This window comes from Streptomyces sp. NBC_01723, from assembly GCF_036246005.1.
Classification (GTDB): domain Bacteria; phylum Actinomycetota; class Actinomycetes; order Streptomycetales; family Streptomycetaceae; genus Streptomyces.
The window spans coordinates 1517051-1747736 of the sequence record NZ_CP109171.1 but is presented as its reverse complement, the minus strand read 5'-3'; the positions used below and the strand labels follow the sequence as shown (position 1 = coordinate 1747736).

General features: G+C 72.0%; 210 protein-coding genes, 1 tRNA gene, 3 rRNA genes and 1 pseudogene (1 of these 215 only partly in view). 138 read left to right on the top strand and 77 right to left on the bottom strand.

The features are described from left to right. From OIE75_RS08320 to chpE, 3 genes are all read left to right on the top strand, one after another. On the top strand, window positions 1–389 hold the end of the coding sequence (locus tag OIE75_RS08320; RefSeq protein ID WP_329470175.1) for a GAF domain-containing sensor histidine kinase. The gene continues 790 nt to the left of window position 1, outside the view; the window shows 389 of its 1179 coding nt (coding positions 791–1179); its start codon lies beyond the left edge, outside the window; it ends in the stop codon at window positions 387–389. Next, a complete protein-coding gene (locus OIE75_RS08315; protein WP_307010981.1) occupies window positions 382–1023 on the top strand; it encodes a response regulator in 642 nt (213 codons plus the stop codon). The genes OIE75_RS08320 and OIE75_RS08315 overlap by 8 nt, the downstream gene beginning before the upstream one ends. Window positions 1024–1158: 135 nt before the next feature. Continuing rightward, window positions 1159–1404 (top strand): chaplin ChpE, encoded by a 246-nt coding sequence (gene chpE, locus OIE75_RS08310; RefSeq protein WP_307010980.1) that lies wholly within the window; start codon window positions 1159–1161, stop codon window positions 1402–1404. 163 nt (window positions 1405–1567) lie between these two features. Here chpE and OIE75_RS08305 read toward each other — a convergent pair whose 3' ends face one another. Further along, complete coding sequence (locus OIE75_RS08305; protein WP_329470173.1) at window positions 1568–2356, bottom strand: hypothetical protein; 789 nt, start codon at window positions 2354–2356, stop codon at window positions 1568–1570. A 151-nt stretch (window positions 2357–2507) separates the two neighbouring features. Between OIE75_RS08305 and OIE75_RS08300 the strand changes: the two genes are divergently transcribed. The 3 genes from OIE75_RS08300 (at window position 2508) to OIE75_RS08290 (ending at window position 4868) form a co-directional block, all read left to right on the top strand. Continuing rightward, entirely contained in the window at window positions 2508–3305 is a 798-nt protein-coding gene (locus tag OIE75_RS08300; RefSeq protein ID WP_307010976.1) for an ABC transporter ATP-binding protein, read from the top strand. Window positions 3306–3359: 54 nt separating this feature from the next. Continuing rightward, on the top strand, window positions 3360–3791 hold the full coding sequence (locus tag OIE75_RS08295; protein ID WP_125494449.1) for an NfeD family protein: 432 nt from the start codon (window positions 3360–3362) through the stop codon (window positions 3789–3791). A gap of 129 nt (window positions 3792–3920) precedes the next feature. Further along, entirely contained in the window at window positions 3921–4868 is a 948-nt protein-coding gene (locus OIE75_RS08290) for an SPFH domain-containing protein (protein ID WP_307010972.1), read from the top strand. A gap of 124 nt (window positions 4869–4992) precedes the next feature. Here the strand turns inward: OIE75_RS08290 and OIE75_RS08285 are convergent, their stop codons facing one another. From OIE75_RS08285 to OIE75_RS08275, 3 genes are all read right to left on the bottom strand, one after another. Then, entirely contained in the window at window positions 4993–5499 is a 507-nt protein-coding gene (locus OIE75_RS08285) for an HNH endonuclease (protein ID WP_307010971.1), read from the bottom strand. A 201-nt stretch (window positions 5500–5700) separates the two neighbouring features. Further along, window positions 5701–6240 carry a YbhB/YbcL family Raf kinase inhibitor-like protein gene (locus OIE75_RS08280; RefSeq protein WP_329470170.1) on the bottom strand — a complete coding sequence of 180 codons (540 nt, stop codon included), beginning with the start codon at window positions 6238–6240 and terminating at the stop codon, window positions 5701–5703. A 49-nt stretch (window positions 6241–6289) separates the two neighbouring features. Continuing rightward, the gene (locus OIE75_RS08275; protein WP_329470169.1) at window positions 6290–7072 is read right to left on the bottom strand and encodes a sporulation protein; all 783 of its coding nucleotides are present in this window, start codon (window positions 7070–7072) and stop codon (window positions 6290–6292) included. Between the two features lie 143 nt (window positions 7073–7215). Between OIE75_RS08275 and OIE75_RS08270 the strand changes: the two genes are divergently transcribed. The 4 genes from OIE75_RS08270 to rrf all read left to right on the top strand — a co-directional run bounded on the left by OIE75_RS08270 (window position 7216) and on the right by rrf (window position 13570). Continuing rightward, window positions 7216–7857, top strand: a complete 642-nt coding sequence (locus OIE75_RS08270; protein ID WP_307010966.1) for a DNA-3-methyladenine glycosylase — start codon at window positions 7216–7218, stop codon at window positions 7855–7857. 528 nt (window positions 7858–8385) lie between these two features. After that, window positions 8386–9911 (top strand): 16S ribosomal RNA (locus tag OIE75_RS08265). Between the two features lie 311 nt (window positions 9912–10222). Then, window positions 10223–13346: ribosomal RNA gene (locus OIE75_RS08260) — 23S ribosomal RNA — on the top strand. A gap of 107 nt (window positions 13347–13453) precedes the next feature. Beyond that, window positions 13454–13570: ribosomal RNA gene (gene rrf / locus OIE75_RS08255) — 5S ribosomal RNA — on the top strand. The 16S, 23S and 5S rRNA genes sit together here, the layout of an rRNA operon. 32 nt (window positions 13571–13602) lie before the next feature. On the opposite strand, the gene OIE75_RS08250 is transcribed toward rrf, so the two are convergent. Next, complete coding sequence (locus OIE75_RS08250) at window positions 13603–14766, bottom strand: hypothetical protein (RefSeq protein ID WP_329474169.1); 1164 nt, start codon at window positions 14764–14766, stop codon at window positions 13603–13605. 57 nt (window positions 14767–14823) lie between these two features. Here OIE75_RS08250 and OIE75_RS08245 point away from each other — a divergent pair, with 57 nt between their 5' ends. After that, on the top strand, window positions 14824–15570 hold the full coding sequence (locus tag OIE75_RS08245) for a tetratricopeptide repeat protein (protein WP_307017815.1): 747 nt from the start codon (window positions 14824–14826) through the stop codon (window positions 15568–15570). 49 nt (window positions 15571–15619) lie between these two features. Here OIE75_RS08245 and OIE75_RS08240 read toward each other — a convergent pair whose 3' ends face one another. Then, entirely contained in the window at window positions 15620–16912 is a 1293-nt protein-coding gene (locus tag OIE75_RS08240; protein ID WP_329470167.1) for a DUF1015 domain-containing protein, read from the bottom strand. A gap of 72 nt (window positions 16913–16984) precedes the next feature. On the opposite strand from OIE75_RS08240, the gene OIE75_RS08235 reads away from it, so the two are divergent. From OIE75_RS08235 to OIE75_RS08220, 4 genes are all read left to right on the top strand, one after another. Then, complete coding sequence (locus OIE75_RS08235; protein WP_329470166.1) at window positions 16985–18016, top strand: HAD hydrolase-like protein; 1032 nt, start codon at window positions 16985–16987, stop codon at window positions 18014–18016. 73 nt (window positions 18017–18089) lie between these two features. Further along, a complete protein-coding gene (locus tag OIE75_RS08230; RefSeq protein WP_307010962.1) occupies window positions 18090–19136 on the top strand; it encodes a FecCD family ABC transporter permease in 1047 nt (348 codons plus the stop codon). 23 nt (window positions 19137–19159) lie between these two features. Then, window positions 19160–20215 carry a FecCD family ABC transporter permease gene (locus OIE75_RS08225; RefSeq protein WP_443078444.1) on the top strand — a complete coding sequence of 352 codons (1056 nt, stop codon included), beginning with the start codon at window positions 19160–19162 and terminating at the stop codon, window positions 20213–20215. Beyond that, window positions 20212–21111: an ABC transporter ATP-binding protein gene (locus tag OIE75_RS08220; protein WP_329470164.1), complete on the top strand. Its 900-nt coding sequence runs from the start codon at window positions 20212–20214 to the stop codon at window positions 21109–21111. The genes OIE75_RS08225 and OIE75_RS08220 overlap by 4 nt, the downstream gene beginning before the upstream one ends. On the opposite strand, the gene OIE75_RS08215 is transcribed toward OIE75_RS08220, so the two are convergent. Next, entirely contained in the window at window positions 21095–21442 is a 348-nt protein-coding gene (locus tag OIE75_RS08215; protein WP_329470163.1) for a sterol-binding protein, read from the bottom strand. The genes OIE75_RS08220 and OIE75_RS08215 overlap by 17 nt on opposite strands. Window positions 21443–21484: 42 nt before the next feature. Between OIE75_RS08215 and OIE75_RS08210 the strand changes: the two genes are divergently transcribed. The 6 genes from OIE75_RS08210 to OIE75_RS08185 all read left to right on the top strand — a co-directional run bounded on the left by OIE75_RS08210 (window position 21485) and on the right by OIE75_RS08185 (window position 27536). Continuing rightward, a complete protein-coding gene (locus OIE75_RS08210) occupies window positions 21485–21802 on the top strand; it encodes a hypothetical protein (protein ID WP_307010958.1) in 318 nt (105 codons plus the stop codon). A 7-nt stretch (window positions 21803–21809) separates the two neighbouring features. Then, entirely contained in the window at window positions 21810–22625 is an 816-nt protein-coding gene (locus OIE75_RS08205; RefSeq protein ID WP_329470162.1) for a hemolysin, read from the top strand. Further along, window positions 22622–23527 (top strand): NAD kinase, encoded by a 906-nt coding sequence (locus OIE75_RS08200; protein WP_307010954.1) that lies wholly within the window; start codon window positions 22622–22624, stop codon window positions 23525–23527. Before OIE75_RS08205 ends, OIE75_RS08200 begins: the two co-directional genes overlap by 4 nt. A 163-nt stretch (window positions 23528–23690) precedes the next feature. Beyond that, a complete protein-coding gene (gene recN, locus OIE75_RS08195) occupies window positions 23691–25409 on the top strand; it encodes a DNA repair protein RecN (RefSeq protein ID WP_307017811.1) in 1719 nt (572 codons plus the stop codon). A 33-nt stretch (window positions 25410–25442) separates the two neighbouring features. Beyond that, the gene (locus OIE75_RS08190) at window positions 25443–26201 is read left to right on the top strand and encodes a hypothetical protein (RefSeq protein ID WP_329470161.1); all 759 of its coding nucleotides are present in this window, start codon (window positions 25443–25445) and stop codon (window positions 26199–26201) included. A gap of 195 nt (window positions 26202–26396) precedes the next feature. Continuing rightward, the gene (locus tag OIE75_RS08185; RefSeq protein ID WP_329470160.1) at window positions 26397–27536 is read left to right on the top strand and encodes a glycosyltransferase family 4 protein; all 1140 of its coding nucleotides are present in this window, start codon (window positions 26397–26399) and stop codon (window positions 27534–27536) included. Here the strand turns inward: OIE75_RS08185 and OIE75_RS08180 are convergent. Together OIE75_RS08180 and OIE75_RS08175 are read right to left on the bottom strand one after the other, a co-directional pair. Then, window positions 27533–29179, bottom strand: coding sequence for a PucR family transcriptional regulator (locus tag OIE75_RS08180; RefSeq protein WP_329470158.1), 1647 nt, complete (start codon window positions 29177–29179; stop codon window positions 27533–27535). The genes OIE75_RS08185 and OIE75_RS08180 overlap by 4 nt on opposite strands. A gap of 241 nt (window positions 29180–29420) precedes the next feature. Then, window positions 29421–31223 (bottom strand): glycoside hydrolase family 15 protein, encoded by a 1803-nt coding sequence (locus OIE75_RS08175; protein ID WP_307017810.1) that lies wholly within the window; start codon window positions 31221–31223, stop codon window positions 29421–29423. Between the two features lie 544 nt (window positions 31224–31767). On the opposite strand from OIE75_RS08175, the gene OIE75_RS08170 reads away from it, so the two are divergent. From OIE75_RS08170 to OIE75_RS08120, 11 genes are all read left to right on the top strand, one after another. Further along, window positions 31768–33435, top strand: coding sequence for a CTP synthase (locus OIE75_RS08170; protein ID WP_307010949.1), 1668 nt, complete (start codon window positions 31768–31770; stop codon window positions 33433–33435). 85 nt (window positions 33436–33520) lie between these two features. Next, entirely contained in the window at window positions 33521–34156 is a 636-nt protein-coding gene (locus OIE75_RS08165; RefSeq protein WP_307010948.1) for an NUDIX domain-containing protein, read from the top strand. Between the two features lie 175 nt (window positions 34157–34331). Beyond that, window positions 34332–36359: a tetratricopeptide repeat protein gene (locus tag OIE75_RS08160; RefSeq protein ID WP_329470156.1), complete on the top strand. Its 2028-nt coding sequence runs from the start codon at window positions 34332–34334 to the stop codon at window positions 36357–36359. Window positions 36360–36501: 142 nt separating this feature from the next. Further along, window positions 36502–37617 (top strand): alanine dehydrogenase, encoded by a 1116-nt coding sequence (gene ald, locus OIE75_RS08155; RefSeq protein WP_329470155.1) that lies wholly within the window; start codon window positions 36502–36504, stop codon window positions 37615–37617. A 387-nt stretch (window positions 37618–38004) separates the two neighbouring features. Beyond that, window positions 38005–39135 (top strand): ParA family protein, encoded by a 1131-nt coding sequence (locus tag OIE75_RS08150; RefSeq protein ID WP_161328082.1) that lies wholly within the window; start codon window positions 38005–38007, stop codon window positions 39133–39135. A 41-nt stretch (window positions 39136–39176) separates the two neighbouring features. After that, a complete protein-coding gene (locus OIE75_RS08145) occupies window positions 39177–39692 on the top strand; it encodes a hypothetical protein (protein ID WP_329470152.1) in 516 nt (171 codons plus the stop codon). Window positions 39693–39710: 18 nt separating this feature from the next. Continuing rightward, window positions 39711–40823 (top strand): segregation and condensation protein A, encoded by a 1113-nt coding sequence (locus tag OIE75_RS08140; protein WP_329470151.1) that lies wholly within the window; start codon window positions 39711–39713, stop codon window positions 40821–40823. Beyond that, complete coding sequence (gene scpB, locus OIE75_RS08135) at window positions 40820–41473, top strand: SMC-Scp complex subunit ScpB (protein WP_307010940.1); 654 nt, start codon at window positions 40820–40822, stop codon at window positions 41471–41473. Before OIE75_RS08140 ends, scpB begins: the two co-directional genes overlap by 4 nt. After that, window positions 41473–42588: a pseudouridine synthase gene (locus OIE75_RS08130; RefSeq protein WP_122617429.1), complete on the top strand. Its 1116-nt coding sequence runs from the start codon at window positions 41473–41475 to the stop codon at window positions 42586–42588. The genes scpB and OIE75_RS08130 overlap by 1 nt, the downstream gene beginning before the upstream one ends. Window positions 42589–42662: 74 nt before the next feature. Then, window positions 42663–43382, top strand: coding sequence for an NUDIX hydrolase (locus OIE75_RS08125; protein ID WP_307017806.1), 720 nt, complete (start codon window positions 42663–42665; stop codon window positions 43380–43382). Further along, a complete protein-coding gene (locus tag OIE75_RS08120) occupies window positions 43379–44401 on the top strand; it encodes an ADP-ribosylglycohydrolase family protein (RefSeq protein ID WP_329470149.1) in 1023 nt (340 codons plus the stop codon). The genes OIE75_RS08125 and OIE75_RS08120 overlap by 4 nt, the downstream gene beginning before the upstream one ends. 61 nt (window positions 44402–44462) lie before the next feature. Here the strand turns inward: OIE75_RS08120 and OIE75_RS08115 are convergent, their stop codons facing one another. Beyond that, window positions 44463–45206 (bottom strand): nucleotidyltransferase domain-containing protein, encoded by a 744-nt coding sequence (locus tag OIE75_RS08115; RefSeq protein ID WP_329470148.1) that lies wholly within the window; start codon window positions 45204–45206, stop codon window positions 44463–44465. A gap of 23 nt (window positions 45207–45229) precedes the next feature. Further along, window positions 45230–45625 (bottom strand): Rieske (2Fe-2S) protein, encoded by a 396-nt coding sequence (locus OIE75_RS08110; RefSeq protein ID WP_307010933.1) that lies wholly within the window; start codon window positions 45623–45625, stop codon window positions 45230–45232. Between the two features lie 150 nt (window positions 45626–45775). On the opposite strand from OIE75_RS08110, the gene aroH reads away from it, so the two are divergent. From aroH to der, 5 genes are all read left to right on the top strand, one after another. Beyond that, window positions 45776–46138: a chorismate mutase gene (gene aroH, locus OIE75_RS08105; protein WP_161327350.1), complete on the top strand. Its 363-nt coding sequence runs from the start codon at window positions 45776–45778 to the stop codon at window positions 46136–46138. After that, window positions 46135–47220: a prephenate dehydrogenase gene (locus tag OIE75_RS08100; RefSeq protein WP_307010932.1), complete on the top strand. Its 1086-nt coding sequence runs from the start codon at window positions 46135–46137 to the stop codon at window positions 47218–47220. The genes aroH and OIE75_RS08100 overlap by 4 nt, the downstream gene beginning before the upstream one ends. Window positions 47221–47332: 112 nt before the next feature. Next, window positions 47333–48028: a (d)CMP kinase gene (cmk, locus tag OIE75_RS08095; protein ID WP_125490800.1), complete on the top strand. Its 696-nt coding sequence runs from the start codon at window positions 47333–47335 to the stop codon at window positions 48026–48028. Next, window positions 48025–48672 carry a lysophospholipid acyltransferase family protein gene (locus tag OIE75_RS08090; RefSeq protein WP_122617420.1) on the top strand — a complete coding sequence of 216 codons (648 nt, stop codon included), beginning with the start codon at window positions 48025–48027 and terminating at the stop codon, window positions 48670–48672. The genes cmk and OIE75_RS08090 overlap by 4 nt, the downstream gene beginning before the upstream one ends. A 74-nt stretch (window positions 48673–48746) precedes the next feature. Then, window positions 48747–50225, top strand: coding sequence for a ribosome biogenesis GTPase Der (gene der, locus OIE75_RS08085; RefSeq protein WP_329470146.1), 1479 nt, complete (start codon window positions 48747–48749; stop codon window positions 50223–50225). A gap of 67 nt (window positions 50226–50292) precedes the next feature. Here der and OIE75_RS08080 read toward each other — a convergent pair whose 3' ends face one another. Together OIE75_RS08080 and OIE75_RS08075 are read right to left on the bottom strand one after the other, a co-directional pair. Then, a complete protein-coding gene (locus tag OIE75_RS08080; RefSeq protein WP_307010928.1) occupies window positions 50293–50583 on the bottom strand; it encodes a hypothetical protein in 291 nt (96 codons plus the stop codon). Window positions 50584–50658: 75 nt separating this feature from the next. Next, window positions 50659–51459, bottom strand: a complete 801-nt coding sequence (locus OIE75_RS08075) for a hypothetical protein (RefSeq protein ID WP_307010927.1) — start codon at window positions 51457–51459, stop codon at window positions 50659–50661. 409 nt (window positions 51460–51868) lie between these two features. Between OIE75_RS08075 and OIE75_RS08070 the strand changes: the two genes are divergently transcribed. Together OIE75_RS08070 and OIE75_RS08065 are read left to right on the top strand one after the other, a co-directional pair. Further along, a complete protein-coding gene (locus tag OIE75_RS08070; protein ID WP_307010925.1) occupies window positions 51869–52687 on the top strand; it encodes a hypothetical protein in 819 nt (272 codons plus the stop codon). A 366-nt stretch (window positions 52688–53053) separates the two neighbouring features. Beyond that, on the top strand, window positions 53054–53269 hold the full coding sequence (locus OIE75_RS08065) for an I78 family peptidase inhibitor (RefSeq protein ID WP_161327356.1): 216 nt from the start codon (window positions 53054–53056) through the stop codon (window positions 53267–53269). A gap of 6 nt (window positions 53270–53275) precedes the next feature. Here the strand turns inward: OIE75_RS08065 and OIE75_RS08060 are convergent, their stop codons facing one another. Together OIE75_RS08060 and OIE75_RS08055 are read right to left on the bottom strand one after the other, a co-directional pair. Beyond that, window positions 53276–54295 (bottom strand): phosphatase PAP2 family protein, encoded by a 1020-nt coding sequence (locus OIE75_RS08060; RefSeq protein ID WP_307010923.1) that lies wholly within the window; start codon window positions 54293–54295, stop codon window positions 53276–53278. A gap of 238 nt (window positions 54296–54533) precedes the next feature. After that, window positions 54534–55721 (bottom strand): glycosyltransferase family 39 protein, encoded by a 1188-nt coding sequence (locus tag OIE75_RS08055; RefSeq protein ID WP_329470144.1) that lies wholly within the window; start codon window positions 55719–55721, stop codon window positions 54534–54536. Between the two features lie 257 nt (window positions 55722–55978). On the opposite strand from OIE75_RS08055, the gene OIE75_RS08050 reads away from it, so the two are divergent. Next, complete coding sequence (locus OIE75_RS08050; RefSeq protein ID WP_329470143.1) at window positions 55979–57580, top strand: MFS transporter; 1602 nt, start codon at window positions 55979–55981, stop codon at window positions 57578–57580. A 369-nt stretch (window positions 57581–57949) separates the two neighbouring features. Beyond that, window positions 57950–59143, top strand: coding sequence for an acyl-CoA dehydrogenase family protein (locus OIE75_RS08045; RefSeq protein WP_307010917.1), 1194 nt, complete (start codon window positions 57950–57952; stop codon window positions 59141–59143). 63 nt (window positions 59144–59206) lie between these two features. Here OIE75_RS08045 and OIE75_RS08040 read toward each other — a convergent pair whose 3' ends face one another. After that, window positions 59207–59644, bottom strand: coding sequence for a cell division protein SepF (locus OIE75_RS08040; protein WP_122617409.1), 438 nt, complete (start codon window positions 59642–59644; stop codon window positions 59207–59209). Between the two features lie 288 nt (window positions 59645–59932). On the opposite strand from OIE75_RS08040, the gene OIE75_RS08035 reads away from it, so the two are divergent. From OIE75_RS08035 to OIE75_RS08010, 6 genes are all read left to right on the top strand, one after another. After that, window positions 59933–61123: a DUF5685 family protein gene (locus OIE75_RS08035; protein ID WP_329470141.1), complete on the top strand. Its 1191-nt coding sequence runs from the start codon at window positions 59933–59935 to the stop codon at window positions 61121–61123. A gap of 363 nt (window positions 61124–61486) precedes the next feature. After that, window positions 61487–62566 carry an LLM class flavin-dependent oxidoreductase gene (locus OIE75_RS08030; RefSeq protein WP_329470139.1) on the top strand — a complete coding sequence of 360 codons (1080 nt, stop codon included), beginning with the start codon at window positions 61487–61489 and terminating at the stop codon, window positions 62564–62566. Next, window positions 62563–63588, top strand: a complete 1026-nt coding sequence (locus OIE75_RS08025) for an LLM class flavin-dependent oxidoreductase (RefSeq protein ID WP_329470138.1) — start codon at window positions 62563–62565, stop codon at window positions 63586–63588. The genes OIE75_RS08030 and OIE75_RS08025 overlap by 4 nt, the downstream gene beginning before the upstream one ends. A 4-nt stretch (window positions 63589–63592) precedes the next feature. Next, window positions 63593–64378, top strand: a complete 786-nt coding sequence (locus OIE75_RS08020) for a DUF1684 domain-containing protein (protein WP_307010910.1) — start codon at window positions 63593–63595, stop codon at window positions 64376–64378. Between the two features lie 204 nt (window positions 64379–64582). After that, window positions 64583–65485: a S1 family peptidase gene (locus tag OIE75_RS08015; protein ID WP_307010908.1), complete on the top strand. Its 903-nt coding sequence runs from the start codon at window positions 64583–64585 to the stop codon at window positions 65483–65485. A gap of 400 nt (window positions 65486–65885) precedes the next feature. After that, on the top strand, window positions 65886–66968 hold the full coding sequence (locus tag OIE75_RS08010; protein WP_329470136.1) for a S1 family peptidase: 1083 nt from the start codon (window positions 65886–65888) through the stop codon (window positions 66966–66968). Window positions 66969–67070: 102 nt separating this feature from the next. On the opposite strand, the gene OIE75_RS08005 is transcribed toward OIE75_RS08010, so the two are convergent. Beyond that, entirely contained in the window at window positions 67071–68132 is a 1062-nt protein-coding gene (locus OIE75_RS08005) for a DUF3533 domain-containing protein (protein ID WP_307010906.1), read from the bottom strand. A gap of 166 nt (window positions 68133–68298) precedes the next feature. On the opposite strand from OIE75_RS08005, the gene OIE75_RS08000 reads away from it, so the two are divergent. Both OIE75_RS08000 and OIE75_RS07995 read left to right on the top strand, forming a co-directional pair. Next, window positions 68299–71778 carry a DNA polymerase III subunit alpha gene (locus OIE75_RS08000; protein ID WP_329470134.1) on the top strand — a complete coding sequence of 1160 codons (3480 nt, stop codon included), beginning with the start codon at window positions 68299–68301 and terminating at the stop codon, window positions 71776–71778. Next, window positions 71775–72746: a DNA polymerase Y family protein gene (locus tag OIE75_RS07995; protein ID WP_329470133.1), complete on the top strand. Its 972-nt coding sequence runs from the start codon at window positions 71775–71777 to the stop codon at window positions 72744–72746. Before OIE75_RS08000 ends, OIE75_RS07995 begins: the two co-directional genes overlap by 4 nt. A gap of 12 nt (window positions 72747–72758) precedes the next feature. Here the strand turns inward: OIE75_RS07995 and OIE75_RS07990 are convergent, their stop codons facing one another. Further along, complete coding sequence (locus tag OIE75_RS07990) at window positions 72759–73133, bottom strand: cupin domain-containing protein (protein WP_307010900.1); 375 nt, start codon at window positions 73131–73133, stop codon at window positions 72759–72761. A 154-nt stretch (window positions 73134–73287) separates the two neighbouring features. Here OIE75_RS07990 and OIE75_RS07985 point away from each other — a divergent pair, with 154 nt between their 5' ends. Both OIE75_RS07985 and OIE75_RS07980 read left to right on the top strand, forming a co-directional pair. Beyond that, on the top strand, window positions 73288–73734 hold the full coding sequence (locus OIE75_RS07985; RefSeq protein ID WP_307010898.1) for a MarR family winged helix-turn-helix transcriptional regulator: 447 nt from the start codon (window positions 73288–73290) through the stop codon (window positions 73732–73734). A gap of 200 nt (window positions 73735–73934) precedes the next feature. Further along, window positions 73935–74801, top strand: a complete 867-nt coding sequence (locus tag OIE75_RS07980; protein ID WP_329470131.1) for an esterase/lipase family protein — start codon at window positions 73935–73937, stop codon at window positions 74799–74801. 68 nt (window positions 74802–74869) lie between these two features. Here OIE75_RS07980 and OIE75_RS07975 read toward each other — a convergent pair whose 3' ends face one another. Next, on the bottom strand, window positions 74870–75934 hold the full coding sequence (locus tag OIE75_RS07975; protein WP_329470129.1) for a lytic polysaccharide monooxygenase auxiliary activity family 9 protein: 1065 nt from the start codon (window positions 75932–75934) through the stop codon (window positions 74870–74872). A 177-nt stretch (window positions 75935–76111) separates the two neighbouring features. Between OIE75_RS07975 and OIE75_RS07970 the strand changes: the two genes are divergently transcribed. Next, window positions 76112–76570, top strand: a complete 459-nt coding sequence (locus tag OIE75_RS07970) for a GNAT family N-acetyltransferase (protein ID WP_329470128.1) — start codon at window positions 76112–76114, stop codon at window positions 76568–76570. Window positions 76571–76601: 31 nt separating this feature from the next. Here the strand turns inward: OIE75_RS07970 and OIE75_RS07965 are convergent, their stop codons facing one another. Then, window positions 76602–76736: a hypothetical protein gene (locus OIE75_RS07965; RefSeq protein ID WP_122617396.1), complete on the bottom strand. Its 135-nt coding sequence runs from the start codon at window positions 76734–76736 to the stop codon at window positions 76602–76604. Between the two features lie 152 nt (window positions 76737–76888). On the opposite strand from OIE75_RS07965, the gene OIE75_RS07960 reads away from it, so the two are divergent. Beyond that, a complete protein-coding gene (locus tag OIE75_RS07960) occupies window positions 76889–77506 on the top strand; it encodes a class I SAM-dependent methyltransferase (RefSeq protein WP_329470127.1) in 618 nt (205 codons plus the stop codon). Between the two features lie 8 nt (window positions 77507–77514). Here the strand turns inward: OIE75_RS07960 and OIE75_RS07955 are convergent, their stop codons facing one another. Continuing rightward, window positions 77515–78015 carry a DUF402 domain-containing protein gene (locus OIE75_RS07955; protein ID WP_329470125.1) on the bottom strand — a complete coding sequence of 167 codons (501 nt, stop codon included), beginning with the start codon at window positions 78013–78015 and terminating at the stop codon, window positions 77515–77517. Then, window positions 77996–78922, bottom strand: a complete 927-nt coding sequence (locus OIE75_RS07950) for a GNAT family N-acetyltransferase (RefSeq protein WP_329470123.1) — start codon at window positions 78920–78922, stop codon at window positions 77996–77998. The genes OIE75_RS07955 and OIE75_RS07950 overlap by 20 nt, the downstream gene beginning before the upstream one ends. Before the next feature lie 72 nt (window positions 78923–78994). Here OIE75_RS07950 and OIE75_RS07945 point away from each other — a divergent pair, with 72 nt between their 5' ends. Beyond that, complete coding sequence (locus OIE75_RS07945; protein ID WP_307010882.1) at window positions 78995–79363, top strand: GntR family transcriptional regulator; 369 nt, start codon at window positions 78995–78997, stop codon at window positions 79361–79363. Between the two features lie 71 nt (window positions 79364–79434). Here the strand turns inward: OIE75_RS07945 and OIE75_RS07940 are convergent, their stop codons facing one another. The 5 genes from OIE75_RS07940 to OIE75_RS07920 form a co-directional block, all read right to left on the bottom strand. Next, window positions 79435–80166: a DUF72 domain-containing protein gene (locus OIE75_RS07940; RefSeq protein WP_329470120.1), complete on the bottom strand. Its 732-nt coding sequence runs from the start codon at window positions 80164–80166 to the stop codon at window positions 79435–79437. 16 nt (window positions 80167–80182) lie between these two features. Beyond that, window positions 80183–81277: a DUF5925 domain-containing protein gene (locus tag OIE75_RS07935; protein ID WP_307010876.1), complete on the bottom strand. Its 1095-nt coding sequence runs from the start codon at window positions 81275–81277 to the stop codon at window positions 80183–80185. Between the two features lie 93 nt (window positions 81278–81370). Next, window positions 81371–82180 carry a polysaccharide deacetylase family protein gene (locus tag OIE75_RS07930; RefSeq protein ID WP_307010874.1) on the bottom strand — a complete coding sequence of 270 codons (810 nt, stop codon included), beginning with the start codon at window positions 82178–82180 and terminating at the stop codon, window positions 81371–81373. Then, window positions 82173–83192, bottom strand: coding sequence for a glycosyltransferase family 2 protein (locus OIE75_RS07925; RefSeq protein WP_329470118.1), 1020 nt, complete (start codon window positions 83190–83192; stop codon window positions 82173–82175). The genes OIE75_RS07930 and OIE75_RS07925 overlap by 8 nt, the downstream gene beginning before the upstream one ends. Further along, entirely contained in the window at window positions 83189–84073 is an 885-nt protein-coding gene (locus tag OIE75_RS07920; RefSeq protein ID WP_329470117.1) for a glycosyltransferase family 2 protein, read from the bottom strand. Before OIE75_RS07920 ends, OIE75_RS07925 begins: the two co-directional genes overlap by 4 nt. 552 nt (window positions 84074–84625) lie before the next feature. Here OIE75_RS07920 and OIE75_RS07915 point away from each other — a divergent pair. Beyond that, window positions 84626–85432 carry an SGNH/GDSL hydrolase family protein gene (locus OIE75_RS07915; protein ID WP_307010864.1) on the top strand — a complete coding sequence of 269 codons (807 nt, stop codon included), beginning with the start codon at window positions 84626–84628 and terminating at the stop codon, window positions 85430–85432. Here OIE75_RS07915 and OIE75_RS07910 read toward each other — a convergent pair. The 4 genes from OIE75_RS07910 to OIE75_RS07895 all read right to left on the bottom strand — a co-directional run bounded on the left by OIE75_RS07910 (window position 85402) and on the right by OIE75_RS07895 (window position 91690). Beyond that, window positions 85402–87060, bottom strand: coding sequence for a serine/threonine-protein kinase (locus OIE75_RS07910; protein ID WP_329470115.1), 1659 nt, complete (start codon window positions 87058–87060; stop codon window positions 85402–85404). The genes OIE75_RS07915 and OIE75_RS07910 overlap by 31 nt on opposite strands. Before the next feature lie 79 nt (window positions 87061–87139). Further along, window positions 87140–88612, bottom strand: coding sequence for a nickel transporter (locus OIE75_RS07905; RefSeq protein ID WP_329470113.1), 1473 nt, complete (start codon window positions 88610–88612; stop codon window positions 87140–87142). Beyond that, window positions 88609–90102, bottom strand: a complete 1494-nt coding sequence (locus tag OIE75_RS07900; RefSeq protein ID WP_329470111.1) for a tetratricopeptide repeat protein — start codon at window positions 90100–90102, stop codon at window positions 88609–88611. The genes OIE75_RS07905 and OIE75_RS07900 overlap by 4 nt, the downstream gene beginning before the upstream one ends. A 55-nt stretch (window positions 90103–90157) precedes the next feature. Continuing rightward, complete coding sequence (locus tag OIE75_RS07895) at window positions 90158–91690, bottom strand: DUF4331 domain-containing protein (protein WP_329470109.1); 1533 nt, start codon at window positions 91688–91690, stop codon at window positions 90158–90160. Between the two features lie 215 nt (window positions 91691–91905). Between OIE75_RS07895 and OIE75_RS07890 the strand changes: the two genes are divergently transcribed. The 3 genes from OIE75_RS07890 (at window position 91906) to OIE75_RS07880 (ending at window position 93642) form a co-directional block, all read left to right on the top strand. Continuing rightward, the gene (locus OIE75_RS07890; RefSeq protein ID WP_122617384.1) at window positions 91906–92448 is read left to right on the top strand and encodes a sigma-70 family RNA polymerase sigma factor; all 543 of its coding nucleotides are present in this window, start codon (window positions 91906–91908) and stop codon (window positions 92446–92448) included. Beyond that, window positions 92445–93257, top strand: a complete 813-nt coding sequence (locus OIE75_RS07885; protein ID WP_329470106.1) for an anti-sigma factor — start codon at window positions 92445–92447, stop codon at window positions 93255–93257. The genes OIE75_RS07890 and OIE75_RS07885 overlap by 4 nt, the downstream gene beginning before the upstream one ends. 115 nt (window positions 93258–93372) lie before the next feature. Continuing rightward, a complete protein-coding gene (locus tag OIE75_RS07880; protein WP_064727101.1) occupies window positions 93373–93642 on the top strand; it encodes a hypothetical protein in 270 nt (89 codons plus the stop codon). Between the two features lie 262 nt (window positions 93643–93904). Here the strand turns inward: OIE75_RS07880 and OIE75_RS07875 are convergent, their stop codons facing one another. Both OIE75_RS07875 and OIE75_RS07870 read right to left on the bottom strand, forming a co-directional pair. Then, a complete protein-coding gene (locus OIE75_RS07875; protein WP_329470104.1) occupies window positions 93905–94723 on the bottom strand; it encodes an ABC transporter permease in 819 nt (272 codons plus the stop codon). Then, complete coding sequence (locus OIE75_RS07870; protein WP_329470102.1) at window positions 94720–95664, bottom strand: ATP-binding cassette domain-containing protein; 945 nt, start codon at window positions 95662–95664, stop codon at window positions 94720–94722. Before OIE75_RS07870 ends, OIE75_RS07875 begins: the two co-directional genes overlap by 4 nt. A gap of 63 nt (window positions 95665–95727) precedes the next feature. Here OIE75_RS07870 and OIE75_RS07865 point away from each other — a divergent pair, with 63 nt between their 5' ends. Continuing rightward, on the top strand, window positions 95728–96432 hold the full coding sequence (locus tag OIE75_RS07865) for a TetR/AcrR family transcriptional regulator (protein WP_307010846.1): 705 nt from the start codon (window positions 95728–95730) through the stop codon (window positions 96430–96432). An 18-nt stretch (window positions 96433–96450) separates the two neighbouring features. Here the strand turns inward: OIE75_RS07865 and OIE75_RS07860 are convergent, their stop codons facing one another. Genes OIE75_RS07860 through hmgA form a run of 3 tightly spaced genes read right to left on the bottom strand, consistent with a single transcriptional unit; the run spans window position 96451 to window position 99735 of the window. Beyond that, entirely contained in the window at window positions 96451–97611 is a 1161-nt protein-coding gene (locus OIE75_RS07860) for a type ISP restriction/modification enzyme (protein ID WP_329470101.1), read from the bottom strand. A gap of 22 nt (window positions 97612–97633) precedes the next feature. Next, window positions 97634–98383 (bottom strand): GntR family transcriptional regulator, encoded by a 750-nt coding sequence (locus OIE75_RS07855; protein WP_307010841.1) that lies wholly within the window; start codon window positions 98381–98383, stop codon window positions 97634–97636. A gap of 26 nt (window positions 98384–98409) precedes the next feature. Continuing rightward, window positions 98410–99735 (bottom strand): homogentisate 1,2-dioxygenase, encoded by a 1326-nt coding sequence (hmgA, locus tag OIE75_RS07850; RefSeq protein ID WP_307010837.1) that lies wholly within the window; start codon window positions 99733–99735, stop codon window positions 98410–98412. Between the two features lie 191 nt (window positions 99736–99926). Between hmgA and OIE75_RS07845 the strand changes: the two genes are divergently transcribed. From OIE75_RS07845 to OIE75_RS07805, 9 genes are all read left to right on the top strand, one after another. Next, the gene (locus tag OIE75_RS07845; protein ID WP_307010835.1) at window positions 99927–100496 is read left to right on the top strand and encodes a hypothetical protein; all 570 of its coding nucleotides are present in this window, start codon (window positions 99927–99929) and stop codon (window positions 100494–100496) included. Between the two features lie 7 nt (window positions 100497–100503). Beyond that, window positions 100504–101121 (top strand): TetR/AcrR family transcriptional regulator, encoded by a 618-nt coding sequence (locus OIE75_RS07840; protein WP_125494354.1) that lies wholly within the window; start codon window positions 100504–100506, stop codon window positions 101119–101121. A 106-nt stretch (window positions 101122–101227) separates the two neighbouring features. Then, window positions 101228–103495, top strand: a complete 2268-nt coding sequence (locus tag OIE75_RS07835; RefSeq protein ID WP_329470099.1) for a molybdopterin-dependent oxidoreductase — start codon at window positions 101228–101230, stop codon at window positions 103493–103495. Between the two features lie 140 nt (window positions 103496–103635). Further along, entirely contained in the window at window positions 103636–105072 is a 1437-nt protein-coding gene (locus OIE75_RS07830) for a CitMHS family transporter (protein ID WP_329470097.1), read from the top strand. A gap of 57 nt (window positions 105073–105129) precedes the next feature. Further along, on the top strand, window positions 105130–106383 hold the full coding sequence (locus OIE75_RS07825; RefSeq protein WP_329470095.1) for an MFS transporter: 1254 nt from the start codon (window positions 105130–105132) through the stop codon (window positions 106381–106383). Between the two features lie 375 nt (window positions 106384–106758). Then, on the top strand, window positions 106759–108105 hold the full coding sequence (locus OIE75_RS07820; RefSeq protein WP_329470094.1) for an ABC transporter ATP-binding protein: 1347 nt from the start codon (window positions 106759–106761) through the stop codon (window positions 108103–108105). 121 nt (window positions 108106–108226) lie between these two features. Next, on the top strand, window positions 108227–109615 hold the full coding sequence (locus OIE75_RS07815) for an aldehyde dehydrogenase family protein (RefSeq protein ID WP_329470093.1): 1389 nt from the start codon (window positions 108227–108229) through the stop codon (window positions 109613–109615). Between the two features lie 21 nt (window positions 109616–109636). Next, window positions 109637–110734: a Zn-dependent alcohol dehydrogenase gene (locus OIE75_RS07810; RefSeq protein WP_329470092.1), complete on the top strand. Its 1098-nt coding sequence runs from the start codon at window positions 109637–109639 to the stop codon at window positions 110732–110734. A gap of 273 nt (window positions 110735–111007) precedes the next feature. Then, window positions 111008–112333, top strand: a complete 1326-nt coding sequence (locus tag OIE75_RS07805) for an MFS transporter (RefSeq protein WP_329470091.1) — start codon at window positions 111008–111010, stop codon at window positions 112331–112333. Here OIE75_RS07805 and OIE75_RS07800 read toward each other — a convergent pair. The 3 genes from OIE75_RS07800 to OIE75_RS07790 all read right to left on the bottom strand — a co-directional run bounded on the left by OIE75_RS07800 (window position 112325) and on the right by OIE75_RS07790 (window position 114765). Then, complete coding sequence (locus OIE75_RS07800; RefSeq protein ID WP_329470089.1) at window positions 112325–113293, bottom strand: DMT family transporter; 969 nt, start codon at window positions 113291–113293, stop codon at window positions 112325–112327. The two genes, OIE75_RS07805 and OIE75_RS07800, sit on opposite strands and share 9 nt — an antisense overlap. 70 nt (window positions 113294–113363) lie before the next feature. After that, window positions 113364–114077, bottom strand: a complete 714-nt coding sequence (locus OIE75_RS07795) for an ArsR/SmtB family transcription factor (RefSeq protein WP_307010818.1) — start codon at window positions 114075–114077, stop codon at window positions 113364–113366. A 46-nt stretch (window positions 114078–114123) separates the two neighbouring features. Beyond that, complete coding sequence (locus tag OIE75_RS07790; RefSeq protein WP_307010816.1) at window positions 114124–114765, bottom strand: TetR/AcrR family transcriptional regulator; 642 nt, start codon at window positions 114763–114765, stop codon at window positions 114124–114126. A gap of 89 nt (window positions 114766–114854) precedes the next feature. On the opposite strand from OIE75_RS07790, the gene OIE75_RS07785 reads away from it, so the two are divergent. The 3 genes from OIE75_RS07785 (at window position 114855) to OIE75_RS07775 (ending at window position 117115) form a co-directional block, all read left to right on the top strand. Further along, window positions 114855–116006: an acyl-CoA dehydrogenase family protein gene (locus OIE75_RS07785; RefSeq protein ID WP_329470088.1), complete on the top strand. Its 1152-nt coding sequence runs from the start codon at window positions 114855–114857 to the stop codon at window positions 116004–116006. A gap of 77 nt (window positions 116007–116083) precedes the next feature. Next, a complete protein-coding gene (locus OIE75_RS07780; protein WP_125495536.1) occupies window positions 116084–116398 on the top strand; it encodes a YiaA/YiaB family inner membrane protein in 315 nt (104 codons plus the stop codon). Between the two features lie 60 nt (window positions 116399–116458). Beyond that, window positions 116459–117115, top strand: a complete 657-nt coding sequence (locus OIE75_RS07775; RefSeq protein ID WP_329470084.1) for a TetR/AcrR family transcriptional regulator — start codon at window positions 116459–116461, stop codon at window positions 117113–117115. Here OIE75_RS07775 and OIE75_RS07770 read toward each other — a convergent pair. Beyond that, window positions 117103–117564 (bottom strand): MaoC family dehydratase, encoded by a 462-nt coding sequence (locus OIE75_RS07770; protein WP_329470083.1) that lies wholly within the window; start codon window positions 117562–117564, stop codon window positions 117103–117105. The two genes, OIE75_RS07775 and OIE75_RS07770, sit on opposite strands and share 13 nt — an antisense overlap. Window positions 117565–117676: 112 nt before the next feature. On the opposite strand from OIE75_RS07770, the gene soxR reads away from it, so the two are divergent. Then, window positions 117677–118186, top strand: a complete 510-nt coding sequence (soxR, locus tag OIE75_RS07765) for a redox-sensitive transcriptional activator SoxR (RefSeq protein ID WP_307010808.1) — start codon at window positions 117677–117679, stop codon at window positions 118184–118186. A gap of 378 nt (window positions 118187–118564) precedes the next feature. Here the strand turns inward: soxR and OIE75_RS07760 are convergent, their stop codons facing one another. Together OIE75_RS07760 and OIE75_RS07755 are read right to left on the bottom strand one after the other, a co-directional pair. Next, the gene (locus OIE75_RS07760) at window positions 118565–119302 is read right to left on the bottom strand and encodes a 3-keto-5-aminohexanoate cleavage protein (RefSeq protein ID WP_329470081.1); all 738 of its coding nucleotides are present in this window, start codon (window positions 119300–119302) and stop codon (window positions 118565–118567) included. Between the two features lie 90 nt (window positions 119303–119392). After that, the gene (locus OIE75_RS07755; RefSeq protein WP_234960815.1) at window positions 119393–119998 is read right to left on the bottom strand and encodes a hypothetical protein; all 606 of its coding nucleotides are present in this window, start codon (window positions 119996–119998) and stop codon (window positions 119393–119395) included. Window positions 119999–120220: 222 nt separating this feature from the next. On the opposite strand from OIE75_RS07755, the gene OIE75_RS07750 reads away from it, so the two are divergent. Further along, a complete protein-coding gene (locus OIE75_RS07750) occupies window positions 120221–123028 on the top strand; it encodes a penicillin acylase family protein (RefSeq protein ID WP_329470080.1) in 2808 nt (935 codons plus the stop codon). 16 nt (window positions 123029–123044) lie between these two features. Here OIE75_RS07750 and OIE75_RS07745 read toward each other — a convergent pair whose 3' ends face one another. Next, complete coding sequence (locus OIE75_RS07745) at window positions 123045–124301, bottom strand: exo-beta-N-acetylmuramidase NamZ family protein (protein WP_329470079.1); 1257 nt, start codon at window positions 124299–124301, stop codon at window positions 123045–123047. 172 nt (window positions 124302–124473) lie between these two features. Here OIE75_RS07745 and OIE75_RS07740 point away from each other — a divergent pair, with 172 nt between their 5' ends. Genes OIE75_RS07740 through OIE75_RS07730 form a run of 3 tightly spaced genes read left to right on the top strand, consistent with a single transcriptional unit; the run spans window position 124474 to window position 127540 of the window. Then, entirely contained in the window at window positions 124474–125244 is a 771-nt protein-coding gene (locus OIE75_RS07740) for an SDR family oxidoreductase (RefSeq protein ID WP_329473949.1), read from the top strand. Continuing rightward, complete coding sequence (locus tag OIE75_RS07735; RefSeq protein ID WP_329470078.1) at window positions 125241–126911, top strand: class I adenylate-forming enzyme family protein; 1671 nt, start codon at window positions 125241–125243, stop codon at window positions 126909–126911. Before OIE75_RS07740 ends, OIE75_RS07735 begins: the two co-directional genes overlap by 4 nt. Window positions 126912–126946: 35 nt before the next feature. Continuing rightward, window positions 126947–127540 (top strand): TetR/AcrR family transcriptional regulator, encoded by a 594-nt coding sequence (locus tag OIE75_RS07730; protein ID WP_122617354.1) that lies wholly within the window; start codon window positions 126947–126949, stop codon window positions 127538–127540. Between the two features lie 50 nt (window positions 127541–127590). Here the strand turns inward: OIE75_RS07730 and OIE75_RS07725 are convergent, their stop codons facing one another. From OIE75_RS07725 to OIE75_RS07700, 6 genes are all read right to left on the bottom strand, one after another. Continuing rightward, window positions 127591–128805 carry an acyl-CoA dehydrogenase gene (locus OIE75_RS07725; protein ID WP_329470076.1) on the bottom strand — a complete coding sequence of 405 codons (1215 nt, stop codon included), beginning with the start codon at window positions 128803–128805 and terminating at the stop codon, window positions 127591–127593. Window positions 128806–128811: 6 nt separating this feature from the next. Continuing rightward, entirely contained in the window at window positions 128812–129837 is a 1026-nt protein-coding gene (locus OIE75_RS07720; protein ID WP_307010797.1) for a phosphotransferase family protein, read from the bottom strand. A gap of 92 nt (window positions 129838–129929) precedes the next feature. Beyond that, on the bottom strand, window positions 129930–130241 hold the full coding sequence (locus tag OIE75_RS07715) for a DUF202 domain-containing protein (protein WP_122617351.1): 312 nt from the start codon (window positions 130239–130241) through the stop codon (window positions 129930–129932). Between the two features lie 3 nt (window positions 130242–130244). Next, window positions 130245–130637 (bottom strand): YidH family protein, encoded by a 393-nt coding sequence (locus tag OIE75_RS07710; protein ID WP_307010795.1) that lies wholly within the window; start codon window positions 130635–130637, stop codon window positions 130245–130247. A 92-nt stretch (window positions 130638–130729) separates the two neighbouring features. After that, complete coding sequence (locus tag OIE75_RS07705) at window positions 130730–131239, bottom strand: NUDIX hydrolase (RefSeq protein ID WP_329470074.1); 510 nt, start codon at window positions 131237–131239, stop codon at window positions 130730–130732. A gap of 24 nt (window positions 131240–131263) precedes the next feature. Then, window positions 131264–132157, bottom strand: coding sequence for a DMT family transporter (locus tag OIE75_RS07700; RefSeq protein WP_307010791.1), 894 nt, complete (start codon window positions 132155–132157; stop codon window positions 131264–131266). Between the two features lie 254 nt (window positions 132158–132411). On the opposite strand from OIE75_RS07700, the gene OIE75_RS07695 reads away from it, so the two are divergent. Next, window positions 132412–133362, top strand: a complete 951-nt coding sequence (locus OIE75_RS07695) for a hypothetical protein (RefSeq protein ID WP_329470073.1) — start codon at window positions 132412–132414, stop codon at window positions 133360–133362. A 34-nt stretch (window positions 133363–133396) separates the two neighbouring features. Beyond that, window positions 133397–134935 carry an APC family permease gene (locus OIE75_RS07690; RefSeq protein ID WP_329470071.1) on the top strand — a complete coding sequence of 513 codons (1539 nt, stop codon included), beginning with the start codon at window positions 133397–133399 and terminating at the stop codon, window positions 134933–134935. A 39-nt stretch (window positions 134936–134974) separates the two neighbouring features. Here OIE75_RS07690 and OIE75_RS07685 read toward each other — a convergent pair whose 3' ends face one another. Genes OIE75_RS07685 through OIE75_RS07670 form a run of 4 tightly spaced genes read right to left on the bottom strand, consistent with a single transcriptional unit; the run spans window position 134975 to window position 138806 of the window. Beyond that, window positions 134975–136015, bottom strand: coding sequence for an L-idonate 5-dehydrogenase (locus OIE75_RS07685; RefSeq protein ID WP_329470070.1), 1041 nt, complete (start codon window positions 136013–136015; stop codon window positions 134975–134977). 17 nt (window positions 136016–136032) lie between these two features. Then, a complete protein-coding gene (locus OIE75_RS07680) occupies window positions 136033–136794 on the bottom strand; it encodes an SDR family oxidoreductase (protein ID WP_307010784.1) in 762 nt (253 codons plus the stop codon). A 40-nt stretch (window positions 136795–136834) separates the two neighbouring features. Next, on the bottom strand, window positions 136835–138232 hold the full coding sequence (locus OIE75_RS07675; protein ID WP_329470068.1) for a GntP family permease: 1398 nt from the start codon (window positions 138230–138232) through the stop codon (window positions 136835–136837). Between the two features lie 46 nt (window positions 138233–138278). After that, a complete protein-coding gene (locus OIE75_RS07670; RefSeq protein WP_307010783.1) occupies window positions 138279–138806 on the bottom strand; it encodes a gluconokinase in 528 nt (175 codons plus the stop codon). Window positions 138807–138943: 137 nt separating this feature from the next. Between OIE75_RS07670 and OIE75_RS07665 the strand changes: the two genes are divergently transcribed. Next, entirely contained in the window at window positions 138944–139645 is a 702-nt protein-coding gene (locus tag OIE75_RS07665; protein WP_122617343.1) for a FadR/GntR family transcriptional regulator, read from the top strand. 14 nt (window positions 139646–139659) lie between these two features. Here the strand turns inward: OIE75_RS07665 and OIE75_RS07660 are convergent, their stop codons facing one another. Next, window positions 139660–140031 (bottom strand): YchJ family protein, encoded by a 372-nt coding sequence (locus tag OIE75_RS07660; RefSeq protein WP_307010781.1) that lies wholly within the window; start codon window positions 140029–140031, stop codon window positions 139660–139662. Window positions 140032–140084: 53 nt separating this feature from the next. Next, a tRNA-Leu gene (locus OIE75_RS07655) sits at window positions 140085–140172 on the bottom strand. A 163-nt stretch (window positions 140173–140335) separates the two neighbouring features. On the opposite strand from OIE75_RS07655, the gene OIE75_RS07650 reads away from it, so the two are divergent. From OIE75_RS07650 to OIE75_RS07640, 3 genes are all read left to right on the top strand, one after another. Further along, the gene (locus OIE75_RS07650; protein WP_329470067.1) at window positions 140336–141661 is read left to right on the top strand and encodes a M20/M25/M40 family metallo-hydrolase; all 1326 of its coding nucleotides are present in this window, start codon (window positions 140336–140338) and stop codon (window positions 141659–141661) included. 170 nt (window positions 141662–141831) lie between these two features. Next, the gene (gene chpH, locus OIE75_RS07645) at window positions 141832–142065 is read left to right on the top strand and encodes a chaplin ChpH (protein WP_064727063.1); all 234 of its coding nucleotides are present in this window, start codon (window positions 141832–141834) and stop codon (window positions 142063–142065) included. A gap of 169 nt (window positions 142066–142234) precedes the next feature. Beyond that, entirely contained in the window at window positions 142235–143035 is an 801-nt protein-coding gene (locus tag OIE75_RS07640) for a chaplin family protein (protein ID WP_329470065.1), read from the top strand. A gap of 57 nt (window positions 143036–143092) precedes the next feature. Here the strand turns inward: OIE75_RS07640 and OIE75_RS07635 are convergent, their stop codons facing one another. Next, a complete protein-coding gene (locus OIE75_RS07635) occupies window positions 143093–143281 on the bottom strand; it encodes a DUF5703 family protein (RefSeq protein ID WP_307010775.1) in 189 nt (62 codons plus the stop codon). Window positions 143282–143328: 47 nt separating this feature from the next. On the opposite strand from OIE75_RS07635, the gene OIE75_RS07630 reads away from it, so the two are divergent. After that, window positions 143329–144105: a hypothetical protein gene (locus OIE75_RS07630; RefSeq protein WP_329470063.1), complete on the top strand. Its 777-nt coding sequence runs from the start codon at window positions 143329–143331 to the stop codon at window positions 144103–144105. Window positions 144106–144147: 42 nt separating this feature from the next. Here OIE75_RS07630 and OIE75_RS07625 read toward each other — a convergent pair whose 3' ends face one another. Continuing rightward, window positions 144148–146310: a helix-hairpin-helix domain-containing protein gene (locus OIE75_RS07625; protein WP_329470062.1), complete on the bottom strand. Its 2163-nt coding sequence runs from the start codon at window positions 146308–146310 to the stop codon at window positions 144148–144150. After that, complete coding sequence (locus OIE75_RS07620; protein ID WP_122617337.1) at window positions 146307–147293, bottom strand: aldo/keto reductase; 987 nt, start codon at window positions 147291–147293, stop codon at window positions 146307–146309. The genes OIE75_RS07625 and OIE75_RS07620 overlap by 4 nt, the downstream gene beginning before the upstream one ends. A 113-nt stretch (window positions 147294–147406) precedes the next feature. Here OIE75_RS07620 and OIE75_RS07615 point away from each other — a divergent pair, with 113 nt between their 5' ends. Both OIE75_RS07615 and OIE75_RS07610 read left to right on the top strand, forming a co-directional pair. Continuing rightward, window positions 147407–148462: an LLM class F420-dependent oxidoreductase gene (locus OIE75_RS07615; protein ID WP_234960835.1), complete on the top strand. Its 1056-nt coding sequence runs from the start codon at window positions 147407–147409 to the stop codon at window positions 148460–148462. A gap of 232 nt (window positions 148463–148694) precedes the next feature. Further along, entirely contained in the window at window positions 148695–149483 is a 789-nt protein-coding gene (locus OIE75_RS07610; RefSeq protein ID WP_307010767.1) for a ferritin-like domain-containing protein, read from the top strand. Window positions 149484–149502: 19 nt separating this feature from the next. Here the strand turns inward: OIE75_RS07610 and corA are convergent, their stop codons facing one another. Then, on the bottom strand, window positions 149503–150498 hold the full coding sequence (corA, locus tag OIE75_RS07605; RefSeq protein ID WP_307010765.1) for a magnesium/cobalt transporter CorA: 996 nt from the start codon (window positions 150496–150498) through the stop codon (window positions 149503–149505). Between the two features lie 61 nt (window positions 150499–150559). Between corA and OIE75_RS07600 the strand changes: the two genes are divergently transcribed. From OIE75_RS07600 to mshC, 4 genes are all read left to right on the top strand, one after another. Next, window positions 150560–151246 (top strand): histidine phosphatase family protein, encoded by a 687-nt coding sequence (locus tag OIE75_RS07600; protein WP_307010764.1) that lies wholly within the window; start codon window positions 150560–150562, stop codon window positions 151244–151246. A gap of 79 nt (window positions 151247–151325) precedes the next feature. Then, on the top strand, window positions 151326–151916 hold the full coding sequence (locus OIE75_RS07595) for a DUF3090 domain-containing protein (protein WP_122617332.1): 591 nt from the start codon (window positions 151326–151328) through the stop codon (window positions 151914–151916). Next, the gene (locus OIE75_RS07590) at window positions 151880–152710 is read left to right on the top strand and encodes an SCO1664 family protein (protein ID WP_307010762.1); all 831 of its coding nucleotides are present in this window, start codon (window positions 151880–151882) and stop codon (window positions 152708–152710) included. The genes OIE75_RS07595 and OIE75_RS07590 overlap by 37 nt, the downstream gene beginning before the upstream one ends. A 110-nt stretch (window positions 152711–152820) precedes the next feature. Then, the gene (gene mshC, locus OIE75_RS07585) at window positions 152821–154050 is read left to right on the top strand and encodes a cysteine--1-D-myo-inosityl 2-amino-2-deoxy-alpha-D-glucopyranoside ligase (protein WP_329470058.1); all 1230 of its coding nucleotides are present in this window, start codon (window positions 152821–152823) and stop codon (window positions 154048–154050) included. Window positions 154051–154142: 92 nt separating this feature from the next. Here the strand turns inward: mshC and parJ are convergent, their stop codons facing one another. The 5 genes from parJ to OIE75_RS07560 all read right to left on the bottom strand — a co-directional run bounded on the left by parJ (window position 154143) and on the right by OIE75_RS07560 (window position 160394). Beyond that, window positions 154143–155135 carry a filament polymerization regulator ParJ gene (parJ, locus tag OIE75_RS07580; protein WP_307010759.1) on the bottom strand — a complete coding sequence of 331 codons (993 nt, stop codon included), beginning with the start codon at window positions 155133–155135 and terminating at the stop codon, window positions 154143–154145. A 152-nt stretch (window positions 155136–155287) separates the two neighbouring features. Continuing rightward, entirely contained in the window at window positions 155288–156904 is a 1617-nt protein-coding gene (locus tag OIE75_RS07575) for a glycerol-3-phosphate dehydrogenase/oxidase (RefSeq protein WP_329470057.1), read from the bottom strand. A gap of 8 nt (window positions 156905–156912) precedes the next feature. Next, on the bottom strand, window positions 156913–158451 hold the full coding sequence (gene glpK, locus OIE75_RS07570; protein ID WP_307010757.1) for a glycerol kinase GlpK: 1539 nt from the start codon (window positions 158449–158451) through the stop codon (window positions 156913–156915). Window positions 158452–158530: 79 nt separating this feature from the next. Continuing rightward, window positions 158531–159325 carry an MIP/aquaporin family protein gene (locus tag OIE75_RS07565; RefSeq protein WP_307010756.1) on the bottom strand — a complete coding sequence of 265 codons (795 nt, stop codon included), beginning with the start codon at window positions 159323–159325 and terminating at the stop codon, window positions 158531–158533. A gap of 304 nt (window positions 159326–159629) precedes the next feature. Further along, entirely contained in the window at window positions 159630–160394 is a 765-nt protein-coding gene (locus OIE75_RS07560; protein WP_122617325.1) for an IclR family transcriptional regulator, read from the bottom strand. A gap of 352 nt (window positions 160395–160746) precedes the next feature. On the opposite strand from OIE75_RS07560, the gene metH reads away from it, so the two are divergent. The 3 genes from metH to OIE75_RS07545 all read left to right on the top strand — a co-directional run bounded on the left by metH (window position 160747) and on the right by OIE75_RS07545 (window position 167070). Next, entirely contained in the window at window positions 160747–164259 is a 3513-nt protein-coding gene (metH, locus tag OIE75_RS07555) for a methionine synthase (RefSeq protein WP_307010755.1), read from the top strand. Between the two features lie 129 nt (window positions 164260–164388). Beyond that, entirely contained in the window at window positions 164389–165090 is a 702-nt protein-coding gene (locus tag OIE75_RS07550; RefSeq protein ID WP_307010754.1) for an HAD family hydrolase, read from the top strand. Between the two features lie 375 nt (window positions 165091–165465). Then, the gene (locus OIE75_RS07545; protein WP_307010753.1) at window positions 165466–167070 is read left to right on the top strand and encodes an ABC transporter substrate-binding protein; all 1605 of its coding nucleotides are present in this window, start codon (window positions 165466–165468) and stop codon (window positions 167068–167070) included. Window positions 167071–167155: 85 nt separating this feature from the next. On the opposite strand, the gene OIE75_RS07540 is transcribed toward OIE75_RS07545, so the two are convergent. Together OIE75_RS07540 and OIE75_RS07535 are read right to left on the bottom strand one after the other, a co-directional pair. After that, the gene (locus OIE75_RS07540) at window positions 167156–167827 is read right to left on the bottom strand and encodes a response regulator (RefSeq protein WP_064727043.1); all 672 of its coding nucleotides are present in this window, start codon (window positions 167825–167827) and stop codon (window positions 167156–167158) included. A 15-nt stretch (window positions 167828–167842) separates the two neighbouring features. After that, on the bottom strand, window positions 167843–168814 hold the full coding sequence (locus tag OIE75_RS07535) for a RecB family exonuclease (protein WP_307010751.1): 972 nt from the start codon (window positions 168812–168814) through the stop codon (window positions 167843–167845). Between the two features lie 173 nt (window positions 168815–168987). Here OIE75_RS07535 and OIE75_RS07530 point away from each other — a divergent pair, with 173 nt between their 5' ends. The 3 genes from OIE75_RS07530 (at window position 168988) to OIE75_RS07520 (ending at window position 172279) form a co-directional block, all read left to right on the top strand. Next, entirely contained in the window at window positions 168988–170451 is a 1464-nt protein-coding gene (locus OIE75_RS07530) for a site-2 protease family protein (protein ID WP_329470054.1), read from the top strand. A gap of 125 nt (window positions 170452–170576) precedes the next feature. Next, on the top strand, window positions 170577–171479 hold the full coding sequence (locus tag OIE75_RS07525) for a tRNA (adenine-N1)-methyltransferase (protein WP_122617319.1): 903 nt from the start codon (window positions 170577–170579) through the stop codon (window positions 171477–171479). A 221-nt stretch (window positions 171480–171700) separates the two neighbouring features. After that, entirely contained in the window at window positions 171701–172279 is a 579-nt protein-coding gene (locus tag OIE75_RS07520) for a hypothetical protein (protein ID WP_307010749.1), read from the top strand. A gap of 47 nt (window positions 172280–172326) precedes the next feature. On the opposite strand, the gene OIE75_RS07515 is transcribed toward OIE75_RS07520, so the two are convergent. Further along, entirely contained in the window at window positions 172327–172632 is a 306-nt protein-coding gene (locus OIE75_RS07515; protein ID WP_122617317.1) for a ferredoxin, read from the bottom strand. 245 nt (window positions 172633–172877) lie between these two features. Here OIE75_RS07515 and arc point away from each other — a divergent pair, with 245 nt between their 5' ends. From arc to prcA, 6 genes and pseudogenes are all read left to right on the top strand, one after another. Beyond that, on the top strand, window positions 172878–174644 hold the full coding sequence (gene arc / locus OIE75_RS07510; protein ID WP_122617315.1) for a proteasome ATPase: 1767 nt from the start codon (window positions 172878–172880) through the stop codon (window positions 174642–174644). 235 nt (window positions 174645–174879) lie between these two features. Then, entirely contained in the window at window positions 174880–176391 is a 1512-nt protein-coding gene (gene dop, locus OIE75_RS07505; protein ID WP_353608967.1) for a depupylase/deamidase Dop, read from the top strand. A gap of 181 nt (window positions 176392–176572) precedes the next feature. After that, window positions 176573–176791, top strand: a complete 219-nt coding sequence (locus OIE75_RS07500) for a ubiquitin-like protein Pup (RefSeq protein ID WP_307010745.1) — start codon at window positions 176573–176575, stop codon at window positions 176789–176791. A 52-nt stretch (window positions 176792–176843) separates the two neighbouring features. Continuing rightward, window positions 176844–177448 (top strand): annotated as a pseudogene (locus OIE75_RS07495) (endonuclease VII domain-containing protein). Next, a complete protein-coding gene (prcB, locus tag OIE75_RS07490; protein WP_307010740.1) occupies window positions 177400–178245 on the top strand; it encodes a proteasome subunit beta in 846 nt (281 codons plus the stop codon). Before OIE75_RS07495 ends, prcB begins: the two are co-directional and overlap by 49 nt. A gap of 59 nt (window positions 178246–178304) precedes the next feature. Continuing rightward, entirely contained in the window at window positions 178305–179072 is a 768-nt protein-coding gene (prcA, locus tag OIE75_RS07485) for a proteasome subunit alpha (protein WP_307010739.1), read from the top strand. Window positions 179073–179108: 36 nt separating this feature from the next. On the opposite strand, the gene OIE75_RS07480 is transcribed toward prcA, so the two are convergent. Next, window positions 179109–180119, bottom strand: a complete 1011-nt coding sequence (locus tag OIE75_RS07480) for a LacI family DNA-binding transcriptional regulator (protein WP_329470052.1) — start codon at window positions 180117–180119, stop codon at window positions 179109–179111. Window positions 180120–180243: 124 nt separating this feature from the next. Between OIE75_RS07480 and OIE75_RS07475 the strand changes: the two genes are divergently transcribed. The 16 genes from OIE75_RS07475 (at window position 180244) to OIE75_RS07400 (ending at window position 196576) form a co-directional block, all read left to right on the top strand. Continuing rightward, complete coding sequence (locus OIE75_RS07475) at window positions 180244–181503, top strand: MFS transporter (RefSeq protein WP_329470050.1); 1260 nt, start codon at window positions 180244–180246, stop codon at window positions 181501–181503. Window positions 181504–181512: 9 nt separating this feature from the next. Continuing rightward, window positions 181513–182874 (top strand): Pup--protein ligase, encoded by a 1362-nt coding sequence (pafA, locus tag OIE75_RS07470; protein WP_064727032.1) that lies wholly within the window; start codon window positions 181513–181515, stop codon window positions 182872–182874. Window positions 182875–183018: 144 nt separating this feature from the next. Then, window positions 183019–184026 (top strand): FKBP-type peptidyl-prolyl cis-trans isomerase, encoded by a 1008-nt coding sequence (locus OIE75_RS07465; protein ID WP_329470047.1) that lies wholly within the window; start codon window positions 183019–183021, stop codon window positions 184024–184026. A 60-nt stretch (window positions 184027–184086) separates the two neighbouring features. Next, window positions 184087–184458 carry an FKBP-type peptidyl-prolyl cis-trans isomerase gene (locus tag OIE75_RS07460; protein ID WP_307010728.1) on the top strand — a complete coding sequence of 124 codons (372 nt, stop codon included), beginning with the start codon at window positions 184087–184089 and terminating at the stop codon, window positions 184456–184458. Between the two features lie 137 nt (window positions 184459–184595). Further along, on the top strand, window positions 184596–185549 hold the full coding sequence (locus OIE75_RS07455; RefSeq protein WP_114528839.1) for a helix-turn-helix transcriptional regulator: 954 nt from the start codon (window positions 184596–184598) through the stop codon (window positions 185547–185549). 18 nt (window positions 185550–185567) lie between these two features. Further along, window positions 185568–186620, top strand: a complete 1053-nt coding sequence (locus OIE75_RS07450) for a helix-turn-helix transcriptional regulator (protein ID WP_307010726.1) — start codon at window positions 185568–185570, stop codon at window positions 186618–186620. A 29-nt stretch (window positions 186621–186649) separates the two neighbouring features. Further along, entirely contained in the window at window positions 186650–186910 is a 261-nt protein-coding gene (locus tag OIE75_RS07445) for a hypothetical protein (protein ID WP_161328323.1), read from the top strand. Window positions 186911–186920: 10 nt separating this feature from the next. Then, window positions 186921–187115 carry a hypothetical protein gene (locus OIE75_RS07440; protein WP_307010724.1) on the top strand — a complete coding sequence of 65 codons (195 nt, stop codon included), beginning with the start codon at window positions 186921–186923 and terminating at the stop codon, window positions 187113–187115. Between the two features lie 276 nt (window positions 187116–187391). After that, complete coding sequence (gene tatA / locus OIE75_RS07435; protein ID WP_122617306.1) at window positions 187392–187679, top strand: Sec-independent protein translocase subunit TatA; 288 nt, start codon at window positions 187392–187394, stop codon at window positions 187677–187679. A gap of 47 nt (window positions 187680–187726) precedes the next feature. Further along, window positions 187727–188677: a twin-arginine translocase subunit TatC gene (gene tatC / locus OIE75_RS07430; RefSeq protein WP_307010721.1), complete on the top strand. Its 951-nt coding sequence runs from the start codon at window positions 187727–187729 to the stop codon at window positions 188675–188677. 66 nt (window positions 188678–188743) lie between these two features. Next, on the top strand, window positions 188744–191596 hold the full coding sequence (locus OIE75_RS07425) for a DEAD/DEAH box helicase (RefSeq protein WP_307010720.1): 2853 nt from the start codon (window positions 188744–188746) through the stop codon (window positions 191594–191596). Between the two features lie 388 nt (window positions 191597–191984). After that, window positions 191985–193607: a sensor histidine kinase gene (locus OIE75_RS07420; protein WP_307010719.1), complete on the top strand. Its 1623-nt coding sequence runs from the start codon at window positions 191985–191987 to the stop codon at window positions 193605–193607. A gap of 26 nt (window positions 193608–193633) precedes the next feature. Beyond that, window positions 193634–194011 (top strand): roadblock/LC7 domain-containing protein, encoded by a 378-nt coding sequence (locus tag OIE75_RS07415; RefSeq protein ID WP_167308645.1) that lies wholly within the window; start codon window positions 193634–193636, stop codon window positions 194009–194011. Continuing rightward, entirely contained in the window at window positions 194008–194424 is a 417-nt protein-coding gene (locus OIE75_RS07410; RefSeq protein ID WP_122617302.1) for a DUF742 domain-containing protein, read from the top strand. Before OIE75_RS07415 ends, OIE75_RS07410 begins: the two co-directional genes overlap by 4 nt. Beyond that, on the top strand, window positions 194405–195025 hold the full coding sequence (locus OIE75_RS07405; RefSeq protein WP_122617301.1) for a GTP-binding protein: 621 nt from the start codon (window positions 194405–194407) through the stop codon (window positions 195023–195025). Before OIE75_RS07410 ends, OIE75_RS07405 begins: the two co-directional genes overlap by 20 nt. A gap of 54 nt (window positions 195026–195079) precedes the next feature. Then, a complete protein-coding gene (locus OIE75_RS07400) occupies window positions 195080–196576 on the top strand; it encodes a cytochrome P450 (protein ID WP_307010710.1) in 1497 nt (498 codons plus the stop codon). Here OIE75_RS07400 and OIE75_RS07395 read toward each other — a convergent pair. Further along, window positions 196570–197538, bottom strand: coding sequence for an RluA family pseudouridine synthase (locus OIE75_RS07395; RefSeq protein ID WP_329470045.1), 969 nt, complete (start codon window positions 197536–197538; stop codon window positions 196570–196572). The genes OIE75_RS07400 and OIE75_RS07395 overlap by 7 nt on opposite strands. Window positions 197539–197617: 79 nt before the next feature. Here OIE75_RS07395 and OIE75_RS07390 point away from each other — a divergent pair, with 79 nt between their 5' ends. Both OIE75_RS07390 and OIE75_RS07375 read left to right on the top strand, forming a co-directional pair. Then, complete coding sequence (locus OIE75_RS07390) at window positions 197618–198199, top strand: GNAT family N-acetyltransferase (RefSeq protein WP_329470043.1); 582 nt, start codon at window positions 197618–197620, stop codon at window positions 198197–198199. Between the two features lie 472 nt (window positions 198200–198671). Next, a complete protein-coding gene (locus tag OIE75_RS07375) occupies window positions 198672–199655 on the top strand; it encodes an IS481 family transposase (protein ID WP_329473948.1) in 984 nt (327 codons plus the stop codon). On the opposite strand, the gene OIE75_RS07370 is transcribed toward OIE75_RS07375, so the two are convergent. Together OIE75_RS07370 and OIE75_RS07365 are read right to left on the bottom strand one after the other, a co-directional pair. Continuing rightward, complete coding sequence (locus tag OIE75_RS07370) at window positions 199652–200494, bottom strand: siderophore-interacting protein (protein ID WP_329470042.1); 843 nt, start codon at window positions 200492–200494, stop codon at window positions 199652–199654. The two genes, OIE75_RS07375 and OIE75_RS07370, sit on opposite strands and share 4 nt — an antisense overlap. A 177-nt stretch (window positions 200495–200671) precedes the next feature. Then, complete coding sequence (locus tag OIE75_RS07365; protein WP_329473947.1) at window positions 200672–201577, bottom strand: 5'-3' exonuclease; 906 nt, start codon at window positions 201575–201577, stop codon at window positions 200672–200674. Window positions 201578–201770: 193 nt separating this feature from the next. Between OIE75_RS07365 and OIE75_RS07360 the strand changes: the two genes are divergently transcribed. From OIE75_RS07360 to OIE75_RS07345, 4 genes are all read left to right on the top strand, one after another. Then, a complete protein-coding gene (locus tag OIE75_RS07360; protein ID WP_307010702.1) occupies window positions 201771–202859 on the top strand; it encodes a quaternary amine ABC transporter ATP-binding protein in 1089 nt (362 codons plus the stop codon). Next, complete coding sequence (locus OIE75_RS07355) at window positions 202852–205464, top strand: ABC transporter permease/substrate binding protein (RefSeq protein WP_307010700.1); 2613 nt, start codon at window positions 202852–202854, stop codon at window positions 205462–205464. Before OIE75_RS07360 ends, OIE75_RS07355 begins: the two co-directional genes overlap by 8 nt. A gap of 409 nt (window positions 205465–205873) precedes the next feature. After that, window positions 205874–206443: a helix-turn-helix domain-containing protein gene (locus OIE75_RS07350; protein ID WP_307010699.1), complete on the top strand. Its 570-nt coding sequence runs from the start codon at window positions 205874–205876 to the stop codon at window positions 206441–206443. Continuing rightward, entirely contained in the window at window positions 206440–207165 is a 726-nt protein-coding gene (locus OIE75_RS07345) for a helical backbone metal receptor (protein ID WP_329470040.1), read from the top strand. The genes OIE75_RS07350 and OIE75_RS07345 overlap by 4 nt, the downstream gene beginning before the upstream one ends. Here OIE75_RS07345 and OIE75_RS07340 read toward each other — a convergent pair. Continuing rightward, on the bottom strand, window positions 207092–208249 hold the full coding sequence (locus OIE75_RS07340; protein WP_329470039.1) for a TDT family transporter: 1158 nt from the start codon (window positions 208247–208249) through the stop codon (window positions 207092–207094). The genes OIE75_RS07345 and OIE75_RS07340 overlap by 74 nt on opposite strands. Window positions 208250–208319: 70 nt before the next feature. Between OIE75_RS07340 and OIE75_RS07335 the strand changes: the two genes are divergently transcribed. Beyond that, entirely contained in the window at window positions 208320–209267 is a 948-nt protein-coding gene (locus OIE75_RS07335) for a LysR family transcriptional regulator (protein WP_307010693.1), read from the top strand. A 27-nt stretch (window positions 209268–209294) separates the two neighbouring features. On the opposite strand, the gene OIE75_RS07330 is transcribed toward OIE75_RS07335, so the two are convergent. Further along, window positions 209295–209990, bottom strand: coding sequence for a gamma-glutamyl-gamma-aminobutyrate hydrolase family protein (locus tag OIE75_RS07330; RefSeq protein ID WP_329473946.1), 696 nt, complete (start codon window positions 209988–209990; stop codon window positions 209295–209297). Window positions 209991–210065: 75 nt separating this feature from the next. Then, a complete protein-coding gene (locus tag OIE75_RS07325; RefSeq protein ID WP_329470038.1) occupies window positions 210066–210800 on the bottom strand; it encodes a FadR/GntR family transcriptional regulator in 735 nt (244 codons plus the stop codon). A gap of 73 nt (window positions 210801–210873) precedes the next feature. Here OIE75_RS07325 and OIE75_RS07320 point away from each other — a divergent pair, with 73 nt between their 5' ends. From OIE75_RS07320 to OIE75_RS07305, 4 genes are read left to right on the top strand one after another with little or no spacing between them, the layout of a single operon-like run. Continuing rightward, window positions 210874–212238: a glutamine synthetase family protein gene (locus OIE75_RS07320; RefSeq protein WP_329470037.1), complete on the top strand. Its 1365-nt coding sequence runs from the start codon at window positions 210874–210876 to the stop codon at window positions 212236–212238. Between the two features lie 8 nt (window positions 212239–212246). Beyond that, window positions 212247–213686 (top strand): aldehyde dehydrogenase family protein, encoded by a 1440-nt coding sequence (locus OIE75_RS07315; protein ID WP_329470036.1) that lies wholly within the window; start codon window positions 212247–212249, stop codon window positions 213684–213686. Beyond that, on the top strand, window positions 213683–214465 hold the full coding sequence (locus OIE75_RS07310) for a 3-oxoacyl-ACP reductase (protein ID WP_329470035.1): 783 nt from the start codon (window positions 213683–213685) through the stop codon (window positions 214463–214465). Before OIE75_RS07315 ends, OIE75_RS07310 begins: the two co-directional genes overlap by 4 nt. 37 nt (window positions 214466–214502) lie before the next feature. Then, complete coding sequence (locus OIE75_RS07305) at window positions 214503–215525, top strand: DUF2510 domain-containing protein (RefSeq protein WP_329473945.1); 1023 nt, start codon at window positions 214503–214505, stop codon at window positions 215523–215525. Between the two features lie 14 nt (window positions 215526–215539). Here OIE75_RS07305 and OIE75_RS07300 read toward each other — a convergent pair whose 3' ends face one another. Beyond that, a complete protein-coding gene (locus OIE75_RS07300) occupies window positions 215540–216742 on the bottom strand; it encodes an amino acid deaminase/aldolase (RefSeq protein ID WP_329470034.1) in 1203 nt (400 codons plus the stop codon). 1236 nt (window positions 216743–217978) lie between these two features. On the opposite strand from OIE75_RS07300, the gene OIE75_RS07295 reads away from it, so the two are divergent. Both OIE75_RS07295 and mycP read left to right on the top strand, forming a co-directional pair. Next, window positions 217979–219013 carry a hypothetical protein gene (locus OIE75_RS07295; protein WP_329470032.1) on the top strand — a complete coding sequence of 345 codons (1035 nt, stop codon included), beginning with the start codon at window positions 217979–217981 and terminating at the stop codon, window positions 219011–219013. Beyond that, window positions 219010–220206, top strand: coding sequence for a type VII secretion-associated serine protease mycosin (gene mycP, locus OIE75_RS07290; protein WP_307010681.1), 1197 nt, complete (start codon window positions 219010–219012; stop codon window positions 220204–220206). The genes OIE75_RS07295 and mycP overlap by 4 nt, the downstream gene beginning before the upstream one ends. Here mycP and OIE75_RS07285 read toward each other — a convergent pair. Beyond that, complete coding sequence (locus OIE75_RS07285; protein WP_307017792.1) at window positions 220191–220925, bottom strand: serine hydrolase; 735 nt, start codon at window positions 220923–220925, stop codon at window positions 220191–220193. The two genes, mycP and OIE75_RS07285, sit on opposite strands and share 16 nt — an antisense overlap. Window positions 220926–221381: 456 nt before the next feature. Here OIE75_RS07285 and OIE75_RS07280 point away from each other — a divergent pair, with 456 nt between their 5' ends. Next, a complete protein-coding gene (locus OIE75_RS07280; protein WP_329473944.1) occupies window positions 221382–222179 on the top strand; it encodes an SseB family protein in 798 nt (265 codons plus the stop codon). Here OIE75_RS07280 and OIE75_RS07275 read toward each other — a convergent pair. Beyond that, window positions 222170–222526, bottom strand: a complete 357-nt coding sequence (locus OIE75_RS07275; RefSeq protein ID WP_055416031.1) for a DUF1844 domain-containing protein — start codon at window positions 222524–222526, stop codon at window positions 222170–222172. The genes OIE75_RS07280 and OIE75_RS07275 overlap by 10 nt on opposite strands. A gap of 385 nt (window positions 222527–222911) precedes the next feature. On the opposite strand from OIE75_RS07275, the gene infC reads away from it, so the two are divergent. The 7 genes from infC (at window position 222912) to pheT (ending at window position 230391) form a co-directional block, all read left to right on the top strand. Continuing rightward, the gene (gene infC, locus OIE75_RS07270; protein WP_307017790.1) at window positions 222912–223574 is read left to right on the top strand and encodes a translation initiation factor IF-3; all 663 of its coding nucleotides are present in this window, start codon (window positions 222912–222914) and stop codon (window positions 223572–223574) included. A 108-nt stretch (window positions 223575–223682) separates the two neighbouring features. Next, window positions 223683–223877 carry a 50S ribosomal protein L35 gene (rpmI, locus tag OIE75_RS07265; RefSeq protein ID WP_003977225.1) on the top strand — a complete coding sequence of 65 codons (195 nt, stop codon included), beginning with the start codon at window positions 223683–223685 and terminating at the stop codon, window positions 223875–223877. A gap of 97 nt (window positions 223878–223974) precedes the next feature. Further along, the gene (gene rplT / locus OIE75_RS07260; RefSeq protein ID WP_004002577.1) at window positions 223975–224358 is read left to right on the top strand and encodes a 50S ribosomal protein L20; all 384 of its coding nucleotides are present in this window, start codon (window positions 223975–223977) and stop codon (window positions 224356–224358) included. 181 nt (window positions 224359–224539) lie between these two features. Continuing rightward, a complete protein-coding gene (locus tag OIE75_RS07255) occupies window positions 224540–225388 on the top strand; it encodes a TrmH family RNA methyltransferase (RefSeq protein WP_329470030.1) in 849 nt (282 codons plus the stop codon). A gap of 50 nt (window positions 225389–225438) precedes the next feature. Beyond that, the gene (locus OIE75_RS07250; protein WP_329470029.1) at window positions 225439–226578 is read left to right on the top strand and encodes a sensor histidine kinase; all 1140 of its coding nucleotides are present in this window, start codon (window positions 225439–225441) and stop codon (window positions 226576–226578) included. A gap of 169 nt (window positions 226579–226747) precedes the next feature. After that, window positions 226748–227869, top strand: a complete 1122-nt coding sequence (gene pheS, locus OIE75_RS07245; RefSeq protein WP_307010669.1) for a phenylalanine--tRNA ligase subunit alpha — start codon at window positions 226748–226750, stop codon at window positions 227867–227869. Further along, complete coding sequence (pheT, locus tag OIE75_RS07240) at window positions 227869–230391, top strand: phenylalanine--tRNA ligase subunit beta (protein ID WP_329470027.1); 2523 nt, start codon at window positions 227869–227871, stop codon at window positions 230389–230391. The genes pheS and pheT overlap by 1 nt, the downstream gene beginning before the upstream one ends. The last annotated feature ends 295 nt before the right edge of the window (window positions 230392–230686 follow it).

Genomic DNA, 230686 nt, shown 5'->3' with positions numbered 1-230686 from the left:
ACGGCCTCGTCGCCACCCTGCGCACCCACATCCAGGTCCTCGACCGCGCCCACACCGCGCGCGTGACCTTCGCCGGACACGGGGTCAGGGCCCTGCCCGCCGCCCAGGAGGAGGCGATGCTGCGCGTCGCCCAGGAGGCGCTGCACAACGCCCTGCGCCACTCCGAGGCGGCGCGCGTCGACGTGACCCTGCACCGGAGGGGCACCGGGGCCGTACTCCGGGTCACCGACGACGGCACCGGCTTCGACCCGCGCACCGTGCGTCGCGCGGGACGCCACCTCGGCCTGGTCTCGATGCGCGACCGGGCCAACGGCACCGGGGGAAGACTCACCGTGCAGTCCGCGCCCGGCAAGGGCACCACGATCGAGATGGAGGTCCCCGGTGGCTGACGCAATCAAGGTGCTGCTCGTCGACGATCACCAGGTGGTCCGCCGGGGCCTGCGCACCTTCCTGGAGGTGCAGGACGACATCGTGGTGGTCGGGGAGGCCGCCGACGGCGCCGAGGGAGTCGACCGCGCCCAGGAACTGAAACCCGACGTGATCCTCATGGACGTCAAGATGCCGGGCATGGACGGCGTCGACGCACTGCGCAGGCTCCGCGAGCTGGACAACCACGCGCGCGTACTGGTCGTCACCAGCTTCACCGAGCAGCGCACCGTCGTCCCGGCCCTGCGCGCGGGCGCGGCGGGTTACGTCTACAAGGACGTCGACCCCGAGGCCCTGGCCGGTGCCATCCGCTCCGTCCACGCCGGCCACATCCTGCTCCAGCCCGAGGTCGCCGGCGCCCTGCTCAGCCAGGACGAGGGCAACTCCGGCCAGGGAAGGGCCGGTTCACTCACGGAGCGCGAGCGGGAGGTGCTGGGTCTGATCGCGGACGGCCGCTCCAACCGGGAGATCGCGCGGGCGCTGGTGCTCTCCGAGAAGACCGTCAAGACCCACGTCTCGAACATCCTGATGAAGCTCGACCTGGCGGACCGCACCCAGGCCGCGCTGTGGGCCGTACGCCACGGCGTGACCGGCTGACGGAAGGTTCCCTTCCGGTCGGAGATTCATACCGTCGTGGGAATGTCCCCCGAATGGCGCATCCTTTGCGGGGGCCGGCCGTTCTCCAGTGCGTGCCGCGGCGACTGCCGCGGCGATCGCAAGGAGGGCTTGTAAGTGAAGAACCTGAAGAAGGCAGCGGCCGTGACGATGGTGGCCGGCGGGCTGATCGCCGCCGGCGCGGGGATGGCCTCCGCCACCGACGGGTCCCAGGCCCACGGCGAGGCCATCGGCTCCCCGGGCGTCGCCTCCGGCAACCTGGTCCAGGCGCCGATCCACATCCCGGTCAACGCCGTCGGCAACAGCGTCAACGTCATCGGCGTCCTGAACCCGGCCTTCGGCAACCTGGGCCTCAACCACTGACCCAGGCAGCACGATGCTCGCGGCCTCCCGGACAGCTGGGAGGCCGATCGGCACCGACCAGCCCGTCCGGCGATTGAGGACGAGGCCGTTCAGGCCGAAAGGGGGGTCTGGGGGCGCAGCCCCCAGGTCGCCCACACCAGCGCCGGGTACAGGGTGAGGACGGTCACCGCATCCCCTGCCCCCGCTCCTCCACAACGGAGTTGTACGCCGCGACCAGCGCCCGCCGAGCCGTCCGCTCCACCGGCCGCAGTGCCTCCCCCCGCGCCGCCATCTCGGACGCGCTCACCGCACCACCGTGACCGTTCTCATACGCGAGCGACACCAGCGCCCCCACCCGCTGCGCCAACTCCAGCACCCGCACCGCCCGCGGCGGATACCCCGGCGCCAGCACCTGGCGACCGCGCTCGGCCCGGGCCCGGTACGCCGCGACCGCCGCCTCCGCCACCGGCCCCGACCCGGCCACGTCCAGCCGCGTCAGCACCTCCGTCGCGTCGCGCAGCGCCTCCGCCAGCTCCCGCTCCGCCTCCCCGAGCGAGGGCACGTCCGCGGGCGGCGCCTCCCGCACCGGCAGGCAGTGCCAGACCACCTCGACGTGCACGTCACCCTCGGGCCCGGCCTCGTGCACCTCGGGCACCAGCCCCACCGCCGCACCGTGACAGACCACGGCCTCCTCCGCCTCCAGCGCCCGCGCGTTGAAGTCCGGCGGCCCGCTCAGGCCCAGCGGATGTCCCGGCGCGGGCAGCGCGACCCGCAGCCCCGTCGCCCCGAGCGCCCGCAGCCGGCCGAGCGCCAGCGTGAGACCGACGGGCGCCGGTTCGCCGGGCAGCCCCTCCACCCGGTGCACCGCGTCCTCCCCGACGATCGCCACCGCGGCGTCATCAGGCGAGACCAATCCGGCAATAAGGGCATTTCCCCAGGCGGCAAGGCGCCCTGCGCGTGGTTCCGAGAGCATGCCCCCACCCTAAGGACCGGACCGATGGAACGGTCATGCCGACCGGTGGCGTAGATTTCCTGGAGGGCCTGCGCCCACCGGCGCGGCGGCCCGAGCCAAGGCGTACGCGACAGCCGAGACCGGCCACAATGCAAGGGGAGACAACGCGCTCATGAGCGATGTTCTGGAGCTTCAGGACGTATCCGTGGTCCGCGAGGGCCGGGCTCTGGTGGACCAGGTCTCCTGGTCGGTGAAGGAGGGCGAACGCTGGGTCATCCTCGGCCCCAACGGCGCAGGCAAGACCACCCTCCTCAATGTCGCGTCCAGCTACCTCTACCCCAGCCAGGGCACCGCCACCATCCTCGGCGAGACGCTCGGCAAGCCCGGCACCGACGTCTTCGAGCTGCGCCCGCGCATCGGCGTGGCCGGCATCGCCATGGCCGACAAGCTGCCCAAGCGCCAGACCGTCCTGCAGACCGTACTGACCGCCGCCTACGGCATGACGGCCGGCTGGCACGAGGACTACGAGGACATCGACGAGCAGCGCGCCCGCGCCTTCCTCGACCGCCTCGGCATGACCGAGTACCTGGAGCGGAAGTTCGGCACCCTCTCGGAGGGCGAGCGCAAGCGCACCCTCATCGCCCGCGCCCTGATGACCGACCCCGAGCTGCTGCTCCTGGACGAGCCGGCCGCCGGCCTCGACCTCGGCGGCCGCGAGGACCTCGTCCGCCGCCTCGGCCGGCTCGCCCGCGACCCCATCGCGCCCTCCATGATCATGGTCACCCACCACGTCGAGGAGATCGCGCCGGGCTTCACCCACGTCCTGATGATCCGTCAGGGCGAGGTCATGGCCGCCGGCCCGCTGGAGCTGGAACTCACCTCCCGCAACCTCTCCCTCTGCTTCGGACTCCCGCTGGTCGTCGAGCAGAACGGCGACCGCTGGACCGCACAGGGCCTTCCGCTGTCCTGACCCGCCCCCCGTGCGCCCTGTCCCCAGCCCACCCGACGGACCTACCATGACCACGTGAACGACATCGACGCATGGGTGTGGTGGCTCGTCGCCGCGGCAGCGCTCGGAATCCCGCTCGTCGTGACCGCGATGCCGGAGTTCGGGATGTTCGCCGTCGGGGCGGTCGCCGCCGCCGTGGCCTCCGGGTTCGGCGCGGACCTCGTCGTCCAGGTCCTCGTCTTCGTCGTCGTATCGGTCGCCCTCATCGCGGTCGTACGGCCCGTCGCCGCCCGGCATCGCTCCCAACAGCCCCAACTGGCCACGGGAGTCGACGCTCTGAAGGGCAGACAGGCCGTCGTCGTGGAGCGGGTCGACGGCTCCGGCGGCCGGATCAAACTCGCCGGCGAGATCTGGTCGGCACGCGCGCTGGACACCGGGCGCGCCTTCGAAGCGGGTGAGGAAGTCGACGTCGTGGACATCGAGGGCGCCACGGCGATCATCATGTGACCCCGCCGCGCACAACTGGCCCGAACGGGCCCCGAGTCGTGCGACGGTCTGTCAGACTCGACCAGCAAGATCCTCAACAGCCGTAAGATCAGCAGACGTCAGGGTCGGAGAAGGGGACGGACAACCACGATGGAACCGGTCATCATCGTTTTGATCATCCTGGTGGTGTTGGTCTTCATCGCCCTGATCAAGACCATCCAGGTCATCCCACAGGCCAGCGCCGCCATCGTCGAGCGCTTCGGCCGCTACACGCGGACCCTGAACGCGGGCCTCAACATCGTGGTCCCGTTCATCGACACCATCCGCAACCGTATCGACCTGCGTGAACAGGTCGTCCCCTTCCCGCCGCAGCCGGTCATCACCCAGGACAACCTGGTCGTCAACATCGACACCGTCATCTACTACCAGGTGACCGACGCCCGCGCCGCGACCTACGAAGTCGCCAGCTACATCCAGGCCATCGAGCAGCTCACCGTCACCACACTGCGCAACATCATCGGCGGCATGGACCTGGAACGGACCCTGACCTCCCGCGAGGAGATCAACGCGGCCCTGCGCGGCGTCCTCGACGAGGCGACCGGCAAGTGGGGCATCCGCGTCAACCGCGTCGAGCTGAAGGCGATCGAACCGCCCACCTCCATCCAGGACTCGATGGAGAAGCAGATGCGCGCCGACCGCGACAAGCGCGCCGCCATCCTCCAGGCCGAAGGTGTCCGGCAGTCCGAGATCCTGCGTGCCGAGGGCGAGAAGCAGTCCCAGATCCTGCGCGCCGAAGGTGAGGCCAAGGCCGCCGCCCTGCGCGCCGAGGGCGAGGCCCAGGCCGTCCGCACGGTCTTCGAGGCCATCCACGCCGGCGACCCGGACCAGAAGCTGCTCTCCTACCAGTACCTCCAGATGCTCCCGAAGATCGCCGAGGGCGACGCCAACAAGCTCTGGATCGTCCCCAGCGAAATCGGCGACGCCCTCAAGGGCCTGTCCGGCGCCATGGGCAACCTCGGCGGCCTGGGCGGCGGCGGAGGCAACGGCGCCCCCAGCGTCCCCGCCCAGGAACGCCGAGAGAAGCCGACGATCGACTGAGGTCGGACACCGTGCCCCGAAAGGGGCGCGGGGCTGTGTCGATAGGCGGCTCCGCCGCGTGGGCGCGACCAGCCCCAGAGGACCCGCACCCGGCATCAAGACCCAGGCCCCGACGGCGCAGCCGTCACGCCGCGTCCAGCACCAACCAGTCCGGCAGCGCCTCAAAGTCGTCCCGAGCCAGCGCCAGCAACATCGCATCGGCGGGCGTCGGCTCGAACGGCTCCCGAAGCAACGGCATCCCCGCCTGCTCCGGCGTCCGGTTCGCCTTGCGGTGATTGTCCTCCGCACAGGAGGCCACCGTGTTCAGCCACGAGTCCTGCCCACCGTGCGACCTCGGCACCACGTGGTCGACGGTCGTCGCCCTCCGGCCGCAGTACGCGCACCGGTTCCGGTCCCGGACCAGCACGCCCCGCCTCGACCAGGGAGCGCGTCTTCGAAAGGGCACCCGTACGTATTGGCAGAGCCTGATCACCCGTGGCGCCGGTATGTCGAGCGCGGCTCCGCGCATCCGCAGTTCGGGGTGGGCCTGCTCGACGACGGCCTTGTCCTGGAGCACCAGAACGACGGCTCGGTTCAACGTCACCGTCGACAACGGCTCGAAGCTCGCGTTCAGCACCAGCGTGTCCCGCATACCAGCCCACCTCCCGTGTGCACCGGCCCACCCCGTGGCGGGCTGGGATCAACTCTGGCCGGGCACGCCGAGATGGACAACGCAATATCCGCTGCTCCAGGGGCGACTATCTCCCCCCGCCACCCCTGGCATTAAAAATGCCCGCCCCTGATCCATTCCAAGACCGGGGGCGGGCAAACGTTCCATGAACGCTCGGAACGCTCAGCTGTCGGCGGGCAGCTCGTACTCACCGATCAGCTGGGCGCGCCCGATCGTGTGGAACCGCAGATTGAAGCCGACGAACGCCGGGCTCGCCTCCGCGTCCGGGCCGAGCTTCTCCTGGTCCACGGCGTACACCGTGAACACGTACCGGTGCGGACCGTCGCCGGGCGGCGGCGCGGCACCGCCGAAGTCCTTGCTGCCGTAGTCGTTGCGCGCCTGTACGGCACCCTGGGGCAGCCCCTCGAAGGTGCCGCTGCCCGCGCCCACCGGCAGCTCGGTCACCGACGCCGGGATGTCGAACACCACCCAGTGCCAGAACCCGCTGCCCGTGGGGGCGTCCGGGTCGTAGCAGGTCACGGCGAAGCTCTTGGTCTCGGCGGGGAAGCCCTCCCACCGCAGCTGCGGAGAGGTGTTGCCGACCGCGTGGACCTGATCGTCCTTGAGCGTCCCGCCCTCCTGGACGTCGTCACTCGTGACCGTGAACGACGGCACGGGCGGGTGGAAGTCATGGGGGAGCGGACGCCGCTTCAGCTCGGTCACCTCGGTACCTCCTGAATGTCTGGTGCAGAGATGACCGAGCCTAGATCCATCAGAACCAGTTGCGCTTGCTGCCGACCTCCGACAGCCACTGGTTGAGGTACGCCGTCCAGTCGGTGCCCTGGTAGTCGTTCAGCCCCACCTTGAAGGAACGGAACGTGTCGCTGCCCTCGCTGAACAGCCCGGGCTTCTTGTCCATCTCGAGCACGACGTCCATGGCCTGCGCGTCGGCCACGAAGCTCAGCTCGACCTGGTTCAGCCCCCGGTACTGCTGCGGCGGGAAGAACTCGATCTCCTGGTAGAAGGGCAGCTGCTGCCGCGTACCCCGGATGTGGCCACGCTCCATGTCGGCGTTCTTGAACCGGAAGCCCAGCCCGATGAACGCGTCAAGGATCGCCTTCTGCGCCGGCAGCGGATGCACGTTGATCGGGTCCAGGTCACCGGAGTCCACGGCACGGGCGATCTCCAGCTCCGTGGTGACGCCGATGTTCATCCCCCGCAGCGACTGTCCGTCGATCATGGTGATCGGCGTCTCCCACGGGATCTCCAGCCCGAACGGCACCGCGTGCACGACACCGGCCTTCAGCTCGAAGGCACCGCCGAGCCGCACCTTGGTGAATTCGACGTCCTGCTTGTACTCCTGGTCGCCGCTCTCCACCTCGACCTTGGCCTGGAGCCCGACGGACAGCCCCTCGATCTCCTGGTCGACGGATCCGCCCTGGATCCGCACCTCGCCCTGGACGACACCCCCCGGTACGACGTTGACCTCATTGAGCACGGTCTCGACCGAAGCCCCGCCGGCCCCCAGGCTCGCGAGCAGCTTCTTGAACGCCATGTCTCTCCTCCAGGCTTGCGTGTGAACCCTTGATCCCTACAAACGCGATCCGGCCGTGGCCGGTTCCGCGTCCCACACCCTGGCAAGCCGGCCGCCCTCTGGCCACCCCGCGCACGGACCCGGCTGCGTTACGCTCGGACGGCATGATCGCGAGCCCTGACCGTACGCCCCTGCCCAGGGAATTCTTCGACCGGCCCGTCCTCGAGGTGGCCCCCGACCTCCTGGGACGCGTCCTCGTGCGCGACACCCCGGACGGTCCGATCGCCCTCCGCCTGACGGAGGTCGAGGCCTACGACGGTCAGAACGACCCCGGCTCCCACGCCTACCGCGGTCGGACCCCCCGCAACGACGTGATGTTCGGCCCGCCCGGACACGTGTACGTGTACTTCACCTATGGCATGTGGTTCTGCATGAACCTGGTGTGCGGTCCCGACGGCACCGCGAGCGCCGTCCTCCTGCGTGCCGGCGAGATCATCGAGGGCGCCGAGCTGGCCCGGACTCGTCGACTCTCCGCCCGCAATGACAAGGAACTGGCCAAAGGACCGGCTCGTTTGGCCACCGCCCTGGGCGTGGACCGAGCCCTGGACGGCACCGACGCGTGCACGACCGAGGACACCCCGCTGCGCATCCTGACCGGCGCCGCCGTGCCCCGCGACCAGGTACGCAACGGTCCGCGGACCGGCGTGGCCGGCGAGGGCGGCGTTCATCCGTGGCGCTACTGGGTCGCCGACGACCCGACGGTCAGCCCGTATCGGGCCCATGTCCCGAAGCGGCGCCGAAGTTGACTCCCCTTTGGGGGGCGCGTAACGTAGCCCGAGCCGCTTGAACCGGTTACGGCATTCGTCAGCAGCCGAGAGCGGCCAACCCACTACCTCCGACTTCCCTCAGCGGGAGCGAGTTCGGCGTGCCCGCATGCCTGAATTCAATCTCGCCGGACCCGATTATGAGTCCGCGAAGGAATCGGCTAACGTAGTGAATGTCGAAAGGCCGAGGGGCGAAAGCCCGAAAGCCCGAGACAAACCCGCCGACCGGGAATCGGACCGAAAAGGATCTGATAGAGTCGGAAACGCAAGACCGAAGGGAAGCGCCCGGAGGAAAGCCCGAGAGGGTGAGTACAAAGGAAGCGTCCGTTCCTTGAGAACTCAACAGCGTGCCAAAAGTCAACGCCAGATATGTTGATACCTCCGGCCTGATCGGTTCATCCGGTTCAGGTTGAGGTTCCTTTGAAATACACACAGCGAGGACGCTGTGGACGGTCGGATTATTCCTTCGACCGTTCCGCTCTCGTGGTGTCACCCGATTACGGGTAAACATTCACGGAGAGTTTGATCCTGGCTCAGGACGAACGCTGGCGGCGTGCTTAACACATGCAAGTCGAACGATGAACCACTTCGGTGGGGATTAGTGGCGAACGGGTGAGTAACACGTGGGCAATCTGCCCTGCACTCTGGGACAAGCCCTGGAAACGGGGTCTAATACCGGATACTGAACCTCGCAGGCATCTGTGAGGGTCGAAAGCTCCGGCGGTGCAGGATGAGCCCGCGGCCTATCAGCTAGTTGGTGAGGTAATGGCTCACCAAGGCGACGACGGGTAGCCGGCCTGAGAGGGCGACCGGCCACACTGGGACTGAGACACGGCCCAGACTCCTACGGGAGGCAGCAGTGGGGAATATTGCACAATGGGCGAAAGCCTGATGCAGCGACGCCGCGTGAGGGATGACGGCCTTCGGGTTGTAAACCTCTTTCAGCAGGGAAGAAGCGAAAGTGACGGTACCTGCAGAAGAAGCGCCGGCTAACTACGTGCCAGCAGCCGCGGTAATACGTAGGGCGCAAGCGTTGTCCGGAATTATTGGGCGTAAAGAGCTCGTAGGCGGCTTGTCACGTCGGTTGTGAAAGCCCGGGGCTTAACCCCGGGTCTGCAGTCGATACGGGCAGGCTAGAGTTCGGTAGGGGAGATCGGAATTCCTGGTGTAGCGGTGAAATGCGCAGATATCAGGAGGAACACCGGTGGCGAAGGCGGATCTCTGGGCCGATACTGACGCTGAGGAGCGAAAGCGTGGGGAGCGAACAGGATTAGATACCCTGGTAGTCCACGCCGTAAACGGTGGGCACTAGGTGTGGGCAACATTCCACGTTGTCCGTGCCGCAGCTAACGCATTAAGTGCCCCGCCTGGGGAGTACGGCCGCAAGGCTAAAACTCAAAGGAATTGACGGGGGCCCGCACAAGCGGCGGAGCATGTGGCTTAATTCGACGCAACGCGAAGAACCTTACCAAGGCTTGACATACACCGGAAACGGCCAGAGATGGTCGCCCCCTTGTGGTCGGTGTACAGGTGGTGCATGGCTGTCGTCAGCTCGTGTCGTGAGATGTTGGGTTAAGTCCCGCAACGAGCGCAACCCTTGTCCCGTGTTGCCAGCAGGCCCTTGTGGTGCTGGGGACTCACGGGAGACCGCCGGGGTCAACTCGGAGGAAGGTGGGGACGACGTCAAGTCATCATGCCCCTTATGTCTTGGGCTGCACACGTGCTACAATGGCCGGTACAATGAGCTGCGATACCGCAAGGTGGAGCGAATCTCAAAAAGCCGGTCTCAGTTCGGATTGGGGTCTGCAACTCGACCCCATGAAGTCGGAGTCGCTAGTAATCGCAGATCAGCATTGCTGCGGTGAATACGTTCCCGGGCCTTGTACACACCGCCCGTCACGTCACGAAAGTCGGTAACACCCGAAGCCGGTGGCCCAACCCCTTGTGGGAGGGAGCTGTCGAAGGTGGGACTGGCGATTGGGACGAAGTCGTAACAAGGTAGCCGTACCGGAAGGTGCGGCTGGATCACCTCCTTTCTAAGGAGCACTTCTTACCAGCCTCTGGCTGGTCAGAGGCCAGCATGCGAGCGAATGTCTCGCACTGGTTGCTCATGGGTGGAACGTTGACTATTCGGTCCGGTTTCGGGCCGGTGGCTGCCAGTACTGCTCTTCGGAGCGTGGAACGCACGATCACCGGACGGGACTTGGCCGGGCACGCTGTTGGGTATCTGAGGGCACGGCCGTATGGCTGGGTCTTCGGTGCCGGCCCCAGTGCACTCGGGATTTCTCCCGGGGTGATGGGTGGTTGGTCGTTGTTTGAGAACTGCACAGTGGACGCGAGCATCTGTGGCCAAGTTTTTAAGGGCGCACGGTGGATGCCTTGGCACCAGGAACCGATGAAGGACGTGGGAGGCCACGATAGTCCCCGGGGAGTCGTCAACCAGGCTTTGATCCGGGGGTTTCCGAATGGGGAAACCCGGCAGTCGTCATGGGCTGTCACCCGCTGCTGAACACATAGGCAGTGTGGAGGGAACGCGGGGAAGTGAAACATCTCAGTACCCGCAGGAAGAGAAAACAACCGTGATTCCGGGAGTAGTGGCGAGCGAAACCGGATGAGGCCAAACCGTATACGTGTGAGACCCGGCAGGGGTTGCGTGTGCGGGGTTGTGGGATCTCTCTTCCACGGTCTGCCGGCCGTGGGACGAGTCAGAAACCGTTGATGTAGGCGAAGGACATGCGAAAGGTCCGGCGTAGAGGGTAAGACCCCCGTAGTCGAAACATCAGCGGCTCGTTTGAGAGACACCCAAGTAGCACGGGGCCCGAGAAATCCCGTGTGAATCTGGCGGGACCACCCGCTAAGCCTAAATATTCCCTGGTGACCGATAGCGGATAGTACCGTGAGGGAATGGTGAAAAGTACCGCGGGAGCGGAGTGAAATAGTACCTGAAACCGTGTGCCTACAAGCCGTGGGAGCGTCGGACATCAAGCTTGCTTGGTGTCTCGTGACTGCGTGCCTTTTGAAGAATGAGCCTGCGAGTTTGCGGTGTGTTGCGAGGTTAACCCGAGTGGGGAAGCCGTAGCGAAAGCGAGTCCGAACAGGGCGATTCAGTAGCACGCTCAAGACCCGAAGCGGAGTGATCTAGCCATGGGCAGGTTGAAGCGGAGGTAAGACTTCGTGGAGGACCGAACCCACCAGGGTTGAAAACCTGGGGGATGACCTGTGGTTAGGGGTGAAAGGCCAATCAAACTCCGTGATAGCTGGTTCTCCCCGAAATGCATTTAGGTGCAGCGTCGTGTGTTTCTTGCCGGAGGTAGAGCACTGGATAGGCGATGGGCCCTACCGGGTTACTGACCTTAGCCAAACTCCGAATGCCGGTAAGTGAGAGCGCGGCAGTGAGACTGTGGGGGATAAGCTCCATGGTCGAGAGGGAAACAGCCCAGAGCATCGACTAAGGCCCCTAAGCGTACGCTAAGTGGGAAAGGATGTGGAGTCGCACAGACAACCAGGAGGTTGGCTTAGAAGCAGCCACCCTTGAAAGAGTGCGTAATAGCTCACTGGTCTAGTGATTCCGCGCCGACAATGTAGCGGGGCTCAAGCGTACCGCCGAAGTCGTGTCATTGCGATATATACCCCCAACGGGGATCGTGATGGGTAGGGGAGCGTCGTGTGCCGGGTGAAGCAGCCGCGGAAGCGAGTTGTGGACGGTTCACGAGTGAGAATGCAGGCATGAGTAGCGATACAAACGTGAGAAACGTTTGCGCCGATTGACTAAGGGTTCCTGGGTCAAGCTGATCTGCCCAGGGTAAGTCGGGACCTAAGGCGAGGCCGACAGGCGTAGTCGATGGATAACCGGTTGATATTCCGGTACCCGCTGTGAAGCGTCAAACATCGAGCATCGTGATGCTAAGGCCGTGAAGCCGCCCTGATCTCTTCGGAGTTGAGGGGAGTGGTGGAGCCGTCGAACCAAGCGGTTAGTAGGTGAGTGATGGGGTGACGCAGGAAGGTAGTCCATCCCGGGCGGTGGTTGTCCCGGGGTAAGGGTGTAGGCCGCAAGGTAGGTAAATCCGCCTTGCATACGGCTGAGACCTGATGCCGAGCCGATTGTGGTGAAGTGGATGATCCTATGCTGTCGAGAAAAGCCTCTAGCGAGTTTCATGGCGGCCCGTACCCTAAACCGACTCAGGTGGTCAGGTAGAGAATACCGAGGCGTTCGGGTGAACTATGGTTAAGGAACTCGGCAAAATGCCCCCGTAACTTCGGGAGAAGGGGGGCCACATCCGGTGACGAGTCTTGCACTCCGAGCTGGGGGTGGCCGCAGAGACCAGCGAGAAGCGACTGTTTACTAAAAACACAGGTCCGTGCGAAGCCGTAAGGCGATGTATACGGACTGACGCCTGCCCGGTGCTGGAACGTTAAGGGGACCGGTTAGCTCCATTTCGGTGGGGCGAAGCTGAGAACTTAAGCGCCAGTAAACGGCGGTGGTAACTATAACCATCCTAAGGTAGCGAAATTCCTTGTCGGGTAAGTTCCGACCTGCACGAATGGCGTAACGACTTCTCGACTGTCTCAACCATAGGCCCGGTGAAATTGCACTACGAGTAAAGATGCTCGTTTCGCGCAGCAGGACGGAAAGACCCCGGGACCTTTACTACAGTTTGATATTGGTGTTCGGTTCGGCTTGTGTAGGATAGCTGGGAGACTTTGAAGCTCACACGCCAGTGTGGGTGGAGTCGTCGTTGAAATACCAGTCTGGTCGTGCTGGATGTCTAACCTGGGTCCGTGATCCGGATCAGGGACAGTGTCTGATGGGTAGTTTAACTGGGGCGGTTGCCTCCTAAAGAGTAACGGAGGCGCCCAAAGGTTCCCTCAGCCTGGTTGGCAATCAGGTGTTGAGTGTAAGTGCACAAGGGAGCTTGACTGTGAGACCGACGGGTCGAGCAGGGACGAAAGTCGGGACTAGTGATCCGGCGGTGGCTTGTGGAAGCGCCGTCGCTCAACGGATAAAAGGTACCCCGGGGATAACAGGCTGATCTTCCCCAAGAGTCCATATCGACGGGATGGTTTGGCACCTCGATGTCGGCTCGTCGCATCCTGGGGCTGGAGTCGGTCCCAAGGGTTGGGCTGTTCGCCCATTAAAGCGGTACGCGAGCTGGGTTTAGAACGTCGTGAGACAGTTCGGTCCCTATCCGCTGTGCGCGTAGGAGTCTTGAGAAGGGCTGTCCCTAGTACGAGAGGACCGGGACGGACGAACCTCTGGTGTGCCAGTTGTCCTGCCAAGGGCATGGCTGGTTGGCTACGTTCGGGAGGGATAACCGCTGAAAGCATCTAAGCGGGAAGCCTGCTTCGAGATGAGGACTCCCACCCCCTTGAGGGGTTAAGGCTCCCAGTAGACGACTGGGTTGATAGGCCGGATCTGGAAGCACCGCAAGGTGTGGAGGTGACCGGTACTAATAGGCCGAGGGCTTGTCCTCAGTTGCTCGCGTCCACTGTGTTAGTTCTGAGGCAACGAACAGTTGCCGGCTTTCGAGCTGAACAGAACAATTGAAGAGTGTGCTTGTTCGCTCGAAACCATTAGGGTTTCGGTGGTCATAGCGTAGGGGAAACGCCCGGTTACATTCCGAACCCGGAAGCTAAGCCTTACAGCGCCGATGGTACTGCAGGGGGGACCCTGTGGGAGAGTAGGACGCCGCCGAACAATATTTGGGAAGGACCCCTGGTCCCCAGCGTTCAGCTGGGGACCAGGGGTCCTTTCGTTTTTCCAGGGCGCACCGGGTACCCGGCTGCGCGAGAATGACTTGCGGTACCGAAGACAGGAGTCACCCGATGTCCACCAACTCTCCCGACGACCGACCGGAGCGCGATCAGCGGCGCCGGGACAGTGGTGACCGCGGCGACCGTGGGGGTCAGCGCGGAGACCGTGGCGGTTTCCGTCGCGACAACGACCGTGACCGCGGCGGGCAGCGTGGTGGCGGCTTCCGCCGTGACGACCGTGACCGCGGGCCGCGTCGCGATGACCGCGATCGGGGCGGTGACCGCGGTTTCCGCCGCGACGACCGTCCCTCGTTCCGCCGCGACGACCGCGGTGACCGTGGCGATCGTCCTGCCTTCCGCCGCGACGACCGCCGAGATGATCGCCGTGACGACCGGCGCGACGATCGCCGTGACGACCGGGGTGACCGTCCCTCGTTCCGTCGCGACGACCGGGGCGGCCAGCGGGGTGGTTTCCGTCGTGACGACCGACGCGATGACCGTCCCTCGTTCCGTCGCGATGACAACCGAGGTGGCGGGCACGGGCGTCGAGACGACCGTGACCGTGGACCGCGTCGTGACGACCGCCGTGATGACCGTCCCGCGTTCCGTCGTGACGACCGCCGTGATGACCGTCCCGCGTTCCGTCGTGACGACCGACGTGATGACCGTCCCGCGTTCCGTCGTGACGACCGACGTGACGACCGTCCCGCGTTCCGACGTGACGACCGACGTGACGACCGTCCCGCGTTCCGCCGTGACGACCGGCGCGACGAGCGCCCCTCGTACCGCCAGGACGACCGGCGCGACGACCGGCGCGACGACCGCCGTGATCGTCCGTCCTACCGTCGGGATGATCGTCGGGATGACCGCCGTGACGACCGCCGTGATGACCGCCCTCCGTTCCGTCGTGACGACCGCGGTGACCGCGGTGACCGTCCCGCCTACCGGCGTGACGACCGGCGTGACGACCGGGGCGACCGTCGCGACGACCGGGGCGACCGGGGTGGCTTCCGTCGGGACGACAACCGTGGGGGCGACCGCGGTGGGTTCCGTGGCCGGGACGACCGCGGTGGGCGTGGGCCCCGTCGGGACGACCGTGGCAGCCGGCCCGGAGGCTTCCGGGGGCGCGACGACCGGCACGGTGGCGGTGGACGCTTCCGTGAGGAGCGGGACCGGGACCGCGAGCCGATCAAGCGCCTGCCGATCCCCGAGGAGGTCACGGGCGACGAGATCGACAAGGACGTACGGCAGGAGCTGCAGAGCCTGCCCAAGACGCTCGCGGAGGACGTCGCCAGGAACCTGGTGATGGTCGCCAGGCTGCTGGACGAGGACCCGGAGGCGGCGTACGGCTACTCCAGGGTGGCCCTGCGGCTGGCGTCCCGTGTCGCCGCCGTACGGGAGGCCGCCGGTTTCGCGGCGTACGCCAACCAGAAGTACAGCGAGGCGCTGGCGGAGTTCCGTGCCGCGCGGCGGATGACGGGGTCCGTGGAGCTGTGGCCGGTGATGGCCGACTGCGAGCGTGGGCTGGGCCGTCCGGAGAAGGCGCTGGACATGGCCGGCACCCCCGAGGTGCACAAGCTGGACAAGGCCGGTCAGGTCGAGATGCGTCTCGTGGCGGCCGGCGCCCGGCGCGACATGGGGCAGCTGGACGCGGCCATCGTGACGCTGCAGAGCCCCGAGCTGGCCTCCAACTCCGTGCAGCCGTGGACCGCGCGGCTGCGGTACGCCTACGCCGACGCGCTGCTGGCCGCGGGCCGTGAGCAGGAGGCGCGGGAGTGGTTCGCGAAGGCCGTGGAGTCGGATCGGGACGGCAGCACGGACGCCTCCGACCGGCTGGCCGAGCTGGACGGCGTGGACTTCGTGGACGCCCTCGACGAAGGTGCGGACGACGCCGGGGAGACCACGGTCGTGCAGGACGAGGCCGAGGACGGCGACAAGGACTGACGCGACATCGAAGGGGCGGGACCGTGCGTACGGTCCCGCCCCTTCCGCGTTACGCGTCGAGTTGGCGCAGCACCAGACCGGAGGCCGGCTTCGGGCCGAACGACGTCGACTTGCGGGGCATCGTGACGCCCTGCCGGGCGAGGTCGCGGACGACCTCCTCGCGGACCGGGTGCATCAGCACGGCCGTACCGCCGTCGCGTTCCGCCTTCTCGACCGTGGCCGCCGTGTCGTGGATGTAGGAGACGTGGGCCGCCGAGTCGTCGGGGATGTGCCAGACGTGGGCGAGGAGCGTGGTGTGCAGGACGGTGGCGTCCAGCGTGCGCCAGGCCTCGGGCCGGTCGGTGGGGACCGTGCGGGCCAGCAGACCGGGTTCGGGGTGGTCCACGAGGTGGAAGGCGCCGTCGCCGGCGAGCAGGAAGGCGTTGCCCGCGTCGGCCGCCTTCGCCAGGGTGTCCAGGGACTCGGCCAGCGGAGTCTCCAGGCGGCGGACCTGGAAGTGGCCGTCCAGGGCGGCGACGGCGTCCCGCACCGGGAGATCGTGCAGCAGGCGGTGGATGGCGCGGACCCGCAGGGGATAGCGGACCGTGTCGACCAGGAGGACCAGGCCGTGGTCCCACGGGCTGGGGGAGGGGTGCTCCGCGCGGAGGGTGCGGTAGGTCGCCCAGCGGTGGTGGCCGTCCGCGATGAGGGCCTGGTGCCCTGCCAGCTCGCCACGGACCCGGGCCACGGCGTCGGGGTCGGTGACCGACCACAGCCGGTGGCGGTAGCCGTCCTCCGTGGTCGTCGCGAGCAGCGGTGGCTGTTCGGCGCTGCGTTCCACGAGGGCGGTCGTGGCCGACGTGGTGTCGTCGCCGCGGTAGGTCAGCAGCAGGGGTTCGAGGTTCGTCCAGGTGGCGCGCATGAGCGCCGCGCGGTCGGCGACGACGTGCGGCATGACGTCCTCGTGCGGCAGGACCACCCGCTCGGCGGGGTCCGACACGCGCAGGGCGCCGATGACGCCGCGTTGCAGGAGGCCGTCGCCGGCGCGCTGTTCGTAGACGTACAGGCCCGGTTCGGGATCGGTGGTCAGGACGCCCTCCGCCAGCCAGCGCCGCAGGGTCTGGGCGGCCTGTTCGTGACGCGCCTCCGGGGTGGCGGCCTGGGGCAGGATCAGGCGGACGATGTTGTGCGGGTCGGCGGACTCCAGGTGCAGCAGGCCGTCGGGGCGGACCACGACGTCGTAGGGCGGGGACGTCACGGCGGCCAGGCTGCCGACCCGGTCGGGGTCGTAGCGGAGGCCTCGGAACGGGGTGAGTTCCAGGCCCCGGTGCGCCGTTGCTTCCGGGTGACCTGCAGTGTTCATCCCGGCATCGTACGTCTGTCGGTGGCATGGGGGATGATCGGGGGAAAGGCGTCGAACGAGGAGCGATGTGCAATGAGCCGGAGCGTCAGGACGAGGCCCGCGGGCAGTGGGCGGCACCTGAGCGAGGCGTACGACACGGCGCTGCTCGACCTGGACGGCGTGGTGTACGCCGGGGGGAACGCCATCGCGCACGCCGTCGACTCGCTCGCCGTGGCCCGCGACGGCGGCATGCACCTGGCCTACGTGACGAACAACGCCCTGCGGACGCCGGACGCGGTGGCCGAGCACCTGACCGAGCTGGGGATCGCGACGGACGCCGCCGATGTCATCACGTCCGCCCAGGCGGTGGCCCGGCTGATCGCCGACCAGATGCCGTCGGGGTCGCGGGTGCTGGTCGTCGGGGGCGAGGGACTGCGCGTGGCGCTGCGTGAACGCGGCCTCGAGCCCGTGGAGTCCGCCGAGGACGACCCGGCGGCCGTGGTGCAGGGGTACGGCGGGCCCGAGCTGCCGTGGGGGCGGTTCGCCGAGGCGTGCTACGCCGTCGCGCGGGGCCTGCCCTGGTACGCCTCCAACACGGACCTCACCATCCCGGGCGCCCGGGGAATCGCCCCGGGCAACGGCGCGGCGGTGGAGGTGGTGCGGATCGCGACCGGCGCCGAACCGCAGGTCGCGGGGAAGCCGTTGCCTCCCATGCACCGGGAGACGATCCTGCGCACCGGCGCGCGGCGGCCGTTGGTGGTCGGGGACCGCCTGGACACGGACATCGAGGGCGCGTTCAACGGCGAGGTCGACTCACTGCTCGTCCTGACCGGCGTGACCGACGGCGCCCAGTTGCTGTCCGCACCGCCGCGGCACCGGCCGACGTACGTCGACGCGGATCTGCGCGGACTGCTCACCGGGCAGCCGGAGGTCACCGGTGACGCGGACGACGGATTCCGCTGCGGCGGCTGGACGGCGACGGCGGGCGAGGACCGGCTGGAACTGGAGGGCGACGGCGAGGCGCTGGACGGTTTGCGTGCCTTGTGCGCGGCGGCCTGGACGGCCGGCGGGGAGGAAGGGTGCGGCCTGGACTCGGGGAAGGCGCTGGCGCGGCTGGGGTTGTGAGCCACCGGGACCGGGCGGCGCCCTCGCGCCACGGAATCGTGATCGCTTGGCAGGGTAGGCTAGCCTAACCAACGTGTTGGTCGAGAGTCCCCCCGAACAGCGCGCGGAGACCGCCACCGCGCCGCCCGCCAAGCGCCGCGTCCTGCGAGCCGCAGGGCTGCCCGTCTCCGTGGCCGTACTCGTGTCCATCGCGTTGGCGAGCATCGCGATCGGTGCGAAGGACCTGTCCCTGGCGCAGGTCTGGCATGGTCTGTTCCACGACTCGGGCACCTACGGCGACGTCGTGGTCGGCGAACGGCAGTCGCGGACCGTCCTCGGTCTGCTGGCCGGCGCCGCGCTCGGACTCGCGGGCGCGGTGCTCCAGGCGCTCACCCGCAATCCACTGGCCGACCCCGGACTGCTCGGCATCAACGCCGGAGCCTCGGCCGCGGTCGTCACGGCCATCACCTTCCTCGGCGTCACCTCGCTGACCGGATATGTCTGGTTCGCCTTCGCCGGTGCCGCCGGGGTCGGTGCGCTGGTCTGGTTCCTGGGCGGCAGCCGGGGGGCCACGCCGGTGCGGCTGGTCCTGGCCGGCACCGCGATCAGCGCCGCGCTGTTCGGTTACCTCCAGGCCGTGATGATCATGGACGACGCGGCGCTGGGCAGGATGCGCTTCTGGACGGTGGGTTCGCTCGCCTCGGCGACCGACGACACCATCATGGAAGTGCTGCCGTTCTTCGGTGTGGGCACGTTCCTCGCGCTCGCGCTCGCCCGGCCGCTCAACGCCATGGAGATGGGCGACGACACCGCCAAGGCCCTCGGCGCCAATCTGAACCGCACCCGGGCGCTGGCCATGCTCGCCGCGACCGTGCTGTGCGGGGCGGCGACCGCGGCCTGCGGGCCGATCGTGTTCGTCGGCCTGATGGTCCCGCACATCGTCCGCTCCTTCACCGGGCCCGACCTGCGCTGGATCCTGCCGTACGCCGCGATCCTGTCGCCCGTGCTGCTGCTGGGCGCGGACGTCCTCGGCCGGATCGTCGCACGGCCCGCGGAGCTACAGGTCGGCATCGTCACCGCCGTCCTCGGTGGGCCTGTCTTCATCTATCTCGTACGACGGCGGAGGACGGCCCAGCTGTGAGGACCGCGAAGAGCGTGAGGACTGTGAAGACCGCCAAGACCCTGAAGAGCAACCGGTCCCTCCGTGGCCCCGGTGGCCTGTCGCTCCGCCTCGACGTGCGGGCCGTGGTCGTCGTCGCCCTGCTGCTGGTCGTCGCGCTGGCCGCGAGCGTGGTTCTGATCGGCACCGGCGACTTCGAGATACCGGCCGCCGACGTGCTGCGGACCCTGGTCGGCGAGGGCAACGCCGGCCAGGAGTTCATCGTCAACGAACTGCGGCTGCCGCGGGTCCTGGTCGGACTGCTGGTCGGCGCCGCGCTCGGCGTCGGCGGCGCGCTGTTCCAGGCCATCTCCCGCAACCCGCTCGGCAGTCCGGACGTACTCGGCCTCGGACAGGGCGCGACGGCCGGCGCGCTCATCATGATCGTCCTGTTCTCCGGCAGCTCCGCCCAGGTCACCTTCGGCGCGCTCGCCGGCGGCCTGGTGACCGGTACCGCCATCTATCTGCTCGCCTGGAAGCGGGGCGTGCACGGGTACCGGCTGGTCCTGGTGGGCATCGGCGTGTCCGCGATCGTCACGGCGGTCAACGGCTACCTCCTCACCCGGGCCGACATCGTCGACGCCTCCCGCGCCGTCGTCTGGATGACCGGCTCCCTCAACGGCCGCGACTGGGACCAGGTCTGGCCGCTGCTCGCGCTGTGTGCCGTGCTCGTGCCGCTCGTGCTCGGCAAGGGACGGGCGCTGCGGATGATGGAGATGGGCGACGACGTCTCGTACGCCCTCGGGGTGCGCGTCGAGCGGGTGCGCGCGCTGCTGATGGTGGCGGCCGTGCTGCTGACCGCCGCCGCCACGGCCGCCGCCGGCCCGGTCAGCTTCGTGGCGCTCACCGCGCCGCAGCTGGCCCGGCGGCTGACCCGTTCGCCGGGTCCCAACCTGCTGCCCTCCCTGTGCATGGGCGCCGCGCTGCTGGTGAGCGCCGACTGGATCTCGCAGCGTGCCTTCGGCGCGGACCAGCTGCCCGTGGGCGTGGTCACCGGTGTACTCGGCGGCGTCTATCTGCTGTGGCTGCTGGTCACCGAGCGCAAGGCGGGCCGGATATGAGCGCCGGCACGGGTGCTCGCAGCGGGCCGAACGACCAAGGGAGCAACGTGAACCGCCTGACCGCCGAGAACGTCACCCTCGCCTACGACCAGCGGGTCATCGCGGAGAAGCTGTCGGTGGAGATACCCGACAACTCCTTCACGGTGATCGTCGGCCCGAACGCGTGCGGCAAGTCGACCCTGCTGCGGGCCCTGTCGCGGATGCTCAAGCCCACCCAGGGCCGGGTGCTCCTCGACGGGTCGGTCATCCAGTCGATGCCCGCCAAGCAGGTCGCGCGGACCCTCGGCCTGCTGCCCCAGTCCTCCATCGCGCCCGACGGGATCACCGTCGGCGACCTCGTCGGCCGCGGCCGCTACCCGCACCAGGGTCTGCTGCGGCAGTGGTCGACCGAGGACGAGCGGGTCGTCCAGGAGTCCATGGCGCAGACCGGCGTCTCCGAACTCGCCGAGCGCTACGTCGACGAACTCTCCGGCGGTCAGCGCCAGCGGGTGTGGATCGCCATGGCGCTCGCCCAGCAGACCCCGCTGCTGCTCCTCGACGAGCCGACGACATACCTGGACATCCAGCACCAGATCGACGTCCTCGACCTGTGCGCCGAACTCCACGAGGAGCAGGGCCGCACGCTCGTGGCGGTCCTGCACGACCTCAACCACGCCGCCCGGTACGCCACCCACCTCATCGCGCTGCGCGAGGGGGAGATCATCGCCGAGGGCGCGCCGGGGGACATCGTCACGGCCGACCTCGTCGAGCGGGTCTTCGGGCTGCGCTGCCAGGTCATCGACGACCCGGAGACGGGGACGCCGCTGGTGGTGCCGGCCGCGCGCAGGGCTCGGGGCGCGGGCGGTACCCAGCCCGGCAAGCCGGTCCAGAAGGTGGCGGCTACAGGAGCTTCCTGAGCCGGAACAGGTCGCGCAGGCCCGCCTCCAGCCGCACCCGTCCCGAGCCCCAGGCCTTCGCGAAGTTCAGCTCGCCGGCGACCAGCCCCACCAGGTCGTCGCCGGTCATCGCCAGCCTGATCTCGGCCTTCTCGCGCGGGGGCCCCGCCAGGGTCTCGCGCACGTCGATCCCGCCGTCCGCCATGCGTCCGGCGAAGGTGACGTCCAGGTCGGTGATGTGGCAGCTCACCGAGCGGTCCAGCGCGGCGGCCGACCGCACGTCCCCTTCGGCGCCCCGCATGTCGTTCGAGAGCTTGTCGAGTGCGGCGCGGCACTCCTCAGTCGTCGCCATCGGGACGAACCGTACCCCAGCGGTACGCGGTAGCGTCGGGGCATGAGCGACGCAGTACCGGAGCCGGCGGTCCAGGAGAACGGGGCAGGGCCGGAGCCCCAGGAGGCGGAGTCCGGGTACGAGCCCGCGGCCCCCGCCCCGCTGGGCGTCCCCCGCACCCCGACCGGCAACGCCGAGGTCGACGCCCGGCTGGCGCGGCTGGCCGACGCCGACCACCTGGCCACGGACGGACATGTCGAGGTGTACGAGGATGTACACCGGGGGCTGCGCGACGCGCTCACCGCGCTCGACGCCCGCCCGGGACCCCAGGGACCCCCGGCGCCCCCGTCGCCGCCATCACCGTACGACCGCAGGAGCTGAACCGAACGTGGCAGGAGTCGCACGCCGCCGTCTCGACGCGGAGCTGGTCCGCCGCAGGCTGGCGCGCTCGCGCGAGCACGCCAGCCAGCTGATCGCCGCCGGGCGGGTCTCCGTCGGCAAGACCGTCGCGACCAAGCCCGCCACGCAGGTGGAGACGGCCGCCGCGATCGTGGTCAGCGACGACGACGGCGATCCCGACTACGTCTCGCGCGGCGGCCACAAGCTCGCCGGCGCCCTCGCGGCGTTCGGGCCGCGGGGCCTCGTCGTCGAGGGCCGCCGGGCGCTGGACGCCGGCGCCTCCACCGGCGGCTTCACCGACGTACTGCTGCGGGCGGGCGCCGCGCACGTCGTCGCCGTGGACGTGGGATACGGACAACTCGCCTGGAGCCTCCGGCAGGATGAACGCGTCACCGTCAAGGACCGTACGAACGTACGCGAGTTGACGCTGGAAGCGATCGATGGGGAGCCCGTGGATCTTGTCGTGGGGGATCTGTCCTTCATCCCGCTCGGACTGGTGCTGCCCGCCCTGGCGCGGTGCACCCGGCCGGACGCCGACCTGGTGATGATGGTGAAGCCGCAGTTCGAGGTGGGCAAGGAGCGGCTGGGCAGCGGGGGAGTGGTACGCAGTGCGCAGCTGCGGGCCGAGGCCGTGCGGGGAGTCGCCCACAAGGCCTGGGAACTGGGGCTCGGTGTGAAGGGGGTCACCGCCAGTCCGCTGCCGGGTCCCTCCGGGAACGTCGAGTACTTTCTGTGGCTGCGGGCCGGGGCCGGCGCACTGGACCCGGCCGACGTTGACCGTGCAGTGGCGGAGGGGCCGCGTTGACACAGAACCGAGCTCGTACTGTTTTCCTGCTCGCCCACACCGGGCGTCCCGCCGCCATCCGCAGTGCGGAGCTGGTGGTCAAGGGGCTGCTGCGGGCCGGGATCGGCGTCCGGGTCCTGGAGGCCGAGGCGCGTGACCTCCCCCTGCCGGGTGAGGTCGAGCTGGTCGGCGAGGCCACCCCGCAGTGCCTCGACGGGTGCGAACTGCTGATCGTCCTCGGCGGCGACGGCACGCTGCTGCGCGGCGCCGAGTTCGCCCGCGCCTCCGGCGTGCCGATGCTCGGGGTCAACCTCGGGCGGGTCGGCTTCCTCGCCGAGGCCGAGCGGGACGACCTCGACAAGGTCGTCGACCGGGTGGTGAGCCGGGCCTACGAGGTCGAGGAGCGGATGACCGTCGACGTCGTCGTGCACCGCAACGGCGACATCGTGCACACCGACTGGGCGCTGAACGAGGCGGCCGTGCAGAAGGCCGGCGCCGAGAAGCTGCTGGAAGTCGTGCTGGAGATCGACGGGCGGCCGGTGACCGGGTTCGGCTGCGACGGCATCGTGCTGTCGACGCCGACCGGGTCGACGGCGTACGCCTTCTCCGCCGGCGGGCCGGTGGTGTGGCCCGAGGTGGAGGCGCTGCTGATGGTGCCGATCAGTGCGCACGCGCTGTTCGCGAAGCCGCTGGTGACCTCGCCGGACTCCGTGCTCGCGGTGGAGGTGCTGCCGCACATCCCGCCGGGGGTGTTGTGGTGTGACGGGCGGCGGACGGTGGAGTTGCCGCCGGGGGCGCGGGTGGAGGTTCGGCGGGGGGCGGTGCCGGTGCGGTTGGCTCGGTTGCACCATGCGTCGTTCACGGATCGGCTGGTGGCGAAGTTCGCGTTGCCTGTGTCCGGGTGGCGCGGGGCGCCGCACTAGGGACTCGATGGGGTGGATCTGTCGCGCCCCGGCCGCGGGTCGTCCGTGGCTGGTCGCGCAGTTCCCCGCGCCCCTGCACGGCATACCCTGCCCGGCGTCACATGAGCGGCCTATGTGCGCTCCCCGCCCTCGACCTCGTAAGGTCGTGTCCGTGCTTGAGGAGATGCGGATACGGTCGCTCGGAGTCATCGACGACGCCGTGGTCGAGTTGTCGCCCGGGTTCACCGCTGTCACCGGTGAGACGGGTGCCGGTAAGACCATGGTGGTCACCAGCCTCGGGCTGCTGCTGGGCGGACGCGCGGACGCCGCGCTGGTGCGGATCGGGGCGAAGAACGCGGTCGTCGAGGGACGGATCGCCGTGCCCGGGGGTGCCGCTGCCGCCGTCCGGGCCGAGGAGGCCGGGGCCGAGCTGGACGACGGGGCGCTGCTGATCAGCCGTACCGTCTCCGCCGAGGGGCGCTCGCGGGCGCATCTGGGCGGGCGGTCCGTGCCCGTGGGGATGCTCGCCGAGCTGGCCGACGAACTGGTGGCCGTGCACGGGCAGACCGACCAGCAGGGGCTGCTCAAACTGTCCCGGCAACGGCAGGCGCTCGACCGGTACGCGGGCGACGCGGTCGCCGGGCCCCTCGACAAGTACGCCGGGGCCTACCGGCGGCTGCGGGCCGTCGCCACCGAACTGGACGAGATCACCACCCGCGCGCGTGAGCGCGCCCAGGAGGCCGACCTGCTGCGCTACGGCCTCGACGAGGTCGCCGCCGTCGAACCGCGCGCCGGTGAGGACGTCGAGCTGGCGGAGGAGGCCGAGCGGCTGGGACACGCCGAGGCGCTCGCGTCGGCCGCCACAGCCGCCCACGCCGCCCTGGCCGGCAACCCCGAGGACCCCGAGGGCGTCGACGCGGCGACCCTCGTCGCGGGCGCGCAGCGGGCCCTGGACGCCGTACGGTCGCACGACCCGGCGCTGGCCGCGCTCGCCGAGCGGATCGGCGAGGTCGGCATCCTGCTGCGGGACGTGGCCGGGGAACTGGCGGGGTACGCGGACGACCTGGACGCCGATCCGCTGCGGCTGGCCGCGGTCGAGGAGCGGCGGGCCGCGCTCACCGCGCTGACCCGGAAGTACGGCGAGGACGTCGCGTCCGTGCTCGCCTGGTCCGAGCAGAGTGCCGCGCGGCTGACCGAGCTGGACGGCGACGACGAGCGGATCGGTGAACTGACCGCCGAACGGGACGCGCTGCGGTCGGAACTGGGCGGTCTGGCGCAGGCGCTCTCGGACGCGCGGACGGAGGCCGCCGAGCGGTTCGCCGCCGCGGTCACCGCCGAGCTGGCCTCGCTCGCCATGCCCCACGCGCGCGTGTCGTTCGAGATCCGGCAGACCGATGACCCGGAGGGCGTAGAGGTCGGCGGACGCCCGGTCGCGTACGGGCCGTCGGGTGCCGACGAGGTCGAGCTGCTGCTCGCCCCGCACCCGGGGGCGCCGCCGCGGCCGATCGCCAAGGGCGCGTCCGGGGGTGAGCTGTCGCGCGTGATGCTGGCCGTGGAGGTCGTGTTCGCGGGCACGGACCCGGTGCCGACCTACCTCTTCGACGAGGTCGACGCCGGTGTCGGTGGCAAGGCGGCGGTGGAGATCGGCCGTCGGCTCGCGCGGCTGGCGAAGAGCGCGCAGGTCGTGGTCGTCACCCATCTGCCGCAGGTGGCCGCGTTCGCCGACCGGCAGCTGCTGGTGGAGAAGACGAACGACGGGTCCGTGACCCGCTCCGGCGTGAAGGTCCTGGAGGGCGAGGAGCGGATCCGTGAACTGTCCCGGATGCTGGCCGGCCAGGAGGACTCGGAGACGGCACGGGCACACGCGGAGGAGCTGCTCGAAACGGCTCGCGCGGACGCGTAGAGGCAGGGTTCCGGACGCCCGTAGGGTGTCCGGATGATCAACCGCAGTGGCCGCACCGCCTCCTTTGCCCTCGCCGCCGGTCTCGCCCGGACCGGCGTGACCGCACTGCGCGCCGTGGCGCCGGGCGGCCGGGAACGCTGGGAGCGCGTGAACCACGCGGGTCGGACGGTGGATCTGTACGCCGGGCCCGCCTGCGCCCTGGCGGCGGCGGCCGGCACGGCGAGGGTGCGGCCCGCCGCCGGGCTCGCCGTGCTCGCGGCGGGTGCCTGCGGGGCCTACGACGACGTGGCGGGCGCGGGCGACGCCCGGCGCGGCTTCCGGGCGCATCTGACGGCGTTGCGGGACGGCGAGGTCACCGGCGGGGCGGTCAAGCTGTTCGGCGTCTCCGGGGCCGCGCTCGCCGCGGGGGCGGTGCTGAGGGAACGGCCCCTGGACCGGCTGCTGGCCGGTGTCGTCATCGCCGGGGCCGCGCACTTCGTCAACCTCCTGGACGTACGCCCGGGGCGGGCCGGTGCGGCGGTCCTCGCGCTCGGGGCGCCGGGACTGCTGCGCGCCGGCCCCGGGGCACAGACGGCGGCCGTCGCGATGGGAGCGGCGGCGGCCGTGCTGCCCGACGACGTCGCCGAGCGCACCATGCTCGGGGACACGGGAGCACACGCGCTGGGCGCGGCCCTCGGGGTCGCGGTGGTGGCCGCGGGCGGGCGGGCCATGGTCGCCGCGCACGCGGTCGCGCTCGTGGCCGCGGCGGTCGGCGGTGAGTTGGCGGCCGGCCCGCCTCGTTCACTCGTGTGAGTGAACCGATGCCGTTCCGTTGCCCCGGTGGTCGACCGCCCGGGGCGGCCGTCGTTCCCGGAACGCCCGTACGGCCTGGCATCCTTGACGGAGTGACGCGCGGCACGACGCGTGGCGCACACCCTCCGCACCATCGTTCTGTACGTTCTTCGTGTCCCACCCCCGCCGAACCAGGAGCCCCGGCCAGGTGACCCCGTGAGCAGCCACTCACCGCACGGCCAGTCGCCGCTGCGCACCGTGCAGGTGCTGGGCGGCGGCAACGCCGGCAGCAGCGCGCACGTGCGTTCACTGGCCGCGGGGCTCGTCGCCAGGGGCGTGAAAGTCACGGTGTGCGCCCCCTCCGATGCGGAGTGCACCTACGACTTCACGGGCACCGGGGCCGAGCACGTGCACGTGCCGCGCAGCAGCGACCCCGTCTCGGTGGCCGCGCTGCGGGCGGTGTGCGCGGACGCCGACCTGGTGCACGCGCACGGACTGCACGCCTCCTTCCGCGCGGTGCTGGCCCTCGGCGGGCGACGGGTGCGTACCCCGCTCGTCGTCACCTGGCACGACCGCGCGTACGCCGAGGGCGCGCGCGCCCACCTGCTGCGGGCGCTGGAACGGCGGGTGATGAAGGCGGCCACCGTCGTCCTCGGCACCACCTCGGGGCTGGTCGACGGGGCCCGGCGGACCGGCGCGCGCGACGCCCGGCTCGGCCCCGTGGCGCTCCCCGTCCGCCCGGGAAACCCGTCCGGACCCGAGGACCCCGACCGGCTGCGCCCGAAGCTGAGGGCCGAACTCGGCGCGGTGGAACGCCCCTTGCTGGTCGCGGTCGGTTCCCTGGAGTGGCACCGGGGGTACGACGTCCTGCTCGACGCCGCGCGGGTGTGGCGCCGCCTTGATCCCGCACCGCTGGTCGTCGTCGCGGGGGAGGGACCGCTGCGCGCGGAGCTGCAGGGGCGGATCGAGAGCGAAGGGCTGCCGGTGCTGCTCGCCGGCCGCCGCGACGACGTCCCCGACCTGCTGGCGGCCGCCGACCTCGCGCTGCTGCCGGCCCGCCGGGAGACGGGACGCTCCGTGCTCGCCCAGGAGGCGCTCCACGCGCGCGTGCCGCTCGTCGCCGCCGGGGTGGGCGGCATCCCCGAACTCGTCGGCGATGCCGCCGAACTCGTCCCGGCCGGGGACGCGCGAGGGCTCGCCGACGCCGTCGTCCGCCTGCTCGGCGACCCCGGCCGGCGGGACGGACTCCGGGCGCGGGGCGTGAGGCAGGCGGCCACCTGGCCGACCGAGGACGAGACCGTCGCCCAGGTCCTCAGCGTCTACGACGAGCTGACCCAGCCCACACCGATGCTCTAAGGCACGTGCCGGCGGGCACGCAGGGCCAGGCTCAGGGCCAGTACGGTCTGCGGGTCGTCGAGGTCCGTGCCCAGCAACTCCCCGATCCGCGCCAGCCGGTTGTAGAGCGTCTGCCGGTTGAGGTGGAGTTCGCGCGCCGTCTCCGCCTTGCGGCCGGCGTGCGCCAGGTACGTCTGGAGCGTGGGCAGCAGGGGCGGCTTCGAGCGGTCGTCGTGGTCGCGCAGCGGGCCGATCGCCCGGTCCACGAAGGCCGCGAGGTCCGGATGGTCGCGCAGCCGCCACAGCAGCAGGTCGATGTCCAGGCGCCGCGCGTCGTACCAGGGCCGGTCGGTCAGCCCCTGCGCCGCGGTCGCCGTCTCCGCCGCGTGCCGCAGGCTGGCCGACGCCGCCGCCCAGCCGCCGGCCACCCCGACGACCACGACGGGCGGCTGCGCCCCCGGCCGCTGCATCCCGGCCCGCTCCACGCCCGCCCGCAGCGCCGCCGCGACCCGGTCCGCGACCGGCGCCCGCTCCGACTCCGAACGCAGCCCCAGCAGCAGCGGCACCCGGCCCTCCACCGGCCGTACGCCCAGCAGCACCGGCACCCCGACCGACGCCAGCTCCTCGGCGACGGCGCGGGCCAGCACCGCCCAGCCGCCGCCGGCCGGGGACAGGGCGTCGCCGAGCCGCATCACCACCGGGAGCATCGGACCGTCGCCCGGCTTGAAGCCCAGGACGCGCGCCTGGGCCGGGGCGTCCTCCGCCGTGACCCGGCCCTCGGCGAGGTCGCTGAGGAAGTCGCCGCGCCCGCGCGCCGCCAGTTCCTCCTCCTGCCGCGCCTGCATCAGCACCACGGCGAGGCTGCCCGCCGCCCGCTCCGCCGCCATCCGGTGCACCGGCGCCAGCGGGGAGCGCACCGGCAGCAGCACCAGCCGCGCCCGCACCGACCCGGCGCCTGGCCCGCCGCCGGGCACGTCCACCAGGACCGAGCCGGCCGGGGGCGGCGCGTCCTTGTGCGGGCCGCGCAGCCCCTCCCACACCTGGAGGGGGTCTGCGCCCTCCGGCCCGGAACCGGCGGCGTACAGCAGACGGCCGTCGGTGGTCTCCAGGAAGACCGGGTTGTCGCCGAAGTCGGCCAGGATGCCCAGCACCTGGGGGACTCCGCCGCCGCCGAGCAGGGCCCGGGTGCACCGGCGGTGCACCTCCTCGGCCCGCTGCAGCAGCGCGTAGTGGCCGTTGACGATCTCGGTGTGGATCTCCTCGGTGACCGTCACGAACGGCACCTCGCGGTGCAGCTGGACCAGCGGCAGCCCGGCCGTCCGGGCGGTGTCGACGAGGGCCGCGGGCAGCCGGGCGAAACGCGGGCCCAGTTCGACGACGAGGGCCGCGATGCCGCGCTCGGCCAGCGTGCGGACGAACGCCCGCTGCTCGGCGGGGCGGGTGCCGAGGCCGTACCCCGTGGTCAGCAGCAGCTCGCCGCCCTTGAGGAGCGAGGCGATGTTCGGCACCTCGCCGGCGTGCACCCAGCGCACGGTGCGGTGCAGCCGGTCGGCGCCCGCGAGTGTCTCCGGCAGGCCGCTGCGCAGCCCGGGCAGCTCCAGTGCCCGCTGCACGGTGATACCGGCGCCCTGGGTGTCGAATCCGCTGTTCCTGCCGCTGTCCATGTCCCGGACGCTACCCGCCGGGGCACCCCGGGGACATCCGCGGGCCGGGGACACCCGGTTGGCGGCGGGGCGGCCGGGAAGGGCCCCGGCACGAAGACCACCGCGGTGGCCGCCGCACGCGAGGACGACGGTTCCCCCGACGGCGAACGGACGCCGACGGCGCCGGCGGGCCGAACCGGGTGGTTCGGCCCGCCGACGCCGTCGTCGGCCTCGGTGGGCCCCGTCAGCCCCGTACGCCCCGCTATCCCCCGTACGCCCCGCTCGCCGTCAGCCGCAGTGCCGTGTCGATCAGGGGCACGTGGCTGAAGGCCTGGGGGAAGTTGCCGACCTGGCGTTGCAGGCGCGGGTCCCACTCCTCGGCCAGCAGGCCGAGGTCGTTGCGCAGGGCGAGCAGCTTCTCGAAGAGCTTGCGGGCCTCGTCCACGCGGCCGATCATCGCCAGGTCGTCCGCCATCCAGAACGAGCAGGCGAGGAAGGCGCCCTCGTCGCCCGGGAGGCCGTCGACGCCCTCGTCCTTGCCGTCCGTCGGGTAGCGCAGGATGAACCCGTCCGACGTGGACAGCTCACGCTGGATGGCCTCGATGGTGCCGATGACCCGCTTGTCGTCCGGCGGCAGGAAGCCCATCTGCGGGATCAGCAGCAGCGAGGCGTCCAGTTCCTGGGAGCCGTAGGACTGCGTGAAGGTGTTGCGTTCCTTGTCGTAGCCCTTCTCGCAGACGTCCCGGTGGATGTCGTCGCGCAACTGCTTCCAGCGCTCCAGCGGGCCGTCCGCGTCGCCGGACTCGATCAGCTTGATCGTGCGGTCGACGGCGACCCAGGCCATCACCTTGGAGTGCACGAAGTGGCGGCGCGGGCCGCGCACCTCCCAGATGCCCTCGTCCGGCTCCTGCCAGTGGTCCTCCAGGTAGCGGATCAGCTTCAGCTGGAGCACCGACGCGTAGTCGTTGCGGGCCAGGCCGGTCATGTGGGCCAGGTGCAGGGCCTCGGTGACCTCGCCGTAGACGTCCAGCTGGAGCTGGTGCGCCGCGCCGTTGCCGACCCGCACGGGGGTGGAGTTCTCGTACCCCGGCAGCCAGTCCAGCTCCGCCTCGCCCAGCTCCCGCTCACCGGCGATGCCGTACATGATCTGGAGGTTCTCCGGGTCGCCCGCGACCGCGCGCAGCAGCCACTCGCGCCACGCGCGGGCCTCCTCGCGGTAGCCGGTGCGCAGCAGTGAGGACAGGGTGATCGCCGCGTCCCGCAGCCAGGTGTAGCGGTAGTCCCAGTTGCGGACGCCGCCGATCTCCTCCGGAAGGGAGGTGGTGGGCGCGGCGACGATGCCGCCGGTGGGGGCGTACGTCAGGGCCTTCAGGGTGATCAGGGAGCGGACCACGGCCTCCCGGTAGGGGCCGTGGTACGTACAGTGATCGACCCAGTCGCGCCAGAAGTCCTCGGTGGCCTCCAGGGACTGCTCGGGCTCGGGCAGCGGGGGCGGCTCCTTGTGCGAGGGCTCCCACGAGATGGTGAACGCGATCCGGTCACCCGGAGCGACGGTGAAGTCCGCGTACGTGGTGAGCGCCTTGCCGTAGGTCTCGACATCCGTGTCGAACCACACCGAGTCGGGCCCGGCGACGGCCACCGTGCGGCCCTCGTGCTTGTGCACCCAGGGGACGACCCGGCCGTAGCTGAACCGCATCCGCAGCTCCGAGCGCATCGGCACCCGGCCGGAGACGCCCTCCACGATCCGGATCAGCTGCGGCGCGCCGTCGCGCGGCGGCATGAAATCGGTCACCCGGACCGTGCCGCGCCCGGTGTCCCATTCGGACTCCAGGATCAGCGAGTCACCGCGGTAGGTCCGCCGGGCCGCGCTGGGCGGCTCCGCGCCCGGGGTGCAGGCGGGTCCGATCCGCCAGAAGCCGTGTTCCCCGGTGCCCAGCAGACCGGCGAAGATGGCATGCGAGTCGAAGCGGGGCAGGCACAGCCAGTCGACTGTGCCGTCCCGGCAGACCAGTGCGGCGGTCTGCATGTCTCCGATGAGTGCGTAGTCTTCGATGCGCCCGGCCACGTGCAACTCCAGTCGAACGGCCACGTCACCCCGCGATGGGGGCGGTCGCTAGTGCGGTCAAGGGTGGGGTCAGGGTGTATGTCATGCGTCGTTGAGCCATGAAGCAAAGCAGTCGTCCGGCCGTCAAGCCAAACGCTGAGCCGCAAACGACAATTGTCGCTCAACCAACTGACGAGCTCTCGTTGTTCCGGCGGTGACGGGCGAGGGGTGGTGCCGCGTCGCCGGGGCCGGCTCGGCAGCGAACGTCCGAGCAGGATACGACGCACGTAGATGATCTGTGTGCCGCTCCGGGCAACCCGGGTCCGCCGAACGGGTGACCACCGGGTGAGGAAAGTGTGACGCCTCCACCTGCGTGTCCGGGTGTGCGCGGAGGGTGGCCGGAAGCCGCCGCCCCGAGGCGCTGATACGCTGGTAGCCCGTGGACCGGTGGGAGAAAAACCCCGGAACCGCAGCGACGGCGCCACCGCCGACACCCCCGGACGACGGGGGCGGAGGGCGAGCGCACCGCACCCCAGACCGCGACCACGGGAGCCCCCTCTTGGCCATGCCGCCCACTGCTTTTCGAAACAGCACTGCCTCGACGACCAAGCACATCTTCGTCACCGGGGGTGTCGCCTCCTCGCTCGGCAAGGGGCTGACGGCCTCCAGCCTCGGCATGCTGCTCAAGGCCCGGGGTCTGCGCGTCGTGATGCAGAAGCTCGACCCGTACCTGAACGTCGACCCGGGCACGATGAACCCCTTCCAGCACGGTGAGGTGTTCGTCACCAACGACGGCGCCGAGACCGACCTGGACATCGGCCACTACGAGCGCTTCCTCGACCGCGACCTCGACGGCTCCGCCAACGTCACCACCGGTCAGGTCTACAACACGGTGATCGCCAAGGAGCGGCGCGGCGAGTACCTGGGCGACACGGTCCAGGTCATCCCGCACATCACCAACGAGATCAAGCACCGCATCCGCCGCATGGCGACGGACGAGGTCGACGTCGTGATCACCGAGGTCGGCGGCACGGTCGGCGACATCGAGTCGCTGCCGTTCCTGGAGACCGTCCGCCAGGTCCGGCACGAGGTCGGCCGGGACAACGTGTTCGTGGTCCACATCTCGCTCCTGCCCTACATCGGCCCTTCGGGTGAGCTGAAGACCAAGCCGACCCAGCACTCGGTCGCGGCGCTGCGCAACATCGGTATCCAGCCGGACGCGATCGTGCTGCGCTGCGACCGCGAGGTCCCGACCGCGATCAAGCGCAAGATCTCCCTCATGTGCGACGTCGACGAGGCCGCCGTGGTGGCCTGCCCCGACGCCCGCTCGATCTACGACATCCCGAAGGTCGTCCACACCGAGGGTCTGGACGCGTACGTCGTCCGCAAGCTGGACCTGCCGTTCCGCGACGTGGACTGGACGACCTGGGACGACCTGCTCGACCGCGTCCACAAGCCCGACCACGAGATCACCATGGCCCTGGTCGGCAAGTACATCGACCTGCCCGACGCCTACCTCTCGGTCACCGAGGCGCTGCGCGCCGGCGGCTTCGCCAACAAGGCCCGCGTGAAGATCAAGTGGGTCACGTCCGACGACTGCAAGACCGCGGCGGGCGCGGCGGCGCAGCTCGGCGACGTCGACGCCATCTGCATCCCGGGCGGCTTCGGCGACCGCGGTGTGCTCGGCAAGGTCGGCGCCATCCAGTACGCCCGCGAGAACCGGATCCCGCTGCTCGGCCTCTGCCTGGGCCTGCAGTGCATCGTGGTCGAGGCCGCGCGCAACCTGGCCGGCATCGCGGACGCCAACTCCACCGAGTTCGACCCGGCCACCGGTCACCCGGTCATCTCCACCATGGCCGAGCAGCTGGACATCGTGGCCGGCGAGGGCGACATGGGCGGCACCATGCGGCTCGGCATGTACCCGGCGAAGCTGGCCGAGGGCTCCATCGTGCGCGAGGTGTACGACGGCAAGGAGTACGTCGAGGAGCGGCACCGGCACCGCTACGAGGTGAACAACGCCTACCGCGCGGAGCTGGAGAAGAAGGCCGGCATCGTCTTCTCGGGCACCTCCCCGGACGGCAAGCTCGTCGAGTACGTCGAGTACCCGCGCGACGTCCATCCGTACCTGGTCGCCACGCAGGCGCACCCGGAGCTGCGCTCGCGCCCGACCCGCCCGCACCCGCTCTTCGCCGGGCTGGTCAAGGCCGCGGTCGAGCGGAAGACGTCGAAGTAGCACACCAGTTGTACGGTGGCCGGGGCACGCGCACTCAACGGCGCGGGCCCCGGCTTTCGCGTACGTCTGAAAGGGCAGGTCAGGCATGACGGGCAGTACGATCAAGGACACCCCCGAGGAGTGGGAGGTCCGGGGCACCGAGACGCCCTTCCGGGGGAAGAAGACCTCCGTCCGCACGGACGACGTGGTCATGCCCGACGGCTCCGTGGTGACCCGCGACTACCAGGTCCACCCGGGCTCCGTCGCCGTCCTCGCCCTGGACGGCGAGGGCCGGGTGCTGGTCATCCGCCAGTACCGGCACCCCGTGCGCGAGAAGCTGTGGGAGATCCCCGCCGGACTCCTCGACGTCCCCGGCGAGAACCCGCTGCACGCCGCCCAGCGCGAGCTGTACGAGGAGGCGCACGTCAAGGCCGAGGACTGGCGGGTGCTGACCGACGTCTACACCACCCCCGGCGGCTGCGACGAGGCCGTGCGGATCTTCCTCGCCCGGAGCCTCTCCGAGGCCGAGGGCGAGCGCTTCGAGGTCGAGGACGAAGAGGCCGACATGGAGCTGGCCCGGGTGCCGGTGGCGGACCTGGTGCGGGGTGTGCTCGCGGGCGATCTGCACAACAACTGCCTGGTCGTGGGCGTGCTCTCGCTGATCGCCGCGGAGCGGGGTGACGGACTCGACGCGCTCCGCCCGGCCGAGGCGCCGTGGCCGGCCCGTCCCTTCGAGGCCTGATCCGCCGGCGCCGGACCACCTGGCACCCCCCACCGGTGTGACCATCTGTTGATCCGATCGAGGGACCTGCCCGCCGCGCTCCGCCGGGAACGTCGCAGAGCGTGAACTAGGCTCTGGAAACGCCCGAACCGGGGTTCCGGCGGGCGCCGGTGCGGTGGGATCGGGAGTGTGGCCCGTGACGGATCAGGCGGTGGACACGGACGGCGAACGGCTGTCGGAAGACCCTGTCGAGGAGAGTCGGTTCCTGGGCCGCAACCGGGAGCTGAAGGAGCTGCGCGCCGACATCGAGCGCGCGGGCCTGGACACCCTCTCCGGACGCAAGGCCCCTCGCGCGCGCGTGCTGCTCATCGCCGGCCGCCCCGGCTCGGGCCGCACCGCGCTCGCCGGGGAACTGGCCGCCCAGGTCGCGGACGACTACCCCGACGGCGTGCTGCGGGCCCGGCTGAGCGAACCGGACGGCACGCGCGTGCCGGTCGCACGCATCGCCCGCGAACTCCTCACCGACCTGGACCGTCCCACCCCGCCCGGCGCCGGCGAGGACGACCTGACCGAGGCGCTGCGCACCGCCCTGGCCGACCGCCGGGTCCTGCTGCTGCTCGACGACGCCGCCGACGCCGAGCAGGTCGACGCCCTGCTGCCGGACACCCCGGACTGCCTGGCCGTGGTGGTCGCCGAGGGGCCGCTGACCGGCATCACGGACGTCCGCCCGTGCACGCTGGGCGGCCTCGACACCAAGTCGGCCATGGAACTGCTGTCCTGGTACACCGGCTCGGTCCGCATCACCGTCGACCCCCGGGCCGCCGAGCAACTGGTCGAGGTCTGCCAGGCCCAGCCCGCCGCGCTCACCCTGGCCGGCGGCTGGCTCGCGGCCCGGCCTCAGGCGGCCGTCGCCGACCTGGCGAAACACGTGCACGCGGAGGGCGACGAGGGCACCGCGCTCAGCCGCGTCTTCCGCCTCGTCTACGCCTCGCTGCCCAGCACCGCCGCCCGGATGCTCCGCCTGCTCTCCCTCGCCCCGGCCGGCCTGGTCGACCCGCACACCGCCTCCGCGCTCGCCGGGTGCTCGGTGAACGGTGCCCGCACCACCCTCGACGACTTCGTCGGCCTCGGCCTGCTGCGCGCGGTCGGCTCCACGCCGCCCGGGTACGAGGTTCCCGCCTGCCTGCACGCCCGGCTGACCCGCCTCGCCGAGACCCAGGACCGGCCGGCCGAGCTGCAGCTGGCCCGCGCCCGGATGCTGGAGCGGACGGTGCGGCTGCTCCAGTCCTGCCGGGCGGTCACCGAGACGGACAGTGCGCAGGCCCGCGAGAAGCTCGTGGGCATGCCGCGCGACCTGCGCTTCCCCACCCCGAGGGCGGCCGCCGACTGGCTGCGCGCCCGGCGCCCCGCCCTGCTGGCCTCGGCCCGCCTCGCGGTCGCCGACGGCGAGCTGGACACCCTGGCCCGCAGGTTGATGTCCCAGCTGGTCCGGGCCATGGTGGCGCACTTCGGCACCCAGGCCGCGGCCCCCGACCTGTACGGCATCCACCGTCTCGTGCTCGACGTCGCGGAGCGCCGCGAACTGCCCCGGGAGAAGGCCGCGGCCCTGCTGAACCTGGCCGACCTCGACGCCCGCACCGGCCGCACCGCCGAGGCCCTGGTGCGCTACCGGGCCGCGCTGGACGCCGGACGCGAGGCGAACGACCCGTACGCCACCGGCCGCGCGATGGAATCCGTGGGCGGCGCCCACCTGGAGCTCGGGGACTACGACCGGGCCGCCGACTGGTTCGGCCGGGCCCTGGCCCAGCGGCTGGCCCGCGACGAGCGCGCCGACGCCGCCCGGGTCTACGGCCGCATCGCCACCGCCCACACCTACGCGGGCCGCTACGGAGAGGCGGTGCGCTCCTGGCGCGCGGCCGTCGCCGGGTACCGCAAGGGCGGGGACGTGGCCGCGCAGGCGCGGGCGCTGTCGGAGCTGGCCCGGGTCCAGGAGTACGCCGGACGGCCCGAGGAGTCGCTGCGCACCTGCCAGGAGGCCGTCGAGTGGGCCCGCCGGGCCGAGGACGTCCGGCTCCAGGCCGCCCTGCACCTGCGGGTCGCCGACACCCTCGACCGGCTCGGCGACCCCGTCGCGGCGGGCCTGAAGCGGAGCATCGCCGACCGCATGTTGAGGGAAGATCCCGAAGACGCCTGCGAAATCCGTAGCGCATCGTCTGAAGATTGATGCTTTGAAAGGCTGGACAGCTGGAACGCCTTCATTAGACTGGCTCTGCCGCACATTCTCCTGCGGTCTCTCCAGGTGTGCCCGCGTCTGAGCGGGTATGTCTTGTAATAGCCCATTCTCTGAGCCAAGGACCGTGATCCCCGTGAAGGTCGGCATCCCCCGCGAGGTCAAGAACAACGAGTTCCGGGTGGCCATCACCCCCGCCGGCGTGCACGAGCTGGTGCGCCACGGCCACCAGGTGGTCATCGAGCGCGAGGCCGGCGTCGGCTCCTCGATCCCGGACGCCGAGTACGTCGCCGCCGGTGCCCGGATCCTGGACACCGCCGACGAGGTCTGGGCCGCCGCCGACCTGGTGCTGAAGGTCAAGGAGCCGATCGCGGAGGAGTACCACCGCCTCCGCAAGGACCAGACGCTCTTCACCTACCTGCACCTGGCCGCGTCCAAGGAGTGCACGGACGCCCTCGTCGAGTCCGGTACCACCGCGATCGCCTACGAGACGGTCGAGCTGCCCACCCGCGCCCTGCCGCTGCTGGCCCCGATGTCCGAGGTCGCGGGCCGGCTGGCCCCGCAGGTCGGCGCCTACCACCTGATGGCCTCCAACGGCGGCCGCGGTGTGCTGCCGGGCGGCGTGCCCGGCGTGATCCCGGCCAAGGCCGTCGTCATCGGTGGTGGCGTCTCCGGCTGGAACGCCACCCAGATCGCCGTCGGCATGGGCTTCGACGTGACCCTGCTCGACCGCGACATCAACAAGCTGCGCGAGGCCGACAAGATCTTCGGCGCCAAGGTCAAGGCCGTCATCTCCAACTCCTTCGAGCTGGAGAAGGCCGTCCTCGACGCGGACCTGGTGATCGGCGCGGTGCTCATCCCGGGCGCCAAGGCCCCGAAGCTGGTCACCAACGAGCTGGTCTCCCGGATGAAGCCCGGAAGTGTTCTTGTCGACATCGCGATCGACCAGGGCGGCTGCTTCGAGGACTCGCGTCCCACCACGCACGCCGAGCCGACCTTCCCGGTCCACAACTCGGTCTTCTACTGCGTGGCCAACATGCCGGGCGCGGTGTCCAACACCTCCACCAACGCCCTCACCAACGCCACGCTGCCGTACATCGTGGAGCTGGCCAACCGCGGCTGGGTCGAGGCGCTGCGCCGTGACCCCGCGCTGGCCCGGGGTCTCAACACGCATGACGGCAAGGTCGTTTACCGCGAGGTCGCCGACGCCCACGGCCTGGAGTACGTCGATCCCAGCACGCTGCTCGGCTAAGTCGGCAACCCACAAAGGCGATACGTCAACAAGTGCCGTCAACCCCACACGCCCGGCCGGACCTTGCCCGACAAGGTCCGGCCGGGTGTGTGTATGGTCACTTTGCGATTCTCGGTCAACTCGCCTCGAACGTAACGCTTCAACCGATTCGCGCACCGGTGAAACCTGCCGTGCGACGGCCGTACGCCCTTGACAGAGGGATGTTTCATTGCCGACACATCGGGCCGGGTCCGGCGGATTGTGTTGCTGCGGACGGCCGACACGCCATAGAGTCGCCGAACGTCGGCATGGTGCCACGCTGACCTGTCTAGAAGTCCCCTGGTCACCAAGGAGGTAAGACGACTTGTGAATGAGTCGACATTTACTCCCGGGGGTGGTCAACCAGGAATGCCTGCACGGGCCCACAGCCCGGGGCGTCTCGAGGCTGTCGGCTCCGTCGCCGTACGTACCTTCGAAGCCGCCCACCAGAGTCCGCAGGCAACTCTGACAGCACACATGAGTATGGATGGCCAACACGTGAACGCCATGGCCGGCGACGGAAGTGGCGCGCCCCGCAACCACTTCGCCGACTACGACGAACTGCCCGAGGGGCACTTCTACGACCCGGACGCGGAGTACGAGCCGGATCCCGAGTACGCCGCCACGCTCGCGCCCGACGCGGCCCGCCAGCGCCGTGAGCGCATCGGTCCGACCGGACGCCCGCTGCCGTACTTCCCGATCCCGGGCCCGCTGACCGATCACGGCCCCGCGAAGATCATCGCGATGTGCAACCAGAAGGGCGGCGTGGGCAAGACCACGTCGACCATCAACCTGGGTGCCGCGCTCGCCGAGTACGGGCGCCGGGTGCTGCTCGTCGACTTCGACCCGCAGGGCGCGCTGTCGGTCGGGCTCGGCGTCAACCCGATGGAGCTCGACCTCACCGTCTACAACCTGCTCATGGAGCGGGGCATGGCGGCCGACGAGGTGCTGCTGAAGACGGCGGTCCCCAACATGGACCTGCTGCCCAGCAACATCGACCTGTCGGCGGCCGAGGTGCAGCTGGTGAGCGAGGTCGCGCGCGAGTCCACGCTGCAGCGCGCGCTGAAGCCGCTGATGGACGACTACGACTACATCGTGATCGACTGTCAGCCTTCGCTCGGCCTCCTCACGGTCAACGCCCTGACCGCCGCGCACAAGGTGATCGTGCCGTTGGAGTGCGAGTTCTTCGCGCTGCGCGGTGTGGCCCTGCTGACCGAGACGATCGAGAAGGTCCAGGAGCGGCTCAACCCGGACCTGGAGCTCGACGGCATCCTCGCCACGATGTACGACTCGCGCACGGTGCACAGCCGTGAGGTGCTCGCGCGTGTCGTCGAGGCGTTCGACGACCACGTCTACCACACGGTCATCGGGCGCACCGTCCGCTTCCCGGAGACCACGGTCGCCGGTGAGCCGATCACCACGTACGCCTCCAACTCCGTCGGTGCCGCCGCCTACCGCCAGCTCGCCAGGGAGGTGCTCGCCCGGTGTCACGCCGAGTGAGTCTGCCGGGGGCCGACGAACTCTTCCGTACGACAGGGGGGATGGCGCTCCAGGCGTCCACCCCGCGGCGGCCGGCCAACGGCGAGGCACGCGTGCCGGCGCCGGCGGGGGAGAGCGACCAGGCCGCCGCCGAGGACGCGCCGCAGTCGGTGCCCGCGCAGGGCGGCGACGGCGAGGGCGCCGAGCACGCGGCGGCGGACGCGGAACCGGGCGCGGGCGGCGAGTCGCGCAGCCGGGGTGCGGAGCGCTCCGCGCGGCCCTCCGTGCCGGGCGCGGGCGCGCAGGAAGGTTCTGCCACCGCCCAGCCCCGCAAGCGCGGCGGGAGGGCGGCCGCACGCCGCCCCAGCGGCCGTGAGCGCCACGACGAGAAGATCACCGTGTACGTCTCCGCCGAGGAGCTCATGGACCTGGAGCACGCCCGCCTGGTGCTCCGCGGTGAGCACGGCCTCGCCGTCGACCGGGGGCGCATCGTCCGCGAGGCGGTCGCCGTGGTCCTCGCCGACCTGGAGACCCGTGGGGACGCCAGCATCCTCGTACGACGGTTGCGCGGGCGGTAGCGATAGCCTGCGGGGGCCATGACCTCGAACGACGCCTCCAGCCCCGGCCCCCGCGCCGGCCGCCGGCGCGCGCTGGGGCGGGGGCCCGGAGAGGCCCCGGGGCCCGCGCCCACCCTCGAGGAGCAAGCACCGCCCCGCGCGGCGCCCGCGCCGGTCGACGTTGGGCCGCCGCCGGCTCCCCTGCCGGAATCGGCGCCCATTGAGGTCCCGCCGGAATCCGCGCCCGTCGCGGTCTCGCCGGAGGCCGTGCGCTCCGAGGTCTCGCCTTCCGCCCCGGCCGACGCGTCCCCTGCGCAGGGCCCGGAGGTCGACGGTGACGCCGATGGTGTCTTCAAGGTTCGGCTCGCCAACTTCGAGGGGCCGTTCGACCTGCTTCTTCAGCTGATCTCCAAGCACAAGATGGACGTCACCGAGGTCGCGCTGTCCAAGGTGACCGACGAGTTCATGGCGCACATCCGGGCGATGGGGTCCGACTGGGACCTCGACGAGACGACCGAGTTCCTGGTGATCGCCGCTACCCTCCTCGACCTGAAGGCGGCCCGGCTGCTGCCCGCCGCCGAGGTCGAGGACGAGGCCGACCTGGCACTTCTCGAGGCCCGCGACCTGCTGTTCGCGCGGCTGCTCCAGTACCGCGCGTACAAGCAGATCGCCGAGATCTTCAACGAGCGGCTGGAGTCCGAGGCCCGCCGCTACCCCCGTACCGTCGGCCTGGAACCCCACCACGCCGAGCTGCTGCCCGAGGTCGTCATCAGCATCGGCCCCGAGGGCTTCGCCAAGCTCGCCGTGAAGGCCATGCAGCCCAAGCCCAAGCCGCAGGTCTACGTCGAGCACATCCACGCGCCCCTGGTCAGCGTCCAGGAGCAGGCCGGGATCGTGGTGGCCCGGCTCCGGGAGCTGGGCGAGGCCAGCTTCCGGGTGCTGGTCCAGGACACCGCGGACACACTGACCGTCGTGGCCCGCTTCCTGGCCCTGCTGGAGCTGTACCGGGAGAAGGCCGTCGAGCTGGACCAGGAGACCGCGCTCGGCGACCTGCTGGTGCGCTGGACCGGCGGTGACGAGGACGCCGCACCGGTGGTGACCGACGAGTTCGACCGGCCGCCGGAGAAGACCGAGGAGGAGCGGAAGGCGTGAGTGAGCAGACCACGGAGGCCGTGCGCGCACCGGAAGGCGTCGCCGACCTCGACCTCAAGCCCGCACTCGAGGCCGTCCTCATGGTCGTCGACGAGCCCGCGACCGAGGAGCAGCTGGCGAAGATACTGCAACGCCCCCGGCGGCGCATCGCGGACGCCTTGCGGGAGCTGGCCGACGAGTACACCGTCCAGGGCCGTGGCTTCGAGCTGCGCCTGATCGCCGGCGGCTGGCGCTTCTACACCCGCCCCGAGTACGCCGCGGCCGTCGAGGGCTTCGTCCTGGACGGCCAGCACGCCCGCCTCACCCAGGCCGCGCTGGAGACCCTCGCCGTCGTCGCCTACCGCCAGCCGGTCAGCCGCAGCCGCGTCTCCGCGGTGCGCGGCGTGAACTGCGACGGTGTGATGCGCACCCTCCTGCAGCGGGGTCTGGTCGAGGAGGCGGGCACGGAACCCGAAACAGGTGCGATCCTGTACGTGACGACGAACTACTTCCTGGAGCGGATGGGCCTGCGCGGCCTGGACGAGCTCCCGGAGCTCGCGCCCTTCCTCCCGGAGGCGGCGGCGATCGAGGCCGAGACGCTGGAAGGGGTCCCGTCGTTCGATCCGGACGCCCCGGATTCCGAGGACGCAGACGACAAGACGGAACTTTGATGCGAAGCAGCAGCGGCAGGAACAGCAGCGGAAACAACGGCGGGAGCCGTGGTGGCAACAGCGGCGGCCGCGGCGGGAGCAGTGGTGGCCGCGGTAACTACCGCGGTGCCGGTAACAACCGCGACGACAAGCCGGGCGGCCGGCCGAAGAAGCCCCGCCCGGAGGAGCGCCGGTACGACGTGGGCCCCGGAGCCTCTCCCGAGGGCCCCAAGTCGGGGCGCGGCGGCGCGGCCCGCGGCGGCGCCAAGGGCGGCCCCAAGCGGCCCCAGCAGCGTGGCCGCTCGGCTCCGGCCACGTCCCGCGAGTACGAGACGCGGGCCGAGGAGCGCAACCGCGAGCGGTACGCGGGCAAGAAGGACGTCAAGCTCCCGAAGACCTTCCCCGGCGCCGAGCAGGAGGGCGAGCGGCTGCAGAAGGTCCTCGCGCGCGCGGGCTACGGCTCCCGGCGTGCCTGCGAGGAGCTGATCGAGCAGGCCAGGGTCGAGATCAACGGCGAGATCGTGCTGGAGCAGGGCCGCCGCGTCGACCCGGAGAAGGACGAGGTCAAGGTCGACGGCCTGACCGTCGCCACGCAGTCGTACCAGTTCTTCTCGCTGAACAAGCCCGCCGGTGTCGTCTCCACCATGGAGGATCCGGAGGGCCGCCAGTGCCTCGGCGACTACGTCACCAACCGTGAGACCCGCCTCTTCCACGTGGGCCGGCTCGACACCGAGACCGAGGGTGTCATCCTGCTCACCAACCACGGCGAGCTGGCGCACCGCCTGACCCACCCCCGGTACGGCGTGAAGAAGACCTACCTCGCGCACATCGTGGGCCCGATCCCGCGGGACCTCGGCAAGCGCCTCAAGGACGGCATCCAGCTGGAGGACGGGTACGCGCGCGCGGACCACTTCCGGGTCGTCGAGCAGACCGGCAAGAACTACCTGGTCGAGGTCACCCTTCACGAGGGCCGCAAGCACATCGTGCGCCGGATGCTGGCGGAGGCGGGCTTCCCCGTCGACAAGCTGGTGCGCACCGCCTTCGGCCCGATCACGCTGGGCGACCAGAAGTCGGGCTGGCTGCGGCGGTTGTCCAACACCGAGGTCGGGATGCTGATGGCGGAGGTCGAGCTCTAGGCGTCCCCTCGGGGTTGTCCCGACCGGCCCACCCTCTTTATAGTCCTAGTGACTATTAAAGGGGGTGGGCCGTTCTGCACGGCTACGACAAGCACGCCTTCGAACCCTTCGCCGTCACCGTCGATCTCGCGGTCCTCACGCTGCGCGCGGGCGCCCTGCACGTGCTGCTCGTCGAGCGCGGCCAGGAGCCGTACGCGGGCCGCTGGGCGCTGCCCGGCGGCTTCCTGCTGCCGGACGAGTCGGCGGAGACGGCCGCCCGGCGCGAGCTGGCCGAGGAGACCGGCCTGGCGGACGTGACCGGGCTGCACCTGGAGCAGCTGCGGACCTACAGCGAACCCGGCCGCGACCCCCGGATGCGCGTCGTCTCCGTCGCCTTCGCCGCGCTGCTGCCCGACCCTCCCGAGCCGCACGCCGGCACGGACGCGGCCGAGGCCCGCTGGATGCCGTACGACGAGGCCCGCGGCCTCGCCTTCGACCACGACCGGATCCTGGCCGACGCCCGGGACCGCGTCGGCGGCAGGCTGGAGTACACCTGCCTGGCCACCGCCTTCTGCCCGCCCGAGTTCACGCTCGGGGAGCTGCAGCAGGTCTACGAGACGGTCTGGGGCACGGCTCTCGACCGGCCCAACTTCCGTCGCAAGGTCCTCGCCACCCCGGGCTTCGTGGAGCCCGTCCCCGGCGCCGCCCGGCTGACCGGCGGACGCGGCAAACCCGCCGCGCTGTACCGCGCGGGCCCCGCCACCACCCTGCACCCGCCCCTGCTCCGCACCCCTCGGGAAGGACGCCCCGCATGACCACGAACACCGTCACCAAGCGCGCCGCCACCGGAGCGCTCACCGGCCTCGCCCTCGGCGACGCGCTGGGCTTCCCGACCGAGTTCAACGACGTCCCGGGGATCCTCGCCAAGTGCGGCCCCTGGCGGGAGATGGCCCTGCCGGACCCGGCGTACGTCACCGACGACACGCAGATGACGCTGGCGCTGGGGAAGGGGCTGCGGACGGCCATGGACCGCGGGGTCCTCGCGCCCGAGGGGATGACCGAACCGGTACGCCAGGAGTTCATCGCCTGGAACCGCTCACCGGAGAACAACCGGGCGCCGGGCAACACCTGCCTGCGCGCCTGCGACCTCCTGGAGCGGGCCGACCGCCCCTGGCAGGACGCCAGCCAGATCCACTCCAAGGGCTGCGGCGCCAACATGCGCGTCGCGCCCATAGGCATCGTCCCCGGTCTGAGCGACGAACAGCGTGCGGGCGCCGCCCAGTTGCAGTCCGCGCTCACCCACGGCCACCCCACCGCGCTCGCCGCCTCCGACCTGACCGCGCACGCCGTACGGCTGCTCGCCGAGGGAGCGGAGCCGACCGGACTGGTCGGGCTGCTGCGCTCGTACGCCTACGACAACCGCGGCCGCTACCACGAGCGCTGGCTCGGCGACCTGTGGACCCGCGCCCAGGACCCCACGCCGGAGCACTTCATCGCCCGCGGCTGGGACGAGTGCCTGGCGATCCTCGACCGGCTCCAGCAGGCCGTGCGCACGGCCTCGCCCGAGACCGACCCCTGCCTGTCCGTGGGCGAGGGCTGGATCGCCGAGGAGGCCATGGCGGCCGGGCTGCTCTGCTTCCTGCTCTTCGTCGACGAGCCGCTGACCGCCCTGCGCCGCGGCGCCTGCACCTCCGGCGACTCCGACTCCATCGCCTGCCTCGCGGGCGCGTTCGTCGGCGCCCACCTGGGCGCCGACGCCTGGCCCACCGACTGGGCCGACCGCATCGAGTACCGGGGCGATCTGCTGTCCCTGGGCGCGCTCTGGGACGCTTGAGCCCATGATCGACGCCCCTCGGCTCAGCATCTGCCCGGCCCCGGGACGGCCGGGCAGCCTGTCAGCGCTGCCCGACGGCGCCGGTGCGTACGACGCGCTGCACGACCTCGTCGTGCGGGTCCGCCTGCAGAGCTGAGGCGCGGCGGGTCCGGACGAGGAAGTCCTCGACGCGGCGGCGGTCCGGTTCGGCGGGGAGGGGGGTGTGGTGGGCGGCCTGGTCGTTCTCGTCGGCCAGGCGGGTCATCCGGGTCTCCACCTCCGGCCAGGGGACCTCGCCGCGCTTCACGGCGAGCAGCGACTCGCGCCGGTCGCCGACGTCGATGGTGAGCGTGCCCGTGCGCAGCAGGTCGCGGGCGGACTCCAGCAGCCGCAGCAGGTGCATCGCGTGCTTCCAGCGCGGGGCGCCGTGCGTGCGGACGTCGGCGTCGAGTTTGCGGCGCTGGCCCTGCGCGTAGCGGGTGAACGTCTCGTGGGCGCGGCGGGAGAGGAACGCGTCGCGCAGGGACAGCAGTTCACGGCCCGTGGCGTCGGCGTGCTCCACGAGCGGTGAGTGCAGGCACTCCAGGACGTTGGGGTTCGCGCGCAGGGCCAGCTCGCAGAAGCGCTCCAGCTCCCAGGAGAACTGCTCCTCGGCCGGACCCTCCACATGTGCCGGCGGCTTCTCGAAGCGCCAGAAGAGGGGCGTGGGGGCGAGGAAGACGCCCCGGCGGTCGGTGTCGCTGCCCTCCGTCGCCAGACCGAAGGCACGCGAACCCATGACACAGGCGTAGATCGTGTGGTCGCGTACCAGCAGTTCCGGGTCCATGCCGCGGAGCGTACGCGGGCGCCTCACGCCAGGCGGACCGAATTTCCCTCCACCGTGATCGTCTTCTCGGGCAGCGGTTCGGTCGCCGGTCCCTGCTCCACCGAGCCGTCGGCGACACTGAAGCGGCTGTTGTGGCAGGCGCAGTCGATGGTGCCGTCGCGCACGTCCGACACGATGCAGCCCTGGTGGGTGCAGACTGCCGAGAAGGCCTTGAAGTCGCCCGCTTCCGGCTGGGTCACCACGATCTTCTGATCCGCGAGGATCCTGCCGCCGCGCACCGGGATGTCGTCCGTCGTCGTCAGCTCCTGCCCCGCGGAGGTCTCGGCGTCGGCGGAGTCGTCGCCGCTGCCGCAGCCGACTGCGAGCGCCGCCGCGCCCGCCGAGAGGAGGGCCGTACGACGCGTCGGGCTGTGGTTCATGGTCACTCCGTAAAGGCGTGGGGGAGGAGACGACGGTCGGGGCCAGCGTCTCAGGGGGCGGGCGCCCCGGGCCGCCACCCGGCGGGCTGACTAGGCTGGACGGACCAAGAACCGATACACGCGTCAGCAACGTCAGCAAGGAGCATCGCCGTGGCGGTACGAGCGGTCCGGGGCGCCGTCCAACTGGAACGGGACGAGGCCGGGCACATGGACGAGCAGGTCGCCGCCCTGCTGACCGCCATCATGGAGCGCAACGGCCTGTCGGCCGACAGCCTGATCAGCCTGTGGTTCACGGCCACCCCCGATCTGCACAGCGACTTCCCGGCCGCCGCCGCCCGCGGGCTCGGCATCACCGACGTGCCGCTGATCTGCGCCCAGGAGCTGGACATCGAGGGCGCCATGCCCCGCGTCGTCCGGGTCCTCGCCCACATAGAGTCCGACCGGCCCCGCGCCGAGATCGCCCACGTCTACCTCGGCGCCGCCGCGGCCCTGCGCAAGGACATCGCCCAGTGAGAACCGCACTCGTCATCGGTACCGGCCTCATCGGCACCTCCGCCGCCCTCGCGCTGACCCAGCGCGGCGTCACCGTCCACCTCTCCGACCACGACCCCGAGCAGGCCCGCACCGCCACCGCGCTCGGCGCCGGCACCGACGAGGCGCCCGAGGGCCCCGTCGACCTGGCGATCGTCGCGGCCCCGCCCGCTTTGGTGGCCGACGTCCTCGCCGAGGCCATGGGACGCGGCGCCGCCCGCGGGTACATCGACGTGGCCAGCGTCAAGGGCGGCCCCCGGCGGGAGCTGGAGGCGCGCGGCCTCGACCTGTCGTCGTACATCGGCACGCACCCCATGTCCGGCCGTGAGAAGTCCGGCCCGCTGGCCGCCACCGGCGACCTCTTCGAGGGCCGCCCCTGGGTGCTGACCCCGACCCGGGACACCGACACCGAGGTGCTGAACCTCGCCCTCGAGCTGATCTCGCACTGCCGCGCGGTGCCGGTGGTGATGGACGCGGACGCCCACGACCGCGCCGTGGCGCTCGTCTCACACATGCCGCACCTGGTCTCCAGCATGGTCGCCGCCCGCCTGGAGCACGCCGAGGAGGCCGCCGTACGGCTGTGCGGCCAGGGCATCCGCGACGTCACCCGGATCGCCGCCTCCGACCCCCGGATGTGGATCGACATCCTCTCCGCGAACCCGGGACCGGTCGCCGACCTGCTCACCGACGTCGCGGCCGACCTGGAGGAGACCGTACGGGCCCTGCGCGCCCTGCAGTCCTCCGACGAGGACAAGCGCCTGGAGGGCGGCACAGGTATCGCCTCGGTGCTGCGGCGCGGCAACGCCGGACAGGTCCGCGTCCCCGGCAAGCACGGCTCCGCCCCACGGGCCTACGAGACCGTGGCCGTCCTCATCGACGACCAGCCCGGCCAGCTGGCCCGCATCTTCGCCGACGCGGGGGTGGCCGGCGTCAACATCGAGGACGTACGCATCGAGCACGCGACCGGCCAGCAGGCGGGTCTGGTGCAGCTCATGGTGGAGCCGAGGGCGGCCGCCGTCCTCACCGCGGCACTCAAGGACCGGGGCTGGGCCATCCGGCAGTGATCCGGTAGCTCGTACGGCTGTAAGAGGGGCTCCGGGGACCCAGTAACCTTGTGCGGGACGCGCTCGCGTCCCGCACACCACCCACCGCACCGCACCAGGAAGGTGTCCCCTCGTGGAAAACGGCGCCGCCCCGACCGTCCCGGCCGTGATTGTCGCCATCGACGGCCCCTCCGGCACGGGCAAGTCGAGCACGTCGAAGGCCGTGGCCGCGCAGCTCGGCCTGAGCTACCTGGACACCGGTGCCCAGTACCGGGCGATCACGTGGTGGATGGTGACCAACGGCATCGACACCGACGACCCGCACGCGATCGCCGCCGCGGCCGGCAAGCCCGAGATCGTCTCCGGCACCGACCCGCTGGGCCCGGCCATCACCGTCGACGGCGTGGACGTGTCCGGCCCGATCCGCACCCAGGAGGTCACCTCCAAGGTCAGCGCGGTCAGCGCCGTACCCGAGGTGCGGACCCGGATCACCGAGCTGCAGCGTTCCATCGCCGCCGCCGCGCCGCTCGGCATCGTCGTCGAGGGCCGCGACATCGGCACGACCGTGCTGCCGGACGCCGACCTGAAGATCTTCCTCACCGCCTCCGCCGAGGCCCGCGCCGCCCGCCGCAGCGGCGAGCTGAAGGGCGCCGACGTCAACGCCACCCGCGAGGCCCTGATCAAGCGGGACGCGGCAGACTCCACCCGGAAGACCTCCCCGCTGGCCAAGGCCGGGGACGCGGTCGAGGTGGACACCACCGCCCTCACCCTGCCGCAGGTCATCGAGTGTGTCGTCACCCTCGTCGAGGAGAAGCGGGCGGGGAAGTGACCGAGGTCCCTTCGGCGCGGGGCGCCGAGGTCGGGCGGCGCATCGGCGTCGGCCTGATGTACGGGCTGTGGAAGCCGCGCGTGCTGGGCGCCTGGCGGGTCCCCGCCCGCGGCCCGGTGATCTACGCCGTCAACCACTCGCACAACATCGACGGCCCGATGGTCATGGGCGTGGCGCCCAGGCCGACGCACTTCCTGATCAAGAAGGAGGCGTTCATCGGCCCGCTCGGACGCTTCCTGACCGGCATCGGCCAGCTCAAGGTGGACCGCCACTCCACCGACCGCACGGCCATCGCGCAGGCGCTCGGCGTGCTGGAAAACGGCGGCGTGCTGGGCATCTTCCCGGAGGGCACGCGGGGTGTGGGCGACTTCGCCTCGCTGCGCGCCGGGCTCGCCTACTTCGCGCTCCGCAGCGGCGCCCCCATCGTCCCGGTCGCGGTGCTGGGAAGCACCGACCGTCCCGGACGGTTGATAAAGGCGCTGCCTCCCCTGCGCGCGCGGGTCGACGTCGTCTTCGGCGACCCGTTCGACGCGGGCGACGGCAGCGGACGCCGGACCCGCAAGGCGCTGGACGAGGCCACCGAACGCATCCAGAAGCAGCTGACCGCGCACCTGGAGAATGCCAGGCGGCTCACCACCCGCTAGGCGACACTTGAGTAGTGGATCACCCAGTAAAGGGGTGTTCCACCGATCACCACGATGAACGAGGTACGGACTTCATGAACGACCACATCCACTCCGAGGGCTCGGGCGAGGAGCACGACCACGGGGCGCTCGGCGACGCCGAGTACGCGCAGTTCATGGAGCTGGCCACCGACGAGGGCTTCGACGTCGAGGAGGTCGAGGGCGCGATCGAGGAGGCCGGGCACGGCCCGCTGCCCGTCCTCGCCGTCGTCGGCCGCCCCAATGTCGGCAAGTCGACCCTGGTGAACCGCATCATCGGCCGCCGCGAGGCCGTCGTCGAGGACAAGCCGGGCGTCACCCGCGACCGGGTCACCTACGAGGCCGAGTGGGCCGGCCGCCGCTTCAAGGTCGTCGACACCGGCGGCTGGGAGCAGGACGTCCTCGGCATCGACGCCTCCGTGGCCGCGCAGGCCGAGTACGCAATCGAGGCCGCCGACGCGGTCGTCTTCGTCGTGGACGCCAAGGTCGGCGCCACCGACACCGACGAGGCGGTCGTACGGCTGCTGCGCAAGGCCGGCAAGCCCGTCGTGCTGTGCGCCAACAAGGTGGACGGCCCGAGCGGCGAGGCCGACGCCGCCTACCTGTGGTCGCTGGGCCTGGGCGAGCCGCACCCCGTCTCGGCGCTGCACGGCCGGGGCACCGGCGACATGCTGGACCAGGTTCTGGAGGCCCTGCCCGAGGCGCCCCGCGAGTCCTTCGGCGGCGTCATCGGCGGCCCCCGGCGCATCGCCCTGATCGGCCGCCCGAACGTCGGCAAGTCCTCGCTGCTGAACAAGGTGGCCGGCGAGGAGCGCGTCGTCGTCAACGAACTGGCCGGCACCACCCGCGACCCGGTCGACGAGCTGATCGAACTCGGCGGCGTGACCTGGAAGTTCGTCGACACCGCGGGCATCCGCAAGCGCGTCCACCTCCAGCAGGGCGCCGACTACTACGCCTCGCTGCGCACCGCCGCCGCCGTCGAGAAGGCGGAGGTCGCCGTCATCCTCATCGACGCCTCCGAGTCGATCTCGGTGCAGGACCAGCGGATCGTCACCATGGCCGTCGAGGCGGGCCGCGCGGTCGTCGTCGCCTACAACAAGTGGGACACCCTCGACGAGGAGCGCCGCTACTACCTGGAGCGGGAGATCGAGACCGAGCTGGGCCAGGTGGCGTGGGCGCCGCGGGTCAACGTCTCGGCGCAGACCGGCCGGCACATGGAGAAGCTGGTCCCCGCGATCGAGACCGCGCTGGCCGGCTGGGAGACCCGCGTCCCGACGGGCCGTCTCAACGCCTTCCTCGGCGAACTGGTCGCCTCCCACCCGCACCCGGTGCGCGGCGGCAAGCAGCCCCGCATCCTCTTCGGCACGCAGGCCGGCACCAAGCCGCCGCGCTTCGTGCTCTTCGCCTCCGGCTTCATCGAGGCGGGCTACCGGCGGTTCATCGAGCGCCGGCTGCGCGAGGAGTTCGGCTTCGACGGGACGCCGATCCACATCTCGGTGCGGGTGCGCGAGAAGCGCGGCGCGAAGAAGAAGTAGCGGTCGTCGGACGCGAGAGAGGGAGACCCCCGCCGGGGGTCTCCCTCTCGCGTCCTGCTGGTGGCCGTCAGGCACCCCTGCGCGGGGCCGGTGGCAGCGCCGCCGGGACGTGCTGGGTCCCGACCCGCTGCCACACCGACTGCTGGCCGACGCGGGCGCTCTGGGCCCCCGCGCTGTAGGCGCTGTACGTGCCTCTGCCGCACGGGATGCTCCGGAAGGCGGTGAACCCCAGCTCCTCCTCACCGCTGCGATCGCCCGGCAGCGATCGGAAGGACCTGACGTACTCGGCGTAGAGCGCGTCGTAGATCGGCGTGGCCGAGGGGCCGCCATGGCGGTGGAAGGCGTCGTATGCGTACACGTATGTCCAAACGACCTCACGCTGGAAGGGATGCGGGCCAGGTGGCGGCCGCCCGGCACCCGCGTGAATCTCCGGTCAGGTTCCCGCCAGCGGCAGCGCCGCCGCGACCAGCTGTCCGCCCGCCGCCGCCTTGTCCAGCGCGTCCCGCAGCAGGTCCTCGCGCGGCTGCCGGCCGATCGAGCCCACCGGCGCCGCGAACATCAGTACCTGCTGGTGCTTGTTGGCCGCCGTGCGCCAGCCCTCGGTGACCTGGAGGGGCTGGTGTGCCTGCCACCAGGCCACCGGCCGGCCGCCGTCCGTGCCGGGCTGCAGCACCGCGTGCAGCTGGCCCATGGCGAGCAGCACCGACCAGCCGTGCAGCACGGAGGGCGTGGCGGCCAGCTCGGTGACCGGCATGAAGCCCTGTTCGATCAGCAGCGGCAGGAAGTCGTCCCCGGCCCCGGCCGTCCCGGGCCGCGCGATCGGCGCGGTCGGCTCCACCACGAGCGCCGGGTGCAGTTCCCCGGCGATCAGGACCAGACCGCTGGTCACGCCGAGCACCGCCTGCTCGGGGGCCTGCTCGGGCGGGGCGGGCCGCTGCCGCTCGGGCCGGGCGGCCTGGTCGGCGTTGATGGACCGCACGGCGCCCTGGAGCTGCTCCTCGGTGACCTTGACGACCTGGGAGGGCAGACAGCCGGCGTGGGCGAAGGCGAGGACGGCCGTCTCGTCGCCGATGAAGAGAACGGTGCTGGTGCGCTCCTGCTCGCAGTCGCCCGGGGTGCGACAGGACGTGCAGTCGTAGCTGCCCGGGGCGGACTCCCCGGCGAGCAGGCGGTCGGCTTCTTCGTCGCCGATCTCGGCGCGTACGTCGTCGCTGACGTCGAGCATGCGCGGCACGGGGGGCTCCCTCGGGATGCGGTGCGTGACCGGACCGGGTGGCTCCTGGTCCGTGGTCCGGGCGGGTCCCCGGCTCATGCAAAGACAACGGGCGATCTGTGGCGGGAGTCACGCCCCATGGCCAACGGAATCGAACCATGCGACGCGCGTGATCGTTCCCCGGCCACCCGCCCGGCGGTGCACCCAAGTGACCTGCGGTGGAAGGAGGTTGGGGCCGGACGCGGACCGTGATCGTCGCCGCTTGAAGTCGACAAATCATGAAATCGGTGAATGAATTGGGTGACTGGAAATGGCCGTGGTCCCGGTCGATACTCCGGTCGTGACCACATCGCAATCGGACACGAACAACCAGAAGGCGGGGTTCCGGGTCTAACCGGACGATGACAAGCCCAGGGAGGAACCGCATCGCATGACGCCGCCGAACCCACCGGCCGCGCTGCGCGCCGACTGCGTCGGCGACTCCGCGGGCGGCCTGACCTTCGACGTCGCCGCGCGCGGGAACACCGGGGCGGCCCTGCTCATCCTGCGCCGTCGCGACACCGACGCCGAGGAGACGGTCAGCCTGCCGCTGGCGCCGGCCGCCGAGGGTCTGCTGCGCGCCGCGCTGCCCAGCAGCGTCTCCCTGCCCGAGGGTCGCTGGGACGCCTACGCCGCCCTGTCCGACGGCGAGCCCCGGCGCCTGGTGCCCGGCGTCACCGACCTGCGCTCCCTCGCCGCCCGCACCCCCGGCGGGCTGCTCGGCCACGTCGCCGTCCGCATCCCGTACGCCACCCGGCAGGGCAACCTCACCGTCCGCAGCTGGCTGCGCGCCCCGCACGCCGAGACGGCGGAGCTGGGGCTGGTGAACGGCGGCCTGACCGTGCGCGGGCGGGTGTACGGCACGCAGCTGACCGCCGACGCCCACGCCGAGCTGCGGGCCAGGGCCGCCGCCGACGGGGACGGGGGCGGAGTGCGGCGGGTGGACGTCGTCGCCGAGCGGGCCGACTTCGACTTCACCGTGCGCTACGACACCCTGGCGCCGGGCGACTGGGACCTGTGGCTGCGGCCCGCCGGTGAGTCCGGCCCGGTCGTGCGCCTGGCGCGACTGCTGGACGACGTCGCCGACAAGCACCCGGTCCTCACCTATCCCCGTGCGCGGGTGCTCACCCCGGACGGCCCCGTGGAGGCCGGGCCGTACTACACGGACGACAACGACCTGTCGCTCTCCGTCGTCCCGCCGGCCCCCTGACCCTCGCCGGCGAGATGGGGAGAACCTGTGAGCGAGGGGTGTCTTTCCTGTGTCCCGTGTTCGGTCCGCGTAAGTGATTTCGAAGTCGCCCGCATGTCCGTTCGGGGATGTTCGGGTGCGGAATGCGGACCGGCCCAGGGGTGCAATGCGGGCCAATTGCGTCCGCCTATTCGACGGTCCGTCGCGACACGCGGTAATTCACCTCACCCGCTCGCGAAAGGCGTACGAAACCGTCCGTTCGTGTGACGGAGTTCCCGCAAAACGCGCACCGTGATCCTGTGACAGAAATGTGACCGTAGGTGCATCCGTGCCCTGTGTCGGCGGCCTGGGCTTCCCCGGTCCGGGGGCAGGGCATAGCGTGGCCGCATGGCACCGATTCCGACACCCCCGGCCGAACCCCAGGACAGCCCGGACGGCTACGTCGGCCTCGATTCCGACGAGGCCGAGCGGCTGGCGCGCGAGCGCGGCTGGTCGACGGTGCGGTCCCTGGCGCCGGGCACGATCATCACCATGGAGTACCGCGTGGGCCGCCTCAACTTCGAGGTGAAGGACGGCCGCGTGGCGCGGTCCTGGAAGGGCTGAGCGCGCTCAGCCGCCCGACAGGGGGCGTGCGGCCGGGGCCGTGTTGCGTGGGTGCCGGTCGGCGTGCGGCGGCCGTCGGCTCCCCGCAGGGGTCACCGGCGTACGGTCCGAGCGCGCCGTGTGCGGGCCCGGAGGCAGATGCGCCGGGGCGCGGGTGGTGCGGGACGGGGCCACCGGCTCGCGGGACGGCGCTTCGTCCCGGCCGGGGACCGGCGGGGTGAGGACCACGGGCGGGCCGGCCGGCCGGCCCGCGGCGTCCTCGCTGCCGCGGCGGGCGTACCAGCGGTCGCGCAGGCCGAGGATCCAGGCCTCGGCGCGGGTGATCAGCGGTTCGAACCAGGGCAGCGCCAGCAGGATCAGCAGTCCGGCCGCCCAGCCGAGGAGCACGTCGCTCAGCCAGTGCGTACCGAGGTAGACGGTGGACATGCCCACCCCGAGCGAGGTGACCGCCATCAGGGCCGACAGCCAGCGCCGCGCCCTCGGCGTCGAGGCCAGGTAGGCCAGGATGCCCCAGGTCACGACGGCGTTCGCGGTGTGACCGCTCGGAAATATATCGCCGCCGAGCCACATCTCGTTGGAGCCGATCGTGGTCGCGTAGTGCGGTCCCAGCCGGCCCATGCCGTACTTGGCGGCACCGACCGTGACGTTCAGCAGGAGCAGGGAGGCGCCGAGCGCGAGCAGCGGGCGCAGGGTGTGCTGCCGCCAGGAGCGCCAGCCCAGCCAGGCCGCGACCATCACGGCGGTGGGGCCGCGCTGGCCCAGCACGACGTAGTAGTCGACGAAGGCGTGGATCTCCGGCCACTGCTGGTAGGGCCGGAAGAACATGACCTGCCAGTCGAGCCGGACCAGCCACGAGCTGATCAGCACGGCCCACACGATCGCGAGGTAGAACGCGAGGGTTCCGGCGAACAGCGCGATCCTGTGCCGGCTCATCTCCGGCACGGCCAGGAGCGCCGGTCGTTCCGGCTCCCGGTCCAGTCTCGCGAACACCCGGTCCAGACGGGTGAGCTTCCGTTCGGTACGCACCCAATCGACGTTACAGCGAGTGAGGAGTGATCCCGGCCGAATCAACGGGTTTGTGATGACGATGTGATGTGGGATTCCTCTCAGGCGGCGCTTTATTTCCGGCGAATGCGCAATCCCCGCGGGTCGTGGGCTTCAATTCCTTTGATCGGCCCGGTCGGCGGTTTTATCGTGCTTATGAATTAGTTAACCGAATGCTGGTACGGAATTCTCCCTGCGGCCACCGGGCGCCCGCGGCCGGTCAGGGCGGTCCGGACCCGTTCAGCCAGAACGCCCCGTACACCGCCGACACCAGCGCGAGGCCCCCCACGGCAAGCGCTGACCTGGGCGTTCGCAGCTTGGCCAGAGCCACGGCGAGGGGCAGCAGCAGGGGGAAGGCGGGCAGCAGCAGCCGGGGCTTGGATCCGAAGTAGCTCGACGCGCACAGGGCGAGCACCACGACGAGGCCCGTGTACACCAGCAGCGCGAGCGGCTGCCGCCGCCGTACGCACACCACGTACAGCCAGACCAGCAACGCGACCCCGACGATCAGTCCCACGCCCGCCATGGCCCCCGGAAACGACGTGAACTTCCCGGCGACGAAGCGGGCGAAGGCCGCGCCGCCGTCGAAGCCGTTGCGCCAGCCGGCCTGCACGTCGAGATAGCCGAGCGGGCCCCCGCCGGTGCGGTGGCCGACCCACAGCACGTAACCGGCGGCGCCCAGGGGCGCGAGGAGCATGCCGAGCACGCGCCGTGCGCCGTCGCCCAGGGCGCGCTCCGGCCGGTGGGCGCCGTCCGGGAGGGCGTCGCTCCGGCTTCGCACGAATGCCGCGACCGCGGCCACCCACACCGCCGCCGTCACCGCGAGCCCCACCGGGCGGGTCAGCCCGGCCAGCGCGGCCAGCGTCCCCGCCGTCACCCAGCGCCCGGTCAGCACCGCGTACAGCGACCAGGCGGCCAGCGCCGTGAACAGGGACTCGCTGTACGCCATCGACTGCACGACCGCGACCGGCAGCACCGCCCACAGCAGCACGGCGCAGACGCCGACGCGGCGGCCGTAGAGGTGCTCCGCCACCGCGAAGATGCCCCAGGCCGCGGCGAGCGAGGCGAGCAGGCTCACGACGAACCCGGCATCCGCGTACGACAGGGGCGTCACCGCCGCCCCGAGCCGCTCCAGCCACGGCAGCAGCGGGAAGAACGCCAGGTTGGAATGGACGTCCCCGTTGGGCAGCCGCACCTCGTAGCCGTACCCCAGCTCGGCGACCCTCGTGTACCAGAGGGCGTCCCAGCGGGCCGTCAGCAGCGTGTACGCGCTCTTGTCGCGGGCGGCGCTCCACAGGGCCAGGGCGAGCAGGCCGAGGGCGCGTACGGCCGCGTAGCCCAGGAGCGCCGGGGCGGCCCGGCGCAGGACACCGGGGCGGTCCGCGGCGCGCGTCTCGAGATCGGTCACGGGCTCGATTATCGGCCGGGCGGGGCGGCGGCCCGTCGGCCGGGGCGGGCGGAACCGCGGCCGCGGCGGCACATGCCGCACAGGTCACGCGGGATGTGTGAGGCCCGCCACATGTGCGGTGCGCGCTCTCGCGTAATCTGGCCAGTCACTCGCGTTCCGTTGCACGGCCCGGAGACCTCCGCTCCTCTCCGGCGACCCGCAGGGGAGTCCCCACCCCGCGCAGCCCGCCGGACGCGAGGGAACATGGAGGTACGTACATGTCCGGTACGACCACGGCCGCCGCCGAGCTGCGCCGTCGGGCTGCCGGGGCCGGTGCCAACCGCTGGGTGGTCCTGGTCGTCCTCTGCGTCAGCCTGCTGCTCGTCGCCGTGGACGCCACGGTCCTCCACGTGGCGGTCCCCGCCGTCACCGAGGACCTCAGGCCCGGTGCGATCGAGCTGCTCTGGATCGTCGACATCTATCCGCTGGTCTGCGCCTCGCTGCTGATCCTCTTCGGCACGCTGGGTGACCGTGTGGGCCGCAGACGGATCCTGCTGCTCGGCTACGCGCTCTTCGGCGTCGCCTCCGCGCTGGCGGCCCTCGCCGACACCGCCCAGGTCCTGATCCTGGCCCGGGCGCTGCTCGGGGTCGGCGGCGCGATGATCATGCCCGCGACGCTGTCGATCCTGCGCCAGGTCTTTCCCGACCGGCGGGAGCGGGCGCTGGCCATCGGCATCTGGAGCGCGGTGGCCGCGGTCGGCGCGGCGGTCGGGCCGCTGCTCGGCGGGTTCCTCCTGGAGCACTTCTGGTGGGGCTCGGTCTTCCTCGTCAACATCCCGCTGATGCTGGTCAGCCTGCCGGTGGGGCGGCTGCTGCTGCCCGAGTCGAAGGGCGACGGGCGCGGGCCCTGGGACGTGGTCGGCGCGCTGATGGCGGCGGCCGGTCTCTTCGGGGTCGTCCTGGGCGTGAAGCGGCTGGGCGGCGGCGAACCGGTGGCGAGCCTGCTCACCGTGGTACCGCTGGTGCTGGGCGCGGCCCTGCTGGTCGGGTTCGTACGGCGGCAGCGGCGGCGTACGCATCCGCTGGTGGACCTGGAGATGTTCCGGCGGCCGGCCTTCAGCACGTCGGTGGGGTGCATCGTGCTGGCCATGCTGGCGCTGGTGGGCCTGGAGCTGATCGCGGCGCAGTACCTGCAACTGGTGCTCGGGCTGTCGCCGCTGGAGACCGGGCTGCGGCTGCTGCCGCTGACCTTCGCGGCGATGGCGGCGGGGCTGGCGGGCGCGCGGATGCTGCGGCGGTTCGGGCCGCGGCGGATGGTGTGCGCGGGGTTCTGCCTGACGGCCTTCGCGGTGGTGCTGCTGACGGCGCTGGGGCGGAGCGACAACTGCGCGCTGATGCTGTCCGGGTTCGTGCTGCTCGGGTTCGGTCTGGAGACGACGCTGTTCGGGGCGTACGAGTCGATGCTGAGTGAGGCGCCGCAGGAGCAGGCGGGTGGGGCGGCGGCGATCGGCGAGACGTCGTACCAGCTCGGGGCCGGGATCGGGATCGCGCTGCTGGGGAGCGTGATGAACGCGGCGTACGGGCCCGGGGTGGCGGGGGGTGTGCCGGGGGTGCCGTCGTCGGCGTCCTCTGCGGCGGGGCATTCGCTGGGGGAGGCGTACGAGGTTGCTGCGCAGCTGGGTGGGGCTGCGGGGGTTGCGCTGCGGCGGGCCGCGGGGGATGCGTTCGTGCACGGGCTGCATGTGACGTTGGTGGTGAGTGCGGGGTTGTTGTTGCTGGGGGCGGTGATGGCGTTGCGGTTGCCGCGGGTGATGCAGTGCGAGGAGTCGGTGTCGGTGCCCGCGCCGCGGGACGCGGCGGAGTCACGCGTCTCGGTGTGACCGCGGTTCCCTCCCACCCACGCACCACCCGTTCACCGCCAAGAGAGGGGTGCGGCGCCGGCGGGGGTGCGGCGCCGCCGGCGGGGGTGCGGCGGCTTGCGGTGGGTGGGTGGGAGACGCGTTCACCGTCGGCCGGGAGGCGGGCGCCCCCCGGGGGGCGTCGCGCCGTTGGCGGCTTGCGGCGGGTGGTTCGGTGCGCCCGCGGCCGCCGATGGTGGTGCACCCCCGCGGGCGACGTCCGCCTCCCGGTCGACGGTGAACGGGTGGTGTGTGGGTGGGAGACAGGGTGGACGTGCGCCACACTGCCGCGTAACGTCGGCGTCGAGCCGTAACTAGCACTGCTAGTTTTATCGTCCCGGAGGGTGTCCCATGGCCTCGTCCCCCAAGTTGCCCGCCTTCGACCCCGTCGACCCCCTCGGTATCGACGACCTCCTGGACCCGGAGGACCTGGCGATCCGGGACACCGTGCGGGACTGGGCCGCCGACCGCGTGCTGCCGTACGTCGCCGACTGGTACGAGCGGGGCGAGCTGCCCGGCATCCGGGAACTCGCCCGCGAACTCGGCGGTATCGGCGCGCTCGGCATGTCGCTGGAGGGCTACGGCTGCGCCGGCGCCACCGCCGTCCAGTACGGCCTCGCCTGCCTGGAGCTGGAGGCGGCCGACTCCGGCATCCGCTCCCTGGTCTCCGTGCAGGGCTCCCTCGCCATGTACGCCATCCACCGCTTCGGCAGTGAGGACCAGAAGCAGGCATGGCTGCCGCGCATGGCCGCCGGTGACGTCATCGGGTGCTTCGGGCTGACCGAGCCCGATCACGGGTCCGACCCGGCCAACATGCGTACCCACGCCAAGCGGGACGGCGGCGGGGACTGGATCCTCAACGGCCGCAAGATGTGGATCACGAACGGGTCGGTGGCCGGCGTGGCCGTCGTCTGGGCGCAGACCGAGGAGGGCATCCGGGGGTTCGTGGTGCCGACCGACAGCCCCGGCTTCTCCGCCCCCGAGATCAAGCACAAGTGGTCCCTGCGGGCCAGCGTCACCAGCGAGCTGGTCCTGGACGACGTACGACTGCCCGCCGACGCCGTACTGCCGGAGGCCACCGGGCTGCGCGGACCGCTCGGCTGTCTCACCCACGCCCGCTACGGCATCGTGTGGGGTTCGATGGGCGCGGCCCGCAGCTCCTTCGAGGCGGCCGTGGAGTACGCGAAGTCGCGGGAGCAGTTCGGGCGGCCCATCGGCGGCTTCCAGCTGACCCAGGCCAAGCTCGCCGACATGGCGGTCGAACTGCACAAGGGGATCCTGCTCGCCCACCACCTCGGGCGGCGCATGGACGCCGGCCGCCTGCGTCCCGAGCAGGTCAGCTTCGGCAAGCTCAACAACGTGCGCGAGGCCATCGACATCTGCCGCACGGCCCGCACGATCCTCGGCGCCAACGGGATCTCCCTCGAATACCCCGTCATGCGGCACGCGACGAACCTGGAATCGGTGCTCACCTACGAGGGCACCGTCGAGATGCACCAGCTGGTGCTGGGCAAGGCGCTCACCGGACTCGACGCCTTCCGGTAGGACGGGTCAGGTCCCGGGGGAGTCCGGCGTGGGGCGGGCGGGGCCGTGGTGAACGGCCCCGCCTCAGCTCTGGTTGAAGAAACCGTCGGAACGGTGCGCGGCGGGCTCGCCGCTGATGACCTGGGTGTCGGCCGGGCTGAGCAGGAACACCCGGGTGGACACCCGCTCGATCGAACCGCGCAGGCCGAAGATGAGCCCGGCGGCGAAGTCGACGACGCGCTTGGCGTCGGTCGCCTCCATGGCCGTCAGGTTCATGATGACCGGGACCCCTTCCCGGAACAGCTCGCCGATGGACCGTGCGTCCCGGAAGCTGTCCGGGGTGACGGTCGCGATGCGGCGGCCCTTCTCCTCGGCCACGTCCGAGGCCACCTTCACCCGCGGGTCCGTGACCCAGGCGTCCCCGGACTCGGTGCCCTCGGAGTAGTCGTCGTCGTAGTAGCGCTCGTCATCGTTGTCGTCGACGAGGCCGAGCCACGCACTCGCCTTGCGTACCGATCCCATGGACGCCTCCTCTCACAGCGGTCTTTCGTGCTTCCGCATCCCTATGGTCATCCATGATGCGGACGTCGCGCCAAGTGGATAGACGCCGCCCGGGGGGTTTGTGACGGTACTGGTGCACAGCGAATCCGTCGAGAGTCCTTGTGTCCCAAGGGTCGTTTCCCAAACGGCTGCTGACTGTGAGTGAAATATGATTCTTCGCGGCGGACGGGTGAGGCGGGGTGCGTACGGGTGAACGAGGGCTCGGTACGATGCCGCAGCTCAGCGTCGTACCAACCACGGGGGAGTGTCGTGTTCGGAATCGTCAGGCCTTGCAGGCACCGGCTCGGAGAGAGCCTCACGAGCCAGTGGATGGCGCATTTGTGCGGATTGTGTCTCGCTCTGCGCAAGGACCACGGCCAGTTCGCGCGGATCGTGACGAACTATGACGGGCTTCTTATATCGGTTTTGACGGAGGCTCAGGCCGGGAACGGTGGTGCGGGGGCCGGGCGGCGCACCGCCGGGCCCTGTCCGTTGCGCGGGATGCGTACCGCGTCGGTCGCGCACGGCGAGGGGGCCCGGCTCGCTGCGGCCGTCTCACTGGTGCTGGCCTCGGCCAAGGTGCGCGACCATGTCGCCGACGGGGACGGCCTGCTGGCGCGCCGGCCGGTGGCCCTCGCCGCCCGCCGGGTCGCCACCGGCTGGGACGCCGCGGGAGCGCGCGGCGGCAGTGCCGTCGGGTTCGACACGGCAGTCCTGGTCGACGCCGTGGACCGGCAGGGTGGCATCGAGGCTCTCGCCGGGCCCGGCACACCCCTGCTCACGGTCACCGAGCCGACCGAGACCGCCACCGCCGCCGCCTTCGCGCACACCGCGCACCTCGCCGGCCGCCCGCACAACGCCGAGCCGCTCGCCGAGGCGGGGCGCCTCTTCGGCCGGCTCGCCCATCTCCTGGACGCCGTGGAGGACCGGGAGGCCGACGCCGCGTCCGGCGCCTGGAACCCGCTCACCGCGACCGGGACCCCGCTCACCGAGGCCCGGCGGCTCGCCGACGACGCGGTGCACGGGGTGCGGCTGGCCCTGCGCGAGGCGGAGTTCGGCGACGGGCGGCTCGTGCACCGGCTGCTCGTGCACGAGTTGGGCAACTCCGTCGACCGGGCGTTCGGCACCGTGTCGTGCGCCCACGGCGGCCATCCGTACGCCCCTCCCGGCACCCCGGGCGCACCCGGTGGCCCCGGTGGGCCGACGCCCCCGGAACCGCCCCGGCGCGACCGGCGGGGGCTGCTCGCGGGGTGCGCGGTGTGGGTGGGGCTGGCCTGTACGTGCCAGCTGTGCTGCGGCACCTACCACGACCCGTGGAGCGGGGAACGCAAGGAGGGCTCGTGCGCCAACTGCGACTGCGGCGGGTGCGACGGATGCTGCAGCTGCTGCGACTGCTGCAGTAACTGCTGTGACGGCGACGGGTGCGGATGCGACGGCTGCGACTGCGGGTGCAGTTGCTGAGTGCGGCGAGGGGGAGGGGCACGCGTGGGTGAAGGCGGGAGACGGAACGTCAGCCCCGGGCAGTGACCGACGGGTTCGGGAGGTCAGGGCTGGGCAGGGGGTCGGCTCAACAGGAACAGGACCACACTCGACCGAAGTCGATGTGGGAGCGCGTGACCAGCCACTGCTGTGGATGCATGGGCCAAGTGGAACAGGCATCCGGTTCCGCGTCAACGAATTGAGACGCGTGGCTCACAGTGTGGACGCGCTTGACAGCCGACCGAAACACCGCCGTACTCTCGGCGGACGGTCCTGCTGAGGGGCTCGGCCGTGTGAAGGCACCATCCACCATGTCCGACTGACTTGATGTCACGGAGCCTTCGCATGTCCTCCTCCCACGTCCCGCGCCGGTTGCACCTGGCCGCCGCCCTCGACCGGCCGTCGGTGTACGACGCCGACGAGTACCTGGCGGCGGCGCGCCTAGCCGAACGCGGCACGCTCGACTTCGTGACGCTGGACGACGGCCTCGCCCGCCCCGGCCCCGACGCGTCGGCCGTCCTGGCCCGGGTGGCGCCCGCCACACGGCGCGTCGGCCTGGTCCCCACCCTCACCACCACCCACACCGAGCCCTTCCACGTCCAGGCCGCCGTGGCGACCCTGGACTGGGTCAGCCGCGGCCGGGCCGGCTGGCGGATCGAGGTGTCCACCACCGAGGGCGAGGCCCGTCTCTTCGGTCGTCGGCACGCCGCGCCCGCCGACGCGCTGTGGCAGGAGGCCGGCGAGGCCGCCGACGTGGCGGCCCGCCTGTGGGACAGCCGGCAGGACGACGCCGAGATCCGGGACGTCACCACCGGCCGCTTCGTCGACCGGGACAAGCTGCACCACGTGGACTTCACCGGCTCCGCCTTCTCGGTCCGGGGCCCCTCGCCCGTGCCGCGGCCCCCGCAGGGGCACCCCGTGCGCGTGGTGGACGCCACCGGCGGGCCGGCCCGCGCGGTCGCCGCCCGGTACGCCGACGTGGCCCTCGTCCGCACCGCGGACCCCGGCCGGGCCGCCGTGGCGCGGGCCGAACTGCGGGCGTCCGCGGCGGCGTACGGCCGGGACCCCGACGGTCTGCGGGTCCTCGCGGCCCTGGACATCGACCTCGGGTCCGGCGAGTACGCGGCCGACCCCGGCCACGGCGGAGGCGGCCCCCGGCCCACACCGCGCGGTCCGCTCTACCGCGGCGGCCCCGTCGACCTGGCCGAACTGATCGCCGCCTGGCACCGGGACGGCACCGTCGACGGCTTCCACCTGAGGCCGGTCGAGCCGCGCCGCGACCTGGAACGCCTCGTCAACGGCACCGTCTCCCTGCTCCGGCACCGGGGACTGTTCCGCACCTTCTACCCGGGCGGCACGCTCCGGGACCACCTGGGCCTGGCCCGGCCCGCCAACCAGTACGCCGTCGCGCGGGGAGCGTCATGACCGGACCCAAGAGGATGCACCTGGCCGCGCGCTTCCCGGGCGCCGGCCACCCGACCGTCCGGGCCGATCCGTGCTCGGGCCCGCAGATCGAGTTCGCCTCCTTCGAACACCTCGCCCGTACCGCCGAGCGCGGCCTGTTCGACTTCTTCCTCCTCGCGGAGGAGCCGCGGCCGGGCGAGCACGAGGGCCGCGTCCACGACCTGGACGTGGCCGGCCGCCCCGAGTCCCTGACCGTGCTGAACGCCCTCGCCGCCGTCACCGGGCGTCTCGGGCTCGCGGCCACCGCCGACGCCACCTTCAACGAGCCCTTCGAACTCGCCCGACGGCTCGCCACCCTGGACCACCTCAGCGGCGGCCGGGCGGCCTGGCACGTGGTGACCTCCTCCGACCCCTCGACCGGCGAGAACTTCCGGCGCCGCGGCCACCTCGACCGGTCCGAGCGGTACGTCCACGCCGCCGAGTTCGTGGCCACCGCGCGGGAGCTGTGGGACTCCTGGACCCCCGACGGCACCCCCCGCCCCTTCGCCCACCACGGGCGGCACTTCGACATCGCGGGCGAGTTCACCCTGCCCCGCTCCCCGCAGGGCCACCCGGTGGTGATCCAGGCGGACGACTCCGAGGAGGGCCGGGAGCTGGCCGCGTCCTCGGCCGACGTGCTCCTCGCGCGGCACGGCACGCTGGAGGCCGGCCGCGCCTTCTACGCCGACGTGAAGCGGCGCGTGGCGGCGTACGGCCGCGACCCGGACGACCTCAGGATCATGTCCGGTGTCACCGTGGTCCTCGGGGACACCGCCGCCGGGGCCCGCACCCCCGAGCAGGTCGCCGCCGAGCTGACGGAGTTCGTGGCGCGGGACGCCGCCGACGGCTTCGTCCTCGTACCGCACCCGGCCCCGGGCGGGCTGGACGAGTTCGTGGACCGGGTGGTCCCGTTGCTGCAGGAGCGCGGCGCGTTCCGTACCGCGTACGAGGGCGCCACCCTCCGTTCCCACCTCGGTCTGGGCGAACCGGTATGGAAGGGTTGATCCCATGACGACGGACGCATCCGACGAGTGGAAGCGGTGGCACGAACACCGCGTGGCGACGGTGTCGGCACCCTACGGGCCGCTCGCCCTCACCGGCACGCACTGGCTGGCGGACTATCCGGACGGGCAACTTCCGGACATCCCCGGGCGGTGGACGGAGGACGGCGACGCGGTGCTGCTGGCGGCCACCGGTGCCGACGGGCTCACCGTGGACGGACGGCCCCTCGACGGCGAGGTGCGGCTCACCGCCGACGCGGGGCCGGCCGGTGAGGCCCGGGTGGCGCTCGGGGAGCGGCGGCTGGTCGTGCTGGTCCGCGAGGGCCTGTGGGGCGTGCGCGACTTCGACCCGGCGGCCGGCCCGAGGCGGGCGTTCCGCTCCATCGCGGCCACCCCGTACGATCCGCGCTGGTCGGTGCCGGGACGCTTCACGCCGTACGAGACCGGGCGGCGCAGTGTGCGGGTGCCGAACGCGGACGGCAGGGAACGTGGCCTGGCCCTCGGCGGGGAGCTGGCCTTCGCCCTGGGCGGGCGGGAGCACACGCTCCAGGTGAGCGTTGAGGACGACGGTTCGCTGTGGGCGGTCTTCGCCGACGGCACCAGCGGAAGCACCAGTTACCGCTTCCGGTTCCTGCGCCCGGCCGCGCCGGACGCCGAGGGCCGTACGACGGTCGACCTCAACCGCGCGCTGCTGCCGCCGTGCGCGTTCGCCGAGCACTTCGTCTGTCCCTTCCCGCCGCCGGGGAACACGCTGGTGGTCCGTGTCGAGGCCGGAGAGCGGGAAGTGCGCTGAGGTTCAGCGGGGGTTGGTAAAGGTCGTTCAAAGATCAACGGCCGAAAGGCACCCTTGCGCCGACCGGTCGTTCGGCCGAATACTCCAACCTCAGCGCTTGTCAGGGGCACGACGCATCCGGAACCCGGAGGTCCGCCCATGGCTGCGCCTCACGGGCCCAACCCCACACGAGGGCCCCCGACTTCCCATGTGGAGGAACGAAAAGTGAGGATCAAGCGCACCACCCCCCGCAGCGGCATCACGAGACGGACTCGGCTGATCGCCGTATCCACCGGCATCGTGGCCGCGGCCGCCGTCGCGATCCCCAGCGCGACCGCGGCACCCGCCCCGGTCACCTTCAGCGCCGCCGAACTCAGCAGTGCCAGCGGCGCGGTACTCAAGGCCGACGTCCCGGGCACCGCCTGGGCCGTCGACAGCAAGTCCGGCCGGGTGCTGCTCACCGTCGACAGCACCGTCTCCCAGGCCGAGATCGCGAAGATCAAGGAGCAGGCCGGCGACAAGGCCGGCGCGCTCACGGTCAAGCGCACACCCGGCACGTTCAACAAGCTCATCCAGGGCGGCGACGCCATCTACGCGAGCAGCTGGCGCTGCTCCCTCGGCTTCAACGTCCGTGCCTCCAACGGCGCCGAGTACTTCCTGACCGCCGGTCACTGCACCGACGGTGCCGGCGCATGGCGCTCCAGCTCCGGCGGCACGGTCATCGGGCAGACGGCGGGCTCCAGCTTCCCGGGCAACGACTACGGCATCGTGCAGTACACGGGCTCGGTCTCCCGGCCCGGTACCGCGAACGGCGTGGACATCACCCGCGCCGCCACCCCGAGCGTGGGCACCACCGTGATCCGCGACGGTTCCACCACCGGCACCCACAGCGGCCGGGTCACCGCCCTGAACGCCACCGTCAACTACGGCGGCGGCGACGTCGTCGGCGGGCTGATCCAGACCACGGTCTGCGCCGAGCCCGGCGACTCCGGTGGTTCGCTCTACGGCAGCAACGGCACCGCGTACGGTCTGACCTCCGGTGGCAGCGGCAACTGCTCCTCCGGTGGTACGACGTTCTTCCAGCCGGTCACGGAGGCCCTGAGCGCCTACGGCGTCAGCGTCTACTAGTCCGGCCCGGTCGGCGGCACGACGAGCCCCCGTACACCAACCGGTGTGCGGGGGCTCTCCCGTGCCCGGGTCCGGACGGCTCCGCGCGCGGCCACCGCGTGTAGACGCACACCCGACGGCCGGAAGGCAAGGGGTGGTTTTCGGACAGTGCTGGGCCGGTTCGGCCGGCCTTCGGTTACTCGCCCGTAGCGTTTGCTGGTGCGTTCGCTCCGTGAATCCTGCTGGAAGGGACATGAATGGTGAAGGTCGTGTGACCACGCTGAAGTTGTCGTGCGCACGTCTCGAAGTCGACCTTGTGTGCTCCCTGTGGAATCGGAAGAGTTAGCGCTCGTCAACCAGCCTTCCGGTTCGCGAGGTCCCCACAACCTCCCGGGCCGACCCCCCCACAGGAGGACATGAGTTGAAGCACCGACGGATACCCAGGCGACGGGCCGCAGTCGTAGGCGCGGGCATCACCGCACTGGTCGCGGCGGGAGTCACCTTCCAGAGTGCGAACGCCAGTGAGGCCCCGCGGTCCGCCGCCCCCGAGACCCTCTCGGTCACGGCGGCCGGAAAGCTCGCCTCGACGCTCCTCGGCGACCTCGGCACCGACGCCGCGGGCACGTACTACGACGCACAGGCGAAGAGCCTCGTGGTCAACGTGCTCGACAAGGCCGCCGCGCAGACCGTCGAGGAGGCCGGCGCCAAGGCGAGAGTCGTGGAGAACTCGCTCGCCGAGCTGAAGAGCGCGCGCACCACGCTCACCGAGGACGCGGCCATCCCGGGCACGTCCTGGGCGACCGACCCGACCACCAACAAGGTCGTCGTCACCGCGGACCGCACGGTCTCCAAGGCCGAGCTGACCAAGCTGACCAAGGTGGTCGACGGGCTCGGCGCCAAGGCCGAACTCAAGCGCACCAAGGGTGAGTACAAGCCCTTCATCGCGGGCGGCGACGCCATCACCGACGGCAGCGGGCGCTGCTCGCTCGGCTTCAACGTCACCAAGGGCGGCGAGCCGCACTTCCTGACCGCCGGGCACTGCACCGAGGGCATCACCAGCTGGCAGGACTCCTCCGGCAACCAGCTCGGCGAGAACGTGACGTCCAGCTTCCCGGACGACGACTACGGCCTGGTCAAGTACAGCGGCGACGTGGACCACCCGAGCGAGGTGAACCTCTACAACGGCTCCTCCCAGGCCATCTCGGGCGCCGCCGACGCCACCGTCGGCATGGAGGTCACCCGCAGTGGCTCCACCACCCAGGTGCACGACGGCAAGGTGACCGGCCTGGACGCCACCGTCAACTACGGCAACGGCGACATCGTCAACGGCCTGATCCAGACCGACGTCTGCGCCGAGCCCGGCGACAGCGGCGGCTCGCTCTTCTCGGGCGACAAGGCCGTGGGCCTCACCTCCGGCGGCAGCGGCGACTGCACGTCCGGCGGCGAGACCTTCTTCCAGCCGGTGACGGAGGCCCTGTCGGCCACCGGTACGCAGATCGGCTGAGCACGCGCGGTACACGGCACGCAGGAGTCCCGTCCCTCGAGGGGCGGGACTTCCGCGTGCGTGCGTCCGTGTGCGTACGTTCCCGTGTCTGCGAGGCCGTGGTCAGCCGGCCCGTGTGGGCAGCTCCGGCTCCCGGCGTTCGCGGCGCAGTACGGACGACAGCATCGCGATGACCGTCCCCGCGACCGCCCACGCCCACAGCACCAGTAGGGACTCGGTCACGTCGTTCGCCTCGAAGTACGCGATCGAACGCGCCGCCCAGGTGCCCGCGCCCGGCGGCAGCGCCGGTCCGATCGCCTGCCAGAACGGCGGCAGCATCGGCAGCGGGAAGGCCCCGCCCGCACTCGGGTTGCCCGCGATCACCACCAGCAGGATCGCCAGCCCGATGCCGACGATCCCGAAGACCCCCTGGAGGGCGAGCGTGGCGGCGCCCACCGCGAAGGTGATCAGCGCGCCGAGCCCCCACAGGTCCACCACGCTGCCGGGCAGCGCGCCCAGGATCGGCCCGACGATCACCGCGCCGCCGAGTCCGCCGACGATCGACACCAGCGCCATCACGATCAGCCGGATCCCCGCGCGGCGCGGGTTGGCCGGCCGGGCGCCGGTGCTGATCGCCAGGATCGAGGCGCACAGATAGCCGCCGACGCACCAGCCCACCACCAGGTAGAACGACGACAGCCCGTCGAAGTCCTGGGCCGAGGCGGGGGCCACGTCGACGGTGCGCACCGCGCGGTCCTGGCTCCGCTCCACCTCGGCGACCAGCCCCTCCAGGGTGGTGGCGAGGACGGTGCCGCCGCCGGAGGCGACCAGCAGGGTGTCGGTGCGGCCGGAGTCCTCGACGACCAGGGCGCCGTCGATGTCCCGGTTCTCGATCTGCTTGCGGGCGCTTGCCGCGTCGGCCACCGTCCGCGGGTCCAGCGGCGACCCGGGCAGCCCCTCCAGCGCGCTCACCGTCCGGTCGGCGACCGCCGGGGGCGCGACCACCCCGAAGGGCACGTCCCTCGGCTTCGGGTCGTGCAGCGCACCCACGTAGGAGGCGATGAAGAGCAGCTGGAGCGCGATCACGCCGAGCACGAGCAGGGTGGCCCGCGGGGTGACGGCGTCCTTCACCTCGGAGAGGAAGGAGCTGCTGCGCGTGCCGGTGTCGCCCGGTGTGTGTGACATGTCCTCACGGTCCGGGCCTGAGGGTGTTTGCGCAGGTGGGACGGGGCCGAACGGATGTCGCACACACATTCGAAAATTGGTCTATGGTGGGGGTGAGGTAGTTGGGAACAGACGTTCGATAGGCGTAGGGCGCAGGACGTCGGGTTCATGAGATCGGGAGGTGCGTGTGCCGGGTTTCACGCATCTGCACACCGTCTCCGGGTTCTCCGCCCGCTACGGCGCCTCCCACCCGGAGCGGCTGGCCGAGCGCGCCTCGGAGCGGGGCATGGACGCCCTCGCCCTCACCGACCGCGACACCCTCGCGGGCACGGTCCGCTTCGCCAAGGCCTGCGCGAAGGCGGGTGTCCGCCCGCTGTTCGGCGCGGACCTGGCGGTGGCCGCCCCCGAGTCCGGCACCGGCCGCACGGAGACCTCCGTACGCCGGGACCGGCGCCGCGTCCCCGTGCGCGGCGGCGCCTTCGTCGACGAGTCGGCCCCGCGGGTCACCTTCCTCGCCCGGGACGGCGCCCGCGGCTGGGCCGACCTGTGCCGCCTCGTCTCCGCCGCCCACACCGCCGAGGAGAGCCCGCTGCTGTCCTGGGCCGACAATCACGCCGACGGCCTGACCGTCCTGCTCGGCCCCGGCTCCGACGTCGGCCGCGCCCTCACCGCCGGCCGCCCCGACCGCGCGGCGAAGCTCCTCGTTCCCTGGCGGGAGGTCTACGGCGACGCCCTGCGCCTGGAGGCCGTCTGGCACGGCCGCGAGGGGACCGGCCCCGGCTCCCTGCGGCTGGCCGCCCGTACCGTCGGCCTCGCCGCCGAGCAGGGCGTCCGGCCGGTGCTCAGCAACGCCGTCAGGTACGCCGACCCGGGCCAGGGCCGGGTCGCCGACGTCCTGGACGCCGCCCGCCGCCTCGTCCCGATCGACGCCACCGGGGAACTGGACTCCGGTGAGGCGTGGCTCAAGGACGCCGCCGCCATGCGGCACGCCGCCGAGCGGATCGTCGAGTCCGCGGGCTTCCGGCGCGACACCGCCGACCGCCTGCTGGAGCAGACCCGCGCCACGGCCGCCGAGTGCCTGGTCGACCCCGAGGACGACCTCGGCATGGGCGCCGTCCACTTCCCCGAACCCCACCTCGTGGGCGCGGGCCGCCGTACCGCCCAGCGGGCGCTCGCCTCCCGGGCGGTGGCCGGCATGGTGCTGCGCGGCTACGACCGGCGGCGCGACCGCCGGGAGTACTGGGAGCGGATGCACCACGAGCTGGACATCATCGCCCACCACGGCTTCGCCTCGTACTTCCTCACCGTCGCCCAGGTCGTGGACGACGTGCGGCACATGGGCATCCGGGTCGCCGCGCGCGGCTCCGGCGCGGGCTCGCTCGTCAACCACCTCCTCGGCATCGCGCACGCCGACCCGGTCGAACACGGGCTGCTGATGGAGCGGTTCCTGTCCAGGGAGCGGGTGGTGCTGCCCGACATCGACATCGACGTGGAGTCCGCGCGCCGGCTGGAGGTCTACCGCGCGATCATCGGCCGGTTCGGCACCGAGCGGGTCGCCACGGTCGCCATGCCGGAGACGTACCGGGTGCGCCACGCCGTGCGCGACGTCGGCGCAGCCCTGTCCATGGACCCGGCCGAGATCGACCGCGTCGCCAAGTCCTTCCCGCACATCCGCGCCCGCGACGCCCGCGCCGCGCTGGAGGAGCTGCCCGAGCTGAGGGAGCTGGCGGAGGAGTCCCGCCGGGACGGGGGAGGGAGGTACGGCAAGTTCTGGGAGCTGGTCGAGGGCCTCGACGCCCTCCCGCGCGGCATCGCCATGCACCCCTGCGGCGTCCTGCTGTCCGACGCCTCCCTGCTCTCCCGTACGCCGGTGATGCCGACCAGCGGCGAGGGCTTCCCGATGGCGCAGTTCGACAAGGACGACGTGGAGGACCTGGGGCTGCTCAAGCTGGACGTGCTCGGCGTGCGGATGCAGTCGGCGATGGCGCACGCGGTCGCCGAGGTGAAGCGGGCCACGGGCGCCGAGGTCGACCTGGACGCCGTGCCGGAGGGCGACCCGGCGACGTACCGGATGATCCGCTCCGCCGAGACGCTGGGCTGCTTCCAGATCGAGTCGCCGGGCCAGCGGGACCTGGTCGGCAGGCTCCAGCCGGCCACCTTCCACGACCTCGTGGTCGACATCTCGCTCTTCCGTCCCGGTCCGGTCGCCGCCGACATGGTGCGGCCGTTCATCGAGGCGCGGCACGGGCGGGCGCCGGTGCGCTACCCGCACGATGACCTGGCGGAGCCGCTGGAGGGGACGTACGGGGTCGTCGTCTTCCACGAGCAGATCATCGACATCGTCGACATCATGACCGGCTGCGGACGCGGCGAGGCGGACCGGGTGCGGCGCGGGCTGTCCGACCCGGAGTCGCAGGGGCGGATCAAGGTGTGGTTCGCCCAGCACGCGGCGGAGCACGGGTACGACGCGGAAACGATTCAGCGCACCTGGGAGATCATCGAGGCCTTCGGCTCGTACGGCTTCTGCAAGGCGCACGCGGTCGCCTTCGCCGTGCCGACGTACCAGTCGGCGTGGCTGAAGGCCCACCACCCGGCCGCCTTCTACGCGGGCCTGCTCACCCACGACCCCGGCATGTACCCCAAGCGGCTGCTGCTGGCGGACGCGCGGCGGCGCGGGGTGCCGATCCTGCCGTTGGACGTGAACAAGTCCGGGGTCGCACACAGGATCGAACTGGTGTCCGAAGGTAAGCGGCGGGAGCCCGTGTGGGGCCTGCGCCTCGCCCTCTCCGACGTGCACGGCATCAGCGAGGCCGAGGCGGAACGGGCCGCCGAGGGGCAGCCGTACGCCTCCCTGCTCGACTTCTGGGAACGGGCCCGCCCCAGCAGGCCGCTGGCCGGACGGCTCGCCCAGGTCGGCGCGTTGGACGCGTTCGGCGCCAACCGCCGCGACCTGCAACTGCACCTGACCGAGCTGCACCGAGGCGCCCGGGCCGGCCGCGGCGACCAGCTCCCGCTGGCCGGCGGACGCAGGACCGCGTCCGCCGGACTGCCCGACCTCACCTCGGCGGAGCGGCTCAGCGCCGAACTGGGCGTGCTGTCCATGGACGCCTCGCGCAACCTGATGGACGACCACCGCACCTTCCTGCGCGAGCTGGGCGTGGTGTCGGCCAAGCGGCTGCGCGAGGCCCGGCACGGGGAGACGGTGCTGGTCGCGGGTGCCAAGGCGGCCACGCAGACACCGCCGATCCGCTCCGGGCGCCGGGTCATCTTCTCCACCCTCGACGACGGCTCCGGCCTGGTCGACCTCGCCTTCTTCGACGACTCCCACGACGCCTGCGCGCACACCGTCTTCCACTCCTGGCTGCTGCTGGTGCGCGGGGTGGTGCAGCGGCGCGGCCCGCGCAGCCTCAGCGTGGTCGGCTCCGCCGCCTGGAACCTCGCCGACCTGCTGGAGGTGCGGGGCGCGGAGGGTCTGGAGGGCGTCGCGGCCCGGCTCGCCGAGTCCCCCGGCGCGGGTCCCGAGGCGGCCGACGGCGACGGGGGGCAGCGGAGGATCCGCATGTCCACGGGGTACGAGATGCACCCCTGGGCCGATCTGCGCCCCGCGGGCGAAGGGCCCGCGGTGGGAAGGAAGTTGTGGCACCAGAGTCCGGGGAGTGCGGGATGACCATTCTCTGCGTACGTTTCCAGCTGCCGCCGATGTACGAGGCGGCCCTGCCCCAGTTGCTGGGGCTCCTGGAGGAGTTCACGCCGGTCGTCGAGGCGTTGCCACCCGACGGCGCGCTGGCCGACCTGCGCGGCGCCGAGCGGTACTTCGGCCGAGACGCCGTGGAACTGGCCGCGGTGATCCGCGTCCGCGCCCTCGCGCTGTACGGCGTCGACTGCCTGATCGGCGCCGGGCCGGGCCCGATGCCGGCCCGCATGGCCCTGCGGGACGCCCGGCCGGGGCTGACCCGCGCGGTGCCCGAGGGCGGGGTGCGGGAGTTCCTCGCCGGCAAGCCCGTCGCCGCGCTGCCCGGCGTCGGTACCGCGACCGCCCGCACGCTGTGCGAGTACGGCCTCGACACCCTCGGCCGGGTCGCCGCCGCGCCCCTGTCCACGCTCCAGCGCCTGCTCGGCGCGCGGACGGGCCGCGAGCTGCACGAGAAGGCCAACGGCATCGACCGCGGCCGGGTCATCCCCAACGGGATCTCCCGCTCACTGGCCGCCGAACGCCCCTTCGGCCGCGACGAGCTGGACCCCGGCCGGCACCGCCGCGCCCTGCTCTCGGCCGCCGAGGAACTGGGCGCCCGGCTGCGCGCCGTGGAGAAGGTGTGCCGCACCCTCACCCTCACCGTGCGCTACGCCGACCGGTCGGCCACCACGCGCAGCCGCACCCTGAAGGAGCCGACCGCGCACTCGGCGGCGCTGACGCGGGCCGCGTACGGCATGTACGAGGCGCTCGGGCTCCAGCGCGCCCGGGTCCGGTCGGTGGTCCTGCGCGCCGAGGGCCTCGCCCCCGCCGAACAGGCCTCCCACCAGCTCACCTTCGACCCCGTGGACGAGAAGGTCCGCCGGATCGAGGAGGTCGCGGACCGGGCACGGGCGAAGTTCGGGCCGCGTGCGGTGATGCCGGGGTCCCTGGCGGTGGCTTGAGACCCTCGCGGGTCAGTTGGCCCACGGCGGCGTGAGCCGGGTGCCGTCGGCCAGTTCGGCCGTCAGGCCGACGGAGGTGGTGACCCAGGTCGTCGCCGTCCGGTCGGTGGGATTCTCCACGGCGAGGGTCGCCCCCGGGCTGATGATCACGGTGTCGCCCGCCGCGACGCGCTCGGTGCGGCCGTCGAGGGCGATCAGCAGTTCGCCGGTGAGCAGGTGGAGGACCTCCTCGCGGTCGACGGTGTGCGCGGGCGCCCGCGTCCCCGCCGGGATCTCGCCCCGCCAGGCGCAGAGCTGGCTGCTGCCGGTGCGGGGGGTGGCGTACGAGACGAAACGGGCGCCGTGGATCTCGTGGGTGACGCCTTCGGACGAGCGGATGACGGGCACGGGGGTCTCCTGGGGGTGAGGGGGCTTGAGGCGCGCTGTCGGCTGCGGGCAGCCGTCGGCCGATGGAGCCGAAATGGTCAAGTTGCTTGACTACTTCGCGCGGTCCTATGGTCAAGCCGCTTGACCAATACGTCAAGGGTGTTTCAATGCCTCCGTGCAGAACTCCGAAGCCATGGCCCTCTCCGCCGCCCTGCTCGCCGCGGCCGGCGGGCTCACGCAGCGCATCCACGAGGGGGTCGTCGCTCGCGGCTTCGAGGGGCTGCGACCCGCGCACGGCTTCGCGTTCACCCGGCTCGCCCCGGACGGCGCGACGGTCACCGACCTCGCCGCGCACCTCGGGATGACCAAGCAGGCCGCCAGTCAGCTCGTCGACGAGCTGGTCCGCAAGGGGTACGCCGAACGCCGGCCGCACCCCGCCGACGCGCGCGCCCGGCTGGTGGTGCTGACCGAGACGGGGTGGGCCTGCACGCGGGCCGCGGAGGAGGCGGCGGCGGAGGCCGTGGGCGCGTGGGTCGAGGTGCTCGGCGAGGGCGAGGTCCGCGCCCTGCGGGACCGTCTGCTGCGCGTCGCGCCGGGTGGGCCCGTCCGGCCCGCCTGGTGACCCGCGCCTGGTGACCCTTTATCACCTGTGGCGCACCGCGCTCTGGTTATCACTGGAAGTTTTTACTGACGCGTAACTTCACACCTGCACTACTCACCCGTAACTTGACGAGTGAACAGCATCCCGTGATCCGGATCACAGGGCGTCCTGCCGTCGCACCTCCCTGTCGCACCTCCCCCGAGCCGCAAGGAGATCACCTGATGCTGCCCTGGAGACGACTGCTCAGACCGCTGACCGCGCTGCTGCTGACCGCCGCGGTCGCCCTCCTCCCCGCCGCCACCGCCGCCCACGCCGCCGACGCCCGCCCCAGCGCCGGCTGGAACGACTACGGCTGCAAGCCCTCCGCCGCCCATCCCCGCCCCGTCGTCCTGGTCCACGGCACCTTCGGGAACTCCGTCGACAACTGGCTCGGCCTCGCGCCCTACCTGAAGAACCGCGGCTACTGCGTCTTCTCCCTCGACTACGGCCAACTGCCCGGCGTCCCGTTCTTCCACGGCCTCGGTCCCGTCGAGAAGTCGGCGGAGCAACTGGACGCCTACGTCGACAGGGTGCTCGCCGCGACCGGCGCCGCGGAGACCGACATCGTCGGCCACTCGCAGGGCGGCATGATGCCCCGTTACTACCTGAAGTTCCTCGGCGGAGCGGCCGAGGTGAACGCCCTGGTCGGGATCGCGCCCAGCAACCACGGCACCACGCTCCTGGGCCTGACCAACCTGCTGCCGTACTTCCCCGGCGTTGGGGACCTGCTCGACGAGAACACCCCCGCCCTCGCCGACCAGGTCGCCGGCTCCGACGTTCTGACCAAGCTCAACGCGGGCGGCGACACGGTGCCCGGCGTGCGCTACACCGTCCTCGCCACGAAGTACGACGAGGTGGTCACTCCGTACCGCAGCCAGTACCTGAGCGGCCCCGGGGTGCGCAACGTCCTGCTGCAGGACCTGTGCCCCCTCGACCTCTCCGAGCACCTGGCGATCGGGCTGCTCGACCGGATCGCCTTCCACGAGGTGGCCAACGCCCTGGACCCGGCCCGCGCCACGCGCACCACCTGCGCCTCGGTCCTCGGCTGACCGGGACGCCCGGAACGCAGGGCGGGGTCCGTCCGGCCTGAGCCGCCGGACGGACCCCGCGTCCCGGATCAGCGGCCGTGCCGGCCCCCGGCCGTCAGCGCCCGGCGGCGGACCGAGGCGAACAGCGCGGCCGCGCCGAGGGCCAGGGCGGCGGCGCCGCCGACCGCGATGTAGGGCGTGCTGCTGTCACCGCCGGTCTCGGCGAGGTTCCCGGTGCCCCCGCCGGCGGCCTTGACCTGGTTGGGCTCCGCGGCGGCCTCGGTGTCCGGGGCGGCGGCCGGGTCCGTGGGGTCGGTGGTGGTCTCGGCGTCCTGGTCGCCGTGGCCCCGGTGCTCGATCGTCGACTTGTCGGCCGCGGCGGCGAGCTGTTCGTCGGTGGGCGCGGAGGCCTCGGGCGCCGGAGCGGTGCCGGCGGCGCTCTCACCGCCCGCGTTCCCCCCGGCAGCGCTCTCGCCGGCCTCCGCCTCCTCGCCCGCGGCACCGCCGCCGCCGCCGAACGAGACGTCGGAGCAGGAGTAGAACGCCTCCGGGCTGTCCGAGCGCTGCCACACCGCGTACAGCAGGTGCTTGCCGGAACGCTCGGGCAGCTTGCCGGAGAAGGTGTAGAAGCCGCCCGAGGCGGCCGGGTCGGTGGCCGTGGCGACCGGGGCGGACAGATCCAGGTCGCCCCAGCCCAGCGGCTTCGCCGGGTCGTAGCCGGGCTTGGTGATGTACACCTTGAACGTGCCCTTGTGCGGGGCCGTCACGCGGTACTTGAAGGTGTACGAGCCGCTGCTCACGCTGGTCGTGGGCCAGTCCGCGCGCGCCAGGTCCATGCCCTTGAAGGCGGGGTCGTTGGCGCTGCACAACTTGCCGTCCGGGATCAGCTCCTGGTGCTTCCCGGCCGCGTTGCCGATGCGGATGCCGTTCCAGTCGTAGAGGGCCTGCGTGCCGCCGGCCGCGACCGCGGCCTTGCACGCGGCGGACCGCGGGCTCTCGGGGCCCTCGGCGTGGCACTGCGACACCCGGCTGACCGGGTCGCCCATCGAGCCGTGCGCCGAGGCGGGAGCGGCGGCCAGCGTGGTCAGGGCGAGCGGGGCGAGACCGGCGACGGCGACGGCGGCGGCCCTGCGGGACGCGGAGTGTGCGGGCATGGGGATCTCCTGGAGGCGGTCACGGTGGACGTGGGGACATGGGCCGGAACCCGTGGGGTGATCAGCAAACTAGCCCCAAGAAACCGTGAAATCGCCTGCTGGAGACGGGTGATGGAGATCCTTATGGTCGCGTTAAGGGAGTGCTCAGGCTGAGCTGAGGTAGCTACCGTTCGAGGTGTGGAAGACGAACAGGTCCGACAGGCGGTCACCGACGACGTACCCGCGGTGAAGGCGATCACCGACGCCGCCTACCGGCCCTACATCGAGCGCATCGGAGTGGTGCCGCAGCCCATGGAGGCGGACCACGCGGCGAACGTGGCCGCGGGAAGGGTCTTCGTCGCGTGCGAACCCGGAGGGGACCCGGTGGGCCTCGTCGTCCTGGAGGCGCGCCCCGGCCATCTCTTCCTCGACAGCATCGCCGTCCGCCCCGACGCCCACGGCAGGGGTGTGGGGCGGCGGCTGCTGCGGTTCGTGGACGCGCACGCGCGTGCGCTGGGCCTGCCCGAGGTCAGGCTCTACACGAACGCGATGATGTGGGAGAACCAGGAGATCTACCCGAAGTACGGGTACGAGCTCGTGGAACGCCGAGTGGACGGGCCCTACGACCGCGTCCACTACCGCAAGCGGCTGCCCTGACACGTCTGCGTCTCATGACGCGCCCGCCCGGTCAGCTCTCCGGCCACCAGGTCCGCGCGATGTCCTTGCGCACCTCCGGCCGCCCCGCGGGCCGCTCGTCGACCTCCTCGCGGACTCGGCGGGCGTCGCTCTTCTTCAGGGGCTTCTGCACAGTCAGACGGCGCATGGCTGCCTCCCTTACGGATCCACCGGGTTCCGCGTTCTCACGGAGGTAGACCCTTTCCCCGAGACTCACTCATCGATGCATTCCTGTCAGTGGCGGTTGTCACGTTGCCCCGCCCAGACTCCGTTGTCAGTGGCGGGTGTCACGCTGGGTGCATGGACGAGAACCGTGACGAGACGACCACATCGAGTGTCGACTGGGACGTGGCAGCCGCGGGCTTCGACGACGAGCCGGACCACGGACTGCGCGATCCGGACGTACGCCGGGCCTGGGCCGCCCGGTTGGCGTCCTGGCTGCCCGCACGGCCCGGGGACGTCCTCGACCTGGGCTGCGGCACCGGCAGCCTGTCGCTCCTCGCGGCGGAGCAGGGACACCGCGTCACCGGCGTCGACCGGTCCCCGGCCATGGTGAAGCTGGCCCGGACCAAACTCGCCGGTCGTGACGCGGTGTTCCTCGAGGGTGACGCCGCGGCACCACCCGTGGGCGAGCAGCGCTTCGACGCCGTACTGGTCCGGCACGTCCTGTGGACCCTGCCCGACCCCGGCCGGGCCCTGAGCCGCTGGCGGCACCTGCTGCGCCCCGGGGGCCGGCTGGTCCTGGTCGAGGGCGTGTGGGGGACGGTCGCCCCGGTCGGCATACCCGCGGACCTGCTCACCGCCCTCCTCACCCCGCTCGCCGGGCGCGTGCGCGTGGAGCGGCTGTCGGACGACGCCGCGCTGTGGGGGCGGGAGGTGACGGACGAGCGGTACGCGGTGGTCGCGTTGCCCGAGTGAGGCGCCCCCTAGGCCAGCAGGTGCGTGAAGTCGTTTCCGCGGGCCAGGTGTTCCAGTTCGTCCAGTGCGGCCATGGCCGCCGCTGCCGCCTCCGGGTCCCGGTCCGCCAGGCCGCTCTCGGTGAACTCGTCCTCGTCCAGGCGTCGTACGTCCGTGCCGTCGGCGGAGCGCCACAGGTCCAGGTCGAGGTCCTCGACGACCAGCTCCGTGCCGGTCAGGACGGCGGGGCGGGTGATGTCGCAGTACCAGCCCTTCAGTGCTCCGGCGGCCGTGCGGACCTCCTTCACCGAGTACCAGCGGTCGCGCCAGTAGTACTCGGTGAAGACGTCGCCGGCCTCGAAGCGCACGAAGCCGAAGTCGCGGACGCCGTCACCGGCCCAAGGCGCGCGGACGGCGAGGCGGGTGCCGTCGTCGTGCAGCAGCTCACTCGGGTACCGGATCTTCGTACGGCCCGCCTTGACCAGGACGACGTCCACCCGGGCGGGCGGCTCAGCCGAGTTCGCGGACATGGCGCACCTCCGTCGCGCAGACCTCGTACCCGAGCCACTTGTTGATGGCGAGCATCGGGCCGTTGTCGGCGTCGTTGCCCGTGAAGGCCACCGTGCAGCCGGCGGCGCGGGCCCGGTGCAGGGAGGCGGTCTTGGTGAGCTTGGCCAGGCCCCGGCCGCGTTGCGCGCGGACCGTGCCCGTCATCGCGGTCGCGTACCGGGTGCCGTCGGTGTAGGCGACGCTGAAGGCGGCGGGACGTCCGTCGACGACCGCCACCGTCGTCAGTTCGCGGTTCAGCAGCGGGTTCCGCCAGGTGTCCGCGAGCCACGCCTCGTAGTCCGTGAACTCGACGTCGACGTCGCTCGGTTCGTCCGCCACCGTCTCCGCGTCCAGCTCGAACATCGGGCGCGGATCGTCCGCGAAGTCGGCGGCGGTGCGCAGTTCGACGCCCGGGGGAGGGGCCCACAGGGGCGGGAGCGCGGCGCCTGCCAGGTCCAGCCGGAGGAAGTGCGCGGCGCGCCGCCGCTCGTAGCCGTGCCGCTCGGCGAAGGCCAGGTTGGCGGGCCCGTCCAGCACCCAGGAGTACAGCTTCGTCGCGCCCTCGCCGGCCAGGTACTCCTCGGCCGTGCGCACCAGCAGCCCGCCGGCCCCGCGCCGGAACCTCTCCGGGTGGACGTAGATGTTGAGGAAGGCCTGGCCGGGCTCAGGGCTGTCGTGGACCAGTCCGATCTGCGCCGTGCCGATCACCTCACCGTCCTCCTCCGCGACCAGGGAGCGGCTGCGGGCGTCCGGGTGGGTGTGGACGAGCCGGTGGACGATGGCCTCCGGCGTCCACAGGATGAACGGCACCGCGAGATGGCGGACATGGGCGAAGGCCGCGACATCGGCCGGATCATCGCTGCGCAGGTCGCGCACAAGAACGGTCATGTGGGCGCACGCTACGGCGGGTGGGCCGTCGGGTGCCTCTCATTTTCGCGGGGATACGGGACAATCAACCCCGTGACCTTGAAGATCCACATCGACGACGGCGTGCCGCCCTACGAGCAGGTGCGCGCGCAGATCTCCGACCAGGCCCGCTCGGGCGCGCTGCCGGTCGGCTACCGGCTGCCGACCGTACGCGGACTGGCCGAGTCCCTGGGGCTCGCCGCGAACACCGTCGCCAAGGCGTACCGGGCGCTGGAGGGGGACGGGGTGATCGAGACGCGGGGGCGCAACGGGACGTTCGTCGCTGCCGCGGGCTCCGCGGCGGAGCGGGAGGTCGCGTCCGCCGCGCGGCTCTACGCCGAGCGGGCTCGACGGCTCGGGCTGACGGAGGCGCAGGCGGCGGCCGCCGTGCGGGATGCCCTGCGGGCGGCTTACGGGGGGTGAGCGCCGTTTTGGCTACGGTCCGGTCTTGTCCGCGGGTGCGTCGTGGCTTGTCGCGCAGTTCCCCGCGCCCCTTACGGGGCGCGTTTCGCCAGCCTTGCGAAACGCTGCGCGTCCTTTACCGCCGCCGCGTTCTGGTCGTTGTTGAAGTACGCGTAGACGTCCTGGTCGGGGGGCCAGGTCGTGGTGATGCGGTCGAGCCAAGTCGACAGGGAACGGCGGCCGTAGTGGGGCCACGGGGTGGCTCGGCCCTCGTGGAAGCGGACGTAGCCCCAGTCCGCGGTGCGCCACAGCGGGGTGAGCGGGCGGGCCCGGACGTCCGCCCAGCACAGGGCCGCGCCCCGGGACGTCAGGACCTCCCGGGCCTCGGGCGTCCACCAGGAGTCGTGCCGGGGTTCCACCGCGACCCGCGTCCCGGGCGGGAAGCAGGCGAGGCAGGCGTCCAGGAGGGCCGGGTCGGCACGCAGGGTCGGCGGGAGCTGGAGCAGGACCGGGCCGAGCCGGTCGCCCAGGCCCGCCGCGTGGGTCATGAGGCGGTCGACCGGCTCCGCCGGATCACGCAGTCGTCTGATGTGCGTCAGGTAGCGGCTCGCCTTGACCGCGACCACGAAGTCCGGCGGCACCCGCTCCCGCCACGCCTCGAACGTCTCGCGCGCCGGCAGCCGGTAGAAGGCGTTGTTGATCTCGACCGTCGGGAAGACGTCCGTGTACCGCTCCAGCCAGAGCCGTACCGGCAGACCGGGCGGGTAGAAGGCCTCCCGCCAGTCCCGGTACTGCCAGCCCGACGTGCCGACGAACAGGGGCATACCCCCATCAAAGCATCTACAGGTAGAGCCCGGCCTCCGAACCGGCCCGCGGCTCCGGCAGCGCGGTGGGCGAGGTGCCCCGGCGCAGCGCGTACAGCTCCGCCAGGGTGGCGCCCTCGCGGCCCACTCCCTCCTCGGTGCCGAGCCAGCCGACCGCCTCCCGGCGGGTCAGCGGGCCGACCTCGATGCGGGCCAGGCAGCGGCCGGGGCGGACGACGGCGGGGTGGAGGCGTTCGAGGTCCTCGTTGGTCGTGACGCCGACGAGGACGTTGCGGCCCTGGCCCAGCAGCCCGTCCGTGAGGTTCAGCAGCCGCGACAGCGCCTGCCCCGCGGTGTGCTTGGCCTCGCCGCGGATCAGTTCGTCGCAGTCCTCCAGCAGCAGCAGCCGCCAGCGGCCCTTGCCCGCCGCGTCCTCCTCGCCGATGGCGATGTCCATCAGATAGCCGACGTCGGAGAAGAGCCGCTCGGGGTCGAGGACGCAGTCCACCTGGCACCAGTCCCGCCAGGACCGGGCGAGCGTGCGCAACGCCGAGGTCTTGCCGGTGCCGGGCGGCCCGTGCAGGAGCAGCAGGCGGCCCGCGATGTCCTCGGGGGTCGTCTTCATCAGGCCGTCCATCGCGTCCGCGACCGGCGCCGTGTAGTTGGCGCGGACCTCCTCCCAGGTGCCCGCCGAGATCTGCCGGGTGGTGCGGTGCGGGCCGCGGCGCGGGGAGACGTACCAGAAGCCCATCGTGACGTTCTCCGGCTGCGGTTCGGGCTCGTCCGCCGCGCCGTCCGTCGCCTCGCCGAGCACCTTCTCCGCCAGTTCGGCGCTGGTCGCCGTCACCGTGACGTCGGCGCCACGGTTCCACCGCGAGACGAGCAGCGTCCAGCCGTCGCCCTCCGCCAGCGTGGCGCTGCGGTCGTCGTCGCGGGCGGTCCGCAGCACCCGAGCGCCCCGCGGCAGCAGCGTGGCGGCGGACCGCACGCGGTCGATGTTCGTCGCGTGCGAGTACGGCTGCTCGCCCGTCGCGAAGCGGCCGAGGAACAGCGCGTCGACGACGTCGGACGGGGAGTCGCTGTCGTCGACGTTGAGCCGGATCGGCAGGGCGTCGTGCGGGTTCACGGACATGCCGCCATGATCCGGCACCCGGCCGCCGCGTGCACCCGGTTTCCCGGGCACAAGCGGTACGGACGGCGGTCGGCGGTGCGGGCGGCCGGCGGTTCAGGCACCGGCCCCCAGCACCCCCCTCCCCGCCTGCCGGGTCCTGCGGAGTACGGCGTACCCCTTGGTGAGGACGCGGTCCCCGGCGAAGGTCCGGGCGATCGCGCGGCCCTCGACCAGCCGGGCGAACTCGTCGAGCCCCGTGCGGCGGCGCACGGTGACCCGCCGCAGGGCGTACGGCCCCTGCGCGCGGCGGGCCAGGCCGTTGCCGACGGCGAGCGCCTGCGCGTAGCCCGTCTCCCGCACCGCCCGCCGCACCCGGCGGTCCGAGTACCCGTACGGGTAGGCGAACGAGGTCGGTACGGTGCCCAGTTGGTCGGCGACGATCTCCTTGCAGTGGATCAGCTCGAACCGCAGCCGCTCCTCGCCGATCTGGTCGAGCTGCGGATGCGTGTGGCTGTGCCCCCCGATCTCCACGCCGGCCGCGGCCAGTTCGCGGACCTGGTCCCAGTCGAGCATGGTGTCCAGGGCGCCCCCGGTGTCGTACGGGCCGCGCAGCCAGCCGGTCGAGACGAACAGGGTGGCAGCGAAGCCGTGCTCGGCCAGGGCGGGCAGGGCGTGCCGGTGCACGCCCTCGTAGCCGTCGTCGAAGGTGATCAGGACGGGCCGCCTCGGCAGCGGACGCCCCGAGCGCCAGGCGGCGGCCAGCTCCGCCGTGCCGATCGGGGTCAGGCCCCGGTCGGCGATCGCCGCCATCTGCTCCGCGAAGGCCTCCGGCGTCACCGACAGGGCGCGGGTGGCGTCGTTCGGTTCGGCGGCGACCGCGTGGTACATGAGCACCGGTACGCGCGCGTCCGCCTCCTCAGCCATGCGCGCCCCCCTCGGCGGGAGCGAGCGGCGCCACCGAGAACGTGGCTCCGCCCCGGCGGGCCCGCAGGCTCCCCACCACGTAACCGCCCGCCGCCGTGAGCACCCCGGCCACGATCGCGCCCGCCCGGCCCGCGCCGCCCGGCCGGGCCATCACGGCGTCGCGCAGCCCGCGCGCCACTCCCGCCGGCAGCACCCGGGTGGCGTACCGGCGTTCGGACTCCAGGCCCTTGTCCGCGCCGACGCTGCGCGCCACCAGGGCCTTGGACAGGCCCTCGGCGTAGGCACGGGTGCGGAAGTAGCCGAAGTGCTCGCGGGCCGCGGGCACCCGGTGGTGGATCACCGCCCGGTCGTCGATCAGCAGGACGGCGTCGGGCCGGGCGCGGGAGAGCCGGATGCACAGCTCGGTCTCCTCGCAGCCCAGCGGGCGCTTGTCGCCGTCCCGTCCGATGCCGGTGGCGAAGCCGCCCGCCGCGTCGAACGCCTCGCGCCGGAAGGAGGCGTTGCCGCCCAGCACGTTGCGCACCCGGACGCGGCCGGGCGGCAGGCCGCGGTACGTGCAGCCCACCACCCAGTCGAACTCCTCGGGGAACCAGACGGGCCGGCGCCCCGACGCCCAGATCGGCACCGTTCGCCCGCCGACGGCGACGACCGCCGGGTCGGCGTACCCCTCGGCGAAGTGGCGCAGCCAGTCGCGTTCGGCCACGGCGTCGTCGTCGAGGAAGGCGATCACCTCGCCGCGCGAGGCGGCGATGCCGGTGTTGCGGCCGGCGGACAGGCCGCGGGGGCCCGCGTTGGCGAGCACCCGCACCTCCCGTCGTTCCGTGTACTCCTCGTATGCCTTGATCAGCCGGTCCCGGAGCGCCTCGTTGTGGTCGACGACCAGCAGCGTTTCCCGGGCCGGGTGGGACTGCGCCCGCACCGAGTCGACCGCCGCGAGGATGTCCTCCCAGCGGTCCTCGGTGTAGACGCAGATCACCACGGAGACCGTGAGCGAGGCGCGGCTACCGCTCAAGACGCCTTCCCGCGGGCGGGTGCCACCGGGCTCACGGGGGTCACCGGCGCGACGGCGGTGACGGAACCGACCGGGCCGAGCGTCGCCGAGCGCGTACGGCCGCGCAGCGCACGCCGGTTGGAGCGCTCGTCGAGGATGACTCTGAGCACCCGCAACCCGTCCCGCACCGCGCGCAGGTTGCTGACACCGTGGATGCGCAGGTACTCGTGGCTGGGAATCTCCTGGACCTTCAGGCCGGCCTTGACCACCCTGATGTTCATCAGGGTCTCCACCTCGAAACCGGTGCAGTCGAGGTCGATCTTGTCCAGGCAGTGCCGCCAGAACGCGTTGTAGCCGTAGCAGAGGTCGGTGTAGCGGGCGCCGAACTTCCGGTTGACCACCGCGCACAGGGCGCGGTTGCCGAGCTTGCGGATGAAGGTCATGTCGTCGGTGCCACCGCCGTTGGCGAAGCGGGAGCCCTTGGCGAAGTCGGCGCCGGAGACGAGCGCGGAGACGTAGGAGACGATCTCCTGGCCGTCGGCCGAGCCGTCGGCGTCGACCATCACGATGATGTCCCCGGTGCACGCCTTGAACCCGGTGATCAGCGCGTCCCCCTTGCCCTTTCCGCGCTGCTCGACGACCTTGACGTCCGGCCACAGCTCCCGGGCGACCTCGATGGTGTTGTCGGTGGAGTTGCCGTCCACGAGGACGACCTCGTGGACCCACTCGGGCAGCGTCTTGAAGACGTAGGGAAGGTTCTCCGCCTCGTTCATGGCGGGTATGACCACGCTCACCGGCGGTGCTATCGCCAGGTGCGAGGAGACGGGCCGGTACTTTCCGGCGGGTGTCGGGTCGGCCGACGGATCGTTGCCCGTCGAAGCCGGCTGCAGAACTGAGCTCATGAGTCTGGTCCCTCTCGTCCGGCGGACCGCCCGCCCCAGGGGCGGTCCGGCTCTGTATCCGGTTCGAAAGGGGGGTTCTCGCCCAGCCGGCGCGCGACGAAGTGCTACTCCGTGCGTGCCAGATGAGCTGGCAAAGCTTGTCGGCACCGCGAGAAAACGGCAGCCGACCGCGCGGCACGGCCCGGTCACCGATGCGGTCACCGAGCACGGCACCCCCCTACCGCGCGTCCCGCCTCGGTGCGCCGCGGCCTCGAGCCCTCCCCTGAGCCGCTTGCCGACGTACCGATGCGGGAGATGTATGACGGTATTGACGATTGAAACCGTATGGCAAGACCTGGAAGCAGGTCTCACGTTTTTGTTGTTTTGCCGTCATCTGTTCTTCGCGCCTCAATCTGGCCCAGCCCGGCTCGGAGCGTCAAGGGCGCACTGACGTTCCCACTGACTTTCGTCCGATTTTGAATGACTGTCAGCCATTTCTTGGCATGGACACTCCCGGTCAACGCGCGTCACTGTTACGACGGTTACGGCAGAGATCCTGCTAAAGGAGGTTCCATGAGACGTCTCCGACTTGTCGGCTTCCTGAGTTCCGTCCTCCTCGCCGCCGGCGCCGCCCTCACCGGGGCCGCGACCGCCCAGGCGGCCCAACCCACCGCGGCCGGGGGCTATGTGGCCCTCGGCGACTCCTATTCCTCAGGGGTCGGAGCGGGCAGCTACATCAGCTCCAGCGGCGACTGCAAGCGCAGCACCAAGGCCCACCCGTACCTCTGGGCGGCCGCCAACTCCCCCACGACCTTCGACTTCACGGCCTGCTCGGGCGCCCGAACGAGTGAAGTTCTCTCCGGACAACTCGGCCCGCTCTCCACGGCCACCGGCCTCGTCTCGATCAGCGTCGGCGGCAACGACGCGGGCTTCGCCGACGTCATGACGACCTGCGTGCTCCAGTCCGACAGCACCTGTCTCTCGCGGATCGCCACCGCGAAGGCCTACGTCGACTCGACGCTGCCCGGCAACCTCGACAGCGTCTACTCGGCGATCAGCGCCAAGGCCCCCAACGCCGACGTCGTCGTCATCGGCTACCCGCGCTTCTACAAGCTCGGCACCTCCTGCATCGGCCTCTCCGAGACCAAGCGGAAGGCGATCAACGAGGCCTCCGACTACCTCAACACCGCCATCGCCAAGCGCGCCGCCGACCACGGCTTCACCTTCGGCGACGTCCGCACCACCTTCACCGGTCACGAGCTGTGCTCCGGCGCCTCGTGGCTGCACAGCGTCAACTGGCTGAACATCGGCGAGTCGTACCACCCGACCGCGGCCGGTCAGTCCGGCGGCTACCTGCCGGTCCTCAACGGCGCCGCCTGACCCGAAGCGGAAGAGGAGGGGGAGGCCCCGTCGGCCGGGGTCTCCGTCTCCGTCCCGGTCTCGCAGGTCACGGAGAACGCCACGGCGTTCGACGTGGCCCGCACCGGGGACCGCACCTCCACCCGCACGGCGCCCTCGAACGCGCCACTGTCCTCGCGCGTCGTCACCACGACGGTGTCCTCGTCCGAGCGGTCGCCGTCCGCGGGGAAGGACAGCGTCCGCCACCCCGGGTCGGAGACCGAACCGTCGTCCGTGACCCAGCGGTAGCCGACCTCCGCGGGCAGCCGCCCCACCGTGAACGTCGCCGTGAAGGCGGGCGCCCGGTCGCGGGGCGGGGGACAGGTGCCCGAGTAGTCGGGGTGCGAGCCCGCCACGGACACCTTCACCGACTGCGGGGGCGTACCGCTCTCCGTTTCGTCGTCCTCCGACTCCGACTCCGACTCCGACGACTCCGACGGACTCGGCTCGGCACTCTCGTCCGGTCCCGTCGCGGGGGCACTGGCCGAAGAGCCCCCGCCGCCGTCCGCGCCCTCCGTCCCGTCACCGCCGTCCGAGCGGTTGAGCAGCCCGTACGTCAGCCCGGCCGCCGCCAGCGCGAGCACGGCCACCCCGGCGATCAGTACGGCACGCGCGCGCCGGTCCCGGTGCGCGGGCGGGCTCGTGCCGGCCGTGCCCGCCGTCGTCGCCGGTCCCGGCAGCGGGGGAGTCGCAGCGGCCCCCGCGTCCTGGCGCCCCCCGACGGTCGTGGCGTACCCGTCCGTCGGCGCCGCGCCGTACGCGCCTCGCTCCGAGGCAGGGGTGCCCCCGGCGCCCACGAGCCGCAGGTCCCGCTCGGCGCGTTCCGCCGGGAGCCGTTCGGCCGGGTCCTTGCGCAACAGCCCCTCGACGACGGGCGCGAGCGCACCCGCCCGGTGGGGCGGCGGCAACTCCTCGTCGACGATCGCGCGCAGGGTGCTCAGCGGAGTGTCCTGGCGGAACGGCGAGGCGCCCTCGACCGCCGCGTACAGCAGCACGCCCAGCGACCACAGGTCGGACTCGGGACCGGGGGTGCGGCCCAGCGCCCGTTCCGGGGCGAGGAACTCGGGCGAGCCGATGACCTCGCCGGTCATGGTCAGCGCGGAGCTGCCCTCGACCCTGGCGATCCCGAAGTCGGTGAGCACCACCCGGCCGTCGTTCGACAGCAGCACGTTGGCCGGCTTGACGTCCCGGTGCAGCACCCCGGCCGCGTGCGCGGCCCGCAGCGCGGCCAGCACCTCGGCACCGATCAGCGCGGCCCGCCCCGGCTCCAACGGGCCCTCGGCGTCCAGCAGGTCGGCCAGGGACAGCCCGCGGACCAGTTCCATCACGATCCAGGGCCGGTCGCCGTCGGTGGCCACGTCGTACACCGTGACGACGTTGTGGTGGGCGACCCGGGCCGCGGCCCACGCCTCGCGCTCCAGCCGGGCGTACATCCGCCGCACGTCGCTCTCCGGCAGCCCGGAGGGGGCGCGCACCTCCTTGACGGCGACCTCGCGGTTCAGTACCTCGTCGCGGGCGCGCCACACCGTGCCCATGCCGCCCTCGCCGAGAGCGGACAGGAGGCGGTAGCGGCCGGCGATCACGCGCTCACCGCCGGGTTCCTCGAACACCGGCGCCCCCTACAGACGTCTCGCGCGGACACGGTCCGGGAACGGGCCCGGCTGTCCGCCGCGTTCCTCCCAAAGTAGCTCAGCCGAGTGCGGATGCCGCCCCCCTGAACACCAATCCGGCCCCGAGGAGCACCACCACGCACGCCGATCCGAGCGGGGTGGCCCGGCGCACCATGCCCGCCAGCGGGCCGGACGTCCACCGCGGGCGCCGCGTCAGCAGCCGACTCACGCCGCCGCCGAGCCGGACGACCGCGACCCCGGCGGCGGTGAGGGTGAGGGCGAGCCCGAGGCCGTACGCGACCACGAGCAGCAGTCCGAACCAGGCGTGGCCGACGGCCGCGGCGCCCACGAGCACCACCACGGCGGACGGACTGGGCACGAGCCCGCCCGCGAAGCCCAGGAGGATCGTGCCGCGCAGGGTGGGGGAGACGGGGTGGGTGTGGGTGTGCGGGCCGTGTTCGTGGGGGTGGTCGTGGCTGTGTCCGTGGTCGTGATGGTGCGCGTGCGTACGGCCGTGCGCCCGGTTGCGCAGTGCGCGGCGTACGAGGCTCGCGCCCGCCAGCGTGACCAGGGCGCCGCCGGCGACACCGAGCCACGCGACGACCGACGGCGTGGCCGCCGAACCCGCGGTGACCAGGACGCCGAGGGCGACCACGCCCAGGGTGTGGGTGACCGTCACCGAGGCCGCCATCGGGAGGACGTCCTTCAGCCGGGCCCCGCCGCCCCGGGCGGCCGCCGTCGCCGCCATCAGGGTCTTGCCGTGGCCCGGTGCGAGCGCGTGCCCCGCGCCGAGGGCGACCGCGACGACCAGGGCGAGGGCGGCGAAGCCGAGGGTGAGGTGGCGGCGGGCGACCAGGGAGTCCAGCGCGCGGGTCCAGCGGTCCGCGCCGCGGGGCAGGACGGAGGCGGCGGGGGCGTCCTGCCGGTCCCGGTCCAGGGCGGGGCCGCCGGGCCGGACCCGCAGCGACGCGCTCGCCGTGTCGGCCGGGGACGACAGTGACTCCTGCGGATAGCGGGTCAGTTCACGTGAGGCCGACTCCTCCGGCACGTCCGACGCGGTGAGCGTCGTGCGGTCGCCGCGCGCGGTGATCTCCCGCCAGCCGGGGCCCGCCGAGGCGCCGGCCGCACGGAAGCCGACGCTCACCGGACCGGAGTCGGGCAGCGGTGCCGTGAACCGGCACTCCAGCCGCAGGGTGTCGAGCCCGGCCTGCCCCGGCCGCACGCGCACGCCGCTGTGCCGGGCGGTGAGGGCGACGCCGCGGCCGTCCACGGTGAGGCGGCTGTCGAGCGCCGCCCGCTCGCAGCGCCGCCGGGCCCACTCGGCCGGACCGAGCCGCTCGACGTCGGGGCCCGCCTGGGTCGCCGGGATCTCCGCGAGGTCCTCGACGTGGTCGACGCTCAGTCGACCGGGGGCGGCGATCAGACCGTCGTAGCGGTTGACGGTGAAGTTGCCGAGCGGATGCGCGCTCACGCCCGCCGGGGCGAGGAGGACCAGGGCGCACGCGGCGGTGAGGGCGGCGGCGCCGCGCGCGAGGAGACCCCGGGGCGTCACCGGTCCGCCTCCAGTTCCTTCAGCGCCCCGCGCGCCTCGCGGGCGCCGAGCGGCGAGAAGCCCGGGTCGAGGCGGAGCGCCGCCGAGAGGTGGCGGCGCGCGTCCGCGTGCCGTCCCACCGCGCGCTCGATCACGCCCAAGTGGTAGAGGAACGTGGCGTCGCGGTACCCCGTGGCGACGGCCCGACGGGCGTACGGCAGTGCCTCCCGGTCGAGGCCGTTGACGTGCAGCGCCCAGGCCACGGCGTTGGCCGTGTGCACGGTGCGGCGGCGGTCCCACTCGGCGCGGGCCGCGCGCAGGGCGGCCTTCCGGTCGCCGTGGTCGGCGGCGGCGAGGGCGGTGTCCAGGTCGGCTTCGACACCGCCGGCCCGGGCGAGCGCCGTCCACGCGTCGACGAGGGCGTACTGCTCGCGCGCCTTCGCCGGCTCGCCGCGCACCTCGTACAGCTCGCCGAGCGCGACGAGCGGACCGGGCAGCGGGGCGCGGTCGACCACGCGCTCCAGGTCCCCGACCGCACCGTTCCGGTCACCGCTCGCGGCCCTGGCCCTGGCCCGGCCCTCCAGGGCGGGCAGGTACGTGTCGTCGGCGGCGAGGGCGCGGGCGTAGTGGCGCAGGGCGGCCGACTGATCGCCCTGCCTGCGGGCGAGGTGGCCCAACTGCGTGGCGACGTAGGCCACGTCGGCGGGGGAGGAGGCGACGGCGAGCGCCCGCTCCAGCACCTTCCGCGCGGTGTCCGTCTCGCCGCGCAGCTCGCGGACGTACGCGTACCGGGTGAAGACGGGGACGCCGGGGCGCCGGGTGTCGGCGGTGTCGGCGGCCCGGGCCGCGTCGTCGTAACGGCCCAGTTCGACGAGGGCGTCGACACGGGAGCACAGGGCCCGCTCGTTGTAGGGGTTAGCCGCCAGCGCGCGGTCGGCGTACGCCAGCGCCGTGGCGAAGTCGTGCCGGGCGGCGGCGAGAGCGGCGCGCCCCGACAGCGCCTGGTCGTTGCCCGGCTTCAGCTCCAGGGACCGCTTCAGTGCCCGCTCGGCCCGCGGGTAGCGGGAGGGGTCGCCGTCGGTGCGGGCCAGCTCGACGTGGGCCAGCCCGAGGGCCGCCCAGCCCTCGAAGTCGCGGGGCTGGGCCCGGAGCCGGGCCTCCAGCGCGGGAATCCCCACGCCGGGCCCGGCGTCCCCAACCGCTCCCGGCCGGCCCGCGGGTGCGCCGCCCGGCACGGCGCCGGCCCCCTCCCGGGCGCCGCCGACCGCGACGGCCCCGGCGCTGAGCGCCACGGCCAGCAGGACGGCGCACCCGGTGACCTGGAGCCCCCGCCACCTGCGCGCCGCCGCCGCGAACCGCCGCACGGCGACGATCCGCGCCGCGCCCCTTGCGGCACCGGGCGGTGCGTCACCGGGGCCGCGAGCCGTATCGGTGTCGGGTGGGCGTGGGGTGGTGGCGGCCGGGCCGGGTGGCTCGCTCCGTGCCTCGTTGTCGTTGCCGTGCGAGGACATGCCTCTCCTCAGGTCGGGCGGTCTGCGTGAAGGGTGCGAGCAGCGGTGCGGCCGGTCAGTACGCCCGGCCGCGCATGCGGCGCCACCACGCCACCGCGCCGCCGATCAGCAGGATGCCGACGGCACCGGCCCCCGCCGAGGCGGCGATGAGGGTCGTGTCGCCGGAGTCCGCCGGGCGCAGCGCGTCACCGAGCTGGTTGCGCACGTCGTTGCCGCCGCCCGTGCCGTCGGCGAGCGGACCGCGCGAACCTTCCGTCGGGTTCGCCACGTACGGGAAGGCGGCCCCGAACTCCTTGTCGTTGGCGTCGACCGCGTCGCCCAGGTCGTTCGCGGCACCCACCAGCTCGCCCTCGACGACCTGGAGCGCGGCGTCGATCACGTCGTCGGTCAGCCGGCGTCCGTTGGGGAAGCCCGCGTTGTCGCCGTCGAGGACACCGAGGCGCTTGGGGTCGGCGGCCGGTTCGACCGAGGTGTTGAGGCGCAGTTGCTCCGAGGGCGTGACGTGGGGCGGCTGGTTGAGGTCCGGCACGCCCTTGAGGAAAACGTTCACGAGGTCGTCGCGGGGCTCGGCCGGTGCCTTGATGTCGTAGATCGCCTCGATGAGCTTCGGCAGTTCGGGGTTGGTGACGTTCTGGAGGAACTGCGCGTCGTCCGCGGGCGCGGACGCGTTGAAGGTGTCCTTGTCCTTCAGCGGATTGACCACCTCGTTCACCAGGGGGTTCCCGAGCCGGGACACCTGCGTGAACTCGCCCTGGGCGTTCTCGCGCCGGGTCGTCGACCAGATGCCGACCACCGGCTGCTCCGCCGACTCCACGATCATGTCGGTCGGGACCTGGAGGGCGATCGAGTTGACGTTGTAGCCCTTGAGGGTGTCGTTGCCGACCTCCGACAGGTTCCCGCCGTACAGCAGGTCGAAGACCCGCAGGTCCAGGAAGAAGGGGTCGTCGGCCTGACCGGCGAACGTCTTCGTCCCGTCGTCCAGTTCGTGGACGGCCTGGTCGCGCAGGGCGCCGTAGTCCGGCATCGACGCCTTGCCGACGTTCGACGGCGCCACCGGCACGTCGTGCGCGATCGTCGTCCGGGACGACTCCTTCCCGCCGTGCAGTTTGATCAGCTCGATGTCGTAGGTCTGCGTGATGTTGAGGTCCGGGTCGTCGAGGCTCGTGACGGTGCCCGTGTTGTAGAGGAACGACTTGTCGTTCTTCGTGTGCGTGGTGAACGTGTACCGGAACAGCAGGTCGCCGAGCGCGTCGCCGTCGTTGTCGACGTGCAGGTCGTACTGGGCGTCCTCGGCGAAGGTGAAGAAGTTCGGTCCGCCGGCCGGTTCCTCGAACGGGATCCAGTTCGCGACGAGCGTCGTGGTGTCCGGCCGGTCCGGGCTCACGAAGGCGTAGAGATCCGTGTTGTCGTACTGAGGGGTCCCCGATGTCAACGGGGCCTCCCGGTGGCTGGAGGCGGACGCCGCCGGCGGTTCCAGCGCGGTCACGCCGGCCGCGGTGAGCCCCCCGGCGGCCAGCGCGCCGCAGACCAGCGTGGCCAAGCGCCGTCGACCCGTGTCGCTTCCGGAGATACCGGAGAAAGGTGTCATGCGGTCCGTCCTCTGTGCCCGAGTGCCGAGTTACCTGACGCACCGGCATTCGGAGCACCCCCGGGGCCGGATTGGTGCGGCCCCACATCCGATTCCGTCCCCGGCCGACTGGCGATTTCGGCCCGCGGATCCGTAACCCCTGCGAAGGGCGTGCCGCCGTGTGCGCCCTCGCTGACGCTGACGGGCCGGGAGCGGCCCGCGGAGAGGGGGACGGGGTGGAGGCGGACGAGCTGCTGACGCTCGTGGCGGACGGCGACCAGAAGGCCTTCGAGGAGCTGTACGGGCTGGTCTCGGGCCCCGTCTTCGGACTCGTACGGCGGGTGGTGCGCGACCCCGCGCAGTCGGAGGAGGTGGCGCAGGAGGTGCTGCTCGAACTCTGGCGGTCCGCGGCGCGGTTCGACCCGCGCCGCGGCAGCGCCCTGTCGTGGATCCTCACCGTGGCCCACCGCCGCGCGGTCGACCGGGTGCGCAGCGCCCGCGCGGCCGGCGAACGTGAGCGGCGCGAGGCCCGGCGCGCCCACCACCCCGCCTTCGACCAGGTCTCCGAGGAGGTCGAGGCGGGTCTCGAACGCGAGTGGGTGCGCCGCTGCCTGGACCGGCTGACCGCCCTGCAACGCCAGTCGGTCACCCTCGCCTACTACGACGGCTACACCTACCGGGAGGTGGCCGAACGCCTCTCCCTGCCGCTGGGCACGGTGAAGACGCGGATGCGGGACGGACTGGGCCGCCTGCGCGACTGCCTCGGAGGTACCGCATGAGCATCCTGGGCCGGCTGTCCCGCCGCGGCGACCTGCACTCCCTCGCCGCCCCCTACGCCCTGGACGCCCTGGAGGGCGCCGAACGGGTCCGTTTCGAACGGCACTTGGAAGGGTGCGACCACTGCGTCGCCGAGGTGCGGGCCCTGTCCGAGGACGCCGTCCGGCTGGCCTGGTCCACGGCCGCCCCGGCACCGGCCGCCCTGCGCGAACGGGTCCTGGCCGCCGTCCGCACCACTCCGCAGGAGCCCGCGGCCGGACTCGGCCCCGCGCCCCGGCTGCCCGCCCATGTGTGGCAGGGCGGCCGGAGGCCGGAACGGTCCCGCGCGGTCCGGCCGCGTCCCCTGCTGGTGCCGTTCGCCACGGTGACGGCCGCCGCGGCGCTCGTGGTCGCCTCGCTCTTCGCCGTGCAGGCAGACCGGACCCGGGACGAGTTGGACACGGCGCGAGACCGGGAACGTGAGATCGCCCACGTTCTCGCGGCTCCGGACGCCCGCGCGACGAGCGACACGGACGACCGCGGCCGCGGCATCGGAGTGGTCGCCTCCGCCGCCGAGGGGCGCGCGGTGGTCACCCTGAGCGGATACGGCGAGCCGTCGGGCGACCGCGTGCACCAGCTGTGGCTCATGCGCCCCGGCGCCGGGCCGCGCTCCCTCGGGCTTCTGGACGGCGACACGCCCCTGATCGCGTCCGGCCTGAACCGGTCCGCGACATCACTCGCGGTGACCGTCGAGCCCGGAGGGGGATCGGTCCGGCCGACGAGCAGCCCCGTTGTCCAACTCACCCTGGAATCTGTCGGATTCGGAGAGTAATCGTCAACCCCCTTACGGGGAAGGTGAATCCTGTGACCGCGATACACGCATCCCGTACCGGGGCGATAGGGTTACCCTGCCCGGGCCGGGTGGACTCGTACGGGTGGGGAGTGACATGGAACAGATAACGGTGCGCAGCAGGGCAAGGGTGCCTGCGATCACCTGCAAGAGCAGCGCGAGCAGCTCGCGTCTCGACCGGCATCTCGCGGTGCTCGGAGGGCCTGCCCTCCCACAGCGGGAGACCGTGGAGGCGACGTCGCTGATGCGTGAGCTGACCGCGCGTGAGCCCGCGCACAAGCGCAGCAGCAGGGGCGCCAGGGTGCGCCGGGTCTCGCTGTTCGCGCCACTGCGCCGACTGCGCCGCTCGCTGTTCGGCGGCAACTGAGGCCCGCGCTCCGGAGGTCACACCGCCCCGGCGCGGCGCCGCGCACTCGTCCGTCGTCCCCACGGCACGAAGCGGCGCCCCGGTGTGTCCCCGAGCGCGGGTGTTTCCCGTACGCCTGACCCGTAGACCCGTAGACCCGCAGACCCGCAGACCCGCAGACCCGCAGACCCGCAGACCCGCAGACCCGCAGACCCGTAGACCCGTCAGGTCCCCGGCCCTCGGCCCGCCCTCTTCCGCCCGGCGGTGGCGCCCACCCGCGCGCTCAGCGCCCGCCGCGCGCGTACCGGTGCACGGCGAGCGGGACGAACACCGCCAGCAGCAGTCCGCACCAGGCCAGCGATCCGGCCACCGGATGCGCCACCGGCCACGCCGCCCCCTCCGGCACGGGCGCGTTGCCGAACAGGTCACGCAGCGCCGTCGTCACCGCGCTGATCGGATTCCACTCGGCCACCGTGCGCAGCCAGCCGGGCAGCCCGTCGGTCGGGATGTACGCGTTGGAGAGCAACGGCAGGATGAAGGTCGCGCCGCCCAGTTGACCGGCGGCCTCCTCATTCCGGGTGAGCAGCCCCAGGAAGATCCCGATCCACGTCGTCGCGAACCGGAACAGCAGCAACAGCCCCACCGCGCCGGCCGCGCCCGCCGCGCCGCCCTCGATCCGCCACCCCACCGCGAGCCCCACCAGCAACAGCGGCACCGTCCCCGCCGCCGTGACGAGCACGTCCGCCACCGACTGCCCGAGCGGTACGGCGGCCCGGCTCACCGGCAGGGTGCGCAGGCGGTCCGTCACCCCCCGGTGGGTGTCCTGGGCCGCCTGGAACATGCCGGTCATGATCCCGTTCGCGGCCGTCGCGACCAGCAGGCCCGGCAGCAGGAAGGAGCGGTACTCCTCGCCCGGCATCGCCAGCGCGCTGCCGAAGACGTAGCCGAAGAACAGCAGCATCGTGATCGGCATCGTCTGGGTGAGGATCAGCAGGCCCGGGTTGTTCCGGAGCCGCCGCAACTGGCGGCCCAGCATGGCCGATCCGTCGTGCACCAGGCCGTACGTGCCCGGCCGGCCCGGCCCTGTCGTCACCGTGCTCATGCCACCAGCTCCCTGTTGTCGGTCAGGCGGAGGAAGACGTCGTCGAGGGTCGGCGGCCGGAGGCTCGCGTCGACCAGCGGCACCCCGGCCGCGTCGAGTTCGCGCACCAGGCGGGGCAGGGTCAGCGTCGGGTCCGTGCTGACCGCGCCGACCGTGCGCCGGTCGTGGTCCAGCGCCGGTTCGGTTCCCGTGAGGCGGTCCAGGACGCCCGCCGCCCGCGTCATGGCGTCCGCGTCGGCGACGACGGCCTCCGCGTACGCCCCCACCAGCGCCTTGAGTTCGGCCGGCGACCCCGTGTGCGCGACCCGGCCCCGGTCGACCAGGGCGATGTCGTCGGCGAGGCGGTCGGCCTCCTCCAGGTACTGGGTGGTGAGCAGCACGGTCGTGCCGTCCTCCTTCAGGGCGCGCACGGCCTCCCAGATCCCGTTGCGGCCGGCCGGGTCCAGGCCGGTCGTCGGCTCGTCCAGGAAGAGCACGTCGGGCCGCCGGACGAGACTCGCCGCCAGGTCGAGACGGCGCCGCATGCCCCCGGACAGGGTGGAAGCGGGCCGGTCGGCGGCCTCCGTCAGTCCGAAGCGGTCCAGCAGCTCACCGGTCCGCGCCGCCGCGTCCCGCACCCGGTGGAGGCGGGCGAAGAGCCGCAGGTTCTGACGCCCGGTGAGGTCCCCGTCCACCGACGCGTACTGCCCGGTGACCCCGATCCGGTGCCGCACCGCGGCCGCTTCACGGACGAGGTCGTGCCCGGCGATCCGGGCCGACCCCGCGTCCGGCCGCAGCAGTGTCGTCAGCAGCCGCACCGCCGTGGTCTTGCCCGCCCCGTTCGGTCCGAGCAGTCCGCACACGGTGCCCTCGGCCACCGCGAGATCCAGGCCGCGGAGCGCGCGCACCTCGCCGAAGCGTTTCTCCAGACCCTCACTAAGTACAGCGTACGTAGTAGTCATGGGGTGACCATAGCGCACTACGTACGCTGTACGTAACTAGGATGGTGGCCGAGGTGATGCACGATGGCGGGCCGAGCGGCCGTACCCGAAGTGATCTGGTCGCGCCCCGAGCGCACCGGCAGGGGGCCGAGACCGGCCTACACCCGTGCCGACATCGCCGCGGCCGCGGTGCGGATCGCCGACGCCGAGGGGCTGGACGCGGTCTCGATGCGGCATGTCGCCGCCGCGCTGGGCTGCGGCACGATGTCGCTCTACAACTACGTCCCCCGCAAGGAGGACCTGTACGAGCTGATGATGGACGCGGTCAGCGGCGAGCACGAGCTGTGGGAACCGAGTGGCGACTGGCGTGCCGACATGGTCCGGGTGGCCCACCAGACCCGCGCGCTGATGCACCGCCACACCTGGCTGCCCCGCCTGATGTCCCCGGTCTACGGCTTCAGCCCCAACGCCCTGCGCTACCTGGAGCACTGCCTGGCCTGCCTCGACCCGTTCGACGCGCCCCCGGGCACCAAGATGGAGCTGGTCGCGATGGTGAACGGCGTCGTGACGACCTACGTCACCAACGAGATCTCCACCGTGGAGCGCACCCGGTCGCTGCCCTGGTCCCAGGAGCAGGAGGACGCGACGCGCATCGCCTACCTGGGCGGGCAGCTCGCGAGCGGCGCCTATCCGCGGCTGGCCGCGAGCTTCGCCGAGGACGCCGGTCCGATCGACCTGGAGGCGGTCTTCGAGAGGGCGCTGACCAGGGTCCTGGACGGCTTTTCCTGAGCACCGGGGCCGGGGGCGCTACAGCAGCGCCAGCTGTCCCTCCGGCCCTTCCTCCGGGCCGTCCAGCACGGAGGCCGGCCGGCGGGCCGTCGGGGGCACCGGCAGCACGCCCGCCTCGCGCAGCTCCGCCGCGGTGATCTCCGCCGTCACCGTCGACTCCGCGTACCCGGAGCGCACTTCGGCGAGCAGCGCGAGGACCGTGATCAGCTCCAGCAGCTCGGACGTCCAAATCTGCGGCCAGGTGGCCGGGCGGATCGCCGCCAGCGTGCCCGGCTCGCCCTCGGCGGTGCGGGCCGCGAACCACTGCTCCAGCACCCGGACCCCGCCCACCTCGAACTCCCAGGCGCCGGGCGGCACGGGGGAGACGCGGCCCTCGTCCAGGTGCAGGACCTCGTCGTCCGGGTCGTAGCGCAGGGTGAGCGGGCGCGCGGGCAGCGGGGCGCGGACGTACGGGCGGCGGCCGCCGGGGAGTCTGGGGCGCTCGCCGTCGCGCAGCATCAGCCACAGCGCGCGCCGCCCCAGGTCGACGCCCCGCTCCCACAGCTCGGGGTCCGCGGTGAACGGGACCCTCCCGCCGGGCCGCACGGCCGCGACCGACCAGGCCAGCACGTCCGGCGGCGCGACCGGCCGCCCGAGCCGGGCGGCGAGGTGGTCCAGGAGGCCGGGGGCCAGGTTGGGCTCGGCGCCGCCGGGCCTGCGGTACAGCGGACGGATCCGGGCGGGGCCGAACAACGGCAGCCGGGAGGAGGCGAGCAGCAGCGGCGGGCCGGTGGCCCCGGGCACCTCCACGACGAACACCTGCCGCTCGTCCGCCACCCGCCACAGCTCCGGGCGGGCCGCGTCGATCAGCCGGTGGTCGGGAATCAGCCACTGCTCGTCGAAGGGCGCGCGCAGCACCCGCAGCGGCTCCGGGCACGGCCCCGAGGCGCGCGCCAGCCGCTCGGTGCCCCCGGCGCCGCCGGGCAGCCGCCCGACCGCCGTGTGCGGGGTGCGGGAGCGGGTCGGCTCGAACAGGGCCTCGCGGTCGGCGCCCTCGGCCTTCACCAGAGCGTCCCAGCGGGCCTTCAGGGACGCCGCGTCGGGCGCCGTCGGCCACCCCCGGCCGAGCCGTGGCGGTGCGACGGACCACGGCATGAGGTCCGCCAGCGGCGGAGCGTCGTCGTGCGTCACGCCCGGCATCGTACGACGGGAGGGCGCGGCCTCATGTGGCGTCCAGGGTGACCGTGAAGGAGAACCGGTCGCCCCGGTAGTGGATGACCGCCACGTCCAGCACCCGGCCCGCGGTGTCGTAGGTGACGCCCGTGTAGTGCAGGATCGGGCTGAGCAGGGGGACTTCGAGCAGCCGGGCCGTCTCCGGGTCGGCGAGCCGGGCCTCCACGGTGTCCGTGATCCGGCTGATGTCCATCCCCACCACGTCCCGCAGCACCTTGGTCATCGGCCATCGGGCGAGGTCGTCCACGTCGATGCGGGCGGCCAGTTCGGGACGGACGTAGTTGCGGGCGTGGTTGGTGGGCTCGCCCGTCGTCTCGTCGCAGCGCAGCCGGTGGTACGTCCCCACCTCCGCGGACTCGGGGAAGTACTCCGCGACCTCGGGCGGCACCGGCACCGTGCCGTGGCCCAGCAGTTCGGCCTTCATGCCGGACTGCTGCGCCACGATCGCGTCAACCGAACCCAGCAGCCGCACCGGGGCGCCCCGCCGGGCGTCCGGCTCGATGAACGTGCCGCGCCGGCGGTGCCGGGTGATCAGCCCCTCGTCCTCCAGCTCCTTGAGCGCCTGCCGCATGGTCAGCACGCTCACCCCGTAGTGACCGGCCAACTGCTCCTCGGTGGGCAGCCGCAGCGGATCCCGGGGCGAGCGGCCGAGTATCGAGGCGCGCAGCGACTGCGACACCTGGTACCACAGCGGAAGCTTGCGGTTCAGGACGATGGAGTCCGGGGCGAAGGAGGTCACGGGCCATCCGTACCGGTAGGGAAACCTCAGTGCAAGGGGCGGAAGTGACGCTCCAGGCCCCGCCAGACGTCGTCGTAGCCGGGTTGCAGGTGCTCGGCGCGGGCCGCCTGGGGGGTGAGGGTCACCGGCCACCGCGTCTCGAACATGAACGCCAGGCCGTCGTCGATCCGCTGCGGCTTCAGCTCGGCGGCGCTCGCCCGGTCGAAGGTCTCCCGGTCCGGGCCGTGTGCCGACATCATGTTGTGCAGCGAGCCGCCGCCCGGCACGAAGCCCTCCGCCTTCGCGTCGTAGGCGCCCTCGATCAGGCCCATGTACTCGCTCATCACGTTCCGGTGGAAGTACGGCGGCCGGAAGGTGTCCTCGCCCACCAGCCAGCGCGGCGCGAAGACCACGAAGTCGACGCCCGCGAGCCCCGGGGTGTCCGACGGTGAGGTGAGCACCGTGAAGATGGACGGGTCCGGGTGGTCGTACGAGATGGTGCCGATGACGTTGAAGCGGCGCAGGTCGTAGACGTACGGCACGTGGTTGCCGTGCCAGGCGACGACGTCCAGCGGGGAGTGGTCGTACTCGGCCGTCCAGAGGTTGCCGCAGAACTTGTTCACCACCTCCACCGGACCCGGCGTGTCCCCGTCGTCCTCGTAGGCGGCGACCGGCGCCATGAAGTCCCGCGCGTTCGCCAGGCCGTTGGCGCCGATCGGGCCGAGGTCCGGCAGCTGGAAGGGGGCGCCGTAGTTCTCGCAGACGTAGCCGCGGGCGTCGGCGTCCAGCAGCTCCACCCGGAAACGCACCCCGCGCGGGATCAGCGCCACGTGGCCCGGCTCGGCGTGCAGCAGCCCGAACTCGGTGCGCAGCAGCAGGCCGCCGCGCTCCGGGACGATCAGCAGCTCGCCGTCGGAGTCACTGAACACGCGCTCCATGGAGGCGGTCGCGTGGTACAGGTGCACGGCCATGCCGGTGCGCTGGGCCGCGTCGCCGTTGCCGCCGAGCGTCCACAGGCCCGCGACGAAGTCCGTCCCGGCCGCCGGCTCCGGCAGCGGGTTCCAGCGCAGCCGGTTCGGGTCCGGCACGGCCTGGGCGAAGGGCGCCGTGCGGATCGCGCCGTTGCCCGCGCGGGTGAACGCCGGGTGGGCGGCCGAGGGGCGGATCCGGTACAGCCACGAACGCCGGTTGTGGGCACGGGGCTCGGTGAACGCCGTGCCGCTCAACTGCTCCGCGTACAGCCCGAGCGGCGCCCGCTGCGGCGAGTTCCGGCCCTCGGGCAGTGCGCCCGCGACGGCTTCCGAGCTGTGCTCGTTGCCGAAACCGGACAGATAGGCCAGCCCCTCCGCGGTCTTCCGCGCGTCCCCGCTCATTGATCGCTCCCTCGCAACCCGATTCCTATGGCACACCGTAGGATTGCGGTTTCCCGCGCGCAAGGGGGCGTGCGGGTCTTCCCGGTGCATCCCGGTTCTTCCCCGTCCGGCGCGTGCGTCCTCCTGAAGGATGACCGGAACCAGGCCCCCGGGGGATCCGGACTGTCGGACCCGTGTTCTAGTCTCGCGTCATGTCGTGGACGCGGGGAGTGCTCGCCGTGCTCGCGGTCTGCGTCCTGTTGGTGACCGGATCCGCGGGCTGCGGCTCGGGAGGCGGTGGAGAACCGGAGGCCGGGGAGTCGGCCGCTCCGGCGGGCAGGCTGCTCGACGCCACCGACGAGCAGGGCCGGCGCTATCGCGAGGTGGACGCCGAACGGGCCCCCGAGGTCGGCATCGAGGTGCAGCCCGAGAGCGACGACAGCTGGGACGTGCGCCTGACCGTCCGCGGCTTCAGGTTCTCGCCCGACGGCACCGCGGCCGAGGCGGTGCCCGGCCGCGGCGTCGCCCATCTCTTCCTCGACGGCGACCTCCTCACCCGCCTGCGCGGCCCGGAGTACCGGCTCACCGCCGACCTGGTCCCGCGCGGCACCCACCAGGTCACGGTCCGGCTGTACGCCGACGACGACACCGTCTGGGCCGTCGACGGCGAGCCCGTCGAGAGCACGGCGGACATCACTGCGTCGGACACCGAGCCGACGGAGGCGACGCAGCCCGAGGAGATCGAGGGCCGGACCGTTCCCACCCGCGCGACGGCACGGTGAGGGCATCATGAGGACCGTGTCCCACGCGACCCCGCTCCGCCGCGCCCCCGTGCAGCGGCGCAGCGCCGAACGGCTGACCAGGATCCTCGACGCCTGCGCCGACCTCCTCGACGAGGTGGGCTACGACGCCCTGAGCACCCGGGCCGTGGCGCTGCGTGCCGACGTCCCCATCGGGTCGGTGTACCGCTTCTTCGGCAACAAGCGGCAGATGGCCGACGCGCTGGCCCAGCGCAACCTGGAGCGCTACGCGGAACGCGTGACCGAACGGCTCACGGAGACCGGCGACGGCGGCTGGCGCTGCGCCCTGGACGCCGTGCTCGACGAGTACCTGGCGATGAAGCGGACCGCGCCCGGCTTCTCCCTGATCGACTTCGGCAACCAGATCCCGGTCGGCGACCGGGCCGCCGTCCCCAACCACCGCGTCGCCGAGCGGCTCACCGAGCTGCTCTCCGGCTACCTCGGCCGAAGCCCCGACGACGATCTGCGCCGCGTCTTCCTCGTCGCCGTGGAGACCGCCGACACCCTCGTCCAACTCGCCTTCCGGGTCGCGCCGGACGGGGACGCGAAGATCATCGAGGAGGCGCGGGAGCTGCTCCGGGCCTATCTGGGGCGCGTCCTGGACTGACCCACGGCCGCACCGGCGCCGTGCGGCCATGCGTGCGAGGGCTCCCCAACATGCCTACCGGTCGGTATGCTCGCGGCAAGAGCGACGCCGCCCTCCAGGAGGACCCGTGTCCCGCACCGCCCTGCGTATCTGCCCCCTGTGCGAGGCCACCTGCGGCCTGGCCCTCACCATCGACGGCACCGAGGTCACCGCCGCCCGCGGCGACCGCGACGACGTCTTCAGCCACGGTTTCATCTGCCCCAAGGGCGCCTCCTTCGGGGCCGTCGACTCCGACCCCGACCGGCTGCGCACGCCCCTGGTGCGCAGGGACGGCGAACTGCGCGAGGCCACCTGGGAGGAGGCCTTCGACGCGGTCGCCGCCGGGGTCCGCACCGTCGCCGAGCGGCACGGACCGCACTCCGTCGGCGTCGTCCTCGGCAATCCCAACGTGCACACCGTGGCCGGCGCCCTCTACCCGCCCGTCCTGCTCGCCGCCCTCGGCACCCGCAGCCTCTTCACCGCCTCCACGGTCGACCAGATGCCCAAGCACGTCTCCAGCGGGCTGCTCTTCGGCGACGCCAACGCCATCCCGGTGCCCGACCTCGACCACACCGACCACCTCCTGCTGATCGGCGCCAACCCGCTGGAGTCCAACGGCAGTCTGTGCACCGCCCCCGACTTCCCCGGCCGGCTCAAGGCCCTGCGCGCCCGCGGCGGCACCCTCACCGTCGTCGACCCGCGCCGCACCCGCACCGCGAAACTCGCCGACCGCCACGTGGCGATCCGGCCCGGCACCGACGCCCTGCTGCTCGCCGCGATGGTCCACGTGCTGTACGAGGAGGACCTGGCCGACCTCGGCGACCTCGCCCCGCACGTGACCGGGGTCGAAGAAGTCCGCGACGCCGTACGCGACTTCACCCCCGAGGCGGTCGCCGCCGCCTGCGACGTGGACGCCGGTGTGACACGCGCCCTCGCCCGCGAACTCGCCGCCGCCCGCACCGGCGCCGTCTACGGCCGCATCGGCAGCTGCACCGTCCCGCACGGCACCCTCGCCAGCTGGCTCGTGGACGTCCTCAACATCCTCACCGGCAACCTCGACCGGCCCGGCGGCGCCCTCTTCCCGCAGGCCGCCACCGACCGGACCCCGCGCCCCGCCGGACCCGGCCGCGGCTTCGCGCTCGGCCGCTGGCGCTCCCGGGTGAGCGGACACCCCGAGGCGAAGGGCGAACTGCCGCTGTCCGCCCTCGCGGAGGAGATCGACACCGCCACCGACGCCGACGCCGACGCCGACGCCGACACCGCCGCCGGCGAGCCGGTGCGCGCGCTGATCACCATCGCCGCCAACCCCGTACTGTCCGCCCCCGACGGCGACCGGCTCGACAAGGCGCTCGACTCGCTGGACTTCATGGTCAGCGTCGACCCCTACCTCAACGAGACCTCCCGCCACGCCGACGTCGTCCTGCCGCCGCCCCCGCCGGCGCAGAGCCCGCACCACGACTTCGCCTTCAACACCCTCGCCGTGCGCAACCAGGTCCGCTACACCCGCCCCGCCGTCCCGCTGGAGCCCGGCCGCATGGCGGAGACCGAGATCCTGGCCCGGCTGACCCTGGCCGTCAGCGGCAGGCACGGCGCCGACCCGGCCGCCGTCGACGCCATGGTGATCGAGCAGACCCTCGGCAAGTCCGTCCGCGACCCGCACTCACCCGTGCACGGCCGCGACCCCGGCGACCTGACCGCACGGCTCACCGGCGAGAACGGCCCCGAGCGACGGCTCGACCTGATGCTGCGACTCGGCCCCTACGGCGACGGCTTCGGCGCACGACCCGACGGGCTGACCCTGGAGCGCCTGCTCGCCCACCCGCACGGCATCGACCTCGGCCCGCTGCGCCCGCGCCTGCCGCAGCCGCTGAAGACCCGCAGCGGCAAGGTGGAGCTGCTGCCGGAGCCGATCGCCGGCGACCTGCCCCGCCTGCGGCACGCCCTGGCCGAGCGGCCCGCCGGGCTCGTCCTCGTCGGCCGCCGCCACCTCAGGTCCAACAACAGCTGGATGCACAACATCCCGGCCCTCACCGGCGGCTCCAACCGCTGCACCCTGCACCTCCATCCCGACGACGCCGGACGGCTCGGCGTACGCGGCGCGCAGCCCGTGCGCGTCCAGGGGCCCGGGGGAGAGGTGACCGTCCCCGCCGAGGTCACCGACACCGTCCGGCCCGGCGTGGTCAGCCTGCCGCACGGCTGGGGCCACGACCGCCCCGGCACCCGCCAGACCCACGCCGCCACCGAGCCCGGTGTCAACGTCAACCAGCTCCTCGACGGCAGCCTGCTCGACCCGCTCTCCGGCAACGCGGTCCTCAACGGCGTACCGGTAAAGCTCACCCCGGTGACCGCGCTCTGACCTGAGCAAAGCTTTGACCTGGAGTTTTGCGCTTATTGCTCGCATGTCAACGTCTTGTTAACGCGACTTCACGGCACCTAACGTCGCTCGCACCGCCTGCCCCGGTGGAATGTTCAAGGGCGAACGTTAGGTACTCACACATGCTGACCATCCTCGGCTTCGCCATGATCGCGACCTTCCTGGTCCTGATCATGATGAAGAAGATGTCGCCGATCGCGGCGCTCGTGCTGATTCCCGCGCTGTTCTGCGTGTTCGTCGGCAAGGGCGCCCACCTCGGCGACTACGTCATCGACGGCGTGTCCAGCCTCGCCCCCACCGCGGCGATGCTCATGTTCGCGATCGTCTACTTCGGGGTGATGATCGACGTCGGGCTCTTCGACCCGATCGTCCGGGCCATCCTGAAGTTCTGCAAGGCCGACCCGATGCGCGTCGTCGTCGGTACGGCACTGCTCGCCGCGATCGTCTCGCTCGACGGCGACGGGTCCACCACCTTCATGATCACGGTCTCGGCCATGTATCCGCTGTACAAGCGGCTGAAGATGAGCCTGGTCGTGATGACCGGCGTCGCCGCGATGGCCAACGGCGTGATGAACACGCTGCCCTGGGGCGGCCCCACCGCCCGCGCCGCCACCGCGCTCAAGGTCGACGCCACCGACATCTTCGTCCCGATGATCCCGGCCCTGGCCGTCGGTCTGCTCGCGGTCGTCGCCCTGTCGTACGTGCTCGGTCTGCGCGAGCGCCGTCGGGTGGGCACGCTGACGCTGGACGAGGCGCTGGTGCGCGAACCGGCGCCGGAGAGCGAGACGGTGCTGGTCGGTGCGGGTGCGGGTGCCAAGGCCGGTGCCGGTCGTGGCGGCCCGGGTGGAGCGGACGCCTCCCGGGGTTCCGCCGGCTCCGGCGGCTCCGGCGGAGCGGACGAGGCGTCGGACGACGACTTCAAGGGCCTCGACCCGAACCGGCCCACCCTGCGCCCCAGGCTGTACTGGTTCAACGCGCTCCTCACGGTCGCGCTGCTCACCGCCATGATCATGGAGCTGCTGCCGATCCCGGTGCTCTTCCTGCTCGGCGCCGCGCTCGCGCTCACCGTGAACTTCCCGCACATCCCGGACCAGAAGGCCCGGATCGCCGCCCACGCCGACAACGTGCTCAACGTCTCCGGCATGGTCTTCGCCGCCGCCGTCTTCACCGGCGTCCTCACCGGCACCGGCATGGTCGACCACATGGCCAACTGGCTCGTGGACACCATCCCCGAGGGCATGGGCCCGCACATGGGCCTGGTCACCGGCCTGCTGAGCCTGCCGCTCACCTACTTCATGTCCAACGACGGCTTCTACTTCGGCGTCCTGCCCGTGCTCGCCGAGGCCGGCCAGGCGCACGGCGTGTCGACACTGGAGATCGCCCGCGCCTCGATCGTCGGCCAGCCGCTGCACATGTCCAGCCCGCTCGTCCCGGCCGTGTACGTCCTGGTCGGCATGGCGAAGGTCGAGTTCGGCGACCACACGCGGTTCGTCGTGAAGTGGGCGGTCCTGACCAGCCTGGTGATTCTCGCGGCGGGCATCCTGTTCGGCATCATCTGATCATCAAAACGGCGTCCGCGGCGAGTGCGCGGTGAGTCGTACGGGAAGGACACGATCATGGGGCCCGGTGGGAACCGCGGCTGGCTGCTCCGCCTCGTCATCGCCTTCGGCTTCGCGCAGGGGGCGGTGTCGATGGCACGGCCCGCCGTCTCCTACCGGGCCCTCGCGCTGGGCGCGGACGAACGGGCGGTCGGCGTCATCGCCGGTGTGTACGCGCTGCTGCCACTGTTCGCCGCCGTCCCGCTCGGCCGCCGTACCGACCACGGCCGCTGTGCGCCCCTGCTGCCCGTCGGCGTGGTGCTCATCGCCGGCGGCTGCGCGCTCAGCGGCGTCGCCGGCTCCCTGTGGGCGATGGCCCTGTGGAGCGGCGTCATGGGCCTCGGCCACCTCTGCTTCGTCATCGGCGCTCAGTCGCTGGTCGCCCGCCAGTCCGCGCCGCACGAACAGGACCGCAACTTCGGGCACTTCACCATCGGCGCCTCGCTCGGCCAGCTGATCGGCCCCATCGCCGCGGGCGCGTTGATCGGGGGCCCCGACATGGCCGGCAGCAGCGCGCTGGCCCTGGTGGTGGCGGGCGCGGGCGCGGCGGTCGCCTTCACTTCCCTGTGGCGCATAGAGCATCCGAGGACCGCCGGGGCAGGCAAGGAGCGGGGCGCGCGCGTCCCCGTGGGCAGCATCCTGCGGGCCCGGGGTGTCCCGGGGGGCATCCTGATCAGTCTGTCGGTGCTGTCCGCGACCGACATCCTCACCGCCTATCTGCCGGTGGTCGGCGAGCACCGTGGCATCTCCCCGGCCGTGATCGGCGTCCTGCTCAGCCTGCGCGCGGCGGCCACCATCGCCTGCCGGCTCGTGCTGACGCCCCTGCTACGGCTGCTCGGGCGCACCGTGCTGCTCACGGTGACCTGTCTGCTGGCCGCCCTGCTGTGCGCCGGGGTCGCGCTGCCGGTGCCGGTGTGGGCGCTCGCGCTGATGCTGGTCGTGCTCGGCTTCTGCCTCGGCGTCGGCCAGCCGCTGTCCATGACGACGGTCGTCCAGGCCGCCCCCGACGAGGCCCGTTCCACGGCCCTCGCCCTGCGGCTGACCGGCAACCGCCTCGGCCAGGTCGCCGCGCCCGCCGCGGCGGGACTGATCGCGGGCGTCGCGGGCGTCGCCGCACCCTTCGTGATGCTCGGCGCGTTGCTCCTGCTCTCGTCGGGGGTTGCCCTGCGCTCCCCGTCGGCGGGGACGGGCGACCGTCGGCGTGCGGGGATCGGGCAGGATGACACGGACCGGGCCGGCAGCGACCGGCCGTGTCGGGAAGCGAAGGGATGACCGTGATCCTCATCTTTCTGTCCGCAGTCCTCCTCCTGGCCGTAGGCGGCTGTGTCTGCGTCGTGTGGGCGGCCAGGGGCGGCCCGCGCTGGACGCGGGGGGTCTCCAGGGCGACCCTGCTGGCGGGGGAACTGCTCCGTGCGTCGAACCGTCGTTCGCGCGCAGGTGGGAGCGGCAGCGGCAGCAGCGTGGACGGCTGAGGGAACCAGTTCGTCCGCTTTCTCACCAGGTGGACGATGGAGGGGGATCCGGTCCGGCGTCTTCCCCCGGCCGCGCACTGTCCGTTAACTTCCGTGACTCACACGCCCCGTACGACCCGCACGAGGGCGTCCGACCGCGGAACACCAGCGCCCAGTGAGCCCCGGGGGCACCTCCATGACACGCGCCATCTCCCTGCACGACGTGAGCAAGACCTTCGCGCGAGGCGTCCGCGTGGTGGACCGGCTGTCGCTGGACATCGCGCCGGGCGAGTTCCTCGTCCTGCTCGGCCCCTCCGGCTGCGGCAAGTCGACCGTGCTGCGCATGATCGCCGGGCTGGAGGAGGTCACCGAGGGCGAGGTGCTGCTGGACGGCGCGTACGCCAACGACCTGCTCCCCGCCGAGCGGCGGATGGCGATGGTCTTCCAGAACTTCGCGCTGTACCCCAACATGACGACCCGTGGGAACATCGGCTTCCCGCTGCGCGTCGAGGACCCCCAGACAGACCCCGGGCCCCGCGTGGACGCCACCGCACGCATGCTGGGCATCGAGGACCTCCTCGACCGCCTGCCCGCCCAGCTCTCCGGCGGCGAACGCCAGCGCGTCGCCATGGGCCGGGCCATCTCCCGCCACCCCACCGCCTTCCTGATGGACGAGCCGCTGTCCAACCTGGACGCCAAGCTCCGCAACCACCTGCGCGCCGAGATCACCCGGCTGACCCGGGAACTGGGCGTCACCACGATCTACGTCACCCACGACCAGTCCGAGGCCATGTCCCTCGGCGACCGGGTCGCGGTCCTGCGCGGCGGCGTGCTCCAGCAGGTGGACGCCCCGCGCGCCGTGTACGCCCTGCCCCGCAACGTCTTCGTCGCCGCCTTCATCGGCACCCCGCGCATCAACCTGCTGCGCGGGATCGTGCGCGCCCCGCTGGACGGCGCGATGACGATCAGCCTGGGCAAGCAGTTCCTGCGCCTGCCCGAACCGCTCTGCCTGGACCACCAGTTGCTCCGCGTCCAGCAGGGCCGGGAGGTGATCGTGGGCCTGCGCTCGGAGGCCGTCCGGATCGCGAAGCCCGCGTCCGCCCGCCCCGGCGAGGTACTGCTCACCGGCCTGGTCGAGCACGTCGAGTTCCAGGGCCACGAGATCCTCGTCCACCTCAACACCGGGTCGCGGCCCGCCGTCGTGCCCGACCTGGAGGCCCCGCGGCCCGCCACCCGGCCCGTCCGGCGCCGCCGCCGCGACGGCACCGTCCTCGACCGGCTGAGGGAACGGGCGGGCACCCTGCGCGCCGGGCCGGTGGTGGTCATGGACGAAGCGGAGGAGGCGCAGGGGCAAAGCCCCGCCGTCACCGCCCCCGACGGCCGCCTCCCCGGCGACCTGATCGTCCGCACCACCCCCGACATCGACCTGCGCCACGGCATGCAGGTCCCGCTGCTCGTCGACCTCGCCCACCTGTTCGTCTTCGACCAGCACGGCGACCGCATCTGCCCGGCCCCCGCGCGGCTGCCGGACCTGGAGGAGTGAACCCGCCGGGACCGCGTCCCCGGAGAGGGTGAGCCGCGCCACCATCGGGGGAGCCCCTGGTGCCGTAAAACTATCGGCGCTAGTTTGGGGCCGGACGAGAAGCCCGCCCGGAGGGAACCCGATGAAGGCACACGACGGCATGTACATCGACGGGGCCTGGCGGTCCGCCGACGGCCGGGACACGATCGACGTCGTGAACCCGGTCGACGAGCGGGTGATCGGCACGGTCCCCGCCGGTACCGCCCTGGACGTCGACACCGCCGTACGCGCGGCCCGCGCCGCCCTGCCCGGCTGGGCCGCCACCCCGCCCGCCGAGCGCGCCGCCCGCCTGGCCGCCCTGCGGGACGTGCTGGTCGCCCGCAAGGACGAGGTCGCCGAGACGGTCACCGCCGAACTGGGCTCCCCGCTGAAGTTCTCGCAGGCCGTGCACGCCGCCGCCCCGATCGCGGTCGCGGGCTCCTACGCCGAGCTGGCGGCGACGTACGCCTTCGAGGAGAAGGTCGGCAACTCCGTCGTCCACCACGAGCCGGTCGGCGTGGTCGGCGCCATCACCCCCTGGAACTACCCGCTGCACCAGATCGTCGCCAAGGTCGCCCCGGCGCTCGCGGCCGGCTGCACGATCGTGCTCAAGCCCGCCGAGGACACCCCGCTCACCGCGCAGCTCTTCGCCGAGGCGGTGCACGAGGCGGGCCTCCCCGCGGGCGTCTTCAACCTGGTCACCGGCCTCGGCCCGGTCGCCGGCCAGGCCCTCGCCGAGCACCCCGGCGTCGACCTGGTCTCCTTCACCGGCTCGACGGCGGTCGGCCGCCGGATCGGCGCCCTCGCCGGCGCCGCCGTCAAGAACGTCGCCCTCGAACTCGGCGGCAAGTCCGCCAACGTCATCCTGCCCAGCGCCGACCTGGCCAAGGCCGTGAACGTCGGCGTCGCCAACGTCATGTCCAACTCCGGTCAGACGTGCAGCGCCTGGACCCGCATGCTCGTCCACCGCGACCAGTACGACGAGGCGGTGGAGCTGGCCGCCCGGGCCGCCGCCAAGTACGGCGACCGGATCGGCCCGGTCGTCAACGCCAAGCAGCAGGAGCGCGTGCGCGGCTACATCGAGAAGGGCGTCGCCGAGGGCGCGCGGATCGTCGCGGGCGGCGCCGAAGCCCCGCGGGAGCAGGGGTACTACGTCTCCCCGACGGTCCTCGCCGACGTCACCGAGGACATGACGGTCGCCCAGGAGGAGATCTTCGGCCCCGTCCTGTCCGTCCTGCGCTACGAGGACGAGGAGGACGCCCTGCGGATCGCCAACGGCACGGTGTACGGCCTCGCCGGCGCCGTCTGGGCCGGGGACGAGGCCGAGGCGGTCGCCTTCGCGCGGCGGATGGAGACCGGCCAGGTCGACATCAACGGCGGCCGGTTCAACCCGCTGGCGCCCTTCGGCGGCTACAAGCAGTCGGGCGTGGGCCGCGAACTGGGCGCGCACGGCCTCACCGAGTACCTCCAGACCAAGTCCCTCCAGTTCTAGCCCAGGGGAGTTGCCCACGTCATGGCCGTCCGTTCCGCTGTCCGTGCCGCCGTCGTACCCGCCGTAGGCGCCCCGCTGGAGGTCACCGGGATCGAACTCCCCGCACCGGGCCCCGGCCGGGTGCGGGTGCGGCTCGCCGCCGCCGGGGTCTGCCACTCCGACCTGTCCCTGTCCAACGGCACCATGCGCGTGCCGCTCCCCGCGGTCCTCGGCCACGAGGGCGCCGGCACCGTTCTGTCCGTCGGCGAGGACGTCACCCACGTAGCGCCCGGCGACGCCGTGGTCCTCAACTGGGCCCCGTCCTGCGGCGCCTGCCACGCCTGCGCGCTCGGCGAGATCTGGCTGTGCGCGAACGCCCTGGCCGGCGCCGCGCACGTGCACGCCCGCCGTGCCGACGACGGCACCGACCTGCACCCCGGCCTGAACGTCGCCGCGTTCGCCGAGGAGACGGTGGTGGACGCCGGCTGCGTGCTGCCCGCCCCGGACGGCATCCCGCTCACCGACGCGGCGCTGCTCGGCTGCGCCGTCCTCACCGGCTACGGCGCCGTCCACCACTCGGCGAAGGTCCGCGAGGGCGAGACCGTCGCGGTCTTCGGCGCCGGGGGAGTGGGCCTCGCCGCCCTCCAGTCGGCCCGGATCGCGGGCGCGTCGAAGATCGTCGCCGTCGACGTGTCCCCGGAGAAGGAGGAGCTGGCCCGCGCGGTCGGCGCCACCGACTACCTGATCGCCTCCGACGCCACCGCCCGCGAGATCCGCGCCCTCACCGGCAAGCAGGGCGTCGACGTCGCCGTCGAGTGCGTCGGCCGCGCGACCACCATCCGCACCGCCTGGGAATCCACCCGGCGCGGCGGGCGCACCACGGTCGTCGGCATCGGCGGCAAGGACCAGCAGGTCACCTTCAACGCCCTGGAGATTTTCCACTGGGGCCGCACCCTGTCCGGCTGCGTCTACGGCAACGCCGACCCGGCCCGCGACCTCCCCGTCCTCGCGGAACACGTCCGGGCCGGGCGCCTCGACCTCGGCGCCCTGGTCACGGAACGCATCGCGCTGGACGGCATCCCGGCGGCGTTCGAGAACATGCTGGCGGGCAAGGGCGGCCGGGCGCTGGTGGTGTTCTAGGCCGGCCGCACCGCGCCACGCGGTCAGGAGGGCGCCGGGCCCGCCCCGGCGCCCCGTTCGGCGTGCCCGCGCGCGTCGCGCGTCCCTGCGTAGCGCCACGGTCGCGGTGCGACAAACATCCGGCACGACTGTTGACCGCATACCGTCCGGTCAGTACGTTCCCCGAAACGTTTCCCCAACGTCCCCTCCCCACCCCCTCCCCGCCCTTTTCCCCGCGTTCCCCCGCGTTCCCCCACGCCCCACTCCCCTCCGCACTCACCGGAGCGTGCCCGTATGGACACCACCCCCTCCGCTCAGCCCCTGGCCGCCACCGCCCGGGCCGCCGCCCCCAACCGCCGCCGCGTGGCCACCGCCGCGGCCCTCGCGTCGGCCGTCGAGTGGTACGACTACTTCGTCTTCGGCATCGCCGCCGCGCTCGTCCTGGGTGACCTGTACTTCCCGGCCGGCAGCTCCACCGCCGGGGTTCTGGCCGCCTTCGCCACCTTCGCGGTCGGCTTCCTCGCCCGCCCGATCGGCGGCATCGTCGCCGGCCAGCTCGGCGACAAGAAGGGCCGCAAGCCGATGCTGGTCATCGCGCTCACCCTGATGGGCGTGGCCACCACCGGCATCGGCCTGCTGCCCACGTACGAGACCATCGGCGTCGCCGCCCCCGTCCTGCTCGTCCTGCTCCGCATCGTTCAGGGCGTGGCCGTCGGCGCCCAGTGGGGCGGTGCGATGCTGCTGGCCACCGAGTACGCCCCCGAGGGCAAGCGCGGCATCTACGGCAGCGTCGTCCAGCTCGGCGTCCCCATCGGCGTGGTCACGGCCAACACCGTCTTCCTGCTGGCCGGGGCGTTCACCTCCGAGTCGGCCTTCGAGTCCTGGGGCTGGCGGGTGCCGTTCGTGGTCGGCCTGCTCGTCCTGGGGCTCGCCTGGTACATCCACACCCGCGTCGAGGAGACCCCGGAGTTCCGGGAGGCCGAGCGGGCGCTGGCCGAGAAGGAGCAGGGCGAGCAGACCTCCCCGCTGCGCACCATCATGCGGGATCACCTCGGCACGGTCCTGCTGGCCGGCGGCTCCTTCGCCGTGAACACCGCGACGTTCTACATCCTCATCACCGGCGTCCTCGACTACACGACGCGGGAACTGGACATGGACCACGGCGCGGTGCTCGCCGTCTCGCTCTGCGTCAGCCTCACCCAGCTGGTGCTGATCCCGGGCGCCGCCGCCCTGTCCGACAAGTTCGGCCGCATCAGGGTCTACACGGTCGGCGCGGTCGGCATCGCCGTGTGGGCCGTCCCGCTGTTCCTGCTCATCGACACCGGCTCGCTGGTGTGGCTGGCGGTCGGCACCTTCGTCGCCAGCTGCTTCCTCAGCATCATGTACGGCCCCCAGGCCGCCCTCTTCGCCGAACTGTTCACGCCGGAGATGCGCTACACCGGCGCCTCCCTCGGCTACCAGATCGCCGCCGTCGGCGGGGGCGGGCTCGCGCCCTTCGTCATGGTGCTGCTCCTGGAGGCGACGGGTACCTCGATGGCCGTGTCCGGCTACATCATCGCCCTCTCGGTGATCGCCCTGGTGTCCATCAAGGTGCTGGCCGACAGGGCGCGTTCACGCTGACCGCGAAGCGCCCTCGGGCCGCGACCCCACCGGCTCGTCCAAGGTCGCGGCCCGAGCCCGCTTGCGGGACCGCGACACCGCCACACCCGCCAGGCAGAGCGCGCCGCCCGCCAGGGTGAGCAGCCCCGGCACCTCACCGAGCGCCAGCCACGACATCAGGACCACCAGGGCGGGCACGGCGTACGTCGTGGCGCCCATGCGCCCGGCGGTCGTCCGGGCCAGCGCGTACGCCCAGGTCGTGAACGCCAGCGCGGTCGGGAACACGCCCAGGTACACCATGTTCAGCGTCGCCGAGACGGGCGCGTCGGCCGCCTCGTGCACCAGCTGCCCCGTGAACGGCAGGCAGAGCACCGCACCGACCAGGCAGCCGAACGTCGTCACCTGAAGCGCGCTGGCGTGCCCCAGCGCGGGCTTCTGCGCGACCACCCCGCCCGCGTACGCCACCGCGGCCAGCAGACACAGCACCACCCCGAACAGCGAGGAGCCGCCCTCGCCGGACATCGACAGGCCCACGGTCACCGCACCGGCGAACGACACCGCCATCCCCGCCAGCAGCCGCGGCGGCAGCGCGTCCCCGAGCAGGCGGGCGCCGAGCAGCGCGATGAGGATCGGGCCGACGTTCACCACCAGCGCGGCCGTACCGGCGTCCACCTGCTGCTCGCCCCAGTTCAGGACCACCATGTAGAAGCCGAACCACAGCAGCCCCGATATCGCGATCCCCCGCCAGGCCGGGCGGGGCGGCAGCCCTTCCCGCCGCACCAGGCAGATCAGGGCGAGGACCACGGCGCCGGACAGCAGCCGCCCGAGGGCCAGCGCACCCGGCGAGTAGGCCTCGCCGGCGCTGCGGATGGAAACGAAGGCGGAGGCCCACAGGACGACGGTCACGGTGGCCGCGCCGGCCGCGAGCAGCTGCGAGCGGCGGGAGGGGGCGGAGGGGGACGTGCGAGCGGTGCTCATCATGCTCCAGACGTTAGGGCGCGACGGTCTCGTGGTCTCGCGGATTTCGGACGGGGAGGCGCTGCCGCGCGGCTCAGCGCAGCGCCACGGGATCGATGCCCAGCAGTTCGGAGAGCGCGGCCTCGCCCGCCGGTGTGACCTTCACCGCCCGCTCCGAGCCGATGCGCACGCACCAGCCGGTGTCCAGGGCGTGCTTGCACAGGGCCGCGCCCGCCACGCCCGCGAGATGCGGACGGCGTTCGGTCCAGTCGAGGCAGGCCCGCGCCAGCGGACGGCGGCCCGTGGCCGTCAGCGGAATCCCGGCCGCGTCGAACCAGCCGAGCCCCGCGTCGGTGAGCGCGAAACCGGTGTCCTGGCGCAGCAGTCCGCGCCCGGTGAGGGCGTCGGTCACCGAGATGCCCAGCCGCCCGGCGAGATGGTCGTAGCAGGTACGCCCCCGGGCCATCGCCGACCCGGCGCTCGACGCCCGCAGGGTGCGTGGACGCCGGGCGGCGGCCTGCGGCGCGACCTGCGCCGCCAGGTCCTCGACCAGCTGTGCGACCCGCTCGTCGGCCAGCCGCACGTACCGGTGCCGTCCCTGGCGCTCCTCCGTGAGCAGCCCGCCCGCGACGAGCTTGCCCAGGTGCTCGCTCACCGTGGACGCGGCGACGCCCGCGTGCCGGGCCAGCTCACCGGCGGTCCAGGCGCGTCCGTCCAGCAGCGCCAGCAGACAGGCGGCGCGCGTCTCGTCCGCGATCAGCCCGGCCAGCCGCGCGAGGCCGGGCGCCTCGGCGTCCCTCTCGGTCATGCGTCCAGGATGCGCCACGCACGGTTCGGCGGGCGCCGAAGTGTCCTCAGGCGTCCCGCGCCACCTGCGCGTACTGCTGCGTCAGCCCGTCCAGCAGGGCCGTCAGCCCGGTCTCGAAGGCCCGCTCGTCGATCTTCTCCTGCTGCTCGGCCAGGAGGTGGGCCTGCTGGAGGTGCGGGTAGGCGGCGGGGTCGTAGGCGCCGGCGTCGTCGACGAAGCCACCGGCGAAGGAACCGAGCGCGGAGCCCATGATGAAGTACCGCATCAGCGCGCCGATGGAGGTGGCCTGGGCCGGGGGCCAGCCGGCCGCGACCATGGCGCCGTAGACGGCGTCCGCGAGGTGCAGCCCGGCCGGCCGGCGGCCGGGGCCGTGCGCCAGTACGGGGACGATGTTGGGGTGGTCGCGCAGGGCCGCCCGGTAGGAGACGGCCCAGTCGTGCAGCGCGGTCCGCCACTCCCGGCCGTCCTCGAACATCGACAGGTCCACCTGCGCGCTCACCGAGTCGGCGACGGCCTCCAGGATCTCGTCCTTGGTGCGGAAGTGGTTGTAGAGCGAGGGCCCGCTGACGCCCAGTTCCGCGGCGAGCCGGCGGGTGGAGACGGCCGCGAGGCCCTCCGCGTCCACCAGCGCGCGGGCTTTCTCGACGATCCGGTCGGTGCTGAGCAGGGGCTTGCGCGGTCGGGCCATGGCGCACATAGTAGGGCTGCGGCTTTAAACTAGCAGTGCTAATTTAAAAGTCCGACGTTCAAGGACCGTCTTCTGTGGGGTGACTCGGCATGAATCTGGAGCTCAGCGAGGAGCAGAGCGCCGTGCGGCGGCTCGCGCGGGACTTCGTGGAGCGCGAGATCGCCCCGCACGTCGTCGCCTGGGACCGCGCCGAGGAGGTGGACCGGTCCATCGTGAAGAAGCTCGGCGAGGTCGGCTTCCTCGGGCTCACCGTCGACGAGGAGTGCGGCGGCTCCGGCGGCGACCATCTCGCGTACTGCCTGGTGACGGAGGAGCTGGGGCGCGGCGACAGCTCCGTGCGCGGCATCGTGTCCGTCTCCCTCGGCCTGGTCGCCAAGACCATCGCCGCCTGGGGCGACGAGGAGCAGAAGCGGCGCTGGCTGCCGGGGCTCACCTCCGGGGCGTACGTCGGCTGCTTCGGCCTCACCGAGCCCGGCACCGGCTCGGACGCGGGGAACCTCGCCACCCGGGCGGTCCGCGACGGCGACGACTACGTCATCAACGGCACGAAGATGTTCATCACCAACGGCACCTGGGCCGACGTCGTCCTGCTCTTCGCCCGCTCCACCGACGCCCCGGGCCACAAGGGTGTCTCCGCGTTCCTGGTGCCCACCGACACCCCCGGTCTGACCCGGCGCACCATCCACGGCAAGCTCGGGCTGCGCGGCCAGGCCACCGCCGAACTGGTCCTGGAGGACGTCCGGGTCCCGGCCTCCGCGATGCTCGCACCCGAGGGCAGGGGCTTCTCGGTCGCCATGTCCGCGCTCGCCAAGGGGCGGATGTCGGTCGCGGCCGGCTGCGTCGGCATCGCCCAGGCCGCGCTGGACGCGGCCGTGCGGTACGCCGGCGAGCGCGAGCAGTTCGGGAAGACCATCGCCCACCACCAGCTGGTGCAGGAGCTGATCAGCGACATCGCCCTCGACGTGGACGCCGCCCGGCTGCTGACCTGGCGGGTCGCCGACCTGATCGACCGCGGGCAGCCCTTCACCGTCGAGTCCTCCAAGGCCAAGCTGTTCGCCTCGGAGGCGGCCGTGCGCGCCGCCAACAACGCCCTCCAGGTCTTCGGCGGCTACGGCTACATCGACGAGTACCCGGCCGGCAAACTGCTGCGCGACGCCCGCGTGATGACGCTGTACGAGGGCACCAGCCAGATCCAGAAACTGGTCATCGGGCGGGCGCTGACCGGGGTTTCGGCCTTCTGAGGGCCGGGGTTTCTGAGTACCTCGACTGAGTACGGCGGCGGATGTGGCCCGGACCGCATCCGCCGATCCTTGTGCCCATGAGTGACACACCGGTCAAGCAGCAGAACACGGCGGCCTTCTACGGGCAGGCCGTCGCGTCGTTCTCGGTCGCCATGGCCGCCACCGCCATCGGCATCTACCAGCTCCAGGCCGACGCCTGGGTGCGTGCCTTCCTGGCCATCGCCGTCCTGTACCTCGTCACCTCGGCCTTCACGCTGGCCAAGATCATCCGGGACCGTCAGGAGGTGGGGCAGATCGTGAGCCGTGTGGACCAGGCGCGGCTGGACAAGATCCTTGTGGAGCACGACCCGTTCCACAAGCCCGGCGGCCCCTCCGCCGGGCAGCGCGCCTAAGCGCCCGCTCAGTATCGGCGGTATGGTGGTGCTCCTGTCACCGAGAGGGGCGAACAAGCGATGAGTACGGCGGCCGAGACGACGGGCGGCGACATCGAGCCGTGGGAAGAGGTCACGCCTGACGCGGCCCGGCGGCTCCTGGTCGCCGCCGTGGAGGCGTTCGCCGAACGCGGGTACCACGCGACCACGACCCGCGACATCGCCGGGCGGGCCGGCATGAGCCCGGCCGCGCTCTACATCCACTACAAGACCAAGGAAGAGCTGCTGCACCGCATCAGCCGCATCGGTCACACCCGGGCGGTGGCCATCCTGCGCTCCGCGGCCCAGGGTGACGGCAGTGCGACCGAACGGCTCGCCGACGCCGTGAGCTCCTTCGTCCGCTGGCACGCCGGCCGGCGCACGACCGCGCGGGTCGTGCAGTACGAGCTGGACGCGCTCGGCCCCGAGGCCCGGGAGGAGATCCTCACGCTCCGCCGGCAGTGCGACGCCGCGGTGCGCGGCATCATCGACGACGGCGTGGCGACGGGCGAGTTCGACGTGCCGGACGTCAAGGGCACCACGCTCGCCGTGCTGTCGCTCTGCATCGACGTGGCCCGCTGGTTCAACGTGAACGGCGCCCGGACGCCCGACGAGGTCGGCGCGCTCTACGCCGACCTCGTACTGCGGATGGTCGGGGCCGGCGCGTCCGGCTCCGACCGGTCCGCTCAGACGCAGTAGCGGGAGACGGACTCGGCGACGCAGACCGGCTTGTCGCCGCCCTCGCGTTCCACCGTGAAGGCGACGGACACCTGGATCCCGCCCGTCACGTCCTCGACGCCGGTGATCGTCGCCGTGGCACGCAGGCGCGAGCCGACCGGGACGGGGGAGGGGAAGCGGACCTTGTTGGTGCCGTAGTTGACGCCCATCTTCACGCCCTCGACCCTGATCAGCTGCGGACCGAAGAGCGGGAGCAGCGACAGGGTCAGATAGCCGTGCGCGATGGTGGTGCCGAAGGGGCCCGCGGCGGCCTTCTCCGGGTCGACGTGGATCCACTGGTGGTCGCCGGTGGCCTCGGCGAACAGGTCGATCCGCTTCTGGTCGACCTCCAGCCAGTCGGTGTGTCCCAGCTGCTCGCCCACCGCCGCCTTCACCTCGTCGACGGATGTGAAGATCCTCGGCTCTGCCATGCTCCCGGCCTCCCGTGTGACGCGACTCTAAGCGACTGCTTAGCATGGTCGTCCGCGGAGCCCCTGTCAACGGACCGGACGGGTGAGGGGGCGGGTGGGTAGGGTTCGAGGGGTGCCTCAGATTCCCGAGAAGATCCATGAGCTCACCGTCGGCCAGCTCGCCGCGCGCAGTGGCGCCGCCGTCTCCGCCCTGCACTTCTACGAGTCCAAGGGCCTGATCAGCAGTCGCCGTACCTCGGGCAACCAGCGCCGCTTCAGCCGTGACGCCCTGCGCCGTGTCGCCTTCGTACGGGCGGCCCAACGGGTCGGCATCCCCCTCGCCACGATCCGCGAGGCGCTCTCGGAGCTGCCCGAGGGCCGCACCCCCACCCGGGACGACTGGGCCCGCCTCTCGGCGTCCTGGCGCTCCGAACTGGACGAGCGCATCAAGCAGCTCAACCGGTTGCGCGACCACCTCACCGACTGCATCGGCTGCGGCTGCCTGTCCCTCGACACCTGCGTCCTGTCCAACCCGGACGACGCGTTCGGAGAAACCCGAGCGGGTTCCCGCCTCCTGGTGGAACGCAAGTCCCCGCACGCGGCCGGCCGGACCTGCGCCCCGACCCCGACGAACTGCGACTGACCCGCCTCCGACAGACACCCCGCCCGGCCCTGACGCCCGCTTCGGGGCGGCGCTCCGCCGCCCTGGGACCGGCTGATCACCTCGTCCTCCCGGCAGGGCGGGCGACGTCCTGGCGTCGGTGGCCGTGCGAGGCGGCACGCCCGGTCCCGGCGCCCCGGGCTCCGACGGCCCGCGTGCGCCGGGGCGTTCCGTCGCCGCCGGGGCCGCACGGTCATCTCGCGGTTCCGGCGGGGCGGCCGGGCGCGGTGGCACCCCCGTTCCGGCGCGCGCCACTGGTGGCCGGCCGCGGGGGCGGTCCAGCGGCCCGGCCTTGGTGGCCCCGAAGGCGCCGGGTCGACGTGCGGGACCGGCCCCATCGCCGTTGACCCGGCGTGGCGTTCACACCCCGCCCCGCCGTGCCGAGGCCCACTCCTCCAGTCCCGCCCTCACCAGTTCGGCGTTGGAGGCGGCACGGCTGCCGTCCGGCAGGAACAGGGTGTCCTCCAGGCCGATCCGGGTCGGCAGGCCCAGGTGGCCGGCGAGGCGGAGTACCGGCCAGGTGCCCGCGTCCTCGCCGTGCAGCAGGATCGGGCGGCCGTGGGCCGTGCCCAGCGTGGACAGCAGGGCTCGTGCGGTGTCACGCGCGGTCGCCGGGCCGGTGTCCGTGACTTCGGCCAGTACCCGCAACACCCTCGGTGCCAGCGGTGAGCGCAGGAAGCGTGCCGCCCCGTCCGTGCCCGTCCAGATGCCGGCCTCCACGCCCACCCCGCGCTCCAGCAGCGCGGCCGCGGTCTCCTCGGCGCCCGGCTCGTGCCAGTTGACCGACGCGTGGTCGGGCAGCACCGTCCAACTCCGTATCCGCGCCACCCGGGCGGCCGGGTCGGGCTCCGCCCAGGCGCCCGTCGTGACGCCGACCTGAAGCGAGCCCGGCACCCGCGCGCGCACCGCCTCCAGCGTGGCCGCGAGCACGCGCGGCGACAACGTGTCCCGGCCACAGGGTGTCTTCGGGTGGACGTGGACATCCGTCGCCCCGGCGGCGACCGCTCCCGCCACGGAGTCCGCGAGCGCCTCCGGCGACAGCGGCACCACCGCCCCGTCGGCGGCCTCCCGGCCCCCGTTCGCACACAGTTGCACCATCCCCCCATGGTGCCGGGCCCCACTGACAACACCCGTCGGCCGCCGGTCGTCGGGGGGTGCGGCCTCCCCGGCACACCCCCGCGAGTCCGGCTACGCCGACATCAGCAGCCGTCGCCCCCGCCGGGCCTCCGCGAGCGCGTCGGGGGTGAGGACCGGCCGCGGTACGAGGATCCCGCACTCCGCGCAGACGGGCCCCGTCGAGGGTTCGTGGTCGAGGTCGTAGGTCCAGACGAGGCGTTCCCCGTCGCACACCGGGCAGACGGAGCCCGGTTCCCGCTCCAGCGCCGAGATCAGCCGGCGCAGTACTTCCGCCAGCGGCCAGTCGGGATGCACCCGGGGGTCGTCGCACCAGGCGACACCGAAACCGCCCCAGGTCAGCCGGTGCCAGTCGTCCACGCTGCCCGGCCTGCGCAGCCCGTCGTGCTTCTCCTTCCTGCGCCGCTCGGCGAACTCGACCTCATAGGCCAGCCACACGGAACGCGCCTCCTCCAGCTCCTCCAGTGCGGCCACGAGCCGCACCGGGTCGGGGGAGCGGTCCTCGGGACCGAACCCTGCCCTGGAGCAGAGATGGTCCCAGGTAGCCCTGTGCCCATAAGGGGCAAAACGTTCAAGGCACTTGCGCAGCGAATAACGCCGCAGCGCCAGGTCGCACCGTGGATCGCGGACCTGTCTCGCCAGACTTCGGAAACCGGCCATCGCCCTGCACCTCCGTCACACCTGCACCTGTACTCGGGTCACTTCGGCGTCGTCGTACGGACGTCGCCGAATAGACGTATCGACAACCGATTCGGCTCCATCCGATTTCCGATGCCCCCCATCAGCCGATCCACCCACTGGAAAAAAGTGACGCATGTTCATCTTCCAACTCGGGGATACCGGCGGTAACGTCCCGCCACACCCCCGTCGGGAGGAGCTGCCATGCCACGACGCACCCCACGCGACGCCCTCGACAGACTGAGAACTCCCCGCGGCCTCCACGGGTTCCTGAAGGGCGCCTCCGTATGCGCCCTCATCGCCGGTCTCCTGTCGCCGCTTTCCCCGGCGATGGCCGCCGACACGGAATCCGCCGAAGCCACGACGGCCGAAGCGACGGCCCAGGATCACTGCGGAGGGCAGTGTTCCGACATCCTCCCGCCCGGCCAGAACGGCAACGCCACTCTCGCCGAAATCCTCCTCAACCAGGCATTCGGCACCCAGCCCGCCCACGCGGAGGACCAGCTCGGCCCGTACGCCAACCTCGCCACGGGCTACTCCGCCTTCACCAACGACAAGATCGACGACTTCTTCAACGACGCCTCCTTCGGCGTCCCCGCCGGCCAGGTCGCCTCCACCGTCCGTCCCGCCGGCCGCGACGACGTGACCATCGTCCGCGACAAGAAGACCGGGGTGCCGCACATCACCGGCACCACCCGCTACGGCACCGAGTTCGGCGCCGGCTACGCCGCGGCCCAGGACCGGCTGTGGCTGATGGACCTCTTCCGGCACGTCGGACGCGGCCAGTTGACCCCCTTCGCCGGCGGCGCCCCCGCCAACCAGGGCCTGGAACAGCAGTTCTGGCGCAGCGCCCCGTACACCGAGGCAGACCTGGAGGCGCAGATCGAGAGCGCCGCCGCCAAGGCCGGCGAACGCGGCGAGCTGGCCCTGGCCGACGTGGACGCCTACGTCGCCGGCATCAACGCCTACATCGACCGCTCCGACCGCGGCCGCTACTTCCCCGGCGAGTACGTCCTGACCGGCCACAAGAACGCCATCACCAACGCCGGCACCATCGAGCACTTCAAGCGCACCGACCTGATCGCGCTGGCCTCGGTCATCGGTTCCCTCTTCGGCGCCGGAGGCGGCGGCGAGGTCGGCAACGCGCGCTCCCTGCTCGCCGCTCAGGAGAAGTACGGCGTGGCCGAGGGCACCGAGGTCTGGGAGTCCTTCCGCCAGCGCAACGACCCCGAGGCCGTCCTCACCCAGCAGAACGGCAGCTTCCCCTATCTGCCGAGGCCCGACGACCCGCAGGGCCGCGCCCTGCCCGACGCCGGCTCGGTCGAGGCGGAACCGCTGATCTACGACCGCACCGGCAGCGCGGCCACGGCGAACGCGACCGGCGCCTCCACCAAGGCGGCCGACGCGGCGGTGACGTCGGCCCGGCGCGGCATGTCCAACGCCCTCGTCGTCAGCGGCGAACACACCGCCGGCGGCCACCCGGTCGCCGTCTTCGGACCGCAGACCGGCTACTTCGCGCCCCAGCTCCTCATGCTCCAGGAGATCCAGGGCCCGGGCCTGAGCGCCCGCGGCGCCTCCTTCGCGGGCCTGAGCATGTACGTCGAACTCGGCCGCGGCCAGGACTACGCGTGGAGCGCGACCACCTCGGGCCAGGACATCATCGACACCTACGCCGTCGAACTCTGCCAGGACGACTACCACTACCTCTACCGCGGCACCTGCACGGCGATGGAGAAGATCGAGCGCAAGAACGCCTGGAAGCCGACCGTCGCCGACGGCACCAAGGCCGGCTCCTACACGATGCGCGTCTGGCGCACCAAGTACGGCCCGGTCGAACACCGCGCCACCGTCGGCGGCAAGAAGGTCGCCTACACCACCCTGCGCTCCTCCTACCTGCACGAGGCCGACTCGATCATCGGCTTCCAGATGCTCAACGACCCGGACTACCTCGACAGCCCCGAGCGCTTCCGGAGCGCCGTCCAGCACATCAACTACACCTTCAACTGGTTCTACGCCGACTCCGAGCACACCGCGTACTACAACAGCGGCGACAACCCGGTCCGGGCGAACGGTGTCGACGCGGAGTTCCCGGTCTGGGCGCGGCAACCGTACGAGTGGCAGGGCTGGGACCCGGACGGCAACACCGCCCGGTACACCGAGGCGGCCGCCCACCCGCAGTCGGTCGACCAGGACTACTACGTGTCCTGGAACAACAAGCAGGCCAAGGACTACCCGGCCTCCTCCTGGGGCAACGGCTCCGTCCACCGCGGCAACCTTCTCGACGACCGCGTCAAGAAGCTGGTCGCCGAGGGCGGCGTCACCCGGGCCGCACTGGTGCGGGCCATGGCCGAGGCGGGCCTCGCCGACCTGCGGGCCGAGGACGTGCTGCCCGATCTGCTGAAGGTGATCGACTCCGCGCCGGTCACCGACCCGGACGCCCGGACGGCCGTCGACCGGCTCAAGGCCTGGCGCGCGGCGGGCGGCCTGCGCACGGAGACCTCGGCCGGCTCGAAGCAGTACGCCCACGCCGACGCGATCCGCACCCTGGACGCCTGGTGGCCGCTCCTGGTGAAGGCCGAGTTCGAACCCGGCCTCGGCAGCGACCTGTACACCGCCTTCGCCGCCAATCTGCCCGTCGACGAGTCCCCGTCCGCCGCCCACGGCCCCACCGGCGCCCACGCCGGCAGCGCCTTCCAGTACGGCTGGTGGAGCTTTGTCGACAAGGACGTCAGGGCGGTGCTCGGCGAGTCCGTCCGGGGACCGCTCGCGCGGGAGTACTGCGGCGGCGGCGACCTCGCCGCCTGCCGGGACACCCTGGTCGCCACCCTGAAGGAGGCCTCGGGCCGCACGGCCGCCCAGGTCTACCCGGGTGACGACCACTGCTCGGCGGGCGACCAGTGGTGCGCCGACTCGGTCGTCCACCGCACCCTGGGCGGCATCAAACACGGAGGGATCAGCTGGCAGAACCGGCCGACGTACCAGCAGATCGTGGAGTTCACGTCCCACCGGTGACCGGCCGGTCACCGGCTCAGCGGTAGATCAGGTACTGGCGGCGGGTCCTGCGGAACGCCGCCAGTTCCCGCTGCCAGCCGTCCACCACCTCGTCGGTGTCCGCGCCAGCGTCGATCATCGTGCGCACCTGCGTGGACCCGGTGAGCTTGTCGATCCAGTTGTCCGGCCGCCAGGCGAAACCGTCCCAGGTCCGCTTGGCGGTCACCAGGAGGGCGATTCCGGTGCGCACCGGGTCGAAGGCCTCCCGGTCGTGCACGTGCAGCTGGACGCCCCCGACGGTCTTCCCCTGGAACTTGGAGAAGGTCGGCGCGAAGTACGCCTCCCGGAAGCGCACGCCGGGCAGGTCCAGTTCGTTGACGGCGGCGGCCCAGCCGCCGTCGATCCCCTCGGCGCCGAGCAGTTCGAACGGACGGGTGGTGCCGCGCCCCTCGGACAGGTTCGTGCCCTCGAACAGGCAGGTGCCCGAGTAGACCAGGGCCGTCTCCGGCGTCGGCATGTTCGGGCTCGGCGGCACCCACGGCAGCCCCGAGGCGTCGTAGAACTCCGAGCGCCTCCAGCCCGTCATCGTCACCGTCTCCAGCGGCACCGGCGACGGCAGGAACTCGTGGTTGAAGAGGTGCGCCAGCTCGGCGACCGTCATGCCGTGCGCCTGGGAGATCGGCTGACGGCCGACGAAGGTGGCGAACTCCTCGTGCAGGACCGGGCCGAGGGCCGCCCGCCCCGTCACCGGGTTGGGCCGGTCCAGTACGACGAACCGTTTCCCCGCCAGCCTCGCGGCCTCCATGCAGTCGAACAGCGTCCAGATGTACGTGTAGAAGCGCGCCCCGGCGTCCTGGATGTCGAAGACGACGGTGTCCACGCCGGACGCCGTGAAGACGTCCGCGAGCGGCTGCCCGCTCTTGAGGTACGTGTCGTAGACCGGCAGCCCGGTCGCCGGGTCGTCGTAGCGGCCCTCGGAGCCGCCCGCCTGCGCGGTACCGCGGAATCCGTGCTCGGGGCCGAACACGGCGGTGAGGTTCACCCGGTCGTCGGCGTGCATGACGTCGACGATGTGGCGGACGTCCCGGGTGATGCCGGTCGGATTGGTGACCACGCCGGCCTTCTGGCCGTCGAGCACGGCGTAGCCGTCGTCGGCGAGGCGCTCGAAGCCGGTGCGCAGCCGGCGGCCGCCGTGGCCCCCGGGGGCCGCCTGGGCCGGGCCGGCGGCCGCCGCCGTGGTTCCGGCCGCCGCCGCGGCCGTCGTGGCGAGCAGATTCCGTCTGGACAGCGTCATGCGGTGACCTCCGTGATCGCGGCGGGTGTCATGTGCACGCACGCTAACCCGCACCGTGGGTCGCACGGAATGGAGTAGACCGCGCTGAGCCCCTTCCGTCGTACATACCGACTGGTTAGTCTGACGCTGCAACGGGGAGTCAGCAGTGCCCGAGCCGCGTCGAAGGAGACCGATCGTGGAAGCCGTGCAGGATGCCGGAGTCGTCGTCACCGGGGCTGGAGGCGGCATCGGGGCCGCGCTGGCCCGCCGCTTCGCCGCCGAGGGCGCCCGCGTCGTCGTCAACGACCTTGACGCCGACCGGGCCAGGGCCGTGGCCGACGAGATCGGCGGGATCGCGGTGCCCGGTGACGCCTCCGCGATCGTCGGCGAGGCCCGTGCGGCGCTGGGTGGCACGGTCGACGTGTACTGCGCCAACGCGGGCGTCGGCTCCGGAGGGACCGAGGCGGCCGAGGAGGCCGTCTGGGCGCTCGCCTGGGACGTCAACGTGATGGCCCACGTCCGCGCGGCCCACGAACTGATCCCGGACTGGCTGGAGCGCGGCAGTGGCCGTTTCGTCTCCACCGTGTCGGCCGCCGGACTGCTCACCATGATCGGCGCCGCCCCCTACAGCGTCACCAAGCACGGCGCCTACGCCTTCGCCGAGTGGCTGTCCCTGACGTACCGCCACCGCGGGATCAAGGTCCACGCCATCTGCCCGCAGGGCGTGCGCACCGACATGCTCACCGCGAGCGGCAGCGCGGGCGAACTGGTGCTCCAGCCCACCGCGATCGAGCCGCAGGACGTGGCCGACGCCCTCTTCAAGGGCATCGAGGAGGACCGCTTCCTGATCCTGCCGCACCCGGAGGTCGCCGAGTACTACCAGGCCCGCGCCGCCGAACCCGACCGCTGGCTGCACGGCATGAACCGGCTCCAGCGGCAGTGGGAGGAGGGGAACGCCCGATGACCGGCTCCCCCTACGCGGCCAAGCCCTGGCTCGGCCTGCTCACCGATGCCCAGAAGGCACCGCTCGACCCCGACGCCTCCCTGGTGCACGCCCTGCGCAGGGTCGCCGCCGAGACTCCCGACCGCGTCTTCCTCGCCTACTTCGACGGCCGCCTCACCTACCGCGAGGTGGACCGGCTGAGCGACTCCGTCGCCGGGCACCTCGCCGCGCGCGGTCTGGAACGCGGCGACCGGGCCGCGGTCGTGCTGCAGAACTCCCCGCACTTCGTGCTCGCCGTCCTGGGCGCCTGGAAGGCGGGCGCCATCGTGGTGCCGGTCAACCCGATGTACAAGTCGGGGGAGGTCGGCCACGTCCTGCGGGACGCCGAGGTGTCCGCGCTGGTCTGCTCCGACCGGGCCTGGGAGTCGTACCTGCGCGACACGGCGTCCGGCTCGCCGGTGCGGATCGTGCTCACGGGGTGCGAGCTGGACTTCCAGACCCGCGGGGACGCGCGCGTGCTGACCTTCGAGCGGCTGCCGGACACCGACGACGCCGACGACCTCACGGCCGCGGCCCGCGCCGGCCACCCGGCGCCCGAGGGACGCGACCCGGCGCCGGACGGCACCGCGCTCATCAGCTACACCTCGGGCACCAGCGGCACCCCCAAGGGCGCCACCAACACCCACCGCAACATCATGTACAACGCGGAGCGCCAGCGCACCGGGCTCGGCCTGCCCGACGCGCCGGTCTACTTCGCGCTGGCGCCGCTGTTCCACATCACCGGCATGGTCTGCGAGTTCGGCGCCTGTCTGAACAGCGCGGGCACGCTGGTGCTGGCGTACCGCTTCGAGCCGGGCGTCGTGCTGGACGCGTTCGCCGAGCACCGCCCGCACTACACGGTCGGCCCGTCCACCGCCTTCATGGCGCTGGCCGCCCAGCCGTCCGTCACCCGCGAGCACTTCGCCTCCTTCGTCAACATCTCCTCCGGCGGTGCCCCGCTGCCGCCGGCCCTGGTGGAGAAGTTCCGCGCGGGCTTCGGGCCGTACATCCGCAACGGCTACGGACTCACCGAGTGCACCGCGCCGTGCGCCTCGGTCCCGCCGCACCTGGAGGCCCCGGTGGACCCCGCCTCCGGGACCCTCGCGGTCGGCGTGCCGGGCCCCGAGACCGTCGTCCGCATCGTCGACGAGCTGGGCGCCGAGGTGCCCCTCGGGGAGCAGGGCGAGATCGTCGTCGGCGGGCCGCAGGTCGTCCCCGGCTACTGGCGGCGCCCGGACGCCACCGCCGAGACCTTCCCCGGCGGCGAGCTGCGCACCGGTGACATCGGCTTCATGGACGCTCAGGGGTGGCTCTACGTCGTCGACCGCAAGAAGGACATGATCAACGCCTCCGGGTTCAAGGTCTGGCCGCGTGAGGTCGAGGACGTGCTCTACACCCATCCGGCGGTGCGCGAGGCCGCCGTCGTCGGCGTGCCCGACGGGTACCGGGGAGAGACGGTCAAGGCGTACATCAGCCTCCGTCCGGGTGCCGACACGGCCCCGGACGCACTCGCCGCCTATTGCGAGGAGAGACTGGCCGCCTACAAATACCCGCGTCAGGTGGAGATCCTGCCCGACCTGCCGAAGACGGCGAGTGGGAAGATCCTCCGTCGGGAACTGCGTTCCCGTAAGCACGACGACGGACAGTGAAGACGGACAGTTGAACGGAAAGGCAGGTGACGGCAGTGCCCAGGACCACGGACGGGGACGGCACTCCGGTGCCGCAGCGGCTCCTGGCCGCCGCCACCCGGCTCTTCGCGGAGCAGGGCTACGACCGCACCTCGGTACAGGAGATCGTGGAGGCGGCGGGCGTCACCAAGGGAGCGCTGTACCACTACTTCGGTTCCAAGGACGACCTCCTGCACGAGGTCTACGCGCGCGTGCTGCGCCTCCAGCAGGAGCGCCTCGACGCCTTCGCGGAATCCGACGAGCCGGTCGAGAAGCGGGTGCGGGAAGCGGCGGCCGACGTCGTCGTCACCACCATCGACAACCTCGACGACGCGTCGATCTTCTTCCGCTCCATGCACCAGCTGAGCCCCGAGAAGAACAAGCAGGTGCGGGCCGAGCGGCGCCGCTACCACGAGCGCTTCCGCGCGCTCATCGAGGAGGGCCAGCGGGCCGGGGTCTTCACCAAGGAGACCCCGGCGGACCTGGTGGTGGACTACCACTTCGGTTCCGTCCACCACCTGTCCACCTGGTACCGCCCCGACGGCCCGCTGGGCCCGCAGGAGGTCGCCGACCACCTCGCGGACCTGCTGCTGCGGGCACTGCGCCCGTGAGGTGACGGCCCCGGGTTCCGGGGGCCGTCACCTCGCCCGGTCGGCCTCGTTCAGAGGTACTTCTTGATCTCCCGGCGGGCCAGCGAGCGCTGGTGCACCTCGTCCGGCCCGTCGGCGATCATCAGCGTCCTGGCGCCCGCGTACAGCTCCGCCAGCGGGAAGTCCTGGCTCACGCCGCCCGCGCCGTGCAACTGGATGGCCCGGTCGATGATGTCGACCACCGCGCGCGGCGTGGCGATCTTGATGGCCTGGATCTCGGTGTGCGCGCCCCGGTTGCCGACGGTGTCCATCAGCCAGGCGGTCTTCAGCACCAGCAGCCGCAACTGCTCGACGGTGACCCGGGCGTCGGCGATCCAGTTGTGGACCACGCCCTGCTGGGCCAGCGCCTTGCCGAACGCCTCGCGGGACACCGCGCGGCGGCACATCAGCTCGATCGCGCGCTCGGCCATCCCGATGAGCCGCATGCAGTGGTGGATGCGGCCGGGACCGAGGCGGGCCTGGGCGATGGCGAAGCCGCCGCCCTCCTCACCGATCAGGTTCGACACCGGCACGCGCGCGTGGTCGAAGGTCACCTCGGCGTGGCCGCCGTGGTAGTGGTCCTCGTAGCCGAAGACCTGCATGGCGCGGTCGACGGTCACCCCGGGCGTGTCGCGCGGGACCAGGACCATGGACTGCTGGCGGCGGATGTCCGCGCCGTCCGGGTCGGTCTTGCCCATCACGATGAAGATCTGGCAGTCCGGGTTCATCGCCCCGGAGATGTACCACTTGCGGCCCGTGATGACGTACTCGTCGCCGTCCCGCTCGATGTGCGTGGTGATGTTCGTGGCGTCCGAGGAGGCCACGTCCGGCTCGGTCATCGCGAACGCGGAACGGATCTCGCCGGCCAGCAGGGGCTGGAGCCACTGCTTCTTCTGCGCCTCGTCGGCGAACTGGGCCAGCACCTCCATGTTCCCGGTGTCCGGGGCCGCGCAGTTCGTCGCCGTGGGCGCCAGCTGCGGGCTGCGGCCGGTGATCTCGGCGAGCGGGGCGTACTGGAGGTTGGTCAGGCCCGCGCCGTACTCGGCGTCGGGGAGGAAGAGGTTCCACAGCCCCTGGCGGCGGGCCTCGGCCTTCAGGTCCTCCACGACCTGCGGGGTGTCCCAGGGGGAAGCGAGGCGGGCGCGCTGCTCGTGGGCGACCTGCTCGGCGGGGTGGACGTGCTCGTCCAAGAAGGCGAGCAGCCTGGCGCGGAGTTCCTCGGTGCGTGCGTCGTACGCGAAGTCCATGGCGGGTCAGCCCTTCTGAAGGGTGGTCAGGCCGTGCTCGATGAATACGGGGACGAGGTCGCCGATGCGGTCGAAGCCGGGGCCGACCGTGCGGCCCAGCGTGTAGCGGTAGTGGATGCCCTCCAGGATCACGGCGAGCTTGAACCACGCGAACGCCGTGTACCAGGCGACGGCGCCCACGTCGCGGCCCGAGCGGTCGGCGTACCGCTGGACCAGCTCGGCGGGGGCGGGGTGGCCGGGGGCCTGGGCCGTGGTGGAGACGGGGGAGTCCGGCATGCCGAGCGGGCTGCTGTACATCACCAGCAGGCCGAGGTCGGTGAGCGGGTCGCCGAGGGTCGACATCTCCCAGTCGAGGATCGCGTTGATCTCGTCGTTCTCGCCGCCGATCAGGACGTTGTCCAGGCGGTAGTCGCCGTGGACGACCGTCGGGGCGGGGGAGCGGGGGAGTTCCCGTCCGAGCGTGGCGTGCAGTTCGTCGATGCCGGTCAGGTCGCGGTTGCGCGAGGCGTCGAGCTGCTTGGCCCAGCGGCGGAGCTGGCGGTCCAGGAACCCCTCCGGGCGGCCGAAGTCCCCGAGGCCGACCTCGGCGGGGTCCACCGCGTGCAGCTCGACGAGGGTGTCGACGAGGTTCAGCACGGCGGCGCGGGTGCGCTCGGGGCCGAGGGGGGCGAGCTGGTCGGCGGTGCGGTACGGGGTGCCCTCGACGAACTCCATGACGTAGAAGGGCGCCCCGACGACGTCCTCGTCCTCGCAGAGGAGCAGGGGGCGGGGGACCGGTACGTTCGTGGGGTGCAGGGCGCTGATGACGCGGTGCTCGCGCTTCATGTCGTGCGCGGTGGCGAGGACGTGGCCGAGCGGGGGGCGTCTGACGACCCAGCGGGCGGTGCCGTCCGTGACGGCGTAGGTGAGGTTCGAGCGTCCGCCCTCGATCAGCCGGCCGGACAGCGGGCCGGTCACCAGGCCGGGCCGCTCGCGGTCGAGCAGCTCGCGCAACCGGTCGAGATCGAGTCCGGGCGGGTGGTCGGGGGTCATCGTCGCTCCCTGCGGCAGGTGAACAGTACGCATCTCATGATGCCGACCGGTCGGTATGCCGTCCAGTGGGCGGGCGGAACGTGATCGGTGCCTCAGAGGACGAGGAGCGCGCCGCAGACGGCGATGGCGACCGTGCACAGGGCTGCCGCCGTCGCGTGCGGTGGCGTGAGGGCCCGGGGGCGGTTCGTCGAGGCGAGGGTGGTGATGCGGCCGTGGGCGATGCCAAGGAAGGCCAGCCACAGGGCGCAGCACAGGGTGGCGGCCAGGACGGACGAGGGTGTCGCGCCGCCGTGCAGCGCGGTCTTCGCGGCGAGCACGGCGACGACGGTGCCGGAGAGGGTGGTGCGGCGCCAGGCCAGCCGGGTGCGCTCGGGCTGGAGCCCGGGGTCGCGGTCCGTGCTCACCGGTCAGCTCTCCCAGCCGACGAGGACCACGACGACCATGGCCACGGCGACGACCGCGACGACCAGGCTGAGCAGGGCCGGGAAGCGGGAGGCGGGGAGGTCCTCGCCGCGGCGCATGGCGCGTTCGCAGCGCACCCAGTGGTTCACGGCGCGCAGCGAGCACAGCACACCGGAGGCGAGCAGCGCGAGCGCGAGGCCGACGCGCCAGCCCCAGCGGAGGTCGGGCAGGAACTGGTCCACCGCGAAACCGCCGCCGATCAGGGCCATGGCGGTGCGCAGCCAGGCCAGGAAGGTGCGCTCGTTCGCGAGCGAGAAGCGGTAGTCGGGCGTACGGCCCTCTCGCTTGACCTCCTCGGGCGCGAACCAGAGCCGGGCGTTCCGCACGAATTCGATCACGTGGGGACCCTATCGGGCCGGATGCCCGCGGCGGCCGGCGGCGGCCCGCGTCACCCACCCACCCCCGCACCGCGCCCCCGCACCCTGTCGCGTCACCGCCGCCAAGCCCGCAGCCGCGCGTACGCCGACAAACCGTCCGGCACCCACTCCCACTCCGCGAGCCGTCGTTCCAGCTCCGCTTCCGGCAGGAACCCGTGCCACGCCACCTCCTCCACCTGCGGGGAGACCGGGCCCTCGCAGCGCACCTCGTACACCGCCGACCACCAGGTCCGCCCGGCGCCGTCGTCGTACAGGAACTTGAAGAGGAACGCCGGGCGCGGCAGCCCGGTGACCCCCAGTTCCTCCTCCGCCTCCCGCAGCGCCGCGTCGTCGTAGGACTCGCCCGCGCCCACCACCCCGCCGACGAACATGTCGTACTGGGAGGGGAACACCAGCTTCGTCGCCGTGCGGCGGTGGACGAAGACCCGGTCCTCCGCGTCCCTGGCCCACACGAACACGCAGCGATGGCGCAGCCCACGTGCGTACGCGTCGCCCCGCCGGGCCTGTCCGACGACGTGGTCGGTCTCGTCGACGATGTCGAGGATCTCGTCAGCAGCGCTCATGCCGACCATCCAAGCAGCGGCGGGTCAGCGCCGCTGCAGAGCCCGTTCGCGCCCGCTCTCGCCCGTCCCCTGCGGCATCGCCGGGTGCATGCCCAGCAGCACGATGCCGGCCACCACCGACGCGAGGCCGCCCGCCTCCCACGCCAGCGCCGCGGTGTCGGTGCGCAGGCGGTCGCCGAGGAAGCCGACCCCGCAGGCGATGCCCGCGAGCGGCTGGGCGGCGGTCAGCGCGGGGAGCGACCTGCGCAGCGGCGCCGTCTCGAAGGCGCTCTGGACCAGGACCAGGCCGGTGACGCCGAGAACCACGACCACGTACGGCTGCCAGCCCGTCAGCAGTTCCGCGAGGCCGCCCGCGGAGAAGCGGCGTCCGCTGACCCGGGTCAGCGCGTCCTGCACCCCGTAGAGCAGCCCGGCGGCCAGGGCCAGCAGCGTCGGGCCCCAGGTCAGCCGGAAGCGTCCGGCGCACGCCGTGAGCACGAGGGCCACGCCCAGCATCGCGCCGATGATCAGCCAGTGCCGCAGCGGGTCGCTCACCGCGCTGCCGCCGCGCGGCTCGCCCGCCAGGATGAACGCCGTCACCCCGCCCGCGAGCAGCGCCAGGCCGGCCCAGCCCTGCGGGCCCAGCGGCTGCCGGGTCTGGAGGCGGGACAGCGCGAGGGCGAAGAGGAGGTTGGTCGCCAGGAGGGGTTCGACGAGGGTGAGTTCGCCGCCGCCCAGTGCGATCGCGCCCAGCACCATGCCGGCCGCCATCAGCCCCATGCCCGCCAGCCAGCGAGGTACCCGGACCAGGTCGAGCAGCAGGCGGGGTGAGAGGAAGTCGCCCAGCGGAGCGCGCTGCGCGGCGTTCTGCTGGAGGACGAAACCGAAGCCCAGGCAGCACGCGGCGCTCACGGCGAGAACCAGAACCAGAACCGACACGCTGCGTACCTCGATCGTCAGTCGGGTCACGGGTGCGTCGAGGCCGACTCTAGTGTCGGCGGCAGCCGGTCGCCGGGCGAGTGCGGCATTCGGGGTGGGGCCCGGTCAAGTCGCCTTGTCCGCAACTGAGTTGACGCGTGTAACGAATGGATTCCTCTTGACGTCAAGCCTTGGCGGCCGGTTTGCTGTGCGTGATCAGTTCATGGCAGTCCGGCTACGACGACCCCCCGCGTCGCGTGAGGAAGTTTCCCGCGGTGTCCCCACCCCCGCCTCCCCTCGGCCGCGGCCGCAGACGCGCGGCCCAGGCGTTCGACGAGGCCCTCGACGACGCCGAACTCGTCACCGCCCGGGCGGCGTTGACCCAGGGGCGCTGGCAGTCCGTCCGGTCCCTGCTGGTCCACACGGGTGACGACTGGGACCGCCGGGGACATCGGGTGGCCGTCCTCGCCAAGGAGCCCTGCTGTGCCCCCTGGGCCCGCGAGTGGCTGCTCGCCGAACCCGACTCCGCCGACGCGTCGGTGCTGCTCGCCCTCGCCCTGGTCCATCGCGCCCTGCGGGGCAAGGAGAAGGCCGCCCGGGCCCGGGACGCCTGCCGGGACGCCGCCGCGCTGGTGCCGGGCGACCCCACGCCCTGGCTCGGGCTCCTCATGCTGGAGCGCTCGCTGGGCGCCGAGGAGGATGTCGTCCGGGTCTTCGACGAGGTCCGGGTGCGCTACGCCGACCACCACCACGCCCACCACCTGATGGTCGCCCGGCTCGCCGAGCGCGGCGGCGACGGCGGTCCGGACCCGCTGCACGAGGTGTACGACTTCGCCAACTGGGCCGCCGAGCAGGCCCCCGCCGACTCTCCGCTGGCCATCCTCCCGGTCGTCGCGCACGCCGAGCGCTACCGCGTGCTCGCCGTCGCCGGGCACGAGCCCACCGGCCCGAACACCGCCGGCCACTGGGCGGGGCGCCGCGCCCGCCTGGTGATGAAGGCGGCCTTCGACTGGTGGCTCGAGTGGGAGCAGGACGGCCATCCGCGCCGGCTGATCGACCTCAACTTCCTCGCCCACGCGAAGTGCTGCGAGGGCCGGGGCGCCGAGGCCGCCGCCCTGTTCCACCGCATCGGCGAGCACGTCACGCCCGCCCCCTGGTCGTATCCCGACCGCGACCCGTTACCCGCCTTCCGCGCGGCCCGCGCGAGCGCGCTCGGTACGGCCTGACCATCCCCCGCAGACGAGAGAAGGACGTCCCCCGATGACCACGGGCAGTTCGAGCACGAGCAGCACCGCGAACGGTGGCGCCATCAGCACCTTCAAGGGCGAGGAGCGCGCGCTGCGCGCCGACCGGCTGGGCACGGGCGGGCTGCTGCTGTCCGTGCTCGCCGCCACGGCCCCGCTGATGGTGGTCGCGGGCGTCATGCCCACCACCTTCGCCGTGATGGGCATCGTGGGACAGCCGCTGCTCTTCGTGCTGCTCGGCGTGGTGCTGATCCTCTTCAGCGTCGGATACGCCGAGATGAGCCGGCACGTCCACAACGCGGGCGCCTTCTACGCGTACATCTCCCGCGGCCTCGGCGGCACCGCCGGCGCGGGTGCCGCCCTGGTCGCGCTGGTCGCCTACAACGCGCTCCAGGTCGGCATCTACGGCATCTTCGGCTTCGAGGTCTCGGGGCTCCTGTCCACCTACGCCGACCTGGACGTCGCCTGGTGGATCCCGGCGCTGCTGGCCGTGCTCGCGGTCGGCACGCTGGGCTGGCTGAAGATCGACGTCAACGCGCGCGTCCTGGGCGTACTGCTGCTCATCGAAGTGGTCCTCGTGGTCGTCTTCGACATCGCCGCCGTCGCCGACCCGGGACCGCAGGGGCTCTCGCTGCACGCCTTCAACCCGGACACCCTGACCGGCGCCGGGGTCGGCACCGCCCTGTGCTTCTGCATCGCCGCCTTCCTCGGCTTCGAACAGGCGCCCGTGTACGCCGAGGAGACCAGCCGGCCGCACGTGCTGGTCCCGCGTGTCATGTTCCTGGCGGTCGGTGGGGTCGCCGTCTTCTTCGCGCTCAGCAGCTGGGCGCTGACCGTCGCCACCGGGCCGGACAGGATCGTCGGTACCGCCCAGGAGCAGAGCGCCGGGCTGCTCTTCTTCCTGACCGAGTCGCGGCTCGGCTCCACCTTCACCGACGTGCTGCACGTGCTCTTCGTGACCGGCATGTTCGCCGCCCTGCTCAGCTTCCACAACGTCGTCGCCCGGTACGCCTTCGCCATGGGCCGCGAAGGACTGCTGCCCGCCGCCTTCGGGCGGACCAGCGGCTCCAGCGGCGCCCCGGGCACCGGCTCGCTGCTCCAGACCGCCGTGTCCCTGGTCGTCGTGGCCGGATTCGCCCTCGCCGACGACAGGCCGAACGGCGACCCCACCCAGCCCGTGCTGCACCTGTTCACCTGGGGCGGCAACATCGGCGCCCTCGGCGTGATCCTGCTGATGGCCACGGCCTCGTTCTCCGTGGTCGCCTTCTTCGTACGCCGCGGAGCCGCCGGCGCCCAGGGCGTGCGGCTGGCCGCCTCCGCCGTCGCGGGCGCCGCCCTGCTGGTGATCGCCGGATACACGGCCAAGGACTTCGACGTCCTGGTCGGCGCCGGTCCCGACTCCGCCCTGAGCTGGGTGCTGCCCGGCATCATCGGCCTCGCGGCCGTCGCCGGCGTCGTGCAGGGACTGCTGCTGCGCTCGCGGGCGCCCGAGCGGCACGCCCGCATCGGGCAGGGAAACGAGGCGTTCCAGCTGGACAAGGCGGCGTCCTCCTGACCCGGGGGAGGGTGTGGGAGACGTGCGGATCCCGGGGCCTCAGAGCGCCGGGTCCGCCCCGAAGTCAAGGAGCACCTTGCAGGACCGGCTCCGGTCCGCGGCCAGTTCGAACGCCGACTCCGCGTCGCGCACCGGGACCACCGCGCCGACCAGCGCGTCGAACGCGGGCTCGGCGGCGAGCAGGTCCAGCGCCGCGTCGAAGTCACCGTCGAAGCGGAAGGCCCCGCGCAGCTCGATCTCCCGGCTCACCACCAGGTTGCCGGCGAAGGGGCTCCGGCCCGGCGGCAGCATGCCGAGCTGGACGACCACCCCGCCGCGCCGGACCAGCCGCAGACAGGCGTCCAGGCCCGCGGCCACCCCGGACGCCTCGATCGCCGCGTCCACCTCGGCCGGCCACCCGGCGTCGTCCGGGTCGTCGGCCCGTACCAGCACGTCGGCGCCCGCGGCCCGCGCGTACTCCAGGGCCGCCGGCAGCAGGTCCGACACCGTCACGCGGGCCGCGCCCGCCGCCCTGGCCGCCGCGACCACCAGGCAGCCGATGGGACCGGCGCCGGTGACCAGGACGTGCCGGCCGGTCAGGTCCCCGGCCCGGCCCACGGCGTGCAGGGCGACGGCGAGGGGTTCGGCGAGGGCGGCGCGCCGGGGGTCGAGGCCGGACGGGAGGGACCGGAGCTGGGAGGCCGGGACGGCGATCCGGGACGCGAAGCCGCCCTGCACGTGCGGGAAGCGGGCCGCGCTGCCCAGATAGCGGGTGTCCCGGCAGACGTTGCGCCGCCCGTCCACGCACTCCGGGCACACCCCGCACGGGGTCGCCGGGTGCACGGCGACGGGCGTACCGATCTCGGGGCCCGGCGTGCCGGGGGAGCCGTACGCCACCACCGTGCCGACCACCTCGTGCCCGAGCAGCATCGGCTCGCGCAGCCGGAAGTCGCCGACCCCGCCGTGCCGCCAGTAGTGCAGATCGGAGCCGCACACGCCGCCATAGCCCACGGCGACGAGTGCCTCGCCCGGCCCGGGACGGGGGACCGGCAGCTCCTCGACCCGGAGGTCACCGGCGCCGTGGATCACACAACCCCGCATGACGGCCTCCCCGGCGTTCACAGCACGCTCGTCATGCCGCCGTCGACGTACAGCACCTGTCCGCCGACGAAGTCCGCGGCGGGCGAGACGAGGAACAGCAGCCCGCCCACCAGGTCCTCCGTGGTGCCCCAGCGCCCGGCGGGTGTGCGCCCGCGCACCCAGGCGCTGAACTCCTCGTCCTCGACCAGGGGCCGGGTCAGCTCGGTCTCGATGTAGCCGGGACCGAGCCCGTTGACCTGGACCCCGCGCGGGCCCCAGTCGGCGCACATGCCCTTGGTGAGCATCTTCAGCGCGCCCTTGGTGGCCGCGTAGGGCGCGATGCCCGGGCGGACCACCTCGCTCTGCAGCGAGCAGATGTTGACGATCTTGCCGTGGCCGCGTTCCGTCATCCGGCGCGCGGCCTCCCGGCCCACCAGGAAGGCGCTGGTGAGGTTGGTGTCCAGGATGCGGTGCCAGTCGGCGTCCGCGAACTCCAGCAGCGGCGCCCGCAGTTGCATGCCCGCGTTGTTGACCAGGATGTCGAGCGGGCCCACCCGCTCCTCGACCTCCGCGATCCCGGCGGCCACGGACGGGCCGTCGGTCACGTCGAAGGCGGCCGTGTGCACGTCGCCCGGGAGGCCGGCGGCCGCTTCGGTGAGGCGTTCGCCGTCGCGCCCGTTGAGGACCACGCGGCAGCCTGCCTCGGCCAGGCCCCGGGCCAGGGCCAGCCCGATGCCCCGGCTGGAGCCGGTCACCAGGGCCGTGCGCCCGCCGATGTCGAAGAGGGGGTGAGCCGTCATCGTCGTACTCCTGTTTCCGGTCGACCGGTGTCCCGTGCGCCTAGATGAACAGGGACAACAGCAGGACCAGGGCTCCGGCGACCACCGAGATGATCGTCTCCATGACGGACCAGGTCTTGATGGTCTGGCCGACGCTCAGCCCGAAGTACTCCTTCACCAGCCAGAATCCGGCGTCGTTGACGTGGCTGAAGAAGAGCGAGCCGGCGCCGATGGCGAGGACCAGCAGGGCGGCGTGCGTGGTCGACATGTCGGCGGCGAGCGGCGCGACCAGACCGGCCGCCGAGACCGTCGCCACCGTCGCCGAACCGGTCGCCAGCCGGATCGCCACCGCGATCAGCCAGGCGAGCAGCAGCGCCGGGATCGACCAGTCCTTGGAGATCTCCAGGATCATCTGGCCCACGCCGGAGTCGATCAGCGTCTGCTTGAAGCCGCCGCCGGCGCCGACGATCAACAGGATGCCGGCGATGGGCGCCAGGCCCTTCTCGACCAGCCCCGACAGCCGGTCCTTGCCGAACCCGGCGGGCCGCAGCAGCGTGAAGATACCGACGATCACGGAGACCAGCAGGGCGATCAGCGGGTTGCCGATGACGTCGAAGGTGCGCTGCACCAGGTTCTCCGGGTCGTCGACGATGATGTCGACGAGCGCCTTGAGCAGCATCAGCACGACCGGCAGCAGGATCGTGGCCAGCGTCGCGCCGAAGCCCGGGCGCTTCTCCAGGTCCTCGGAGGCGCGCGTCGGGATCATCCGGTCGGGAGCGGGCACGTCCACCCAGCGGGCGGCGTACTTGGAGAACACCGGACCGGCGATGATCACCGTCGGGACGGCGATCAGCACGCCCAGCGCGAGGGTCACACCGAGGTTGGCGCCGAGCGCGTCGATCGCGACCAGCGGGCCGGGGTGCGGCGGGACCAGGCCGTGCATCACGGAGAGACCGGCGAGGGCCGGGATGCCGATCCGCATCAGCGAGTAGTTGCCGCGCTTGGCGACCATCAGCACGACCGGGATCAGCAGCACGATGCCGACCTCGAAGAAGAGCGGCAGTCCGATGACCGAGGCGATCAGCACCATCGTCCACGGCATCGAACGAGGCGTAGCCCTGGCGAGGATGGTGTCCACGATCTGGTCGGCGCCACCGGAGTCGGCGAGCATCTTGCCGAGGATCGCGCCGAGGGCGATCAGCACGCCGACGCCCGCGACGGTGGAGCCGAGCCCGGCGGTGAAGCTGGTGATGACCTTGTCCAGCGGCGCACCGGCGAACGCGCCGAGCGCCAGTGACCCGATGGTCAGCGACAGGAAGGCATGCAGCTTGAACTTGGTGATGAGCAGCACGATGACGGCGATGCCGAGGAGCACGGCGATGCCCAGCTGGGCGTGGCCGGCCGAGGTGATCGGCTCGACGGTGTCCGCTGCCAGCATCTCGACGCTGAGTCTGGTCACGGTGGGTTCCTTGCGGTGATGGGGATTCGGGGGACGGTGCGGGGGGTTACTGGACCGGCTCGGCGAGGTCGCCCAGGGCGCTCGCCGCGCGCTCGGTGATCTCCTCGGGCGTACCGGACACGTCCACCGCGACCCCGGCCTCGTCCGACTGGAGCGGCTGGAGGGTGGCGAACTGGGAGTCGAGCAGGGCCGTCGGCATGAAGTGGCCCTGCCGGTGCGCCATCCGGTCCTCGATCAGCTCACGGCTGCCCGTGAGATGCACGAAGACGACACCGGGAGCGGCGGCCCGCAGCCGGTCGCGGTACGACCGCTTGAGCGCCGAACTGCTCACCACCCCGCCGAGCCCCGCACGCCCGTGGGCCCAGCCGCCGATGGCGTCCAGCCACGGCCAGCGGTCCTCGTCCGTTAGGGGGGTGCCGGCCGTCATCTTCGCGATGTTGGCCGGCGGGTGGAAGTCGTCGCCCTCGGCGTAGGGAACGCCGAGCCGGGCCGCGAGCAGGGGGCCGATGGTGGTCTTCCCGGTGCCCGCTACGCCCATGACCACGACGACATGGGGGGTGTGCAGTCGCTGCATCGCACTCTCGCTGTCTGCTGTCTTCGTCGACACGTGATGTCGACGCAACTGAAACCCATTAGGTACGACTAATTCAAGAGCCTGTGACATATAAGTCTGACTTTTTGTTCCCGTGACGCGCCCCGTACGCTGAGTGCATGAGCACACCGGGCCGGGGGCTGCACGGCCGCGTACTGGACACCCTCGGTCCCGCGATCACAGCGGGCGAATACCCCGCGGGCAGCGTCTTGCGCACGGACGAACTCGCGCAGCGCTTCGAGGTGTCGCGCTCCGTGATGCGCGAGGCCGTCCGGGTCCTGGAGTCCATGCACCTCGTCGAGTCGCGCCGCCGCGTGGGCGTCACCGTCCTGCCCGAGTGCGAGTGGAACGTCTACGACCCGCAGGTCATCCGCTGGCGCCTGGCCGGTGCCGAACGCCCCCGGCAGCTGCGCTCACTGACCGTGCTGAGGTCGGCGGTCGAGCCGGTCGCGGCCGGCCTGACGGCGCGGCTCGCCACACCGGAGCAGTGCGCCGAGCTGACCGAGTGCGCGCTCGGCATGGTCGCCAACTCGCGCGGGCACCGGCTGGAGGAGTACCTCTTCCACGACGTGGCCTTCCACCGCGTCATCCTCACCGCCTCGGGCAACGAGATGTTCGCCCGCCTCGGCGGCGTCGTCGCCGAGGTCCTGGCCGGCCGCACCCACCACGACGTGATGTTCGAGGACCCCGACCCGGCCGCCGTCACCCTGCACGTCCAGGTCGCCGAGGCGGTACGGGCCCGGGACGCCGAGCGCGCCGAGCGGCTGACCCGGGAGATCACCGTCGGCGCCCTGCAGGAACTGGACATCCTGGCACCCTGAGTACGGGACGGGCGTCAGTCGAGGAACTCCCCGTCCACGTACACCCATGCCCCGTCCACCCGCTCGAAGCGGCTCCGCTCGTGCAGCGAGCCGCCGCGGTGGGAGGCGCGGAAGGTGACCGTCCCGGTGGTGTGGAAGGCGGACCCGCTCGACGAGTCCAGGATCTCCAGGCCGGTCCACCGCGTCCCCGGATCCAGGTCCAGGCGCGCGGGCCGGGTCCGCGGATGCCAGGTCCGCAGCAGGTACCCGGCGTCGCCCTTCACGAAGGCGCTGTAGCGCGAGCGCATCAGGGCCTCGGCGGTCGGGGCGGCGGCCCCGGCGTGGAAACGCCCGCAGCACTTCTCGTACGCCTCGGACCGCCCGCAGGGGCAGGAAGGGGTGGTCATGGCGACCACTGTAGAGGAAAAGCAGAAAACCCCTGCTCAGCAGGGGTTTCAGCTGGTGTCCGAGGGGGGACTTGAACCCCCACGCCCGATAAAGGGCACTAGCACCTCAAGCTAGCGCGTCTGCCATTCCGCCACCCGGACAAGGTGTCTGCCGCGCGGGGCGTTGCCCGCGGCGACGACGTAAACATTACCAGGCTTTCCGGGGTGGCCGATCACCCCCTTCTTGGGCACGGGCGTCCGGAGAGAGAGGATGAGAGCGACCCACCAGCAGGGACCCACCAGCAGTGACAGCGGGAGGAACCACGTGAGCGACTCGGGCACGGCCAGGAGCGTCACCGGCGAGGACGAGGTCGTCGACCTCTGCCGCGAGCTGATCCGGATCGACACCAGCAACTACGGCGACCACTCGGGGCCGGGCGAGCGCAAGGCCGCCGAGTACGTCGCGGAGAAGCTCGCGGAGGTGGGACTCGAACCGCGGATCTTCGAATCCCACCCCGGACGAGCCTCCACGGTGGCCCGGATCGAGGGCGCGGACCCGTCCCGGCCCGCGCTGCTCATCCACGGCCACACCGACGTCGTCCCGGCCAACGCGGACGACTGGACCCACCACCCCTTCTCCGGCGAGGTCGCCGACGGCTGCGTGTGGGGCCGAGGCGCCGTCGACATGAAGGACATGGACGCGATGACCCTCGCGGTCGTCCGCGACCGGCTGCGCAGCGGGCGCAAGCCGCCGCGCGACATCGTGCTGGCCTTCCTCGCCGACGAGGAGGCCGGCGGCACCTACGGCGCCCGGCACCTCGTCGACAACCACCCCGACCTCTTCGAGGGCGTCACCGAGGCGATCAGCGAGGTGGGCGGCTTCTCCTTCACCGTGAGCGAGCAGCGCCGCCTCTACCTGATCCAGACGGCCGAGAAGGGCATGCACTGGATGAAGCTGACCGTGGCCGGTACCGCCGGGCACGGGTCGATGATCCACCGCGACAACGCGATCACCGAGCTGTCGGAGGCCGTCGCGCGCCTCGGCCGGCACCAGTTCCCGATCCGCGTGACCAAGACGACCCGGGCGTTCCTCGACGAACTGGGCGACGCGATGGGCATCGAACTCGACGCGGACGACATGGAGGCCACGCTCGCCAGGCTCGGCGGCATCGCCAAGCTCATCGGCGCGACCCTGCGCAACACCGCCAACCCCACGCAGCTGGGGGCCGGCTACAAGGTCAACGTCATTCCGGGCGCGGCCACCGCGCACGTCGACGGGCGGTTCCTGCCCGGGCACGAGGAGGAGTTCCTCGCCGACCTCGACCGGATCCTCGGACCGAAGGTACTGCGCGAGGACGTGCACGCCGACAAGGCCGTCGAGACGACCTTCGACGGGGCGCTCGTCGAGGCGATGCAGTCCGCGCTGGTGGCCGAGGACCCGGCCGCGAAGGCGATCCCCTACATGCTCTCCGGCGGCACGGACGCGAAGTCCTTCGACGACCTGGGCATCCGGGGGTTCGGTTTCGCGCCGCTCAAGCTGCCGCCGGAGCTGGACTTCGCGGGCATGTTCCACGGGGTGGACGAGCGGGTGCCGGTGGAGGGACTCCAGTTCGGCGTGCGGGTGCTCGACCGTTTCATCGACGCTTCCTGAACCGCGCCCCTCGGGTCAACGGGGTCCGCACGCGCCGGTATTCGGCCGCGCGTGCGGACGTCGACCGGGACGAGTGAATGCGCTCATAAGCTCGTAGCCTCATTACTTCCTCCTCGTTACAGGTGATGCGATCAGCAAGCTGGGATCGCGTTTTCCAACTAGGAGGAACAATGCTCAAGAAGGTCGTCGCCGCCGCGGCTGCCACCGGTGGTCTGGTTCTCGCGGGCGCGGGCATGGCCGTCGCCGACTCCGGTGCGCAGGGTGCCGCCGTGCACTCGCCCGGTGTCCTTTCCGGCAACGTCGTCCAGGTTCCCGTGCACGTCCCGGTGAACGTCTGCGGCAACACGATTTCCGTGATCGGTCTGCTGAACCCCGCCTTCGGCAACGCCTGCGTCAACAAGTGACGTTGTGCCTCGCCCCATGAGGGTCTGAGTCCGCCGGCCCCGGAGCGCACGCCATGCGCTCCGGGGCCGACGGCCTTTTGATCGGCCTTCGAGGCGGGGGGCGATGGCAACGCCGGAATTCCCGGCATTCTCCGTACCACGGGACTAGGGCAAGGCAGGGATCCAGAAAATGCGACAGGTCACCCGCAAGGGCCTGATGACGATGGCGGCGGCCACCGGTGTGATCGCCGCCGCGGGCGGCGCCGCCCACGCCGACTCGGGGGCGCACGGCTCGAGTTCGGGTTCGCCCGGCGTTCTGTCCGGCAACACCGTGCAGGCGCCGGTGCACGTTCCGGTCAACGTGTGCGGCAACACGGTCGACGTCGTCGGCATCCTCAATCCGGCGATGGGCAACTCGTGCGTCAACCGGGGCGGCGGCGCCTCCGGGGGCTCGGGCGGATACGGCGACTCCGGCGGCCGGGACGGTTCTCACGGAGGCTCGCACGCCGGCGGTCAGGCCAAGGACTCGCCGGGCGTCGCGTCCGGCAACCACGTCGAGGTGCCGGTGCACGTTCCGGTGAACGTGTGCGGCAACAGCGTCGACGTCGTCGGCGTCCTCAACCCGGCCACCGGCAACGACTGCGGCAACGGGGGCGGCGACCACTCCACGCCGCCCGGCGACCCCGGTGACCCGGGCAACCCCGGCGATCCCGGTGACCCGGGCAGCCCCGGCGATCCCGGTGACCCGGGCAACCCCGAGAACCCGGACACCCCGCCGGGCTCGGACGGCCCCGACGGTCCGGACGGCGGGACCCCGGGCGGCTCCCCGGACGAGGACGGTTCCGGTACCCGGAACGCCGCCCAGCCGCACGGTGACGCCCGCCTCGCCGAGACCGGCAACGGCCTGCCGCTGGGCCTCACCCTGCCGGTGGGCGCGGGAGCGCTGCTCGCGGGCACGGTGCTCTACCGCAAGGCGCGCGCCTCGGCCTGACCCGGGCGGTGCGGTACGCGGAGCGGGCCCCGCGCGTCGGCGGGGCCCGTCAGCGGCTCACCAGGTGGCGCGTACCTGGCGGATGATCCGCCGCCGCAGCCGCACCTTGCGGCTGCCGTCGCGCAACAGGGTCAGGCGGTACAACTCCCAGTGTCCGTACTCGGCATGTTCCGTCAGCAGGCGTGTCGTCTCCCTGCGGGTGACCCCGCGCGGAACGTACACATCGACAAATTCGTATTCCGGCATCGAATCTATTGTGCGGTCTGGGGCCCGGTACGGATAGCGTCTGCACTATGTCTGATGCTGCGCAGCCCACCGCTGCCGAGGTACGCGCCGCCGCCGAGGCCGTCAAGACCGCGCTCGACCGCCACCTGGCCGCGGTCGAACGCCGGTCGGGGGAGGACGACCCTGCCGTCTACGACGCGTTCAACCAGCTGGCCGCGGCCGCGGAGGCGTACGACGAACTGCTCTACGACCGGTACGACGAGGTCACTCCCTTCGAGATCCCCGGCACCGGGGACTCGATGCCGCCGTACACGGGCCCCGAGGAGCCCAGCGCGCTCAGCGTGCTGATCCGCCGCGACTACTCGGTGGCCGAGCCGCAGCGTCTGATGGCCCAGGCCCGGCGGGTCGAGGCGGCGGACGAGGAAGGCGTGGGCGCGGAGGCCTCCGGCACGGTCCACGGGGCGCTGGGCCTCCTGTTCGGCGAGTTCGAGCCGGACGAGATCGCCTCCCGGCACAAGGAGTTCGGACTGGAGGAGGGCGACTCCACGCTCTGGGTGACGGCCGCGGACGAGACCGCCGAGCCCGGCGAGTGGCTGGAGGCCCCGTTCGACCAGGCCGACCCGCAACTGGTCGTCTGCCGCTTCGACGTCAGCGCGGTCTTCGACGACGAGTACGACGACGGTCTCGACGATGACGATGACGATGACGATGACGACGAGGCGGACGCGGACGAGAGCGGCGACCTCGGTGCGGGGGAGCTGGACGAGGACCTCGACACGGACCTGGACGACGACATCGGCCCGGACGAGGACACCGAACCGGCACGTCCGACCGCGGGTCACTGAGCGGCCGGCCCCCGGGAGCGCTCCGGGGGCCGGTGCTCGGGGTCAGCCGGCCGTGGGGACCTGCGGCGCGAGCAGCGCCGGCAGCCGGGTCGTGCGGGGCTTGGCCGGGATCTCGGCCACGGCGTGGGGCAGCGCCTGCTCCACGCCGTGCACCACGGAGAGGTGCCGGGCGGCCCGGCCGAAGGCCGTGTAGACCCAGGGGCGGCTGAGGGCCTGCGCGGCGTCGCCGGGCAGGACCACGACCACCGCGGGCCACCGGCCGCCCACCGCCTGGTGCGCGGTGAGGGCCCACCCGTGCCGCACGGATCCCTCGACCCGGTCCTTGGGGACGACCACGTCCTCGCCCCCGCACGACAGGTGCAGTCCGTCGGCGTCGGCCTTCACCACCCGGCCGGGCAGCGTACGGCCAGGCGCGGGGGAGTAGGCGACACGGTCGCCGGGGTCGAAGCCGCCGAAGCGGCCGGGGCCGGGATTCAGCCGTTCCTTCAACGCCGCGTTGAGCGCCCGGGTGCCCGCCGCGCCGCCGTGGCCCGGCGTGATCACCTGGGTCTCCTCGGCGGGCACGCCGATCGCGCGCGGCACCGAGTCCGCGACGAGCTGGACGGTGCGGTGCACGGCCTCACCCGCCTCCCGCACCGGCACGATCACGACCTCCTTGCCGGGCGCCTCCACCTGGCCCAGCTCGCCGATGCCGATGCCGGAGACGAGTTCGCCGAGCGGGCCCGGGTCCGGGAGCCGCGAGGCGATCTGCGGGCAGACCCCCGCCGCCAGCAGGTCCGCGAAGACCCGGCCGGGCCCCACCGAGCCGAGCACCGCCGGGTCCCCGGCCAGCACCAGCCGGGCCCCGTCCGGCAGTGACTCCGCCAGCAGCGCGCCCGCCTCGACGTCCAGCTGCGGTGCGTCGAGAACCACCAGCAGATCAAGGTCCACCGCACCGTCGGCGTCCCGCCCCGGCCCCTCGGCACCGGCCAGCAACCCGGCCAGGGTGACGACCGCCGGACCCTCCGCGGCCGCGGAACCCAGCAGCGCGGTGAAGCGGTCGCGGCCGAGCGGGCCCGGCGCGGCGGCCCAGGCACGCAGCCCCAGGGCGTGCGCGGCGTGCAACAGGGCCGCCGGTTCGGCCAGGGACGCCTCCCCGCCGGTGTGCAGGACCAGCCCGTGGCCCGCGACGGCGCGGATCAGCTCGGCGGCGGACCCCTGCGCCGAGTCGGCGGCCCGCTCCCAGTCCGCGGCCGAACCGTCCTGCTTCGGTGCCGCGTTGACGAGCCGGGCGAGACCGTCGGCCAGGCTCTCCTCGGCGAGCGCGTACCGCTCCAGGCCGATCAGGACGCGGACCGGGCGCTCGTCGGCCCCCTCGCCCTCCTCGCCCGAGCCCTCCGCGCGCTCCGGGCGGGCGCCGGGCTCGTCCAAGGCGTCCTGGAAGGCCAGTGCCTCGCCCTCGGCCAGCGTGCTCTGCACGGCCGCGTCGGGATCCGGCACGCCCCGCTGAGCCAGCGTGGCGGTGAGGCGCGCCAGCTCCAGGGCGGTGTGCCCGGCCAGCGCCGCCTGCTCCAGCAGCCACACGGTGACGGCACGGCCGCGCCGCTCGTCGTCGGGGCCGCACTCCGCGCCCAGCAGTGCGCGGGCGAACCCGTCGGCCTGCTCGGGCCGCACCCCGCCGACCCGGAGCAGCTGCCAGGGGTCCGCGCGCAGGGCCTCCGCCGCCCCCTCGCCGAGGGCAGCGGCGGTCTGCGGGGCGAGCGCCTCCGGGGCGCCGCCCTCGGCCAGCACGCGCCGGACCGCCTCGACGGTCTCCGGCGGGGGGCCCGCGGGTGCGGCGGACGGCTCGGCGGGCGCGGGCCGGGGCGGCCGCACCGGCTCCGGGGCGGGGCGGCGGGCCGGGCCGGGGTCGCCGAAGACGGTGGCCGCGGGCTTCTCGCCGCCCTCCACGGCCCGGACGGCGGCCAGCAGATCGGCCGCCGTGCCGCTGAGCTTCCCCCCGGCCTCGATCGGCGCCTGCCTCTCCGCCTTCCGCCGCTCGATCCGCTCCCGCTCGAGCCGCTGAGCGGCCAGCTCGGCCTCGGTCTCGGACACCTGCCCCGCCGGGGCGGCCGCGTCGCCCCCCTCCCCGCCGGTCCCGGCGGCGTCCGCGGTGCCCGGCGTTCCCGGCCCGGGCTCCACGGTTTCTGCGGTGTCCTCGGGGGCGGGCTCGGGCTCCGTGCTCACAGCGTGCTCCAGTCGTGATCGGGATAGCGGTGCACCGGTGCCGACACGTCGTCGAGCGCCCGGCAGATCTCGTCAGGAAGACTAAGGGCCTCCACTGACAACGCCGCCGTGAGCTGCTGCGCGTTGCGCGGTCCGATGATCGGCGCGACCACACCCGGCCGGTCGCGGATCCAGGCCAGCGCCACCTGGAGCGGGGTCACCGCGAGCCCGTCGGCCGCCGTCGCCACCGCGTCCACGATGTGCCCGGCCGTGTCGTCGAGGTAGGGCGCGACGAACGGCGCCAGCTGCTCCGAGGCGCCCCGCGAGTCGGGGGGCGTGGCGTCCTTGCGGTACTTGCCGGTCAGTACCCCCCGGCCCAGCGGTGAGGAGGGCAGCAGGCCGACGCCCATGTCCAGGGCGGCCGGCAGCACCTCACGCTCGACGCCCCGCTGCAGCAGGGAGTACTCCATCTGGGTGCTCGCCACCCGGTTCCGTACGCCGGGCGCCGCCAGCTGCCAGGTCGCGGCCTTCGCGAGCTGCCAGCCGCAGAAGTTGGAGACCCCCGCGTACCGGGCGCGGCCGCTGCTCACCGCCACGTCGAGGGCGTGCAGCGTCTCCTCCAGCGGGGTGTGCGGGTCGAAGGCGTGCAGGTGCCACACGTCGACGTGGTCGGTGCCGAGGCGGGCGAGCGAGGCGTCCAGCGCGGAGAGCAGATGGCCGCGCGAACCGTCGAAGCGGCGGTCGGGATCGGGCACGCTGCCCGCCTTCGTCGAGATCACCAGATCCCGGCGCGGCACCAGACCCTCCATGAGACGGCCGAGCAGGTACTCCGACTCCCCGTCGCCGTACACGTCCGCCGTGTCGACGAGTGTGCCGCCCGCTTCCCAGAACGTCTTCAAGAGGTCCGCGGCGTCGTGCTCGTCCGTGCCCCGGCCCCAGGTCAGGGTGCCGAGACCGATGCGGGACACACGCAGGCCGGTGCGGCCGAGATGCCTCTGCTCCATGAACGGCGACATTACTGGCCACGGCTTGCGCTGTGGGGGCCTGTGGACAACCGATTTCCGCGCGCTAAGGTCGGGACACCAGCGACGTTACTGATGGGTAAGGGGAATCGGCCATGCAGCTCGGGATCAACCTCGGCTACTGGGGTGCCGGAATGGACGCGGACAACCTGGCCGTGGCCAAGGAGGCCGACCGGCTCGGATACGCCGTGTGCTGGGCCGCCGAGGCCTACGGCTCCGACGCGGCCACCGTGCTCACCTGGGTCGCCGCCCAGACCGAGCGCATCGACGTGGGCTCGGCCATCTTCCAGATCCCGGCCCGCCAGCCCGCGATGACCGCGATGACCGCCGCCACCCTGGACTCCCTCTCCCAGGGCCGCTTCCGCCTCGGCCTCGGCGTCTCCGGACCGCAGGTCTCCGAGGGCTGGTACGGCGTCAAGTTCGACAAGCCCCTCGCCCGCACCCGCGAGTACGTGGAGATCGTGCGCAGGGCGATGACCCGCGAGCGGCTGTCGTACGAGGGACAGCACTGGACGCTGCCGCTGCCCGGCGGCCCCGGCAAGCCCATCAAGCTGACCGTGCACCCGCAGCGCGAGCACATCCCGCTCTACATCGCCGCCATCGGCCCCAAGAACCTGGAGCAGACCGGCGAGATCGCCGACGGCGCCCTGCTCATCTTCCCCTCCGCGGACCACCTGGAGGAGACCGCCGTCAAGCACCTGCGCGCCGGGCGCGAGAAGGCCGGCCTGACCCTCGACGGCTTCGACGTCTGCCCGACCCTGCCGCTCGCCCTCGGCGAGGACAAGGACGTCACCACGCTCGCCGACACCTTCCGCCCCTACACCGCGCTCTACGTCGGCGGCATGGGCAGCCGCAAGCAGAACTTCTACAACCAGCTCGCCCAGCGCATGGGCTACGAGCGGGAGGCCGCCGAGATCCAGGACAAGTACCTGTCCGGCGACAAGCAGGGCGCCGCCGCGGCCGTGCCGCACGAGCTGATCGACCAGACGACCCTGCTCGGCTCCGTCGACCGGATCGCGGACCGGATGAAGGCCTACGCCGCGGCCGGCGTCACCACCCTGACGCTCGCCCCCGCGGGCTTCACCCTGGACGAGCGCCTCGCCGCGCTCCGCGCCGGCACCGAGGCCCTGGAGCGCGCCGGACTGGCGTGACCCTCGGGCAAGTTCTGCGGCCGTGGTGGGGGCTCGGGGGTCTTCCCCGCCACGGCCGTCACGGGGAACAACGCTTCTGCGCGCCGGTGGTTACGCGTCCCCGTGACCCCGCTGTCCTTCTTTCGGCGGAGCTGCCCGCCGCACCTGTTGCCGAGTCCCCGCTTCCGCACTTGACTCGTTTCGCGGAGTGTGCGGAACCTGCGGACCTTGCAGCGGCAGAAGGGTGCCACCGATGCTTTCGGCGAAGAGCCTGTTCCAGGAGATCCTCGACAACGACGAGGCGTTCCGTCTCTTCTGCTCCATCGCTGCCAGCGGTGAGTCGCAGGGCGGCTGGGAGAACGCGCGCATCGCCGCGCTGGTCCCCCAGAGCGAGCGCGCCCTCGCCCCCAAGATCACCCGGCACGGGGCGGACGAGGACAAGCACGGCCGGATCTTCAACGCCCTCCTGAAGAAGCGCGGCCTCGAACCCGTGGCGGTACCCCCCGAGACCGACTACACCATGCTGCTGGAGCGGCACGGCATCGGCCTCGCCCACGAGAAGCTCAAGGCCGACCAGCCCCTCACTGTGCGGGACGTCATCACCTACCTCGCGCACAGCAGGGTCACCGAGCAGCGCGCGGCGGAGCAGATGGCGATGCTCCTCAAGTACTTCGGCGACGACCCGGACCTGGGCCGGGCCGTCCGCATGATCTCCGCCGACGAGGACAACCACCTCGCCTACTCCCACGAGGAGCTGCTGCGCTACACCGCCGACGGGCACGGCGCGTACATCCGGCGCACCCTGCGCGAGTGCGCGCTGGCCGAGATCCGCGTCCACCGGGACGTCAGCCTCGCCGTGATGGCCCGCATGGGGCGCGTCCTGGGCTGGTCCCGCGGCAGGTCGGCGCTGCTCGCGGCCGGCATTTACGCGACGTACGCCTACGAGCGGCTGGCCGGCTGGCGCCGCATGGTGCGGCTGCGGGCCCCCGACCGCCGCGACGCGCTCGGCGGCCCCGCGACCCCGGCCCCCGAGATCGCCTGAGCCGCCAGGCGGACACGGCCTAGAGCCAGCCCCGGCGCTTGAACTGCCGGAACAGCAGGACCTCCAGCACGGCCATCAGCAGGATCACCGCCGGGTAGCCCCCGACCCAGTGCAGCTCCGGCATGTGGTCGAAGTTCATGCCGTAGATCCCCGCGATCATCGTGGGGACGGCGGCCATGGCGGCCCACGCGGAGATCTTCCGCATGTCGTCGTTCTGCCGGACGCTCATCTGCGCCAGATGCGCCGACAGGATGTCCGAGACGAGCCGGTCCAGGTTCTCCACCGACTCGTTCACGCGTGTGAGGTGGTCGCTCACGTCCCGGAAGAACGGCCGCGCCCGGTCGTTCACGAACGGCACCCCGGTGCCGAACGTGCCCGTCCCGGCCAGCCGGTCCAGCGGCGGCGCCAGCGGACCGGTCGCCCGCCGGAACTCCAGGATCTGCCGCTTGAAGTTGTAGATCCTGGACGCCGTGTGCCGCGAGCCGCCGCCGTCCGGCGAGAAGACCTCGGCCTCCAGCTCCTCCAGGTCGTTCTGGAGCTCGACCGCCACGTCCAGGTAGTGGTCCACGGTGGCGTCCGCGATCGCGTACAGCACCGCCGTGGGCCCCTTGCCGAGCAGCTGGGGCTCGTGCTCCAGACGCTGCCGCACGGCCTTCAGCGGGGAGCCCTCGCCGTGCCGGACCACGACCGCGAACGCGTCCCCCAGGAAGATCATCAGTTCGCCGCTGGAGACGGTGTCGCTGTCCGCCTCGTACACCACCGGCTTCAGGACGGCGAAGAGCGAGTCGTCGTACACCTCCAGCTTGGGCCGCTGATGCGCCTTGAGCGCGTCCTCCACCGCCAGCGGGTGCAACCCGAACTCCTGGCTGACCAGCTCGAACTCGGCCTCCGTCGGCTCATGCAGCCCGATCCAGACGAAGCCGCCCGCGGACCGCGCCTCGCCGAGCGCGTCGGACAGGTCCTCGGGCCCGTCCGTGCGGTGCCCGTCCCGGTAGATGGCACAGTCGACGATCACCGAACGCATTCTCCCCTCGCCCCGACGCCCCTGCACGGCGCCGTACGCCTACCCTGGCCGCATGCCCACGCTGATCCTGGTTAGGCACGGACGTTCCACCGCCAACACCGAGGGGCTGCTCGCCGGGTGGACGCCCGGCGTGGCCCTCGACGAACGCGGCGCCGCACAGGCCGCCGCGCTGCCCGCGCGGATCGCCGGCCTGCCACTCTCCGAGATCGTCACCAGCCCGCTCCAGCGCTGCCAGGAAACGATCCGGCCGCTGCTCGACGCCCGGCCCGGTCTGCGGGCGCACACCGACGAACGCATCGGCGAGTGCCACTACGGCGACTGGTCCGGGCGCAAGCTCGCCGAACTCAAGGACGAGCCCCTCATGGAGGTGGTGCAGTCCCACCCGTCCGCCGCGGCCTTCCCCGGCGGCGAGTCGATGCGCGCGATGCAGACCCGCGCCGCCGAGGCGGTACGCGAGTGGAACGCGCGTGTGGAGCGCGACCACGGCGCCGACGCCGTCTACCTCATGTGCTCCCACGGCGACATCATCAAGTCCCTGGTCGCGGAGGCGCTCGGCCTGCACCTCGACCTCTTCCAGCGGATCTCCGTCGAACCCTGCTCCGTCACCGCGATCCGGTACACGCGACTGCGGCCCTTCCTCGTCCGCCTCGGTGACACCGGCGACTTCGCCTCCCTGGCCCCGCAGCAGACGTCGCCGGACGACCAAGCCCCGGTCGGGGGTGGTGCGGGCGCACCGTGATCGTCCGCCGCAGTAGGGTGAACCGGTCGCGGCAGTGACCCCGATCTTCCGCTTTCCCCGACTTCCATGGAGACAGGACGTGTCCCGTCAGGTGTTCCTCTACGACCAACCGGAACGTTTCGTGGCCGGTACGGTCGGGCTGCCCGGGCGCCGTACGTTCTTCCTCCAGGCCACCGCAGGCTCCCGGGTGACCAGCGTGGCGCTGGAGAAGACCCAGGTCGCCGCCCTCGCCGAGCGCATGGACGAGCTGCTGGACGAGGTCGTACGGCGCAGCGGCGGCAGCACCGTCGTCCCCGCCGTGGCCCCCACCGAGCCGTCCGACACCGCGCCGCTGGACACGCCCGTCGAGGAGGAGTTCCGGGTCGGCACCATGGCGCTGGCCTGGGACGGCGAGGACCAGCGCATGATCGTCGAGGCGCAGGCCCTGGTGGAGCTGGAGGCCGAGTCCGAGGAGGACCTGGCGGAGGCCGAGGAACGGCTCCTCCAGGACGAGGAGAACGGCCCCCCGATGCTCCGGGTCCGCCTCACCGGCGCGCAGGCCAGGGCCTTCGCCAAGCGCGCCCTCGACGTCGTCAACGCCGGGCGCCCGCCGTGCCCCCTGTGCAGTCTCCCGCTCGACCCGGAAGGACACGTATGTCCGCGCCAGAACGGATACCGCCGCGGAGCGTGACCACCGACGCGGCCGCGGCCGAGTTGCTCGCGCTGGGCGAACTGACCGTGCGCGGACGCATCCGTGAGGCGTCCAACGCGGCGCTGTACTGCACCGTGACGCACGAGGGGCGCGAGGCGGCGTGCATCTACAAGCCGGTCGCCGGCGAGCGGCCCCTGTGGGACTTCCCCGACGGCACCCTCGCCCAGCGCGAGGTCGCCGCCTACGAGGTGTCCGAGGCCACCGGCTGGGGCCTGGTCCCGCCCACGGTGCTGCGCGAGGGGCCCTACGGCGAGGGCATGGTCCAGCTGTGGATCGAGGCGGTGCCGGAGGCGGAGCTGCTCGCCCTGGTGGACGAGGAGGATCCCGGCCCCGGCTGGAAGGGGATCGCCCTGGCCGAGGTCGGCGAGGGCCGCACCGCGCTGCTCGTGCACGCCGACGACGAGCGGCTGCGCAGGCTCGCCGTACTGGACGCCGTGATCAACAACGCCGACCGCAAGGGCGGGCACCTGCTGCCCGCCGACGGTGAGCGGCTGTACGGCATCGACCACGGGGTCACCTTCCACGCCGAGAACAAGCTGCGCACCCTGCTGTGGGGCTGGGCGGGCGACCAGCTCACCGGGGAGGCCCTGGCGGCGCTCGACGCCCTCAGGGAGGCCCTGAAGGACGGCGGCGCCCTGGCGCTCAGACTCGGCGACCTCATCACCCCCGCCGAACTCGACGCCACGCGCGCGCGGGTCGACACGCTGCTGGCCTCCGGGAAACACCCCGAACCCGGCGGCGAGTGGCCGGCCATCCCCTGGCCGCCGGTCTAGGCACCCGGTGTCGCGGAAGCACGAGGGCCGGTCCGGCGCAAGAGCGCGTTACCGGCCAACCGGCCCGGTCCGGTTCGTGTACGGAACATCCGTCCGGTTACGCTCATGACATGCATGCCTGGCCCGCTTCCGAGGTCCCCGTCCTGCCCGGTCAGGGCCGCGACCTGAGGATCCACGACACCGCGACCGGAGACCTGGTGACCCTCGCCCCCGGTCCCGTCGCCCGCATCTACGTCTGCGGCATCACGCCGTACGACGCGACCCATATGGGGCACGCGGCTACCTACAACGCGTTCGACCTCGTGCAGCGCGTGTGGCTCGACACCAAGCGACAGGTGCACTACGTCCAGAACGTCACCGACGTCGACGACCCGCTCCTGGAGCGTGCCGTGCGCGACGACGTCGACTGGACCGCCCTCGCCGAGAAGGAGACCGCCCTCTTCCGCGAGGACATGACGGCACTGCGGATGCTGCCGCCGCGGCACTACATAGGCGCCGTCGAGGCCATACCCGGCATCGTCCCGCTCGTCGAGCGGCTGCGCGACGCCGGCGCCGCCTACGAACTGGAGGGCGACACCTACTTCTCCGTCGAGGCAGACCCCCACTTCGGCGGCGTCTCCCACCTCGACGCCGCCGCCATGCGGCTGCTCTCGGCCGAGCGGGGCGGCGACCCGGACCGGCCGGGCAAGAAGAACCCGCTCGACCCGATGCTGTGGATGGCGGCCCGTGAAGGGGAGCCCAGCTGGGACGGCGCGTCCCTCGGCCGCGGGCGCCCCGGCTGGCACATCGAGTGCGTGGCCATCGCCCTCGACCACCTCGGCATGGGCTTCGACGTCCAGGGCGGCGGCTCCGACCTCGCCTTCCCGCACCACGAGATGGGCGCCTCGCACGCCCAGGCGCTCACCGGCGAGTTCCCCATGGCCAAGGCGTACGTCCACGCCGGCATGGTCGGTCTCGACGGCGAGAAGATGTCCAAGTCCAAGGGCAACCTGGTCTTCGTGTCGGCGCTGCGCCGCGACGGCGTCGACCCCGCCGCCATCCGGCTGTCGCTGCTCGCCCACCACTACCGGGCCGACTGGGAGTGGACCGACCAGGTGCTGCGGGACGCCGTCGCCCGGCTGGACCGCTGGCGCGCCGCCGTGTCCCGGCCCGACGGCCCGCCCGCCGAGGCGCTCGTCGAGGAGATCCGCGAGGCTCTCGCGAACGACCTGGACTCGCCGGCCGCGCTCGACGCCGTCGACCGCTGGGCCGCCCGCCAGCAGGAGAGCGGCGGCACGGACGAGGGCGCGCCCGGCGTCGTCTCCCGTGCGGTGGACGCCCTGATGGGCGTGGCCCTGTAGGCGGGCGCACAGCCGCAGCACACCCGCGCACGGACGCGGAACGGGGGCGCTTCCGCCGGGAAGCGCCCCCCGTCCGACATCAGTGAGCCCGCTCAGTCCTCCGACGACTCCTCGTCGTCCCCGGTCGCCTTGGGCGGCCGCGGCGGGCGGGTCCGGCCGCTGGGGTTGTCCCGCAGAAACGGCGTGCCGGGCGGCCCGTCGCCGCCGTCCGCCGTGGCGTGCCCGCCCGGTCCGCCCGCCCCGGAGCCGTCCCGGCGCCGCAGGTACCGCTCGAACTCGCGGGCGATCGCCTCGCCCGAGGCCTCCGGCAGCTCCGCGGTGTCCCGGGCCTCCTCCAGCGACTGCACGTACTCGGCGACCTCGCTGTCCTCGGCGGCCAGCTGGTCCACCCCCGTCTGCCAGGCGCGGGCGTCCTCGGCCAGGTCGCCCAGCGGGACGCGCACCCCGATCAGGTCCTCCAGCCGGTTCAGCAGGGCCAGCGTCGCCTTCGGGTTGGGCGGCTGCGACACGTAGTGCGGCACCGCGGCCCACAGCGACACGGCAGGTACGCCCGCGTGGGCGCACGCCTCCTGGAGGATGCCGACGATGCCGGTCGGCCCCTCGTACTTGGTCTCCTCCAGGTCCATGCGCCGGGCCAGGTCGGCGTCCGACGTGGTCCCGCTGATCGGCACCGGGCGGGTGTGCGGGGTGTCGCCCAGCAGGGCGCCCAGGACGACCACCAGCTCGACGCCCAGTTCGTGGGCGAAGCCGAGCAGTTCGTTGCAGAACGAGCGCCAGCGCATGGACGGTTCGATGCCCCGGACGAGGACGAGGTCGCGCGGTTTGTCGCCGCCGACCCGCACCACCGAGAGTCTGGTCGTCGGCCAGGTGACCTTGCGGACGCCGTCCTCCATGAAGACGGTGGGACGGTTGACCTGGAAGTCGTAGTAGTCCTCGGCGTCCAGCGCCGCGAAGACCTCGCCCTTCCATTCCCTGTCGAGATGCGCGACCGCGGTGGAGGCGGCGTCGCCGGCATCGTTCCAGCCCTCGAACGCGGCCACCATGACCGGGTCGACCAGCTCGGGAACCCCCTCGAGCTCGATCACCCAGCGCCTCCTTCCGACGTGCCCTCGCGTACCCCCCAACCTTACGGCGTGCGGAGGGGCCGCCCGCAGCCCCCTTGCACGGGGGAGTGAACGGATCACTGCCCCGCGCGAGGGGGCCGGACACCCTCCTGGCCTGCCCGGAGAGGGTCGGCCTACTTCCCGTCGAGCAGGCCCTGGACCTTGGCGCGGACGTCGTCGGTGGCCAGGCCGCGGATGGTCAGCGTGGTCCGGCGGCGCAGCACGTCGTCCGCCGTCTCGGCCCACTCGTTGTCCCGGGCCCACACGACCTGCGCCCAGATCTCCGGGGCGTCCGGGTGGACCCGCTCGGCCAGTTCCGGGCTCTCGTTGGCCAGCCGGGCGATGTCGAAGGCCAGCGAACCGTAGTGGGTCGCCAGGTGCCGCGCGGTGTCCGCGGCCATGCGCGGGCCGGGCGCCGGACCGTCGACCAGCAGCCGGTGGGCGACCGCGCGCGGGTTGGCGACACCGGGCAGCGGCAGCTTCTTCGGCAGCGACGCGATGGGCTCGAAGTCCTCGCCCAGCGGGTGGCCCGGCAGCGCCTCCAGCTTCTTCATCACCGTGCGGCCGATGTGGCGGAAGGTGGTCCACTTGCCGCCGGCCACGGACAGCATGCCGCCCCGGCCCTCGGTGACGACCGTCTCGCGCTTGGCCTTGGCGGTGTCACCCGGACCGCCGGGAAGCACCCGCAGGCCCGCGAAGGAGTACGTGATCAGGTCCCGGTCGAGCTGCTGGTCGCGGATGGAGAACGCGGCCTCGTCGAGGATCTGGGCTATGTCCTTGTCGTTGACCGCGACGTCCGCCGGGTCGCCCTCGAACTCCTCGTCGGTCGTGCCGAGCAGCAGCATGTCCTCCCAGGGGAGGGCGAAGGTGATCCGGTACTTGTCGATCGGGGTGGCCAGCGCCGCCTTCCAGGGCGCGGTGCGCTTGAGCACCAGGTGCGCGCCCTTGGACAGGCGGATGGACGGCGCCGCCGCCGGGTCCTCCATGCGGCGCAGGTGGTCGACCCAGGGACCGGTGGCGTTGAGCACCAGGCGCGCGTTCACCCCGAACTCGTCGCCGGTCAGCCGGTCCTTCAACTCCGCGCCGGTCACCCGGCCCCTGGTGAAGCGCAGGCCGGTGACCTCGGCGTGGTTGAGGACGACCGCGCCGGAGTCGACCGCCGCGCGGACGGTCATCAGCGCCATGCGGGCGTCGTTCATCTGGTCGTCGCCGTACACGGCCACGGCCTTGAGATTGTCGGTGCGCAGCTCCGGAACGTCCTGCGCGGCCTTGGCCGGGGAGAGCAGGTGGCCGACGCCGTCACCGAAGGCGGACAGCGCCGAGTACGCGAAGACGCCGGCCCCGAGCTTCGCCGCGCCGTGCGGCCCGCCCTTGTACACGGGGAGGTAGAACGTGAGCGGGTTCGCCAGGTGGGGGGCCACCTGGCGGGAGACCGCACGGCGCTCGAAGTGGTTCTCCGCCACCAGCTTCACCGCGCCGGTCTGCAGGTAGCGCAGTCCGCCGTGGAGCAGCTTGGAGGAGGCTGAGGAGGTGGCGCCGGCGAAGTCGCCGGCGTCGACCACGGCCACCCTGAGGCCGGACTGCGCGGCGTGCCAGGCGGTGGAGATGCCCAGGATGCCGCCGCCGATCACGAGAAGGTCGTACGACGCCTTGGAGAGCTGCTCCCGGGTCTCGGCCCGGCTCGGGTTCGAGCCGGAGGCCGGGTGCGTACCCAGGGCAGGCACGGACTGCAGGGTGGACTGAGTGGTCATTGCGGTTCTTACTCCTCGTCCTCGAGCCAGCCCATGGTCCGCTCGACGGCCTTGAGCCAGCTCTTGTACTCACGGTCGCGGGTCTCCGCGTCCATGCGGGGGGTCCACTCGGCGGCCCGCCGCCAGTTGGCGCGCAGGTCGTCGGTGCTGTTCCAGAAGCCGACGGCCAGGCCGGCGGCGTAGGCGGCGCCGAGGCAGGTGGTCTCGGCGACCATCGGGCGCACCACGGGGGCGTCCACGAAGTCGGCGAGGGTCTGCATCAGCAGGTTGTTGGAGGTCATGCCGCCGTCGACCTTGAGGGCGGTCAGCTCCACGCCGGAGTCCTTCGTCATGGCGTCCGCGATCTCCCGCGTCTGCCAGGCGGTGGCCTCCAGGACGGCGCGCGCGAGGTGCGCCTTGGTGACGTACCGGGTGAGGCCGGCGATCACACCGCGGGCGTCGGAGCGCCAGTACGGGGCGAACAGGCCGGAGAAGGCCGGGACGAAGTAGGCGCCGCCGTTGTCCTCGACCGTCAGGGCGAGGGTCTCGATCTCGGCGGCGGTGGAGATCAGGCCCATCTGGTCGCGCATCCACTGCACCAGCGAACCGGTGACGGCGATCGAGCCCTCCAGGGCGTAGACCGTGTCCTGGTCGCCGATCTTGTAGCCGACGGTGGTCAGCAGGCCCGAGTAGGAGTTGATGAGCTTGTCACCGGTGTTCATCACCATGAAGGTGCCGGTGCCGTACGTCGACTTGGTCTCGCCCTCGGAGAAACAGGTCTGCCCGAACAGGGCCGCCTGCTGGTCGCCGAGCGCGGAGGCGACCGGGATGCCGCCCAGCAGGTCGCCGAGCCGGCCGCCGGTGATCTCGCCGTAGACCTCGGCGGAGGAGCGGATCTCGGGGAGCATCTGCATCGGCACGCCGATGGACTCGGCGATCTTCTCGTCCCAGGCCATGGTGTGCAGGTTCATCAGCATGGTGCGGGAGGCGTTGGTGACGTCGGTGACGTGCTTGCCGCCGTTCACACCGCCGGTCAGGTTCCAGATGACCCAGGTGTCCATGGTGCCGAAGAGCAGGTCGCCCGCCTCGGCGCGCTCGCGCACCCCGTCGACGTTGTCGAGCAGCCAGCGGGCCTTGGGACCGGCGAAGTAGGAGGCGAGGGGCAGGCCGGTCTCGCGGCGGAAGCGGTCCTGGCCGACGTTGCGGCCGAGTTCCCTGCACAGGGCGTCGGTGCGGGTGTCCTGCCAGACGATGGCGTTGTGGACGGGCTCACCGGTGTTCTTGTCCCAGACGAGGGTGGTCTCGCGCTGGTTGGTGATGCCGATGGCCTTGATGTCGTCGCGGGTGATGCCGGCCTTCTCGACGGCACCGGCGACGACCTCCTGGACGTTGGTCCAGATCTCGGTGGCGTTGTGCTCGACCCAGCCCGGCTTCGGGAAGATCTGCTCGTGCTCCTTCTGGTCGACGGAGACGATGCGCCCGTCGCGGTCGAAGACGATGCAGCGGGACGACGTGGTGCCCTGGTCGATGGCCGCGATGAAGGGTCCGGCGGTGTGGGCGTCGGTCACTTTGTGCTCCTGGTTCCGTGGTGGGTGGCCGGTCGGTGCGCGTGTGCTGCGGCCCGATGATGGCCGAGCGTAGGTCCGCTCAGGCGAACGCGAGGTTGTAGACACCTCCGGCGATGGCGCCGCCGATCAGCGGACCGACGACCGGGATCCACGCGTAGGACCAGTCGGAACCGCCCTTGTTGGGCAGGGGCAGCAGGGCGTGCACGATGCGCGGGCCGAGGTCGCGGACCGGGTTGATGGCGTAGCCCGTCGGACCGCCGAGCGACAGGCCGATGGAGACCACCACGAACGCCGTGATCAGGACGCCCAGGACGCCGAGGCCGTTGCCCTCGCCGTTGAGGCCCTGGGTGAGGATGGCGAGCAGCAGGACGAAGGTGCCGATGATCTCGGTGGCGAGGTTCTGGACCACGTGCCGGATCTCGGGGCCGGTGGAGAAGACGCCCAGGACGGGCCCCGCGCCCTTCTCCTGTGCCTCGACGGCCTTGGCCGTCGTGTCCTGTGCGCCCGGACCGCCGACGATCTCGCGGTCGGTGAGGTGGGCCTGGAACTGGCCGTAGTAGGCGGCCCAGACCAGGACCGCACCGATCATGGCGCCGAGCATCTGGCCCGCGAAGTAGGTCGGGACGTTGCTCCAGTCACCGTCCTTGATCGCGATGCCGACCGTCACGGCCGGGTTGAGGTGGGCGCCGGAGAGCGGCGTCGAGATGTACGCCGCCGTCATGACGGCGAAGCCCCACCCGAGGGCGATGGCGACCCAGCCGGCGTTGCGCGCCTTGGAGGCCTTGAGCGTCACGGCGGCACAGACGCCGCCGCCGAGCAGGATGAGTATGGCGGTACCGATGGTCTCGCCGATGAAGATGTCGGAGCTGGACACCCGCGACTCCTTTGTCCTTCGTCCAGGGGAAGCCGAACCCCGGGTCCCTCCGGGTGTTCCGGCGCCCTCGGTATGAGAGCGATGGCGGCCCTTGGCGTTGTCACACTCTAACGCGTATTGCCGGTAGGTGTTCGACAATGCCGACCGATGGACGCGAGTCTGGCTCGGTGTCCCGGGTGCGTCAAGAGCCCTGTTATCGAAAGCACGATCGTTATTGATCGTCTCGGGCTATCGGTCCTCGGGCGGACATGACTGAGGGCCGGGACGCCCTGCGGCGCCCGGCCCTCTGATCCCTCCCCGGCCCCTAGAAGCGCCCGGCGCCCAGGTCCCGCGACACCGCGCGGGCGCAGTCCCGGACCGCCGCGACCAGCTCGGGCCGCAGCTCGCCCTCGCGGCGCAGCCGCTCCACCGCGCCGGTGATGCCGACCGCGCCGACCGGCATGCGCCTGCGGTCGTGGATGGGGGCGGCGATGGAGGCGATCCCCTCCCAGGTCTCCTCCACGTCGGCCGCGTACCCGCGCGCGCGGGTGATGTCGAGGATGTGCTCGAACCCCTCCGGCTCGCACACCGTCCGGTCCGTGTACGCCTTGCGGTCCGCCTCCAGCGCCTCGCTGTGCGCGACCGGGTCGTACGCCGACAGCACCTTGCCCAGCGCCGTGGAGTGCAGCGGCTGCATGGCCCCGATCTCCAGGACCTGCCGACTGTCGTCGGGCCGGAAGACGTGGTGCACGATCAGGACGCCCTGCTGGTGCAGGACGCCCAGGTGGACGCTCTCCCCGCTGGAGCGGGCCAGGTCGTCCGTCCACACCAGGGCGCGGGCCCGCAGCTCGTGCACGTCGAGGTACGTCGTGCCCAGGCGCAGCAGCTCCGCGCCCAGCTGGTAGCGCCCGGAGGCGTCGTCCTGCTCGACGAAGCCCTCCTGCTGGAGGGTGCGCAGGATGCCGTGCGCGGTGCCCTTGGCCAGACCCAGCGAGGAGGCGATGTCCGACAGGCCGAGCCGCCGCTCACCGCCCGCGAGTAGGCGCAGCATCGCGGCCGCCCGTTCGAGCGACTGGATGTTCCGTGCCATCGACGTACTGCCTCCGTCCCCTTCGAGTGCCGACCTCGACGCCACTGACGTCGTTCGGCAATGCCGAACACTACCGGTCGATGCCGACCTCCCGCTAACCGTCGGCGGGCAACTGTTGCACTTCGGCCACGTCCCGGTGGTCCCGGCCGTCCCCCGGAGACCGCCGGGGACCGCGCGTCATCCTTTCGGCGGCCGTTCCGCCCCGCCACACTCGTCCGCCTCGTGGACGCCCCGACCATCCGTCCCCGGTCCCGGCTACCCTGGCGTCGTGCGTTCTCCCCCGGGACGCCCCCAGCGGACGGCACCCGGGCAGCGCAAAGCCGACAGCCGTCGCATCCTAGGGAGCCCTTTCATGGCCTCGTCGCCATCCACCCCGCCCGCCGACACCCGGACCCGTGTGTCCGCCCTCCGCGAGGCCCTCGCCAGCCGCGTCGTGGTCGCCGACGGCGCGATGGGCACCATGCTCCAGGCGCAGAACCCCTCACTCGACGACTTCGAGCAGCTGGAGGGGTGCAACGAGGTCCTGAACCTCACCCGGCCCGACATCGTGCGCTCGGTGCACGAGGAGTACTTCGCCGCCGGCGTCGACTGCGTGGAGACGAACACCTTCGGCGCGAACCACTCCGCGCTGGGCGAGTACGACATCCCCGAGCGCGTCCACGAGCTGTCCGAGGCCGGCGCCCGGGTGGCCCGCGAGGTGGCCGACGAGTTCCAGGCCCGCGACGGACGGCAGCGCTGGGTCCTGGGCTCGATGGGCCCCGGCACGAAGCTCCCCACCCTCGGACACGCCCCGTACACGGTGCTGCGCGACGCCTACCAGCGCAACGCCGAGGGCCTGGTCGCGGGCGGCGCGGACGCCCTGCTGGTGGAGACCACGCAGGACCTCCTCCAGACCAAGTCCTCCGTGCTCGGCGCCCGGCGCGCCCTGGACGCCCTCGGCCTCGACCTGCCGGTGATCGTGTCGGTGACCGTGGAGACCACCGGCACCATGCTGCTCGGCTCGGAGATCGGCGCCGCGCTCACGGCGCTGGAGCCGCTGGGCATCGACATGATCGGCCTGAACTGCGCCACCGGCCCGGCGGAGATGAGCGAGCACCTGCGCTACCTCGCCCGGCACTCCCGCGTCCCGCTGTCCTGCATGCCCAACGCCGGTCTGCCGGTCCTGGGCAAGGACGGGGCGCACTACCCGCTGACGGCGCCGGAGCTGGCGGACGCCCAGGAGACGTTCGTCCGCGAGTACGGCCTGTCCCTGATCGGCGGCTGCTGCGGCACCACGCCCGAGCACCTGCGCCAGGTCGTCGAGCGGGTGCGGGACACGGCACCCGGCGAGCGGCAGCCCCGGCCCGAACCGGGCGCGGCCTCCCTCTACCAGACGGTCCCCTTCCGGCAGGACACCTCGTACCTGGCGATCGGCGAGCGGACCAACGCCAACGGCTCGAAGAAGTTCCGTGAGGCCATGCTGGAGGGCCGCTGGGACGACTGCGTGGAGATGGCAAGGGACCAGATCCGCGAGGGCGCGCACATGCTCGACCTGTGCGTGGACTACGTCGGCCGCGACGGAGTCGCCGACATGGAGGAGCTGGCGGGGCGCTTCGCGACCGCGTCGACACTGCCCATCGTGCTGGACTCCACCGAGGTCGAGGTCGTCCAGGCCGGGCTGGAGAAGCTCGGCGGCCGCGCGGTGATCAACTCGGTGAACTACGAGGACGGCGACGGCCCGGAGTCCCGCTTCGCCCGGGTCACGACGCTGGCGCGGGAGCACGGCGCCGCCCTGATCGCGCTGACCATCGACGAGGAGGGCCAGGCCCGCACCGCCGAGAAGAAGGTCGAGATCGCCGAGCGGCTCATCGACGACCTGACCGGCAACTGGGGCATCCACGAGTCGGACATCCTCGTCGACTGCCTGACGTTCACCATCTGCACCGGCCAGGAGGAGTCCCGCAAGGACGGCATCGCCACCATCGAGGGCATCCGGGAGCTGAAGAGGCGGCACCCGGACGTCCAGACCACGCTCGGCCTGTCCAACATCTCCTTCGGCCTCAACCCGGCCGCCCGCATCCTGCTGAACTCCGTGTTCCTGGACGAGTGCGTCAAGGCGGGCCTGGACTCGGCGATCGTCCACGCGTCCAAGATCCTGCCCATCGCCCGGTTCGACGACGAGCAGGTCACCACCGCGCTCGACCTGATCTACGACCGGCGCAGCGAGGGCTACGACCCGCTGCAGAAGCTGATGCAGCTCTTCGAGGGCGCCACCGCCAAGTCCCTCAAGGCGTCCAAGGCCGAGGAACTGGCGGCGCTGCCGCTGGACGAGCGGCTCAAGCGGCGCATCATCGACGGTGAGCGCAACGGCCTGGAGCAGGACCTGGACGAGGCCCTCCAGGAGCGTCCGGCGCTGGAGATCGTGAACGAGACCCTGCTGGACGGCATGAAGGTCGTCGGCGAGCTGTTCGGCTCCGGCCAGATGCAGCTGCCGTTCGTGCTCCAGTCCGCCGAGGTCATGAAGACCGCGGTGGCGCACCTGGAACCGCACATGGAGAAGACGGACGACGACGGCAAGGGCACCATCGTGCTCGCCACGGTCCGCGGCGACGTCCACGACATCGGCAAGAACCTCGTCGACATCATCCTGTCCAACAACGGCTACAACGTCGTCAACCTCGGCATCAAGCAGCCGGTCTCCGCGATCCTGGAGGCGGCCGACGAGCACAAGGCCGACGTCATCGGCATGTCCGGGCTCCTGGTCAAGTCCACGGTGATCATGAAGGAGAACCTGGAGGAGCTGAACCAGCGCAAGCTGGCCGCCGACTACCCGGTGATCCTCGGCGGCGCGGCCCTCACCCGCGCCTACGTCGAACAGGACCTGCACGAGATCTACGACGGCGAGGTCCGCTACGCCCGCGACGCCTTCGAGGGCCTGCGCCTCATGGACGCGCTGATCGGGATCAAGCGGGGAGTGCCGGGCGCCAAGCTGCCGGACCTCAAGCAGCGCAGGGTGCGGGCGGCCACCGTCCAGGTCGAGGAGCGGCCCGAGGAGGGCCACGTCCGCTCCGACGTCGCCGTCGACAACCCGGTGCCCGAGCCGCCGTTCCGCGGCACCCGCGTCGTCAAGGGCATCCAGCTCAAGGAGTACGCCTCCTGGCTCGACGAGGGCGCCCTGTTCAAGGGCCAGTGGGGCCTCAAGCAGGCCCGCACCGGTGAGGGACCCTCGTACGACGAACTGGTCGAGACGGAGGGCCGGCCGCGGCTGCGCGGCCTCCTCGACCGGCTCCAGACGGACAACCTGCTGGAGGCGGCCGTCGTCTACGGCTACTTCCCCTGCGTCTCCAAGGACGACGACCTCATCGTCCTCGACGACGACGGCAACGAGCGCACCCGGTTCAGCTTCCCGCGCCAGCGCCGCGGCCGGCGGCTGTGCCTGGCCGACTTCTTCCGCCCGGAGGAGTCCGGCGAGACCGACGTCGTCGGCTTCCAGGTCGTCACCGTAGGCTCCCGCATCGGCGAGGAGACGGCCCGCATGTTCGAGGCCAACGCCTACCGCGACTACCTCGAGCTGCACGGCCTGTCCGTGCAGCTCGCCGAGGCCCTCGCCGAGTACTGGCACGCGCGCGTGCGCTCCGAGCTGGGCTTCGCCGGGGAGGACCCCGCCGAGATGGAGGACATGTTCGCCCTGAAGTACCGGGGCGCCCGCTTCTCCCTCGGCTACGGCGCCTGCCCGGACCTGGAGGACCGCGCCAAGATCGCCGACCTGCTCCAGCCGGAGCGCATCGGCGTCCACCTGTCGGAGGAGTTCCAGCTCCACCCCGAGCAGTCCACCGACGCCATCGTCATCCACCACCCCGAGGCGAAGTACTTCAACGCCCGCTGAACCCCTGTGTGAGGCGCTCCACAGGCCACACCAGGCGTTCCGGTCCCGCACGACGTACACTGGTCGGTCCACCGCAGGCCGGTTCCCCACGTGGGAACCGGCCTGATCGTCCCTCAAGGAGGTACGTGGATGACCAGCACGGTCCCCGCACTCGGAACCCGTACGGCCGAAGGCTCAGCCCTGCAGGCAGTGCTCCTCGACATGGACGGCACCCTGGTGGACACCGAGGGCTTCTGGTGGGACGTCGAGGTCGAGGTCTTCGCCTCCCTCGGCCACACCCTCGACGACTCCTGGCGCCACGTGGTCGTCGGCGGCCCCATGACCCGCAGCGCCGGCTTCCTGATCGAGGCCACCGGCGCCGACATCACCCTCGCCGAACTGAGCGTCCTGCTCAACGACGGCTTCGAGCAGCGCATCGGCGGCGACCTGCGGCTCATGCCGGGAGCCGCCCGGCTGCTCGCGGAACTGTCCGCGCACGAGATCCCCACCGCCCTGGTCTCCGCCTCGCACCGGCGCATCATCGACCGCGTGCTGGCCTCGCTCGGCCCGCGGCACTTCGCCCTCACCGTCGCCGGTGACGAGGTGCCGCGCACCAAGCCCCACCCCGACCCCTACCTGGCCGCCGCGGCCGGGCTCGGCGTGGACCCCGCGCGGTGCGCCGTCGTCGAGGACACCGCGACCGGGGTCGCCGCCGCCGAGGCCGCCGGCTGCCAGGTCGTCGCCGTGCCCTCGGTCGCCCCCATCACACCGGGCGCGCGGCGCACCGTGGTCGGCTCCCTGGAAGAGGTCGACCTGACATTTCTGCGCGGTCTGATGACCGTAATGCTCTAGGCGTCCACGGGGGTATTCCCGCCTTCCCCGATGGCCGAATTGCAGCACCGGTCACCGACCTCAAAGTGTGACGTTCCCCACGTTGTCCGGGGTCGACAAGCGTGCGTAGGTGTGCCGCTTTCGGTCAGGCGAACGTTGTCGAGGAGTCCTTGTGTCCTGATTGGTGAAAGCCTGCACTAATCCTTCCACTGTCGGGTTTTCGGTGTGTCCACACCCGGTTTCGCTCCGTGATGAGCCCCCAACTCCGGTGGCTGCGAGCCCCCGTGCGGGCGCGGACTAATCTCGTCGCGAGAACGTCCGCCACTACCCCCGTGATCCGCCGCGACACCCCTGCATTCCGGATACACGGACCGACAGCTCTGGAGAAACTCGAGCATGAACCGTAAGACTTTGGTGCTGCCGGTCGTCGTCGGCCTGCTCGCGCCGGTACTCGCCGCCTGCGGCGGGTCCGACGGCGGCAGCGGCGGCGGGGACGCGATAGTCGTCGGCACCACGGACCGGTTCACCATCACGAAGGACGTCACGGCGCCCCTCGACCCGGCCTGGGCCTACGACGTCGGAGCCTGGAACATCCTCCGCCACACCTCGCAGACGCTGATGACCCAGCCGCGCGGTGACGGCGAGCCCGTCCCCGAGGCCGCCGAGAAGTGCGGCTTCACCGACACCGGCAACGAGCGCTACGCCTGCACCCTGCGCGACGGCCTGCAGTTCTCCAACGGCGACGCCATCACCGCCGAGGACGTCAAGTACTCCATCGACCGCGCCATGTCCCTGAAGGCGGACAGCGGCGTCTCCGCGCTGCTGTCGACCGTGGACACCGTGGAGACCCAGGGCGACCGCGAGGTCATCTTCCACCTCAACTCCGCCGACGCGACCTTCCCGTACAAGCTGTCGACGCCCGTGGCCGGCATCGTGGACAAGGACTCCTACCCCAAGGGCAAGCTGCGCGAGGGCTTCGAGCTCAGCGGGTCCGGCCCGTACGAGATGAAGGGCGAGTCCAAGGACGGCGTCCTCGACAAGGTCGTGTTCACCAAGAACCCCAACTACAAGGGGAGTCTGAAGGTGAACAACGACAAGGTGGAGCTGGTGTCCTTCGACGACGCCGACGCCATGGGAAGCGCCCTGGAGAAGGGCGACATCGACGTCATGACGCGCGCGATGACGCCGGAGCAGATCCGCAAGCTCTCCAACAGCTCCGACAGCGACGTCAAGCTCATCGAGGTCGCCGGTCTCGAGATCCGGTACCTGGGCTTCAACGTCGACGCGCCCAGCGTGAAGGACAAGGCCATCCGGCAGGCCATGGCCCGGCTCATCAACCGCGACGAACTCGTCGCCAAGGTCTACGGTTCGCAGGCCGAGCCGCTGTACTCGATGGTCCCGGCCAGCATCACCGGCCACTCCAACTCGTTCTTCAACAAGTACGGCGACCCGGACCCGGGCGCGGCGAAGCAGGCGCTGAAGTCGGCCGGCATCGAGACGCCGGTCAAGCTGACCCTGCACTACACCACCGACCACTACGGTGCCGCGACCAAGCCGGAGTTCGAGGAACTGCGACGCCAGCTCAACGAGAGCGGCCTCTTCGACGTCGACATCGAGGGCAAGCCCTGGGACGTCTTCCGCCCCGCCGAGCGCGACCTCAAGTACGACGTCTTCGGCATGGGCTGGTTCCCCGACTTCCCGGACGCGGACAGCTTCATCGCGCCGTTCCTCGACCGGGACAACACGCTCAACTCGCCCTACCTGAACCCGAAGATCATCAACGATCTGATCCCCGAGTCCCGGCGTGAGGCCGACCGCCTCTCCGCGGTGGACACCCTCACGGAGATCCAGGACATCACCGCCGAGGACGTCCCGGTCATCCCGCTGTGGCAGGGCAAGCAGTACGTCGCCGCCGGCGACGACGTCACCGGCACCGCCTACCTGCTCAACTCCTCCTCGTCGCTCCAGCTGTGGGAGCTGGGCCGGGGCGTGAGCGGCTGACACCCCGCCGGACCACGCGAAGGGCGCCCTCCTCCGACCGGAGAAGGGCGCCCTTCGCGCTGCTCTGCTGCTCTACCGCACTGCCCTACTGCGCGCCGGGGCGGACCAGACCGCTCTCGTACGCGTACACCGCCGCCTGCACCCGGTCCCGCAGGCCCAGCTTGGTCAGCACATGACCCACATGCGTCTTCACGGTGGTCTCGCTGACGAACAGGTCGGCGGCGATCTCCGCGTTGGACAGACCCCGGGCCACCAGCTTCAGCACCTCGACCTCGCGGTCCGTCAGCGTGTGCAGCGTGTCCGGCACCGGCTCGTCGCCCGAGGGCAGATGCGTGGCGTACTTGTCGAGCAGCCGCCGGGTGATGCTCGGCGCCAGCATCGCCTCGCCGCCCGCCACCACCCGGATCGCCTGCACCAGCTCGTTGGCCGGAGCGTCCTTCAGGAGGAACCCGCTGGCGCCCGCCTTCAACGCCTCCACCACGTACTCGTCGAGGTCGAAGGTGGTCAGCACCAGCACCTTCGCCGGGCCGTCCCGCTCGGGCCCGGTGATCTGCCGGGTCGCCTCCACACCGTCCATCCGCGGCATGCGGATGTCCATCAGCACCACATCGGGCTGCAGCGCCCGCACCTGGTCGAGTGCCTGGAGGCCGTCACCGGCCTCGCCGACGACCGCGATGTCCTGCTCCGCCTCCAGAATCATCCGGAAGCCCGTGCGCAGCAGCGGCTGGTCGTCGACCAGTAGGACGCGGATGGCCACGTAAGTCTCCTTCGGCTAGCCCGGGCCCATTCTGCCCTGCTCGGTGCAAGCGGACTCGGCCGCCCTCACCGGCAGCGGGTAGGGCGGGGGAGTACCGCCGAATTCCGGGCAGTGCGCCTGGTGGTCGCACCAGCCGCACAGCTTGGTGGGCCGCGGACGCCACTCACCCGTCTCGGTCGCCAGCCGGATCGCCTCCCACAACGCCAGCAGCTTGCGCTCCACCCGCTCCAGGTCGGCGAGGACCGGATCGTAGGTGAGCACGTCGCCGCTGCCGAGATAGACGAGCTGCAGGCGCCGCGGGACGACCTTCTTCAGCCGCCACACCACCAGCGCGTAGAACTTCATCTGGAACAGCGCGCCCTCGGCGTACTGCGGCTTCGGAGCCTTGCCCGTCTTGTAGTCGACGATCCGCACCTCGCCCGTGGGAGCCACGTCGACCCGGTCGATGATGCCGCGCAGCCGCAGCCCCGAGTCCAGCTCCGCCTCCACGAACAGCTCCCGCTCGGCGGGCTCCAGCCGGCTCGGGTCCTCCAGGGTGAACCACCGCTCGACGAGCCGCTCCGCCTCCCCGAGCCACCGCGCCAGCCGCTCGCCCTCCGGATCGTCCGCGAACAGCTCGCCGACCTCCGGCCTGCTCTCCCGCAACCGGTCCCACTGACCGGGAACCAGCGCCTTGGCCCGCGGAGCGGTGCGCTCGGCCGCCGGGGCGTCGAAGAGCCGCTCCAGCACCGCGTGCACCAGCGTGCCCCTCGTCGCCGCCTCGCTCGGCTTCTCCGGCAGCCGGTCGATGACCCGGAACCGGTACAACAACGGGCACTGCATGAAATCGCCGGCCCGGGAGGGCGAGAGCGAGGCGGGCCGTATCGCCACGGGGGCGGGGGCGGCGGCCTCCGCGCCCACCGCCGCGTCCGCGCCGTCCGCCAGCGTCGTCGCCGGTCGGGCGGGTCCGCCCGCGTCCTCCGCGACATCCTCGATGCTCGTCTCCATGCCCACAGACCTTACGGCCCGCCACCGACAGTGACCCAGCCCGTGGCCCGTGACCCGTGCGACGGAAGGGAAGCACAGGGGTGCCGGGGCGGAACGGACGGGGGCGGACGCATACCATCGACAGGAGACCCTCCCGTCCGGCAGGCGGGAGACGCTTCGAACGAGGGGACACCGTGGACGTGAGCGGCGGGAGCGGGCACCCGCGGTCCGGCAACGACGAGTCGGCCCGGCCCCAGTCGGGTCCCACGACCCCGGCCGCCGACGGCGCACAGCCGGACCCCGCGGCCCCCACGACACCCGGGACACCGGGCCCGGAGCCCCAGGGCCCCACCGACAACCAGGACCCGGGCCGGAACGACGACAACCAGCACCCGGACCCGACCCCGCCCCCGCAGTCCCCGCCCCGTCCCCCCGCCCACCACGCCGGCGGCGAACCCCGCGGCGACGGCAAGGGCGGACCCGGGCGGCCACCGCAGCGCCGGCCCGAACCCGGCGGAGGGCTCCTGATGGGCAGGCCCTTCGGCGTGCCCGTGTACGTCGCACCCAGCTGGTTCCTCGTCGCCGCCCTCATCACCTGGGTCTTCGGCGGCCAGCTCGACCGCGTGCTGCCCGAGCTGGGCGCCGCCCGCTACCTCGTCTCCCTCTTCTTCGCCGTCGCCTTCTACGCCTCCGTCCTCGTCCACGAACTGGCGCACACCGTCGCCGCACTCCGCTTCAAGCTCCCCGTGCGCCGCATCCAGCTCCAGTTCTTCGGCGGCGTCTCCGAGATCGAGAAGGAGGCCGAGACCCCCGGCCGCGAATTCGTGCTGGCCTTCGTCGGCCCACTCCTCTCCCTGGTCCTCTCCGGCGTCTTCTACCTCGCCCTGCTGCCCGTGGAACCCGGCACCGTCCCCGGCGTCCTGCTGGCCGGCCTGATGATCTCCAACCTGATCGTGGCCGCCTTCAACCTCCTGCCCGGCCTCCCCCTCGACGGCGGCCGCATGCTCCGCGCCGTCGTCTGGAAGATCACCGGCAAGCCCATGCACGGCACCGTCGCCGCCGCCTGGGTCGGCCGTGCCCTCGCCGTCTCCGTCCTGATCGGGCTGCCCCTGCTCACCCAGTCCGGCGCCCTCGGCTCCGACGCCGTGGACAACGTCGGCATGGACACCGTCATGGACGCCCTGCTCGCCGCGATCCTCGCCGCCATCATCTGGACCGGCGCCGGAAACAGCCTCCGCATGGCCCGCCTGCGCGAACACCTCCCCGAACTGCGCGCCCGCGCCCTCACCCGGCGCGCCGTCCCCGTACCCGCCGACACCCCCCTCTCCGAGGCCCTGCGCCGCGCCAACGCCTCCGGAGCCCGCGCCCTGGTCGTCGTCGACACCGAAGGCGGACCCGTCTCCCTGGTCCGCGAGGCCGCCATCGTCGGCGTACCGGAACACCGCCGCCCCTGGGTGGCCGTCAGCACCCTCGCCCAGGACCTCACCGACGGCATGCGCGTCTCCGCCGAACTCTCGGGCGAAGAGCTCCTGGACGCCCTGCGCGCCAACCCCGCCAGCGAGTACCTCGTGATCGAGGAGTCCGGCGAGATCTACGGCGTCCTGTCCGCGGCCGACGTCGAGCGGGCCTTCGTCAAGGCAATGGCAAGGCCCAGCTGAACGCGCCCCGAAGAGGCGCGGGGTCCTGCGCGGGCAACCCCGCACGGCCCGCGCACTTCGCACGCACGCAGCCACCACCCCCTACGCTGGTCCAGCCCCCGGCAGGGAACCGGTAGGCTGGTCACATGTCCGAACCGACCGGTGCCGCCCGCAGACGCGGGCCCTTCAAGGTCGGGGACCAGGTTCAGCTGACCGACCCCAAGGGCCGCCACTACACGTTCACGCTCGAGGCCGGGAAGAACTTCCACACCCACAAGGGTTCCTTCCCCCACGACGAACTGATCGGTGCTCCCGAGGGCAGCGTTGTCCGCACCACCGGGAACGTCGCCTACCTCGCGCTGCGCCCCCTGCTCCCCGACTACGTCCTGTCCATGCCCCGCGGGGCAGCCGTCGTCTACCCGAAGGACGCGGGGCAGATCCTTGCCTTCGCCGACATCTTCCCCGGCGCTCGCGTCGTGGAGGCCGGCGTGGGCTCCGGCTCGCTGAGCAGCTTCCTGCTGCGCGCCATCGGCGACCAGGGCATGCTGCACTCCTACGAGCGCCGCGAGGACTTCGCCGACATCGCCCGCCAGAACGTGGAGCGCTACTTCGGCGAACCGCACCCCGCCTGGCAGCTCACCGTCGGCGACCTCCAGGACAACCTCTCCGACACCGACGTCGACCGCGTCATCCTCGACATGCTCGCCCCCTGGGAGTGCCTCGAGGCCGTCTCCAAGGCTCTCGTGCCCGGCGGCATCCTGTGCTGCTACGTCGCGACCACCACCCAGCTCGCCCGGACCGTCGAGTCCATCCGCGAGATCGGCTCCTTCAACGAGCCGACCTCCTGGGAGACGATGATCCGCAACTGGCACGTCGAGGGCCTCGCCGTCCGTCCGGACCACCGGATGATCGGCCACACCGGCTTCCTGCTCACCGCCCGCCGCCTCGCCGACGGAGTCGAGCCCCCCATGCGCCGCCGCCGCCCCGCCAAGGGCGCCTACGGCGAGGACTACGCCGGGCCCAACGCCGACGGAGGCGCCGGCCGCTGAGGCACCCCCGTGCCTTGATCAACGCACGTACGCCGTGGTGGAGTTCCCGGCAGCCCCCGGGAACTCCACCACGGCGTCTTCGCGTTGACAGGCACCCCCCGGGAGCGAGCCGCGACCGTGGCAATCCGACCAGGTACCCACCCCGCCGTTCCCTCGCACTGTGACGTGTGGCACGATGCTGGCCACCCCCACCGGCACAGCCCTCACAGGAGACACTCCTCGTGCAGCACCCCGCCGTTCCGGACCTGTCCCACACGCACACCCGGCCGATCCACTGGGTCGCCACCGCCACGGCCGTCGCCGCGGTGGTCGCCCTGTCCTCGGTCCTCCAGCCCGACGCGGCCACGGCGGCACAGCCCGCCGCCGGCCCCAAGACCGCGCCGGCCCACGGCACGCCCCCCGATCCGGCGGCCGTCGCCTTCCCCCTGGAGTGCGGCCCCGTCAAGGCCGTGGTGCAGAAGAAGGCGTCCGGCGACCTCGACGGCGACGGACGGCCCGAGACGGTGGCGGCCGTGCACTGCGACGCACCCATGGGGACCCCGCCCGACGGCGTGTACGTCGTCACACACGGCGCCGACGGAGGCAAGCCGCGGGTCGTGGCCACCCTCGTGGACCCGAAGGACCGCCACACCGTCACCGGACTGACGGTGGACGGCCGCGGAGCCGTGCGGGCCACCCTCCTCGGCTACTCGTCGGCCGACGTACCCAGTTGCTGCCCCGACGTCACCGACCACGCGAAGTGGCGCTGGGAGAACGGCGCGTTCGTCAGCGACGCGCCGTCCCAGGCGCGCACCGTGTGACCCAACGGACACCGGTCACGCACCGTAGACGCCGAGTCACAATTTGGTCACTCTGAGTCCGGGCCGTAGACCTCGGCCCTGTCCGAAACCCGACGTACGTGGATGCACTCGCCCGGACACTCCTTCGCGGAGTCGACCACGTCCGTGAGAAGCGGCAACGGCACGGGTGTTGCCGCCCCAGGAGCCTGCAGAAGCTCGTCGTCCGCGCCCTTCACGTAGGCCAGACCGTCGATGTCCAGCTCGAACACCTCGGGCGCGTACTGGGCACAGATGCCGTCACCGGTACACAGGTCCTGGTCGATCCAGACCTCCAGAGCCTCGCCGTCGACTCCGGCCTCCTGCTGCACGCTCATCTCTCCTGCCGTCTCCTGCGCCGAGCCGCTCGGGAATCCGGCCAGCTCCGACGGGTGTTGAACGCTTCGAGCGTACCCCCGCCTGGGTTCCATTCACGTCCGGTGGGTATTCCCCTGGCGTGAGGGAGAGCGCAAGGGTGAAGATCGGACACACCCCGACAGTCTTTGTGATCTAGGGGTTTCAATCGACACCCACCCAGGTAGGGTCTGGAAGCGTCCAGCTCCCCATGGAGGAGGTGAGGACCGTGGCAGCCCACGACGACGACATGAACCGCGGCATCCGCCCGGGACGCGGGTCCGACGACCCGGCCGGGCAGGTGGCCTACCTTGAGCAGGAGATCGCCGTCCTGCGACGCAAGCTCGCCGAATCTCCGCGGCACACGAGAATTCTCGAAGAGCGGATCGTCGAACTGCAGACCAACCTGGCCGGCGTGTCCGCACAGAACGAGCGGCTCGCCGGCACACTCCGCGAGGCCCGCGACCAGATCGTGGCCCTCAAGGAGGAGGTCGACCGGCTGGCCCAGCCACCGGCCGGCTTCGGAGTCTTCCTGCAGGCCAACGAGGACGGCACCGCCGACATCTTCACCGGCGGCCGCAAACTCCGGGTGAACGTCAGCCCGAGCGTCGAGCTCGACGAGCTCCGACGCGGCCAGGAACTGATGCTCAACGAAGCACTCAACGTGGTCGAGGCCATGGAGTACGAGAGCGTCGGAGACATCGTCACCCTCAAGGAGATCCTCGAGGACGGCGAGCGAGCCCTCGTGCTCGGGCACACCGACGAGGAGAGGGTGGTGAGGCTCGCCGAACCGCTGCGCGGCCTGACCATCCGCCCCGGCGACGCCCTCCTGCTCGAACCACGCTCCGGCTACGTCTACGAGGTCGTGCCCAAGAGCGAGGTCGAGGAACTCGTCCTCGAAGAAGTCCCCGACATCGGATACGAGCAGATCGGCGGCCTCGGCGGACAGATCGAGGCCATCCGGGACGCGGTCGAGCTCCCCTACCTCTATCCCGACCTGTTCCGGGAGCACGAGCTGCGGCCGCCCAAGGGAGTCCTGCTCTACGGACCCCCCGGATGCGGCAAGACGCTCATCGCCAAGGCGGTCGCCAACTCGCTGGCCAAGAAGGTCGCCGAGGTCACCGGTCAAGCCGCCGGCAAGAGCTTCTTCCTCAACATCAAGGGCCCCGAGCTGCTCAACAAGTACGTCGGCGAGACCGAGCGGCAGATCCGCCTGGTCTTCCAGCGAGCCCGCGAGAAGGCCAGCGAGGGCACCCCCGTCATCGTCTTCTTCGACGAGATGGAATCCCTCTTCCGCACCCGCGGCTCCGGCGTCAGCTCGGACGTGGAGAACACCATCGTCCCCCAGCTGCTCGCCGAGATCGACGGTGTGGAGGGCCTGCAGAACGTGGTCGTGATCGGCGCCTCCAACCGTGAGGACATGATCGACCCCGCCATCCTGCGGCCCGGCCGGCTCGACGTGAAGATCAAGATCGAGCGTCCGGACGCCGAGGCGGCCAAGGACATCTTCGGCAAGTACCTCACCGAGCGCCTCCCGCTCCACTCCGACGACCTCTCCGAACACGGAAAGGACAGGGGTGCCACCGTCCAGAGCATGATCCAGACGGCGGTGGAACAGATGTACGCCGAATCCGAGGAGAACCGCTTCCTGGAGGTCACCTACGCCAACGGCGACAAGGAAGTCCTCTATTTCAAGGACTTCAATTCCGGCGCCATGATCGAGAACATCGTGGGCCGCGCCAAGAAAATGGCGATCAAGGACTTCCTCGAGAAGACCCAGAAGGGCCTCCGCGTCTCCCACCTCCTCCAGGCCTGCGTGGACGAGTTCAAGGAGAACGAGGACCTGCCGAACACCACCAACCCGGACGACTGGGCCAGGATCTCCGGAAAGAAGGGCGAGCGGATCGTGTACATCCGTACGCTCGTCACCGGAAAGCAGGGCGCGGACACCGGACGCTCCATCGACACGGTGGCGAACACCGGTCAGTACCTGTAAAAGGCGGGGCGGCTGCGGGTCCCCTCAATGGGTACCCGCAGCCGACTGTTTTCCGGAGCCCCGACTGGAGCAAGGCAATGCCGCAAATGATCTCCCCACCAGTGCAAAGGCGTTCTAGGCTCTTCCATACCGCCGAGTCGCGCAGTGCGGGGACGGGCACCGCACACGCATCGGAGCGCCAGCGGTACTTGAGCGGCGCCCACGACCGAGGGCACCGCCGGGCAAGGAGGGCCGCATGACAGTACGGCGAGTAATGGGCATCGAGACGGAGTACGGGATCTCCGTCCCCGGCCACCCGAACGCCAATGCCATGCTCACCTCGTCCCAGATCGTCAACGCCTACGCGGCGGCGATGCACCGGGCCCGCCGGGCCCGCTGGGACTTCGAGGAGGAGAACCCGCTGCGGGACGCGCGAGGCTTCGACCTCGCCCGTGAGTCGGCCGACTCCAGCCAGCTCACCGACGAGGACATCGGCCTGGCCAACGTCATCCTCACCAACGGAGCACGGCTCTACGTCGACCACGCCCACCCCGAATACAGCGCTCCGGAGGTCACCAACCCGCGGGACGCCGTGCTGTGGGACAAGGCCGGCGAACGGATCATGGCCGAGGCCGCCGACCGGGCCGCCCAGCTGCCCGGCGCCCAGCCGATCCACCTCTACAAGAACAACACCGACAACAAGGGCGCCTCCTACGGCACGCACGAGAACTACCTGATGAAGCGGGAGACCGCCTTCTCCGACATCGTGCGCCACCTGACCCCCTTCTTCGTCTCCCGCCAGGTCTTCACCGGCGCCGGCCGCGTCGGCATCGGCCAGGACGGCCACGAACACGGCTTCCAGCTCAGCCAGCGCGCCGACTACTTCGAGGTCGAGGTCGGCCTGGAGACGACGCTCAAGCGCCCCATCATCAACACCCGCGACGAACCCCACGCGGACGCCGAGAAGTACCGGCGGCTCCACGTGATCATCGGCGACGCCAATCTGTCCGAGATCTCGACCTACCTGAAACTCGGCACCACGGCACTCGTGCTGTCGATGATCGAGGACGGCTTCATCGCCGTCGACCTGGCCGTCGACCAGCCCGTTCGCACGCTGCACCAGGTCTCCCACGACCCCACGCTCAAACGCCTGGTCACGCTCCGCAGCGGCCGCACACTGACCGCGGTCCAGCTCCAGATGGAGTACTACGAACTGGCCCGCAAGTACGTCGAGGAGCGGTACGGCGCGGACGCCGACGACCAGACCAAGGACGTCCTCGGCCGCTGGGAGGACACCCTCAACCGCCTGGAGAACGACCCCATGAGCCTCGCCGGCGAGCTGGACTGGGTCGCCAAGCGGGAGCTGATGGAGGGCTACCGGCGCCGCGACAACCTGGACTGGGACGCGGCCCGGCTGCACCTCGTGGACCTCCAGTACGCCGACGTACGGCCCGACAAGGGCCTGTACAACCGTCTGGTGGAGCGCGGCCGCATCAAGCGGCTGCTGGACGAGAACGAGGTCGAGCGGGCCCGTACGAAGCCGCCGGAGGACACCCGCGCCTACTTCCGCGGACGCTGTCTGGAGCAGTACGCGGACGACGTCGCGGCGGCCTCCTGGGACTCGGTGATCTTCGATCTGCCGGGCCGGGACTCGCTCCAGCGGGTGCCAACCCTGGAACCGCTTCGCGGAACGCGTAATCACGTCAAGGAGCTCCTGGACCGCTGCCGCACCGCGGAAGACCTGGTCAAGGTGCTGGCCGGCGGGTAGCGGCAGCCAGCGGGTACACCAGAAGGAGACCGCCGGACGAGGTGGAAAACCACCGGGTCCGGGAACCATCGAGATGGCCCTCGTACGTTGTGGAAACTACGGGGTCGATGTCGGACCCGGCTTGTAGGGTCTGATCTTGAACCGAGCAACTGTGTCGGGCGAACCGAGCGGGGTGAGGGTTATGGCGACCAAGGACACCGGCGGCGGGCAGCAGAAGGCCACGCGGTCCACCGAGGAGGTCGAGGAGCAGACGCAGGACGCGCAGGCCTCCGAGGACCTCAAGGAACGCCAGGAAAAGCTGAACGACGACGTGGACTCCGTCCTGGACGAAATCGACGACGTACTCGAGGAAAATGCCGAGGATTTCGTGCGAAGCTTCGTGCAAAAGGGTGGAGAGTAAGACCTCGATGGCCGCATGTCCTTCGAATTGAAGGTGACGGGGGGATTTCGGGGTGGTTGGAGCATCGGGTGAGAAGCGGTGTACCGGCTGCCGACGGGATCTGCCCGTGGCCGGGTTCGCCCGGGACAAGAACCGTGCTGACGGCCTTCAAGTGCGGTGTCGGGAGTGTGTGGCGGAGTACAGCGCCCCGCACTACCGGCGCCGCCGGGAGGCCGTGGGGCTGACTGTCCGCGAGAAGGTCGAGGTTCCAGCTGGGCACAAGCTCTGTAGGACCTGCGGTGAAGTCAAGCCTCACAGTGAGTGGCACGCAATGCGACCGCCTCCGACGGCCTGTCGACCCGCTGCAAGGCATGCCGGGCCATCCAGGGGCGGGAAGGGCATCTGAAGCGCCACTACGGCCTCACCGAGGCCGAGCGCGATCAGTTGATCGCCGACCAGGGCGGCGTCTGCTGCATATGCTTGGCGGCTCCGGCCGCACATGTGGATCACTGCCACAAGACGGGTAGGGTCCGAGGCGTACTGTGCTTCAGCTGCAACGCAGCCTTGGGGCAGTTCAAGGATCGGCCCGATGCCATAAGGCGGGCTGCCGCTTACGTGGAGGGAATCGCGTGGAAGCCAACACTCGTAGCACCGGGCGTCTACCAGCTGCCTTCCTGACGCCCGGGTCCTCCTCCTTCATGGACTTCCTTGGTGCGCACCAGCCGGAGATGCTCCCGGGCAACCGGCAGCTGCCGCCGGTGCAGGGTGTGATCGAGGCGCCGCACGGCACCACGATCGTGGCCGTCACGTTCCCGGGGGGCGTCGTCCTCGCCGGTGACCGGCGGGCCACCATGGGCAACATGATCGCCCAGCGGGACATCGAGAAGGTCTTCCCGGCCGACGAGTACTCGGCGGTGGGCATCGCCGGCACGGCGGGCCTGGCCGTGGAGATGGTGAAGCTGTTCCAGCTGGAGCTGGAGCACTTCGAGAAGGTCGAGGGGGCGCAGCTGTCCCTGGAGGGCAAGGCGAACCGTCTGTCCACGATGATCCGGTCCAACCTGGGCATGGCGATGCAGGGTCTGGCCGTGGTGCCGCTGTTCGCCGGGTACGACGTGGACCGGGGGAGGGGCCGGATCTTCTCGTACGACGTGACGGGCGGGCGGTCCGAGGAGCAGAACTTCGCGACCACCGGGTCGGGGTCGATCTTCGCGCGTGGTGCGATGAAGAAGCTGTTCCGTGAGGATCTGACCGAGGAGCAGGCCACGACGCTCGTGGTCCAGGCGCTGTACGACGCGGCTGACGACGACTCGGCGACCGGTGGTCCCGACGTCGCCCGCCGGATCTACCCGATCATCACTGTGATCACCGAGGACGGCTTCCGCCGGCTCAGCGAGGACGAGGGCTCGGAGCTCGCCCGTGCGGTGCTGGAGCGGCGGCTCGAGCACCCGGACGGTCCGCGGGCCGCGCTGCTGTAGCGGGTGCGTTCGTGTTGTCAGGTGGTCCAGTGACTTCTCCAGAAAGGGATGGATAACCGGTGTCGACGCCGTTCTATGTCTCACCCCAGCAGGCCATGGCCGACCGGGCGGAGTACGCCCGCAAGGGCATCGCCCGTGGCCGCAGCCTGGTCGTGCTGCAGTTCGCCGACGGCATCGTGTTCGTCGGTGAGAACCCGTCCCGTGCGCTGCACAAGTTCAGCGAGATCTACGACCGGATCGGCTTCGCGGCCGCCGGCAAGTACAACGAGTACGAGAACCTGCGGATCGGCGGCGTGCGCTATGCCGATCTGCGCGGGTACACGTACGACCGGGACGACGTGACCGCCCGTGGTCTGGCGAACGTGTACGCGCAGACGCTGGGCACGATCTTCTCCAGTCAGGCCGAGAAGCCGTACGAGGTGGAGCTGGTCGTCGCGGAGGTCGGTGACAGTCCGGAGAGCGATCAGATCTATCGGCTGCCGCACGACGGCTCGATCGTGGACGAGCACGGCTCGGTCGCGGTCGGGGGCAACGCGGAGCAGATCAGCGGGTACCTGGACCAGCGGCACCGGGACGGTATGACGCTGGCCGAGGCGCTGAAGCTGGCGGTGCAGGCGCTGTCGCGTGACACGAACGGCAGTGAGCGGGAGATTCCGGCGGAGCGGCTGGAGGTCGCTGTGCTGGACCGTACGCGGCCGCAGCAGCGGAAGTTCAAGCGGATCGTGGGCGGCCAGTTGTCGCGGCTGCTGGAAGCCGGTGCGAGCGCGGGTGCCGAGGCCGCGGATGCGTCCGACGCGGACGACGCGGACGCCGGGACGGACGAGTAGGAGGAGGCGGGGCGGCTTTCCGCCGCCCCGTCCGGCTCACCGCGGCGGTGCCGTGGAGCCCCGTACGACCAGGCTGACGGGCAGGTCCCCTTTCTCGGGGGCCTGCCCGTCCAGTACGGCCAGCAGTGCCCGCATGCCGCGTTCGCCGAAGGCTTCCGCGTCGAGGCGGACGGTGGTCAGTTCGGGGTCGATGGCGGTGGCCAGGCCGAGGTCGTCCAGGCCGGTGACGGAGAGGTCGTCGGGGACGCGCAGTCCCGCTCGTCGGGCTGCCTTGTAGGCGCCGGCCGCCAGTTTGTCGTCGTCGCAGACCAGGGCCGTGGGCTGGGGTCCGGGTGCTCTGAGCGCGGCCTCCGTGGCGGTGCGGGCGCCTTCGATGGAGATGGGGGCGCGGGCCGTGCGCAGGTCGGTGCCGGGGGCCGCGGACAGTCGGGCCGCCAGTTCTCGGGCGCGTACTTCGAAGGTCCAGGAGGGCACGTCGGCCGCGAGGTGGAGGAAGCGGCGGTGGCCCAGGGTGAGCAGGTGGTCGGCGACCTGGCGGATGCCGTCGGCGATGTCGAGGTTGACCGTGGCGGCGCCGAGGCTGCCCTCGGGATCGCTGTCGAGCATGACCAGGGGCAGCTGGTCGCCCCGGATCGCCGTGAGGGCGTCGGCGGCCATGGAGGACGCGATGACGCCGTCCAGCGCGGCCTGCGCGGAGGCGAAGGGGTCCCGGGCGGGGCCCACGCCCTCGGGGGAGGGGTAGAGCACGACGCCGAAGCCGTGCTCGGCGGCCACGCGTGCGGCGCCCGTGTAGACCTCCGCGAAGAACTCCGTGGTCAGCGCGGGGACGACCAGCAGGACGGTGCGGGTGCGGCCCAGGCGCAGGTTGCGCGCGGCGAGGTTGGGGCGGTAGCCCAGCTCGTGGGCCGCCTCGCGGACCCGCTGTGCGGTCGGCTCGGAGACGCGGCCGCGCCATTTGTCGCCGAGTACCAGGGAGACCGCGGCCTGGGACACTCCGGCTGCCTGGGCGACGTCCCGGCTGGTGGGGCGGGTGCTGCCTTGTGCCACCGTTCGCCTGCGCTTTCGTCTGGACTCGTGAACTGGCGACATGGTACGTATGGCGGAGGTAGTTATACGTAACACGTCAGCACGTCTGCACGTCAGTGAGTGCAGCAGGAGAAGGGGGCGCCGCGTGGTCGCCGGGTATCTGGACATCCTCCGGGCGCGGCACGCCGTGCGGCTGCTGGTCGGCACGCTGGTGGGGCGGTTGCCGAACGCCACGGCGGCGATCGCGATCGTGCTGTTCGTGCGGGCGGAGGGCGGCTCGTACAGTCTCGCGGGGGCGCTGGCCGCCGTGTACGGCGTCGCGAACGCGGTGGGGCAGCCGGTGCTGGGGCGGCTGGTGGACCTGCGCGGGCAGCCCCTGGTGCAGTTGCCGGCGGCCGTGCTGTCGGCGCTGGCGATGGGTGTGTTCGCCTTCGCCGGTACCGGGTCGGCCGTGGTCGCGTATGTGGCCGTGGGTGCGGCCGGGTTGTTCACGCCGCCGTTGGAGGGCGGTTTGCGGGCGCTGTGGCCCAGTGTGCTCGGCAAGGAGGAGCAGGTGCACACGGCGTACGCGATGGACGCCGTGGCGCAGGAGGTCATGTTCACCGTCGGGCCGTTGCTGGTGACGGTGTGCGTGTCGTTGTGGTCGCCGCTGGTCGCGTTGCTGGTGCTCAACGGGCTGGGTGTGCTGGGCGCGCTGTCCGTGGTGGTGTCGCCGCCTTCGCGCGCGTGGCGGTCGGCGCCTCGGGAGGCGCACTGGCTGGGCGCGCTGCGTTCGGGCGGACTGCTGGCGCTGCTGGGAGCGTTCCTGTTCATCGGGATGGCGCTCGGTTCCATCACCGTGGCGTCGGTGCCGTACGCCGACGGGCACGGTGGTGACGCGGTGTACGGCTGGCTGATGGCCGCTCTCGGGCTCGGTGCGCTGGTCGGAGGAGCGGTGTACGGGGCGCGGCGGTGGACCGGTGAGCCGGCCCGGCGACTGCGCCTGCTGGTGGCTCTGCTGGCGGTCTGTTATCTGCCGCTGATGTGGATGCCGGGTGCCGTCGCGATGGTGCTGCTGACGGTTCTCGCGGGTGTCTTCCTGGCGCCGTGCATCGCTTGTGCGTTCGTCCTCGTCGATGTGCACGCTCCGCGCGGGACGGTGACGGAGGCGTTCTCGTGGCTGGTGACGACCTTCACGGTGGGGGCGTCGGTGGGGACCGGGCTCACGGGGCCCGTGGTGGAGCACGGTGGGGCCCTGTGGGGCTTCGCGGTGCCCGGGGCGGCGGGGGCGGTGTCGCTGCTCGTGCTGGTGGCCACGGGGCGGGTCCTCGCAGCTCCCGCGCGGGGAGCGGTGGTTGCGGCTTCATCGGAAAATGATCCAAACCGTGCCGTCGAACCCCGTTTCAGTTCGGGTCATCAGGCGTAATGTTCAGTCATGGACCGCCGCATTTTCGGGCTGGAGAACGAGTACGGCGTCACGTGCACGTTCAGGGGACAGCGCCGCCTGTCGCCTGACGAGGTGGCGCGGTACCTCTTCCGCCGTGTCGTGTCATGGGGCCGCAGCAGCAATGTCTTTCTGCGCAACGGGGCCCGCCTCTATCTCGACGTGGGATCACATCCGGAATACGCGACACCCGAATGTGACAACGTGATCGAACTCGTCACCCACGACAAGGCGGGCGAGCGCATTCTCGAAGGACTCCTGGTGGACGCCGAACGACGCCTGCACGAGGAGGGAATCGCGGGCGACGTCTACCTCTTCAAGAACAACACCGACTCCGCCGGCAACTCCTACGGCTGCCACGAGAACTATCTGGTGGCGCGGCACGGGGAGTTCTCGCGGCTCGCGGACATCCTCATTCCGTTCCTGGTGACCCGGCAGCTGCTGTGCGGCGCCGGAAAGGTGCTGCAAACGCCGCGCGGTGCGGTGTACTGCGTCAGTCAGCGGGCGGAGCACATCTGGGAGGGCGTCTCCTCGGCGACCACCCGCTCCCGTCCCATCATCAACACCCGCGACGAGCCGCACGCCGACGCCGAGCGCTACCGGCGCCTGCACGTCATCGTGGGCGACTCGAACATGTCCGAGACGACCATGCTGCTCAAGGTCGGCGCCACCGACCTGGTGCTGCGCATGATCGAGGCGGGCACGGTGATGCGTGATCTGACCCTGGAGAACCCGATCCGGGCGATCCGCGAGGTCAGCCACGACATCACCGGACGGCGCAAGGTGCGTCTGGCCAGCGGCCGGGAGGCGTCCGCGCTGGAGGTGCAGCGGGAGTACTACGAGAAGGCCGTGGACTTCTGCGAGCGCCGCGGTATCCGCACCGGCACCGTGGAGCGGGTGCTGGAGCTGTGGGGGCGCACGCTGGACGCGATCGAGGCCGAGGACCTCGACCGTATCGACACCGAGATCGACTGGGTCATGAAGTACAAGCTCATCGAGCGGTACCGGGCCAAGCACAACATGACCATGTCGCATCCGCGGGTCGCGCAGATAGACCTCGCCTACCACGACATCCACCGGCGTCGTGGCCTCTACTACCTGCTGGAGAAGAAGGGCCAGGCGGCCCGGGTCGCCAACGACTTGAAGATCTTCGAGGGCAAGTCGGTGCCGCCGCAGACCACTCGGGCCCGGCTGCGCGGTGACTTCATCCGGCGGGCGCAGGAGCAGCGGCGGGACTTCACCGTCGACTGGGTGCACCTCAAGCTCAACGACCAGGCGCAGCGCACCGTGTTGTGCAAGGACCCGTTCCGTTCGGTGGACGACCGGGTGGAGAAGCTGATCGCCGGGATGTGACCCCGGCCGGGTGAGTTACGCGTCACCGCGCGAAAGGGCGGAACGCCACACGGGCACCGTACGTTATCCGTACGGTGCCCTTCTCACGCCGTAGAGTTGCGCGCACGCCATCACGCAGTCCCCCATCGATACGAGGCCCCCACCGTGCGCCGACGTTCCCTCCTCATCGCCGTCCCCGCGGGACTGGCCACGCTCGCCGCATGCGGTGACGACGACTCCGGCTCTTCGGGCAACGCGACCGACAGTCCGTCGCCCGAGGCGTCGGCCACGACGTCGGCACCGCCGCCGCCGAAGATCGTCGACGGTCCGCTGCCGGCCATCACGGCGGGGACGAAGTTCGACGAGAAGCCGACGGTCGCCAAGGGCAGCGGGGAGCCGTCCAAGGACCTCGCGGTGAAGACGGTCATCGCGGGCGGCGGCAAGGCCGTCGCGGAGGGCGACTTCGTGTCGGCGAACTACCTCGGGCAGGTCTGGCAGAGCGCGAAGGTCTTCGACAACTCCTACGACCGCAAGACGCCTCTCGTCATCCAGCTCGCCCAGGGCAGCATCATCGACGGCTGGCGGTACGCGCTCACGGGCAAGAAGACCGGCAGCCGCGTCGAGTTCTCGGTGCCCCCCACCTGGGGGTACGGCGAGCAGGGCAACGAGCAGGCGGGCATCAAGGGCACCGACACGCTGGTCTTCGTGGTCGATCTGCAGGACACGTTCAACGCCAAGAGCTCCGCCAAGGGCAAGGAGGTGCCGCAGGACGACGCGGCGCTGCCCGAGGTCGGCACCAACACCGACGGCAAGGCGCCCTCCATCGAGGTGCCGAAGACCGACGCGCCGAAGAAGCTCGTGGCGGAGTACGTCCTGGAGGGCGACGGCGCCGAGGTCGGCGCGCAGGACAGCGTCCTCGTGCAGTACAAGGGCGTCGTGTGGGACGGCGGCAAGGAGTTCGACTCGACGTACAGCAGGAAGCAGCTGACGTCGTTCTCGCTGCAGCAGGTCGTCAAGGGCTGGTCGCAGGGTCTGACCGGCAAGAAGGTCGGCAGCCGCGTCCTCATCGTGATCCCGCCGGACCTGGGGTACGGCGACAGCCCGCCGGAGGGCAGCGGCATCGAGAAGGACTCCACGCTCGTCTTCTCGGTCGACATCCTGGCGAAGATGTGACGCTCCGGAGATGTAAGACTTGGCCCGTTGCCTTTCCGCAGACAAGCAGGAGCTGAACACGTGAGCATCGACAAGCCCGAGGTCGACTTCCCGGGCGGCGAGCCGCCGGCGGACCTCGAGATCAAGGACATCTGGGAGGGCGACGGCCCGGTTGCCGAGGCCGGTCAGACCGTGACCGTCCACTACGTGGGCGTGACCTTCAGCACGGGCGAGGAGTTCGACGCGAGCTGGAACCGCGGTGCGCCGTTCCGCTTCCCGCTCGGCGGCGGCCGCGTCATCGCGGGCTGGGACAAGGGCGTGCAGGGCATGAAGGTCGGCGGTCGCCGCCAGCTGACCATCCCGGCGCACCTCGCGTACGGCAACCAGAGCCCGACCCCGGCGATCCCGCCCGGCTCGACGCTGATCTTCGTGGTCGATCTGCTCGGAGTCTGATCCACGTCCGAACGGACGGTGATCAGAGCCGGTCATCAAGGGTCCATGCCTGTCCGGGCATGGGCCCTCGGCTTTTGCCGCGCCACCCCGGGGCGGTACGGTCATCCGTCGTAAGCACCATAGGGAGAAGGGCGTCGATGGCCATTGCCAAGGCCGAGCGGCTGATGAACCTGGCGCTGTGTCTGCTCGGGACACGGCGGCCGCTCAGCAAGCGTGAGCTGCGTGAGTCCGTCGAGGCCTACCTCGAAGCGGGCTCCGACGACTCCTTCAACCGCATGTTCGAGCGCGACAAGGACGACCTGCGCGAACTCGGACTGGTCATCGAGACCGTGGAGAGCCTCGACGGAGAGATCGGCTACCTGGCCCGCCGGGACAGCAACCGGCTGCCGCCGATCACCTTGGACGCCGAGGAGGCCGCGGCGCTGGGGCTCGCCGCGAAGGTGTGGCAGCAGGCCCGGCTCGCCGGCGCGGCCAGCGGCGCCCTGCAGAAGCTGCGCGCGGCGGGGCTGCCGGAGGACGTCGACCCCTATGAGCCGCACAGCGCGCTGGAGCCGCGCATCCCGGTGCACGAGGCGGCCTTCGAGCCGCTGATGCTCGCCTGCCGCGACCGCCGGCCCGTCGGCTTCGACTACCGCAAGGCCAACGCCGCGCAGCCCGAGCCCCGGCACGTGGAGCCCTGGGCGCTGGAGTGCTGGCGCGGGCACTGGTACCTGGCGGGCTTCGATCGCGACCGCGGGGCCGAGCGGGTCTTCCGGCTGTCGCGGATCACCGGCCGGGTCCGCTCGCGCGGCGGGCGCTTCACCGCGCCGGTGCCCGACGTCGTCACCGTCCGTGAGACGGTCGCGAGCTGGGCGGGGGAGACCGCCGACCGCTCCGCGCGGATCAGGCTGCGTGCGGGCGCGGGATACCCCTTGCGGGCGAAGGCCACCGCCGTACGGGAACTCGGTGACGGCTGGGACGAGTTGGAGATTCCGTACGGGCACGGCCTGGACGCCTGGCTGGTCGAGTTCGGGCCGGACGTGGTGGTGCTGGAGCCCGCGGAGTTGCGTGCGGACGTGGTGGACCGGCTGCGTGCCGTCGCCAAGGGCTGAGGGGGAGCGGACAACACAGTGGCAGGCAAACCGGTCAGGGCAGTGAACGCCATCGACCAGACCCGGCGGATGCTGTCCCTGGTGACGTATCTGAGGGAGCGTCCCGGGGCGCGGATCGAGGACGTCGCTCGGGCCTTCGGCATCACCGAGGACGAGCTGGTCTCCGACCTCGACGTGCTGCCCATGTGCGGCACCAGCTTCCGCGGCGGCGACCTGCTCGACATCGACACCGACGGCGAGCGCATCTGGTGGCACAACCCGGCCGCGCTCGGCGCCGACGCCGCGGAGCCGCTGCGGCTCGCCGCCGACGAGGCCACCGCGCTGCTGGTCGCCGCCCGGGCCGTGGCGACCCTGCCCGGCCTGCGCGAGAGCGACCGGCAGGCACTGCTGCGGGCGACCGCCAAGGTGGAGACCTCGGCCGGGGAGGCCGCGGGCGCCAGTTCGAGGCTGTCCGTCACCTTCGAGTCCGAGGGCGGCGTCTTCGCCGACGTCGACCGGGCGATCTCCGAGCGCCGCCGGCTGTGGATCCGCTACTACTCACCGGCCCGCGACGAGGTCACCGAGCGCGAGATCGACCCCATCCGGCTGGTCAGCGTCGGGCACACCTACGTGGAGGCGTGGTGCCGCCGCTCCGAGGCGCGGCGCACCTTCCGCCTCGACCGGGTCGCCGAGATCCGCATCCTGGACGAGCCGTCCGCGCCGCCCGAGGTGGAGCTGCGGGACCTGTCGGAGGGCCTGGTGCAGCCCGCCGCCGAGGACCCGGAGGTGGTCGTCGAGGTCGGCCCGGGCGGGCGCTGGGTCGCCGAGTACTACCCGCACGACAGCGCGGACGAACTTCCCGACGGCGGACTGCGCATCACCCTGCGCACCCCCGAGCCGGCCTCTCTGCGGCGGCTGGCGCTGCGGCTGGGCCGTGACGGCCGGATCGTCTCCCCGCCCGAGCTGGCCGACAGCGCCCGGCACGCCGCCCGGGAGGCGCTGGCCGCCTACGACGGGATCGAGGCGGCCGGTCCGGCAGCCGGCGTCGAGACGGTCGAGGGCCCGCACGAAAGGCAGGAGCGAGGACTGTGAGCGAGCCCCTGGGACCAGTTGGGCCGGGCATGTCGGCGGCGTCCGCGTTCGCGGGCATGAGACGGGTGTCGCCGATCGTGTTCAAGGCGGGCTGCCCGGACTGCCGGGGCCGCTTCGAACTCGCCGCGAGCGCCCTTCGGCTGGCCATCGGCGCCTCCAGCCGCACCACCTTCTACTCGTTCACCTGCCCCGAGTGCGGCTCCGCGGTCCGCAAGCCGGCGGGGGAGCGGGTGGTGGAACTGCTCACGGGCGGCGGGGTCAGGACACTGCGGCTGCACTCCACGGTCTAGTCTCGACGTCATGTTCTGGCCGATGTTCGCCGTTGCCCTGGGTTTCCTTGGTCTCGCCGTCCTCACGGTGTTCGCCGTGAAGGTGTTCGTGGAGACGCAGCGACTCGCCAGGCAGGTGACGGACTCGGCCCAAAGGATCGGCCGGGCCGCGGATGATCTGGAGCGGGCCACGGAGAGCGCCGCCCGTTCCGTGGACGCGCTGTGAACGCGGGAACCGCGCCACGCGGCTCCGCGACCGCCCGACGGACGCGCGCGAGTCGCGTTGTGGACCGATTCGCCCTGTCACCCCACAGGCCCCTGAAGGTACGCTGCTGGTCGCGGCCCGGAAAACGAGGCCCGGCCGCGGACGGGAGTACGCACGGGGATTGCCTCACGTTCACCCCTGAGCGTTACGATCGCTGCACAAGGCGATCGATCGGACGTGTGTCCGACCGGTCGGACAGCACCCCACCCAGCCGCCTCGGTGAGAAGGTAAAGACTTATGTTCGGAAGGCTCGGAGCCCCCGAGATCATTCTCATCCTCGTCGTCATCATCCTGCTGTTCGGCGCGAAGAAGCTTCCGGACATGGCGCGCTCCCTCGGCAAGTCCGCGCGCATCCTCAAGAGCGAGGCCAAGGCGATGAAGAGCGAGGGCAAGAACGACTCGTCCGCCCCCGCCGACCCGCCCAACCCCGAGCAGTCCGCGGCGCAGCGCACCATCCAGGCCGCCCCCGGTGACGTGACCAGTTCCCGCCCGGTCAACGAGCCGACGGACACGACCAAGCGCTGACGCAGGGCCGGTGACCTCCGGCCCGCCGCACGAGATGGGAACGTGGGTTGCTGAAGCCTGCCCGCACCAAGGAGAGGGACCCGGAGGGGCGGATGCCCCTGGCGGAGCACCTGCGTGAGCTCCGCAACCGGCTCGCGAAGGCACTGTTGGCCATCGTCGTCGTCACGGTGGTCGCCGCCTTCTTCTACGAGTGGATCATCAACGCCCTCACGGATCCGATCCTCCAGTCGATCGGCTGTGAGAAGTCCTTCGCGGAGCTGGCCGAGTCGACGGCCGGCTCGGAGCCGTGCGCGCAGATCACCATCAACGGTCTGCTCGGCCCGTTCACCCTGGCGCTGAAGGTGTCGCTGACGGCGGGCATCGTGCTGGCCTCGCCGGTCTGGCTCTACCAGTTGTGGGCGTTCGTCGCCCCGGGGCTGCACCGCAACGAGAAGAAGTACGCCTACGCGTTCGTCGCCACCGGTGCCCCGCTGTTCCTCATCGGCGCCTACTTCGCCTACGCGGTGCTGCCCACCTCCGCGGAGGTGCTGATCGAGTTCACGCCGAGCGACGTCGACAACCTGCTGCCGCTGGACGACCTGCTCGACCTCGTCACCCGCATGGTGATCGTCTTCGGACTCTCCTTCGAGCTGCCCCTGCTGCTCGTGATGCTCAACCTCACCGGAGTGCTGTCCGGCAGGCGGATGCTCGGCTGGTGGCGCGCGATGATCATGGGCATCACGCTGTTCGCGGCCATCGCCACGCCGAGCACGGACCCGCTGACCATGATCCTGCTGGCCGGGCCGATCTGGGTGCTGTACTTCGCCGCCGTCGCCGTCTCCCTGGTCAACGACCGCCGCAGGGCCCGTCGCGAGGCCCTGGAGCCCGACGACGACGAGGCGTCGGACCTGGACCTGAACCCCGAGAGCATCGGCGAGGTCGAGGCCGTGACCACCGCCCGCGCCCTGCCCGAGCAGGCCACGAGGGACCGGGTCAACGGCTACGACGACGTGACCTAGCGCCACCGGGGCGGTGACGGCAGGCGCCGCCGCCCCCACGGAACCCCCACAGGGCCGTTCCGGATAATGATCGTCCTGTTGTCAGTGCGGCCCGGTACGCTCGAAAGCACGATGACAGAGGATCTCTCACCGGCCGAGCGGTACGCGGCAGCCCGTCAGCGCGCTGTCGAGCAGGCCACCGCGCTCGCCACCTTCCGCGAGATGTACGACTTCGGCCTCGACCCCTTCCAGATCGAGGCCTGTCAGGCCCTCGAAGCGGGCAAGGGCGTGCTGGTGGCCGCGCCCACGGGTTCCGGCAAGACGATCGTCGGCGAGTTCGCCGTCCACCTCGCCCTCCAGCAGGGCAAGAAGTGCTTCTACACGACGCCCATCAAGGCACTGTCGAACCAGAAGTACGCCGACCTGTGCCGCCGCTACGGCTCGGACCGCGTCGGCCTCCTCACCGGTGACAACAGCGTGAACTCGGAGGCCCCGGTCGTCGTCATGACCACCGAGGTCCTGCGGAACATGCTCTACGCGGGCTCCCAGACCCTCCTCGGCCTCGGATACGTGGTCATGGACGAGGTGCACTACCTCTCCGACCGCTTCCGCGGCGCCGTGTGGGAGGAGGTGATCATCCACCTCCCCGAGTCCGTGACCCTGGTGTCACTGTCGGCGACCGTGTCCAACGCGGAGGAGTTCGGCGACTGGCTCGACACCGTCCGCGGCGACACCCAGGTGATCGTCTCCGAGCACCGGCCCGTGCCGCTGTTCCAGCACGTGCTCGCCGGGCGCCGGATGTACGACCTGTTCGAGGAGGGCGAGGGCCGCAAGAGAGCCGTCAACCCGGACCTCACGCGCATGGCGCGCATGGAGGCGAGCCGCCCGTCCTACCAGGACCGCAGGCGCGGCCGCGCCATGAAGGAGGCCGACCGGGAGCGCGAGCGCCGACAGCGCTCCCGGGTGTGGACGCCCAGCCGCCCCGAGGTCATCGAGCGGCTCGACTCCGAGGGCCTGCTGCCGGCGATCACCTTCATCTTCAGTCGCGCCGCCTGCGAGGCCGCCGTCCAGCAGTGCCTCTACGCCGGCCTGCGGCTCAACGACGAGGACGCGCGGGACAGGGTGCGCGCCCTCGTGGAGGAGCGCACCGCCTCCATCCCGACCGAGGACCTGCACGTCCTGGGGTACTACGAGTGGCTGGAGGGCCTCGAGCGCGGCATCGCCGCCCACCACGCGGGCATGCTGCCGACGTTCAAGGAGGTCGTCGAGGAGCTGTTCGTCCGCGGACTGGTGAAGGCCGTCTTCGCCACCGAGACCCTCGCCCTCGGCATCAACATGCCCGCCCGCTCGGTGGTGCTGGAGAAGCTCGTCAAGTGGAACGGCGAACAGCACGCCGACATCACCCCCGGCGAGTTCACCCAGCTCACCGGCCGGGCCGGCCGGCGCGGCATCGACGTCGAGGGCCACGCCGTGGTGCTGTGGCAGCGCGGCATGAACCCCGAGCACCTCGCGGGACTGGCCGGCACCCGCACCTACCCGCTGCGCTCCAGCTTCCGGCCGTCGTACAACATGGCCGTCAACCTGGTCGAGCAGTTCGGGCGGCACCGCTCGCGGGAGCTGCTGGAGACCTCCTTCGCGCAGTTCCAGGCGGACAAGTCGGTCGTCGGCATCTCCCGGCAGGTGCAGCGCAACGAGGAGGGCCTGGAGGGCTACCAGGCCTCCATGACCTGCCACCTCGGCGACTTCGAGGAGTACGCGCGACTGCGCCGCGAGCTGAAGGACCGGGAGACCGAGCTGGCTCGGCAGGGCGCCAACCAGCGGCGCGCCGAGGCCGCCGTCGCCCTCGAGAAGCTGAAGCCGGGCGACGTCATCCACGTGCCGACGGGCAAGTACGCGGGCCTCGCCCTGGTGCTGGACCCGGGCCTGCCCGCCGGCCGGTCCAACGGCCACCGCGGCTTCGAGCACCACGACGGACCCCGCCCGCTGGTGCTCACCGCCGAGCGGCAGGTCAAGCGGCTGGCGTCGATGGACTTCCCGGTGCCCGTCGAGGCGCTGGAGCGGATGCGCATCCCGAAGTCCTTCAACCCGCGCTCGCCCCAGTCCCGCCGCGACCTCGCCTCCGCGCTGCGCACCAAGGCCGGTCACATCCCGCCGGAGCGGGCCCGCAAGCAGCGGTCGCAGGCTGCCGACGACCGGGAGATCGCCCGGCTGCGCAAGGCCATCCGCGCCCACCCCTGCCACGGCTGCGACGACCGCGAGGACCACGCCCGCTGGGCCGAGCGCTACCACCGGCTGCTGCGCGACACCTCGCAGCTGGAGCGCCGGATCGAGGGCCGGACGAACACCATCGCCCGCACCTTCGACCGGATCGTCGCGCTGCTGACCGAGCTGGACTACCTGCGCGGCGACGAGGTGACCGAGCACGGCAAGCGCCTCGCCCGGCTCTACGGCGAGCTGGACCTGCTCGCCAGCGAGTGCCTGCGCGAGGGCGTCTGGGAAGGGCTCTCCCCGGCCGAACTGGCCGCCTGCGTCTCGGCGCTGGTCTACGAGTCCCGGGTCGCCGACGACGCGATGGCGCCGAAGGTGCCCTCGGGCCAGGCCAAGGCCGCGCTCGGCGAGACGGTCCGCATCTGGGGCCGACTCGATGCCCTGGAGGAGGACTTCCGGATCAGCCAGACCGAGGGCGTCGGCCAGCGTGAGCCCGACCTCGGCTTCGCCTGGGCGGCGTACATGTGGGCGTCCGGCAAGGGCCTCGACGAGGTGCTCCGCGAGGCGGAGATGCCGGCGGGCGACTTCGTGCGCTGGTGCAAGCAGGTCATCGACGTCCTCGGCCAGATCGCGGCCGCCGCACCCGCCCAGGGGTCCACGGTCCCGAAGAACGCGCGCAAGGCGGTCGAGGAGCTGCTGCGCGGGGTGGTCGCCTACTCGTCCGTGGGCTAGGGATGTCAGACAGCCCCTAGCCCGGGCGGACGGCACGCGACGAAGGCCCGGCGGGAGACCGCCGGGCCTTCGCGCGTTCGCGGGGGAGTCCGGCGCCCTTCCCTCATCACGGTGAGTGAATCTCGTACACCCGAACACGCTCACGCATCGTGTTCGAATGGTTCCCCGCAGTGCAAAAGTGCCGACCTTACTCCAGCCCCCAGGGCCGTTTCAGGCGGTTGCTGAATATGACACGACGATGATCCGCCCGGACTAAGCTCGCCCGCAGCGCACCGAGTTGAGGTGTAATCGCGCGCTTGTTCTCTATGCGTCGATGATCCCGACAACTCCCAGACCTACCCCGTCGCAAGCTCCCCCATCCCAGCCGATTCGTTTTCAGAGGGCCTACATGGTGAGTGTTGATTCCCCTCCAGGTCGCCGTGAACTTCCCTACGCGCGAACGCTGTTGCTGCCGGCCATACTGATGGCCGCGGCCACCGGGGCCGCCGTCGCCCTCGTGACGGAACCGGCCCGGCTCGCCGTCGGCCTGTGCGGTGCCGTGGCCACGCTGCTGGTGGTCTCCGCGGCGGCCGAAGCGGTACGCCGCGGCCGTGCGCTGCGGGCCGAGCGCGCCGCGCACGCCCGTCACAGCGCGTATCTGGAGCACCGGGCGGCGAGCCACCACGAGGAGATGGTCGAGCTCGGCGCCGTCGTGCTGCCCGACGTGCTGCACTTCATGCGCAGGGGGAACACGCCCGCGGAGGTGATGCGCCGCCTCGGCGAGGTGAACCCCGCCTACACCGAACTCGGCGAGCCCCAGCGCCGGCTGATCCGCATGGTCTGCGAAATCGTCGACCACCAGGACTCCATGCGCGAGTCCGCGGAGCGCTCCTTCGTCGACATCGCCCGCCGCGTCCAGGCGATCGTCCACCAGCAGAACAAGGAACTCCGCGAGATGGAGGAGGACCACGGGCGCAACCCCGAAGTCTTCGACGACCTCCTGCGCATCGACCACGGCACCTCGCTGATCGGCCGCCTCGCCGACTCCATCTCCGTGATCGGCGGCGGCCGGCCCGGACGCCAGTGGCCCGAACCGGTCGCCCTCTACAGCGTGCTGCGCGGCGCCATGTCCCGGATCCTGGAGTACCGCCGGATCAACCTGGCCTCCATCGCCAAGGTCAACATCAAGGGCACCGCGGTCGAACCGGTCATCCACGCCGCGGCGGAGCTGCTCGACAACGCCACCCGCTACTCACCGCCCGCGTCCAAGGTGCACGTCACCGCGACCGAGGTGCAGAGCGGTGTCTGCATCGAGATCGAGGACGCCGGCGTCAGCCTCAGCGAGGAGTCCCGCGCCCGCATCGAGGGCCTGCTGGAGCAGGCCAAGCGCGGCACCGACGTGCAGGACCTCGCCCACCACCCGCGCCTGGGCCTGTCCGTCGTCGGCCGGCTGTGCACGCAGTTCGGCATGGACGTCTCGCTGCGGGCCTCCGCGTACGGCGGGGTCCGCGCCATCCTCATCGTGCCGAGCAAGATGATGACCACCGAGCCCGGCGTCGGCCTCGCCCACGGCATCGGCGCGACCTCGATCCCCACCCCGGGCCCGGACGCGCTGCCCGGACCGCAGCGCAAGCCCAAGAAGCGCCGCCCCACCAGCCCGCGCATCCCGGCCGGCGTCTCCATGGAGGACGACGTCCCCGAGGTCACCGAGTGGACGGCGGGCGGTCTGCCGCAGCGACGCAGCCGGGTCAAGATGCCGCTCAGCCAGCGCCTCGCCGAACAGGCGGCCTGGGAGCGCGAGGATGCCGAGCGCGAGGCCCGCCTGGCCGCCGAACGCGCCCGCAACGGCATCCCGGCGCCCGCGGAGCCCGAGCCCGCGCAGCACAAGGACCAGGGCCTCCCGCCGGGGCACTTCATCGGGGCCTTCTGGGAGGGCCTCAAGCAGCACCCGGGCATCACCCAGGCCCACCAGCAGTCCAGCAGTGACGAGCCGGCCCACGCCCCGGCAGACGACGAGGGGAACCTCAAGTGATCGAGCAGCAAGGCAAGTTCGACTGGATGCTCCGGGACCTCTACGACGGCGTCCCGGGCATCGAGATGATCGTCGTGCTCTCCGCCGACGGCCTGCGCATCGCCCGCTACTCGGGGGACCCCGACGCCGCCGACCGGGTCGCCGCCGCCTGCGCGGGCCTGCAGAGCCTGGCGAGCGCCGTCAGCCAGGAGATCCCCACCAGCGACGGCGACATGAAGATGGTGCTCATCGAGATGAACGGCGGCTACTTCTACCTGATGGCCGCGGGCCCCAACGCCTACCTCGCCGTGCTCTCCGACGTCCGCTGCGAACCCGGCCGGATGGGCCTGAGCATGGCCGACCTGGTCGCCCGCATCGGCCCCCATCTCACCAGTCCCGCGCGGCGCAACGGGCAGACCGTATGACGCCTCCCCAACGCCAGAGGCGAACTCCCGGACCGGACCGGCCCGCCGAGTCCACCGGCCCCGCCCCACCCGGCAAAGAGGGCGAGACCCGCAACCCCGAGCGGCTCTTCGTCATCGGCGGCGAGGGCAACGGCGAGCGCGCCGACATCGACCTGGTCACCCTGATCGTGGCCCGCGCGGACCCCCCGGTCTCCGCCACCCCGGAACAGGCCGCCCTGCTGCGGCTCTGTGCCGCACCCCTGTCCGTAGCCGAGCTGTCGGCCTACCTGAGCCTGCCGTTCAGTGTGGTGACCGTGCTGCTCACCGACCTGCTGGCGGCGGAACTGGTGCAGGCCCGCGCCTCGATCGTCCGCCAGAAGGTGGCCGACCGGAACCTCCTCGAAGCGGTGATGCATGGACTTCAAAAACTCTGACACGATCCCCGGCCCGCGCACCGAGGACCGGCTGCCGCAGACGGCCGAGGCGGCCGTGAAGATCGTCATCGTGGGCGGCTTCGGCGTCGGCAAGACCACGATGGTCGGCTCGGTCAGCGAGATCAGACCGCTGACCACCGAGGAGACGATGACCCAGGCCGGCATCGGCGTCGACGACAACTACGGCTCCGCCTCCAAGACCGCCACCACGGTCGCCATGGACTTCGGCCGCATCAGCATCACCGACCAACTGGTGCTGTACCTCTTCGGCACACCCGGCCAGGAACGCTTCTGGTTCCTGTGGAACGGACTGTTCGAGGGCGCCCTCGGCGCGGTGGTCCTGGTCGACACCCGCCGCCTGGAGGTCAGCTTCGACGTCATGGGGCGCCTGGAGGAACGCGGCGTGCCCTTCGTGGTCGCCGTCAACACCTTCCCCGACGCGCCCCGTTACCCCGTCGCGGAGCTGCGGACCGCGCTCGACCTGCCCGAGGAGATTCCCATCCTCGACTGCGACGTACGGCGCCGCGCCTCCAGCCGCGACGTCCTGATGACCCTGATGCGCTTCCTGCACTCCCTCGCCATGAAGGGCGCGCTCACCTGACCGTGCCCGGACGACCCACCCCCTTGACCCCCACTTCTGCTGCGGAGCGACACTGTGACGCCTGAACGCCACTCCCCGACCGGAACGGGCGACCCCCTGCTCGACCCACCCCCCGGCTGCCCCGCGCACGGCCTCGGGCCGGGCGGACTGCACCGGCTGCACGAGGCGGACGACCTGAACGAGCTGTACGACGAACTGCGCGAGCGGCACGGGCCGGTGGCGCCGGCGCTGCTCCACGACGACGTACCCGTGTGGGTGGTTCTGGGACACGCCGAGAACCTGCACATGGTGAGCACCCCCGCCCAGTTCTGCCGCGACAGCCGGATCTGGAACCCGCTCAACGAGGGCATGGTCAAACCCGACCACCCGCTGATGCCGCACATCGCCTGGCAGCCCATCTGCTCGCACGCCGAGGGCGACGAGCACAAACGGCTGCGCTCCGCGGTCACCAGCGCCATGTCCGACCTCGACTACCGGGAGCTGCGCCGGCACATCAAGCGCTACACCCAGCGCATCGTCAACCGGTTCTGCGAGGAGGGCCGCGCCGACCTCGTCGGACAGTTCGCCGAGCACCTGCCGATGGGCGTGATGTGCCACCTCCTCGGCATGCCCGACGAGTACAGCGACCGGATGGTGGAGGCGGCCCGCGACACCCTCAAGGGCACCGATACGGCGATCGCCAGCCACGCCTACGTCATGGAGGCGCTGGGACGGCTCACCGAGGCACGTCGGGCCAACCCGCGGGACGACATCGCCGGGCGCCTCGTCAACCACCCCGCCGGGCTCACCGACGACGAGGTCAGGGAGCACCTGCGGGTGGTGCTCCTGGCCGCCTACGAGGCGACCGTCAACCTCATCGGCAACGTGCTGCGCGTGGTGCTGACCGACCCCGGCTTCCGCGCCCAGCTCAGCGGCGGGCAGATGACGGTGCCGGAGGCGGTCGAGCAGTCGCTGTGGGACGAGCCGCCGTTCAGCACCGTGTTCGCCTACTTCGCCAAGCAGGAGACGGAGCTGGGCGGGCAGCGCATCCGGGCCGGCGACGGACTGCTGCTGGGCATCGCGCCGGGCAACGTCGACCCGCGCATCCGCCCCGACCTCGACGCGAGCATGATGGGCAACCGCTCCCACCTCGCCTTCGGCGGCGGCCCGCACGAGTGCCCGGGGCAGGACATCGGGCGCGCCATCGCCGACGCGGGCATCGACGCGCTGCTGATGCGGCTGCCCGACGTGCAGCTCGCCTGTGACGAGGACGAGCTGCGGTGGCGGTCCTCGATCGCCTCCCGGCACCTGGTGGAACTGCCGGTGCGGTTCGAGCCCAAGGAGCAGCAGGACATCATGCAGCAGCCGAGCCACGCGCCCGCCCCCGCGCGGCGCCCCGACTGGCACGTCGGCATCCCGAAAATGGAAGAGCGGACGCAGCCGCCGGTTCCGTCGTACCCGCCGCAGCCGGTGCCCGCGAACGCCGCGCCGCCCCAGCCGGTGCCGTTCCCCGAGCAGCCCCGGCCGCGCGGTGCCTGGCAGCGCTTCCTGCTCTGGTGGCGCGGCTACTGACCGCCGGCCCACTCCTCGTACGCCGTCCACGCCCCGAGGGACCGTCCGCTGCGGAAGCGGTGCTCGCGCCCCGTGACGGGATCGGTGAACCCCAGCTCCCGCGCCAGCAGTTGCAGCGGGCGCCGGAAGTCGCTGGCCGGCACGGGGGCGGTCACCTCGGGGTAGAGGGGGTCGCCGAGGAGCGGCACGCCGAGGCTGTTCATGTGCACACGCAGCTGGTGGGTCTGGCCGGTGCCGGGCACCAGCCGGTACCGCCCCAGCTCCGGACCCCCGCCCGGGGCCCGGTGGTGCGCGGCCAGTTCTACGCGGGTGACGGCGTTGGGCTCGCCCTCGATCTCGCGGGCGGCCAGGATCCCGCGTTCCTTGAGAATGCGGCTGCGCACGGTCCGGGGGAGGGCGAGCCCCGGGGCGTACGGGGCGACGGCCTCGTACTCCTTGCGCACCCGGCGGTCGCCGAACAGGCTCTGGTACGCGCCGCGTTCCTCCGGGCGCACGATGAACAGGACCAGTCCCGCGGTGAGCCGGTCCAGGCGGTGCGCGGCACCGAGCGCGGGGAGGTCCAGCTCCCGGCGCAGCTTGGCCAGCGCGGTCTCGGTGACGTGGCCGCCGCGCGGGGTGGTGGCCAGGAAGTGGGGTTTGTCGGCGACGACGATGTGCGCGTCGCGGTAGACGACCTCCAGCGGGAAGGGGACGGGCACCTCGGCGGGCGTCTCGCGGTGGAACCACACGAACATCCCCGGCTCGTACGGCGCGTCCGCCGGCACCGCCCGGCCGTCCGCCGAGACGAACAGTCCGGCGGCGAACATGCCGTCGACGACGCCGGCGCCCGCGCCGGACAGCCGTTCCGCCAGGTGCTCGCGCACCGTGGACCACGGGCCGTGCGCGGGCAGCCGCACCCGCATCGCGTCGATGCCGTCGCGCTGCGGCAGGGGCGAGGGCGGGGGAGGGGGGCGGCGTCTCATCACCGCCAGCCTACGAGGCGGCCGACGGCGCCGGAAAAACGCTGGGCCGCCGGTGCCGCCGGTTGGCAGACTGCCGGACATGCCCTACCTGACGCACCCGGTCCTCGCCGCGGGCACCCTCTCCGGCACCCCGCAGCCCACGCTCCCCACGGGGGACGGGCTGCTGCTGCGCCCGTGGCGCGACGAGGACGCACCCGCCGTCCACGCGGCCTTCCAGGACCCGGTGATGCACCAGTGGCACATCCGGACCTCCGACTCCGAGGACGAGGCGCGCGGCTGGATCGCCGACTGGCGGCAGGGCTGGGAGCGGGAGCGGAACGCGCAGTGGGCCGTCGTCGAGGCGGCCGACGATCTGCTGGTCGGCCGGGTCGCCCTGCGGGAGATGGTGTTCTGGGACGGACTGGCCGAGGTCGCCTACTGGACCACCGCGGCCGCCCGCGGCCGGGGCGTCGCGGCCCGCGCCGCCCGGGCACTGGCCGCCTGGGCCCTGGACGAGGTCGGCTTCCAGCGCCTGGAACTCTCCCACGCGGTCGCCAACGAAGCGTCCTGCCGGGTGGCCCACAAGGCGGGCTTCGCCCCGGAGGGCGTCAAGCGCAGGGCCCTGCTGCATCCGGACGGCTGGCACGACATGCATCTGCATGCGCGGGTGCGCGGGGACTGAGCGGGTGGGGGGCCTGCGCGCCGGTGGCGCTCCGCCCGGGCGGTCGGTCATGGCGGGCCTGCCGGGCGCGTTCAGGGCGGGCTTTGCCCCGGGGAGGGCGTCGAGCGCAGGGCCTTGCCGCATCCGGACGGCCAGCACGACATGCATCTGCATGCGCGGGTGCGCGGGGACTGAGCGGGTGGGGGCCTGCGCGCCGGTGGCGCTCCGCCCGGGCGGTCGGTCATGGCGGGCCTGCCGGGCGCGTTCAGGGCGGGCTTTGCCCGGGGAGGGCGTCGAGCGCAGGGCCCTGCCGCATCCGGACGGCTGGCACGACATGCATCTGCACGCGCGGGTGCGCGGGGACCGAGCGGGCGGGTGGGGCGCCCGGCTAGGTGTATTGACCACGAGCGTTGTTAACAGGGTCGAGATCTTGATCATGGCGAAGACCTCCGGTGTGGTGGAGGTGTCTAGGCTTCACCACACGGAGGTCTTCGTGTCCCACCGTAATGCCCGTCTTACCGTTCACGGCAGACGAATCCTGGTCGAACGCGTCCTGTCCGGCCGTCCCGTCGCGCACGTGGCCGCGGAGATGGGTATATCCCGTCCTGCAGCCCACAAGTGGGTCCGCCGCTGGCGGACCGAAGGCGATGCGGGGCTGCACGACCGTTCCAGCCGGCCCCGCACCACTCCACACCGCACGCCGTCTGCGGTCGAGGCCCGGGTCTGCCGACTGCGTTCCGGGCGCAAGCTCGGCCCGGCACGCATCGGACCGATCCTGGGTCTTCACGCCTCGACCGTCCACCGCATCCTGGTCAGGCACGGTCTGAACCGTCTGGCCTGGCTCGACCGGCCCACCGGCGAACCGATCCGCCGCTACGAGCGAGCCAGAGCGGGCGAGCTGGTCCACGTCGACATCAAGAAACTCGGCAACATCCCCGACGGCGGCGGATGGCGAACTGTCGGCCGCGCGGCCGGTGACCGCAACCGCCAGTCCACCACCACCGAGCGCAAGAGCTGCACACCGGTAATCGGCTACAGCTACATCCACTCCGCCGTCGACGACCACTCCCGCCTGGCCTACAGCGAAGTCCTCACCGACGAGCGCAAGGAGACCGCCGCCGGCTTCTGGCAGCGGGCGAACGCCTTCTTCGCTGCTCACGGCATCACCGTCGAACGGGTCCTGACCGACAACGGCTCCTGCTACAAGTCCAGACTGTTCACCCAGACGCTGGCCACCGCGGGCATCACCCACAAGAAGATCCGGCCCTACCGGCCGCAGACCAACGGCAAGGTCGAACGCTTCAACCGCACCCTGCTCGACGAATGGGCCTACCTGCGGCCCTACACCAGCAACACCGAACGAACAGCAGCCCTGGCAGACTTCCTCCACACCTACAACCACCACCGCTGCCACACCGCACTCGGAGGCCAGCCACCAATCAGCCGCGTGAACAACGTTGCGGGTCAATACAGCTAGGCCGCCGGGGCGCCCTCCTGCTCGGCCTCGATGCGGGCGTTCCACTCGCGCTTCGAGGCCTGCCAGCCGTCCTCGTTGTGGCCGAGCCGCCAGTAGCCGGAGATCGACAGGTCCTCGCGGGAGATCTCCCGCTCGATCCGCAGATAACGGCGCAGTTCCTTGACGCAGGCCGCCTCGCCGTGCACGAAGATGTGCGGGCGGCCCTCGGGGAAGTCCAGCGCGCGCACCGCCTCGACCAGGGCCTGGCCCACCGGACGGGCGCCGCGGTGCAGCCAGACGACCTCCACGTCCGAGTCGATCTTCTGCTCCTCCTCGGGCCCGTCGACCTCCACGAACGCGAAGGCGCGGGCGCCGTCGGGCAGCGCCTCCAGGGAGCGGGCGATCGCCGGCAGGGCGCTCTCGTCGCCGGCCAGCAGGTGCCAGTCGGCCGTCGGGTCGGGGGCGTAGGCGCCGCCGGGGCCCATGAAGTGGACGGTCTCGCCCGGCCGGACGCGCTTGGCCCAGGGGCCCGCCAGCCCCTCGTCGCCGTGGATGACGAAGTCCAGCGTCATCTCGAGGTGCGCGGCGTCCCAGTGGCGCACGGTGTACGTGCGGGTCACCGGCCACTGGTCGCGGGGGAACTCCTCGCGGATCCGGTCCACGTCGAAGGGCTCGGGATAGGTCACGCCCTCGGCGGCGAACAGCAGCTTCACGTAGTGGTCGGTACAGGTGTCCGCGGAGATCTCGGCCAGCCCCTCGCCACCGAGCACCACACGCTGCATGTGCGGGGTCAGCCGCTCGGTGCGGACGACCTGTGCGGTGTGCGGCTTGCGCGGCTTGCGCGCCGGACGGTCTGCCATGACGGCCTCCCTGCTCACTGCGTGCGGATCACTGAGTTAGGTTCACCTAAGTTAGCATCCCCTTCCCGCTTCTCGCGTCACGAAGGGGAGATCCGCGACGTTCCGCACGCAGAGTACGACTTCCCCTCGACCGGGAGTCGACGCACCGCCCAGCCATTGCCTGCCGGCGCCGCACGCTCAGACGGTGAGCGTCGTCAGCAGCCGGTGCAGCGATCCGCCCAGGCCCCAGCGTGCCGCGAGGGCGTCCAGCGCCGCGGCGTCGCGCGGTCCGCGCGGCAGCGTGGTGGCCACGTCCGGCAGCGGCACGTCGTCGGCTACCCGGACGACCTTCGGGGCGACGTCCAGATACGGCCCGGCCTCGGTGAGCCGCTTGCGCTGCGAGGGCGTGAGCTTCGCCTTCGGGTCGTCCACGGCGGCCCGGATGCCCGCCAGGTCCCCGAACTCGGCCAGCAGCTTGGCCGCCGTCTTCTCGCCGATGCCGGCCACACCGGGCAGACCGTCGCTCGGGTCGCCGCGCAGCAGCGCCAGATCGGCGTACCCGCGGCCGTCGACCCCGTACTTCTCGCGCAGTGCGGCCTCGTCGGTGAGGTTGAGGGTGCCCACGCCCTTGACCGGGTACAGCACGCGCACGCCGCGGGCGTCGTCGACGAGCTGGTAGAGGTCCCGGTCGCCGGTGACGATGTCCACCGGACCCTTCGCCCGAGCCGTGTACGTGCCGATGACGTCGTCCGCCTCGTACCCGGCCACGCCGACACGGGCGATGCCGAGCGCGTCGAGGACGTCCTCGATGACCGGCACCTGCGGTGACAGCATGTCGGGCACCTCCTCCTCGTCGGGGCCCGCGGGGCGCTCCTCGGCGACGCGGTGCGCCTTGTACGAGGGGATCAGCTCCACCCGCCAGTGCGGGCGCCAGTCGGCGTCCATGCAGGCGACCAGGTGGTCGGGCCGGTGGTCCTTCACCAGGCGGTCGATGAAGTCGAGCAGGCCGCGCACGGCGTTCACCGGCGTGCCGTCGGGGGCCCGCACCGAGTCCGGCACGCCGAAGTAGGCGCGGAAGTAGAGGGAGGCGGTGTCGAGAAGCATCAGTCGTCCGGTCACGCCTCGCATCATGCCGCAGAGCGTGTGGACGAGTGAGGGAGGACGTGTGAACTGGGTCACTCTTGTGTTTGGTGCATAAGCATCGGGGCAGGTGCGCAGCCGGGTCGAAGCTGGTTGATGCATTCAACTGTTAGCGAGGCTTCACACCCTGTCCCTGCCCCCGATGCAAGAGGTAAGCGTGTCAGCGAGACTAGAAGCCGAGGGCCTGTTCAAGGTCTTCGGCAGGAAACCGGACCAGGCAGTCGAACGACTGCGCCAGGGGGACGTGCGGAAGGAACTGCACGCCGACGGCACCACGGCCGCCGTCATCGACGCGTCGTTCACCGTGGAGCCCGGCGAGATCTTCGTGGTCATGGGACTGTCCGGATCCGGCAAGTCCACGCTGCTGCGCATGCTCAACGGTCTGCTGGAGCCGACCGCCGGACATGTCCGCTTCGGCGGTCAGGACCTCACCGAGATCGGCGAGCGCAAGCTGCGCGACGTCCGCTCCAAGAGCATCAGCATGGTCTTCCAGCACTTCGCGCTCTTCCCGCACCGCAGCGTCCGTGACAACGCTGCCTACGGTCTTGAAGTGCAGGGCGTGCCCCGCGCCGAGCGCGAACGCCGCGCCGACGAGGCGCTCGCCCTGTGCGGCCTGGCCGGCTGGGAGAAGTCCTGGCCCGACGAGCTGTCCGGCGGTATGCAGCAGCGCGTCGGCCTGGCCCGTGCGCTCGCCACGGACGCCGATCTGCTGCTGATGGACGAGTCCTTCAGCGCCCTGGACCCGCTGATCCGCCGTGACATGCAGGACCAGCTGCTGGAACTCCAGAAGACCCTGAAGAAGACCATCGTCTTCATCACGCACGACCTCAACGAGGCCATGCGCCTGGGCGACCGCATCGCCATGATGCGCGACGGCCGGATCGTCCAGATAGGCACCGCGCAGGACATCCTGATACGTCCCGCCAACGACTACGTCGCCTCCTTCACCCAGGACGTCGACCGTTCCCGCGTGCTGACCACGGCCGCCGTCATGGAGACCGACCTGCGCGGCGACGAGGCCGACTGCGACTGCGAGACGGCCACGCCCGAGACGTCGTTCACCGACCTGTGCGCGATCAGTGCCCGAACCCCGCACCCCGTCGCGGTCGTCGACGGCGACGGCGAGCTGGTCGGCGTGGTCCCCACCCGTCGCCTCGTCGGCTTCCTCGGCGACGAGCAGGCCGAGCCCGGCACCTGCGACAGCCCGCGCGACCAGGGTCCGGAGAAGGTGATGGCCCGTGCCTAGGATCCCGCTCGGCGACTGGGTCAACAGCACCGTCGACTGGCTGCTCGAACACGTCGCGTGGCTCTTCGACTTCCTGAAGACCGTCTTCACCGGCACCTACGACGGCATCAACGCCGTCCTCCAGGCGCCCGAACCGCTGCTCCTCGCCGGTATCTTCGCGGTCGTCGCCTTCTGGCTGCGCGGCACGCTCGCCGGTGTGCTCACCTTCGTGGGATTCGCGTTCATCGACTCCATGGAGTTGTGGGAGAACGCGATGATCACCCTGTCGCTGGTGCTCGTCGCCACGATCATCGCCCTGGTGGTGGCGGTGCCCGTCGGCATCTGGGCGGCCCGCTCCGACCGGGTCAGCGGTCTGGTCCGGCCCGTGCTGGACTTCATGCAGACGCTGCCCGCGATGATCTACCTCATCCCGGCGATCCTGTTCTTCGGCACCGGCGCCTCCGCGGGCATCGTCGCCACCCTGATCTTCGCGCTCGCCCCGGGCGTGCGCATGACCGAGCTGGGCATCCGCCAGGTCGACAAGGAACTGGTCGAGGCCGCCGAGGCCTTCGGCACCACTCCCCGCAACACCCTGCTGCGCGTCCAGCTCCCGCTGGCCCTGCCGACGGTGATGGCGGGCGTCAACCAGGTCATCATGCTCGGCCTGTCCATGGCCGCGATCGCCGGCATGGTCGGCACCGGCGGCCTCGGCGGCGACGTCAACGAGGCCATCGGCCAGCTGAACGTCGGTCTCGGCTCCGAGTCCGGTGTGGCCATCGTGATCCTCGCGATCTACCTGGACCGCATGACCAGCGCGCTCGGCACCCAGGTGTCGCCGCTCGGCCGCCGCGCCGCCGCCAAGGCCCGCAGCATGGGCGGCCTGAAGATCTGGTCCTACCGCCCCCGCCCGCAGGTCGCCGTCATCGGCGTCGTCATCCTCGGCCTGGTGGCCGGCGGCATGGGCGTCTTCGGCGGCTCCGGCGACTCGGAGGCCGTCGCGAACGGCAAGAACGTCGGCCAGGGCAAGAAGGTCACCCTCGGCTACGTGCCGTGGGACGAGGGCGTCGCCTCCACGTTCCTGTGGAAGGAGATCCTCGAACAGCGCGGCTACGAGGTCGAGGCCAAGCAGTTCGACGCGGGGCCGCTCTACACCTCCCTGGCGCAGGGCGACATCGACATCGTCACCAACTCGTGGCTGCCGACCACCCACGCCCAGTACTGGAAGAAGTACGGCGACCGGCTCGACGACCTCGGCTCCTGGTACGACAACACGTCGCTGGAGCTGACCGTCCCGGCGTACATGAAGGACATCAACTCGCTCGAGGACCTCAAGGGCAAGGCCGACCAGTTCGGCGGCAAGATCACCGGCATCGAGTCCAGCGCCGGCGAGATGGCCCTGCTCAAGGACAAGGTCTCCAAGGAGTACGGCCTCGACAAGGAGTACAAGGTCGTCGACAGCTCCACGCCGGCGATGCTGGCCGAGCTGAAGCGGGCGATGAGCAAGAAGGAACCGATCGTCGTCACGCTCTGGTCCCCGCACTGGGCGTACAACGACCTCGACCTGAAGAAGCTCAAGGACCCCAAGGGTGCCTGGGGCAAGGGCGACGGCGTGCACACGCTCTCCCGCAAGGGCTTCGCCGGCGATGACCCCACCGCCGCCAAGTGGATGAAGGACTTCAAGCTGGACGAGAAGCAGCTCACCAGCCTGGAGGCCGAGATCAACAAGGCCGGCAAGGGCAAGCAGCAGGACGCCGTCCGCACCTGGCTGAAGAGCAACCCGGGGCTCGTCGACAAGCTCGCCCCGGTCGCGGGCGCCGGCGGCGCCACCCCGGCCGAGGCGAAGCGCGCCCTGGACGTGGCCTGGTTCCCCTGGGAGGAGGACGTCGCCGTCACCTACCTGTGGAAGAACGTCCTGGAGCGCCGCGGCTACAAGATGAACCTGAAGCAGATGGACGTCGGCCCGGTCTACACCGGCCTGGCCTCCGGCGACCTCGACCTCAACTTCGACGCCTGGCTGCCCCACGCCCAGAAGAACTACTGGGACAAGAACAAGGACAACCTCACCGACCTCGGCACCTGGTACGAACCGACCTCCCTGGAGATCGCCGTCCCCTCCTACGTGAAGGACGTCAAGTCCCTCGCGGACCTCAAGGGCAAGGCCGACCTCTTCGACGGGAAGATCATCGGCATCGAGCCCGGCACCGGTGAGATGCAGCTCGCCAAGGACGAGGTGCTGCCGGGCTACGGCCTGGAGGACGAGTACGAGATCGTGGACGGCTCCACCCCGGCCATGCTGGCCGAGCTGAAGCGCGCCTACGCCAAGAAGGAGCCGGTCGCGGTCACCCTGTGGTCCCCGCACTGGGCGTACAGCGACTACGAGCTGACCAAGCTGAAGGACCCCAAGAAGGCCTTCGGTGAGGGCAACACGATCCGCACCATCTCCAGCAAGAAGTTCCCCGAGCAGTATCCGCAGCTCACCAAGTGGATCAAGAACTTCCACATGAGCGAGGACGAGCTCGGCACCCTGGAGGCCGAGATCAAGGACCGCGGGCAGGGCCACGAGGAGGAAGCCGTCGCGGCCTGGCTCGAGGAGCACCCGGACATGGTGGGCCGGATGACCCCGTAGTAGCACCGCACACCGGTCACCCCGAGGGGTGGGCCCGGCCGCGCCTCCTGACGGCGCGCGGCCGGGCCCACCCCTCGGGTCGTGTCGGCCGGGGACACGGTAAGGATTTGGACAACCACGGAGCGCCAACCCCCTGCCCGAGCATCGCCTCGCCGGGGCGGGAGGGGCTGGCGGGAACACGCGGGGCCCTCCGCGCCTTGAACCGGTAAGGCGTCCGGCACGTGGGACGGAGCGGCCCGCGCGTGGCGAGAACTGTGAGGTCCCGGCCACCGCACCGTGACATCGATGTGACGGCCGCATGAAACGGTTTGCCGAACATGCGTAGGGTGCAGAGAACTCATCAGGAGGACGGCGACCCGAGACGGGCACCGCGGCGGCACGACGACGGGTGAAGGAGGGAGCCGGAGCGATGGGCGACCACAAGGATCAGCACCTCCGGGTCGGCGCGGCCGTACGGCGCCGGCGCCGGTCCCTCGACCTGACTCTCGCCGTGGTGTCCGAGCGCAGCGGCCTGTCCGTGCCCTTCCTCAGCCAGATCGAGAACGACCGGGCGCGGCCCAGTCAGAGCTCCCTGGAGAAGGTGGCCGACGCCCTGCGCACCACCGCCGTGGAGCTGCTCGCCGCCGCCGACCCCGCGTGCAGCGTCGACGTGGTCCGCAACGAGGACCCCGACCCCGAGCTGGCCCCCAGGGTGCGTTCGCTGGTGCGCGGGCACCACCAGATGCACGCCTCCGAGTTCACCGGCGACCATGACGTGGGCCGTGAACTCCAGTACCGCAACGACCAGTTGATGTTCGTCGCCGAGGGCGCCGTGGAGATCGAGGCCGAGGGCCGCGCCTACCGGCTGGGCCGGGGCGACACGCTGTACCTCACGGGCGGCGTGCGGCACCGGTGGCGGGCCACGGTGCCCGACACCCGGCTGGTCGTGGTCGCCGTCGCCGAGCACATCGAGGCGGTCCGGGAGGGGCCCCGCCGGTGAGGGTGGTCTCCCTGGTGCCCTCCCTGACCGAGGCGGTGGCCCGTACCCTCCCCGATGTCCTCGCCGGTGCCACCGACTGGTGCACCCACCCGGCCGGGCTCGACGTCGTACGGGTCGGCGGCACCAAGAACCCGAAGACCGACCGGATCATCGCCCTCGCCCCCGACCTGGTGATCGCCAACGAGGAGGAGAACCGCGCCCCCGACCTCGACGCCCTGCGCGAGGCGGGCGTCGAGGTGCTGGTGACCGAGGTGCGCACCGTGTCGCAGGCCCTGACCGAGATGGACCGCGTGCTGACCGCCTGCGGTGCCCGCTCCCGGCCCCGGTGGCTGGACGAGGCCGAGGCGGCCTGGTCCGCACTGCCGTCCCCGCCGCCCGGGGAGCGCCGCACCGCCGTGGTGCCGATCTGGCGCAGGCCCTGGATGGTGCTGGGCCGCGACACCTTCGCCGGTGACGTGCTGTCCCGCCTGGGCGTCGACCACCTCCACGCCTCCCACCCCGAGCGGTATCCGAAGATCCCCCTCGAGGACCTGCGGGCGGCCCGTCCGGACGTCGTGGTCCTGCCGGACGAGCCGTACCGCTTCACCGCCGGCGACGGCCCGGAGGCGTTCCCCGGGCTGTCCTGTGCCCTCGTCGACGGGCGGTACCTCACGTGGTACGGGCCGTCACTGGCCGAGGCGCCGCGGGCACTGGCCGCGGCCCTGCGAGCAGCACACCGCTGAACAGGCCGCGGGTCGTGTGCACGGCGGCGACCGCCCAGGCCGTGACCAGCACGGCGTACAGGACGACCGTCAGCCCGTCGTAGACGACGAGCCCGGTGTGCCGGGCCAGGGCCTCCGCGCCGGTGACACAGGTGCCCACCGGGAAGGTGAACGACCACCACGTCATCGAGAAGCCCATGCCCTCGCGCCGCGCCCGCACCACGTGCGCGGTGGCCAGACACAGCCACATCAGCGCGAAGCCCGTCACCGGCACGCCGTAGAGCACGGCGAGCACCCCGAAGCCCTCGGCGTACGGCGGCGGAACGACGCCCGGGGCCACGTCCGCGAACTGGCCCACGGCGGTCGTCGACTGCCCGAGCGGGCCCAGGACCAGGAACAGCGACGGGGTGAGCGCGAGCGGCAGCGGGCCGCCGGTGAGCAGCCGGCCGAAGATCACCGGCAGGGTCACCAGGGTCGCGAGCAGGCTCACCCCGAACAGCGCGACGCAGGCGAGCAGCAGCGTCTCGCGGAGCTGTCCCGGCGGGAGGTGCGGGACCAGCGGCGGACCGACGGCCGCCGACACCATGGGCGCGACCAGCGGCAGCAGCCAGACCGGGCTCGCCTGCCCCGGCTCCACCCGGTGCCGTACGGCCATCAGGTACGGCACGGCGACGGCCGCCGCGAGCCCGACGACCGTACCGGCGGTGAACAGCACGGCGGCCAGGGCGACCGCCGCCGAGGTGCCGATCCAGTCCCGGCCGACCGTCAGGGCGCCGCCGCCGACGGCCAGCAGAGCCATCGACAGGCAGCCGTAGAACGGGGCCGCGGCCGGGTCGAGCAGGTGCGCGCGGGCCTGGTCCCGGTGGTGGTACCAGTGCAGGGAACGGGCCACGAGCAGCGCCGCGAGGAGGACGAGGGACAGGGCCCAGAACGCGGTGCACACGGGGCGCAGCCCGGGTATGTGCCCCGGCAGCGCGGCTCCGGCGCCGCCGACGACGGCGGTGCCCATGACGCAGGCGTACCAGTTGGGTCCGAGATGGCGGACGGCCGGGACGCGCCGGGCGGGGGCCGCGGCGGGGGAGTGGGGCTGGGCGACGGTGACCATGCGTCCACGATCGTCGCGGCCGAGGCCGCTGACCAGGGACCATGCCTCTATGAGGGCATAAGCTGGGGTTATGAGCAGGAGCAGTGCGGAGGGTGAGCAGGCCGGTCAGGGCGGTCAGGGTGTGCCGGGTTCGTTGGCGCACCGGGTCCCCGACCTCGGCGCGATGGAGCTGCTGCTGGCGGTGGCCCGGCTGGGCAGCCTCGGCGGCGCCGCGCGCGAGCTGGGCATCACGCAGCCGGCCGCCAGCAGCCGCGTCCGGTCGATGGAGCGGCAGCTGGGGGTCGCGCTGGTGGACCGTTCGCCGCGCGGCTCCCGGCTGACGGACGCGGGCGTGCTGGTCACGGACTGGGCGCGACGGATCGTCGAGGCCGCCGAGGCGTTCGACGCGGGCGCGCAGGCGCTGCGGGACCGGCGGGACTCGCGGCTGCGGGTTGCGGCGAGCATGACGATCGCCGAGTACCTGCTGCCGGGCTGGCTGGTCGCCCTGCGCAGCCAGCTGCCCGACACGGCGGTCTCCCTGCTCGCCGGGAACTCGGCGACGGTGGCGGCACGACTGCTGGCCGACGAGGCCGACCTCGGCTTCGTGGAGGGCGTCAGCGTGCCCGCCGGCCTGGACTCCGCGGTCATCGCCCACGACCGCCTCATCGTCGTCACCGCGCCGGGCCACCCGTGGGCCCGCCGCCGGCGCCCGCTGGCGGCCTCGGAACTGGCGGCGACCCCGCTGATCCTGCGCGAGAAGGGTTCGGGCACCCGGCAGGTCCTGGACGCGGCCCTGGGCGGCCTGGCCCGCCCCCTGATCGAGCTGTCGTCCACCACGGCCGTGAAGGCTGCGGCGGTGAGCGGCGCCGGACCCTCCGTCCTCAGCGAACTCGCGGTGGGCGAGGAACTGACCACCCGCCGCCTGGTGAGCGTCCCCCTCGCGGACGTCACCCTGGCCCGCGAGCTACGGGCGGTATGGCCCACGGGGCACCGGCCCACGGGGCCGGCACGGCAACTGCTGTCGCTGACGCGGGTGTAGAGGGCTCGGCGTGTCCGCCCCCGGCGCTCAGGAGGGCCGGGCCGCCGCCTCCACCAGAGCCCGCATCACCCGTACGTCCTCGCCCATCTCCGGGTGCCACTGGACGCCCAGGACCCAGGCGGGGGCGGACGGGAGTTCCAGGGCCTCCACCGTGCCGTCCGCCGCGTGGGCCGACGGGGTGAGGCCGGTGCCGAGGCGGTCCACCGCCTGGTGGTGGTAGGTCGGGACGAAGGTCTCCTCGGGGACCACACCGGCGTACAGCGTGCCCGGTACCGGCTTGACCGGGTGACCGCCGAAGGCGCCGACCACCTCGGCGTGGCCCTCGATGTGCTGGACGAGGGTGCCGCCCAGGGCGACGTTGAGGAGCTGCATGCCGCGGCAGACGCCCAGCAGCGGGACGTGCGCGGCCAGGGCCGCCTCGACGAGGGCCAGCTCCCACGTGTCGCGGGCGCGCGCGGGCGGGCCGGTGCGGGGATCCGGGGTCGCGCCGTAGCGGACCGGCTCCACGTCCGGGCCGCCCGCGATCACCAGTCCGTCGAGGCGGGCGAGCGTGGCCGCGGCGTGCTCCGGCACGTCCGGCGGGAGCATCACCGCCAGGCCTCCCGCCCGCTGCACCAGCCGCGGATACCCGGCGGGCAGCAGCGCCGCCTCCAGTTCCCACACGCCCCAGCGCGCCCCGGTCTCCAGGTACGTGCTGACGCCGATCAGCGGTCTGTCCGTCACCATCCGAGCCCTCCGCCTGCCGCTATGGACCGTCCTCATACCTTTGCCCGCGTGGGACACGCCCGCGCGGCACACTCACGTCAGGAACCCCCGCAGCAGCGCCGCCGTCCCCGCGCAGTGCTCCCGCGTGATCTCGCGGGCCGCGTCCGCGTCCCCGTCGAGCACGGCCGCCACCAGCGCCGTGTGCTGCCGCTGCGAGTGCTCCAGGTTGCGCACCAGCAGCGGGATGCAGTCCAGCAGGTCGTTCAGGGTGGCCCGGACGGCCGCGTACTGCGCCGCCAGGGCCGCCGACCCGCACAGCTCCGCGAGGGTGAGGTGCAGCCTCGTGTCCAGCCGCCGGTACTCCGCCAGTGGAGCGTCCCGGGTCGCGGCCAGCGACTCGCTCAGCCGCGCTGCCCGGCCGTCCGTCAGCCCGTGCGCCGCGCACAGCCCGGCCGCGCCCACCTCCAGCACCTCGCGGAAGCGCAGTACGTCCTCGATGTCGACCCCGGCCACCCGCCGCCGCAGTTCGTCCTCGCCGCCGGCGTCCGCACGCGGCAGCACGAACGTTCCGCCGTACCGCCCCCGCCGGGCCTCCACCAGCCCCTGGTCCTGGAGCACCCGCAGCACCTCGCGCAGGGTCACCCGGCTGATCCCGAGCCGCTCCGCCAGCTCCCGCTCGGCCGGCAGCCGCTCGTCCCCGGACACCAGCCCCAGCCTGACCACTTGAAGGATCTGCTCCAGCGCCTCCTCGAAGCCGTTGCCGGCCCGCACCGGCCGCAACACCGGTGCGAGCCGGTCCGTCACGCTCCCCCCGGTTTCCTCCGGCATGCGGCCGCGCCCCCTTCCCAGCCAATGGTTCTCGGCAATACCTTATGGCTCCCGGCCAAAGGAGGCTCTCCCCGTGCCAGACCGCACACCCCCGCTCGGGGTCGAGGCACTGCACGCCCTCGTCGCCGCCGGTGACATCGACACCGTCGTCCTGGCCTTCCCCGACATGCAGGGCCGCCTCCAGGGCAAGCGGTTCGCGGCCCGCTTCTTCCTCGACGAGGTCCTGGCACACGGCACCGAGGGCTGCAACTACCTCCTCGCCGTCGACGCCGACATGAACACCGTGGACGGCTACGCGATGTCCTCCTGGGACCGCGGCTACGGCGACTTCGCCATGCACGCCGACCTGGCCACCCTGCGCCGCCTGCCCTGGAACGAGGGCACCGCGATGGTCGTCGCGGACCTCGCCTGGGAGGACGGCAACCCGGTGCTCGCCGCGCCCCGCCAGATCCTGCGCCGCCAGCTCGAACGCCTCGCCGGTCACGGCCTGACCGCGCGGGCCGGCACCGAGCTGGAGTTCATCGTCTTCCGGGACACCTACGAACAGGCCTGGGACGCGAACTACCGCGGCCTGACCCCGGCCAACCAGTACAACATCGACTACTCGGTGCTGGGCACCGGCCGCATCGAACCCCTGCTGCGCCGCATCCGCAACGAGATGGCGGGCGCCGGGCTCACCGTCGAGTCCGCCAAGGGCGAGTGCAACCCCGGCCAGCACGAGATCGCCTTCCGCTACGACGACGCCCTGGTCACCTGCGACCAGCACGCGGTCTACAAGACGGGCGCCAAGGAGATCGCCGCCCAGGAGGGCATGTCCCTCACCTTCATGGCCAAGTACAACGAGCGCGAGGGCAACTCCTGCCACATCCATCTCTCCCTCGCCGACGAGGACGGCGCCGCCGTCATGGCCGGCGACCAAGCGGGCGGCATGTCCGAGGTCATGCGGCACTTCCTCGCCGGACAACTCGTGGCACTGCGCGAGTTCTCGCTCCTCTACGCCCCCCACATCAACTCCTACAAGCGCTTCCAGCCCGGATCCTTCGCGCCGACCGCGGTCGCCTGGGGACACGACAACCGCACCTGCGCCCTGCGCGTCGTCGGCCACGGCCGTTCCCTGCGCTTCGAGAACCGGCTGCCCGGCGGAGACGTCAACCCGTACCTGGCGGTGGCGGGCATGGTGGCGGCCGGACTGCACGGCCTCGAACAGCGGCTGGAGCTGCCCGAACCCTGCGCGGGCAACGCCTACACCGCCGACTACGCCCACGTCCCCACCACCCTGCGCGAGGCCGCCGAGCTGTGGGAGAACAGCACCCTCGCCAAGGCCGCCTTCGGGGACGAGGTCGTCGCGCACTACCGCAACATGGCGCGCGTCGAGATCGACGCCTACGACGCCGCCGTCACGGACTGGGAACTGCGCCGCTCCTTCGAACGCATGTGAGGTACCCGTTGTCCGACCTGCCCGACCTGCCTGACCTGTCCGGCCCGTCCGCCGAACTGCCCGACGTACTACGGGTACTGAACCCCGCCACCGAAGAGGTCGTCGCCACCGTCCCCGCCGCCTCCGCGGCCGACGTCGACGCCGCCGTCGTACGGGCCGCCCGGGCGCAGACCGCCTGGGCCGCCCTCGCCCCCGGCGACCGGGCCCGGCTGCTGCGCCGCTTCGCCGCCACCGTCGACGAGCACCTGGAGGAACTGGCCCGGCTGGAGGTCCGCGAGGCCGGGCACACCATCGGCAACGCCCGCTGGGAGGCCGGCAACGTCCGCGACCTGCTCGACTACGCCGCCGGGGGAGTGGAGCGGCTCACCGGACGCCAGATCCCGGTGCCCGGCGGCCTGGACGTGACGATCCTCGAACCGCTCGGCGTCGTCGGCGTCATCGCCCCCTGGAACTTCCCGATGCCGATCGCCGCCTGGGGCACGGCACCGGCGCTCGCGGCGGGCAACGCGGTCCTCCTCAAGCCCGCCGAGACGACCCCGCTGACCGCGCTGCGGCTCGCCGAACTCGCCCTGGACGCGGGGCTGCCCGAGGGGCTGTTCCAGGTGCTGCCGGGACACGGGCCGGTCGCGGGCGACGCGCTGGTGGAGCACCCCGGCGTGGCGAAGATCGTCTTCACCGGGTCCACGACCGTGGGCCGGCGGGTGGCCGCCAAGGGAGCCGCGCTCCTCAAGCCCGTCACCCTCGAACTCGGCGGCAAGAGCCCCAACATCGTCTTCGCCGACGCCGACGTGGAGGCCGCCGCGGCCGCCACACCCATGTCCTTCCTCGACAACTCCGGCCAGGACTGCTGCGCCCGCACCCGCATCCTCGTCCAGCGCCCCGTGTACGACCGCTTCCTCTCCCTCCTGGCCCCGGCGATCGACTCCGTCCGGGTCGGCGACCCGGCCGACGAGAGCACCGACATGGGCCCCCTGATCTCCCGCGCCCAACTGGACCGCGTCCGCTCCTACGTCCCCGACGGCGCCGACGGCATCCGCGGCAAGGCCCCCGAGGGCGGCCCCGGCTTCTGGTTCCCGCCCACGGTCCTCACCGGCGCCGACCCGGACGCCCGGGTAGCGGTCGAGGAGGTCTTCGGGCCCGTCGCCGTCGTACTGCCCTTCGAGGACGAGGCCGACGCGGTCCGCCTGGCCAACGCCACCGACTACGGCCTGTCCGGCTCACTGTGGACGCGGGACGTCGGCCGCGCCCTGCGCGTCTCGGCCGCGGTCCGCGCCGGGAACCTGTCCGTCAACTCCCATGCCAGCGTCCGCTACTGGACCCCGTTCGGCGGCTTCAAGCAGTCCGGACTCGGGCGCGAACTCGGCCCGGACGCGCTGACCGCGTTCACCGAGACCAAGAACGTCTTCATCAGCACCGCCTCGTCGAGCACGGAGGGCCCCGCACAGTGAGCGAAGAGATCGTCTGCCGCAGGCTTGTCGGCCGTACCGCCGTCGTCACCGGAGCCGGCAGTGGCATCGGCCTCGCGACCGTCCGCCGGCTCGCCTCCGAGGGCGCGCACGTCGTCTGCGGCGACGTCGACGAGGCCCGGGGCAAGGCGGCGGCCGAGGAGGTCGGCGGGACCTTCGTCATGGCCGACGTCACCGACCCCGAGCAGGTCGAGACGTTGTTCAGTACCGCCTACGACACCTACGGCAGCGTCGACGTCGCGTTCAACAACGCCGGCATCTCACCGCCCGACGACGACTCGATCCTGGAGACCGGCCTGGAGGCGTGGAAGCGCGTCCAGGAGGTCAATCTCACCTCCGTCTACCTGTGCTGCAAGGCCGCCATCCCGTACATGCGGCGCCAGGGCCGGGGGTCCATCATCAACACCGCGTCCTTCGTGGCGCGGATGGGCGCGGCCACCTCCCAGATCTCGTACACCGCGTCCAAGGGCGGCGTCCTCGCCATGTCCCGCGAACTGGGCGTGCAGTTCGCCCGGGAGGGCATCCGCGTCAACGCGCTCTGCCCGGGCCCGGTCAACACCCCGCTCCTCCAGGAGCTGTTCGCCAAGGACCCCGAGCGGGCCGCCCGCCGCCTGGTGCACATTCCGGTCGGGCGGTTCGCCGAGGCCGACGAGATCGCCGCCGCCGTCGCCTTCCTGGCCAGCGACGACTCCTCCTTCGTGAACGCCACCGACTTCCTGGTGGACGGCGGGATTTCCGGGGCGTACGTCACACCGCTGTAGATCACCGCGCGCGGCGTCCTACAGTGCCGGAATGAGCATGACGCCGCCGCCCGGCTGGTACCGCGACCCGTCGGCCGCCCACCAGGAACGCTGGTGGGACGGCACGGCCTGGACCGAGCACCGGCGCGCACCGGGAGCCACCGGGTACGGAGCGCCCGGGGACACCGGGTACGGCGCACCCGCGACCACCGGGTACGGCGCCGCCCAGCACGCGACGCCCCCGGCGCAGCCCGGCCCGCCGTCGACAGTGCCGCTGTTCGCGGGCGGTGGACAGGGCCGGCAGGGCGGCACCGGGCGCGGGAAGGCCGTCGCCCTCACCGTCGCCGCGGCCGTGCTTGTCGCCGCGATCGTCACCGGTGTGTTCGTCCTGGGCGAGGACGACGGAGGCGGTCCCGAGACGCAGGCGCCGCCCGTCACCCCGACCGCCACCGACCCCGCGCCGGTGACCGAGGAGCCGTCGCCCACCCCCTCCGAACCCTCCGCCGGCGACCCCGCCGTGGTCGAGGACCAGCTCAACGGCGTCACCTTCCCGCTGCCGGACGGCTGGGTCCTGCCCGAGCACGTCGCCGAGGACGACGTCATGATGACCACGGACGGCACCTACGACTGCCCGGCGGACGGCGGAGTGTGCCGGCACGGAATGGTCGTCTCCCGCACCGTCACGTCGAACGCCGAGTCCTCCCCGAAGACCCTCGCCCGGCAGGACATCGAGGACGCCGCCGACGACGCGTACGACCGCGACCTGGTCGGCAACAAGCCCTTCGGCGGCATCGAGTCGCACGAGGAGGTGGCGTCCGGGCAGGTCGCGGTCGCCGGACGCGCGGGCTACTACGTGCGCTGGCGGGTGGAGACGGCCAAGGGGCCCGGCGGCTACGTGCAGTCGCTGGTGTTCCCCTCCACCGTCGGCACCGAGTCCCCGATCCTCGTCCGCTACGTCTTCGACGCGGGCGAGGACGGGCCGCCGCTCGCCGACATGGACAGGATCACCAAGGGCATCCGGCCCATCGGCGACGCGGACACGGGCGGCGGCGTGGGCAGCGGCATCGGTCCGACGGACTGACGGCGCGTCGGGGTCTAGAGGAAGGTGTGCCCCTCGCCCCGGTACGTCGGGACCGTCGCCGTCACCGCGTCCCCCTCCACCAGGTGCAGCGCGTCGAACCGCTCGCACAGCTCACCGGCCTTGGCGTGCCGGAACCACACCTTGTCGCCGATCAGCAGGTCGTCGGCGGGCGAACCGAGCAGCGGCGTCTGCACCTCGCCGGGGCCCTCCTGGGGGTCGTAGCGCAGCCCCTCGGGCAGGTACGGCACCGGCAGCCGGTCGGCGCCGGCCGCGCCGGAGGCCGGATAGCCGCCGCCCAGCACGGTCACGACCCCGACGCCGGGGCGCCGTACGACGGGCTGCGCGAACAGCGCCGCCGGACGCCCGGTGAACGAGGTGTAGTTGTCGAACAGGCGCGGCACGTACAGGCCGGACCCGGCGGCGATCTCCGTGACCGCCTCCTCGGCCGCCGTGTGCTGCACGCTGCCCGTGCCGCCGCCGTTGACGAACTCCAGGCCCGGCACCACCGCCCGCACGGCCCGCACCACCGCGGCGCGGCGCTCGGCGAGTTCCCGGCGGGCGGCGGCCTGCATCAGCCGCACCGCACGTGACCGCAGCGGCCGCCCGGCCACCGCGTCCCCGACCCCGGCGACATGGCCCTCGTACGCCATGACACCGACGACCTCGAACCCCTTGCGGCGGGCCACGGCCCGGGCCAGCTCGGCCATCTCGGCGGGGGAGTGCAGCGGGGAACGGCGGGCGCCGACCCGCACCCGGCCGCCGAGCAGCCGCAGCGAGGTGTCCAACTCCAGGCAGACCCGGACGACTTCGCGGCCGCCGTCGCGGGCCGCTTCGATGAGGTCCAGCTGCGCCGGGTCGTCGACCATCACGGTCACCGCGGAGGCGAGCTTCGGGTCGGCGGTCAGCTCGGCGTATCCGGTGCGGTCCGCCGACGGGTAGGCGAGCAGCACGTCCTCGAAGCCGGAGCGGGCCAGCCACAGGGACTCGGCCAGTGTGTACGACATGAGGCCGGCGAAACCGTCCCTGGCCAGGGCGCGTTCCAGCAGGGCACGGCAGCGTACGGACTTGCTGGCCACCCGGACCGGCTTGCCGCCGGCCCGGCGGACCAGGTCGTCCGCGTTGGCGTCGAACGCCTCCAGGTCCACGATGGCCACGGGGGCGTCCAGATGGGCGGTGGCCCGGTCGTAACGGGCCCGGTCGGCGGCGCGCGCAGTCATGCTCGAAGCCTGCCAGACAGGATTACCGCAGGGTAGGGGGACGTTCCGGGCCAATGCCACGGGCGTGCGGACTGGTTCCCCGCCGGGCGGGGTCACGCCGTAGAGTGACGCGCACGCACGGCGGAACGACCCCGGGCGGCCGGGCCCCCGGGCTCGCGCCGGGATGGCGGTCCTCCCGTGCGGGTATGCGTGCCCGGGACGGATCGGTCCGCGCCGGGCCGGGGCAGGAGACATCACCGGCCCGCGCCGGAGAACGGCCCGGGCCCGAGAAACGGGGGGTGCATGAGCACGGAAGCGCGCCGCGCCTCCCATCCGCCCCGCCCCACCGCCCCACCGGGGGAACACCCGCCACCGCCGGGACCCGACGACCAGGACCCGGCACGGCACCCCTGGACCCCGTCGGCCACCGCGTCCGGCTCGGGCACCGCCGCCCCGGCCCGGCCGCAGTTCCCACCGCGTCCCGCGACGGAACCCGCTCCGGCCGACGCCTCCCGGACCCCCGGCGCTCCGTCCCGCCCCGCTGCGCCACCGCGCCCCGCGACGCCCCCGGCTTCCGGAGCGGTCGCGGGTGGTGCCGGCGCCGCGTCGGTCACCGCGTCCGGTTCCGGCACCGCCGATCTCACGGGCGCCGCGGCCCACCCGCGGAACCCACCGCGCCCCGCCACGCCGCCCCGCCCGGCCCAGGCGCCGGCGTCGCACGACACCGACGCGGTGGGAGCCGGCCGGCGTTCGTCGGACCACGTCCCCGGACAGCGCACGCAGGCCCCGTCCCGGGACACCGGCGCCGCAGCGGCCCTCCCGGGGAGCGGCGAGACCCCGGGCCGAGAGCCTTCGCCGGCCCCGGAGGCGCCCCCGTACCCGCGCCTCCGCCTCGACGACCGCTCACGCGGCGGACAGGGACAGGACGCACCGCCGCCGCGTGCTTCGGCCCGGTTCCCGGATGCTGCGCCGTCTGTCGGGCGTGAGGCCGAGCCGCGTGCTTCGGCCCGGTTCCCGGATGCTGCGCCGTCTGTCGGGCGGGACGCCGCACCACACGCTTCCGCCCGCTTCCCCGATGCCCCGCCCACCGTCGGCAGCGATGCCCCGGCTCCCGGCGTCACGCGCCCGGAGACACCCGGCGCGCGCTCAGCGGCGCCCACCGCGCGCCCGGACGCTCCCGCCGCACGCCCCCCGGGTACCGTGCCGGGCTCGCCCCGGCGAGACGTTCCCGCGCCCCAGGACCCGCCTCGCGGCCCGGTGGGGCGCACGGCGCACGGCCTCGGTGCGGGCGAGGCCCTTCGGGGAACCGGGGCGTCCCGGTCGTCGGCCCAGCGGACCGCCGTCCCCGAGGAGACCCCCTCCGAGACGACCCGGCGGCTGCGGCCCGTGCCCGCCGAGCCGGTGGCGGACCGCGACTCCGGTCCCGACCCCGCGTTCTCGTGGAGCGCCCCGGTGGTGCCCGGCGACGGGCGGCCCCGGGTGTCGTTCGGGCGGCCCGAGGGGTACGACGGGCTCGCCCGGCCCCGCCCGCTCGGCGGGCGGCTGCGGCCGCAGGCCCTCGCCGCCGCCGTCTGTCTCGTGCTCGGCGTGGGGCTCCTCACCGGAGCGGTCACCGGCAGCTGGCTCGCCGGAGACTCCGGAGACGGTGGCGCGCGCAGCGCGTTCACCGAGGCCGGGGACCTGTGGCACAACGTGCCGGTCGACCAGCTGTTCCCGCCCACCGTGCGGGGCCAGGGCGCCGGACCCGGCGGCGCCGACCGCACCTGGACGCGGGTCGCGGTCGCCCCGGACGGCGACTGCGCCGAGGCCTTCGACCGGCTGCTCACCAAGGTGCTCGACCCGGTCGGCTGCCGGCGCCTGCTGCGCGCCACGTACACCGACGCCACCCGGAGCCACGTCACCACCGTCGGCATGCTGTTCACCAAGGCAGACACCGCCGCCATGACCTCACTGGCGAAGCGGTTCGAGAAGGAGGGCCTGGCCGGCCGCGACGACCTGATGCCGCTGCCCTACGCCGCGAAGGACACCGTCGCCGCCGGGTTCGGCGCCCCGCAGCGGGCCGCCTGGACCGTCTCCGTCCTCACCGACGCCCCCGTCGTCGTCTACGCCGTCTCCGGCTGGGCCGACGCACGCCCCGTCGACGACCCCGAGCCCGCCGAGGAGGCCATGGAGTCCGGCGCCACGTCCGCCCCCGCCCAGGCCGGCCTCGGCCACGAGGCGAAGGGCCTCGCCGACCGCGTCGAACGCGCCCTGCGCAAGAACGTGGGCCAGGCCACGGAGCACCCGTCGTGAACGCACCCCAGGTGAACACCCGCCGCACCCGCCGGGCAGGCACCGCCCTGAGCCTCCTGCTGGCGGGCGCCCTCGTGCTCGTCCCCGCCCCCGCCGCACACGCCGACGGCATCCGCGCCCAGCAGTGGGCCCTGGACGCCATGCACACCCAGGACGCCTGGCGCACCACCAAGGGCGCCGGCGTCACCGTCGCCGTCCTGGACACGGGCGTGGAGGCCGACCACCCCGACCTGGCCGGCAACGTCGTCACCGGCAAGGACCTGGTCGGCTTCGGCGCGAGCGAGGGCGACCGCGCCTGGGCCCGGCACGGCACCGCCATGGCCGGGATCATCGCCGGGCACGGCCACGGCGCCGGCAACGCCGACGGCGTCATGGGCATCGCCCCGGAGGCCAGGATCATGCCCCTGCGCGTGATCCTCGAGGACGGCGACCCCTCCCGCGCCAAGGCCCGCAAGACCCGGGGCAACGCCCTCGCCGAGGGCATCCGCTGGGCCGCCGACAACGGCGCCGACATCATCAACCTCTCCCTCGGCGACGACTCCGCCTCCGCGCACCCCGAACCCGCCGAGGACGAGGCCATCCAGTACGCCCTGAAGAAGGGCGTGATCGTCGTCGCCTCGGCCGGCAACGGCGGCGAGAAGGGCGACCACGTCTCCTACCCGGCCGCCTATCCGGGCGTCATCGCCGCCACCGCCGTCGACCGCTACGGCACCCGCGCCTCCTTCTCCACCCGCCGCTGGTACGCCACGGTCAGCGCGCCCGGCGTCGACGTGATCATCGCCGACCCCGATCACCGGTACTACGAGGGATGGGGCACCAGCGCCGCCTCGGCCTTCGTCTCCGGCGCCGCCGCACTGGTGAAGGCGGCCCATCCGGACCTCGGCCCGGCCCAGGTCAAGGCCCTGCTGGAGGACACCGCCCGCAACGCCCCCGCCGAGGGCCGCGACGACTCCCGCGGCTTCGGCTTCGTGGACCCCGCCGCCGCGATCGAGGCGGCCGGACGGCTGAAGCCGGAGGGTCTGAACTCGGCGGCCTACGGCGACAAGTACTTCGGCTCCGGCCCCGACACCGCCGACTCCGACGACTCCACCTCCGCCTGGGCGGCTCCGCTGGCCGGCGGCGCGGGCGGCGTCCTCGTGGTCGCCGCCGTCGTCCTGTGGCGCGGCCGCCGCGAACGCTACGACGACTTCTGATCCCGCTCCGCCCGGCCACTCCCGTCGCCCTCACCGGCGAGGACGGACACCGCCGCCCGGGCCGCCGCCTCGACCAGCGCGATCCCCTCCGCCAGGGTCGCGCTGCCCCGCGACACCACCGCGACCAGCCGGTCGTGACCGCCCGAGGTGACCCGCCCGACGCTGTTGACCACCCACAACCCGGTGGTGCTCCGCCGCAGCCAGCCGTTCTTCAGCGCCCACGCGGAACCGTCGGCCGCCGCCGACACCCCCCACCGCTGACCGTCCGCGATCCGCCCCATCAACCCGGTCACGTACGCCCGTGCGTCCGCGCTCAGCTCGGAACCGTCCGCGACGAACAACTGCCGCAGCAGCGCGACCTGATCCACGGCCGTCGTCCGCGTCAGCCCCCACAGCGTCCCCTCGCCGCCCGCGGTCCCCGTCAGCCCGAACCGCTCGTTCGCCGCGTCCAGCCCCCGCGCCCCGCCGATCGCCCGCCACAACGCCGAAGCCGAGTCGTTGTCACTCCGCTCGACCATCGCGGCGGCATGCGCCCGCTCCGCGACGGTCAGCACCCGCCCCGCGTCCCGCGCCCGCAGCAGCAGCGCCGCCAGAATGCCGACCTTGACGACGCTCGCCGTCTCGAAGACCCCCGCACCGTAGGCCGCCCCCACCCCGGCCTCCGGATCAAGCCCCGCCACCGCAACCTCGACACCGTCCCGCAGACCGGCCGCCGCCATGGCAGCGGCCAGCGGCACGTCCCGCTCCACGACCGTCTCGCCCCTCACCGACGACCCCTCCCGCCACGGGCACCAGGACCGCCGACGATACGACGCCCCCGCCCGGCCTTGATCGCCGCCCGGCCCGCTGATTGGCTGGCCACTATGACCGAACTCGCGGACGTCGGCTGGCCGCCCGTCCCGATCAGGACCAAGCGTCTCGTGCTCCGTGAGCCCGAGGCCCGGGACCGTCCGGTCTTCGTCGAATGGTTCGACGCCGCCCTTCCCGGTGAGCCGGTCGTGCTGGCCACCCAGACCGCCAACGTCGGCTCGATGCGCCTCGCGGCAAGGCTGGGGTTCACCGAGGTCGAGCGGTTCTGGGCCTGGGACGCCGAGCAGTGGCTCGGCCTGCGGCCCCCGGCCCCCGGCCACGCCCCCTCGCCGACGGGCAGACACCCTGAACTAGGGTCGGGGACCGTGGTGAACAAGAACATTCCAGACTCCGGCTACTCCGACGACGACGGCTCCGCCGACCCCCGGCTCGTCGCCGCGCTCGCCGCCTGGGCCGAGGACCGCACCGCCCTGGCGCCGGTGCTGGAGGCACTCAAGGGGGCCCGGCTGCTGGTGCCCGTCGTGGCCGTGCTCGGGGAGGTGGAGGAGGACAGTCAAGAGGGGCGCGAAGCTCCTTGGAAGGGTGGTGGTGGGCGACGGGAGGGCGGGCTGCGCCGGGAGAAGACCAGTGACATGGCGGTGCCGACCCTGAAGGCCGGCGGCCGTACCGCGCTGCCCGCGTTCACGTCCACCGCGTCGCTCGCCCGCTGGGACCCCGCGGCCCGCCCCGTCGCCGTACCCGTGCACCAGGCGCTGCAGGCCGCCGCGCACGAGAAGGCGGACACGGTCGTCCTCGATCTGGCCGGACCGGTGCCGTTCGAACTGACCGGAGCGGTGCTGCTGGCGCTGGCCGAGGGACGTACGACGACCGACCCGCTCGCCGATCCGGCCGTCACCGACGCCGTACGGGCCGCCCTGGCCGCGGAGCCGGCCGTGCTCCGGGCGCACCTCGGGCGGGGCCGGGCCGACGGCACGCTGGCGCTGGTCCTGGATCCGGCGCAGGACGACCCGGCGAAGGCAGCCCGTGCCGTCGCCGAGCGGCTGGCCGCCGACGAGACGCTGAGGGCCCGCCTGGTGCGCGGCCTCGACCTGGCACTGCTGCCGGCCGGGGCCACGCCGCCGGGCGAGCCCTTGTACGTGCGGGAGGGGCAGGGTCAGCCGTAGACGGGGCCCGTGTACTTCTCGCCCGGACCCTGGCCCGGCTCGTCCGGGACGAGCGACGCCTCGCGGAAGGCCAGCTGGAGCGACTTCAGGCCGTCCCGCAGCGGCGCCGCGTGGAAGGAACTGATCTCGGTCGCCGTCGCGTCCAGCAGACCGGCCAGCGCGTGCACCAGCTTGCGCGCCTCGTCCAGGTCCTTGTGCGCCTCGCCCTCCTCGGTCAGCCCCAGCTTCACGGCGGCGGCGCTCATCAGGTTGACGGCGACCGTCACGATCACCTCGACCGCGGGGACCTCCGCGATGTCGCGGGTCATGGCGTCGAAGTCGGGCGTCTCAGGCGGGGTGTCACTCATGCCGCACACGATAGGCGCAGCGGGCGATCCGGCCCCACTCGGTCTCGGTTAGCCCTTCCCCCGCCGAGCTGCTAACCTTGTGTAACGACCGGTCGGACACGCACGCCCACGGCAGCGGATCCGGCCCACAAGTGGAGGCTCCGATCTCCCACCTGGCCGTCCTCCGGGACGGCGGGTCACCGGTCAGGCGGTCCCGTCCCAGCGGCGGCGACCGGCCCGAAATCGCGCCCCGCGGTCATCGCGGCGGTGCTCCGGTAGTAGTTCGAGGAGCCCCGCCTGTGATCGTCCGGGGCATTTTTTGTGCACCGGCGCGGTTAGGTCTATCGAACACAGACGTAACGCGGCTGTTTGCCAGACCGTCGCGTGGTGCTACCGAGGAGGATCCATCAGCGCCGAGCCCCGCATCAACGACCGGATTCGCGTTCCCGAGGTGCGACTTGTCGGTCCCAGCGGCGAGCAGGTCGGGATTGTTCCGCTTGCCAAGGCCCTGGAGCTTGCGCAGGAGTACGACCTCGACCTCGTCGAGGTCGCGGCGAACGCCCGTCCGCCTGTCTGCAAGCTCATGGACTACGGGAAGTTCAAGTACGAGTCGGCCATGAAGGCCCGTGAGGCGCGCAAGAACCAGGCGCACACGGTCATCAAGGAGATGAAGCTCCGGCCGAAGATCGACCCGCACGACTATGACACCAAGAAGGGTCACGTCGTCCGGTTCCTCAAGCAGGGCGACAAGGTCAAGATCACGATCATGTTCCGCGGCCGCGAGCAGTCCCGCCCCGAGCTGGGCTACCGACTGCTGCAGCGTCTCGCGGAGGACGTGGCCGACCTCGGGTTCGTGGAGTCGAACCCGAAGCAGGACGGCCGAAACATGATCATGGTCCTCGGTCCGCACAAGAAGAAGACCGAGGCGATGGCCGAGGCTCGCCAGGCGCAGGAAGCCCGCAAGGCTGACGCGAAGGCCAACCCCGGCAAGTCGCAGAACGCCGCGGAGGCCGACGGCGAGGACGTCGAGGACGTCGAGGCCCCGGCTCAGGAACACGCCGAGGCGTGACCCCGGGGGACGCCAGTCCCCAGGACGTAACCGATACAAGCGACGTTCCACCGTGCCCGGTTTCACGACCGGGCACCGGAGCGCCACCGACGAGGAGAGAACGGCGCTATGCCGAAGAACAAGTCGCACAGCGGTGCCAGCAAGCGCTTCAAGATCACCGGCTCCGGCAAGGTGCTCCGTGAGCGCGCCGGCAAGCGCCACCTGCTCGAGCACAAGTCGTCCCGCGTGACGCGCCGCCTGACCGGCAACGCCGAGATGGCCCCGGGCGACGCCGCGAAGATCAAGAAGCTTCTCGGCAAGTGACGTACGGGCGCCACTGAGCGCCGTACGGCACGACCGGGACCCCATCGATACCGGGCCGCGTGAGGATCACCGCGGCCCCGCTACAAGGAGTTAACAAGTGGCACGCGTCAAGCGGGCAGTCAACGCCCACAAGAAGCGCCGGGCGATCCTCGAGCAGGCCTCCGGCTACCGCGGTCAGCGTTCGCGCCTGTACCGCAAGGCCAAGGAGCAGGTCACCCACTCGCTGGTCTACAACTACAACGACCGCAAGAAGCGCAAGGGTGACTTCCGCCAGCTGTGGATCCAGCGCATCAACGCCGCTGCCCGCGCCAACGGCATCACGTACAACCGCTTCATCCAGGGCCTGAAGGCCGCCAACGTCGAGGTCGACCGCAAGATCCTCGCCGAGCTGGCCGTCAACGACGCCGGTGCCTTCGCGGCGCTGGTCGAGGTTGCGCAGAAGGCGCTGCCGAGCGACGTGAACGCGCCCAAGGCTGCGTGACGCTGCGCCGGCTTGAGCCGTAGTTGAAGGGACCCGCAGGCTCCGGCCTGCGGGTCCCTTCGATTGCCGTTGTTCGGTTCGTCGTCTGCCGCGGGTGCGTCGTGGCTGGTCGCGCAGCTCCCCGCGCCCCCGGAGGGCGTGTGCAGCCCGCGTCGAGATATCTGTGAACGTTAGGAAGAGCATGCGACCCGCCAGCCCCGAGCTGATCTCCCCCCGTTCTCCCCGTGTCCTGGCCGCGCGGCGGCTGGGGAAGCGGAACTTTCGGGGCAAGGAGCGGCTGTTCCTGGCCGAGGGGCCGCAGGCCGTGCGGGAGGCCGCCGGGTACGAGGACACGCTGGTCGAGCTGTTCGCCACCGTCGAGGCCGCCGAGCGGTACGCCGACATCATCGGGGCGGCCCGCCAGGCCGGTGTGCGCGTGCACCTCGCCGCCGAGCAGGTGATCGAGGACATCTCCACCACCGTCACCCCGCAGGGCCTGGTCGGGGTCTGCCGGTTCGTCGACACCCCCTTCGACGAGATCCTCGCCGCCCGCCCCAAGCTCGTCGCCGTCCTCGCACACGTCCGCGACCCCGGCAACGCGGGCACGGTACTGCGCTGCGCCGACGCCGCCGGCGCCGAGGCCGTCGTCCTCACCGACGCCTCCGTCGACCTGTACAACCCCAAGGCCGTACGCGCCTCCGTCGGCTCCCTGTTCCACCTGCCGGTCGCCGTCGGCGTCCCCGTCGAACGCGCCGTGGCCGGGCTGCGGGACGCCGGGGTCCGGGTGGTCGCCGCCGACGGCGCGGGGGAGCAGGACCTCGACGCCGAGCTGGACGCCGGCACCATGGGCGGCCCCACCGCCTGGGTGTTCGGCAACGAGGCATGGGGGCTCCCCGAGGAGACCCGCGGCCTCGCCGACGCCGTCCTGCGCGTCCCGATCCACGGGAAGGCCGAGAGCCTGAACCTGGCGACCGCCGCCGCCGTATGTCTCTACGCGTCGGCGCGTGCACAGCGCGCCGCCGGAGGGTGCCGCTCCGTCACCAACGCCTAGTAGGGTGACCTGCCCAGGGCCCCCGCGCGGCTGAGAGGTGGGATACGCGGATGAGTGTCGGCACGAGCAGCGCGCCGGGAGCCCGGGGAGCGCCGCGTCCGCCCGCGCCCCGCACCCCCGGTGATCTCGCCGGCCCGGGCCTGGACCCGGACGAGCTGCCCGACGGCCTGGTCGTCGCCGACGAGCTCGGCCGCGTGGTCTGCTTCAACGCCGCCGCCGCCCGCATCACGGCCGTCCCGGCCGCCGAAGCCCTCGGCCGGCCGCTGGAGAAGGCCCTGCCCCTGGAGGACCTGGAGGGCCGCCGCTGGTGGCAGCTCACCGACCCCTACGGCGGCCTCGCCATCCGCGCCGGCCAGCCCGAGCGCAACCTCCTGCTCCCCGGCGGCCGGGAAGTCCTCGTCTCCGCCCGCTACGTCCGCGTCGAGCGTCTCGGCCCCGTCCACCGCGTCGTCGTCACCCTGCGTGACACCGAGGCCCGCCGTCGTACCGAACGCAGCCACGCCGAGCTGATCGCCACCGTCGCCCACGAACTGCGCTCGCCCCTCACCTCCGTCAAGGGCTTCACGGCGACGCTGCTGGCCAAGTGGGAGAGGTTCACCGACGACCAGAAGCGGCTGATGCTGGAGACCGTCGACGCCGACGCCGACCGGGTCACCCGGCTCATCGCCGAACTGCTGGACATCTCGCGGATCGACTCGGGCCGGCTGGAGGTCCGCCGTCAGCCCGTCGACATCGGCGCCGCCGTCGGCCGGCACATCCAGGCGTACGTCGCCTCCGGCCAGGAGGCCGACCGCTTCCTCCTCCGTCTCGGCCGGCCGCTGCCCGACCTGTGGGCCGACCCCGACAAGGTCGACCAGGTGCTGAGCAACCTGCTGGAAAATGCCGTGCGGCACGGCGAGGGAACCGTCACCATTGACATCACGCCCACGGCGTCCCCCCGTGAAGGGGAGGACCTCGGCACGTCGGTCACGGTGAGCGACGAAGGGGCCGGCATCCCGGAGGAGTCCATGAACCGCGTCTTCACCCGCTTCTGGCGGGGCAGCAAGCGCGGTGGCACCGGCCTCGGGCTGTACATCGTCAAGGGCATCGTCGAGGCCCACGGCGGCACCATCACGGTCGGCCGCGCCCCCGGCGGCGGCGCCGAGTTCCGATTTACGTTGCCCGTGGCGGCACCGGCGTATCTCACCTGAGCAGCACCTGAGACGGCGGACGACCCCACGGGCGTAATCCGCGTTCCACAGCCCCGTTAGACTCGGTCTTTGGCACCTTTGCGTCCAGTTCCGCAGACGAAGCGTCCCAGCCCCGTCTCCGGACCGTAGACGGGGCGTTCCAGCCAGCCAATCGGAAGCACGGGAAGAGATGTCGGCACCGAATAAGTCGTACGACCCTGTCGAGGTCGAGGCGTTGAAACCGGAAGAGATCGAGCGCATGCGGGACGAGGCGCTCGCCGCCTTCGCCGCCGCGGACTCCCTCGACGCGCTCCAGGAGGCCAAGGTCGCCCACACCGGCGGGGCCTCTCCGCTGGCGCTCGCCAACCGCGAGATCGGCGCCCTGCCCCCGCAGGCCAAGGCCGACGCGGGCAAGCGCGTCGGAATGGCCCGCGGCGCGGTCAACAAGGCGCTGGCCGCCCGCCAGGCGGAGCTGGAGGCCGAGCGTGACGCGCGCGTGCTGGTCGAGGAGGCCGTGGACGTCACACTGCCCCACGACCGCGTGCCGGCCGGCGCCCGCCACCCGCTCACCACGCTCTCGGAGCGCATCGAGGACGTCTTCGTGGCCATGGGCTACGAGGTCGCCGAGGGCCCCGAGGCCGAGGCCGAGTGGTTCAACTTCGACGCCCTCAACATCGGCCCGGACCATCCGGCCCGCGGCGAGGCCGACACCTTCTTCGTCGAGGGCCCCGACGGCGGCTCCGAGTCCGGCGTCGTGCTGCGCACCCACACCTCGCCCGTGCAGATCCGCTCACTGCTGGAGCGCGAGCTGCCGGTCTACGTGATCTGCCCCGGCCGGGTGTACCGCACCGACGAGCTGGATGCCACGCACACCCCCGTCTTCCACCAGGTCGAGCTGCTCGCCGTCGACGAGGGCCTGACCATGGCGGACCTCAAGGGGACCCTGGACCACATGGTCCAGTCGCTGTTCGGCGCGGAGATGAAGACCCGGCTGCGGCCGAACTTCTTCCCCTTCACCGAGCCCTCCGCCGAGATGGACATGCTCTGCTACGTCTGCAAGGGCGCGTCCGTCGGCAACCCCGACCGGCCCTGCCGCACCTGCTCCAGCGAGGGCTGGATCGAGCTGGGCGGCTGCGGCATGGTCAACCCGCGGGTGCTCACCGCCTGCGGCATCGACCCGGAGAAGTACAGCGGCTTCGCCTTCGGGTTCGGCATCGAGCGGATGCTGATGTTCCGCCACAACGTCGAGGACATGCGAGACATGGTCGAGGGTGACGTCCGGTTCACCCGGCCGTTCGGGATGGAGATCTGATGCGGGTCCCGCTTTCCTGGCTGCGGGAGTACGTCGACCTGCCGGCCACCGAGACCGGCCGCGACGTGCAGGCCAAGCTGATTTCGGCCGGTCTGGAGGTCGAGACCGTCGAGCACCTGGGCGCCGACCTCAAGGGCCCCCTCGTGGTGGGCCAGGTGCTGACCATCGAGGAGCTGGAGGGCTTCAAGAAGCCGATCCGCTTCTGCACCGTCGACGTCGGACAGGCCAACGGCACCGGTGAGCCGCAGGAGATCGTCTGCGGCGCCCGGAACTTCGCCGTCGGCGACAAGGTCGTCGTCGTCCTGCCCGGCGCCACCCTGCCCGGCGGCTTCTCGATCTCCGCCCGCAAGACCTACGGCAAGACGTCCCACGGCATGATCTGCTCCGGCGACGAGCTGGGCATGGGCGACGACGGCAGCCACGGCATCATCGTGCTGCCGCCGGAGACCGAGGTCGGCAGGGACGCCATCGAACTGCTCGAGCTGGTCGACGAGGTCCTGGACATCGCCGTCACCGCCAACCGCGGCGACTGCCTGTCCATCCGCGGCGTGGCCCGCGAGGCGGCCATCGCCTACGGCCTGCCGCTGCGCGACCCGGCCCTCATCGACGTGCCGGGCCCCAACGCCTACGGCTACCCCGTCAAGATCGCCGACCCCACCGGCTGCGACCGCTTCACCGCCCGCACGGTGACCGGCCTCAGCGCCGAGGCGCGCTCCCCGATCTGGCTCCAGCGGCGCCTCCAGAAGGTCGGCATGCGCCCGATCTCGCTGGCCGTCGACGTCACCAACTACGTGATGATGGAACTGGGCCAGCCGCTGCACGCCTACGACCGGGGCCTCGTCCAGGGCACCATCGGCGTGCGCCGGGCCGAGGAGGGCGAGAAGATCGTCACCCTCGACGGCGTCGAGCGGAAGCTGCACGCCGAGGACCTGGTCATCACCGACGACCGGGGCCCGATCGGTCTCGCCGGCGTCATGGGCGGCGCCAACACCGAGATCGCGGACCACGACGCCGCGGAGAACGGCGGCGACGCGACGAGTGACGTGGTCATCGAGGCCGCCCACTTCGACCAGGTGTCCATCGCCCGCACCGCCCGCCGGCACAAGCTGTCCTCCGAGGCCTCCCGCCGCTTCGAGCGCGGCGTGGACCCGCAGGCCGCCGCCGCTGCCGCGCAGCGCACCGTCGACCTGCTGGTGCTGCTCGCGGGCGGCACCGCCGAGGCCGGCGTCACGGAGATCAGCGCCCCCTGCGCACCGCACACCATCAGCGTCCCCGCCGACCACCCCGACCAGGTCGCCGGTGTCACGTACGGCCGCGAGACCGTCGTACGCCGCCTCCAGGAGGTCGGCTGCGACGTGTACGGGCAGGACGAACTGATCGTCACCGTCCCGTCCTGGCGGCCCGACCTGACCGACCCGAACGACCTGGCCGAAGAGGTCATCCGGCTGGAGGGATACGAGAACCTGCCCTCCACCCTGCCCAGGCCCTCCGCGGGCCGCGGCCTGACCTCCCGGCAGCGGCTGCACCGCCGGGTCGGCCGGGCGCTGGCCGGCGCGGGCTACGTCGAGGCGCTGAACTACCCGTTCGTCAGCGAGCAGGTCTTCGACCAGCTCGGGCTGGACGCCGACGACCCGGCCCGCCGCGTCGTCAAGCTGGTCAACCCGCTCAGCGACGAGGAGCCCGCGCTGCGGAGCACGCTGCTGCCGGGCCTGCTCGGCGCGCTGCGCCGCAACGACGGCCGGGGCTCGCACGACCTGGCGCTCTTCGAGACCGGCCTGGTCTTCCACCCCCGCGACGAGCGGCGGGTCGCCGCCAACCTGCCCGTCGACCGGAGGCCCGGCGACGACGACCTCGCCGCGCTGAACGCCGCGCTGCCCGACCAGCCGCGGCACGTCGCGGTCGTGCTGACCGGCGCGCGGGAACAGGCCGGCTGGTGGGGCAAGGGCCGTCCGGCCGACTGGGCCGACGCCGTCGAGGCGGGACGCCTGGTGGCCCGGGAGGCCGGCGCCGAGCTGATCCTCCGCAAGGGACAGTACGGGCCGTGGCACCCCGGGCGCTGCGCCGAGCTGATCGTCACGGTCGACGGCACGGAGCGGGTCGTCGGACACGCGGGTGAGCTGCACCCCCGGGTGCTCAAGGCGCTCGGTCTGCCCGCGCGGAGCTGCGCGATGGAGCTGGACCTCGACGTCGTGGCGCGGGCCGGGAACGACACCCCGCAGGCGCCGGGCATCTCCACGTTCCCGGTGGCGACGCAGGACGTCGCCCTGGTGGTCGACGCGTACGTGCCCGCGGCGGACGTCGAGGCGGCGCTGCGGGACGGGGCGGGTGAGCTGCTGGAGTCCATCCGGCTGTTCGACGTCTACGACAACGCGGAGCAGCTGGGTGAGGGGCGCAAGTCCCTCGCGTACGCGTTGCGCTTCCGCGCGGGGGACCGGACGCTCACCGTCGACGAGGCGTCGGCCGCGCGGGACGCGGCGGTGGCCCTCGCGGGCGAGCGGGTCGGAGCGGTGCTGCGCAGTTAGGCGGGGCGCCCAAGGGGCGGGGGGCTTCTGCCGGTTGGCGGCCGCGGGTACGTCGTGGTCGCTCGCGCAGTTCCCCGCGCCCCTTGGCGGCGTTCGGGTGACGTCCCTGAAGGGGCGCGGAGAACTGCGCGACCAGCCACGGCGCACCCGCGCTCGACAACGCGCCCGCACACTGAACGGCGTCGAGTCGCACCGTACGGCCGGCGGAGCCGTCCGCCCCGCCACGGAGTGTCGGGCAGGCAGCTGGGCGGACGGCACAAGTTCGGGCCGCCGCACTGTACGAGGGGGAGCCGGC

Coding starts and splice junctions, on each gene's coding strand:
- OIE75_RS08305 (WP_329470173.1), bottom strand. CDS start 2,356: ATGCTCTCGGAACCACGCGCAGGGCGCCTTGCCGCCTGGGGAAATGCC.
- OIE75_RS08300 (WP_307010976.1), top strand. CDS start 2,508: ATGAGCGATGTTCTGGAGCTTCAGGACGTATCCGTGGTCCGCGAGGGC.
- OIE75_RS08290 (WP_307010972.1), top strand. CDS start 3,921: ATGGAACCGGTCATCATCGTTTTGATCATCCTGGTGGTGTTGGTCTTC.
- OIE75_RS08285 (WP_307010971.1), bottom strand. CDS start 5,499: ATGCGGGACACGCTGGTGCTGAACGCGAGCTTCGAGCCGTTGTCGACG.
- OIE75_RS08275 (WP_329470169.1), bottom strand. CDS start 7,072: ATGGCGTTCAAGAAGCTGCTCGCGAGCCTGGGGGCCGGCGGGGCTTCG.
- OIE75_RS08270 (WP_307010966.1), top strand. CDS start 7,216: ATGATCGCGAGCCCTGACCGTACGCCCCTGCCCAGGGAATTCTTCGAC.
- OIE75_RS08240 (WP_329470167.1), bottom strand. CDS start 16,912: ATGAACACTGCAGGTCACCCGGAAGCAACGGCGCACCGGGGCCTGGAA.
- OIE75_RS08235 (WP_329470166.1), top strand. CDS start 16,985: ATGAGCCGGAGCGTCAGGACGAGGCCCGCGGGCAGTGGGCGGCACCTG.
- OIE75_RS08220 (WP_329470164.1), top strand. CDS start 20,212: ATGAGCGCCGGCACGGGTGCTCGCAGCGGGCCGAACGACCAAGGGAGC.
- OIE75_RS08215 (WP_329470163.1), bottom strand. CDS start 21,442: ATGGCGACGACTGAGGAGTGCCGCGCCGCACTCGACAAGCTCTCGAAC.
- OIE75_RS08210 (WP_307010958.1), top strand. CDS start 21,485: ATGAGCGACGCAGTACCGGAGCCGGCGGTCCAGGAGAACGGGGCAGGG.
- recN (WP_307017811.1), top strand. CDS start 23,691: ATGCGGATACGGTCGCTCGGAGTCATCGACGACGCCGTGGTCGAGTTG.
- OIE75_RS08190 (WP_329470161.1), top strand. CDS start 25,443: ATGATCAACCGCAGTGGCCGCACCGCCTCCTTTGCCCTCGCCGCCGGT.
- OIE75_RS08180 (WP_329470158.1), bottom strand. CDS start 29,179: ATGGACAGCGGCAGGAACAGCGGATTCGACACCCAGGGCGCCGGTATC.
- OIE75_RS08170 (WP_307010949.1), top strand. CDS start 31,768: ATGCCGCCCACTGCTTTTCGAAACAGCACTGCCTCGACGACCAAGCAC.
- OIE75_RS08165 (WP_307010948.1), top strand. CDS start 33,521: ATGACGGGCAGTACGATCAAGGACACCCCCGAGGAGTGGGAGGTCCGG.
- OIE75_RS08150 (WP_161328082.1), top strand. CDS start 38,005: ATGCCTGCACGGGCCCACAGCCCGGGGCGTCTCGAGGCTGTCGGCTCC.
- OIE75_RS08145 (WP_329470152.1), top strand. CDS start 39,177: ATGGCGCTCCAGGCGTCCACCCCGCGGCGGCCGGCCAACGGCGAGGCA.
- OIE75_RS08140 (WP_329470151.1), top strand. CDS start 39,711: ATGACCTCGAACGACGCCTCCAGCCCCGGCCCCCGCGCCGGCCGCCGG.
- OIE75_RS08130 (WP_122617429.1), top strand. CDS start 41,473: ATGCGAAGCAGCAGCGGCAGGAACAGCAGCGGAAACAACGGCGGGAGC.
- OIE75_RS08120 (WP_329470149.1), top strand. CDS start 43,379: ATGACCACGAACACCGTCACCAAGCGCGCCGCCACCGGAGCGCTCACC.
- OIE75_RS08115 (WP_329470148.1), bottom strand. CDS start 45,206: ATGGACCCGGAACTGCTGGTACGCGACCACACGATCTACGCCTGTGTC.
- OIE75_RS08110 (WP_307010933.1), bottom strand. CDS start 45,625: ATGAACCACAGCCCGACGCGTCGTACGGCCCTCCTCTCGGCGGGCGCG.
- der (WP_329470146.1), top strand. CDS start 48,747: ATGAACGACCACATCCACTCCGAGGGCTCGGGCGAGGAGCACGACCAC.
- OIE75_RS08070 (WP_307010925.1), top strand. CDS start 51,869: ATGACGCCGCCGAACCCACCGGCCGCGCTGCGCGCCGACTGCGTCGGC.
- OIE75_RS08065 (WP_161327356.1), top strand. CDS start 53,054: ATGGCACCGATTCCGACACCCCCGGCCGAACCCCAGGACAGCCCGGAC.
- OIE75_RS08050 (WP_329470143.1), top strand. CDS start 55,979: ATGTCCGGTACGACCACGGCCGCCGCCGAGCTGCGCCGTCGGGCTGCC.
- OIE75_RS08045 (WP_307010917.1), top strand. CDS start 57,950: ATGGCCTCGTCCCCCAAGTTGCCCGCCTTCGACCCCGTCGACCCCCTC.
- OIE75_RS08040 (WP_122617409.1), bottom strand. CDS start 59,644: ATGGGATCGGTACGCAAGGCGAGTGCGTGGCTCGGCCTCGTCGACGAC.
- OIE75_RS08030 (WP_329470139.1), top strand. CDS start 61,487: ATGTCCTCCTCCCACGTCCCGCGCCGGTTGCACCTGGCCGCCGCCCTC.
- OIE75_RS08025 (WP_329470138.1), top strand. CDS start 62,563: ATGACCGGACCCAAGAGGATGCACCTGGCCGCGCGCTTCCCGGGCGCC.
- OIE75_RS08020 (WP_307010910.1), top strand. CDS start 63,593: ATGACGACGGACGCATCCGACGAGTGGAAGCGGTGGCACGAACACCGC.
- OIE75_RS08005 (WP_307010906.1), bottom strand. CDS start 68,132: ATGTCACACACACCGGGCGACACCGGCACGCGCAGCAGCTCCTTCCTC.
- OIE75_RS07995 (WP_329470133.1), top strand. CDS start 71,775: ATGACCATTCTCTGCGTACGTTTCCAGCTGCCGCCGATGTACGAGGCG.
- OIE75_RS07980 (WP_329470131.1), top strand. CDS start 73,935: ATGCTGCCCTGGAGACGACTGCTCAGACCGCTGACCGCGCTGCTGCTG.
- OIE75_RS07975 (WP_329470129.1), bottom strand. CDS start 75,934: ATGCCCGCACACTCCGCGTCCCGCAGGGCCGCCGCCGTCGCCGTCGCC.
- OIE75_RS07965 (WP_122617396.1), bottom strand. CDS start 76,736: ATGCGCCGTCTGACTGTGCAGAAGCCCCTGAAGAAGAGCGACGCCCGC.
- OIE75_RS07960 (WP_329470127.1), top strand. CDS start 76,889: ATGGACGAGAACCGTGACGAGACGACCACATCGAGTGTCGACTGGGAC.
- OIE75_RS07955 (WP_329470125.1), bottom strand. CDS start 78,015: ATGTCCGCGAACTCGGCTGAGCCGCCCGCCCGGGTGGACGTCGTCCTG.
- OIE75_RS07950 (WP_329470123.1), bottom strand. CDS start 78,922: ATGACCGTTCTTGTGCGCGACCTGCGCAGCGATGATCCGGCCGATGTC.
- OIE75_RS07940 (WP_329470120.1), bottom strand. CDS start 80,166: ATGCCCCTGTTCGTCGGCACGTCGGGCTGGCAGTACCGGGACTGGCGG.
- OIE75_RS07935 (WP_307010876.1), bottom strand. CDS start 81,277: ATGTCCGTGAACCCGCACGACGCCCTGCCGATCCGGCTCAACGTCGAC.
- OIE75_RS07930 (WP_307010874.1), bottom strand. CDS start 82,180: ATGGCTGAGGAGGCGGACGCGCGCGTACCGGTGCTCATGTACCACGCG.
- OIE75_RS07920 (WP_329470117.1), bottom strand. CDS start 84,073: ATGAGCTCAGTTCTGCAGCCGGCTTCGACGGGCAACGATCCGTCGGCC.
- OIE75_RS07915 (WP_307010864.1), top strand. CDS start 84,626: ATGAGACGTCTCCGACTTGTCGGCTTCCTGAGTTCCGTCCTCCTCGCC.
- OIE75_RS07900 (WP_329470111.1), bottom strand. CDS start 90,102: ATGTCCTCGCACGGCAACGACAACGAGGCACGGAGCGAGCCACCCGGC.
- OIE75_RS07895 (WP_329470109.1), bottom strand. CDS start 91,690: ATGACACCTTTCTCCGGTATCTCCGGAAGCGACACGGGTCGACGGCGC.
- OIE75_RS07885 (WP_329470106.1), top strand. CDS start 92,445: ATGAGCATCCTGGGCCGGCTGTCCCGCCGCGGCGACCTGCACTCCCTC.
- OIE75_RS07880 (WP_064727101.1), top strand. CDS start 93,373: ATGGAACAGATAACGGTGCGCAGCAGGGCAAGGGTGCCTGCGATCACC.
- OIE75_RS07875 (WP_329470104.1), bottom strand. CDS start 94,723: ATGAGCACGGTGACGACAGGGCCGGGCCGGCCGGGCACGTACGGCCTG.
- OIE75_RS07870 (WP_329470102.1), bottom strand. CDS start 95,664: ATGACTACTACGTACGCTGTACTTAGTGAGGGTCTGGAGAAACGCTTC.
- OIE75_RS07865 (WP_307010846.1), top strand. CDS start 95,728: ATGGCGGGCCGAGCGGCCGTACCCGAAGTGATCTGGTCGCGCCCCGAG.
- OIE75_RS07860 (WP_329470101.1), bottom strand. CDS start 97,611: ATGCCGGGCGTGACGCACGACGACGCTCCGCCGCTGGCGGACCTCATG.
- hmgA (WP_307010837.1), bottom strand. CDS start 99,735: ATGAGCGGGGACGCGCGGAAGACCGCGGAGGGGCTGGCCTATCTGTCC.
- OIE75_RS07845 (WP_307010835.1), top strand. CDS start 99,927: ATGTCGTGGACGCGGGGAGTGCTCGCCGTGCTCGCGGTCTGCGTCCTG.
- OIE75_RS07840 (WP_125494354.1), top strand. CDS start 100,504: ATGAGGACCGTGTCCCACGCGACCCCGCTCCGCCGCGCCCCCGTGCAG.
- OIE75_RS07830 (WP_329470097.1), top strand. CDS start 103,636: ATGCTGACCATCCTCGGCTTCGCCATGATCGCGACCTTCCTGGTCCTG.
- OIE75_RS07825 (WP_329470095.1), top strand. CDS start 105,130: ATGGGGCCCGGTGGGAACCGCGGCTGGCTGCTCCGCCTCGTCATCGCC.
- OIE75_RS07820 (WP_329470094.1), top strand. CDS start 106,759: ATGACACGCGCCATCTCCCTGCACGACGTGAGCAAGACCTTCGCGCGA.
- OIE75_RS07815 (WP_329470093.1), top strand. CDS start 108,227: ATGAAGGCACACGACGGCATGTACATCGACGGGGCCTGGCGGTCCGCC.
- OIE75_RS07810 (WP_329470092.1), top strand. CDS start 109,637: ATGGCCGTCCGTTCCGCTGTCCGTGCCGCCGTCGTACCCGCCGTAGGC.
- OIE75_RS07805 (WP_329470091.1), top strand. CDS start 111,008: ATGGACACCACCCCCTCCGCTCAGCCCCTGGCCGCCACCGCCCGGGCC.
- OIE75_RS07800 (WP_329470089.1), bottom strand. CDS start 113,293: ATGATGAGCACCGCTCGCACGTCCCCCTCCGCCCCCTCCCGCCGCTCG.
- OIE75_RS07795 (WP_307010818.1), bottom strand. CDS start 114,077: ATGACCGAGAGGGACGCCGAGGCGCCCGGCCTCGCGCGGCTGGCCGGG.
- OIE75_RS07790 (WP_307010816.1), bottom strand. CDS start 114,765: ATGGCCCGACCGCGCAAGCCCCTGCTCAGCACCGACCGGATCGTCGAG.
- OIE75_RS07785 (WP_329470088.1), top strand. CDS start 114,855: ATGAATCTGGAGCTCAGCGAGGAGCAGAGCGCCGTGCGGCGGCTCGCG.
- OIE75_RS07780 (WP_125495536.1), top strand. CDS start 116,084: ATGAGTGACACACCGGTCAAGCAGCAGAACACGGCGGCCTTCTACGGG.
- OIE75_RS07775 (WP_329470084.1), top strand. CDS start 116,459: ATGAGTACGGCGGCCGAGACGACGGGCGGCGACATCGAGCCGTGGGAA.
- OIE75_RS07770 (WP_329470083.1), bottom strand. CDS start 117,564: ATGGCAGAGCCGAGGATCTTCACATCCGTCGACGAGGTGAAGGCGGCG.
- OIE75_RS07760 (WP_329470081.1), bottom strand. CDS start 119,302: ATGGTGCAACTGTGTGCGAACGGGGGCCGGGAGGCCGCCGACGGGGCG.
- OIE75_RS07755 (WP_234960815.1), bottom strand. CDS start 119,998: ATGGCCGGTTTCCGAAGTCTGGCGAGACAGGTCCGCGATCCACGGTGC.
- OIE75_RS07750 (WP_329470080.1), top strand. CDS start 120,221: ATGCCACGACGCACCCCACGCGACGCCCTCGACAGACTGAGAACTCCC.
- OIE75_RS07745 (WP_329470079.1), bottom strand. CDS start 124,301: ATGACGCTGTCCAGACGGAATCTGCTCGCCACGACGGCCGCGGCGGCG.
- OIE75_RS07735 (WP_329470078.1), top strand. CDS start 125,241: ATGACCGGCTCCCCCTACGCGGCCAAGCCCTGGCTCGGCCTGCTCACC.
- OIE75_RS07725 (WP_329470076.1), bottom strand. CDS start 128,805: ATGGACTTCGCGTACGACGCACGCACCGAGGAACTCCGCGCCAGGCTG.
- OIE75_RS07720 (WP_307010797.1), bottom strand. CDS start 129,837: ATGACCCCCGACCACCCGCCCGGACTCGATCTCGACCGGTTGCGCGAG.
- OIE75_RS07705 (WP_329470074.1), bottom strand. CDS start 131,239: ATGAGCGCTGCTGACGAGATCCTCGACATCGTCGACGAGACCGACCAC.
- OIE75_RS07690 (WP_329470071.1), top strand. CDS start 133,397: ATGACCACGGGCAGTTCGAGCACGAGCAGCACCGCGAACGGTGGCGCC.
- OIE75_RS07685 (WP_329470070.1), bottom strand. CDS start 136,015: ATGCGGGGTTGTGTGATCCACGGCGCCGGTGACCTCCGGGTCGAGGAG.
- OIE75_RS07680 (WP_307010784.1), bottom strand. CDS start 136,794: ATGACGGCTCACCCCCTCTTCGACATCGGCGGGCGCACGGCCCTGGTG.
- OIE75_RS07670 (WP_307010783.1), bottom strand. CDS start 138,806: ATGCAGCGACTGCACACCCCCCATGTCGTCGTGGTCATGGGCGTAGCG.
- OIE75_RS07665 (WP_122617343.1), top strand. CDS start 138,944: ATGAGCACACCGGGCCGGGGGCTGCACGGCCGCGTACTGGACACCCTC.
- OIE75_RS07660 (WP_307010781.1), bottom strand. CDS start 140,031: ATGACCACCCCTTCCTGCCCCTGCGGGCGGTCCGAGGCGTACGAGAAG.
- chpH (WP_064727063.1), top strand. CDS start 141,832: ATGCTCAAGAAGGTCGTCGCCGCCGCGGCTGCCACCGGTGGTCTGGTT.
- OIE75_RS07640 (WP_329470065.1), top strand. CDS start 142,235: ATGCGACAGGTCACCCGCAAGGGCCTGATGACGATGGCGGCGGCCACC.
- OIE75_RS07635 (WP_307010775.1), bottom strand. CDS start 143,281: ATGCCGGAATACGAATTTGTCGATGTGTACGTTCCGCGCGGGGTCACC.
- OIE75_RS07630 (WP_329470063.1), top strand. CDS start 143,329: ATGTCTGATGCTGCGCAGCCCACCGCTGCCGAGGTACGCGCCGCCGCC.
- OIE75_RS07620 (WP_122617337.1), bottom strand. CDS start 147,293: ATGGAGCAGAGGCATCTCGGCCGCACCGGCCTGCGTGTGTCCCGCATC.
- OIE75_RS07615 (WP_234960835.1), top strand. CDS start 147,407: ATGCAGCTCGGGATCAACCTCGGCTACTGGGGTGCCGGAATGGACGCG.
- OIE75_RS07610 (WP_307010767.1), top strand. CDS start 148,695: ATGCTTTCGGCGAAGAGCCTGTTCCAGGAGATCCTCGACAACGACGAG.
- OIE75_RS07600 (WP_307010764.1), top strand. CDS start 150,560: ATGCCCACGCTGATCCTGGTTAGGCACGGACGTTCCACCGCCAACACC.
- OIE75_RS07590 (WP_307010762.1), top strand. CDS start 151,880: ATGTCCGCGCCAGAACGGATACCGCCGCGGAGCGTGACCACCGACGCG.
- mshC (WP_329470058.1), top strand. CDS start 152,821: ATGCATGCCTGGCCCGCTTCCGAGGTCCCCGTCCTGCCCGGTCAGGGC.
- OIE75_RS07575 (WP_329470057.1), bottom strand. CDS start 156,904: ATGACCACTCAGTCCACCCTGCAGTCCGTGCCTGCCCTGGGTACGCAC.
- OIE75_RS07560 (WP_122617325.1), bottom strand. CDS start 160,394: ATGGCACGGAACATCCAGTCGCTCGAACGGGCGGCCGCGATGCTGCGC.
- metH (WP_307010755.1), top strand. CDS start 160,747: ATGGCCTCGTCGCCATCCACCCCGCCCGCCGACACCCGGACCCGTGTG.
- OIE75_RS07550 (WP_307010754.1), top strand. CDS start 164,389: ATGACCAGCACGGTCCCCGCACTCGGAACCCGTACGGCCGAAGGCTCA.
- OIE75_RS07545 (WP_307010753.1), top strand. CDS start 165,466: ATGAACCGTAAGACTTTGGTGCTGCCGGTCGTCGTCGGCCTGCTCGCG.
- OIE75_RS07535 (WP_307010751.1), bottom strand. CDS start 168,814: ATGGAGACGAGCATCGAGGATGTCGCGGAGGACGCGGGCGGACCCGCC.
- OIE75_RS07525 (WP_122617319.1), top strand. CDS start 170,577: ATGTCCGAACCGACCGGTGCCGCCCGCAGACGCGGGCCCTTCAAGGTC.
- OIE75_RS07515 (WP_122617317.1), bottom strand. CDS start 172,632: ATGAGCGTGCAGCAGGAGGCCGGAGTCGACGGCGAGGCTCTGGAGGTC.
- dop (WP_353608967.1), top strand. CDS start 174,880: ATGACAGTACGGCGAGTAATGGGCATCGAGACGGAGTACGGGATCTCC.
- OIE75_RS07500 (WP_307010745.1), top strand. CDS start 176,573: ATGGCGACCAAGGACACCGGCGGCGGGCAGCAGAAGGCCACGCGGTCC.
- pafA (WP_064727032.1), top strand. CDS start 181,513: ATGGACCGCCGCATTTTCGGGCTGGAGAACGAGTACGGCGTCACGTGC.
- OIE75_RS07455 (WP_114528839.1), top strand. CDS start 184,596: ATGGCCATTGCCAAGGCCGAGCGGCTGATGAACCTGGCGCTGTGTCTG.
- OIE75_RS07445 (WP_161328323.1), top strand. CDS start 186,650: ATGTCGGCGGCGTCCGCGTTCGCGGGCATGAGACGGGTGTCGCCGATC.
- OIE75_RS07440 (WP_307010724.1), top strand. CDS start 186,921: ATGTTCTGGCCGATGTTCGCCGTTGCCCTGGGTTTCCTTGGTCTCGCC.
- tatA (WP_122617306.1), top strand. CDS start 187,392: ATGTTCGGAAGGCTCGGAGCCCCCGAGATCATTCTCATCCTCGTCGTC.
- OIE75_RS07425 (WP_307010720.1), top strand. CDS start 188,744: ATGATCGTCCTGTTGTCAGTGCGGCCCGGTACGCTCGAAAGCACGATG.
- OIE75_RS07420 (WP_307010719.1), top strand. CDS start 191,985: ATGGTGAGTGTTGATTCCCCTCCAGGTCGCCGTGAACTTCCCTACGCG.
- OIE75_RS07415 (WP_167308645.1), top strand. CDS start 193,634: ATGCTCCGGGACCTCTACGACGGCGTCCCGGGCATCGAGATGATCGTC.
- OIE75_RS07410 (WP_122617302.1), top strand. CDS start 194,008: ATGACGCCTCCCCAACGCCAGAGGCGAACTCCCGGACCGGACCGGCCC.
- OIE75_RS07405 (WP_122617301.1), top strand. CDS start 194,405: ATGGACTTCAAAAACTCTGACACGATCCCCGGCCCGCGCACCGAGGAC.
- OIE75_RS07395 (WP_329470045.1), bottom strand. CDS start 197,538: ATGAGACGCCGCCCCCCTCCCCCGCCCTCGCCCCTGCCGCAGCGCGAC.
- OIE75_RS07390 (WP_329470043.1), top strand. CDS start 197,618: ATGCCCTACCTGACGCACCCGGTCCTCGCCGCGGGCACCCTCTCCGGC.
- OIE75_RS07370 (WP_329470042.1), bottom strand. CDS start 200,494: ATGGCAGACCGTCCGGCGCGCAAGCCGCGCAAGCCGCACACCGCACAG.
- OIE75_RS07365 (WP_329473947.1), bottom strand. CDS start 201,577: ATGCTTCTCGACACCGCCTCCCTCTACTTCCGCGCCTACTTCGGCGTG.
- OIE75_RS07350 (WP_307010699.1), top strand. CDS start 205,874: ATGGGCGACCACAAGGATCAGCACCTCCGGGTCGGCGCGGCCGTACGG.
- OIE75_RS07340 (WP_329470039.1), bottom strand. CDS start 208,249: ATGGTCACCGTCGCCCAGCCCCACTCCCCCGCCGCGGCCCCCGCCCGG.
- OIE75_RS07335 (WP_307010693.1), top strand. CDS start 208,320: ATGAGCAGGAGCAGTGCGGAGGGTGAGCAGGCCGGTCAGGGCGGTCAG.
- OIE75_RS07325 (WP_329470038.1), bottom strand. CDS start 210,800: ATGCCGGAGGAAACCGGGGGGAGCGTGACGGACCGGCTCGCACCGGTG.
- OIE75_RS07305 (WP_329473945.1), top strand. CDS start 214,503: ATGACGCCGCCGCCCGGCTGGTACCGCGACCCGTCGGCCGCCCACCAG.
- OIE75_RS07300 (WP_329470034.1), bottom strand. CDS start 216,742: ATGACTGCGCGCGCCGCCGACCGGGCCCGTTACGACCGGGCCACCGCC.
- OIE75_RS07285 (WP_307017792.1), bottom strand. CDS start 220,925: ATGGCGGCGGCCGGTCTGCGGGACGGTGTCGAGGTTGCGGTGGCGGGG.
- OIE75_RS07275 (WP_055416031.1), bottom strand. CDS start 222,526: ATGAGTGACACCCCGCCTGAGACGCCCGACTTCGACGCCATGACCCGC.
- rpmI (WP_003977225.1), top strand. CDS start 223,683: ATGCCGAAGAACAAGTCGCACAGCGGTGCCAGCAAGCGCTTCAAGATC.
- OIE75_RS07255 (WP_329470030.1), top strand. CDS start 224,540: ATGCGACCCGCCAGCCCCGAGCTGATCTCCCCCCGTTCTCCCCGTGTC.
- OIE75_RS07250 (WP_329470029.1), top strand. CDS start 225,439: ATGAGTGTCGGCACGAGCAGCGCGCCGGGAGCCCGGGGAGCGCCGCGT.
- pheS (WP_307010669.1), top strand. CDS start 226,748: ATGTCGGCACCGAATAAGTCGTACGACCCTGTCGAGGTCGAGGCGTTG.
- pheT (WP_329470027.1), top strand. CDS start 227,869: ATGCGGGTCCCGCTTTCCTGGCTGCGGGAGTACGTCGACCTGCCGGCC.